Source organism: Flavobacterium sp. ALJ2 (assembly GCF_015594725.1).
Taxonomy (GTDB): Bacteria; Bacteroidota; Bacteroidia; order Flavobacteriales; family Flavobacteriaceae; genus Flavobacterium.
Genome location: NZ_JADNRC010000002.1, coordinates 230,023 through 410,338 on the forward strand (window position 1 = coordinate 230,023; position 180,316 = coordinate 410,338).

The following is a 180,316-nucleotide window of genomic DNA, read 5'->3' on the forward strand; positions in this document are numbered from 1 at the left end:
GTCTCACTATGCTGTTTTGGTAGAAAACCCAATTATGTACTCTAAACCCGATTATACTTCATTTGATGTAAATGGTATGAAAATACAAATAGCAGTATATTCACCAACTGGAAAATTTACTGCAGAGAGCATTACTCCAGAAATGAAAACAATAATGACCGCTCAAAAAAACTTTTTAGGAAAAATAAATTCAACTAAAAAATATACAGTTTTATTATATTTATCAACTATGAAGCCTGATGACGCGCATGGATTTGGAGCTTTAGAGCACCCTACTGTAACAACAGTTGTACTACCTGAGATGATGCCCAAAGACGAATTAATAAAATCGATGAAAGATGTAGTTTCTCATGAATTCTTTCATATTGTAACCCCATTGACAATCCATTCAAAAGAAATTCAATATTTTGACTACAATGCTCCTAAGATGTCTGAGCATTTATGGATGTACGAAGGTGTTACAGAATATTTTGCAAATCTTTTCCAGATCAATCAAAGTCTAATTGATGAAACTGAATTTTACTCTCGTATTGCAGAGAAAGTAGAACATGCAAAAACACTAAATGATACTATGTCATTTACAAAAATGAGTGCCAATGTATTAGTAAAACCATATAAAGACCAATATTTGAATGTATATGAAAAAGGAGCACTTATTGGTATGTGCATCGATATTATTATTAGAGAAAAAAGTAATGGTCAAAGAGGAATTCTAGACTTAATGCATAAATTATCGGATGAATACGGTATTACAAAGCCATTTAATGATAACGAGCTCTTTGCTAAAATCACTCAATTGACTTATCCTGAAGTCGGAACATTTTTAAACACTTACGTTGCAGGAACCACTCCAATACCTTACGACTTTTACTTAGATAAAGTTGGAGTAACTAAAGCCGTAGAGAAAGTTCCTGGAACAATTTTCTTAAAAGGTCAAGTCCCATACATCACTATAAACCCTGAGACCAAAGAAATTATGGTAATACCTGAAATAGAATTGAATCCTTTTTTCAAAGCACTTGACCTAAGAGGAGGCGATTACATCTTATCTATAAATGAAAAACCATATTCATTAGTAAATATTTACGATATGATAACCGAAAGTCAAACCTGGAAAGAAAACGACCCCGTAACCGTTAAAATAAAACGTAATGGCAAGGACCTAACTTTAAAAGGAGTACTTAAACTTCCTTACGAAGAAAAGAATACTTTTAAAGCAACCAACAATTCTAAGCAATCCCTTAGAAACGCCTGGTTAAAAGGTTAATAAAGAACAAAACAAGAAAATCCCAATTTAGAAATACATTGGGATTTTTTTTATAAATTAAAAGTTTAGCAATGTTTTTTTTAAAACTATTTTCTTTATTTTGCACCAAAATCTATAAACAATGAAAAAAACTATTATTGCATTCGTTACCCTTGTTCTTTTAACTTCATGCAGCAAAAACGAATCAAAAACCAATTTGCATATTACAGGAAATATTAAAGGATTAAAAAACGGAACCTTATACATACAAAGAGTTGTAGACACATCACTAGTAGCTATTGATAGCATTAAAATTGATGGTAATTCTGCTTTCGAAACTAACATCGAATTAAAATCACCAGAAATGCTATACCTATTTCTAGATCGTGGAGTAAGTAATTCACTAGACAATAATATATTATTTTTTGCAGAACCTGGCAACATCAACATAGACACAAATTTAGACACTTATATTTCTAGTGCCAAAATTACAGGATCAAAAAACCAAGAATTATACGAAGATTATCGAAAAGTAAGCTCTCGCTTTAATGATTCGAACCTTGATCTTGTTGCATTGAGATTTAAAGCAATGAAAGATAATAATCAAAAAACACTAGACAGTGTAAACGAGAAACAAGAGTCTAATATCAAACGAAAATATTTATACGCTACAAACTTTGCCATTAACAACAAAGATTACGAAATAGCACCTTATATTGCTTTGTCAGACATATACGATATCAATATTAAATACCTAGATACTATTCAAAAATCAATGACTCCTAAAGTAGCTCAATCACTTTATGGAAAAAAACTTACTGAATATGTTGCTAAAATAAAGAAACAACAATAAATACAATCATATCCTTAAACAAAAAAAATCCTGTTTTTTTATTAAAACAGGATTTTTTTTGCGAACTACTATTTATAATAATAGAAACTGGATATAAGACAAAAAAAAACCACCATATTTCTATGATGGTTTTAACGTTGAGCCGGCGGAGGGACTCGAACCCACGACCTGCTGATTACAAATCAGCTGCTCTAGCCAACTGAGCTACGCTGGCGACTCTTACGGGTGCAAATGTAAGATTGATTTTTGTTTTACCAAAATAATTCTACACTTTTATTTTAAAAAAAAACCACCCTTATTGGATGATTTTATGTTGAGCCGGCGGAGGGACTCGAACCCACGACCTGCTGATTACAAATCAGCTGCTCTAGCCAACTGAGCTACGCTGGCGACTCATTACGGATGCAAATGTAAGATTGATTTTTTGTTTTACCAAAATAATTTCACACTTTTATTTAAAAAAAAACCACCATATTTCTATGATGGTTTCGTCTTTGAGCCGGCGGAGGGACTCGAACCCACGACCTGCTGATTACAAATCAGCTGCTCTAGCCAACTGAGCTACGCTGGCGACTCATTACGGGTGCAAATGTAAGATTGATTTTTGTTTTACCAAAATAATTCTACACTTTTTTATCGTTTTTTTTACTACAATTCGTTGATTTTCGCAATCAATTGATTAGCAGTTTCTTCCAATTCAACATTGATTTGTTTGAAATGAGCTTTTTTATTTTCTACGTTCTTTGTGTTCACTTTAGTGATCAAAGCATCAAAAGCAGCAATAGCCTCATCGATTAAAGCATTAGTTTCTGTAGTTGGTTTTCCTGTAGTAGAAATTTCAAATAAGTAAACTGCTTCAATAATATCACCTAAAACGTAGTTGATGTCTTTCTTTAAATTCTTAACGTTTGCCATTTTATTTTTATTTTAATTTGCGTTTGCAAAAGTACACATAATCTTTCTATTACTCGCTATGAAATGTAAATTTCTAAAATTGAAGCTTTTCCATTGAGAATGAAGCTATTCATAGCTGCTGGAATTAATACTGTATCTCCTTTTATATAACTTAATTTTTCTTTATTATATTCTATATCAAAAGACCCATCAATACACATATATACGGTAAAAGTATCTCCATTTTTATATACCTCAACCTGACCATCTAACGGAATAAAATTTGTGGTAAAATAGGAACAATCAACTACAGCATTCGATTTATTTTGCCTTTTATCATATTTCTTGTGGGTATCTACCTTATTATAATTAATTGCATCCAGCGCCAAATCTACATGTAATTCTCTTTTATTTCCTTGCGCATCTACTCTATCAAAATCATATAAACGATAGGTAATATCTGATGTTTGTTGAATCTCAGCAACTACCAACCCCGCTCCTATTGCATGAACTGTTCCTGTTTCTAGAAAAAAAACATCTCCTGGCTTAGCTTTTACATCGTCAAGAATAGCAACTAACGTATTATTATTTAAATTCTCCAGATATTCTTCTTTACTTGAATTTTCTTTAAAACCTACAATAATCCTTGCATCATCATCAGCCTGCATAATATACCACATTTCAGTCTTACCAAAAGAGTTATGACGCTCTTTAGCAAGCTTATCATTAGGATGTACCTGAATTGAAAGATCTTCACGAGCATCTAAGTATTTAAAAAGCAACGGGAATTGTTTCCCAAATCGGTCATAAACTTTTGCTCCCAAAATTTCATTCGGAAATACTTCTATTATATTTATAAGTGATTTACCTTTTAAGCTTCCATTAGCAACAATACTTACATCACCTTCTACGGTAGATAATTCCCAACTTTCGCCAGTAATTTTAGAAGTAATCGGTTTATTAAGAACCGTTTTTAATTTTTCTCCACCCCAAATTCTATCTTTCAAGATTGGTTCAAACTGTAAAGGATATAATTCTTGGTTCATCTGTAATGATTTATTTATTTTATACAAATCCGTTGATCTTAAAATTTCGCATAATACTATACTTAATCAACTATGATACTAATTCTTTAATTGCTTCAAGCGCCTTAGGTATATGCTTAGCTGCAATCATACTATCATAAATTAGAATTATTACTCCATTTTTATCGACAACATACGTTACTCTTCCTGGTAATAGCCCAAGTAATCCTGAAGGAACTCCAAAAAGAGTTCTTATTTTTTTATCAGCATCTGAAAGAAGTACAAATGGTAAATGGTGTTTATGAGAAAATTTACGATGAGAATCAACACTATCACTACTAATCCCTATTACTTCAGCTCCTAAAGCTACAAAGTCTTCATATTGATCTCTAAAACTACAGGCCTCTGTTGTACAACCAGGCGTATTATCTTTAGGATAAAAATAAATAACCAAAGGTTTACGACCAAGTACATCTTTACTCTCAAACACTTCTCCATCAGCATTTTTAGCTGTAAAATTCGGGATAATATCTCCTACTTTTAATGACATTTTATTCTCCTTTATAGGTTACAAAATTACGAGCAGTTTCGTATAACACGATTTCTAAATCAAAATCGGGATTTATTTTTTTTCTAATTTTATTCCATATCACTACTGCAATATGCTCAGCAGTTGGATTTAAATCTTGAAATTCTAGCACATCAAGATTAAGATTCTTATGATCAAATGGCAATTCTACTTCTTGATATATAATGTCTGCTAGTATTTTCACATCTATCACAAAACCTGTTTCAGGGTCGACATCTCCAGTAACGCTCACTGTTAAGTCATAATTATGTCCATGAAAATTTGGGTTATTACATTTCCCAAAAACGGCATCATTTTTCTCTGCAGTCCAATCTTTTCTGTACAGTCGATGAGCAGCATTAAAATGTGCTTTCCTAGATATCGTTACTCTCATGTAGGTTTTGGTTTAAATTTTATGGTCTTCTAGAAAATGATAAAACTCTTCAAAAATTTTTTTGAACCAAACAGTGTAAATCTCAGGATGCAATTGCATATCCGTTTTTACATCTTCTATTTTCATCCATTTCCAAGCTTCTACTTCTTCAGGATTTATGGTAGGAACTCCATTATAACGTCCAATCATAACATGATCTAGTTCATGTTCTGTCAATCCGTTATCGAAAGGAGCTTTGTATATAAAATGAAAAAGTTCTTTAAGCGGGGTTATAAATCCCATTTCTTCAAACAATCTTCGAGTACCTGCTTCGATATTAGTTTCACCATCACGCTGATGACTGCAACAAGTATTAGTCCAGAGTAACGGAGAATGATATTTATGATGCGCACGTTGTTGCAACATGATTTCATTATTATCATTTAAAACAAAAACTGAAAATGCACGATGCAGAACTGCTTTTTCATGCGCTTCCATTTTTGGCATTAAGCCAATTTGCTCATCATTTTGATTAACTAATATTACGTTTTCTTCTATCATAATTGGTATTAAACACACAAAAATACGAAAAAAGAAATTGCTTTAGAGCCTATAAAAAGTTTGTGAAAAGTTTAACGAGTCTTGCATCCACAAAAAAATTAATTTTATATCATGATTATATTCAAAGACACACAAGCAATAGTCTTTAATTTTAAAACTAAAATTGCTTTTTGTACGTAAATAACAATAGTTAAAACTTACTTAAATACATGTTTATTTGTAAAGTACACGACAATTTACCAATTAGAGACATCTTACTTTTACATTACAAAATCAACCAATTATGAAAACAAGAGCCCAATACTTAAGCTTATTCTTTTTGCTTCCATTGTTTATTTTTCAGGCGTGCGGACAAAACAAAAAAGAACAATATACCTCAACAAAAACGAACCCTATGGAAAATAAAATCAGCAAACCTGACAATCCATATTATTCAAATACTGATACTACAAAACTAAATCTTACTGATGCTCAATGGAAAAAAGTATTACCGGATGATGTTTATGCTGTAATGAGAAAAGCCGATACTGAAAGACCTTTTACTGGAAAGTACTGGAAAAGCGACGAAAAGGGCACTTATTATTGCGCTTCATGCGGAAATAAACTATTTAGATCTGGAGCAAAATTTGCAAGTAGTTGTGGCTGGCCAAGTTTTTTTGAGCAAGAAAACAAAAAAAGTGTAACATACAAACAAGATAACTCCATAGGAATGGAAAGAACTGAAGTTCTTTGTAGTAGATGTGGCGGTCATTTAGGTCATTTATTTGATGATGGGCCACCACCTACAGGAAAAAGATACTGCATGAACTCTATTGCACTTGACTTTATACCCGATAATAAATAATACCATGAAAAATACAATTTTAATCAGTCTTTTGATCCTATCTCTTAATGGATTTGGGCAAGCAAAAAAACAACCCAATTACGATACTATAACACTTGGCGGAGGTTGTTATTGGTGTGTAGAAGCAGTTTATGAAAACTTAAATGGAGTAAAATCTGTTGTGTCTGGATTTTCAGGAGGAAAAACTGCAAATCCAAGTTATGAAGAAGTATCCACTGGAAAAACTGGCCATGCCGAAGTAGTTCAAATCACTTATGACAAAAACATAACAAATCTGGATGAAATATTTAAAGTTTTTTTTACGCTACATGATCCTACAACCTTAAACAGACAAGGCGCTGATGTAGGAAGTCAATATCGCTCCGTTATTTTTTATAAAAATGAAGAACAGAAAAATGCAGCAAATATTATTATAAATACGCTAAACAAAGCAAAAGTATATAATAACCCGATAGTAACCACAGTAGAGCCTCTTACTAAGTTTTACAAAGCTGAAGATTATCATCAAAATTATTATGACAACAACAAAAATCAGCCCTATTGCAAAATGGTAATTCAGCCAAAAATAGAAAAGTTTGAAAAAGTATTTAAAGACAAATTAAAAAAGAAGTAGTTACTAATTCAATCGAAGTTGTCCGAAAATTACTTTTGGACAACTTCTTTATAGTAACTTATCAATTCCCATTTCGGTAATCTCGGACAATTGTAAAATTCTATTTACATCATTTTTATTTACTACAAAAAACAAATAACTATCTCCCATTGTATCATAACTCATTAATTCTAAATCTTTTTTTGCTAATGCAGTTTGAATATACGGAAACAAGTCATGACTGTACGTTTCTTCTGGATATTCAAAGTTAAAATCTTCTCCAATCATTTCAGAGACAAAACACTCTACATCTTCTGGATCGAATTTCCAGTCACTATGCCATGTATTTATTCCGTCGAAAAAGTCAAATTCATAATCTTCATCTTCCTCATTTTTTCCAAAATTATTATAAAGAATCTGTGACTGCTCTTCCAGCAATTCTTCTTCAATATCTCCTCTCGAGATTAACCGCAAAAATTCTTGAAAATGAGTTACTGAAACCTCATCAACCATTAAACTTTCGGATGAAGGAAGCACAACACTTTCAGGTATTTCAATTTCCACATACTCGCAAATTCCTTGTAAAACCTTTTCAAATTCTTTAAATCCTATTTTCTGAATTTCATTTTTAGGATTAGCTATAGCAATAGCTTCACAATCTAACAATCCTCTTGTATAGTCAAAAAAACAACTATTTGTGTACAAAAGTTTAAAATCGTTCGTTTCAAGACTATTTGTACAACAAAAGAAAATGATGAAATTATGCAAAACATGTTTCAGCTGTTTTTTCATTTCAGGAGTTGACTCAGAATAAAATTGAATATGAATATAATCGTATTCTAGTTCTGTTTGTATAACCTCTTCAGAAAGTACTCCGATATCAATCTTTTTATACAATTCGTTTAAAACCTCATATGCGTTCTTAAATCCGTTTCCCTCAATCTCTTTTCTTCCCTTTTCATGATTAAATGAACTTGGAAATGAATAACATTTTACAGAAACCGTGTCATGAACCCCTTTCATTTTAAAATCAATACTACTTACCTCACTATATAAATAAGAATAAATTGAATATATAACATCAAAAGAAACAATAGATTTTGGGTCGTTATTTCTACCAAAGAGATTAGAAAAGAAATTCTTCATTCATATATTATTTTAAAGCTTCTGCAATCATCAAGGCGCATTTTTCCCCATCTATAGCCGCAGATATAATTCCGCCAGCATATCCAGCTCCTTCACCGCAAGGATACAAACCTTTTATTTGTAAATGTTCATAAGTGTCCGAATTTCTAGGAATACGAACAGGCGACGACGTTCTGCTTTCTGGTGCATGAAGAATAGCTTCATTGGTTAAATAACCACGCATTGATTTTCCAAATTCAGAAAAACCTTCACGTAATATTTGAGATAAAAACCCCGGAAAAACCTGCCCCATTTCTACCGAAGTAGTTCCGGGAACATAAGATGTTTTAGGAATATCTGATGAAACTTTATTTTGAGTAAAATCGACCATTCGTTGTGCTGGAACTTTTTGAGTTTCCCCAGCCAAATGCCACGCCTTTTGTTCGATACTTTTCTGAAATTCCATTCCAGCCAAAGCTCCAAATTTTGCAAAGGGTTTAAAATCTTCTAATTTTAACTCGATTACAATTCCAGAATTGGCTGTAGCCTGATCTCTTTTAGATGGAGACCAACCATTAGTAACTACTTCACCCTGACTTGTAGCACATGGCGCAATTACACCACCTGGGCACATACAAAAAGAATACATTCCTCTTCCTCCTACTTGTTTCACGATAGAATATGGTGCCGGAGGCAAATGTTCTCCACGATAATCACAACTATATTGTATACTGTCTATTAAAGATTGTGGATGTTCGGCTCTTACGCCCAAGGCAAAAGGTTTGGCTTCGATAAAAATTTTTTTTCTATCTAATAATTCAAAGATGTCACGAGCAGAATGTCCCGTTGCCAATATTAATTTATTAGCATTAATAGTAGTTCCGTCCTGAGTTACAATCCCCTGAACTTCATTATTTTTTACAAGAATATCAGTAACGCGAGTTTCAAATAAAACCTGTCCACCATATTCGATAATTTTTTCTCTAATATCCTGTATGATTTTTGGTAATTTATTGGTTCCGATATGCGGATGTGCTTCTATCAAAATATCATCCGAAGCTCCGAAAGCAACCAATAATTCTAGAATTCTGGTTACATCCCCACGTTTTTTTGAACGAGTATATAATTTACCATCTGAGTATGTTCCTGCTCCCCCTTCTCCAAAACAATAATTAGAATCTTCATTTACAAAATGCTCTGTGTTTATTGCTTTTAAATCTCGGCGACGGCCTCTAACATCTTTTCCTCTTTCAAGTACAACTGGCTTTAAACCTAATTCTATTAATTGCAAAGCTGCAAAAAGCCCTGCAGGTCCAGCACCAACAACAATTACCTCTTGTGCTCCCGATACATTTTTATATTCTGGAAGCTCGATTTTAGTTGGCTGAAAAACTTCATTTTGCAAATAAATATTAACCTTCAAATTGATTTTTATTGCTTTCTGACGAGCATCAATGGAGCGTTTCAAAATAGTTACATGCTGAATTTCCTTTGGAGAAACCTTAATTTGTTTCGACAAATGTTCTTTTAGCAACAACTCATTTGCAGCTATTTCGGGCGATACTTGAAGTAAAAGTTCTCTTGGCATTTGTTTTATTTAATCAATTAGCTTTTCTATTTATGAAAAGAACATGCAAAAATAACATTTTGAACTGAGACTTTGTACCTTTGTTACTTTGAAACTTCGCACCTAAAAAAATAATGTCAAGAAAAATAAAATTAATATGGGATTTTCGTGGTTCTACTTCAGCAAAAACCGCTGAACATCATGAGATTCATTTAAAAGAATTTATTGCTATCGAAAAGCTACCTTTAAATATAACAGGCTTTACAATCCTAAACGATATGTATGCTATTGCTTACATGGTTGTAACCGATGAAAACATGATTCAGGTTCGTGATGCTTTAAAACCACATCGCGGGGAAGTATTTCCTAATGAGTAAAATGTGAGATGTGAGATGAAAAACATCAAATACATCTCACATTAAACTTATAACTAGTTCGCTACTTCGCTAATAAATTTTATTCGCATTAAGCGTAATTCATCGATGTCGTATTCTCCATCAAATTCTTTAAGAGCATCTTCTATTTTATCTGATTCTGACTCCATAAAGTATTCATGGATTTCTTCTTGCTGATCTTCATCGAGCATGTCATCTACCCAATATTTAATATTCAGTTTTGTTCCTGAATATACGATTTGCTCCATTTCTTTTATCAAAGCATCCATCGAAAGTCCTTTTGCAGAAGCAATATCATTGAGTGATAATTTACGGTCAATATTCTGAATAATATATAATTTATTTACAGAATTAACTCCCGTAGATTTTACAACTAAGTCATCTGGACGAATGATATCATTTTCTTCAACATACTTATTTATTAAGGCTACGAAATCTCCTCCGTATTTTTTTGCTTTGCCTTCACCTACTCCATGAATATTATACAATTCAGCGATAGAAATTGGGTATTTTAAAGCCATATCCTCTAGTGAAGGATCTTGAAAAACCACAAATGGAGGAACACCTAATTTCTTAGCTACTTTTTTTCTTAGCTCTCGCAACATCCCCATCAAAACTTCATCGGCAGTACCTCCTGATTTTGAAGCTGTTACTATAGCATCATCTTCACTTTCATTATATTCATGATCTTCAGACATCATAAACGAAACTGGCTTTTTAATAAAGTCTAATCCCGCTTTAGTAATTTTTATAATTCCGTATGTTTCAATATCCTTCGATAAATATCCTGCTACTAATACTTGACGAAGTAATGCCATCCAGTATTTTTCGTCATGGTCTAAACCTGAACCGAAGAAAGATTGCGAATCTGTTCTGTGTGCTTTAATTACTGCATTTACGCGACCTATTAATGTAAATACTATTTCTTTAGACTTGTAAATATGCTTGGTATCACGTACAATTTCCAACAATTTAACCACTTGATCTATGGCTTCAATTTTGGTTTTTGGGTTACGAACATTATCATCCATATCGGCACCTTCGCCAGTTTCGCTGTCGAATTCTTCTCCAAAATAATGAAGCAGAAATTTTCTTCGCGACATTGATGTTTCGGCGTAAGCCACAACTTCTTGTAACAAAGCAAATCCGATTTCTTGTTCAGCAACCGGTTTTCCCGACATGAATTTTTCTAATTTCTCTACATCTTTATAGGAGTAATATGCCAAACAATGTCCTTCACCTCCATCACGTCCTGCACGACCCGTTTCTTGATAATAACTTTCGAGTGATTTTGGAATATCATGATGAATTACAAATCGCACGTCGGGCTTATCAATTCCCATCCCAAAAGCGATAGTTGCGACAACAACATCTACATCTTCCATAAGGAACATATCCTGATGTTTAGCTCTTGTTTTTGCATCTAGCCCTGCATGATAAGGAACTGCACTAATTCCATTTACTTGCAAAACCTCCGCAATTGCTTCTACTTTTTTACGGCTTAAGCAATATATAATTCCAGATTTTCCTTTGTGTTGTTTTATAAAACGAATAATATCTGATTCAATATTTTTAGTTTTCGTACGAACTTCGTAGTATAAATTAGGTCTATTAAACGACGCCTTGAAAGTATTAGCGTCGGACATATCAAGGTTTTTTAAAATATCTTCTTGAACTTTTGGTGTAGCAGTTGCTGTAAGTCCAATAATTGGCACATCACCCAACTGTTTAATAATATGTTTTAGATTTCTATATTCAGGTCTAAAATCATGTCCCCATTCTGAAATACAATGCGCCTCATCAATAGCCACGAATGAAATAGGTACATTTTGAAGAAATTGCACGTATTCTTCTTTGGTTAGTGATTCGGGTGCAACATATAATAATTTTGTCAAACCAGAAGTAATGTCCTTTTTTACTTGGGCAATTTCTGTTTTGGTAAGGGAAGAATTCAGAACGTGAGCAATTCCGTTTTCTGAAGACAGACTCCTAATAGCGTCTACCTGATTTTTCATCAAAGCAATTAAAGGAGACACAACTATTGCTGTTCCTCCCTGAATTAAAGCAGGCAATTGATAACAGAGTGATTTTCCTCCTCCAGTAGGCATTATAACAAAAGTATTTTTTTTATCTAGTATACTTTTTATAACCTGCTCCTGCAATCCCTTAAATTGGCTAAAGCCGAAATACTTCTTTAATTCTTTATGTATTTCAATTTCGTTTGAATTCATTCTTTATTTTATGGTATTTTGTATAAATTTGCATCAATAAAGATACAACTTTCTTTTACACTTACAAATTTTAACTATTCTGTTTTGATAACAAAAGAAAACATATTAGCTATCGCTAAAAAAACAATACTCTCTGAAAGTGAAGCAGTTGCGAAACTAATTACCTTTTTAGACGAAAACTTCACCCAAGCCGTTCAACAGATATACGAAACAAAAGGTCGATTAGTAGTCACCGGAATAGGAAAGAGTGCAATAATTGCACAAAAAATGGTCGCCACTTTTAACTCCACAGGAACTCCTTCTTTATTCCTTCATGCTGCTGAAGCAATTCATGGTGATTTAGGAATGATTCAGAATGAAGATGTAATTATTTGTATATCTAAAAGTGGTAATAGTCCAGAAATCAAAGTTTTAGTTCCGTTATTAAAACGCTTTGGTAATACATTAATTGCTATTACAGGAAACATGACTTCTTTTTTAGCAAAAGGCAGCGATCATGTTTTGAATACTACTGTTGAAATAGAAGCTTGCCCAATAAACCTAGCTCCTACCAATAGTACTACTGCTCAATTAGTAATGGGAGATGCGCTTGCTGTTTGTTTAATGGAAATGCGTGATTTTAAACCAGAAGACTTTGCTGTATATCACCCTGGAGGCGCATTAGGTAAAAAACTTTTACTTCGTGTGAAAGACATGATTGAACATTCGTTAAAACCAACTGTTGCTCCCGATTCTTCAATCAAAAAAGTTATATTTGAAATATCAGAAAAACGACTTGGCGTAACTGCAGTTGTAGAAAATGATAAAATAATCGGAATTATCACCGATGGTGATATCCGACGAATGCTAAACGACAGAGATACTTTTGCCGATTTAACCGCAATAGACATTATGACCAAGAACCCAAAAATGGTATCATCAGATACAATGGCTGTCGACGCCTTAAATATATTGGAAGATTTCTCGATTACACAATTAATTGTTTCCGACAACGGAGAATACAAAGGCGTATTACACTTACATGACATTTTAAAAGAAGGAATCATATAATGGCAAAGAAGAAAAACCTAGGCGAAATGTCGTTCTTAGACCATCTTGAAGAATTAAGATGGCTACTAGTTAGAAGTACAACTGCCATAATAATAATGGCTTTTTTAACTTATTTTATAAGTGATTACTTATTTGATGTAATTATTTTCGGACCAACGAGACCGACTTTCTTTACCTATCAGTTTTTTTGCGAGCTATCTCATAAGCTAGGATTTGCAGAGAACATATGTATTACCGAAATGCCATTCATTATTCAGAACACACAAATGGAAGGTCAGGTGAACGTTTTTGTATGGATGTGTATTTTGGCGGGATTCATCTTGAGTTTTCCCTATATTTTATGGGAAATATGGAAATTCATTAGCCCTGCGTTGTATGAAAAAGAGCGTAAAAATGCTAAAGTATTTATTTTCGTTTCCTCTTTACTTTTCTTTTTAGGAGTAATATTTGGCTATTTTGTAGTAATACCAATGTCTGTAAACTTCGTAGCAACTTTTACAGTTAGTGATATTGTAAAAAATCAATTTACATTGGAATCATATATGGGAATGGTAAAAACAAGCATCTTGGCTGGCGGATTATTCTTTGAGCTACCAATTGTTATTTATTTCCTTACCAAATTAGGATTGGTTACTCCTGTTTTTTTAAGAAAATACTGGAAATATGCTGTAATTATAATTTTAATTGTAGCGGCAATTGTAACTCCACCAGATGTTGTGAGCCAGACAATTGTAGCAGTACCAATGTTACTAATATATGAATTAAGCATCTTTATTTCGGTACTTGTATATAAAAATAAAAATAAAGAAGAAAATGTCTGATATCATTCAAGAATTTAACGACTATCGTTCTAAAATGAACGAGAAATTATTAGCCGATAATAACAAAATTGTAAAGCGAATTTTTAATCTAGACACTAATGCATACGCAGCAGGCGCCCTTGATGTTAAAACAAAAGAACTCTTAGGCTTAGTTGCATCAGCAGTTTTACGTTGTGACGATTGTGTAAAATACCATCTTGAAACTAGCTTTAAAGAAGGTGTCACCAAAGAAGAAATGATGGAAGCCATGGGAATCGCAACCTTAGTTGGCGGTACAATCGTAGTTCCTCATTTGCGTAGAGCATACGAATTTTGGGAAGCTCTGGAAGAAACTGCTAATTAGAAAATTTATAATTAGTCAATTTGATAATTTTAACTCAAAATGTTAATTCTCTTAATTGATTGATTATTTTACTTTTAATTTGTCTTTTCTAAACTATTTATAAATTGATTTGAGCTAGTTTTAATTATCTCATTATCTAAATTCTCACATTATCTAATTAAAAATGAAGCTAAGAGCCGATAATTTAATCAAAACCTACAAAGGCCGTAGTGTAGTAAAAGGTATTTCTGTCGAGGTTAACCAAGGAGAAATAGTTGGTCTATTAGGTCCAAATGGTGCTGGAAAAACCACTTCATTTTACATGATCGTTGGATTGGTGAAGCCAAATTCAGGAAACATTTATCTTGACAACTTAAATATTACCAATTTCCCTATGTACAAAAGAGCACAACACGGAATAGGTTATTTAGCTCAAGAAGCATCTGTTTTTAGAAAATTAAGCATCGAAGATAACATATTAAGCGTACTGCAATTAACTACCTTATCTAAAGCGGAACAAGAAGCTAAGATGGAAAGCTTAATTGAAGAATTTAGCTTAGAACACATTCGCACTAACCGAGGAGACTTACTTTCTGGAGGTGAACGTCGCCGTACCGAAATAGCAAGAGCTCTTGCTACTGATCCTAAATTCATCTTACTAGACGAGCCTTTTGCTGGAGTTGACCCTGTTGCTGTAGAGGATATTCAGCGGATTGTAGCTCAATTAAAAAACAAAAACATCGGAATTCTAATTACCGACCATAACGTACAAGAAACTCTTGCTATTACTGATAAAACGTACCTTATGTTTGAAGGTGGGATCCTAAAAGCAGGTGTACCTGAAGAATTAGTAGAAGACGAAATGGTGCGTCGCGTATATTTAGGTCAAAATTTTGAACTTAGAAAAAAGAAACTAGAGTTTTAAAACTAGTTTTAAGTCGCAGTTTACAGTCACAAAAAATACTGAAACTGCGACCTAAAATACTTAGTCTATTGTTATAAATTGCAATTGCTGTAAATCTCCGTTATAGATATTCACATCGACTGTATGTTTAATACCTGGTATAGTTGCTTTTTCTGTGAATTGCCAAAACAACCAATCTTCTTCTATTTTTTCTCGATAAAAATTATAATTGGCTATCCAAAAAAGATAATCGCTAAATTCTTCTTTCAAGAAATCATCATAAAACCTCTCTCCTGTATAAATTATCGGTCGTACTTTATAATGTGCCTCTACTTTATTTAACCATCTTTTTAGTCCTTTTTTTAAACTATCTAGTGATTGATTTTTTGGCAACTTTTCAATATCCAAAACAGGTGGTAAATCACCTTTTTCTAATGTTACAGTTTTAATAAAGAGATTAGCTTGTTCAATCGAATTTTCATTTGGGCGATAATAATGATATGCTCCACGAATCTTTTTATTTTTCTTAGCTCCTAACCAATTCTCTTTAAACTGAAAATCTCTTCTATCTTTCCCAACAGTAGCTCTAATAAATACAAAATCTATAGGATACTTTTGCTCTAAAGTATCAACATAAGACCAACTAATTTTTCCTTGATACTCGGACACATCTAATCCAATAGACTTTCCTTTGTGATTTGCCAAAACCTGAAAATTCCTAACATCTGAAAGGCGTTTGTCTTCGGCTTCTTTTTCAAGAACTTTATCTGTTTTAAAACTGAAATAATAAGCCAAACCATTACGATAATGATAAACAGCTCCCAGAAAAAGACCAATAAATATTGAGACTATAAGAAACCGAAAAACTTTACCAAACGAACTGCTTGATTTAGTTTTACGATTTGAAGTTTGTTTCCTTTTAGTAACTTTCCTTTTCATTCAATAAAAAAACTACTTTTTAAGAAACTTATTATTTATTACAGATAATATTATGTAAGTAATAATTATCAATGGAATCCCTAGGTATTGAAAGAAAACCAACAACAAAACTGACAATAATAAAAAGCCCACTTGTAGCGCATTATCTTTTAAATTAATTTTTTTAAACTTTAATGAGAACAAAGGAATTTCGGCATTTAAAATATAGGCGCTACATAATGCTATCGCTAATAAAATCCATTGATTTGTTAGAATTTCAAGAACCATCAATGAATCTGAATATTTCAAAACCAAAGGTAAACTTAAGATAAACAATGCATTTGCTGGTGTTGGCAAACCAATGAATGAGTCTGTTTGGCGCGTATCAATATTAAAATTTGCTAATCGATAACAAGAACCTAAAGTAACGATAAACCCTAAAAAAGGAGTAAATTCAGAACCTATTATGTCGTGAGAACTTGAACTACTAACAAACAAACTATACATTACGTAGCCTGGCACCACTCCACTAGTTACCATATCAGCCAATGAATCCAATTGTAAGCCTAACGGACTGGACACTTTAAATAATCGAGCGAAAAAACCATCAAAAAAATCAAAAAATATTCCTAAACAAACAAAATAGAAAGCCATTTCATAATCTAGTTTAGAGACAAAAACAACTGCTATACAGCCACAGAAAAGATTAATTAATGTGATAGCATTAGGAACCTGTTTTTTAATATTCATTGGAAATATATTTTTAAGTATGATAAACGACAAATTTACTATAATAACTGAATGAGATGCACGTTTTTATTAGAGTTTTTTACACAAAAGTAAGACTTTAGTATTATTTACTCGAAGGAATAAATAAGCTCAGTAAAAAATTATATTTTTGATAAAAATTAAACAGACTTCGGTTTATAAAAATTAGCTCTTGAGGAAAATTTTATTGTTTTTACTGCTTTGTGTTTACACAGCCAATTACAGTCAATCTGTTCGAAAATACTCTAATGAGTTCATGAACATTGGTGTAGATGCTGCAGCACTTGCCATGTCTAGCGCAGTCGTTGCATCTACTAATGATGTAAATTCAGTTTACTGGAATCCTGCTGGCTTAGCCAATCTAGAGGACCATCAAGTGGCTTTAATGCACGCTAATTATTTTGCCAATATCGCACAATATGATTATATTGGCTATGCTAGCCCAATAGATGATCGAAGTGCTTGGGGAATTTCATTAATTCGTTTTGGAGTAGATGATATTTTAAATACTACTGAACTGATAGATAGCCAAGGAAACATTGACTACAATCGAATTAGCCTTTTTTCGACTGCCGATTACGGTTTTACCTTTTCATACGCAAGAAAATTACCTGTTCCCGGATTTCAATATGGAGTAAATGCTAAAGTAATACGACGTATTATTGGAAAATTTGCCAACTCGTGGGGCTTCGGATTTGATTTAGGATTGCAATTTGAAAAAAATGACTGGCAATTTGGCTTAATGTTACGTGACATCACAACAACTTATAATGTTTGGAATATTGATGAGAAAGAATACAAAAAAATCTCTAATGCTATTCCTGGAGAAAATCAAGATTTACCTGAAAGCACCGAAATCACATTACCAAAAGCGCAATTAGGCTTAGCAAAGAAGTTCATAATAAGATATGATTATAGTATTTTGGTTGCTACAAATATGAATATGCGTTTTGAGAGAACAAAAGACATAATTTCTAGTAACTTTGTAAGCATTGATCCTGCATTAGGGTTGGAATTTGGTTATACCAATCTTGTTTTTTTGAGAGCTGGAGTAGGAAATTTTCAAAATGTGACACAATTAGACAATTCTGAAAAAGTAGGCTTCCAACCTAACATCGGACTTGGTTTTAAATATAAAGGCATTCAAATTGATTATGCTTTAACAGATTTAGGAAATCAAAGTGTTGCTTTATATTCTAATATATTTTCACTTAAAGTGGATTTAGGCGTATTTAGATAATAAAAAAATTACATATAAAAAGGGTATTGATAATTCATTTAAAAAAATATTTATGAAAACGTATTCATCTAAAAAAGCATTCTTGTTGGTATTATTTTTTGCGTTTATCAATAATAGTTTCGGACAAAGCATTTTATTATCTAAGGACTCTAAAGCTAGTGTTTTAACTTGCGGAACTGGCAATGAACCCTACTCTCTTTTTGGCCACACAGCTATTAGAATACAGGATTCTATTAATGCTCTTGATATAGTATATAATTATGGTACTTTCGATTTCAGAACTCCTAACTTTGTTGCTAAATTTACAAAAGGTGACTTACAATATTATGCTACCGCAAATTCCTATCTCGATTTTATTAATGAATACAACTTTACAAAACGTAGTGTTTACGAACAGGAATTAAATATTTCTGATAATTTAAAGCAAAAATTATTTGATAACTTAAACAAAACCCTGCTTTCTGAAGATAGGTTTTACACTTATAAATTTATTGATAAAAATTGTACTTCTATGGTTGTTGACATTCTTAATAAATCTTTGAATGGAACTGTAATTATAAAAAAAGGAGATACTGATAAAACGTACAGAACCATTCTTTACCCATATTTTGATGGACATTTTTATGAAAAACTAGGTATCAGCATTATTTTTGGGAAAAAAGTAGATGAGCTTGGAACAAAAATATTTCTGCCTTTTGAACTAAAGAATAGCTTAAACAAAACAACTTTTCAAAATCACTCTTTAGTTAAACAAAACAAAACTATTCTATCTTTTGACAAAGAATCAAATCGCTCTTGGTGGAATAATTGGTATACTTACATCATTGTATTAGCATTTATCATCTTCATAAATAAAAGAAGTGTTGATACAATTTATCTTTTAACAATGGGGTTATTGGGACTGTTTTTTGTCTTTGTTGGTTTTTATTCCTTGCACAAAGAATTAGAATACAATTACAACATCCTATTATTTAGCCCTTTCTTATTAATTCTTTTGATTCTTAATCTAATGAAAAATAAAAAATGGACTTATCGTTTCTCACTAATTCATATAATTTCACTGATTGCTTATGGGTTATTTATGATTAATAAGGCTTCGTTCTTTATCGTTTTACCTTTGATTATAACTAGCGGAGTTGTTCTGGTACGCGTAGCAATCAAGAACAAGAAACCAATCCCTATTATCATTTAATTATTGCCCTCTATAAAATAAAACCGTAGTAATAGTTTTAAAAGTGATACTCATATCAAGAAAAATACTTCTGTGTTTGATATAATACAAATCGTATTGTAGTTTTATTAAACTTTCTTCTATTGATTCTCCATAGGAGTAATTTACTTGTGCCCATCCCGTAAGACCTGGTTTTATGATATGCCTTGTTTCATAAAATGGCATAACCTGAGCAATCTCTTTTACAAAAAATGGACGTTCTGGACGTGGACCTATAACTGCCATGTCCCCTTTTATAACGTTAATAAACTGAGGCAGTTCATCTATTCTGGATTTACGCATTATTTTCCCAAAAGGGGTCACACGAACATCATTTGTAGCTGCAAAAGCGACTCCTTTTGATTCCGAATTCTTTACCATTGTTCGGAATTTATATATTTTGAAAACTGCTCCGTCTTTTCCTATCCTTTCTTGGGTATAAAAAAGTTTTCCTCTATTACCTATACAATTCCCTATAAAAATAAACGGTATTAAAAACAGCCCAGTTAATAGGCCTAACAAAGAAAAGGCAAATTCAAAAAACCGCACGACCACTAAATATAACTTATTGCTATTGCTGCGACTAAAAGGAAAAAAGCGATAAAAGTCTCTCGCTATATATTGCACAGGAATACGTTGTGTTTTGCTTTCGTAAACTTGTGTATATTCTCTTATTATTTTGCCCGACTCAAGTAAATGTAATAATTGCTGATATAAATCTGCAGTAATTCCATCTGTCTTTTGTGATGCTATAACAATTTCAGAAACCCCCTTTTTGAGAACAAAATCTTCTAGCTCCTCCTTTTTGACTTCTTTTACATACTGATATTCTATCGGATTCTTATTTAAAGTATCTAAATTTACAAATCCAATGATTTTATAATTTGGGTCAACATTTTCTAATCCCAAAACTAATTCTTCTAATTGGTCTTGATCACAAATTAAAACTACATTCTGAAAAAAACGATGTGAGGCAAGGAAATAAACATAGAAGAAACGCCAGAATAGAATAACAAAAAGTATAGTCAAATAAAATATAATTATCGAAATTCGTTGTTTAGGTAATTCAGGTGATAAAACAGGAGTCAACAAATAAACCAAAACTGTAGTCGAAACAGCAATAACAGTACTTTTAAGAATTTGAAACTGATTACTTGCTACTTGCAAATTATACATCTCAAAAATAGATCCAAAAACATTAAGATACAATACTAATACAATTGCTCCATGATAATTAGTACTTGAAATATTAAAATAATGATAATCAAATACCTGACCTAGAAGATACAAAGAGCCCAAAACAAAAAAAGAGTCAAAAAACCGCAGAATGACTTTTCGCTCTGATATTTCAAAATGGATTTTATTTTTTTTGGGCATTTAAACTGTATCGGTTAAGTTATACGATTAAATTTGGGGAAATTTAAAATTACTTGAACAAATGTATTATAAAATTAATAATCAGGCCGTATTAATCAACAATACTATTTGTTTTTACATAATTATCTGTTTTATTCTTAATTATAGTAATCAAAGTTAATGCATATACAAATGCGGGTGCAGCAGTTCGCATTGCAGCATGATTAATTGTTAAAAGCCAAAAAGCATAAAATGATAGAAAATACAAATTACTTCGATTATTATAATACATTACAAAAGGCATTATAAAAAGTATTAGCAATCCTACTATCCCGAGCACACCGTGTTCACTTATCATACGTGTTATTTCGTTATGTGAAGCCACATCTACTCCAAAGACCTTTTTTCTATACTCTTTTCCCAACCCTGCTCCAACTCCTAGTATTGGATTATCCAAAAAGGTTTTAAGTTCAAACTCTATAATTACTTCTCTACCCCCTAATCTATCTTTTTTTACTCTTCCAGCTGCATCTTGATTAGCATAACGCTTTTCTATTAACCCAGCAGTTTGCATAGAAGTATATGTCCAAATTCCTACTCCCATAACAGCCGTAATAACAAATACCATAGCTAGCTTTCCTTTTATTTCTCTACTTGAATGAAGATATAGCAACAATAACAATATAGCAATCATAACTACTCCTGTTATTACTCCTCCTCTGGAGAAAGTTACAATAGCTCGATAACTAATAACTAAAAGTAATATTCCGTTTAAAATCAACATTTTTTTTGATTTCGAAAAGAGAATTAATTGAGTAAAAAACACAAACATCCCTAATCCTAATACAGTTGAAACCTGATTAGGTCCAAATCCTCCTGAAGTCTCAAAGTTAGACTGAGTACCTGTAATTACACTTTGTACACTAGGATTATACAAAAATAAATAAGCAGTTGTTGATACAATTGGCAATCCCATTACAAGAACTATATTCTGTAATTCTGAGAAACTAATATTTCGATTAAGATTGTATATAGCACAAAAGGCTAAACAAAAAGGCCCTGATAAATTAAAGAATAAAGCTTTTTTTACATCTACTGATAAAATATCAGTAGTAGCTGTTACCAGAATACTAGGAATTAATAATATCAAAAAAAACCAATATACAAATGAGTTAATTGTAAAACTGCTATAAATCATCCCCATCAGCATAAAAAAAACAATACTTAACTTGACATATTCATTATTAAAATTCCCTCCTGTCATTCTTAAAAAAACCTCAACTCCTACCATATATGCAGCAACTAAAAGCACTTCGTTGTTTTTATTCTTTGTTTTATACACAATATAAAAACCAAATATTGGTATCAAAAGAGCATAAATTTTTGACAAAAAAGGTACCACAAAAATTGCTAAAGCAATTAAAGCATGTATTAAAAGAATATAGCCATAGGTTAATGGATTGTTTTTCATTAATTTAAATATGTTTTGAAGGAGTAAAATTAATCAAATAGTTTAACCACGAAATATAATCTCTTACAATCGATTCTCTACTGTAATTCAAATTCACCATCTTATTTAATTCAGACCCCATCGTTATTCTTAATTTTTCATCTCTAATTAATTTTTGAATCGAATGTGAAAATTGATTTATATTATTTGATTCAACAATTAATCCTTCTTTTTCTGAAATAATTATAGTAGAAATTTCTCCAACATTAGTTGCCACAACTGGTAATTTGGACAATCCATATTCTAGGATTGCTAATGGAAGTCCTTCTGATATAGAAGGCAACACAGCTATATCACATTGTTTTAATATGGAGGCAACATTGTTTACTGTTCCGTAAAAAAAAATATTTTCATATAATCTTAAATCTCTAATCAGCCTCTTAAGTTCTTTAGAATGGTCATCTAAAAAATCTTTTCCAAATAAATGAAAAGTCCAATCTGGGTATTCCTTTCTAATTATATTGGCTACTTTAATTAATAATTCATGATTTTTTTGTGGACGCAAATTCGCTACGCAAACAATTCTTTTTCCTTCCTCCCCATTTAATAATAACTCTTCATCTAAACCTGTTATTTCATGAACAAAATTTGGAAAATAAATAATATTTTCACACCACAGATAAGATTCTGCCCAATTTTTCAAGGCAGAACTTACTGCTATGCTACCTTCAAAAAAAAGAGAACCAAACTTTAATGCAAAATTTCTTCTAGATTTTAAATCCTGAGAAATACCATAATGATCATGCCAAATTATTTTTATTTTTGGCAAAGTCAACTTTACTAAAAGTGCGATAAAGAAAGAAGAACTATGCGCATGAATTATATTTACTTTGTTGTTATTTATATATCTACGTAATTTAAAAATAGCTTTAAAATCTATTCTCTTCTTTTTATTCAAGAATAAGTACGAAACTTTCTTATCTATTTGGCTTACTAGTAATCCTTCTTTCCGAGAAGCGATTAAACCCGAAAATTCTATTTTCTCAGATAATGCATTAGCATAATTAACTGCCATGCGTTCTGCTCCACCCGCTTCTAAAGAGTCTATAATTTGTACAATTCTCATTTTACTAAAAGCTTTTTAATTTCAGTTTCAAGAATATCTATAGTATAATTTCGAGACCATTCTACAGCTAATTTACTTTTAGTGAAAAATATTTTTTCGCATTCTAGTATTTCACTTAATTTACTTTCATCTTCCTCTAAGTCCATTTCCAACATAATACCCCTATTACCATAATCAAGCATAAAAGGAATACAAGAAATTTTACTGGCAACTGGAATACATCCCCAAAACATTCCTTCTGCGAGTGCTTTTGGCCAACCTTCACTTTTAGAAGGCAAGATTACAAAATGATTTTTTTGATATGCTTTTTTTAATGTTTCATGATTTTGATTTCCCTGTAAAACAATATGATTCCCTAGTTGATTATTTTGAATATACTTCTCTAGAACACCTCTTTCAATTCCTTCTCCATATAAATCTAAAGTTGCCTTATATCCATTTGCTATTAATTTTTGAACTAATTTTATAGCATACATTGGATTTTTACCTACAACTAAGCTGCCTACAAAAACGAATGCTATAGTTTCATTAAAATCAGGCTTTTGAATAATTTCTTTTTCGGTTTCAGAATAAGTAGCAGTAAAAAAGGGCAGAATGTTTTTAGATTGATTTTCCCATTCTCCATAAACCAAAACTTTTATGTTTCGGGTTAAAAAAGTGTTATTCAAAATATATTTTTGCAATTTATATGTCCATGGTTGCACACTCACTGGATCCCAATTACCTGCATATTTAGCTGTTTTTTGTTTATTGGGGAAGAATATCTGAACAAAGCAACCTAATAAACCAATGTTCCCTGGGCAACGCAAATGAATGTGATCTGCATCTTTCATAGCCAAAAATATTTGCCAAAAAAGCACTGGTAGTTTAAAAAAAGAAATTAAACTATCTTTAAAACTGGTAAAATTAATATTGGATACTTTTCTAAAATCTATTTTATCATGCTTGTATACAAAATCAATTATGGTTGGTTCCTGCTTTAAAAATGGCCCCACAACAATCACTTCATCTACATGTTTTAACCAAATATTCATCTCACGAACGTAAGGGGCATAACCAAAATATTGATCTTTATTTTGACGATGAACAACATGGGTTATAATCACTAATTTCATTGGAATATTTGATTCGAAAAATTAATACAATACTTTTCCATACTGAACTTTGTTAAATAAGTGTTTCTAGCATTTATGGCCATTTGCGGCTGTTGCTCAAAGTTTCTTTCAACTTTTTCGAATAACAGAACCATCGATTTAGTATTAGAATCAAACTTAAAACATTCTCTCCCTTCTTCTAAAGAATGTGCCAATCCTGTTGTATTTGACACCAACAGTGGCGTTTTATTCATCATCGATTCAATCCCCACCATATTCAGAGCATCCATCTTTGAGGGTATTATCGTAAAGTGAGCTTCCGATAGATAGTCATCCACATCATCATAAGAAAGTCCGCCAAAGAAAGTTATTGTACTTTCATTATCAATCATTTTTTTAATTGCCTGCTCCTGACTTCCAGTACCTGCAATATTTAAAACTATATTTGAAAATTTATTTCCTTTTCTATAAATTTTAAATGCTTCTATAAGTTCTACGATCCCTTTTGAGGGATCTAATCGACCCAAATAAGAGATTACAATTTTATTTTTATCTTGATTATTGCTTTTTTGAAACCTATCTTTCATCGGATTCAAAATGACTAATCCTTTTTTAGAATAATAATTATTTTCTAAATCTTTTTTAGCTAATTCTGATGGGCAAACAATTACATCACAAAACAGTTTATAAAATATTTTTTTCCTAAGAAATAAAAATGTTCTTTTCAATGATGTTCTCTTCTGATCTAATATGATTTGTTGTACCAAAGTATGATAATAACTAAATGTCTTAACCTTATTTATTGAGATTAATTTTGATATTCCGATAGTGATATTGGCTCCAACAAAATGACCAATTACAACATCTGGCTTATATTTAAAATAAAGCTTAGAGAACCAAAGAGCATCTTTTATAGAAGTTGGCCTCTTTTCAGAAGGCCAGGAACAAATTATTATTTCTCCTTTTCCTTTATTAATTATCTTGCTTTCATCAAAAAATGGTTTATGTGAAATAAAAACAACTCTATTCCCTAAATCGGCTAAGTGGTGAGCTAAATAATAACTCATTGATGCAAATGAATCTTTGGTATAATTATGTGCTATTAAGATCGTTTTTATATCTGCCATAATTATCCTTGTTTCGGTTTATTGAATACTAAACTCCACCAACCAATCGTTCTTCCTATTGCTTCTGTCAAAGCTTCTTTTTTATTATTAGAAGTAAGAACATTGCTAAATCTGATGAATGTAAGCAAAATAGTTATAACATTCCATTTTAAACTATCTATAAAAATTGGATTTGGATTTTTGACTCTCCATACATACCAGCCATTTCTGACAACCATTTTCCCATACCGATATTGGTTAGGTCTTCCAGACTCTGCATGAAAATGTCCTAATTTTGCGGTAGTGTTTAAATATAATTTTCCTGTTTTCGAAACCCTTAATGTAAAATCGGCATCTTCATACAAACCATATCCTTCAAAATATGTAGAGAAAGAAAGTGTATTAAAAATTGATTTTTTAAAAGACGAAACTCCTCCCATCAATTGTTCTACCTGATATGTTTTCCCACTTGGTGGCAAAAAACCAACGCTTCTTCCATGCGAAAAGGATGGAGAAAAACCTGGCCGACAATTACTATCTAAATTAAGTTTTTTTCTTAAAACAAAACGGCTTCCATCTTTGCGTTTCCATCCATCAAAACAAAATTCATTGATTTTAGGAATATAGCTATCTGTTACTTTCTCCCATTTTATTTCATTACAAATATATCCTCCAACTCCCAAGGCTTCAGGAAAAGTTTCATACGTTTTTAATAAATTTTCAAAATAATCAGATTCTAAAACGGTGTCATCATCCAAAAAACAAACAATTTCGACAGCATCATTTACTTTATTAATTCCAAAATTTCTTTGTTTGGTAAGTCCTCTGTTTTCATCATCAACCAATAAATATTTTAAGTTTTCAAAATAATATTTGTTTAAAATAAATTCTGTTTTATTATTTGTGGAACCGTCAATAATTAAAATCTCATCTGGATATAATGTCTGTAGCTGAACGGATCGCAATAATTTCAGCAAAGGCTCTGGACGCATATAAGTACAAATGATTAAAGAAAACTTCATGGCTTATTTATTAATTTATTTGCCCAATACAAACTCTGTTTCCATTCTTTTTTAAAATTAAAAAAATATCTTATTGGATTCTTAATTGATTGTTTGCTATAATATTTAAAGAATAAAATTATCTTATATCCGTTTATTTGCTCATTAGTTTCATGCAAAATCTTATACAATAATACTGTCGGGGATGGCTTTGGCTTTATTTCATCATTATTCCATGCTAGATTTGATTTTGTCCTAAAACCACCTACTGGAGCTTTTAGATGCACGATTTGAGGGGCTGGAAAAAATAAAACATCATTACCTGTATTTCGAATTTGTATTCCAAAATCTGAGTCTTCTGCAAATCCAAATTCATATTTTATATCAAAAGTTATATTTTTTACTACTTCGCTTTTTACAATACTACACCCTGAGCCAAAAGTATTCCATTGAAATATTTCTTTACTAATGGCTTTTTCTCCTTCTCTCAGGCAACTAAAAGTTACTGCTGTGTTTTTATATTGTGAAATAAACTCAAATGCAGTTTCAATAAAAGAACCGGTAATCCTAATATCATCATCTGCAAAGAATACCCATTTGCTCTCTACTTGAGTTAAAGCAACATTCCTGGCATTACAAGCTCCTGGTTGATGAGTAAAAGTATGTCTTATTGCAAAAGGCCATATTTCAGAAGTCAAATAGTCTAACTCTGAGATACTTTCTAATAAAGGATTTTGCTCAACAATAATTACATTTTTAGGTAAATGTGTTTGTTGTGATAAATCCTTTAGAACATCATATAAATATTTTTTTCTTCCAATAGTTGGAATAATAATGTCTACCGTTTTCTCCTCTTTTACTATTAAAGATGAATGAACTATTATCTTATTAATACTTATGTTCTTTTTATTCCTATTCTTAAAAAACATACTATATAAGAAAGCTAAAAAGGGGAATTTAAACTCATAAATCACTAAATTTAAGAATAATAAAAATATCCATCGGGTTTTATAATGTTGCTTTACAAATTTAAAAAGTCTTAAATTTGAAGTTTTCACTATAGAAATTGGACAACTCCCTGATACTAATTTTGGTTCCGAATAACATAATAAACCTAATGGCATGCACACTTTAGCTATCGAACTTAAATAATAATCAAAATCCCAATCAAGTTTTATTTTCTTATCAATAGCCAACAATATGCTTGCATGAATAACTCCAACTGTGCTACTCATTTGCCAAGTTGGATAAGACACTTTTTTATTAATTCTAATGAAAGGCGATTCATCAATATAACCAATTTTTCTACCAAGAAAATTTATAGTATTCGGATTATATGATAACATCATCTTATTATGGTGAAACACATTATCTATAACCTTTAAATCAATAAAGTCCTGATAATTTTGATTACACCAAACTACTTTTGATTGTGGATAACTTACTGCTAAATCCATGAATACTGATGCAATAGAAGCTCTTTTATCAAAAGCTATACTTTCATTAGCTTTTGATAAAACCTTTATTACATTATTTTCATTATGATATAATACTATCATAATTTAGCTATTACTGATTTATAAAACTCAATATTTTGCTTTGCTAGAACTTCTACATCAAAATATCTTTCTACTTTGTTTCTTGCCAACTCTCCCACTTTTAAACATAGTTCTTCATCTGTCAAAAAATCATTTATTCTTTTTGCAAAGAGAACATGATCTTTGGGATTAACTAAAAAGCCATCATCTCCATGATCTATCATTTCTTTTGCCCAACCAATATCTGAAGCTACAATTGATTTTTTCATAGCCATCGCTTCAAGCCAAGAAACAGGAAAAGCTTCTGCAAAAGAAGGAAAAATGCAAACTGTTGCCTCTTCAATTTTCTCTTTTATTTCATTATAAGGCACACTCCCTATATACTCAACATTTCTGATTGCTTTGTCAGAGAACAATTCTTGCATCATTTTCCAGGTTGAAAAATTTCTGGAAACAACATCAGGAACATCTTTGCCTACTAAAATTAATCTCGCATTAGGATTATTCGCAATGACTTCATTAAAAATAAAAGGCAATTCTAGAAGTCCTTTTTTACGAATTAAACTTCCAAAATACAATATGCTTTTTTCTTTTTGAGTATATTTATTTTTTGCGTAAAACGAACTACTATCAATAGGATTCGGAATAATAACAAACTTTCTATTCAACCCAAAAACGGCATTTGTAATATCAGCTGTAAACTGACTCACTGATAGCAATCCATCTGCTTTTTGTAATGCCCTTTTTTCATGAAACTTATTGATCCATTTTACGGGACGATTATCTAAATGACAAAAATAAGTATCTGAGCCATGCAATCGTATAATTAATGGGCATGCTTTAGGTTGTATAAATGATGTAATACCTGTCCAATCTGGTGCTTCTACTAAATCAATTTGTTTTTTTTTATATAATTCATTAATTATTTTTTCTAGTTTCTTCCTAGTTAAAAACCAAGATAATCCCTTGAATTTTATATTTTTTATCTGTTGTATAATAATCCCTTCGTCTTCAAAAATAGCATCATGTTTTTGTCCATATACAAGAACCCGAACTACAATACCTTGTGCTAAAAGCCCAATAGCTACGTTTTTAATACTCGTTCCTAAGCCTCCCGAGTTACCAGTTACTGCATGTGGATATTCTGGTGTTAAAAAAGCAATGTGCGTCATTTAGAATTAAATTTCATAGCATTACCATTAATATATACATATCTTTCCTTATAGACTAAGTAAGTCGAATCTGCTATGCTTTGATTCTTTTTGAAATCAGTATATTTAATATTTGATAAATCCGCTAATGTATAAAACAAATTATTGTTTGTTGTGAGATACTTTTTATGCTTTTTTAAGTTGTTAACTTTTTCTGTATTTTCTTTACTATATTTTGATGAACTCCATATAAAAAGGGGGATATGTGTTTCCTTTTCGGTAGGGTTTTGGGACCCATATCCAAAAAGTGCTTGACTATCATCAAACAAATTACAGCCATGATCTGCTGTAAACATAAAAATGGAAGATTTATTTTGCTTTTGAACTAAGTTTATAATCTTACCTAAAACAAAATCTTGCAGCTTTATCATATTATCATAATTATTGATAAATACAGGTGCATTTTCCATTGTAACTGGATAGTTTTTTTTCGAGCTATTTGGTTTATAAAAATTGAATTCCTCAGGTATTTCTCCATGGCCTCCAATCATATTGACAACTATTAACTTTCTTTTAGATTTTTTTTTATTTACTACTTCATTAAAAACAGGAATAATATCTAAATCCGTACTCCTTTTTTTATACAACTCAAACAGCTCATCTGCTTCGTCTTTATTATTTATATAATCAAAAATATTTTGATTAGAAATCCAAACTGTTTCGTATCCAGCTTCTTTAAATAATGAAACTATTGTTTTTTCTGAATAAGCGATTTCAGGTTTTTGAGGGGTTGCTTGTGTAATTAGAAGGGGTATTGAAGCTACTGTAGAGTTCCCATTTGAATAATGTCTATCAAATGAAATTAAGCTCTTTATAGTGTCTAGATTCGTACTTGTAGACCGTTTATATCCATTTACAGTCCAATTACTATATCTTATTCTTTCTCCAATAACCAAAACTACGATGTCGGGTTTTCCTCCTTCTTCTTTGTTTGTGACTCCAAAACTAAATGTTTCTTTTTCTTTTTTATATTTATTGAATCTGTTCATTATTGTTCCAAATTCATAAACTCGGTAATACAGACTCAAGGGATGTTCCTTTAAAAAATGTTTTCTTAAAGTAATTTTGACTAAATTTCTTCCCGAGTAATAATCCGATGAATTATATACTTTCAGGTATGATAAAGTAAAAGAAATCAATAAGCAGCATATCGCTATAAAAATACAATATGGTATCCTTTTATATTTAAATTTTTTAAACTTTAATAAACATAACAAATACGTGACTACAACTATAATGGAAATCAATATATAAATATAGAAACCATTAATAAACTCCCCAATTTCTGAAGATGAAGTATAAAACAAAGCTTTTATATTATCTACAGTCGTGTAACCTCCTAAAATAATTACATTAACGACCTCTATACAAGAGGATATCAAATAAAAAAGACCAACACCAAGATAGGTCCAAAAATATGATTTAATAGCATTTAATAGTATTAAATATAAAAACAAATAAAAGCAACACTTTGAAAATACAGATAAAATAAAAGTCAGTATATCTTCTCTCCAGTTAATTATAATATCGGGGATAATTAAGATTAGAATAGAAAATAAAATCAGAACTAACTTTAAATTAATTTTCTTAAGCATATTTATTAATTAAAAAAATCTTTTATAATCCTAGCAGTAAATATTCTTGCTCCTGCATCATTCATATGTCCACAAGAAGAAAAATACTTATCACCTTGCACCACATTTTCATAATTATGAATTTCGGGATAGGCTTTTTTTACTTTATCAAAATAATTCATTCCTGCAACATTTTCGCACATCGGAGTCATTACTGTTATCAAATTGATATCATTGGTCTTACAGATGCGTTTGATTTCTTCGTAATATTTATTATGTGGTAAAGGGTTTAAATTAACTATATTATTTTTCATATTTCCGTTTTTGTGTTTTACCAACGGATAATATCCTAAATAGTCTAAAGCATTCGTTTTTTCGCCTATTAGTGTTTTATAAACTTCTCTAAATCCAATTTCAGAATCATATTTCACATATCTATAAAAAGGGAAATAATATAATTCATTAAAATTTTCTTCATCATAAAAATGCTTTTTTATAACTTCTGAATTATGAATATACGGTAGAAACTTTGTCGAAACCCCTATGGATTCCTGATCATTAGAAAGGTTCAAATCTGCTTCAAGAATTACATTTTTAATTGTATATTTTCTTTCAATCATTAATTTCAGTAGTAAAGAAGTCTCAAACAAATGACCTCCACTCATTCCAAAATTAAAGGTTTTTAATTCTTTATCTTCAAATAGCTGTGAAACAAAATGATTATTAGCCCTTGAAGAACCTACTATTATCACATCGTACTTTTGAGCTTTTGAGTTAAAAACTTTTTCTATTTTCCCTCTATTTTTAGATTGCATAAAAACATAGGTAAAAGCCAAGTCTAAAACTCCCGCAATCAAAATAATTATGACTAGAATTTTAACTGTATAAACTAAAAATTTCTTCATTAAAACTGAAAATATATAAATTCTTTATAATCGGAGAAAGTTCCAAAAACCATAATAGCTGCTATTGCCAAAGTTAATTTTAGCATACTTCTTTTTCCTGAAATTGGTTCTATTTTATTACGATTATTCCATTCTACTAAAACGAACAGACCAATCATAAGTAACAATTCATAATTATAGCGCTCATTTGATAAATATTGAAGACTAATGTCTCTGTTAGTAATGATACGCTTCAAATACAAAACTGCATCTGTTATTGTTCTTGATCTAAAAAACACCCAGGCTATACAAGTTAACGAAAAGGTATATAAAATACTCATTATAACTTTTACTGAATCAAAATTGTATTTTAACCGAAAGGAATCTATATTATTCCTATTACTGTTTGATAAAAGTAAAGGCAGGAAATAAACGGCATTAATAAATCCCCAGACAAGGTATGTCCAATTGGCTCCATGCCAAAACCCGCTTACTACAAAAATGATAAAGGTATTTCTGATCTTCATCCAAATTCCTCCTTTGCTCCCTCCTAATGGAATGTACAAATAATCACGGAACCATGATGAAAGTGAAATGTGCCAACGGCGCCAAAATTCTGCAATATCTCTTGAAAAATAAGGGTAATTAAAGTTTCGTAATAAATCTAAACCAAACAATTTTGAAACTCCCAACGCTATATCTGAATACCCTGAAAAATCGCCGTAAATTTGAAATGCAAAATAAATTGCTCCCAGAATTAATGAAAAAGTATTCATTGAAGTATAATTATCAAAAATAGCATTTGCATAGGTTGCACAGGTATCTGCAATAACTACTTTTTTGACCAAACCCCAAATAATTTGATAAATACCTTCTTTCGCCATTTCAAAATTAAACTCACGTTTTACTTTTACTTGCGGCAATAAATGTGTTGCTCTTTCGATTGGTCCTGCAACCAAAAGTGGAAAATAGCTCACGAATAAAGAATAATCTACAAAATTATATTCGGCTTTTATTCTTTTATAATAAATATCAATTACATATGACAACCCGTGGAAAGTATAGAATGAAATTCCGACAGGAAGAATTACATTCAATAAAATTGGACTTGCCTGAATTCCAACTGAATTTAATAACTCGGTGAAAGATGCTGCAAAAAAATTATAATATTTAAAGATTCCTAAAAACCCTAAATTGACTAAAATACTAAGCCAAAACCAGAACTTTCGGATCCTTTCTGTTTTTCCTTTTTCGATTTGAATTCCCGTATAATAATCTAGAAACGTAGAGAAAACCAACAAAAAAAGAAATCTCCAATCCCAACAGGAATAAAAATAATAGCTGGCAACTATTAATAAAGCATTTTGAGAGCTTTTAGTCTTATTGAAAACAAACCAATATAAGAAAAAAACGATTGGTAAAAAAACAGCAAAAGCTAAGGAGTTAAAAAACATATAGGTATTTATGAAATTTTAAATTAATATATTCCTTCTGTAAGTAGTTTAAAATGATTTTCTACCATTTTCGGCAAAGAAAAGGAATTGGCAATTAATTCTCTCGTATTAGTCGATATCTTTTTATTTCCTAAATAAATATCTTCTAAAATTACCGCTAGAGCTTGAATGTTTTTTGCTTCAAAAACATATCCATTTCCTTCATTAGTTATTACTTCTGTATTCCCTCCTACCTTTGTTGTAATTACAGGAACGTTTGCAGCAAGGCTTTCTAAAATTGACAAGCTGAAACATTCCATATGAGTAGGATGCAACATATAATCATATTGAGAAAAAATCTCATTAAGATTAGCTTGGCTTCCTTTAAAGACAAAAATTTTATCTAAAGAATATTTTTGAATTAACTGGATTAACTGATTTTTATATGGTCCATCTCCATAAATAGTGATTTTAATTTCATCCCTTATTTTTAAAGGAAGAAGGTGTACTGCTTCGATTAAATCCTGAATACCTTTGGATTCTCGAAGATGAGAAGCTACTAAAAAACTCGGTTTCACATCATTCCGTATATCTCTCACTAAAATGGCTTCTAAAATAACTCCATTGTAAATTGTATGTGTTTTAGATCTTAAATGAAACCCAAAATCAGTTAAAATCGCATTTACCGTATAGTTAGATACTCCAACAAAAGCATCAATGTACCTTGAGAATAAAACTCCTTTCAACCTTTTATTTATTTTCTTTTTTAGAGAATACCCATTTAAAGGCCTGGGATTATGATCTACAACAATAATTTTAGTATTAGCTGTTTTTTTTATTTTATAGAAAAATGGAGTACATAATTCTACAAAATGAGTAATAATATGTGAATATCCTTTTTTATTTTTATTATTAAAGGCTAAAAAATTGTTCTCTACATTTTTGGTTTTACTACTATAAATAGTCAGATTTGAATAATTCCCATGATTTGAATTGTTAGGAAAAAACCAGTCGATATGAATATTATTTTCTTTGCATTTTTCATCAAAATACCAGAAAAAATAATCCATTCCTCCTACTCGTTCTGGAAGTAATTCATAATTACAGAGAACTGCTATTTTCTTCTTAATCATTCAATGCAGATAAAGTTCCAGCAATACGCTTACTTGTCCCTAATAAATCTTTACTTATTTGTAACTTAATCATTTCTTTTCTTTCTATTTCTTTTTCATTCGAATACTTTAAAGCATGATTTATTTGCTCTATCAATTGCACTCTGTCCTTTGCTATATCTACAGACTTACTATCAACTACTTTCTTATAATGATCATATTCTAAAAATCTTTGGTCATTATAAAGACCGTTTTTCAAATTACCAAATACCGTATTTATCACTGGTTTATCAAAAAGCATAAAATCCAAGCTCATGGTAGAACACATATTTATATTCAAATCTACATTTTCTAATAATGATCGTAAATCGATAATATCTTCCTCACTTGGAATCCGTTGAGACCAACTTTCCTGATGATTTTCTCTTGTCAAAATCCATTTTGGTACATTCCATATAATCTCAGGAAATTCATCCCGAATCATTTTAAACCTGCTGTCATCTTCAGCAGGTGACGTTCTTACCAAAAGCTGTACTGGGAACTGAATTTTACCATTTTTAATAGCCTCTGCAATTGATTTAATTATTATAGGATCATTCTGTCCAATTGAAACATCTGCACAACTATAGCAAATTATTTTTTTATTAGTGTCTAACCCAAATTTAGCAATAAAATTTTCCTTTGTAGATTTGTATTTATCCAAAACGTAGGGCTCAAATTGTGGCGTTCCAACAATTTTTACATTTTCATTTTTTACATTTGGATAAAAATACAACAGCTCCTCTTTCATCAGTTGACTCCACACCAAAAAATTATCAAAAGCACCTAACATTCTTCCCTTAGACGCCAAATTATCCCAACTAAAGATAAATGTACTCGTTGGGATTTTAGACCGAATTGCACCATACAGAAATGGGGCTAAATATGGTGGACGCTGATGAGTAAAGAACAAATGAGAAGGTTTGTCTTTCTTAAGGATTTCAATATATTCCTTTGTGATTTTGTTTCTAGAGAAAGACAAAAACTGAAGCTTTTCAGCAATAAGGATACTTGAATTTGTGTTTACGTATTTCGTAAAGAAATAAAGTCCTTTTAAAAACATTGCTCTAATCGAATTATTTTTAGGATAACTAGATACCAGGTTGTCATTCATTCCATAAAATGCTTTATGCTTTTGTAAATGTGCTAACTCTTTCCATTTTCTAAAAGCCCATGTTATTTTACCTTCTTTATAAACAGCAAGTTCCTTTATTTCAAGTTTTGGGTTATCAAAATTCTGATAACAACTTTCGGGTAATCCAGAGTAAACAACAATTTTATCAAATTGCTTTAAAGCTTCTGCTATAAAATCACTCATAACGAAATTTCTAAATCCTACACCATCCGTTATTACTACTCCTAATTTTTTCATTTTATTATAATATTAAATCTCCTTATTATTCTCTGATAATTTTTCTTGATTTTTTTGATCCAAAAAAACGTATTATCTTTAAAAATTATAGAATGAGGAGTTTTATTTTCTTCAAAACTCAATGAATCAAATATGTTATTTATCCGTTTTGTATGTTTTTCATTATTTCCATAAGCTCTTGCAAACCAAGTATGATATAGAAATATCTTATCATTATACTCAACTGAATTTGTAATATAATCTTCATTCATTTTAGCGTTCAGAAAAAAAAACTTTTTGTTTTTTCTTCTCAACCAAAAGTAAAAACAATAATAAGGTTCATAAAGATTATTCTTATCATAATTACCTTTTAAACTCGTTAAATTATCATCAAACTCATTATTTAAAATATAATTATTTTTTACAATTTCATTTTTGTTCCATATTTCCTCCAACTCTTTAAAGTTAATTATCGAAAAAAATGTATTAATAACATAGGGGTTATAAGCTCTATGTGTAATCATTCCTCCATCACGAATTCCGCAAACAGTATAACTTTCAGATTGCATTTTATCTATAATATCAAAAACAATTTCAGCATCATAAAAAAGGACATCTTCGTCTGTCATTATGAGCCATTCTATATTTTTGTTTTTTAACTTTTTCATCATATAGAAAAGACTATTTATACCGTGCATCCCATTTCTACCATCAATAACATATTTTTGAATGTTTTTTGGAAAAAACTGGGAACTTCTAGCATATAAATCAAAGTTTATAACTGTAGAAAGTATCGCTATTTTAGACTTTTCGATTACCATATTTTGAAATCATATCTATCTATATACCTCACTAATTCTTTATCTTTAATATTTGGTATCAAAATTCTATTGATTTTTTTTCTAGTTTTATTATTATTTGAAGAATAATAATTATTAGCCAATAAAATCCCTGAAAAGCCTATTTCATCTAGTATCTTATATGTATCTGAATTATAAGAGCCATGAGGCAAAGCCAAATATTTTATATTTTTAATAGTTAATTCATCTAGCTTTTGTATCGATAATACCAACTCCTTTTTTTGTTCTTCATAGTTTAGACTCCCTAAAGAATAATGATTATGTGTATGAATTCCTAAAGTAATTAAAGGATGCGCTACTAACAACTTCACTTCTGAGCTTGTTAATGAGCGATACTCCTCTCTAGGAAAAAAGGGTATTTCATTTAACTCTTCAAATTCTAAAAACCACTTTTCTTTATCTTCATTTGAAATTTTATTAAGATAATATGTGATAGACTTATATGAGCCATTTGATTTTGAAATTTTGTCACTTTGATTAGGAAGATAAAATAATTCTTTGCAATGCGAATAATCAAAAAATAAGCGATCCCACCAGAACTCTTTTTCTGTATCGATGTTTAATGTTGTTATAAAAATTGTTGCAGGAATTTGATACTTTTCTAGTAATGGTAGCGCATTAATAATGTTATCAGCGTAACCATCATCAAAAGTAATTACTAATCCTGTTTTTTTTAAAGAAGTCCATTCTTCGTCTAATTTAAGAATCTGATATTTTTCTTTATAATAGCGCAATTGATTTTCAAAATTCGCTACACTTACTGTAAGTTCTCCTAGTTTATCTCCAACACTATTGCTAACTCTATGATACATCATTACTAAAACAGGCCTTCCGTATAATACCCTACTTTTTAATTTTAGAAATTTATAATATCTATTTTTAAGTTGAGTTTTCATTAATTAGATAAGTCTCTAAATTGTTTTTGATGATTCAATTGCCAAATATCTCCTTTTTGAAGACATTGAAGAAATAATTCGTTACTATTACCTTGCCCAAAATCATTATCTAATCTTCTAATCTTATGCAAATTAATAATCGAAAGCGCTTTTGTTATCCCCTTTTCAGAATAATCTGTATTAATAATATCGGCATGAACGGCTCTATTTTGCTGACGAGTTCCAATATTAATAATCGGGATTCCATAATATGGAGCTTCTCTAATTCCAGCACTGCTATTACCTATAATAAATTGACTGTTTTTTAATAAAGTTAAAAAATATTCAAATCGGAGAGATGGAAAAATTCTAAATCTTTCGTTTCCTTTTAGTCTTTCATACTCCTCTAGAATGAATCGACTTCCTAAATCATTGTTTGGAAAAATCACAACATAATTATGATTGTCTTGCAATAATGAAGTCACAAAGTTTTTTACATATTGCTGCATTTCCTTAATTTCAGTCGTTACCGGATGAAACATAACTATTGCATACTTTTCAAAATCGATTTTATAATATGCTTTTGCAGTTATTAATTCTGGCAATTTATTTGAAAACATAATATCAACATCAGGTGAACCAATTGTAAATATTGATTCTTTTATTTCCCCCATTTGTATTAATCTTTTCTGCGCTTGTATATTGGATACAAAATGTATATGACTCAATTTACTTACACTATGACGAATTAATTCATCAACTGTTCCTGATACCTCTCCACCTTCTATATGTGCAACTAGGATGTTATTGAGAGATCCTACAATAGCACCTGCCAATGTTTCTACCCTATCACCATGAACTACAATCATATCTGGACTTACATCTTTACAATAAGCAGATAATCCTTCAATAGTTTTAGCTAAAGTTAAATCCATTGTGGTTTCATGCGTGTGATTTTTGAAAGTATGAATGTTTTTAAAATTACATCTTTCGATTTCAATTAACGTATAGCCATAAACTTCTTGTAAATGCATTCCTGTCACGAAAACATGTACTTCAAAATTTTCTTGTTTTTCAAGCGCTTGAATTAGCGATTTTATTTTACTAAAATCTGCGCGAGTACCTGTAAGAAATAGAATTTTTTTTATTGAACTACTCAAAATCTGAAAAATCTAATTGTTCATCGTTTCCAATATTTCTCAAAGCAATTTTCCCAATTAAATCATTAAAATGTTCTGCTAGAACTTTACCCGTTCCGGGTCTTTTAACCCAAATATTTTCTTTCGATAATTTTTCTCCTTTTTTAATTGAGGTAATAGCACAAACAGTTGCGAATGCAAAATCAATTGTAACCTGCTCTTCTAATGCTGGCTTTTTTATTCCTCCACGCATCAAAGCAATTTCTGCACTTGAAATGATTAACTCTTCACAGGCTTTTTCATCCATACTGCAAATAATATCTGGACCAGTACGTTGCATATGGTCTGTAAAATGTCTTTCTAAAACACTTGCACCAAGAGCAACTGCACCTAAACAGGCATTGTTATTTAAAGTGTGATCACTTAAACCAAAAACTTTATCAGGAAATGCTTCGTGTAATTCTATCATTGCTCCCAGTCGAACTAAATGAATTGGGGTTGGATATAAATTTGTAGTATGCAATAAAGCTACAGGAATATTATTTTTATCGAAAATAGCAACAGCTTTTCGAATACTCTCTATCGTATTCATACCTGTACTTAAAATTACTGGTTTCCCAAATGAAGCAATATGTTCTAATAAAGGATAATTATTACACTCTCCTGAACCAATTTTGTAAGCCGGAACATCAAATTTTCTCAATCGTTCGGCTGCTGCGCGAGAAAAAGGAGTCGAAATAAAAATCATTCCTTTACTTTCTACATAATTTTTAAGTTCCAGTTCATCAATTTCATTTAATGAGCATCGTTCCATTATTTCGTAAATAGAGACATCTGCATTACCTGGAATAACTTTCTTAGCGGCACCACTCATTTCGTCTTCAACAATATGAGTTTGATGCTTTACTACTTCTGCACCTGCTTTTTTTGCTGCATCAACCATTTCTTTAGCAACTTGCAATGAGCCTTCATGATTAATCCCAATCTCTGCAATAACTAAAGGTGGGAAATCTAATCCTATTTTTCGGCCTGCAATTTCTATATATGGGTTTTTCATGATTTATTTATTTTAATTTCTGAAATCAAACCAATTTTCATTAATCTCTTTCTAGTATGTTTTTTAAATTTTCTTACCCTATCCTTAAATGGAAATAAATAATCTTTATATATTTTAACCGGTTTTGAATCAGTATACTTGTTTTCAAATTCCTCAAACACTCTATCTATTCTTGCCGTATGTCTTCCTCTTAAATCTCCATATTCTCGTGAAAACCATGTGTGGTATACTATTGGTTGGTTATTTAAATCGTAAACAACATTAGTGATTTGATCATCTGCAAAAGGCAAATCAACATTTAAGTATAACATTTTTTGATTTTTTCTTTTTAACCATAAGTAAAAACAATAATACGGTTCGCTCATACTTGTTTTATCATAAGGATATTTTAATTGAGATAAATCATCATTAAATTCATTTTCTCTGACATAATGATTTTGAAACATTTCTTTTTTATTCCATATTTTTTTCAACTTTTTTAAATGGATTATAGAAAAAAACGGATTCATTACATAAGGGTTACCTGAACGTTCTGGCAATGCCCCTCCATCTCTGATTCCAGCTATTATATAATCATTAACTTTCATATTATCTATTAATGGATAAATTAAATCTGAATTTACAAATAATGCATCTTCATCCATTAAGATTAACCAATCAATATCTTTTCTTTTAAAAACTTTCATCATAAATGTTATGCTAAAAATTCCAAACATTCCATTTCTACCATCAAAAACATATGATTTAATATTTGATGGATATAATGATGCGCTTTTTTTGTATAATTTAAAATTATTAACTGTAGATAATATTGCTATTTTAGAACTATCCATTTTACTGTTTTTTGGTGCTTTTTTAAAAGAATACATAACATGACCCAAATTGATCTGTATATTAACAACTAGCGTTGTGAAATCCATTTTTTTTTACGGTCTGCAATTTCTATAAAAGAGTCTATAAATTAGATTTTAATATGTTTGTGATATAAATATTCGGCAAAATCAAAATCTTCTTGGGTATCAATGTCAACATTGGCAAAAATATGATTTATCTCAAACGGAAATGCTTCATGAGAAATAATTATATCATCAAAAATTAAAGTTGCTTTTGTAATATAAAGTAACCCATTTTCAAAATATAATGGATCAAGATCTTGACTTCGTTGTCCAATTTCGTAATTGTACGGAGTAAATTTATGTTCTGCTATTTTTCCGAATTTTTGATGGTTTCTTGTAACAGTAAATAGGCTATTATAATTTTCTCTTTGATATAAATCGAATGTTTCCCGCAATAAATTTTCTGGACGAAGAGGATTTGTAGGCTGAAGTAAAACTATATTTTCTACAGGTTCTATATTTTGCAAAACATGCTTAACAGCAGTAATTGTAGGTTCTAAATCTCCAGATATACTTGATGGTCTGTCTATCACTTCCGCGCCATATTCTATAGCGATTCGTTTTATTTCCTTATTATCAGTCGAAACATATATGTCATCGATAATGTTACTATTTGCCTTAGCATACAGAATACTATGTGCCAACAAAGGAATCCCTCCTAATGAAAGAATATTTTTAATAGGTAATCGTTTTGAATCACCTCTTGCAGGGATAATAGCAATAGTTTTCATGTAATTATTTGTCTGCTGGTTTCCAATATAATTTTGTATCGCCTAATTTTTGGTATTCCTGATATTCTTTAATTGATAATCTATTTGCATTTTTAATAATTTTTGGAATTGAAAACAATAAATCCCACAGGGCCAATATAATTCCTTTTAAAGCTATTAAATCACCTCTAAAAACTTTTGTTTTAAGTTGCATCCAAATTGAATATGCCATTTTTTTCGGAATGGCACTAAAAGGATAAAACAAAAAATATAAATACCAGCCAGAACGCAATGACCTCCGAGAACGGATACTATAATCTTTATTTTTTTTCCGTGATTTTAAATCTACTCTATGATTAACTAAAACTTCTGGCAAATAATGTATTTCCCAGTTTTTTTTAAATAATTGGTAGGAAGCAAAATCTTCTTCGCCATAAAAAACAAACCATGCTGGATAATCAGGAATATCTTTCCATGCCGACATTCGCCAAACATTTGCTCCTCCTGCAAAACTTTTTATACGATGCGAAACCTCAGCACAATTTATTATTTTAGGCTCTTCTATATTCCAGAAAATCCTAAAACTAAATAATCCAATTTTTGGATTTTTATAAAAAGCCTCCTCAATAATCGCTAAAGGATTTTGGGTAATAAAATGTAAATCATCATCTATAGAAATAGCAAATTCTGTAGTAACCAGATCCATCAATCTATTACGACTATAAATTAATCCTTTACTTTTATCGTTTCTAATCAATTGAATTTCTGGATATTTTTCCCTAACAAAGATATCTGTACCATCAGTAGATCCATCATCGCAAATAATAAAAGTAACATCATTCCTATCTAATAAATGTTGACATTTACCCAATGTAAAAGCCAAATCATTTTTACGGTTTTTTGTAGTTATTAGAATCGAAAAACTTTTAATTATTTTCTGCATTTTAATACCTTTTGATCATATGCTGAGGAAGTTTTTTCCATTTTAAGAATAATCTAACAATCCATTTTATTGAAATAAGTTTTCTAAACAATTTGTTTTTTATAAAATATAAAATATTGCTTATTTTTTTATTCTTAGAAAAATTTGTTTCTAAATCTTCATTCATTTTTCTTTCAACAAATGGAACAGTCATCCAATCTTCAAATGTATTCCCCATATGATAAGCATAGTTATCGTATGTAGTCAAACGCCAATAATTTTTCTTTAATAGCAATTGATCCAGATATCCTTCGCTATTTCCTCCCATTTTAAAACCAATGTAAGATACTAACTCTTCGAACATATCTTTTTTATAAGTAGATACAAAATGACCTGACCCAATTAAAACTTTTAAATCTAAATTAAGTTCTAAACCTAATACATATTGTAAATGATCCTGATTGTAATTTCTATCCCAACCCAAACTATCATAAAATCTAATTAAAGCTTCACTATTTTTTACTGGAATAAATTTTAGTTTTTTATTGAAAAAATTATCGAAAATAACATTCCAACAATAATGTTCATACATTTTAAACTGAGGAACTATACCAACAACTCCAGCATTAGGAATATGAGTAAAAACTTTTACTGTTTCAACTTGCCATTGCGGCAAAAACATAACATCATAATCTGAAATTGTAACCAATTCTATATTATTACCCGCCAAACCTTTAAGTATTGAATTGAGCTTACCTATGTTTTCAGTATGAATTAATTCTTGTATTTTATCTTTATTTAAAAGAGAAATTAAATAATCTCCTATAATTGTATCACTTCCATTATTAACAATTGTAATAAAAGTTCTTTTATGAATTGTTGCAAATAAAGAATCCAAGCACAATTTTAAGATTGCGAAACTATCTTTAAAATAATCTCTCTGATTGGGTATATAAACTGGGATTATTATTTGATGAATGTATTTGGATTCATCATTTTTTTGATCTTTAAATGGGTTGTAACCTACTCGCACAACTTAAAATCTATTAGGTTTATTTATTAAAAATTTAATCATAAAAAAGAATCTTTTAAATACATAAAAAATATCAGTAAAATAATTTGAAGTTATTTTAAAACCCGAGTGTACAAAACCTTTAAGGGATTTAAACATTGTATAATTGGCATGATGCAATTGATAACTTCCAATAGTTTCATTTTTAAATCGAAAGAAATTTTGTGCTTTTGTTCTATTTATTTGATAACAAAAAATTGAAGGTACAAACTCTATTTTATAGCCTTCCGCAATAACGCGTTTCGTCCATTCCTTATCTTCAAAAGTAGTTATATCGGACATAAAAGGATGTTTCTCCCAAACTCTTTTATTAAATACGGAACCAGCAAAAATCAAACCTGCTCTATTATAATCATCAATACTTGAAATATTATTTATATATCCTGAATAATCATTAATATTATGCAAACAACGCAGACCTGCAAGTTCATCTTCTCTTCCTTTAAATTTTTCTTCAATTAATTTAAAAAAGTCATGACTAACAGGGAAAGAATGTGCACTAAAAATAACAACAATATCATTTTTCGCGCATTTTGCTGCGAAATTAGCGCTCCCTCCATAACTAAACTTTTCTATAGTAATGAAGTTAGCATTATACTTTTCAGCTACAGCCTTACTATCGTCTATTGATAGATTATCTATGACAATAATTTCATCAATATCAGACATATATCTTTCAGTCAAATTACGAAGTAAAAATTCCAAAGCTTTATCCTGATTTTTATTTCTTATTACTACTGATATCATAATTAAAATTTAATGAGTTAGAACACTAAAGAAACTTAAATTGAGTTTACCTCTCTTATACCAATAATATAGAATTTTTTTTCGTTGAAAAAAATTGTGCTTTTTCAAAATTTCATTTAGTCGAAAATTATACTGCTCTTTTGCTTTTTGTAACCTTAATAAATCATCTTTTTGATAAGTCTTGATTCCTAAATAATAACAATAAGAAAAATTAATATTTAGTTTTTCTGAATAATTAAAAATAAGTTTAGAATATAATTCTTGATGTTTATGCATAATATAAGCAATCAATTTATACCTATTTTTCATATTAATACCTTTCATTCTAGACACAGGTTTAGATCTATAATAAAGACAAGCCGTATTTACTTTTATGGCATTCCCTCCATATTTCAACAAACTAATCCAAAATTCCCAATCCTCGTAGCCTTCAACCATTTTTTCATCATAACCTTGTGTTCTCTGCCAGTCTTTTTTACGAAAAAGCCCTGAGCAAGGAATCATATTACTAAATATTAAATAATCAAAACTAAAATTTGCTAATACTAATTCTCCACTTGAAGTACCAAAATTTTCAACGCCGCCATAAACAACTTTTGTGTTGTCATTATGCAAAAGTATTTCCAAACATTTTTCTATATAATTTTTATTTATCTTATCATCTGCATCGAGTGGTAAAATATAATCTGCCAGGGAATTTTTTATAGCAAAATTTCTAGCATTAGAAACTCCTTTATTTTCATTTTTAAAATATTTTATTCTTATATCTTTAGAGCACCATTTTTTGGCTATCTCATCTGTATTATCAGAAGAACCATCATTTACAATAATACACTCCCAATTATTATAGGTTTGTAATAGCAACGAATTAATTGCATCTTCAATAAACTCTCCTTGATTATAACATGGCATTATTACAGAAACTAATGGTAATTGCATAATTTAAAAGATTCTTTTGTTTTTTAACGTATTTAAAGAAATTTTCAGACTATATAAAACTGACAAAATAAAATTACAATATTGCTTAAAATCATTGTTCTTAAAACAAATTATGGAAATTTTAAAAAAGTATTTTATATTCTTTTTGTCATTAAGATAAGACTTCGATATTCTTTTAAATAATTCCTCTTTTTGGAACTTAGAAAAAAGACCAACTTTACTTGTTAGTAAGTAATGATAGAATTTGAAGGTTGCTTCTGATTTTTCTTTAAGATTATTCTGCTGTCCAGAAATGCTAACATCAGAAACCCTTATATAAACTAATTCATTATTGATTGTATAAATTGATTTCCCTTCAGAAAAATCAAACCAAGCTGCATCATCACTATGCCAAGCTACAGGATAATCGCGAAATTTATATTTCAGAAATGATTTACGTGAAAAAAAATATTCAGATAATGAACTTCTTGTTATACCTCTTATCTTCCTGAAATAAAAATCTGTTACATTTTCCCATTCGGGATGATGATAAAAAGAAGTCAGAAATTGAGATTCATGATTTACTATAATAGTTGAGAACCGAACCACATTTGTTTTATTTTTAAATAAATTAAAATTTCTATACCATTCACTAATGACTTCTTTACCCAAAACATCATCATCTCCTAAAATCATTAACCACTGTTCGTCCTTGCTAAGTGCTATGCAGCGCTCCCACTGCTGAGTAAGTGAATAAGACCCCAAATTATCTCCAAAACGATGATATTCGAAATCAACTTGTCCCTTATATTTTTCTAATATAGTAACAGGATCCTCAGGACTAGCATCATCACCAATATAAACTTTAAAACGTTTATCACTTTGATTTGCTAGTGATTTCAAAGTCTCTTCAAAAAATTTGATTTTATAATATGGAATAATAATAGCAAGCATTTTTATTTAAATATTCTTTTTAATAATTTAAATGGAAATAAAATAACATGCCCCATCTTATATGAATTACTATTACGTACCCTCTCTTCTGTTTTTTTTTCATTTATCTTCCCTCCATCAAAAATAGAAGTTTTCTGTTCTTCAAAGTCACAATCACAAGCAATTGCAATAAGGTACAATGGGCTAACAACATTATCTGTTATTTTAGAATAATTCCCAGAAAATACTTTGATTCCATTTTGATCGGATTCTTTCTGAATAATAGAGGCACCATTACAATATACTTGGGTAAGAAGCTGCATTCGATTAAAATTATCAAACATTAGGTTTACAAATTCATCCTTATATAATTCCTTTATATGAAACTCATTTTTAAAATTTCTAACATCCGAATAATATAATTTATCAGGCGTTGAAATAATTAGTAATCCATTAGATTTTAAAACCCTTTTTATTTCCAACATCATTTCCTCATGTTTGTCATGGTGCTCTAACGTTTCAAAGCTTATAACAACATCAATACTATTATTTTCAATGGGTATTTTATTTGCACTACCAATTCTGAATTCAAGATTTTCTTTCTTGTATTTTAACTTCGCTTTATCAACCGTACTACTATCTATATCAACTCCATACACAAATGAAGCTTTCTCACTCATCAAATTGCTACCGTATCCTTCTCCTGAAGCAATATCTAAAACAACTTTATCTTCTATATAATTACTTGCAATAGCATATCTGTGTAAATGTTCAATTGCATCTCTAGTAAGTATAAATGTCTCTAATCTTTCTCCGGTCCAATTTTTCATTTTATTTATTATTTCCATTTTAACAAAGGACGAACTAAACCTGGGAAGCTCCCTGAATAATTTCCTCTAGCAGTTTTACTACCTATTTCATCAATAACATTAAATCCTACAATTTCTAACTCATGAAATTCAACATGAAACGGATTATAACGCATTATAGCAAAACTACAAGAATACCCCCCTTCAGCTAAAAAATTACCAGGAATAGTAATCGTTTTTGAATGAATTCCAACTGGCAAAGAATTTACTAAAGTTTGAGAATCTTTGTCATGAGAACTTAAAATATGAATATCATGATTATTAAACAAATTAAATCCATGTGTAAATAATTGATTTTCTTTTAAGACTTCGTATGTGAATTCTATTTTAATTTCATCCGAAATAGCATGATTAAAACAAACCTCATCATTGATTTTCAGAACCCTAGCCTGTAATAATTTTATAAAATCACAACTCGGTGTTTTTCCTTTTGACCATGTTTTAAAAGAATTATTATTGTTTCCACTTAGATAGCTATCTATAGCATGATCGACATTTCCCTGAAAGATCACCTTACCATTTTCTATTACCATTCCCTTCGTACACAAACTCTTCACCGCTGCCATATTATGGCTAACAAATAAAACAGTTCTACCTCCTCCTTTAGAAATGTCTTGCATTTTTCCAATTGCTTTTTTTTGAAACTCAGCATCACCAACAGCCAAAACCTCATCAATAACCAAAATTTCAGGTTCTAAGAAAGCAGCAACTGCAAAAGCCAAACGAACAGTCATACCGCTACTATATCTTTTTACTGGTGTATCTATATAACGCTCACATCCAGAAAAATCTATAATTTCATCTAACTTTGATGTGATTTCTTTTTTCGTCATTCCTAAAATTGCACCATTCAGAAAAACATTTTCTCTTCCTGTAAGTTCCGGATTAAACCCTGTACCAACTTCAAGTAAAGATGCAATACGACCACGAGATTTAATACTTCCGGAAGTTGGAGCAGTAACCTTTGATAAAATTTTTAATAACGTAGATTTTCCAGCTCCATTTTTACCAATGATTCCTAAAACCTCCCCGCGTTCAACTTCAAAATTAATATCCTGTAAGGCCCACACATAATCACTCGTCCCTTTTGTACTTCGATCATTTATATCACCTATTTTTAAATAGGGATTTTCTTTTCCACGTATATGATGCCACCACCGATTTAAATCATGGCTTAAAGTTCCCGTACCCACTTGTCCTAAACGGTATTGTTTAGAAATGTTTTCGACTTTTAATATAATGTCTTTATTCATTTTTATTTAATGTAATGCATATAAAAACTATACTGTGTCTATAAAACTTTTTTCTGTTTTATTAAAGACCAATAATCCTGCGAAAAAAATAATACCAGTCACTATAAACGTATAAAGAAGACCGTAAAATGAAATGTCCCCAACACTCAAAAGCATGTACCTTGATGTCTCAATTATATATGCTAATGGGTTATATTGTACCAACCACCCATAATTTGGCAATTTATCTTTAATTAATGCCATTGGATATATTACTGCTGAAAGATACATCAGTAATTGTACACCAAAACCAATTAAATTACTAAAATCTCTATACTTAGTAACTAATGACGATATAAACATTCCTAATCCTAGCCCCAGAATCCCCATCAATGCAATAATTACAGGAAAAAAAATTGCTGTAACATTTAAACTAATAAGAGCACCTTGAAAATAATAGTAAACATAAAAAACAATAAAAATCAAAAACTGAATTCCAAATTTAATCAAGTTAGAAATAACAATAGATAAAGGGGTAATTATTCTTGGAAAATATACTTTACCAAATATCCCTGCATTAGCCCTAAAAGTATCAGAAGTTCCAGTAAGGCAAGCCGTAAAATAATTCCAAACCGTAACCCCTGCTAGATTAAACAAAAAAGGAGGTACTGACCCCGTATCAATTCCTGCAACACTATTAAATATTATAGTAAATGTTACAGAGGTAAATAAAGGCTGAATTAAATACCAAAGTGGTCCTAACACTGTTTGTTTATAAACTGTTACAATATCTCTTTTTACAAAAAGAACCAACAAGTCACGATATTGCCAAACTTCTTTTAAATTCAGCGAAAAAAATTTATTCTTAGGGGTTATTTCAAACAACCAAGGAGTCGAAACATCTTCTGATTTATTCATGAGTAGTTTTAAAATTCTGTCTAAAACTAGACAGCCAATAATCTTTTTAGGAATAGTAATTATACTATATTTTCACAACAAATATAACAATTAGATGTAATCATTATTATTTACTACAATTCTAAGTTTTATAAAAAACAAAAAAGGTGCTTTTATAAAAAAACACCTCAAATAATTTTAAAACAAAAATAATCTTACATAAATATTATTTATCAAGAATTTCGAAACTAGAGTTCATACTTTTAAACTCTGGCACTATTTTTTTCATTTTGGCAACAATATCATCATTGTCAAAAAATTTAGAGATACCTATTAACTCATCTATTTCAATATGTAAGGTCTCATATTCATCCTGAATTTCTTCAGAAATCATGATCTTATTATGATATGTAGGTAGCGTTTTTGAGGTATCATTAAGTAATTCTTCAAATAACTTTTCTCCTGGCCTTAACCCAACTATCTGAATCTGAATCTCTTTATCAGGAATAAAACCTGCTAATTTTATCATTTTTCGAGCCAAATCAATAATTCGAACGGGTTTACCCATATCAAATATGTAAATTTCTCCTCCATTGCCCATTGCACCAGCTTCAAGAACTAACTGACATGCTTCAGGAATAGTCATAAAATATCTGATAATATCTGGATGTGTTATAGTAAGTGGACCTCCTTCAGCAATTTGTTTAGTAAACAAAGGAACTACTGACCCATTGGAACCTAAAACATTTCCGAACCGTGTTGTGATAAATTTCGTAGTATCATTCCCCTTTTCTTTTTGATTTTTCAGATGCAATGACTGCACATATTTTTCAGCAATACGCTTACTAGCCCCCATTACATTGCTAGGATTTACTGCTTTATCTGTAGAAACCATTACAAACTTTTTAACTTTGTACTTACAGGCTAAATCAGCTAAATTTTTTGTCCCTTCTATATTTGTTAATATAGCTTGAGATGGATTCCCCTCCATTAAAGGTACATGTTTATAAGCGGCAGCGTGAAAAACAACTTGTGGCGCATAAACTTTAAATACTCTCTCCATAGCCTCTTTGCTTTTCACATCAGCAATTACAGCATGAATTTTAGAATCTGAAATTATATTTTGTGTTTCTAAACAAAGACTATGCAGCGGTGTTTCTGCCTGATCTAATAAAATTATATTTTTAGGATTAAAACCAATCACTTGCCTTACTATTTCACTACCAATGGATCCTGCTGCTCCAGTAATTAAAATGGTTTTATCTTTTAGTTGTTTAGATATTGATTTACTATCCAATACAATAGGTTTTCTTTCCAGTAAATCTTCAATCTGAATATTCTTTACCTTTTGAGAGATTTCTTTTTGGTTTTCCCAATCCGAAATTAAAGGCACAGTATAAACTCTGTAATTAAATTCTAAACACTGATCTACAATAATCAATTGTTCATCCTTAGATAGACTTTTATCAGCAATAATAATCCCCTCTGCAGCAACAGAACGCATTAATGCAGGTAATCTTTTCTTTTGAATTAAAATTGGCAAATCCAGCATTCTTTTCGAGGCATTTTGATTGTTCTTGTCTACAAAACCTACAATTTTAAAACGAGAAGGTGTCTCAAATTTTAATGCATTTGCTACTGATATTGCATTTGCATCGGTCCCGTAAATAATAGTTCTGATTAATTTACTATTATTTTTTTCTGCAAAATAAAGTTCAAATGTTTGTTTAACTACAACTCGATATAAAAACAAACCACAAAATGAAAGTACTATGTTTATAAAAAGGGCAGTATTTAAAAATGCTTTATCACCATGATATAATTCAAATACAAAATTGAAGAACAAAAAAACAACCAATACCGACATTTGTGAGAACAAAAGCTTAATTGCATCAATGTACGATGAGTGTCTAATTATACCCGAATAAGTCCTGAATAACCAAAAGAAAAAAATATTAACTCCCAAAAGCGAGCCAACAAAATAAAACTCATGATGCGTTATAATATAACCTAAACCTGTACCCTTAAATAACAAATAAGTAAAAGTAAAAGAGAAAATCAATACCATAACATCCATTAAGACTATAATCCACCTAGGTAAATAACTCAGGTTATGAATATTAAGCCTCAAATTAGCTGTAGAAAAATACTTAGCAAATAAAATTGCTAAATTGGTTGGTTTATTATTCAAATTAGTTGGTCTTAAAATTATAGAGTCCGATAATAATCACAAAAATACGAAATAATGGATTTAAAAAATTAAATTTTAACACCTGCTTTCTTTTGTTTCAAAAAATCTATCAAATACCCTCCATAACCAGATTTAACTAGGGGTAATGCTAATTCTTCAAGTTGAGAGTCATTAATAAAACCTTGCCTCCAAGCTATCTCTTCAATACAACCGACTTTTAACCCTTGTCGCTCCTCTAATACCTGCACAAACTGACCCGCCTGCATTAAGCTATTAAAAGTTCCTGTATCCAACCAAGCTGTACCTCTGCTTAAAATTCCAACTTTTAAAGCTTCTTTTGAAAGATATACTTTATTTACATCCGTAATTTCATATTCTCCACGAGCACTTGGCTTAATATTTTTAGCTATTTCAACAACAGAATTATCATAAAAATACAATCCTGGAACTGCATAATTAGATTTAGGATGTTCTGGCTTTTCTTCTATCGAAATGGCTTTTAGGTCTTCATCAAACTCTACTACTCCGTAACGTTCTGGGTCTGAAACATGGTATGCAAATACCACTCCTCCATTTGGTTTTGTATTTGAACGTAAAAGTTCCTGCATATTGGCTCCAAAAAATATATTATCTCCTAAAATCAAAGCGACATCATCATCTCCTATAAATTCTTCTCCAATTACAAAAGCCTGTGCTAATCCGTTTGGAATGGCTTGTTCGGCATAACTAAATTTACAACCTAAATTCTCACCATTACCTAATAATTTTTTAAAATTTGGTAAATCATGAGGCGTTGAAATAATCAAAATTTCATTTATGCCTGCCATCATCAAAGTTGATAATGGATAATAAATCATTGGTTTATCATATACTGGCATCATTTGCTTGCTCATCGCAAGTGTTAATGGGTGTAGCCTGGTACCTGAACCTCCTGCTAAAATAATTCCTTTCATTTGTCTGGATTATATCTATATTATACTAATAAAAGTTGAGCAACTATAATTGTGCCAACATTTGTTTTAAACTCGCTTTGTAGTTTGGAACATCCACCCCATAAACTTTCTTAATTTTATTTTTATCTAATAAAGAAAAAGAGGGACGTTTCGCAGGAGTAGGATATGCCGAAGAAGCAATTCCATTTACTTTACAATTATACCCTCCAATATCTTTTATAGCCAATGCAAACTCATACCAACTAATTTCTCCTTCATTCGAATAATTATAAATTCCTGAAGTCCATTCATCTGATGAGATAATTTCAATCATCGTTTGTGCTAAATCAGCAGCATAAGTTGGCGATCCTATTTGGTCATTTACGACACTTATTGACTCTCTCTCTTGCATCAATCGTTGCATCGTTTTTACAAAATTATTTCCAACCTTACTATAAACCCAAGATGTTCGAATAATAATTGAGTCTGGATTTTCTTTCAAACAAGCTAATTCTCCTAATCTTTTAGTATCTCCATAAACATTTATAGGTTTTGTTGGAGCTTCTTCATCTAGAGCAACTGAGGATGTTCCGTCAAAAACATAATCTGTTGATACATGTATTAATCTTACTTTATTTTTAGCTGAATATTTTGCTATTACTTCTACTGCTAAATGATTAATTACATTAGCCAACTCAATTTCAGTTTCTGCCTTGTCAACCGCTGTATAAGCACCACAATTTAAAATAATAGTAGGTTGCAATTCTACCAATTGCATTTGAAGTAAATTTAAATCATCGAGAGTTATTTGGCTTCTGCTTGCAAAAATCCATTGGTGTTGTGGATATTTTACTGCTATAATAGCTAATTCCGAACCTAGCTGTCCATTTGCTCCTGTTACAAGTATTTTTTCCATTAAAATAAACTGTTACAATTTTCAATAAAAGGAAGGATTTGATCTTTTTCAGAAACTATCGCTTCTTTCAAATTCATCCCCCAATCAATATTTAATGATGGATCGTCAAATTTAATTCCCCCTTCAGAAGCTTTATTATAAAACTCATCACATTTATACATCACAGATGCTGTTTCGCTAATTACCGAAAAACCATGAGCAAAACCTTGAGGAACCAACAATTGTTTTTTATTTTCCGCTGAAAGCAATATGCTAAATGCTTTTCCATAAGTAGGTGAATCTTTTCTTAAATCTACTGCTACATCAATAATTTCACCTTCTAAAACACGTACCAATTTAGTTTGTGCAAAAGGAGGATTTTGATAATGTAACCCACGTAAAGTACCTTTTTTAGAGAAGGATTGATTGTCCTGCACAAAATCAATATCAATTCCTAAATCTTTAAACTTAGTTTTACTATATGACTCAAAAAAATAACCTCTTTCATCACCAAAAACTGTTGGCTCAACTATTACTAAATCTTTTATAAATGTTTCTTCAATTTTCATATTAAAATATAATTCTTATTTCTTAATTAAAAAAAGTTTTGATCACTTTTTCAATTCTATTCATGTCTCTGATTGTCAGATTTGATCCCGAAGGCAAGCACAATCCTTTCTCAAATAAACTTTCAGCTATTTTTTCTCCATAATAGGGGTAACCAAAAAACAAAGGCTGTAAATGCATTGGTTTCCATAAAGGTCGTGATTCAATATTCTCATGTTCAAATGCTAATCGTAAAGATTCTCTATCAATCTTTTTATCACTATTAGTTTCGATCAAAACGGTACTTAACCAATAATTAGAAAAATAATCGTCCCTTGGTTCTTCAAAGACTGTCACTTCATCTATGCCTTCAAATGCCTTTTTATAAAAATCATGCATTCCCCTACGCAAAATAATATTTTTATTCAAAACTTCCATCTGACCACAGCCTATTCCTGCACAAATATTACTCATCCTATAATTATAACCTACCTCACTATGTTCATAATGTGGTGCACTATCTCTTGATTGAGTTGCATAAAAAATAGCCTTTTCTTTTAATTTATCAAATTTAGTTATTAATCCTCCTCCACTTGAAGTTGTAATTATTTTATTTCCGTTAAATGACAAAACCCCAAAATCACCAAACGTTCCACACTTCTTTCCTTTATAACTACTACCCAATGCCTCTGCACTGTCTTCAATTACCGGAATTTCATAGCGATTAGCAATCGCGTGAATTTCATCTATTTTATAAGGCATTCCATATAAGTGAACAGTAATAATTGCTTTGGGTTTTTTACCCTTTGCAATTCTATCTTTAATTGCAACCTCAAGAAATCTTGGGCATATATTCCAAGTATCTAATTCACTATCTACAAAAATAGGAGTGCCCCCTTGATACATAATTGGATTTGCAGATGCCGAAAAGGTCATGCTCTGACAAATTACCTCATCACCCGATTTTACTCCTAATAAAATTAATGCTAAATGAATAGCAGCAGTACCCGAGTTTAAAGCTGCTATAGAAACTTTATTATCAAAATAATCTTCTAACTTATTCTCGAATTCATTAACATTTGGCCCACCAGAAGTAATCCAAGAATCCTTAAGTGCTTTTTGAATATACTTTTCTTCAAATCCACTTTGTTGTGGCAATGACAGAAAAATTTTTTTATTGCGCATCAATTTTCCAATAATCGAAATCATAACGAACATCATCATCACTAACATTTACTAATGGTAACGTAGAAAATGATATCAGTTTAGAATCTTTTTCTAAAGATTGGATCGCATTAGCATAACCCGCAGGAATATGAACTATTTTACTATCAGAAGCAGAAACAATAACTGTTTCAATAGCTAAATCTTTTGAAGGATTTCCCCAATTATCAATTTTTACAAAATGGATTTTAAAAGATCCATTAATGCAATAAAAGTTTTTAGCATCCAATTTATGTCCTTGCCAAGCTCGAATAGGCTTATCTTCTGAATTGCTAATAATATAGAACCTTTCGATAGTTTCAAAACTAAAATCATTTACATACGAAATAGTTCCACGATGATCAGAGAAATTCCCTCCTTGAATTATTTTTGGGATCATATATTAACTTTCAAATTATTTTTATTCATTAAATAAAACTTCAAAGTATAAATCAAAAGTAATGGCACAATAATAACTACAAATAATAATATGTCCTGAACTTTTTGGTATAAACATATAACTAAAACCGAAACTATGATTTGAGCAATTGCATAATATAAAGCAACCAACCGGTGTTGTATTTTATATTCATTACTCAAGACTTGATATAAATGCAAACGATGCGCTTCGAATATATTTTGTTTTAAATACAGCCTATGTATAATAGTAAATATTGCATCTACTCCATAAACTGCTAAAAATAGCAACCAAATAATTGAATTGGTTATCAAAATTAATTTTAAAACTAGATAAATTACCCAAAAAGCAATTGCAATGCTTCCTACATCACCAGCAAAACATTTGGCTTTTTTTCTATAATTAAAAAACAGAAAAACCAAACTTGCAATCATCGCATACTTTATAAAATCGCCATCAATAAATAATTGAATCTTAGTGTTTACATATAACATCGCCCCCATTACAACTAAAGTATACAAGCCCGTTATACCATTTATGCCATCCATAAAATTATAGGCATTAATTAATCCTATGGATAAAACATAAGTAATAACAACTCCCCATATTGGCATCAAATTAAAAACGCCTAAATCATAAAAAATTAATGTAATAGCAAGAAAATGAACAGAGATTCTTATTTTATTTGACAAACTTTGAATATCATCCCAAAAACTGACTAAACTGACCAAAGTTATTCCTGTAAAGAAAAAATAATTACTCTGAATATGCTGAGTGAAATATATCAAGGTCGAAAACCAAAAAATGATTCCCCCACCTCTTAAAGTAACTTCCGTATGTGAACTTCTATCATTTGGCTTGTCAATGATATTAAAATGATTTGCAACTTTAAAATAAAGTAACATTATAATCATTAAAAGAATTCCTAGTATTGTGTATTGCATTGTTTATTTAATAAGTTTATATTAATTTAAATTTTGTTACCCTTTCAATAAGTAATTTTAAATTCCTATTAATTAATAATAATCATTTTCTTTACCGATTTCAAAAATTAACATTTAACAGTCTAGTAAACTAATTAATTTCTTGAGCTTTTAAATAATAACGACTTATAGGGAATAAATTTAAATTCATCTTTTAGTGTACTCTCGCTATCGAGCTTAATAGATCTAAAATAAGGAAGTAAATAAAAACAACACATAAATCCGATAAGGAAAAACCGCTTTTTTGATAAGGCATAACGCATAATATCTGCTACAAGAATAATTTCAAAAATTCTAAAATAAATATAAATCCTAGTTAATTCCGTTGATTCCGAAAATATATTTAGAAAAAAAATAGAACAAATATAAAGTATCAGCAAATATTTTTGGTAGTCATACTGAAATCCCTTTTTATCAAAATATCTTATCACTAAAAAACCCATTGAATTCATTACCAATAATTTCAATAATGGAACTCCAACTGCAAATTTACTGGAGAAATAATATAAATAATGAGAGCCTTTAAGGAGTAAACTTATCCAATAAATAATGCCAATTCGTGAAATAATAAATGAAAATACCATCAGCAAAAACAAATGATGTGTTTTTATAAAATCAGCAAACCTATATACTACAAAAAAAAGCACAAAAGGAACCAAGCAGCTGTAATGGAATGAAGTTCCTATAATCATCCAGAAAATATAATTAAAATATTTCTTCTCTAATAAAAATGTAAAAGCATAAAAGGCAATCGTAATGGACAAATATTGTCTAACATAGCTAAATGAATACAAAAACAAAACTGGAACAAAAAAATAAAGTGTTAAAGGGAGACTGCTTTTTTGTGTATAGTTTCTGACCCCCAAATAAGCAAACAGATAAGTGAAAAAAGAAAAAAAGAAAAAAAGAAATTTGTAATCTAGATTTAAATATCTAAAAATATTCATAATAGTTAAAAAACCTAATTCAAAATCATTGTCTCTTGTCCCAGTCAGATACCAATGCATATAACTATTATAGTCCCAACCTATTCTATCTCTAAATCCTCCAACTAAAATTAAAGTCCCTAAAAGAATTATACTAATAACTTTTTCTGAACTTGGAAATCTATAGCTAGTAAAAAAAAGAGTTAATATTACAAACATTAAAAAAACATAAAAAATCATACTAATTATCTATTTATAATATATATTTAAACTTTTAATGAGTTTTAAATCATCAATACCATAAAGTGCTTAATCTAGAAACTCATATACTTTTGTTTATTACTATTTATACATTTTCTAATATCTACTTCAGAAATTTTCTTTCTTTTTCAAAAATCACTAATCTAAATCTTCTTTTTTTAAGAATTCCAAAATCGATTGAGGCTTCCAATTCAATAATTTTCTAGCTTTAGAGTCATCAAAAGTTAAATCTGAGGTTATTTTTTTTATTTTAAAGGAATTAATTGGCACTCTGTCACCTAAAAAATCACCTACTAATCCCATGATTTTCGCAGCATAAATTGGTAAATTAAATTGTTTTATTTTATTTTTGGAAATTGCCAAACTTAATTCACTAAAACTAGGATGAAGTCCGTCTGTGAGGTTATAGATTCCTCCAATAGGAGCAACTGTTAAAATAAAACAAGCGACATCTTTAGCTAAAACCATACTTTTTTTAGCTGTACCCCCTCCAATATTAAAATAATAACCTTTATTAATAGCTTTTATCATAGCTCCTAAATTACCAGGTGGTTTTTTCCCAACTAATAATGGTAATCTTAGTATACTACATGTTACTTGATTTTTATCACACCAGTTTTTTACTAATTGTTCTGCTTCAATTTTACTTAGCCCATATGGATCCTTAGCTAATAGTGCATGTTCTTCGCAAATATTATTACCGCTTTCTTGTCCATAAACTGAAACTGAACTTATAAAAACAAATTGTTTAGGCAAACCTGATTTTTCTAATCCTTTTAATAAATTAGATGTCCCTAAAACATTCACATCATGAAACCCTTTTTTTTCAGAATCAGTTTTCGGGATACTGTGAGCCTTACCTGCTGAATGAATAACTATGTCTACTTTGGGTAAAATTGGAATGTTTTTAGAAAGATCTACAGAAATATCTAAATCACCGAACCTACCAAGAGTATAAATCTTTTCATTACTATTTTGCAAAATAATTTTACCTAAAAAACCGTTCGCTCCTGTTAATAATATCATATAGCCAAAATTTCTTTTTCGATTATGTCCCAAATTTCTTTTTGCTCGAAATTACTTATTACAAACTCCCTACCTTTTATACCCATTCCCTTGGCATGAATAGGATTCTCTATAATATAACTTATAGCTTGAGCAATCTTATTTTTTTCAATATCAAAAAAAAATCCCGTTACATTTTCAATTATTGACTCTGAACAACCTGTTGCCCTAGTTGTCAGTATTGGTAATTCCATTGAAGATGCTTCTAAAACAACAGTAGGAAATCCTTCTCTATAACTTGGTAAAATGAATGTATCCATTATATAATAATAATTCGACGTATCTTCAACATAATCAGTATGAATAATAGAATCATACTCTATTATCTTATTTTGGACTAAATCATTAACTTTATCTCTATCTTCAAAAGGACCAACAAGCAATAATTTAACATTTGAATATTTTGTAATAATAATTTCCCATGCATCAATAAGATCATTAATTCCTTTATCTTTTACTAATCTACCGACATATCCAATTACGAAATCTTTTTCATTTATTCCATTTTTTTTTCGTAACTCACTTATTTTCTCTACTTTATTATTGCGATTGTATTTTCCATAACAATCAACTCCATTACAAGTTCCTCTTCCCAGAATAATATTTTTTGTTTTGCTATTAAGTTTTTCTTTCTCGCTAATTAATTTTATTTCATTACTAACGCATACAACTTTATGAGCTAAAGAACCTGTAATTCTTTCAATATTTTTTAAAAGAAACCTCTTAAACCCAGTTGATGTTTCAAACATGATACCATGCCTAAAATAAACTCTATTTTGTATTCTGGCTAAATAAGACGCTATCATAGCAATCATTCCTCCTTTTGGAGTATGCCCAACAACTACATCAATTTTATTTTCCAGTATAATTTTTTTTAGTTTAAAAATAGATTTTATATCTTGAATGGGCGATATAGAACGATTTATAATTAAGGGGATTTTTGTAAATTGTAAGCTGTTTGATAATTTAGTAAGGTTTTCTGAGGGAGAACAAGCTACAAAAAAATTATATTCAGGATTGTTTTTCTTAAAATAAACAAATTGTTCGCCTACAAAATATGGTAAAGAAAAAGACACTGAAACAACATGTAAAACATTTCTTTGCATTTTAATTTTAATTTTTAGAATTATATTATTTTAGCTAGTATTAAAAGCTATAAAATAATTTTAATTCAGATTCAGACTTTAAAATATTAATTATTTTTAATATCCAGTTTTACGTTACTCGCTTTTACACTCGAAATTGAACTCCCTCTAAATGTTGAATTTTTAATTTGATATAAATTTTTTGGATTATTTGAAAAAAAAGACATTCCAGGTCCGCCAAAATTTACAAACTTACAATTCAAAAAAACTGTATTACCATCTGCAAAGAAAAAATTTGTATTATTTCCATTAATAGTAGAATTTTCAACTTTAATTAATCCAACTGCGCTTTGATAAGCAGATGGCTTTCCTTTAAAATCTAGTGACGAATTATTCACATATATTTTTGCTAAACTATTATAATTTAAGAATGCGAGTGCATCTCCACTGTCATTACCATCATTTAGGCCAACATTGATAGTACAATTATTCAAATGAACTTCTGTCTCATCATTTAGTGCATTTACAATTCCAAAATTAAAATCTCTCATTTTCACATTCTCTAATTGAAAAAAAGTGACTGCCTTTTCTTCAATATGAAGACATTTAGCGTATCCTTCAATATTCAATTTTTTTAAATATACTTTATATGGAGACAAAGAAAACTCAAATGTTAATGCTGATCTACTTCTTCGATTATTGCTTTTTTTTCCATAAAAAGAACAATCTTCAATTACAATATTGGCATTCTCATTTATTTTTGCATGAAATATAGCATCTCCAAAAGCATCTAAATCTAACTTATTTGCAAATGGTGTTAGACCTCTACCTCCTACATTTATAAACTTACATTGCTTGATTTTACTTTCTGAAACTTCATGAATTCTAATACCATAACCGAATATATTCTTAAATATACAATTTTCAATATCTACTTTTTCTGCAATAAACTGTCCTCCTATATAAATATCATTATCATAGGAAGTAATAACCTCTGTGCTTTTCTGATTTATACCGTCAAATATCAGACCCGAAATAGCAATTGCTGTATCATGATTTTCTTCTGGATTTTCAAGTATATCTATAGAATTAAATTCTCTACCTATAGATATAAAAACATGCTCTTTAAAAGATGTTAGTTTGTAGGCTGTAGTAACATCTGTGATTTTTGGCGTTATGGTTGCTCCATTTGAGATAATATTAATTTTCTCACCTTGTGACAAACTTACCCTTACACTTTTATTAAAGTTGTAACTTTTGCTTGTTTTAGGCACATAAAGTGTTTGTTTGTTTTTTATACAATATACAATAGCTTTTTGAAATGCATCTGAATCATCAACAATTCCATTACCAATCGCACCAAAATCTAAAACAGAAATAGAGTTTCCATTTGTTTTTATTACAGTATTATTTATAGCAAAACTAGAAAATGAAAAACTAATAAAACTTAGTAATATTATTAATTTAATCTTCATTATATTTTATATTTATGTAAATATGTTAATATTAATCTTCGTAAATGCTTTAATTTTTCAATTGCTTTAATTTTAAAATATGTCTTAAAATCAATCATTTTATTAAAATATAAATTGTCATAACACTTTATAACTCCATAATGCATCTGTAATAAATTTGATGACAATCCCTTATCTCCAAAAGGACGTTTGTAATCGATGTTTTTTGCTCCAATATAATCTAGCTTGTAAAACCTATTCTTAAAAACAATACTCAACCACAAATAATAATCTTCTGAATATTTCATTTTTTCATTAAATCCTCCATTATCCCAAAAGCAATCTCTATCTAAAACGACACAAGGTGTAGATAAATAATTTCTTATAAGTAGTTTTTTAAATGAAACTTCCCCACTAAAATTATTTGGAATAGCCAAATATTTTGTTGCCGTAATTTTATATTCACGATTGTTATCTAAAAACTGTTTTGAAATTCGAATATGATCAAAAAACCATTCATCATCACTATCTAGGAAAGCTATATGACTAGAGGAAGCTAATAAAACTCCATTATTTCGTGCTGCGGATGGCCCTTGATTTTTTTGTTCAGCCAAAATAAACTTGATTTGTTTACTAGCATTTTTAAAAAAATCTCTAATGATATTTACAGATTCATCTGTACTACCATCATCTACAACAATTACTTCATTTACAGTTTCAGTCTGAGTTAATATAGATTCAAGACATACCTTAATCGTTTTTCCAGAATTATAACAAGGAATTATAACTGAAATAGTTACTCCTGACTTCATATTATAGTTTTCAATTTTATAGCCAAGTTTGTTAAATCATTTTCATTTTTAAATTTTACTATATTTTTTCTAAAATTCACTAATTTTTCCTTAAATCCATCTCTTTTTAATTCATCAATAGTAAGTTTAATATCATCTAAATTATTACATAGAAACCCCATCTCTCCATAACTATCAAATAACCATTGAAAAAAATCGTTTTTTATTGATATTATAGGAATATCTAATCTAATCGCTTCAAAAATAGCTCCACTTGCACAAAGTTCATATGCGGTATTATCATAAAAAAAAATTATAAAATTTAATTTTGAAATTTCAATTTCAAAGTTTTTTTGTGAAACAAAAGAATCTGAGTAAAGTTTTTTAACTAAATCCGTATCAAAAGGATTAAGTTCTGGCAATATTTTCCCTATAGTAATAAAATTAATTTTGTCTTGAATTACATCAGCTTTATAATATTCTGCCAAAGAATAAATATAATTAGAATTTTTAGATAACATCTGTGTTCCTATTGCACCTATATTTAATAATTGATCATTAGTATTATTTAAATCCTTTAAGTAATAATCAACGGAAAAATTATACGGATGCAATATAGAATAGGTTCTTTTTAAAATACGCTGACTTATAATTGTTTTTAAACTTTTTTTAATATTCCCCCCCAGTACAATATATTTAGTTTTTTTGGTGCTTAAATAAATTCCTGCTTTAAGAATAATTCCTAATAAAGTTTCGGATTTACGTTTTCCACTAATTTTCAAGAATTCTAACTCTCCATGTAGTACAATTATATGTTTTGATTTCTTTTGAAATAATATTAGAAAATTTAAAAAAAAATGTCCCGTTGGAAATAGACATGTCCATACAAACAACTCACTTTTAAGAAGTTTGCCTTTTCGAAGTATCTTAACAATTTGAATACATTCACCAATAATCTTAGATGCCCATCTAAATTTCTTTTCATCATAATAACCTTCAAAAGGTAAAAATTCCAGATTGTTAAGTTGTTTATTACTTAAACTTTCTTTTACTGTATTATTATGATTTGTTTCAGCATAAAATATTATTTTTTGAGATGGATACAATCCAGACAACATTTCAATAAAACAACTATTTACCTGAAAATGAACTTCTCCCGTATGGGTAACTTCACTAATTATTATAACATCATTCATTATACATTTCTTTCTATTTTTTTATCAAAAATTGAATTATAAGGAACATAAAGATCATAATATGAATTGATTAAAGCACTAAATCTTGCCCATGAAAAAAGGGTTATTAATACAAAAGCAAAAATCATCTTTTTTTTATGTGGTTTATAATATAATAAAACGTAGCTAATTAAAAAAATCTCAAATATTAAAAAGGGAACTGAAGCTCTTGCAAATATTGCTAAATCTTTTGCAAATAGGAAATAGATAATATTCCCTACGATATAAAGATTTAAGTAACCCTGAAAATAAACGAACCTCCCTTGTGATTTATTTTTAACATATAAAAACAAAGGAATCAATATTAATCTTTTTACAATCCCCATTATATACAAAACCAGAAGATTACTGTTGGTATTTAATCCTTCACTATCATTACTTAAATAATTACTAATTTTCTCTCCCACAAAACCTTCCAAACCTAAAGCCTTGAGTAATAAATCTAAAACTATATTACCAAATCCTATTAATCCTAAGAAAATACTAAAGAAAATAATATAATAAAAAGATTTATCAGTAAATTTCTTCCAATAAATATAATATGCAAAAAAGTATAATAATGATGAAGTATGAATACTTGCAGCTAATCCTACAAATAACAGAAATAAAATAGGCTTTTTAGTTATTATAAACCAAGTACTAAAAAGCGTTAGAGAAATAGCTAAATTTTGACGAACTGCAAAAATATCGGCAAAATAATAACATAGATACAGAAAAACTAATGTGAAAAAAGTCTCCTTATGATATTTCAAAAAAAATATAAATTTTAATGAAATGCATAAAAAAGAAAGTATTAATAAAAAAACTGTATATTCAGATGTTAAGTCTCTAATAGTAGCTAGAAAAATAACAAATCCAGGCTCAAAATTAACTGCATAATCATCTGAAAAATAACAAAAAGAGTCAAAATAAGATTCCCAATCAGTACCGGTTTTCCATCTTAAACCCGCAAACATCCACAAAATTACAAATACAGTTATACTACCAAAAAACAAGTAAATTTTTCTGTATAATACTGGTGTACGGATATAATCTGTAAAACTTAAAGCTGCGAAGAAAAAAAATAAAACTATATATGTAATCAATATCTATTAAATCTTTACTGGTTTCTATTTAAAGCATAATATATTAAATTATAGTAATTGCTTCTTAAAAACTTCGAGGAATCTTGTACCCCATCGTAAATCTGGTTCCATATAATTACCCTCAGCCCACTCGTTCCAAGATTTAATAAAAATAATTTTATGTTCATCAGCTTTATCTTCTACAAGTTTAACTACATCCTTAACATGTTTTTCAAATATTTCAGGCGTAGAATTAGTCATAACAAGACCATCACGTCCACTCCTAGGTGTGTGATCCCATCCCGGAATTATACTAGGGTAAACTTTTTCTTGCTTGTCAATTTCAGGTATGATAAACCACTCAGACATAGCCTCGTATGAATATGCATTGGGTATATTTCTAAATAATTTATTTAATTTACCATACACTTTAGTAATAAACGATCTGTTTTGTACAATATATCTATTTAATCTTGTTGTGTTTACAGCATCAAGACCCGTTGATAATATATCCTGAACACTGTCATTCATATCATTATTATGCCCAACAAAATGAATGCCAATTAAATTATTCACTACGGCCAATTCCCTCCAAACCTTCATAAAGGCGATTACCTCAGGATTTGCCAATGGCTTATAAATCATAAATAATGGTTTTCCATCAACAGTTATATAACGCTTATCTTTGAATGCAGGTAATACTTCATAAAAATGAGCAGTATAATCTTCAATCCCAGGGTATAACTGCTCTATTAAAATATTACGATTTATCAAACCATGATCAAACCCTTTCCAAGTTTCATTCGCCCAAGCTAAACAAAATGGAAAATCAGGTTCCCCTGATTCTAGTACTTCATTAAATGGTCTATCAATCAATCTCTTTCCATTTCCAAACCAATAATGCCAATAACAAAACCCCTCAACTCCATATTCTCTAGCCATATCAGCTTGTGCTTGACGTGTTTCCGAAAGTCTTAAATCATAATATCCTAAATCTGCAGGAACCCTTGGTTGATAGTGTCCCTTAAAAAGGGGTTTTGCTTTGCCAACATTTGTCCATTCGGTAAACCCTTTTCCCCACCATAAATCATTTTCTGGTATTGGATGATATTGTGGCAAATAAAAGGCCAGTACTCTTGCTTTTTTTTTCATTAATTAATTTCTCTTATTATTCGAGCAGGATTTCCACCTGCAACACAGTTTTTGGGAATCGATTTTGTTACAACTGCATTTGCTCCAATTATTGCGTTTTCTCCAATAGTAACTCCTGGCAAAACAACCACACCTTCTCCTAACCAAACATTATCTTCAATAATAACAGGCCCTTTACTATATAATTTTCTTTGTGCTGGAGGCAATAGCAAAGCCTCTTTTGTAATTTCTCCATGAAAATGATCACTTATATAAACCTTGCTAGCAATCAAGACATTGTTTCCTATATTAATCTTATTTATAGCTCCTATGTGACAATCCTTTTGAATAGAAACATTATTACCTATAATAATTTCCGGATTAAATTTGTCCCCTAGAAATTCGTCAATAGCATCTAAACGCAAACGTTGATCTGCTCCAACATTTGTTCCGATGGAAATATACTTTCCACCTTTCAAATATAGTGGATAAGCAAAAGAAATACTTTCGCCTATATTTCTAAATTCTCTGGTGTACCAAAAGGTATATAGTAAATTAAAAAAAACATCAATAGTAATTGATATTTTTTTTGAAAAAATAAAAGATAAAATTATAATACTTTTCTTAACTATCTTTTTTATTATTCTTTTCATTTTACCAATTTTCTAAATAATAATAATAATAACATTGGATAAACGTATGGTTCGTACCAATATTTTTTAAAAATGATTTTAAAGACTCCTTTACTTTCAAAATCGAAATTTTCTTTCTTTGAAATTGTTAATGTAACAAACCATGGATAAACAAAATAGCGACATAATCGATACTTTTCAAGTTCATAAATAAAAAAAGATAATCTTTCTTTCTTTATAATGTCAAGATAATCCTGTACAAATGTTTTAAAAACATTATAGCCTCCTTTTTTTTTAGGTATTGTCACATTAAATAAATCTTCAAAATAGATTATAGTCTCTTTTCCATTTTTCACTATACTATACATCCATTCTAATTGTGGAAAATGAAGTGATGCATATTTATTCTTATCTTGTACCTTATCATAATCTTTTTTCCAAAAACCTATAGCTGCTGTCCATGTTGTATTATAACTACAGTGATAAAAAAAAGAAGAAATAGAGTTTATCGTTATTTTAGTATCATGATTATTCAAAAAGTTTGGATAAAAGAAAAGATTAACATTATCATTTTCATACATTTTAATCATTTTGACCATTTTTCCCAAAGCGCCTAATCGAAAAGTAAATGTATCATTATATAATCTGATATATTTTCCTGTGGCATAAGATAAAGCAGTAGTTAAATTAAAGAATGAAGTGTTTTTTTCATTACAATAATATTTAACAACTGAGTATTTTGCAACCACCTCTTTTGTATTATCTGTTGAACAATTGTCTGAAACTATAACTTCAATATATTCGGTATTAAAGTCTGGGTTTTCTAAAAGTTTCTTCAAAGTCTCATCTAATATATCGCAACGATTATAAGTTGGTATACAAATAGAAAGTAGTTTAATGCTCATTTATTAAATTATTTATTCTTCCTGATTTTATTATTTATAAATCCATTAATGTCCATGATTCTATTAAGATTAATATAACTAAATATTACTACTATTAACATTATAATTAAACTTATAATATATTGAATATTATTCGAAAGTAAAGTGACATTTGTTAATGCTATAATAACCAAGAGACCAAAAACAAAAGTGTATCGAAGATTAATAGTACTAAATTTAAAATTAGACAAATAAGTTGTACTCCCATAGACAAGAATAAATCTGATGGCGCAAGCAAGAACATACGAATACCCTACGACTTTGAACCCATAAAAATTCCACCCAAAATATAAGATTACTAAAAAAACAATATTCCAGACACTTTCAATTACAAAACTATACAACCCTTTGCTTTTAGCCAAAAACATAACTCCTAGTGGCCAAGATATTATAGTAAAAAAAGTTCCTGAAATAAGCCACTGTAAGACTGGTATCGCAAGTATGAATTCACTACTGTATAAAACCTTAATGATAAGTTGTGCAAATACTATTATACCGATTATCATTGGAGATGCCACTAGAAATGCAATTTCCAATTGTTCATTAATTAATCTATTAACTGCAACATTATCTTCATTTACCTCTGTAAGTCTTGGAAAAAAATCAGCTAACATTGCATTAAGTATCACACCCAAATACATAGTCGCGATCATCCAACACGCTTGAAAACATCCAACAGCATCAATATTCATTTTCTTTAACAAGAAAGACCTAACGAAATACAAAGTGATTGTTGCCATAATCCCAGTTATGGTAATAAAAAAACCTAAACGAACCATTCGGGTTCCTCCCTTAAAGGTTTCTATAAAAGAAAGGTCTACTTTTTCTAATTTAATATCTCTAGTAAACCACCATGATAAAGCAAGAGCACCTAAACTTGTCAAAACCATACCAGGAACAATTCCATCAATTCCAAGTATCCAATATAATGGTAAGGTGATAACTGTACCAACAATTGCTCCATAGAAAGTTGCCTTTGCCATCAAGTTAATTTTTCTCAAACCTTGAAGTAATGCAAGTTGTCCCCCTGAAACACTAATAATCAAAATTGTAATTGATACAATTACAATACTTAATGCATATGAATTATTTCCAAAAGAATACTCACTTAAAGGAACACAAAATACAATAGTCAATATTGTACCTAATACGCCTGTCCAAAAAGCCCATCTCCGTAATATTCTAATTGTTTTTGAAATCTTCTTTTTATCATTTGTTACGTTACTTTCTGCAACGTCCTTTATTCCGCTAAAATTTATTCCAAAACCAGTAACTTGCCTAACTAAATCAATAATATTTTGAAAAACACCAATATAACCTATACCCACAGGACCCAATAAAACTGCAACCACTTTCGTTCTAATTATTCCAATTAAAATAGAGGCTATTTGTGATCCTCCAACTATACTGGTACTCTTAAGTATTTGCTTATGCGTTTTTGCTTCTTCTTGCACTATTTTTTTAATTTATTACGAGTTATTAGATAACCCATTTTAACATTTGAGACAATACATACGTAAATTTTAAAAAAAACACTAACTGGCAAATCACTTTTAAAAAAGGCCTTTGAAAATGTAAAAGCAATTTTAATTAATTCAATGATAGAAACGTTACGAGACTTGACGAAATAATGAGTACAAACTGAAGAATCCTCCAGAATATTTTTAAATCCTAAAGTAGAAGCCAATAATCCGCTTAAAAAAATTTTAGCAAGAACTTTATTCTTTTCTTTCCTAGCAATTTTTAAAGAATATAAACTTTCACTATAAACCATAAATTCTTCAATCCTTTTTGAAGGAAAGAAAAACACTTCATTCTCATTAGTATATGTAAAAGAGCTAACTTTTTCACAATCTTCTTTCGTTTCTGTATAAAAAACTGGCAACATAATAATTTTAGATTGTCCTAATGTAGCTATCTCTGCATTAATTAAATCCGTATAGAAACCAAATTTTTTATTTTCTGTAAAAATCTGATTTAGCAAAGGTAAGCTCTTTAATACATCTGTCTTATAAAACATTCCAGACGGGTGTGCTGATAAATATGCCATATTATACAATGAAGCAAATCCTTTGTTATACAAAATATCAGGGCTATCTTTTATGCTATTTAATTTACAATATCCAAATAAAACATCTGAATCTTCTTTAAGTCGTTTAATTAAAAATCCAACCTTTTCGTAATCAATTCTATCCTTATCTAAACATAAAAAACAATATTCACCTTTCGCAAGCTTTAATGCTTTAAAAATGTTTTTTATACCCCCAATATTTTCTTCATTTCTTACATTGATAAATCGATGATCAACAATCTCACTCAATAATGAGCTCGTCCTGTCCGTAGATAAATTATCAACTACAATTACTTCAATATCATCTCCTTTATATTTTAATATAGAATTAACTAATTCATTAACCTTATTTCCTCTATTATATGTTGGAATACAAATACTAATTACAGGATTACTGCTCATAACTCAGAAGAGATGAATAAGATTTGTTTCATTTCAAAAAAAAATGATACCTCAGTAAAACACATCATTATGTTCATTTTTAGACTTCTAAATATTTTTTAATACCTTCCTTTAAAAAAACTTTAGGTTTCCATTCCGGAATAACCTTCATTATTTTTTCAGTATTTAAACCTAGGAATGTCATTCCTTGATCTCTTGTCACAATTTGACTGTGTCCAATTTGTTTTTCACCCATTATTTCATAAATTAAGCTAACTAAATCTTTTATTTTAATCGAATCAGTACAACTTGCAACGTTATATACATCAGAGGGCACTTCTGTGCTAATTATTCTATCAATTAAATCAACTAAATCTGAAATGAATAGATATTGTCTAACTTGATCTCCTGAAGACAATTTAGAATCCAATTTTGCTTTAATATTATTAATCACATATGGAATAAGTCTATTTTCATTCTCATTTGGACCATATATTGACGGTAGTATTAAATGATACCATAAAATATTAAATTGTTTATTTAAATAAAAGTTACTTAAAAGTCTCTTAGAATCACAATAACTATCAGAAATAGTACCTGCAGATCTAATAACTTCAATTTCATCTAATAATTTTATATTGTCATTAGTTCCAATTTCAAAATAAGATCCGAAGGTTATGAATTTTCCTTTATATTTATTATCATTTAAAAAAGTAACTATTTCTATTGGCAAAAAAAGATTAACCTGATATAATAATAAATTTGCTGGTCGATTATTAGATTGTACCCCAACAGCAGCAGTATAAACAATAACATCATAATCTAACAATGACTTTATATTCAAAGGTACAGTAGGATAATCAAAATTAATATAAGAAACAAAAGGCAACGATTCCCCTGCTTTTTCAATATTCTTACCATAAAGGTAAATATCATTGCCTTTAGAAACTTTCTTAATTAAATTTTTTGCTAAAAAGGAATTACTTCCTATTACTGCTATTTTCTTCAAAATTTATATTTTCAAAATTATTAAATATTAAACTACAATGTTTTAGCTAAAAAAACTTTTTAGCTAAAATTGCATTAAGAACTTAGGTATTCTCGAATAATATTTGCGATATAATCATAATGGCTTTCATTTAATCCTGGCCAGACACCTAACCAAAAAGATTGGTTCATGATAATATCAGTATTTGTTAAATCTCCAACTACGCGATGCTCTATGTTAGCATATGCTGGTTGTCTTAATAAGTTTCCTCCAAATAATAAACGTGTACCAATTTTATTTTTTTCTAAATGTTGCACTAACATGTGTCGATCATTTGCATCCCCTTCTCTAAGAGTCAATAAAAAACCAAACCAAGATGGTTCCGAATTTGGAGTTGGCTCAGGAAGTATAAATACCTCTTCAAATTCTTTCATTCTTTCATACAAAGCGGCATAATTTTCTTTACGGCGTTCTACGAATTGATCTATTTTTTTTATTTGTGAAACTCCAAAAGCTGCTTGCATATCAGTAACTTTTAAGTTAAAACCAATATGTGAGTAAGTATATTTATGATCATATCCATAAGGCAATGTACCTAATTGTTGACCAAAACGACAGCCACAAGTATCATCTTTTCCAGGCTCGCAATAACAATCACGTCCCCAGTCACGGAAACTTTCCGCTAATTTTGATAAAATTGGATTGTTTATTAAAACAGCTCCACCTTCACCCATTGTAATATGGTGTGCTGGATAAAACGAGAATGTAGCGATATCTCCAAATGTTCCCGTTTTTTTTCCTTTATAAGTTGCCCCAAGTGAATCACAATCATCTTCTACTACCCATAGATTATATTTTTTTGCCACTCTCATAACTTCATCCAAGTCAAAAGGATTTCCTAATGAATGCGCAATCATAATTGCCTTTGTCTTCGGGCTTACTGCAGCCTCAATCATATCTGCTTTAACATTATGCGTAGCAATATCTACATCAATAAAAACAGGAATCGCCCCAAATTGAATAATTGGATTTATTGTGGTAGGAAATCCGGCGGCGACGGTAATAACTTCGTCACCCGGTTTAATCGCTCTATCACCTAATTTTGGAGATGTTAAGGCGTAAAATGCTACCAAATTTGCTGAAGAGCCTGAATTTACTAAAAGAGATCGATGTGCTCCAAAATAAGCAGCAAAATCTGCCTCAAATTTATTAGCAAAACGTCCTGCCGTTAACCATCCATCAAGGGCCGCATCAACTCCCATTAAAATATCTTCTTCATCAAGAACTTTACCTGTAACAGGTATGTAATTTTCACCTGCGATAATAACTTGCGTAGATTTCTTTTTTGCTATTTCTCTTAAACTTTTTAACAGAGAATCTTCTTTTAAATTTTGTAACATATGAATTTATCTTTAACAGTAATTTTATTTATATTTTTATGTTGCTTCCATTGCTATTGGCTTAGCAAAAGGTTCCATTTCGGTAATTGGTCTACCAAAAGCAATTTTAGGATAGGTATTTGTGTGTGGATCAATCATCACCTGTAGTAATTGTGGTTTCTTTTCATTTTCAACATTCCATAGCCAATTAACAGCATTTTCAATTTCTTTTTGATTTTCGATTGTTTTTGCATCTATTCCATAAGCCATAGCCACTTTAGCAAAATCAGGCGCGTCATACCCCCAATAAGTTGATTGATAACGAGATTCAAAATAACTATCTTGAAATTGTCTTATCATCCCTAGGGTTCTATTATTTAAAACAATGATTTTTATTGGAAGTTTATTTCGAACAATAGTTTGTAATTCTTGAATATTAATTTGCATGCAACCATCTCCTACAAGAACAACTACGGGCTCTTTATTTAATCCAATGCTTGCTCCAATTCCTGCTGGTAATGAAAATCCCATGGCACCCATTCCACCTGAAGTTAAAAATTGCTGATGCTTATAAATTTCTAATGATTGTGCTGCCCACATTTGATGGCTTCCAACATCTGCTAAATAAACTTTAGCTTTCTTCGATTTATTAGAAAGCAAATGCATAAAAACATTTGGATTAATTCCTTTAGCATCAAGTTCCTTAATATCTGGCCAAGTATTTTTTAAATCATTGATACGTTTATTCCACTCTTCTTTTGAGATAAAAGAAATATTGAACACAGCTTTTTCAAATTCAGTAAAGAAAAACTTCAAATCAGTTATAATTGCTTTACAACCTTTAACTCGATTATTCACTTCTCCTTTTTCACAATCAATATGATATATTTTTCTATTTTCAATAAATTTAGTATCTGCTCCAGTTTGTCTAATATCTAACCTACTCCCTAAAACAATAAGTAAGTCACATTCACCAAAAGCAATATTAGCCCATCTATTTCCATAACTTCCGATAAATCCAACACGTTGTGAATTATCGTAAGCTATTGTATCTAACCCTAATAATGTCGTAATAACTGGGATTTTGGTTTTTTTAATAAAATCTAAAAATTGTTCTTGACTTTTACTAGCCTTTATACCTCTTCCTGATAATATAAGAGGCTTTTTAGCTTTTTTAATATTTTCAATTAAACCTTCTAAAATAGTAGAATCAATTCCTAAAGATTTAATATTATTATCAATAAGAAAATTATCTTCTATTTGAATACGTTGAATATCCATAGGAATATCAATAAGAACAGGTCCAGGTCTTCCTTCTAAAGCAATTTTAAAAGCACTTTCAAATATATTTGGTAAATCGTTTGCGTCACTTACATGAAAACAAGCTTTAGTTATCGGTTTAGCCATTGTAACAATATCAGTTTCCTGAAAACCCAATTGTCTAATTTCTCTATCCCCTTTTAATTCATGTCTATTAACCTGACCTGTTATAAAAACAGCAGGAGTCGAATCAAAATAACAACTACCTATCCCAGTCAATAAATTAGTAGCGCCTGGACCAGAAGTGGCTAATGCGATTCCTGGTAATCCTGTAACCCTAGCATAACCTTCGGCGGCAAAAGCAGCTCCTTGTTCATGATGCATTGTAATAATATTAATATCTGTTTTTTGATTTAAAGAATCAAGTATGTGTGTTATCATACCTCCTGATAACTCAAAAACACTTTTAATCCCTTTCTTCATCAAGAATTCAGCAATGAAATCAGATGCTTTCATCATAGTCTTATTTTTTTAAATAATATTCTAAAGTACTCCGCAAAGCAATATCATAATTTGAAAATTCAATTTTTCCTATTTGAGAACATAATTTTTGTATATCTCCTTCCATATGCATTGATTGTCCCAATCTGTAATTTAAAGCTCCAAAATTTAAAATGAATTTTGGATTAATATATATTTTTATATCTTCAACTAAAGATTTGATTGTTCTAGTTTCATCTGAAGAAACATTATAAATTCCTGAATCAACATCCATTGTTATTATCCTTCTCATTATTTCAGCATAGTCTTTAACATATAAATAAGCATACTTTTGCTCTCCTAAAGTAAAGTCCATATCTTCATATTTTAACATTGAATTTACTAAAGATGGAATCAGCCAATTTGAATTTTCTTTTTCTCCAAATAATGAAAACAATCTTAACCAAACCCAATTAATATTATTAAGAGAGCAGAAACTCTTCATGATTTCTAAACAAGCTAATTTAGTTCCTGCATAAGCATTAAGAGCATTTACAGGAAAATCTTCATTTATCTTTTTATTTATAAAGCCATATTCTGCTTGCGATCCTAAAAAAATAATTTTTTTTACATCACGTTTTTTTGCCATTTCTAATAATGAAACAAGAAAAGTAATGTTTTTAGATTGTTCAATCCAATTATTTCTACTATTCGATTCAACCCCCATCCATGCCCCATGAACAATTGTATCAAATGAAAGTTTTTCTAACACATTTACAAATAAACCTTCGTCATCGATATCAACCCATTCTACTTTTTCCTTAAATTCTTCACATCTCCAGATGTCTGAACTTTTACGTTTTAATCCCACTACACTAATATTATTAGCAACAAGATTCTCCGCAATATGGGAGCCTAGAAAACCTGTAATACCTGTTATTAAAACTTTATGCATTAATAAAATTAATAATTTGAGATTCTGTATATGAATTTATAGCATTTAGGTTATTATTAAACTCGCTATACCAATCCATAGTCATACTTACTGCTTTTTCAGCATTCATCTTTGGTTGCCATTTCAACTCTGAGATTGTCTTGCTTATATCCAATTTTAATAGTCCAGCCTCATGAAGTTGAGCTTTATCACTGTCAATAATGTATTCACCTTTACCCCAACTTTTAATTGTCAATTTAAGCATTTCTTCAACCGGTAATGCATCAGATAAATGTGGTCCAAAATTATAGGCTTGATTAAAGTCTAATGGCTTTTCAGCTAAATTAGCGCCTAATAATAAGTAACCAACAACTGGCTCTAAAACATGTTGCCAAGGTCTTACTGAATTTGGATTTCGTATAACTACTGGTTTTTCTATTGCAAATGCTTTTGCCACATCAGGAATTAGACGATCTTTTGACCAGTCTCCTCCTCCTATTACATTCCCTGCTCTTGCAACTGCTATTGCTTTTTTATGAGAACTATAAGTTTTACTATTAAAAAAAGAATTACGATAGGAGTCAATTAATAATTCTGCACAAGCTTTACTTGCACTGTATGGATCATACCCTCCTAATCTATCATTCTCACGATAAGGATAAATCCATTCATTATTGTGATACACTTTATCTGTAGTAATAAGTACCACATCACATTTATTTTTTAATAAACGAACACCATCAAGAACATTTGCAGTACCAATAACATTTACCTCAAATGTCTCAGCTGGGATATCATATGATAATCGAACTAAGGGTTGGGCTGCTAAATGAAAAATAAAATCAGGTTTAAAATCAAGAATTTCTTTCTCTAAACGTTTTTTATCTCTTAAATCAGCTATAACTGAATCGCAAATCGAATTTCCATTTATTAAATGAAACAAATCATCCTTTGTGTTTGGTTCTAATGCATAACCTTTAATATTGGCTCCTAATAGGGATAATGTTTTTAACATCCAAGATCCTTTAAAACCAGTATGACCAGTTAAAAAAACTTTTTTTCCACTATAAGTCTGCTTTAATTTTTCAAACAATAAATCTACCATGTTTTCCATTTTGCATTTCCTGAATTCCACATGGCTTCCAATTCAACTCTATCTCGCAAAGCATCCATACATTTCCAAAATCCATTATGCTTATAAGCAGCTAATTGTTGGTCTTTTGCAATAGTTCCCAAAGGTTCTTTCTCCCATTGAACATCTTCAACATCTCCTTCAAGATATTTAAAAATCCCTGGCTCTAAAACAAAAAAACCTCCATTTATCCACATGCCATCACCAGCAGGCTTCTCAACAAAACTATCAACTTCACCTTCTGGATTAATCTCTAAATTTCCGAAACGTCCAGGAACTTGTACACTTGTTAAAGTAGCTAATCTACCGTGCGATTTATGAAATTTAAGCAACTCCGACAAATTAACATCTGCAACTCCATCACCATATGTCAACATGAAAGTCTCATCTTTAACATATTTCTGAATGCGCTTTAATCTACCAGCAGTATTTGTATGCAACCCTGTATCGATTAAAGTCACTTTAAAAGATTCTGTTTCTGAGTAGTGAACATTAATATTATTATTTGCTAATTCGATAGTTACATCTGAATTATGCAAATAATAATTATAAAAATATTCTTTAATAAAAGTTGCTTTATATCCTAAACAAATTATAAATTCATTATAGCCGTGCTGCTCATACATTTTTAAAACATGCCAAAGAATAGGTTTTCCACCAATCTCTACCATTGGTTTAGGTCTAGCTTCTGTTTCTTCCATAAGGCGAGTACCAAAACCACCTGCAAAAATTACTACTTTCATTATTCTATATCGTTTTTATGGTTGTTAAATTTCGATGCAAACATCATTTGTTAGAGGATAACTACAACAAAGCAAAAATTCATTTTCATTTAAATCAGTTCTAGGCTTACTTAATCCTATCATAATCATCTCACCCGATTTAAGTGTTGCTTTACAAGTACTACAATTTCCTGTTTGACATGAATAAGGCAATTCTAAACCAGATTCTAAAGCTTCTTCTAAAACACTTTGCCCTTTTTTAATTTTAACCTCATTGGAAATACCTTTAAAATTTAAAGTTACATGCTGATCCTTAATATCTTTAAAGTCTTCAGGGTTTTTAATTATTTCAAAATCTTCAGAAAATATAGTCCCTTCCAAATGTCCCAAATTCAATAAGGCTCCTTTAACTGTATTTTTAAGACCTATGGGTCCACATATAAAATGTTGAGCTGGAGTTTGAATGTTATTCATTAGTTTTTCAACAAACTCTTTATGAATTCTTCCCTTATAATTATGTGAATCATCGTCAAAAAATTCTTCTTTGGAGTAAAAATTGTAAATTTTAAAACGATCAGAGTAAATCTTTTTTAATTTCTCCAATTGATCTTTAAAAATTACAGATGAATTAGATTTATTACCATAAACCAAATAAATATTAATTAATGACTGAGTAGCTAATAAGTCTTTTATCATTGAGAATAAAGGCGTAATTCCACTACCAACTCCCCAAAACACAACTGATTTTATTGATTCGTCCGGCTCAAAAATAAATTCTCCTAAGGGCTCTTGTACCTCTATAACATCATCAACTTTTACAGTATCATTAATATAATTTGACACGATTCCTCCTAGTACTCTTTTTATGGTTACATCGAGGGTAGCATCAATTAAAGGTGTTGACGAAAATGAATAGGGCCTAATGTATCTTCTACCGTTAATTCTAAATTGGATCGTAAGGTATTGGCCCGCTCTATATTTAATTTTTTTTAGCCCAGGCTGTTTAAAACATAAAGTAACCGCATCATCAGTTTCTCTTCTAATTTCCTGAACTTTTAAAGTATAATTTTTCATTTAAACTATTATGAAAATAAAAATTTTCATTTCATTAATTGATTTAAAATTCTTTTAAAAACAACAATAAATACTATCAAAAAACCTGCTAAGAAACCACCTATTATTATACCTTTTATTTTTCCAAATCTTTCCTTTTTTAGTGGTAAAATTGGTCTATCAATAACCTGAATCAAAGGTGTTTCCTTACGCAAAGTCACTTTTGCTAGTTCCGATTGTTTCACAAGCTCTGTTAATATAGCTGTATTAGCCTGTACATCTACTTGTCTTCTTGCTGAAGGTGCTCTACGAACGTTCATTGCTGGGTTTAAATTAAAAGTATTATCATTAGCAACCGCAACACCAGTAATCGATCCATTTAGTTCGCCACGAATAGAATCTGTTTGTTTTTGTAAAACAGCCATGTTCATCCTAGCCTTTTTACTCTTAGTGTCCACATAAAAATCAGATACTTCTTTCGCCAACGCTTCACAAAAATATTTAGCAAATAATTCATTAGTAGAGGACATCTCTATAGAAATAATTGCTACTTTTTTATCTTTTTGACCTACAACCAATCCTCCTTTTGATACACCTTGATAAATTGAACCTAAAATACTGTCATGAACTCGTGTAAATTTCTCCCGACTCCCATTAGGCAAAAAAACAATATTAGCAAACTCTGGATTAGACTTCCAGCTATCTCTTAATTCATTAATTTCAATATACATTTCAGCCAAAGATATTCTCTTACCGTTATAATCAATAGGATTCAATAAGGTTTGTTCCACCATTCTACGGGACTTAAACAACTCCGTTATATTAGAACCAGTAAAAATATTTCCGCCGCCGCCGCCGAGATCTAATCCTAGCGAACCTACTAAACCTAATGCGCTTCCTAAACCTCCTCCTCCAGATTTTTCATCTTCTAGTGCAAAAGATAAAGTTGCCGTATAAACTGGTTTTTTTATAAAAGAATATGCTAATCCTAAACTACCACCAATTATTCCTGCCAAAAGAATAATTTTCCATTGTGACAATAAATAGTTATACCATTCCTTTACTTTTATTAATAATTCTTTTAATGAAATCTCATCGTTTTCAATAGGTCTATTATCCATTCTTAGAAATTATATTTTTATTTAAAAGCTGTTATAAATAATAATGCTAAACTCGAAATGACACTACCGATTCCTACCCACTCACCTGCAGTCATCTTTCCAGTTTCTGGTTTTTCAGGAACAACAATCTGAGAATCAGGCGTTACCTTCGGATACGATCTAAAAAACAAAAAAGAACTTGCTACTGCTGCTTTTCCATTTGGATATATTATATAAGCTTTTTTCTTCCACCCCATATTATCAACACCTCCAACCGCATTCAAATAATACTTAAAACTCTTACCACTTCTATATGGAATTTCTGAAGTCAACAATACGTTACCTGTTACTTTAACTCCCTCGTTATAAGTGGCAACTTCTATTTCATCACCAGAAAATAAAGTGACATTTGAATAATGATTTTTGTCTTTTACAATTCTTTCCCAATCTACTGGAATAGTAGCATACTTTAATTCTTCTTTTAATTTTTTAGTTAATTTTTTCCCTTTTAAAGTATCTTCTTTAGTTAGATTCAAATCAACACTCATTAATTTTTCAATTTGTTCCTCTTTGATCGGTCTTTTGATTTTCATACCTTTCAAGTTTGCTATTGATGTTAATCCTCCTGCACGCATCACCACATTGTAGACAGTTTCTCTTTTGTTAGCCAAAACATATTTACCAGGATACGAAATTGCACCACTTATTTTAACCATTTCTGGCTTTTCATAAACAGCCATTCTTCGTATGTTAATGACATCATAAGGCATCAACTCGAAGTTTTTTATCTGCTCATTATTACCCTCTTTGATCTCCAACTCAAACACATCTACTCGTTTAGGATCTGCATCATCAATTGCGTCTGATTTTCTCATTCTAGCAACCTCAACTCGTTTTGATGCTGAACCCGTTAATCCACCAACCTGAACTACCAAATCATTTAAAGTTAAATTTTCATAAAACTCATACTCCCCTGGATTTTTAATCTCACCATCAATTGTAATTTTATATTCTTCTCTAAAATCTAAAATAGAATATACTGTTACAATATCTTCCCTTTTTAAAAGCACATCTGAGTTTAAATCTCCTGACAAAGCACTTGCTAGATCAACATTTACAATTTCTGTTGTTAAATCCGATTTTAAACGAATAATTCTAGCTCTTTTTGTATAAGCATCTTCTTTTAGCCCCTCAGCTCTAGTTATCAACTCAGATATACGCATCCCTTCTGTGAAAGAATAATAATCTGGTCTAAAAATCGCTCCTTCAATTTGAATACGATTTTCAAATCGATTTAAAATTTTGGCTACTTTTACAACATCACCTAATTGTGGTTGGTATATTTTAAATTCACTTTCATTAACGTCATGCACTTTAAACTCTTTTCCTGTTTTTTGCAAAATATTTACAGAAGCGGTATAAGCAAATTCATTAAACCCTGAAGCAAAAGATAATAAATCGGCAAAAGTTTCCCCTTTTTTCATTTCAAAAATCCCTGGACGCTTTACTTCACCCTCTACTGTTACTCTCTGGCTATAAGCTGGAATTCGAATTACATCATTTTCCTTTAAACTCACATTATCTGACTGATCTCCTTTTACTAAAAATTTATAAATGTCTACATTTTTATAAACCTTATTATTACGAATCAATTCAATATTTCTATAGCTCCCATTTTTCCCTGGTCCACCTGCTAAATGCAAAGCATTATAAACTGTTGCCAAAGAAGATACAGAATAATTACCTGGTTGTTTACCACCAACAATAGTAACTTTAATAGTTCTAATCTGTGCTAAACTAACACTTACTTTTGATTGGCCTGATTGAACAGTGCTATATACTTTTGCTATAGCTGCTTTAATTTTTTGTGTAGCTGCTTCAATCGTCATTCCAGAAACAGCAATTTGACCAACATATTGTATTGTGATTTTTCCTTCAACACTAACGGGAATATTATCTTCGAATTCCTGAACACCATAAACGCTTACTTCTAATTCATCGCCTGGCCCAAGAACATAATTCATAGGTGTTGCCATCTTTAAATCTGGTTCAAAATTCAATGTAGGCTTATCAAATAATTCAGAACCAAAAATTAAAGCATTTATCGAATCTTTAATCTTATCATTAATAATCTCTTGTTGTTTCCTTCCAAACTCAGTCTTTTTATTTTTATCCTTAGAATCTTCATCCTTTGAATTCTTATCCTTTGAATTCTTATCCTTAGAATCTTTATCTTTAGAATCCTTCTTTTTGGGATCTTTTCTAGAAAGTTCTTCCAATCTTTTTTTCAATTTAGAAAGCTCAGATTCACTCATCCCTTTTGATAAAATTACATCCTCTACATCATCAATCGTAAGATTATTATCTTCTAATTGATTTTTGATTTTATTAATATCACTATCAGATAAATAATCGACCTTAACAGTACTTAAGTCTTTAGACTTTAGAATATCTTGAGCTGACATATTTAATGACACCAAAAGAGTAAAAAATAATATGAGTACTGCCGTTATCTTTTTCATATAGTTTGTTTTAATAAAATTCATTTAGACAATTTCTAATTCAATATTCTGAATTAGAAATTACAAATATTTAAGAATATTGTTTTTTATAATAATCTTTATAGGTTCCAGAAGTAACATTTTGTAACCACTGTTCGTTACTTAAATACCAATTTATAGTTTTTTCTAATCCCTCTTCAAAAGTCACTGAAGGCTTCCAACCTAGTTCAGTATTAATTTTTGAAGCATCAATTGCATAGCGCAAATCATGCCCAGGTCTATCTTTTACGTAAGTTATCAATTCTTGAGAAGTCCCTTTATCTCTTCCTAATTTCTCATCCATGATTTGACACAATAATTTCACCAAATCAATATTCTTCCATTCATTAAAACCTCCAATATTATAAGTTTCATGATTTTTTCCTTCATGAAATACTAAATCAATAGCAATAGCATGATCTTCAACAAATAGCCAATCACGTGTATAATTACCATCTCCATATACTGGTAGTGGTTTATTATTGATAATATTATTAATAAAAAGTGGAATTAATTTTTCTGGAAAATGATAAGACCCATAATTATTGGAACAATTTGTTAAGACATAAGGCAAACCGTAAGTTTCTCCATAAGCTCTTACAAAATGATCTGAGCTAGCTTTTGAAGCTGAATAAGGGGAATTAGGATCATATGCCGTTTTCTCTGTAAATAATCCTTCAGCACCAAGCGACCCATAAACTTCATCAGTACTAATATGATAAAATCTTTTTCCTTCGGTGTTTCCTTTCCATTGATTTTTTGCTGCATTCAACAAATTCATTGTACCAATAACATTCGTTTTTACAAACGAAAGTGGATCTTCTATTGAGCGATCTACGTGAGACTCTGCTGCTAAATGCAGAACTCCTTCAAACTCATTTTCTGAAAAAAGGTTATTTATAAAAGACTCATCGACTATATCCCCTTTAACAAAAGTATAATTTGGCTCATCTTCAATATCTTTTATATTCTCCAAATTACCTGCGTAAGTCAGTACATCTAAATTAAAAATATGATATTGTGGATATTTTGTCACAAAATGCCTCACTACATGCGAACCAATAAATCCAGCCCCACCAGTTATAAGTATTTTTTTCATTTTAACTTAATTTAATAATTCAGAGTTCTGACTCTCTAATTCGCCATATAAATCCTTAACATCTTGTGAGTTTTCTTTTTGCAAAATCAAATTAGCTGTGTCAGTATGTACAAAAATAGTATTTTTTAATCCCAAAAATGTTGTATGCTTATCAGAACCTATAACCATATTCCCAAACTTATCTACAAAATGTCCTTTAGTAATTAAATAATCATATACTGACTCAAAAGATCCTAAATCAGACCAAGCAAAAGCTGCCGGTACTACTTTTATTTTTTTACTACGCTCCATAACAGCATAATCGATACTTATAGAAGGAATCTCTAGTGATAAACCTAAATCTAGATTACCATTTTTGTTGTTCTCCCACGCTTTTTTAGACTTCTCATATACTTCAGGCTGATATGCCTTTAATTCCTCTAATAAAATACCTGCTTTAAAACAAAACATCCCACTGTTCCATAAAAAATTACCTCTTGCGATAAAATTCTTAGCTGTAACACTATTAGGTTTTTCACGAAAAGAAATCACATTATCCCCTTTTGATTCGATATAGCCGTATCCTGTTTCTGGTTTTGTGGGCACAATTCCAAAAGTTACAATATAACCTTCATCAGCCTTGGCAATTGCATTTTTTATAGCTTCGTTGTACTTATCCATTTCGTCAATAATATGATCCGAAGGCGTTACGATTAATATATCGTCAGGTCGTGATGCAAATGCAGCAAACGCAATAGCAGCTGCTGTATTTCGAGGAGTTGACTCTATAATATTAATATAATCCTTTCCTAACTTCTTCATTACCTTCTCACTCAGATGACAGTTATCAACATTTCCTACAACCATAACTTTATCTGCCAAATTAGCATTTCGTTCTACTGTCATTTCAAACAATGATTTCTCTTCAAATATCTCTAAGTATTGTTTAGGCATGCTTTTACGAGAAAGTGGCCATAATCTACTTCCAACTCCCCCTGTTAAAATAACATGTATAATTGAATTCTCTATCTTCATAATTTATCTAAAAACGGATATTATATTCTATAATCTACTATCTGCAATATTTCCTAAAATCCCTTTTACATCGTACAACAAGCTATTCTCTTTTTGTAATTCTGAAAAGTTTAAATTTAAAAATTCAGCATGAGCTACACCTAGCACAACGGCATCAAATTTTTGATTTGGGATTATATTCGTTATATCTAATTTATATTCTTTATGTACTTCTTTTAAACTAGCTAATGGATCAAATATTGTAATTGCAATACCATATTCTTTCAAAGCCAGAATTAAATCAACAATTTTGGTATTACGAACATCAGGACAATTTTCTTTAAATGTAATTCCAAGCATTAAAAGATTAGCTCCATTTACATAAATCCCTTTTTTCAACATCAACTTCACCACTTGTGAAGCAATATATTCTCCCATACTATCATTTAAACGGCGTCCTGCTAAGATAATTTCAGGATGATAACCAAATTCCTGAGCACGTTGTGCCAAATAATAAGGATCAACACCTATACAATGACCACCAACCAATCCTGGTTTGAATGGCAAAAAGTTCCATTTTGTTCCTGCAGCTTCTAAAACAGCCTGAGTATCAATATTCATTAAATTGAATATTTTAGCTAACTCATTTACAAATGCAATATTAATATCTCTTTGTGAATTCTCAATAACCTTGGCCGCCTCCGCTACTTTTATTGTTGGTGCTAAATGTGTTCCGGCTGTAATAACCGTTCTATATAATTCATCGACTTTTTTTCCTATTTCTGGAGTTGAACCCGACGTTACTTTTAAAATTTTTTCAACAGTATGCTCTTTATCTCCTGGATTAATACGCTCTGGCGAATACCCTGCGTAAAAATCAACATTATATTTCAATCCTGATATTTTCTCCAAAACAGGCACACACTCTTCTTCAGTTACCCCAGGATAAACAGTAGATTCATAAATAACTATATCTCCTTTTTTTAAAACAGAACCAACTGTTTCACTTGATTTGTATAAAGGCGTTAAATCTGGCCTATTATTCTTATCAACTGGAGTAGGAACTGTTACTATATAATAATTACAATCTTTTATGTCTTCTAAATCTGAACTACAATACAAACCAATAGCATCACCAGTTTTATCAAGTAAAACTTTTTGTAAAGTGTCATCATCAACTTCTAATGTTGTATCTGTCCCTGATTGTAAGGAGGCTATTCTTGATCGATTAATATCAAAACCAACAACAGAATATTTTGTAGCAAATAATCTGGCCAATGGCAAACCAACATAACCTAAGCCTATAACTGCTATTTTTACGTTTTTATCCATTATTACTAGTTTTTTTAATTATTTTAATCATTTACCAACACAGCTTCGCTTATCCAAGTCACATTTTGACACAGATAAACGAACATACTATTTCGGCAAATATAACATAATAAGGTTATTAATTCAATAGCAAAAACCATCGAAATAATAAAAATCCATATTATCCAACCTGAAAAATCACAATAAGCTAAAGGTCAATTTAAAAAAACTATTAAGCCAAAATATTAAACAAAAAAATCACTAAAATTAGTGACTCTTTTTTTCGCAAATCCTTACTTATAAACCAACCTTCTCTTGTTAATTTATTTAAACTTAATCTTTAGCACACATCCCAACGTCTCTAAAACCAATATATAATGATTATTAGATATCTCTTGCACAATTGCATCCTGATTACTAAATGCTCCTGAATCTAACTTGATTTTATCTCCTATTTTAAATGGAGTAACTAAAACATCTCCAATATTGGGTGATTCTAAACTATTTTTAATAATCTTAATTTCTTCATCACGCACAATAGCTGGTTTTCCTAACCAAAACAAATAACGAATAACCCCTGGAATTTGAAATACTAAATTCCTATCCAAATCTTCTAATTGAACAAAAACATAAGAATTAAACAGCGGTACTTCAACCTTTTTTTTCCTATCCGACCATTGCCGCATTTGAATAATTAATGGACAATAACATCTGACCCCTATTTTATTTAATTGATCCGCAACTTTTTTTTCCCATTTGGGTTTCGTATAAACTACATACCAATTCATTACTAATTACTTTGTTATGAAATTTATCTATAAACATTAAAACTCTTAATTAATTACAATACGAATTTCATGACCCAATTCCTAAATATACAAATCCGATGTTTTTTAATTCTTCCTTATTTAATATATTCCTTCCATCAAAAATAAAAGCTGGTTTTTGCATTGAATCATAAATCTTTACCCAATCATATGCCACAAACTCATCCCACTCAGTCAAAACTGCAATTGCATGAGCTCCATTACAAGCATCATAAGCATTTTCAAACGTCGCAACTGCTTTAGTATTTTTCTCTAAACTTCTGGTTTCTAAATAACTTAAATCACTTAGCATTTTTTCTCTGGAAACTTTAGGATCATAAACAGCTATCTTAGCTTGTTCATTAATTAAATCATCTGCTACATAAATTGCTGCAGACTCTCTCGTATCATTTGTATCCTTTTTAAATGCCCAGCCTAAGAATGTTATTTTCTTGTCTGAAACCGTATTATATAGCGTCTTAACTATCTTATTTGAAAACCTTCTCTTCTGATGGTCATTCATAATAATTACCTGTTCCCAATAATCAGCCACTTCATGCAATCCATATGTTTTAGCGATATACACTAAATTTAAAATATCTTTTTGAAAACATGATCCTCCAAAACCAACTGAAGCTTTGAGGAATTTAGAACCAATTCTGGTATCCATTCCAATTGCTCTAGCGACTTCATTCACATCTGCACCAGTTTTCTCACATAATTCAGACATTGCATTAATTGAAGATATCCTTTGTGCTAAAAATGCGTTTGCTGTCAACTTTGACAACTCCGACGACCAAACATTTGTAGTTAATATTTTATCTGATGCTACCCAATTTGAATATACTTCTATTAAAGCATCTATTGCTTCTTTGCCTTCTGATGTAGAATCTCCACCAATCAATATTCTATCTGGATTTAATAAATCCGTAACTGCAGTCCCTTCTGCTAAAAATTCTGGATTTGATAAGATTTGAAACTGAACTCCATTTCCTGTATTATCCAAAATACTTTTAATAGCCTCAGCTGTTCGTACTGGTAATGTCGACTTTTCGACTACAATCTTATTATCTTTTGCGATTTTTGCAATTTGCCTTGCACACAATTCGATGTACTTTAAATCTGCAGCCATCCCTTTCCCTTTTCCATAGGTTTTAGTAGGTGTATTTACAGATATAAAGATAATTTGAGCCTCATCTATAGCTTTTTCAACATCTGTAGAAAAGAATAAATTTCGGCCTCTGGCTTCAGCTACAATTTTATCAAGACCTGGTTCATAAATTGGTATATTATCAGTATCCTCATCATTCCATGCTTTGATTCTATCTTCATTTAAATCGACTACTGTAACTTGTATATGCGGGCATTTTTGTGCTATAACTGCCATAGTTGGCCCTCCTACATAACCTGCACCAATACAACAAATCTTTGTAATTTTCATCTAATTAAATTTACTAATGTTTTTATTTTATATTTTTTCATTCTACATCAAAAGTATGCTCTTATTTTAAATTGTCCCAATACCAACCTACAGCTTCTTTTAAACCTTCTTGCAATGAATATTTCGGATCGTATTCCAGCATTTTTTTTGCTTTATCGATACTTGCCAAAGAATGTGGAATATCTCCTGCTCTATTTGGACCGTACGTTACTTTTACCGAAGCTATTTTTGGATCATACTCAGATAAATATTTTTTTAAATATTCTACTAAATCATTTAAAGTGTTTCTATCCCCATATGCAGTATTATACACTGTATTAACTGCTTCTGGATTCTTAGTCGCAATAGCCAAAGCATTCATTTGAATCACATTATCGATATAGGTGAAATCTCGTGAAAAATTCCCATCACCATTTATCAAAGGACTTTCTAATTCCATCAATTGCTTCACAAATTTTGGAATAACTGCTGCATAAGCTCCTTGTGGATCTTGTTTTCTCCCAAAAACATTAAAATAACGCAATCCTATTGTTTCTAAACCATAGGTTTTACTGAAAATTTCAGCATATAGTTCATTTACATATTTTGTAATAGCATAAGGCGATAATGGTTTACCTATTACTTCCTCCATCTTTGGTAATCCTTCTGAATCACCATAAGTAGACGAGCTAGCCGCATAAATAAATCGTTTTACTTTAACATCTCTTGAAGCTACTAGCATATTTAAAAAACCCGAAACATTAACATCATTCGTCGTAATCGGATCATTTATGGACCTTGGAACGGAACCTAAAGCCGCTTCATGCAAAACATAATCAGCTCCTTGAACTGCTAAAACACAATCTGCAATGTTACGAATATCCCCTTCTATCAATTTAAAATTAACATTAGAAATAAAATCTTTTAAGTTATGTCGGTGACCTGTCGAAAAATTATCTAAACAAATAACTTTATGCCCTTGTCCTAAAAAATATTCACAAAGATTAGAACCTATAAAACCAGCTCCCCCTGTAATTAATATCGTATTTTGTGATTCCATAATTAATGCTTTTAAATTTTCCGATATTATTTTTTATTCAATTTATTAAAAATCCTTTTTAATAAGCTTGCTTTTTGTGATTCTTCATGATAACCGTTAGAATAGTCCCCATAACCATATCCGTAAGTAGCTCCATATTTAGCTTTATTCTCAAATCCGTTCAAAACAATACTCGTATTTCTAAGTTCTCCTCTTTTTATCCTATTATTTAACAACGTTATCATATCCTTTTTGGTATAATTTTGTCTTACGATATATAAGATAACATCACTATACTGTACCAATTCTAAAGAATCTGAAACGAGTCCAACTGGAGGGGTATCTAAAATTATGTAATCGTATTTCATTTTCAACTCATCAATAAATTCCTTCATAGTTTCTCCTAAAATCAATTCAGAAGGATTTGGAGGAATTGGTCCTGAAAGAATAACATCTAAATATGGAATCTTGGTTGTATTCGTAATCTCGGCTAGGCTTTTTTTCTCAATCAAATAATTAGCTACTCCTACATCATTAGTCAACTCAAATTCTTCTGCCAATCTTGGTTTCCTTAAATCCAAACCAACAATAACTGTTCTTTTTTCGCTCAAGGCAAAAACAGTAGCTATATTAATTGAACAAAATGATTTCCCTTCACCACTAACCGATGAAGTTATCATTAATGTTTTTGCTCCATCAACTTGTTGTTTCTTATATAAAAACTGTAACGAAGAGCGGATTGCCCTAAACGACTCTGACAATGCGGATTTTGGTTTATCAAATACCGCTAAACTCGAAGCTTCATTATTTACACCCACTACTCCAATTAATGGAATCTGTGTTTGCCTACTAACATCATCTATATTTTGAATTGAATTACTAATAAAGAAAACAGCAAAAATAGCTAACAATGGAATTAACAACCCCAAGAATAACGCTAAAACATAATTAACCGATGTTTTAGGCCCTATCAATCCTCCTCCAACATCTTTCGCAGGGTCTATAAAATGAATGTCAGATAAATTAGCTGCTTTTACAATATCTGCTTCACTTCTTTTTTGAAGAAATGTGCTGTAAATATTATCACTTAAATCATACTTCCTCTTAATTTTTAATAATTCCTGCTGCTCTTCTGGTAATCTTTTTATCGTACTTTCAGTCTGTCCAATTTTACTATTAACCATCGCCAAATCATATTGTAGTGAAGCTCTTGCTGATGCAATATTCTCTAACAAAACATTTTTAACAGCCATCATTTGATTGTCAAAATCCTTAAAAATCTTATCACTTTTTACCGCATAAGCCATTTCTGATCTTTGTGTGGAAAGCGATATTAATTTAGAAACATTCACAACAATATTTGGTTCTTCAATTCCTGCAACTGATGGGGCTGGTAATTTAGAATAATCAACACTGTTCTTTAAATAAGCTTTTAACGAATTATAATAGGCAATTTTACGGGTAACTTCATCTCTTTCGACATCAAAATCCATAATTTTGTCTGAGATTTTACTACCTCCCTCTTCTATATTATAAACATTTTTGCCTTTTCTAAACGACTTCAACTCATCTCCTGTCTGCTTTAACTGAGTTTCCATAGCCACAAGCGTACTATCGATAAAATTAATCGTATTTGTCGCAAATTGATTTTTACTATCAAGTTGTATTTTTATTAGCATCTTCACAGTCGAATTTAAATACTCAACCATCCTTGCTTTATTAGTTCCTTGCATTCCTAATGTAAGTATCGAACCTCCTCTTTCATCCGACTGCACGCTAACGCCACGATATCTTGCAACCGTTCCATCAAAATTATTAAATCTTACAAAATATTCTTTGTCTTTATAAAAACCTGGATTATCATTTATTTGCAATTTCCAATTTAAAAAAGGCAACGAAACTTGTTCACCAACTTTATACTTTTTTACAAACTCTCCTATCTCAACAGCTGTATTATTATATGAGTTATTTGCATAAGTAATTAATGAAACTGAATTATTCTCAAAAGGGATTCTGATTTCATATTCATTAGCATTTAAAAACTTAATACTAATTAACGAACCAGCTAACTGGCCTTTGGATTTATCTATAGCTACATAAAAAGGAACTGCTCCATAAGAATCTACCAAATTATATTCTCCTTGTTCTAGATAATCAATATAGTATTGCAATTTATCTACAACAAGTTCATTGTGAGATCTTGATTGCAATACGGTAGTTGTACTACTAATCTGGTCGGAAGTTCCTCCCCAGTTAAAGACTAAACTTGTATTTGAAGTAAAAAATGGATTATTTTCTTCTTTTATGGAAATCAACGTCTCCATTCCGTATATTTTTTCTTTACGAATATTTACTTGATAGGCAATTGTAAAAGAAATAATTAAACTCAATAAAAACCATTTCCAATACCCTCCAATTTTCAATAAAAACCCTCTAAAATCAAAATTGGATTGATTGTCAAAAATTGAAAAATCTTTTATATCTAACATTTTCTGAGTAGGTTTTTAAAGTTTTAAAAGTAAAAATGTAGTTGTTGCCAAAGAAATTATTGTAATTATTGTTCCAATAGATTCTATTCCTGTTTTACCAGTTCCCCAAGTTTTTTGCTTAAGTGGTTTCACATATATATAATCATTTGGTTGTAAATAATAGTAAGGAGATTTCATAGCATTAAGATCGGTAAGATCTATATCGTGCATTTCGACTCCTGTAGGCGATTGACGAATAATGGTAACTGACTTTCTATTTCCTGTAATTGTAATATCACCAGAATTGGCAATGGCCTCCATTACATTTACGTGTTGCTGAAAAAGTGTTTTCGTACCTGGAGAGCCTACTTCCCCATTTATTGTATATCTAAAACCTGCCAACTTAACTGTTACAAATATATTTGCCTCAGATTTAAAATGGTCGTCTAATAATTGTTTCTCAATTTTAATACGCACCTCTTCAATCGTATATCCCATAACATTTATTTCTCCCAAAACAGGCATCCTTATATTTCCATGATCATCAACAGTAAAACCATCAAAATACAAACTCGATTCAGAGTTAGAAGAACTTTGTCCAGCAACTTTATCAGTAGTATTAAAAATCGCAACTAATTTTGGATCAATCGCTTTTATATTAATACTTAAAACATCATTTGTTTGTAACCGATACGGCTTTGATTCTACAGCAGTAATATTACTTTCTGTACCTGTTGCTCCTTTATCTTGTAAATAAACCAAATCATTTAGTGGAATACAAGATGTAAAAAGGAAGCCAATAAGTAGCAACAGATAAAAAGAGTTTTTGTTCATTTGTAGAATTTTAACAGCAAATATAGCTTTTCATTTATTATTTATAAAATATTGATTTTTATTATAAACTCAGTTAATTATTTTTGAACGTTTTCTCAAACGGAACTCTCTGCAATATACTTCGGCCAAGGGTAACTTCATCGGCATATTCCAACTCATCGCCTACCGCAATTCCACGTGCAATAGTTGAGATTATAATTTCGACATCGGCTATTTGCTTATAGATATAAAAATTAGTAGTATCACCTTCCATAGTCGAGCTCAAAGCAAATATAATTTCGTTTACTCCACCCAACTTAACCTTTTCGACTAAAGTCGTTATATTCAACTGGCTTGGTCCGACTCCCTCTATAGGAGAAATTTTCCCACCTAAAACATGATAAATCCCTTTGTATTGCCCTGTGTTCTCTATAGCCATTACATCGCGAATATCTTCTACTACACAAATAGTCTGATGATTTCTTGACGTATTAGCACAAATCTCGCAAACTGCGATATCAGAAATATTATGACAGCTTTCACAAAATTTAATATCAGCGCGCATAGTTGTTAGCGCTTCGGCTAAAAAACCTGTTTGTTCTTTGGGTTGTTTTAATAAATGCAAAACTAGTCGCAAAGCTGTACGTTTACCAATACCTGGCAATTGTGACATTTCGTTGACTGCTTTTTCTATTAATTTTGAAGAAAATTCCATGAAGACAAAAATACTAAATTTGTGGGTTTACTCAACTTTTGTTTATGGAAATAAAGATGTTTAAAATACGCAAAGCAGTACATCTTAAAACTAATCATAATCGTTCTTTATTACCTGGCCTACAACAAATTGACTTGTTACACTTTTCTATCCTTTAGAATACAATTAAACTTCATTTAAAGCAACATCATTTTTCTGACTTTTAGTGCCAGAAAAAGATATAACAAATAAGCTCCAATAACAATTGGTATCGCTCTTTAGAAACAAATTACCTAAAAAGAACTAATATTGATTTGTAGTAAGTAAAACCAATGTACAAGCAACTTGAGCTTTGATATTATTAAGCTCTAATAATTGATATAATTCTGGATTTTCAGTTCCCGGATTAAAAATTACTCGCTTAGGCTTAGCCTCTACAATGTAATTATAATAATCGCGCTGACGCGATGGATTCAAATATAAAGTAACTGTATCAATATTTTTAAGCGGAATAGCCTTTGTATGAATCTTTACTCCTGCTACTTCTCCTGCGTTTTGACCAATTGCCAAAACTGTATGTCCTTTTTCAACTAATTTATTTATAGCTAAAAAAGCATATCTATCAGGCTTCGTAGTTGCTCCAAGCACTACTGTTTTTTTATTTTTCATTGTCTTTAATATATACCACAAAAGTAATCAAAAAGGTTTAGCTCTTCGATTATTTAAAAAGTTTAGTTATTTTTCAACAAAATCAGCAACCTACTGTTCAAACTGCAATCATATCTTTTAAAAAGACTATTTTTACAGTACTAAACCAGACCTTATGGATCTATTTATTTACTTATTTGCCGCTCTTTTCTCGGTATTAAACCCAATTGGAACAGTTCCAATCTTTGTAGGATTAACACAACACGACTCCAAGAAAGAGCGTTCCAGAATTTCTTTATGGACTGCAATAAATGTTTTCATAATCTTAATTGTTTCATTTTTCGTAGGACAATATATGCTGACTTTCTTCGGGATTAGCATCGATGCTCTTCGTATTGCTGGAGGAATTATAATTGTAAATTCAGGATTCTCTCTACTATCAGGCAAATTCAACAAGAAAAGAGGGATAAATAAAAAGATAGAAACAGATGCACAACAAAGAAATGACATTGCTCTTACTCCACTTGCAATCCCAATGCTTGCAGGCCCTGGGTCGATATCTTTATTAATTGCTTTTTATCAAGAACACCACCAAACTAGTGAAGTTATAATAGGTTCATTTGCTGTTTTAGCAATTGCTATTGTAATTTTTATTATTCTAAGAAGTGCACATTATCTTGCCAAGATACTTGGAGCATCTGGAATTGTTGCAATTTCTAGGATTGTTGGTTTTATTGTAATTGCTATTGGAATACAATACATAGTAAGTGCAATTATCAATATAATTAAAGTAAATTTAATGTAATTTTGATTTCGCTAAAAGTCAAAAAAAAGGGATAAATAGTACAATTCATCCCTTTTTTGCAACCCTATTTTAGTTTATACTCTTGGTAAAAACACTTCTGCCATCATACATCTTGCACTTCCTCCGCCACAAGCTTCAATAGTATCTAAACTTGAGCTTAAAATTTCGGCATGCTTTTCTAGTTGCGAAATTTGTTTTGGAGTTAGACTCTGATGTGCTGATGCACTCATAACAATATATTTTTTATCATTTGTACCACGAACTTCAAGCATATTTCCTGCGAAATTATTTACCTGACCTTCTGTAATTAAAATGACTTCTTTTTTATCCGCTTTTAGATTTTCAAGAACCATTTTGCGCTCTTTTTTATCATCAATACAATCTGCACAAATCACTGCAAAAGTTTCTCCTAAACACATCATAACATTAGTATGATAAATTAGTTTTCTTTCTCCATTAACAGTCTGAAATGCTTCGAAAATAACTGGCGCATAATCAAAATCCTCACAAAATTCGATAAACAATTCTTCATCAGCTCTTGGTGAAAGTGCACAATATGCTTTCCCATTTGCTCTATCCAAAAGTAAGCTTCCAGTTCCCTCTAAGAAAAAACCATCTTCCTCTGCCGATGTATAATCGACTATATTATTAATTTCGAATCCTTTTTCTTCTAGAATATCTAAGATATCTTCACGACGTTCCTGACGACGATTCTCAGCAAACATAGGATATAAAGCCACATCCCCATTTTCATGAAAAGAAACCCAGTTGTTAGGGAATATACTATCAGGCGTATCCGGATTTAGAGTATCTTCTACAACAGTTACATCTACTCCTACAGCTCTTAGCTTTTCAACAAAAGTATCAAACTCTTGTTGCGCTTTTGCATTTACTGTTGCTGGCAAAAGTCCGTCTAACACTTTTTGATAATAATTATTTACAGCCGTTTGTTCATTCATACGGAATGCCACTGGACGAATCATTACTATTGCGTTTGTAGTTTGTTTCATGTTTTTAATATAAAATTAATCTCGAATTAAAGGTAATGTTGAACATCTCAATAACCCTTCTTGTTTAGCAATTTCAGCATATGGAATTTCTTCTACAACAAACCCATTACTTCTTAACCAATTATTTAATCTAGTAAAATTTTTCTCAGACACAACAACATTTGTATCTATAGAGAAAACATTAGAATTCATAAAATACATTTCTTCTCTCTCGATATGAAATAAATTTTCTTTACCAAAAAGATTTACCAAATACATATAATCGGCTTCTTCACGAAATCCTCTTTTATAAATGATTCCTTTATCTTTTCCTACTGGTTGAAAACAGCAATCCAAATGCAAAGCATTATCGCGAGCTTCAATTTTAGATTTAACTAAATCAAACTCTTTTACTATTTTATTAGGAAACAAATTTCTAATAAATTCAACTCCCTCTATATTTGTTCTTGCTGTAATATAATCTTTATAATCGCTTCCTTTATAAGTCCCAATAAATACATGATCATTCCAAAGCATAACATCACCTCCTTCAATATGGACTTCTTCTGGTGGACGAACTACTTTGTTAGGATCTATTTGGTCTATTACATACTGAATGGCATCCAACTCACGTTCTCTATCAGGTAAAATATTTGATTTTATAAAAACATTATCTATTACGAAACCAATATCTCTAGCAAAAATTTGGTTATAGTTTTCAATCATTTCGGGGCGAAAAACTGTCACATCGTATTTTTGAAGCACTGCATTAAAAGCATTCATTTCGGTAACCATATCAGACTCTACTGGATAAGTCCCTGCCTTAATATGCTCCAAAGATTTTGGGTCATACGCTTCCTCGATAGTTGGCGTAGGCCCATTATGAACTGCAGATCCCAAAACTACTGCCCGTAATCTTGATGTTTCGTTCTTTACATTTAATTGTAACATATTCTATTATTTGATTTCGACAAAGATAAAAAAAAGCTTCACAGTTAAGTGAAGCTTTAAATTGAATTTTATTTATTCGATTTGAATTCTCTTAAAGGATGACCTGTATATATTTGTCTAGGTCGCCCGATTGGTTCTTTATTCTCACGCATTTCTTTCCATTGTGCAATCCAACCTGGCAATCTTCCAATTGCAAACATAACAGTAAACATATCTGTAGGGATTCCTAATGCTCTATAAATGATTCCTGAATAAAAATCTACGTTAGGATACAAACTTCTTGACTTAAAGTATTCATCTTCAAGAGCTGCTGCTTCCAGTTTTTTAGCTATTGCTAAAATTGGATCATCAACTCCTAATGTATTTAAAACTTCATCCGCAGCTTTCTTAATAATTCTAGCTCTTGGATCAAAGTTTTTGTAAACTCTATGACCAAATCCCATTAAACGGAATGGATCATTTTTATCTTTGGCTTTCGCCATAAATTTATCTGTATCTCCACCGTCTTTATTAATCTCTTCTAGCATCTCAAGAACTGCTTGATTCGCACCTCCATGAAGTGGTCCCCAAAGTGCAGAAACTCCCGCAGAAATCGAAGCAAATAGTCCAGCATGTGAAGAACCAACCATTCTTACAGTAGATGTAGAACAGTTTTGCTCATGATCACCATGTAATATAAATAATTTATCTAGTGCATTAACTACGATAGGATTTGCTGCGTAAGGCCCTGTAGGTAATTTAAACATTAATTGCATAAAATTCTCTACATATCCTATTGTATTATCATAATAGTTTAACGGATACCCCATAGTTTTTCTATAAGTCCATGTAGCAATAACAAGAAACTTAGCTATTGTTTTACAAACAGCATCATACATTTCTTTTTCATTTTCTACATTTACCGACTTAGGATTGAAAGCCGTCAAGGCACTTGTCAATGCAGACAAAACACCCATAGGATGAGCCGTTTTTGGAAAACCATCAATGATGTTTTTCATTTCTTCGTTTACCAAAGTATGCTTTTTAATATCAGCATCAAATTGTGCTAATTGCTGAGCAGTTGGTAATTCTCCAAAAATTAATAGATAAGACACCTCAGGAAAGCTTGCTTGCTCAGCTAAATCTTCAATTGAGTATCCTCTGTAACGTAAAATTCCTAATTCACCATCAAGAAAAGTAATTTCACTTGTACAAGAACCTGAGTTTTTATATCCTGGATCAAGTGTAATGAAACCAGTTAAATCACGTAATTTGTTAATATCGACAGCAGATTCATTTTCGCTTCCAGTTACAACAGGAAGCTCAATCTTCTTACCATCTACTTCTAGGGTAGCTATTTTTGACATAATATAATCGGAAATAAATCTTTTAAATAATAATTTATCAAATCTAAGGAATTTAAGACTAACTAAAAAAGGAATATTGCTATGAATTTGTTAAAACTCAAAAAAAAAGCCATTCGTTTTCACGAATGGCTCAAAGCAATATATAATCTTACAATTATTTTATTTTAAATGCATTTAATCCTGGAAAGTAAGCTGTACTCCCTAATTCTTCTTCAATTCTTAATAATTGATTGTATTTTGCCATACGATCAGAACGTGAAGCTGAACCTGTTTTAATCTGACCACAGTTTAATGCTACTGCTAAATCTGCAATCGTATTATCTTCAGTCTCTCCTGAACGATGAGACATTACCGAAGTATAGCCTGCATTTTTAGCCATATTTACCGCTGCAATAGTCTCTGTTAAAGTACCAATTTGGTTTACTTTTATAAGAATAGAATTCGCAATTCCTTTTTCTATCCCAGTAGATAAACGTTCAACATTAGTCACAAACAAATCATCTCCTACCAATTGTACTTTATGTCCAATTTTTTCAGTAAGTAATTTCCATCCATCCCAGTCATTTTCATCCATTCCATCTTCAATAGATATAATTGGGTATTTAGCTACTAATTCAGCTAAGTAATCAACTTGCTCTGCAGAAGTTCTTACTTTACCTGTTTCTCCTTCAAATTTAGAGTAATCGTATTTACCGTTTACATAAAATTCAGCAGAAGCACAGTCAAGAGCAATCATAATTTCGTCACCAAAAGTATATCCAGCATTTTCAACTGCTTTTTTAATCGTATCCAAAGCATCTTCAGTACCACCTGGTAAATTTGGAGCAAAACCTCCTTCATCACCAACAGCCGTACTTAACCCTCTGTCATGTAACACTTTTTTCAGACTATGGAAAATTTCAGTCCCCATTTGCATAGAGTGAGAAAAAGAAGTTGCCTTTACTGGAAAAATCATAAATTCTTGAAAAGCAATCGGAGCATCAGAATGTGAACCTCCGTTAATGATGTTCATCATCGGCACAGGCAACGTATTTGCCGAAACCCCACCTACATATCTATACAAAGGCAATCCTAATTCATTAGCCGCTGCTTTTGCAACCGCAAGAGAAACACCTAAAATAGCGTTTGCTCCTAATTTAGATTTATTTGGAGTTCCATCTAAATCAATCATAGCTTGATCGATTACATTTTGTTCAAAAACAGAAATACCAACTAATTCTTCCGCAATAATAGTATTTACATTTTTCACTGCATTTAAAACTCCTTTACCTAAAAAAGCTTTTCCTCCATCACGTAATTCAACCGCTTCATGCTCTCCAGTAGAAGCTCCTGATGGAACTGCTGCTCTTCCTAAAACTCCGTTGTCTGTAATTACATCAACTTCAATAGTAGGATTACCTCTAGAATCAAAAATTTGTCTTGCGTGAATTTTTATTATAATACTCATTATTTTTGTTTTTTATTATTAAATTATAAATATATTCCGAAATTATAAAAATATTTGACACTAATTAAGTTCCTTAGCGATAAAACATTTTTATTTATTAACTCAATCGTTTTAGTTTAATTTCCTCTTATGTTCTCAATAAATTGGTCAAACAAATAAGAAGAGTCATGAGGTCCTGGACTTGCTTCTGGATGATACTGTACTGAGAAACAATTTTTATTTTTCATACGCATACCCGCAACAGTTTCATCATTAAGATGCAAATGTGTAATCTCTAAATCTGGATGATTATCTAATTGTTCTTTATTAACCGCAAAACCATGATTCTGAGATGTAATCTCACCTTTTCCAGTAATAATATTTTTAACAGGATGATTTATTCCTCGATGTCCATTAAACATTTTATAAGTAGAAACACCATTCGCCAAAGCAATAACTTGATGCCCTAAACAAATACCAAACAATGGTTTATTATTTGCCAAAATTTCTTTAGCAACTTCTATTGCTCCAAATAATGGATCTGGATCACCAGGGCCATTAGACAAGAAATAACCATCTGGATTAAATGCTGCTAAATCTTGAAAAGTAGAATTATACGGAAACACTTTTATATAACAATCTCTTTTAGCCAAATTACGCAAAATATTCTTCTTAATCCCTAAATCTAATGCTGAGATTTTATAAGTTGCATTTTCATCTCCATAAAAGTAAGGTTCAGTTGTCGAAACTTTTGAAGCAAGCTCCAAACCTTCCATATTTGGAACATTTGCCAAAGCAATCTTTAAATCTTCGATTGAAGTTCCATCTGTACATATCACAGCATTCATCGCTCCGTTATCACGTATATAACTCACCAATGCTCTTGTATCAACATCAGAGATGCAAATAAGATTTTCTTTGATAAAATAAGACTCTAAACTCTCTGAAGCATCTTCACGAGAATAATTAAAGCTAAAGTTTTTACAAACTAATCCTGATATTTTGATGCTATCAGATTCTATTTCTGAATCATTTACACCATAATTCCCAATGTGTGCATTGGTAGCAACCATAATCTGACCAAAATAAGAAGGGTCTGTAAAGATTTCTTGATATCCTGTCATTCCAGTATTAAAGCAAACTTCGCCAAAAGTTGTACCACTAATTCCGATTGATTTTCCGTGAAAAATTGTTCCGTCGCTTAGCAAAAGAATGGCGCTTTGTCGTGTTGTGTATTTCATTTGTAATTAGATATTTTGCAAATTTAATTTTTTAAAAGAGCGAGTGCAAGGTTTTTTAAAAAATTCATCTTTAAAAATAAAACCCTTAAAAGGGAAAGTGTTAGATTATTGTGTTTTTAGTTTCAAAAAAAACAAAAAAAAAGGATAAACTAGTAACTAGTTTATCCTTAATTCTTATTGAATGATTATTTTCATAATTATTCAGAAGCTTCAGTTGTCGTTTCTGTATCAGCAGCAGGAGCTTCAGAAGTCTCTTCAGCTTTCTTTGCTTTTCCACCACGACGGCTTTTTGCTTTTTTAACTTCTTTTTTACCTCCATTGTAAAGTTCATTGAAATCAACAAGTTCGATCATCGCCATATCAGCGTTATCTCCCAAACGATTTCCAACTTTAATGATACGTGTGTATCCACCTGGACGGTCTCCTACTTTAGCAGCTACATCTCTGAACAAGTCAGTTACAGCGTATTTACTACGTAAGTATGCAAAAACAATACGACGATTGTGAGTCGTATCTTCTTTTGATTTTGTGATTAAAGGCTCAACGAATTGTTTAAGCGCTTTAGCTTTAGCAACAGTAGTGTTAATACGTTTGTGCTCAATAAGAGAACAAGCCATATTAGCCAACATAGCTTTTCTATGTCCAGTCTGTCTGCTTAAGTGATTGAATTTTTTTCCGTGTCTCATTGCTATGTTAAATTTAACTCGCCTAAGCGAATTAGATTATTCTTTATCTAGTTTGTATTTAGCTAAATCCATTCCGAAAGTTAAATTCTTAACTGCAACAAGTTCATCAAGTTCAGTTAAAGATTTTTTACCAAAATTACGGAATTTCATTAGGTCATTTTTATTGAACGATACTAAATCACCAAGTGTATCAACTTCAGCCGCTTTCAAGCAATTTAATGCTCTCACAGATAAATCCATATCAACAAGCTTAGTTTTAAGCAATTGTCTCATATGTAATGACTCTTCATCATACGATTCTGTTTGTGCAATTTCGTCAGCCTCGAGTGTAATTCTTTCGTCAGAGAATAACATGAAGTGGTGAATTAAAACTTTAGCAGCTTCAGTAAGAGCATCTTTAGGATTAATAGAACCATCAGTTTTGATTTCAAAAACTAATTTTTCGTAATCTGTCTTTTGCTCAACACGGAAGTTTTCAATTGCATATTTCACATTTTTTACCGGAGTAAAAATTGAATCTGTAAAAATAGTTCCAATTGCAGCGTTCTGTTTTTTGTTCTCCTCAGCAGGAACGTATCCTCTACCTTTTTCGATTGTTAAATCGAAATTCAGTTTAATTTTACTATCTAAATTACAGATAACAAGGTCCGGATTCAGCACTTGGAAACCTGAAATAAATTTTTGAAAATCACCTGCTGTTAGTTGATCTTTACCAGAAACAGAAATAGTAACTGCTTCATTATCGATATCTTCAATTTGACGTTTGAAACGAACTTGTTTAAGATTAAGGATAATTTCGGTAACATCTTCAACAACACCTGAGATAGTAGAAAACTCATGATCTACACCTTCAATGCGAACAGATGTAATTGCATAACCTTCTAATGCTGAAAGCAAAACTCTTCTAAGTGCATTACCAACAGTCAATCCATAACCAGGCTCTAAAGGTCTAAATTCGAATTTACCTTCAAAATCGGTTGAATCGATCATGATAACTTTATCGGGCTTTTGAAAATTAAATATTGCCATAAATTTCGACTAAGTCAATTATTATTTGTTGTACAACTCTACGATTAATTGTTCTTTAATGTTTTCTGGAATTTGAAGTCTTGCAGGTACAGAAACGAAAGTTCCTTCTTTAAGATCATTGTTCCAAGTAATCCATTCATAAACATGACTTGAATTTGATAAAGAACGTTCGATAGCCTCTAAAGATTTAGATTTTTCACGAACAGCAACTTTATCACCAGGCTTAAGGTGGTAAGACGGAATGTTAACAACTTCACCATTTACGGTAACGTGTCTGTGAGATACGATTTGACGTGCACCTCTTCTAGAAGGAGCAATACCCATTCTAAAAACTACATTATCCAATCTTGCTTCACATAGTTGTAACAAAACTTCACCAGTAACTCCTTTAGTCGCTGATGCTTTTTCGAATAAATTTCTGAATTGTTTTTCTAAAATTCCGTAAGAATATTTAGCTTTTTGCTTTTCCATTAATTGAATAGCATACTCAGATTTTTTTCCTCTTTTTTTAGCCATCCCGTGTTGTCCAGGTGGGTAATTTCTTCTTTCGAAAGATTTGTCATCTCCGAAAATTGCTTCGCCAAATTTACGAGCTATTCTTGTACTTGGACCAGTATATCTTGCCATTTTAAATTGTTTAAGATTGAGATTATGAATTCAGGTCTGATCCTTCGATAATCTATTTTCAATCTAGGTTATACTATAAATTTTGAGTATTAAACTCTACGTCTTTTAGGAGGACGACATCCGTTGTGAGGCATTGGAGTAACATCGATAATCTCTGTAACTTCAATTCCACCGTTATGAAGAGAACGAATTGCAGACTCACGTCCGTTTCCTGGTCCTTTTACATAAACTTTAACTTTTTTAAGTCCTGCCTCAAGAGCTACTTTACTACAATCTTCTGCTGCCATTTGAGCTGCGTACGGAGTATTCTTTTTAGAACCTCTGAAACCCATCTTACCAGCTGAAGACCAAGAAATAACTTCACCTTTCTTATTTGTCAAAGAAATGATAATGTTGTTGAAAGTGGCAGAAATATGAGCTTCACCCGTTGATTCAACGATAACTTTACGTTTTTTTGCAGTTGCTTTAGCCATATTACTTATTATTTAGTTGCTTTTTTCTTGTTAGCAACAGTTTTTCTTTTACCTTTTCTTGTTCTAGAGTTATTTTTAGTTCTTTGTCCTCTTAACGGAAGACCAGATCTATGACGGATACCTCTGTAACAACCAATATCCATTAAACGTTTGATGTTTAAAGAAACCTCAGAACGTAATTCTCCTTCAATTTTGAAAGATGATACTGCTTCACGAATTGCTCCGATCTCATCATCATTCCATTCTTGAACTTTTTTATCTTGGCTAACTTGAGCTTTTTCTAAAATCTCAATAGCTCTACTTCTTCCTAATCCAAAGATATAGGTAAGTGCTATAACACCTCTCTTATTTTTTGGGATATCTACCCCTGCTATTCTTGCCATAATTATCCTTGTCTTTGTTTAAATCTAGGATTCTTTTTGTTTATTACGTACAATCTCCCTTTTCTACGCACAATGATGCACTCGGGACTTCTCTTTTTTACTGATGCTCTAACTTTCATAGTGAATATCCTTTAATATCTATAAGTAATTCTTGCTTTTGACAAGTCGTAAGGACTCATTTCTAGTTTCACTTTATCACCAGGTAATAATTTGATGTAATGCATACGCATCTTACCAGAAATATGAGCGATTACAATATGTCCATTTTCTAATTCTACACGGAACATCGCATTTGACAATGCTTCGATGATTGATCCGTCTTGTTCTATTGCTGATTGTTTTGCCATATAAAAATTAAGCTACTGCTTTTCTATTTTTACCAGTCTTCATTAAACCATCATAATGTTTGTTTAACAAATATGAATTAATTTGTTGAATAGTATCTATTGCAACTCCAACCATAATTATTAACGAGGTACCTCCAAAAAACATTGCCCAAGATTGTTGTACATCCATAAAACTTACAACAATGGCTGGGAACACAGCAATTAAAGCAAGGAATAAAGATCCTGGGAAAGTTATTAAAGACATCACTTTATCAAGAAAATCTGAAGTCTCCACCCCTGGCCTAACACCTGGAATAAAACCACCACTTCTCTTTAAGTCATCAGACATCTTGTTAGTAGGTACTGTAATTGCAGTATAAAAGAAAGTAAACACAACAATTAAAGTTGCAAATACAAAGTTATACCAAAATCCAAACATATTACTAAAAGCACCAACAATTGATTGTGATGTATCTGATTTCGATAATCCAGCTACAGCTGCAGGAATAAACATAATTGCTTGTGCAAAAATAATTGGCATAACCCCAGAAGCATTAAGCTTAAGTGGAATCCATTGTCTATTACCTCCCATCAAATCTTGCTCATAATCTCCTGAAGTTGTACGACGAGCGTATTGAACTGGAATTTTACGAACTGCCATAATCAACAGTACACAAGAAATAATAACTAATAACCAAATAATAATTTCGATAACTAATAACATTGGCCCTCCATTGTTATTGGTAACTCTGGTTGTAAATTCTTGAATAAAAGCTTGTGGAAAACGAGCTAATATACCAACCATAATCAACAATGAGATTCCATTTCCAATACCTTTATCTGTAATTTTCTCTCCTAACCACATGGCAAAAATAGTACCTGTAACCAAAATTATCACAGAAGAAAATAAAAACTCAAAAGAATTAAAACCTAGCAAAAATGCACTGCTAGGTAATGTTCTATATAAATTATAGATGTAAGTTGGCCCTTGAACTAAAGTAATAACGATAGTTAACCAACGTGTTATCTGATTAATTTTTTTTCTACCGCTCTCTCCATCATTTTGAAGTTTTTGTAAATACGGAATCGCAATTCCCATTAACTGAACAACAATAGACGCAGAAATATAAGGCATAATACCTAAAGCAAAAACTGAAGCTTTAGAGAATGCACCTCCGGTGAACATGTCTAGAATAGATCCTAAACCATTTTTTGTTTGTCCCGCTAAACCAGTCAATTGCGTTGCATCAATTCCAGGAAGCGTAACGTGTGCTCCAAAACGATATACTAAAAGAAGTCCTAATGTAATTAAGATTCTATTTCTCAGTTCTTCGATTTTCCAAACATTACTTATTGATTCAATAAATTTCTTCATATAATAGAAAAATTATATTGTTACAGCTTCTCCACCAACAGCTTCAATAGCCGCTTTTGCAGTAGCAGTAAATTTGTGAGCAGTTACTTTTAATTTTGCTTTCAATTCTCCTCTACCTAAAATCTTAACGATTTCATTTTTGGTAGCTAGACGATTTGCTACATAAACTGTCATATCAACAGAATCTGTAATAACACCATTGTCTACTAATAATTGTAGCGTATCTAAATTTACACCTTCGTATTCTTTACGGTTGATGTTTGTGAAACCGAACTTAGGTACACGTCTTTGAAGTGGCATTTGCCCTCCTTCAAATCCAATCTTTTTAGAATAACCAGAACGAGATTTTGCTCCTTTGTGTCCTCTTGCAGAAGTACCACCTTTTCCAGAACCTTCTCCTCTACCTAATCTCTTATTTTGATTGTGCGTTGACCCTTCAGCTGGTTGTAAGTTACTTAAATTCATAACAGTATTTGTTATTTAGCTTCTTCAACAGAAACTAAGTGTTTAACTTTGTTTATCATCCCAAGGATAGCAGGATTTGAATCATGCTCTACAACTTGTCCCATTTTACGTAGACCTAAAGCTTCCAAACCTCTTTTTTGAGAAAGAGGACAGTTGATTTTGCTTCTTACTTGTTTTACTAATAATTTAGCCATAATTTCCTTGAATTAACCTTTAAAAACTTTTTCTAAAGAAACACCTCTTTGTTTTGCAACAGTATAAGCGCTTCTCATTTGTAATAAAGCATCAAAAGTTGCTTTAACTACGTTATGAGGATTTGATGATCCTTGAGATTTAGATAATACATCCTGAATACCTACTGATTCAAGAACTGAACGAACAGCTCCACCAGCAATAACCCCTGTACCATGAGAAGCAGGAATTAAAAATACACGTGCACCACCATATTTACCTTTTTGTTCGTGAGGAACAGATTTTCCATTCAAAGGAATCTTTACTAAATTTTTCTTAGCATCTTCTACTGCTTTCGCAATTGCTTCAGAAACATCTTTAGATTTCCCTAATCCATGTCCAACAACTCCATTTTCATCACCTACAACTACAATAGCAGAAAAACCGAAAGCTCTACCACCTTTTGTAACTTTAGTAACACGATTAACACTTACCAGACGATCTTTAAGTTCAAGACCACTTGGTTTTACCAATTCTACATTTTTGTATTTAGACATAATATATTAGAATTTAAGTCCAGCCGCTCTTGCGCCTTCTGCTAATGATTTAATACGACCGTGATATAAGTATCCTCCTCTATCGAAAGTTACTGCATCTATTCCAGCTTTTAACGCTTTTTCTGCAACTAGTTTTCCAACTGCGTTAGCAATTTCTACGTTCGTACCTTTACCTATTTCTTTTTCTCTTGAAGAGGCAGCCAATAAAGTAACTCCATTTACATCATCAATAAGTTGTGCGTAAATTTCTTTATTACTTCTAAATACAGAAAGTCTTGGTTTAGCAGCATAACCACTAATCGTTTTTCTAATTCTGAATTTAATTCTCTGTCTTCTATCAGATTTTGTTAATGACATAATCTTATTTTTTAAGCTGATTTACCTGCTTTTCTTCTTAATACTTCACCTACAAACTTAACACCTTTTCCTTTATATGGTTCTGGCTTACGGAAACCTCTAATTTTTGCCGCAACCTGACCTAAAAGTTGTTTGTCAATTGATGTTAATTTTACGATAGGGTTTTTACCTTTTTCAGATATTGTCTCTAAAACTACTTCTGGAGCAATTTCTAAAACAATATTGTGAGAATATCCAAGAGCTAAATCTAACTTTTGTCCTTGATTTGAAGCTCTATAACCAACTCCTACCAACTCTAAAGATTTAGTAAACCCTTCATTTACACCAACAATCATGTTACTGATTAATGATCTGTAAAGTCCGTGTTTTGCTCTGTGATCTTTGTGATCAGACGATCTATCTACTTGAACTTGATCGCCTTCAACCGTAACAGTTACGTCCGAAAACTCCTGTGTAAGCTGACCATTCTTTCCTTTTACTGTAATAATACCGTCTTTAACTTCTACAGTTGTACCAGCAGGGATTACAATTGGATTTTTACCTATTCTTGACATCTTATATAGTCTTTATAATTAGTATACGTAACAAATTACTTCACCACCTACATTTAATTGCTTAGCTTGTTTTCCTGTCATTAAACCTTTTGACGTAGAAACAATAGCAATTCCTAATCCGTTAAGGATTCTAGGTAGGTTAGCAGCACCTGCATATTTACGCAAACCTGGTTTACTAATTCTTTGGATATCTTTAATTACTGGCTCTTTAGTATCTTTATCATACTTCAAAGCGATTTTGATTGAACCCTGAACAGCGTTGTCCTCAAATTTGTAACTCAAGATATAACCTTGATCAAATAAGATCTTAGTTATTTCTTTTTTTAGATTAGATGCCGGAATTTCAACAACTTTGTGGTTTGCAGCCACAGCGTTACGAACTCTAGTCAAATAATCTGCAATAGGATCTGTATACATATGTATTTGATTGCGATTATGGTTTTCGGGAGACACTCGTCTCCCGAACCTTTAATCAATTAAAATTATTTTTTGGTTTGCAAAAGTAATAACTTATTGCGAGATTACCAAGACGCTTTTTTAACTCCAGGAATTAATCCATTATTAGCCATCTCACGGAAAGTTACACGTGAAATACCAAATTGACGAATATAACCTCTTGGTCTACCTGTTAATTTACAACGGTTGTGTAAACGAACTGGTGAAGCATTTTTAGGTAATTTCTGTAAACCTTCAAAATCTCCAGCTTCTTTCAAAGCTTTTCTTTTCTCAGCATACTTAGCTACCGTTTTCTCTCTTTTCACCTCACGGGCTTTCATTGATTCTTTAGCCATGTCTTAATTCTTTTTAAAAGGTAAACCTAATTCAGCCAATAATGACTTTGCTTCTTTGTCTGTTTGAGCAGTTGTAACAAAAGTAATATCCATTCCTGAAATTTTGTTTACTTTATCAATATCAATTTCTGGGAAAATGATTTGCTCTAAAACTCCAAGATTGTAATTACCTCTTCCGTCAAAACCAGTAGCTTTGATACCACTAAAATCTCTAACACGTGGTAAAGCAGAAGTAATAAGTCTATCTAAAAACTCATACATTCTTTCACCACGCAAAGTAACTTTTGCTCCAATCGGCATTCCTTTTCTCAATTTGAATGACGCAACGTCTTTCTTTGAAATTGTAGATACTGCTTTCTGTCCAGTGATCTTTGTCAACTCATCAACTGCATAGTCAATAAGTTTTTTATCAGATACAGCTGCACCAACTCCACGGCTCAAAACGATTTTTTCCAATTTAGGAACTTGCATTACGTTTGTATATCCGAATTCCTCTTTAAGAGCAGAGATTACTCTACTCTTATATTCTTCTTTTAGTCTAGGTGTATATGCCATTACTATAGTACTTGATTAGATTTTTTTGAAAATCTTACTTTCTTATCTCCTTCTACTCTAATACCAACTCTAGTTGTTTCCTTAGTTTTAGGATCAATTAGTGAAATGTTAGATATTTGTATAGAAGCTTCTTTCTTAACGATACCACCTTGAGGGTTTTTTGCACTTGGTTTTGTATGTTTCGAAACCATGTTTACACCTTCAACTATCGCTTTATTTTTCTCACGGTAAACACGTAAAACTTTACCTTCTGAACCTTTATGGTCTCCAGCAATTACTCTTACGATATCTCCTGATTTTATTTTTAGCTTTATCATCTTAAAACGAATTAAAGCACTTCTGGTGCTAATGATACAATTTTCATGAATTGTTTTTCACGAAGTTCTCTTGCTACCGGACCAAAAACACGAGTTCCTCTCATTTCTCCTGCAGCATTCAAAAGAACACATGCATTGTCATCGAAACGGATATAAGAACCATCAGCTCTTCTCACTTCTTTTTTGGTACGTACAACAACTGCAGTTGAAACAGCTCCTTTTTTAACGTTCCCGTTCGGAGTTGCATCTTTGATAGAAACTACAATCTTGTCACCAACAGAGGCATACCTTCTTTTGGTACCTCCTAAAACACGGATAGTTAAAACTTCTTTTGCTCCCGTATTATCTGCTACTTTTAGTCTTGATTCTTGTTGTACCATAATTATTTAGCTCTTTCTAAGATTTCAACTAATCTCCAACATTTTGATTTACTTAAAGGACGCGTTTCGCTAATTCTTACAGTATCTCCAATGTTACAGTCGTTTGTTTCGTCGTGTGCAACGTATTTCTTTGTTTTCAACACGAACTTACCGTATAATGGGTGTTTAACTTTTCTTACTTCAGCAATAACAATAGATTTATCCATTTTATTTGAAGTAACAACACCAATTCTTTCTTTTCTTAAATTTCTTTTTTCTTCCATCTTTCAGCAGAATACAATTATTGTAACTCTCTTTTAGTTAACTCTGTAGCCAATCTTGCAACTGTTCTTCTTACACTTCTAATTTGAAGTGGATTCTCAATTGGAGAAATAGCGTGGGCCATTTTTAGGTCAGCATATATCTTCTTAGTTTGACTAAGTTTTTCTTGCAACTCCGCTGCAGAAAGATCTTTTATTTCTGATTGTTTCATAATATATTATAAATTATGCTTCGAAATCTCTAGCAACAACGAACTTAGTTTTTACTGGAAGCTTTTGTGCTGCAAGACGTAAAGCCTCTTTTGCAACTGACAATGGAACTCCTCCAACTTCAAACATTATTCTTCCGGGTTTAACAACTGCAGCCCAATATTCTACTGCACCTTTACCTTTACCCATACGTACTTCAAGAGGTTTCTTAGTAATTGGTTTGTCTGGAAATATTTTGATCCATAATTGTCCTTCTCTTTTCATAAAACGAGTTGCAGCGATACGTGCAGCTTCGATTTGACGAGAGGTTAAGAACATTCCATCTTCATGTACAGATTTAATACCAAACATTCCATTAGAAAGTTCAAATCCTCTTTGAGAATTCCCTTTCATTTTACCTTTTTGTACCTTACGGTATTTTGTTCTTTTAGGCTGTAACATTTTTCTTTAGTTTAAAAATTTACTTTCTTTTACGAGCGTCTGGTTTAGAACCTTTATTAAAGTTAGATTTGCCACGAGGAGCATCTCCACCTTTTCCACCACCAGCTTGTTTTTTATCCATTCCAGCAAGTGGAGAAAGATCTCTCTTTCCATAAACTTCACCTTTCATGATCCACACTTTGATTCCCATTCTACCATAAGTAGTATGAGCCTCTGCAAGTGCATAATCAATATCAGCTCTGAAAGTTGATAGAGGAATTCTACCTTCTTTGAAACCTTCTGAACGTGCCATTTCAGCACCATTCAAACGACCAGAAATCAAAACTTTGATACCTTCAGCGTTCATACGCATAGAAGCAGCAATTGCCATTTTGATTGCACGTCTGTAAGAAATACGACTTTCTATTTGACGTGCGATGCTTGTCGCCACAAGATAAGCATCTAATTCAGGTCTTTTGATTTCAAAGATGTTAATTTGAACCTCTTTGTCTGTAATTTTCTTAAGTTCTTCTTTTAACTTGTCTACCTCTTGTCCACCTTTCCCGATAATAATACCAGGTCTTGCAGTAGTGATAGTAACGGTTACAAGTTTCAAAGTTCTCTCGATAATTACTTTTGATACACTAGCTTTTGATAAACGAGCGTGGATATACTTTCTGATTTTGTGATCTTCGGCAAGTTTATCACCGTAATCATTTCCACCATACCAGTTTGAGTCCCACCCTCTGATGATACCAAGTCTATTTCCAATTGGATTTGTCTTTTGTCCCATGCTGCTTAAGAATTGCTTTGTGTGTTATTGATAGCTCCAAGCACGATTGTTACGTGATTAGAACGTTTTCTTATTCTGTGTGCACGACCTTGTGGAGCTGGACGAAGTCTTTTCAACATCATTCCACCATCTACTCTGATCTCCTTAACAAATAATCCAGCTTCTTCTAAATTACCTTCACTATTTTTTTGCTCCCAGTTATTGATTGCAGATAATAATAGTTTTTCTAATTTTCTAGAAGCTTCTTTAGAACTAAATCTCAAGATGTTAAGTGCTCTTTCTACCTTCTGACCTCTTACCAAGTCCGCTACTAAGCGCATTTTTCTAGGTGAAGTAGGGCAGTTATTCAATTTTGCGAAAGCAATAGACTTATTAGCCTCTTTTCTCGCATCTGCTGTTTCTCTTTTACGAACTCCCATTGCTTCTTATTTTTTACCTTTATTTTTTGCTCCAGCATGACCTCTAAAAGATCTAGTTGGTGAAAATTCTCCTAATTTGTGACCTACCATGTTTTCTGTTACGTAAACTGGTACAAATTGACGACCGTTATGAACTGCGATAGTTTGCCCAACGAAATCCGGAGTAATCATTGAAGCTCTAGACCAAGTCTTTACAACTGCATTTTTACCACTTTCTACGTTTTCTTGAACTTTCTTGTCTAACTTATAATGAACGAAAGGTCCTTTTTTTAATGAACGTGCCATATCTTAATTATTTCTTTCTACGTTCTACGATATACTTGTTACTCGGGTTTTTCTTAGAACGAGTTCTATAACCTTTAGCTGGTATTCCATTTCTTGAACGTGGATGTCCACCAGAAGAACGTCCTTCTCCACCACCCATTGGGTGATCAACAGGGTTCATTGCAACAGGTCTTGTTCTAGGTCTTCTTCCTAACCATCTTGTTCTACCTGCTTTACCAGATACAACTAATTGGTGGTCTGAATTAGATACTGCTCCAATTGTAGCTGCACAAGTTAACAAAATTAATCTTGTTTCACCTGATGGCATTTTAATTGTAGCATATTTTCCATCTCTTGCCATTAATTGAGCAAATGTTCCAGCTGAACGAGCGATTACCGCTCCTTGACCTGGTCTCAATTCGATACAAGAGATAACAGTTCCTAAAGGAATTCTGCTTAAAGGCAATGTATTACCGATTTCTGGTTGAGATTCTGGTCCAGAAACTAATTTCTGACCTACTTTCAATCCATTTTGAGCGATAACATAAGTTTTCTCTCCATCAGCATAAGCTAATAAAGCGATAAATGCAGTACGATTTGGATCATATTCGATTGACTTCACTGTAGCTGGAATTCCTTCTTTTGTACGTTTGAAATCAATAATACGATATCTCTGCTTGTGACCACCACCCGTATAACGCATGGTCATCTTTCCTTGACTATTTCTACCTCCAGAGTTTTTTATCGGCGCTATCAAAGAGCGTTCCGGCTTATCAGTTGTAATGGCGTCATAACCATTCACAACTCTAAATCGCTGACCTGGGGTAATAGGTTTTAATTTTCTTACTGACATTTTTCTATCTTAGATATTGTTGTAAAAATCAATTGTTTCTCCTTCTTTTACTTGAACAATTGCCTTTTTGATTGCATTTGTCTTTCCGCTGATCAAACCGCTTTTTGTGTATTTTGTAGTTCTATCCGGTCTCACATTCATTGTGTTAACACTCAAAATAGTTACTCCATAAGCAGCTTCAACAGCTTTCTTAATCTGAACTTTATTTGCTTTTTTGTCAACAACAAAACCGAAGCGATTTAAAACTTCACTTTCCTTGGTTACTTTTTCAGTTACTATAGGTCTAATTATGATACTCATATTCCTATTATTTGCTTAAATTTTCTTCAATTACCTCTAAAGAACTCTCTAAAAGCACTAAATTATTAGCATTTAGAATAGCATAAGTGCTTAATTCATAGCTACTTACAACGCTAGACGCCTTTAAATTGCGTGAGGACAAATATACATTTTTATTTGACTCTCCCAACACAAATAGAGATTTTTTATTTTCTAACCCTAAAGCTTTCAAAACATTAATGAAATTTTTAGTGTTTGGCGTTTCAAAATTAAAGTCTTCCAAAACAACAATACTTGCTTCTTTTGCTTTAATCGAGAAAGCTGATTTTCTCGCCAACCTCTTCAAGTTTTTATTCAATTTAAATGAATAACTTCTTGGTCTTGGTCCAAAAACCGTTCCACCACCTTTAAACAAAGGATTTTTAATACTACCCGCACGAGCAGTACCAGTTCCTTTTTGTTTTTTAATCTTACGTGTACTTCCTGCTACTTCAGCTCTTTCTTTAGCCTTATGAGTACCTTGTCTTTGATTTGCTAAATATTGTTTAACATCAAGATATACAGCGTGATTATTTGGTTCAATTGCGAATACTGAATCAGAAAGTTGAACTTTTCTTCCAGTATCTTTTCCGTTGAAATCTAATACTTTTACTTCCATTACTTCTGAATGATTACATAAGAGTTGTTATGACCAGGAACACATCCTTTAATAACTAGTAGGTTCTTTTCAGTAACTACTTTTAAAACTCTAAGGTTTTGAACTTTTACATTATCTCCTCCCATTCTTCCAGCCATACGCATTCCTTTGAATACTCTTGATGGATAAGAAGAAGCTCCTACAGAACCTGGCGCTCTTAAACGGTTGTGTTGACCGTGAGTTGCTTGACCAACACCACCAAAACCGTGACGTTTTACAACCCCTTGAAAACCTTTACCTTTAGACACACCTTGTACATCTACAAATTCTCCTTCAGAAAAAATAGAAACATCAATAAGATCTCCTAATTTTTGCTCTGTTGCGAAATCCTGGAATTCAACGACTTTTTTCTTAGCTACAGTTCCCGCTTTCTTAAAGTGACCTAAAGCCGCTTTTGTGGAATGTTTCTCGTTTTTGTCATCGAAACCAAGTTGCAACGCTTCGTACCCGTCAACACCTTTGGTTCTGACTTGGGTAACAACACATGGACCAGCCTCGATTACTGTACAAGGAATATTTTTCCCGTTTTCATCAAAAATACTAGTCATGCCGATTTTTCTACCAATTAACCCAGACATAAATATTAATTATTAATTATTAAATATAAATATAGAACGCAGCTTTTAACCGAATCCTATTTTTTAAGAGGTGCAAAAGTATAACTTATTTACACACAAAACAAAAAAAATGTTTTTCGCTTAAAAACAGCGTCCTTTTTTACTCTTGAACTACTTAAACTTTGATTTCAACTTCTACTCCACTTGGCAATTCAAGTTTCATTAAAGCATCAATAGTTTTAGATGAAGATGAATAAATATCAATTAATCTCTTATATGACATTACTTCAAATTGCTCTCTCGCTTTTTTGTTAACGTGCGGAGAACGTAGTACAGTGAAAAGTTTCTTATGTGTTGGCAACGGAATTGGACCTGTTACAACTGCACCGGTACTCTTAACTGTTTTTACAATCTTTTCAGCAGATTTATCTACCAACATGTGATCGTAAGATTTTAGTTTTATTCTGATTTTTTGACTCATTTTCTTAAAGATTAAGCGTTTCCTTTTGCTTTTTTGATAACTGCTTCTGAAATATTAGAAGGTGTTTCAGCGTAATGTGAAAATTCCATTGTAGATGTTGCTCTACCAGACGAAAGTGTTCTTAATGTTGTTACATAACCAAACATCTCTGATAAAGGCACATCAGCTTTGATAGTTTTAGCACCATTTCTATCTCCCATGTCATTAACCTGACCTCTACGACGGTTAATATCACCTACGATATCTCCCATGTTTTCCTCTGGCGTAATAACTTCCATTTTCATGATTGGCTCAAGAATGATTGCTCCAGCAGCTTTAGCCACTTCTCTATACCCCATTCTAGCTGCTAGCTCAAAAGAAAGCGCATCTGAATCGACAGGGTGGAAAGATCCATCAGTTAAAGTAACTTTCAAACTATCTACCTGGTATCCTGCTAAAGGACCAGTTTTCATAGCTTCACGGAAACCTTTCTCTACAGATGGAATATATTCCTTAGGAACGTTACCACCTTTTACAGCATTAACAAACTGCAATCCTACAGGAACCTTACCATCAACTTCATCAGCTGGCCCAAGTGTAAATACGATATCTCCGAATTTACCACGACCTCCTGATTGTTTCTTATATGTTTCTCTATGCGTAGCAGTTCTTGTAAACGCTTCTTTGTACTCTACTTGAGGCTCACCTTGATTCACTTCAACTTTAAACTCACGTCTCATACGATCAATAAGTACATCTAAATGCAACTCACCCATACCAGAGATAATCGTTTGTCCTGAAGCCTCATCTGTTCTAACCGTAAATGTAGGATCTTCTTCTGCTAATTTAGCTAAAGCCATACCCATTTTATCAACGTCAGCTTTAGTTTTAGGCTCAATTGCAACTCCAATTACAGGATCTGGAAACTTCATTGACTCAAGAATAATTGGGTGTTTTTCATCACACATTGTATCTCCTGTCTTGATATCTTTAAATCCAACTGCCGCTCCAATATCCCCAGCCTCGATATAATCGATAGGATTTTGCTTATTTGCATGCATTTGATAAATACGAGAAATTCTTTCTTTGTTTCCTGAACGCGTATTCAATATATATGAACCCGCATCTAAACGACCTGAATAAGCACGGAAGAAAGCTAAACGCCCAACAAAAGGATCTGTAGCAATCTTAAATGCCAAGGCAGCAAATGGCTCCGCAACAGAAGGCTTACGCAAAATAGGAGTTTGATCCTCTTCTAACAATTCAGCTTCATCTGGATGAATACCCCAAATACCTTCTTTTTCCATTGGAGATGGTAAATACTTACACACTGCATCCAATAAAAACTGAACCCCTTTATTCTTAAAAGAAGAACCACAAAGCATTGGAATGATTGCCATATCTATTGTAGCAGCTCTTAATGCTTTATTAATTTCTTCTTCTGTAATAGAGTTTTCATCCTCCATGTATTTATCAAGAAGATTCTCATCGTAATCAGCAACCGCCTCAATAAGCACAGATCTATACTCTTTTACCTCTGCAACCATATCTTCAGGAATAGGCACAATATCAAAAGTAGCCCCATGATTTGCATCATGCCAAATAATAGCCTGATTTTTAACCAAATCAACTACCCCTTTGAAATCATTCTCTTCACCGATTGGCAAAGTGATTGCAACAGCATTAGATTTCAACATATCTCTAACTTGTTGACATACACTCAAAAAGTTAGAACCTTGTCTATCCATTTTATTAACGAATCCCATACGAGGAACTCTATATTGATCAGCAAGCCTCCAGTTAGTCTCTGATTGAGGCTCTACACCATCAACAGCACTAAACAAGAAAACTAACCCATCAAGAACACGCAATGAACGATTTACCTCTACAGTAAAATCAACGTGCCCCGGAGTATCAATAATATTAAAGTGATAAGGTAATGTCTCTGGCAAAACTTTACCTTGCTCTGTTGGAAAATTCCACTCACAAGTTGTTGCTGCCGAAGTAATAGTTATCCCTCTTTCTTGCTCTTGAGCCATCCAGTCCATTGTTGCAGAACCTTCGTGAGTTTCACCTATTTTATGATTTTTTCCTGTATAAAAAAGGATACGCTCTGTAGTCGTTGTTTTACCTGCATCAATATGAGCAGCAATCCCTATATTTCTTGTATATTTTAAATCTCTAGCCATTTCTTATGAATTAAAATCTAAAGTGAGAGAATGCTTTATTAGCTTCAGCCATCTTATGAGTATCCATTCTCTTTTTAACAGCCGCTCCTTCTTCTTTAGCCGCAGCTAAACATTCTGAAGCTAACCTTTGAGCCATAGATTTTTCATTTCTTCTTCTAGAATAAAGTATTAACCACTTCATTGCCATAGAAATTTTACGATCTGGTCTAATTTGCATTGGAATTTGGAATGTAGCTCCACCAACTCTACGACTACGTACTTCTACGTGAGGCATAACATTAGTTAAGGCATCTTTCCAGATTTCTAATGATGATTTTTCTGAATCTTGCTTTTTAGATTCAATGATGTCAATTGCATCATAAAATACTTTAAAAGCTGTAGATTTTTTACCGTCCCACATTAAGTTGTTCACAAAACGTGTTACCAGTTGGTCATTAAACCTCGGATCTGGTAAAAGTGGTCTTTTCTTTGCCGCTCTTTTTCTCATGTCTTTTTTTTAAAAGTTTAAATTACTTTTTTGCTTCTTTTGGGCGTTTAGCACCGTACTTAGATCTTCTTTGCGTTCTTCCTGCAACTCCTGACGTGTCAAGCGCTCCACGAACGATATGATATCTAACACCTGGTAAATCTTTTACCCTTCCGCCTCTAACTAATACTATCGAGTGCTCTTGTAAATTGTGTCCTTCTCCAGGGATGTAAGCATTTACTTCGTTACCATTTGTCAAACGTACACGCGCAACTTTACGCATTGCAGAGTTTGGTTTTTTTGGTGTAGTAGTGTAAACACGCGTACAAACCCCTCTTCTTTGAGGACAAGAATCTAAAGCAACCGATTTACTCTTCTTAGTCATCTGAGTTCTTCCTGTTCTTACTAATTGTTGAATTGTTGGCATAATTAATACTAAAAATTTATTATGTATATTAAATTCCCGCTTTTTACGGGGTTGCAAATGTATAAAATAATTTTCACTATACAAACGTTAATTCATTAATTTTCAATAAGATTATTTAACCTTATGTTTTCTGCCTCAGCCCTCTGAAGGTTCAAAACAAAAAATACCCCAAAATCCTATACTTTTAATTCCTCAAAATAAACAACATCTAAAAGACCTTTTCAAACAAAATATAAACACGAAAAAAGACAAAATAATTTTCAGATTTCAACAACAAAACTATATCACTTTATATACTCCATTCTTAAAAGCACCTAGAATACAAGACTAATCTACCAAAAAGAAATCCATTTGAATACTTACTTCAAACCCAACCTACCCTCACTCACTTTTGTCACCTAAACCTAAAATACAATGATCCGTATCTAAAACTCAATATTTTCCACTATGAAAAATTTCCAGTACTAATCATTCCGTTTTAGACATTTCTACAATAATTTTTCAAACAAACCTAATTCCTTCTATTATTATACCTTCAAATAAATCATTAGAACAAACCTAAATAGCAATTACCATCCCCTTACCAAACGACTAAACCAACAAAGTTTTACACAGCAATAAAATACACTTCAATCACAACAAAACTCCATAAATTCAATAACAACTAGATATTACCGAAGCTACATTTACTAAAAAAGAATCCAAATAATTTTATTTTAGATTAAACAAAACTTTCAACCATCTACATTATTTTTACCTTAAAGATTAGATATTTGCATTATATTTAACAAAACACTTTTAAAACTTGAAGACACTCTTATATCTTTTCTTAACAATCACCTTAAGCCTGCAATGCCAAGCCCAACATTTTAAATTAAAGATAAGTGGAGAAAATAATCTAGAAGACAAAATTTTAGATTCAATACCCTATTTAAAAAAACACAAAACAACAAAATCTATCAATGATGAAATACAATTATTCTCAGATAAACTATCCACAAAAGGCTACATTGATAACAGAATAATTTCAAGCAACCGCACCAACGATAGCCTATTCATAATAAAGTTTAGTTTAAAAGAAAAAACAAACTCCATACATATATATATAAGTAATGAGAACCCAATTCTCAAAACCATATTCTCAAACCTAAAAAATGACACCTTAATAACTCCGTATGAAGAAATAGAGTCACTCTTAAATAAAAAACTAAATCAACTTGAAAATTTAGGATATGCTTTTACAAAACTAAAACTCACAAACATTCACCGAAAAAAAAATACCCTTTATGCAGATCTAGACTTTAAAAGCGAAAAAAAAAGAGAAATAAATTCAATTATACTAAACTACACACAAAACAATCAATCGAGCATATTCCCAAAAGGCCATTTAAAACAAATTGAAAAGAAATACACTGGGAAAACATTCAACCAAGAAACAGCAACAGAAATCTACAATGATTTTGAAAAGTTCTCTTTTATAAAACAAAGTAAATTTCCAGAAATTCTATTCACAAAGGATTCAACAAAAATCTACATCTATCTTGAAAAAAGAAAAGCCAATACTTTTGATGGCTACATAGGATTCTCTAATGACGAAAACAAAAAGATAACCTTAAACGGATACTTAGATATTAATCTAGAAAACACACTCCATAGCGGAGAAGAATTCTCTTTGTACTGGAAAAGCGATGGAAACAAACAAACCACATTCCGAACAAAACTAGAAATCCCATACCTATTCAAAACTCCCACAAGCCTACGAGCTGAATTAGAAATCTTCAAACAAGATAGCCTTTTTCAAAACACAAAGACCGCAATAGCTTTAGGCTATTACATAGAACACAATTCTCATTTATACCTAGGGTACCAATCTACCGAATCAAGCGACATACAAAACTTAAACAGCAAATCAATTCAAGATTACAAGAACCACTTTACAACCAGTACTTTTGAATACAAAAAAATAACACCCGAAATCTTCACATCACCAAACAAAACAAATATCATCCTCACCGCTGGTCTTGGAAAAAGAACCAACACAAATAACATAACCGACGAATCTAACGAAAACAAGCAATACTATACCAACATCGACTTGTCTAATGTTTTTTACCTGAATGCCAAAAACAGCATATACATAAGAAGTAAAAACCACTACCTATTTAGCAACTCATACCTAACAAACGAATTATACCGATTTGGAGGCGCTAACTCTATACGAGGGTTTGCAGAAAACAGCCTTCAAGGAAATAGAGTGAATTTACTTACAACAGAGTACAGGTATCTCGCTTCTTCCAACCTATACCTACACACCATCCTGGATTATGGAATATATCAAGACAAAACTTCACTAGAAAGCAATAAAAAAACAAACAGCTTGATAAGTGTCGGCCTAGGATTAGGTATGCTAACAAGAAATGGACTGCTGAAAATAATACTCGCAAATGGAAGCAGAACTGAGGATGAAATAAAATTCTACAACAGCATTCTTAACATATCATATAATGTTAAATTCTAGAACTATATGTACAAAATTACAAAAAACACACCTAATAAAAATAAAAAAACTACGCATTACAAAAGAATAACAACAATAAAACAACATTTTAATTGAAATATATTTAAACGTTAAATTTTTAACTAAGTAAAAAAATCGTTAACATAATATTAGGATAAATAATAAATTATTAAGAATATTGTATTACTAATTCAAAATAATTAAAAATGAAACTAAAATTCAATGGATTCTTAGTGCTATTCTTAGTACTAGTCGCGCAACTTACTTTTGCGCAAGAAAGAGTTGTTTCGGGAATTGTTTCTGACAATGAAGGAATGCCCTTACCAGGCGTGAGTGTATTGGTCAAAGGCACGAAAAGCGGAACACAAACTGATTTTGATGGTAAATACTCCATCAAAGCGTCACCAAACCAAGTCTTGATATTTAGCTATATCGGTATGAAAACCCAAGAAATAACAGCGAGTTCAGCCATGATAAATGCAAAATTATCAGGTGATGCATTAGAACTTGAAGGTGTTGTAGTAACAACAGCCTTAGGGATTAAAAGAGAGAAAAAATCTCTTGGTTACGCTACTCAAGAGGTCAAAGGAGACGACTTAACAAAAGTTAACTCTGGAAACGTTGCAAATTCAATCGCTGGTAAAGTAGCTGGTATTGAAATTAAAAGAAGTGGAAACATCGGAGGATCAACAAATGTTATTATTCGTGGTTCTAAATCAATCACTGAAAACAACCAAGCCTTATGGGTAGTTGATGGGATTCCATTAAACAATGACAATTCAAATTCAGCTGACCAAAAATCAGGCCGTTCTGGTTATGATTATGGGAATGCTGCATCAGACATCAACCCTGATGATATCGAAACAATCAACGTACTAAAAGGAGCTGCAGCATCTGCCTTATACGGTTCAAGAGCTGGTAATGGCGTAATCATTGTTACAACTAAAAAAGGAAGAAAAGGGAAAGGTCTAGGAATTTCTTTTAGCTCAGGAATTACAACTGGTACTGCTGACAAAAAAACACTTCCTGAATACCAAAAACAATATGGTGGAGGAGACAGTTCAATATTTAGTTCAAATGTAGACTTAGGACAAGGATCATTTCCAACTGTAGTAGCAGAAGATGCATCTTGGGGACCTGCGTTCAATTCAAACCAAAGAGTATACAATTGGAATTCATATTACCCTGAGTTATCAACTTTCGGACAAACATCTCCATGGGTAGCGGCAAAAAATGATCCAAACTCATTTTATAATCACTCTACAACTTACACAAATAACATTGCGATAAGTAACGGGAATGAAAACGGAACTTTTAGATTTGGCTATACTAAATTTGATCAAACAGGAATCCTACCTAATAGCAACCTAAAGAAAGACAACTTTAATTTTTCTGGTAGCTACAAACTAAGTAGCAAAACAGAAATTGCTGCTACAGCAAATTATATAACCTCTCAAGGAACCGGATTAAACGACACTGGATATTCAGACAATATACTCGGTGGTTTCAGACAATGGTGGCATACTGATGTAGATATTAAAGAGCTACAACGTGCATACCAATCTACAGGTAAAAATATCACCTGGAATCCAAGATCTCCTACAGATACAAATCCTTTATATTGGGATAACCCATATTTCGCACGTTACGAAAACTATAATAATTTTGATAGAGATCGTTTCTTTGGTAACTTTACCATCAACACCGAAATCACAAATTGGTTATCTGTAACAGGAAGAGGTGCTATGGACACCTACGCTGAAACTCAAGAAGAAAGAATTGCTGTCGGATCATCATCTAATAGTGCAACTTCTAGCTACAGTAGATTCGACAAAAGATTTAGAGAAATTAATCTTGATTTAATACTTAACTTCAAAGCTAAAATTACCGAAGACATTAACTTCAGAGGTCTACTAGGAGCTTCAAGTAGAAGATCTAAAGCCTCTTCTATCCGTGCATCTACAAACGGAGGCTTGTTGATCCCAAAAAATTATTCTCTTTCAAACTCAGTTAGTGCTATCGAAACGCCTACTGAAATTTTAGACGAAATAGGTGTAAATAGCGCCTACGCAAGTGCTACTTTTGATTACAAAGAAACATTATTTATAGAGGGAACTTTTAGGATTGACGAATCATCTACTTTACCTACAGATGCAGCGAAATACAACTACCCTTCAGTTACGGGTACATATATCTTTAGCAATCACTTAAATGTACCTTGGTTAGATTTTGGAAAAATAAGACTTAACTATGCTGAAACTGGAAACGATGCTAATGTACATAGAATTGCTCCTGTTTACACTAAGGACACCAACTTTGGTGACAATCCTTTATTTTCGAATGAAAATATCCGTAAAAATCCAAACTTAAAATCAGAAAAAATTTTCGGGCAAGAAGCAGGTATCGAATTACAATTCTTTAAAAGAAGAATTGGTCTTGAAGCTTCCGTATACAAGAGCACTACCAAGGACTTGATCATGAACATCACTACAGGTGCAGAAACAGGTTATACTGGAACAACAGTTAATGCAGGAGAGCTTACTAATAAAGGTGTCGAATTAATACTTACTCTAGTTCCATTTAAAACACAAAATTTCTCTTGGACATCAAAAATCAACTGGAATCAAAACAAAAGTGAAGTAGTATCTTTAGCTAATGGCCTCCCACAAGTTGTTATTGGCACATTTAACCAAGGAACAAGCTTAAACGCAGTTCCAGGGCAACCACTAGGTGTAATTAGAGGATCTGGATATAAATACCTAGACGGAGAAAGAGTCGTATTACCAAATGGAAACTACGACAGAGTTAGTAATGCTATAATTGGAAACGTAGCTCCTGACTGGACAGGCGGTATCAATAATATTTTTAATTACAAAAACATAACTTTAAGCTTTTTAATTGACTTTAAAAAAGGTGGAGATGTATTCTCATTAGATCAAGCTTACGGACAAGCTAGTGGACTTTATCAAAATACAGTAGGAACAAATGAGTTAGGTAACCCTATCCGTAACCAACTTACCGATCCAAGACCAGGTGGCCAAATCTTACCGGGAGTACAAGCTGACGGTAGTCCTAATACAGTTAGAGCTGCAGTTACTACTGCATCCGGTGAATCTAATCTAGGCTACAAATCTTTCCCAAGCCAAGCTTTTGTTTATGACGCTTCTTATGTAAAACTAAGAGAGGTTTCTATATCTTATCAATTACCAACAAGACTATTAGAAGGAACATTTATGAACAATGTAACTTTTGCAGCAAATGGTAGCAATTTATGGATTATCCACAAAAACTTACCATACGCAGATCCTGAAGCTGGTTTTAGCTCTGGAAACTTTCAAGGATTCCAAACTGGTGTTATGCCTTCAGTAAGAGAAATTAGCTTTAATGTAAAAGTTCAATTCTAAAAATTAAAAAAAATGAAAAAATTAAAACACCCGATACTTTTTGCATTCTTAGCCTTATCTTTAAATTCTTGTGACAATGTCGCGGATTTAAACGAAGATACTAAAGCATACGTCAAACCTATACCTGAAGCTCTTATGTCTTCAGCACAGGAGCAATATGCCAACTTTTTAAATAATGCATCTGCAAATAGAAACAACTTTAGACTGTATGTGCAGCAGTGGACTGCAATTGCATATCCAGATGAATCTAGATATGAGATGGCAGCCCGTTCTTTAGGAAATGCAAACTGGGTTCTGTTATACAGAGATGTACTAAAGGACTTAACCGATTCGAAGAATAAGATTGCAGAAACATCAGCTATAACTGCTGAAGAAATTGCTATAAGACAAAACAAGGTCGCAATTATTGAAATTCAGATTGTGCAAGTATACCAAACTTTGGTAGACCTGTATGGGAATGTACCTTATTTTGAAGCCTTAGACATCAATAACTTTAGACCAAAATATGATGATGGTCTTACAATCTACAAAGATCTTGGAACTCGTTTAACTAAAGCAATAAGCCAATTAGACACTACTAATGATAGTTTTGGTACTGCTGATCTAATCTTTAATGGAGATGTAGAAAGTTGGAAAAAATACGGAAATTCTATCCAAATTAAATTGGGTATGCAATTATCTGACGTAGATCCAGCTACTGCTAAAACATTAGTTGAAACAGCTTATAGCTCTGGAGCGATGACTAGTAATGCAGATAATGCAATTTTCAGATATACATCGGCTAAACCTCACTTCAATCCAAATTTTGAGGATTACAAAAGCAGAATCGATTTTGCTATATCAACTTTATTTGTAGATGCTTTAACAACTCTTAACGATCCAAGAAGAGACTTCTATTTTGACCCTGCAACTAAACAAGGAGGAGTATACGTTGGTGCCTCTTATGGTTTTAAAGCAGACGTTGCAACAGTATCTTTATTCAATCCTATTTTAAAAAAAATTGATTATATCGGAGATCTATTTGACTATGCTGAAACATCTTTCTTATTAGCAGACGCTGCAAACAGAGGATGGGCAGTTGGTGGCACAGCAAGTGACCATTACACAAATGGTATTACTGCAAGTATGGAATTTTGGGGTGTAGCAAGTTCAGACATTAGCACTTATCTTGCACAACCTAACGTTACTTTTGCAACTGCAATAGGAAGCAATCCTAAAGAAAGAATTGCATATCAAATGTGGATTGCATACTACAACAGAGGTTTTGAAAGTTGGACTGCATACAGAAGGCTTGACTTCCCTAAACTTGTGGCTCCATCTACTGCTGTTCCAGACGCACAAGGAAAAGTTCCAGTAAGATTGATATATTCTCACTTAGCTCCATCAACAAATGGTGATAATTACGCAGCAGCTTCTGCAGCAATTGGCGGTGATAAAATGACAACAAAATTATTCTGGGATAAATTCTAATTTTTGTCTTATTTAATTATAACTAAAACCACTCTGTTCATTCAGAGTGGTTTTTTTTATATAAACATTATATATATATTTGTAACATGGAAAAAGAACATCAAATATTCGGAATAAGAGCAATCATAGAGGCAATTCAATCAGGTAAAGAAGTAGATAAAGTCTTTATACAAAAGGAGATTTCTGGTGAATTAATGAAAGATTTGATGAAAGTGATGAAAAGAGCAAACATCAACTTTTCTTATGTTCCTGTCGAAAAACTTAACAGACTCACTCCTAATAATCATCAAGGTGCAGTTGCAACAATATCTCCTATTGGATTTATTGAGCTAGAACATCTTGTAGACTCAACTGTTGCGTCTGGAACAACTCCCTTATTTTTAATATTGGATCAAATATCTGACGCTAGAAACTTTGGTGCAATTATTAGAACTGCTGAATGTACAGGTGTAAATGGAATTATTGTTCAGAAATCTGGCTCTGCTCCTGTAAATGGAGATACTGTTAAAACATCTGCTGGTGCAGTATTTAATGTGCCTATCTGTAAAGTAGAACACATAAAAGATGCTATCTTTTACTTACAAGGTTCAGGAATAAAAACTGTTGCAGCCACAGAAAAAACAGATCAAAATATTTATGACATTTCTCTAAACGAACCAGTAGCAATCATTATGGGTTCAGAAGATAGAGGCATTAATCCCTCAGTCTTAAAAATTGTAGATGAAAAAGCAAAGCTTCCAATGTTAGGTACAATTGGATCATTAAATGTATCTGTAGCTTGTGGTGCTTTTTTATACGAAGCAGTTCGCCAACGAAATTAGAATAACAATACTTAATACATAAAAAATGAATTAAAGCTCTGGTTTTAATTCATTTTTTTTTTACAGAACTTGCATCTGCCACAAAATCATAGACAACATTTGTATTAGAAGTAAAAAAAGACTCTCTTTCGAGAATAATTTCTTCTGGTTCTGGTAAATTAACAAAATTACCGTTTTCATCAAAACGTTTCATAAAAGCATCTTCTTCAGGATTAAAATCAGGATGTTGCCAATCATATAAAATAGGCTTCTGATATTCTGGTGTCTTATATTTGAGTGACATCAAAAAACCCGTTATTAATCCTGCCAAATGACCTTCCCATGAAATTGAAGTATTTACTTCTGGGAAGACATACCAAATCATTCCACCATAAAGCAAAACAACAGATAAAGATAAAGCTACCAATCGGTAATATTGAGTCTGAATTCCTTTAAAAAAAATAAAACTAACCAGAACATATATCAATCCACTCGCTCCTATATGATAATTAGGTCTTGCAATAATCCAAGTAATTAATCCTGAAAACAATATCCCGTAAATAATTACAGGAACTGTTTGTCTTGGATAAAAGAACTGAAGAGCAGCGAGCAAAACCAATAATGGTATTGAATTATTATACAAATGACTTATATCGGCGTGAATAAAAGGACTAAACATTACACCCTGTAAACCCGAAAATGTCCTTGGATAAATACCATTTTCATAAAAATCGAAATCATAACGAATTTGTAACCAATATACAATCCATAATACCAATACAGAAAAAAACGGCAATACAATAACCGAATTGGTGAATTTAAAATGATTTTCCACTATTGTTTATAATTATAATTGTTAACTAAATTAATGTCAAAAATTTATCCAAAATAAATATAATGCTATTTTGTCAGATACTAACACAACAAAGAAGCACTATTTTTAGCCTATCCTAAAAGAGGTCAAACTGATGAAACAAATTGCCCTTAAAAAAAGCTAAATGAGGTAACAAATCAAAATTGAAAATAGTAATTTTACAAAATGGAAGCACCATTAGCAGAACGCATAAGACCTCAGAAATTAGAAGACTACATTAGCCAAAGTCACTTGGTTGGACCAAATGGCTCATTAACGCAACAAATCACGAAAGGAATTATTCCGTCATTGTTGCTTTGGGGGCCACCTGGGACAGGAAAAACAACTTTGGCACAAATCATTGCACAAGAGTCCAAACGCCCTTTTTACATCTTAAGCGCTATTAATTCTGGTGTAAAAGACATTCGTGATGTTATTGATAAAGCAAAACAAAGCGGAGGCTTATTTACAGCCAAAAACCCTATTTTATTTATTGATGAAATCCATCGATTTAGTAAATCCCAACAAGATTCACTTTTGGCTGCTGTCGAAAAAGGATGGATTACTCTCATAGGAGCAACAACCGAAAATCCAAGTTTTGAGGTAATCCCTGCATTATTATCCAGATGCCAAGTCTATATCTTGAATGCTTTTACTAAAAGCGATTTAGAATTATTATTACATCGTGCCATGAAAACTGATGTTATCTTGTCTTCTAAGAAAATTGATTTAAAAGAGACTGAAGCATTGTTGAGGCTTTCGGGAGGTGATGGAAGAAAACTATTAAACATCTTCGAATTAGTCATAAATGCATCACCAAACGATGAAATAACCATAACTAATGACCGCGTATTTGAATTAGTACAACAAAATACTGTCTTGTATGACAAAAGTGGTGAACAACATTATGACATCGTTTCTGCATTTATAAAATCGATCCGCGGAAGCGATCCTAACGGTGCCGTTTACTGGTTGGCAAGAATGATTGAAGGTGGTGAAGATGTAAAATTCATCGCCAGAAGAATGCTTATTCTATCAAGTGAAGACATAGGAAACGCTAATCCTACAGCATTTATTATGGCTAATAATACTTTTCAGGCAGTTACAACAATTGGCTATCCTGAAAGCAGAATAATATTAAGTCAATGTGCCATTTATCTAGCAACTTCTCCTAAAAGTAATGCTTCTTATATGGCGATAGGCAGTGCACAGCAATTAGTAAAGCAAACAGGAGATTTACCCGTTCCGATACATTTACGCAACGCTCCAACAAAATTAATGAAAGAATTGGGCTATGGAGATGATTATAAATATTCGCATGACTATGCAAATAACTTTGCCGAACAAGAGTTCTTGCCCGATGCACTATCCGAAACTGTATTATATAATCCCGGCAACAACTCTAGAGAGAATAGCAACCGGGAATTTTTGAGAAATCGTTGGAAAGATAAATATGGATATTAAATTCGTATAAATGAACTTAAAACTTAACGACTACTTTTTCTGAAACTAATTTATCATTTTGATAATATTCAAAATACCACTCGTTATCTTTTGCATTTAGAGATCCCTGAATATCACCTTTTATTGCTATAAATGAATCTGGACGTGAAGTTTTCATCAATTTCATAACTACTTTTGGAGTTTTATCAATTAACTGATAGCCTGTTTCAGTAGGTTGCGCATACAACAAATTAGGATCGTTATTATTTACAACTGTATTCACAACTGCATTAGAAGCTACAGCAACAGGAGCTACTGAAACAGGAGACTGATTGTTTTTAGTTACTGATGCTTTTGTCCCATTATATTTATAATTCAAAGCATTAACTGACACAAAAGCTTGGTTTAATGCTTCTGAATATGCTAAATCATATTCTTTTGTTTTACTTTTTCCTATTGCAGATGTAAAAACTATTTTTCCATAACAATCTTTGAATACTATATATAGCTTTGTCACCAAAAACGCATTATCTTTTACTACATCTACGTACAATAAATCGCATCTATTGTAATCATCAGTAACTGTTTCATTGACATAAAAAGCTTCAAAACCAGCTTTGTTTAAATTAAATTTCGTAAGTGTAGCTAATCTGTATTGATTTTCTGTTTTCATGAAATCATATTTCAACGGAACAACAACTGCTTTGTAGTCGTTAACAGATTGAGAAAAACCATAGCTTGAGATAAATATAAGCAATAATAAGATTCTTGTTTTCATAGTTTATAAGTGTTTTTTTAGTTCTAGTAAATGATTAATTTGTTTTATATTTTGTTGTGCTTCAATTTTTTTCTCATTAAAGAAAATTGCATCAAGTCCAGCGCTCAAAGCTCCTTGAACGTCGGCGTCTAAACAATCTCCAATCATTATACTATTCTCCTTTTTAGAATTAGCAGAATGTAATGCATATTCAAAAATAATAGGATTAGGTTTCTTTACCCCTGCCATTTCTGAATTTGTAATTGTTTGAAAATAATCTCCAATATTTGAGTTGGTTATTTTTCTATGTTGAACATCTGCGAATCCATTAGTTATGATATGCAATCTGTATTTGTTTTTTAGATATTCTAAAATCTCAATTGCACCATCAAAAAGGTAATTATTATCTGGTAGTATCCGAATATACTCATCCGCCATTTCATTAACTGACTCATCTGAAACTGCATAATTCAAAGCATCAAAAGTATGCTTCAATCTATTATAACGCAGTTCTACGTGTGAAATTTTATCATTTTGATACAATTTCCAGCAGGCCTGATTTATTGGGATATACTTTCCCATAAAAGCATTAATCTCGATTGTTGGGTGATACTGATTTAAGATAGCCTCAAATGCTAATTCTGAATTTTTATCAAAATCCCAAAGCGTATGATCTAAATCAAAAAAAATATCGGTAATAGTAGTATTCATAAGTTAAAAATTCCTTCATCTACAAAACTATAATATTTTGATTCAGTTATAATCAAATGATCTAAAACTTTAACATCTAAACTTTCTCCTGCCAACTTTATTTTCTTTGTGATTTCTTTATCTGCTCCGCTTGGCTGTAAATTACCCGAAGGATGATTATGACATAATATCAGGCTAGTAGCTCTGGTTTCAAGTGCTAATTTAAAAACAAGACGGACATCAACAATTGTTCCTGTAATACCACCTTTACTCAATTGCGATTTAGAAATTATTTTATTAGAATTATTTAAAAAAAGCACCCAAAACTCTTCATGTGATAATTCTCCAATGATAGGCTGCATCATCTCGAAAACTATTTTACTAGAAGTTATTTCACTCAACTTCGAAGCATCTTCTAATCTTCTGCGGCGGCCTAATTCTAATGCAGCTACAATAGTAATAGCCTTCGCCTCCCCTATCCCTTTAAATTTAGTTAATTGTAAAATTGACATTTTACCCAATGCATTCAAATTATCATCTGCACTTGATAAAATTCTTTTACTCAAATCTACTGCCGATTCACTCTTACTACCGGAACCTATCAAAATAGCGATTAATTCAGCATCACTCAGAGTTTCCTTGCCTTTTAGCCTTAATTTCTCACGAGGCCTATCCTCCTCAGACCAATCTTTAATAGAAAAATACGTTGATCCCATAAATACCTCTCAATTTTTATTAAATATAAAATTATAATTAGTTATTCCTACGAATTGATGTATAGCCTTTATGTGAGCTATCAAATAGCTAAGCTACATTAAAAACAAGAAAATTCGGTCAAAATAAACTTAAATCCTATTCTAATTATACTTAAATTTATAAAAAATGAAATATATTTCAATTCTAACAATCACAATACTACTTTATTCGTGTAAACAGGAAGATAAAGACAAGTCTAATATTAATCAACAATAGATTATGATCCAACTTATTTATTGATTGAATATCCTAATGGAGATGTTCCCAAAAACAAAGGAGTCTTCATAGACGTTATTATTAGATTCTATAGAATATTAGGCATTGATTTACAATAAAGGGGTACATGAAGATATGGTCGCCAATTTTTCTAAATATCACAATTTATAAAAATAGGGAATGACAAAATAGATACCAATATATGTCATAGAAGAACACCTAATTTAGAGGTTTTCTTTAAAATAAAAGGGCAGAAATTAGCTATAAATAAAGATCCTTCTACATGTAAGACTCGCGAAATAGTAACTTGAATAATTAACGGAAAACTTCCTCATATCGGAATTGTCATAAATAAAAAATCACGAGATGGAAAATGGGATCTAATCATTCATAATGTTGGTCGTGGACAAGTCATAAAAGACTGTTTGTTTGATTATAAAATTGTAGAATATTATAAATTCGGGAAATAAGATCTAAAAAAATGCCAATCACAAAACGCAATTGGCACATTATCTAATTTCTTAATTAATCAATTCCTTTACTTCATCAAAATTCAAACCTCCATAATTCCCTGAGCTCATCAATAGCAGTGCCGAATTTTCTATATCCAAGTTGAATAAATACTCTTTAAAATCTTTCGGATTTGTATAAATAATCAAATCCTTGCGATTAAAAGCTTCCGCAATTTGCTCATAGGTAACTTCTTCAAGTTGCTTAATTTTTACGGCATCTGGCGAATAAAAAACAACCGCAACATCTGCATATTCTAATGCCCCTTCATATTCTTTTAGAAATGCTGCATTTAAACTACTATAAGTATGTAATTCTAGACAAGCAACTAAAGTGCGATTTGGATATTGTTCTTTTACAGCTTTAGTCGTTGCTGATACCTTGCTTGGCGAATGCGCAAAATCCTTATACGCTACTTTTCCTTTTCCTTCTGCTATTTTCTCTAGTCGTTTAGAAGCTCCTTTAAAGCTTGCTATGGCTTCATAAAAATCAGCTTCATCTACCCCCATATTCTGGCAAATCCATTTTGCTCCAGCAAGATTATTTAAGTTATGCGCTCCAAAAACCTCAATCGGCATATTCCCTTCTGGAGTTTCAAGAAGCGTTACCCCGTCACTTACGGTATAATTTGGTGTATGATACGCCAATTTCCTAATTGGATTTGTAGCTGCCTCAGCTACACGTTTTACCTCAGGGTCATTTTCATTGTAAACCAATATTCCTCCATTTGTAATCTTTCCTATAAAAATCTCAAACTGTTCTACATAATTTTCATAAGTAGGAAAAACATTAATGTGATCCCAAGCAATTCCTGAAATTAAAGCAATATTAGGCTGATACAAATGAAACTTAGGCCTTCTATCTATTGGTGAAGATAAATACTCATCTCCTTCCAGAACCATAAAATCATTTTCTTCGGTTAGATGTACCATAGTATCAAACCCTTCTAATTGTGCTCCAACCATATAATCTACTTCGATATTATGATAATGCATTACATGTAAAATCATCGAAGTTATTGTTGTTTTTCCGTGTGAACCACCGATAACAACTCTAGTTTTATTTTTTGATTGTTCATATAAAAATTCTGGATAAGAATATATTTTCAATCCTAATTCCTGAGCTTTTAATAATTCGGGGTTATCTGCCTTAGCATGCATTCCTAAAATTACTGCCTCAATATCTGAAGTTATTTTTTCCGGAAACCATCCCATTTCGAGGGGTAAAATCCCTTTTTTTTCTAATCTTGATTTCGAAGGTTCAAAAATAGCATCATCACTTCCTGTAACATGATATCCTTTATTATGTAATGCTAGTGCCAAATTGTGCATGGCGCTTCCGCCTATTGCTATAAAATGTGTTTTCATTTTAGTTTGCTCGGTTATTCGTTTATTAGTCTTGATTAAATTAATTTTGTTTATTTTTATACTCATCCAAAACTGCTTTAGCCTTCACTGGTTGATTCATTTTTTTCTGGTATAAGTTAGCAAGCATTTGATAACTTGTTTTAGATTTGCTTACTATAATTGCATGTTTATATTGTCGCTCTGCATCTGAATACCTTTTAAAATACTCATCAATATGCCCTCTGGACAAATATCCATCTATTGGTGATAAGTCTAATAATTCATTCGAGTATTCAATCGCTTTAGCTTGGCTACCACCAACAATCCCAGGTAATTGCAAATTTAACTCTATAAGAGCCCAACGTGCTTCTATATGTTTTGGATTAAGTACAATAGCCCACTCAAAAGCCTCTCTTACTTCATCAATCATTCCAAAAGCTTTAAACTTATTTACTTCAAGAGCTTTCATACCCAAAGCTCCTCCATATTTATAAAAATAATTAGCCACTGATGGTTTTACCATTTTTAATTTTTTATAATAACCTACAGCATCATCCCATCTTTTATTACGACTAGCAATATCTCCCAAATATTCTAAAGATTTAAAATCAGAAGGGTTTTCTTTTAAAGCAGATTTAAAAAGAACTTCTGCCTTGTCAAAACTTTTAGCTTCAAATAATTTTTTAGCTTTCTCAAAAGTTGTCTGCGACCAAAATAAGGTTGGAAATAAAAGAAAGATTATTATTATTTGTTTCATACTCCAAAAATAGTGGAAATATAAAACGTATCATTTCTTTTTAAGTATTAATTAGTAATTTGTAAGGAAATTATTTTCGATTAGCTTAACTATTTCATAAAATTCAATAACAAATAAAACAAAAAAACCCGACAAGTTTTAAAAGCTTGTCGGGTTTCTTATTTTTATGATATAATCTAATTACTTCACAATTGTCATTTCATCAACAATATGTTTAGCTCCAGCATATTTATCGATAATCCAAAGTACATAACGAATATCAACATTGATAGTTCGTTGTAAATTAGGATCAAAGATAACGTCTCCAGCCATTGCTTCGATATTTCCATCAAAAGCAATTCCAATTAATTCTCCTTTTCCGTTAAGAACAGGCGAACCTGAATTCCCTCCTGTGATATCATTATCTGTTAAGAAATTCACTGGCATGTATCCTGCTTTATCGGCATATTGACCAAAATCTTTTGCTTTATTTAATTCTAATAATCTAGCTGGTAAATCAAATTCTTGATCTCCTGCTTTATACTTTTTAACCATTCCAGCCATTGTAGTATAATTATTAACTTTCGCATCATTTCTCTTATCTTCTGGCAAAGCACGAACTTTTCCATAAGTCAATCTCAAAGTAGAGTTTGCATCTGGATATTTAATAGTATTCAATTTAGATTCTCTTAAACCTTCTACTAATTCGCGATAAGCAATTGCAAAGCTATCATCTGCTTTTAGTTGTCCTTCTGTTTTAGTACGGTATTTAGTCAGCAAATCATTAGAGATGATATACAATGGATCATGTACAATCGCTAATGGCTTAGGATCTGCCATAAATGCTATTACTTTTTCTTTAGATGTAAAATAACTTATTTCAGTTGCTTTTGTAACATCTGCAGTAAAATCACCTTTATTCTCTGATTTCATTTTAGCAATTTGTGGAGCTAAACCATATTCAGTAGCTTTAGAAGCATATAAATTTAATTGAGCAGCTAGCACATCTTTTTCAAGTGGCGCATAAAATTCACCATAAATATTATCAATCATGGCATTAATCTTAGGCAACATCTCTGCCTTTTTAGCGTCATTTTCTCTATAATAAGCTATCAATGCATTTCCTAAACTTGCTGGTCCAGTCGCATAACTTGAAGTACGCAAAAGCTGTGTTAAGTAATTATCGTGAGTCGCTTTTAAGTTAGTTTCTCTATAATAACCATTAATAGTTGGAATTACATTTTCATATTTTTCTTTATTAGCTGGTATAGAAGCCCATTCGTAAAACTTATCTTCTTGTTCCGTTTTAGTAGCTACAGTTCCTGCTTTTGTTAAAGCATCAATCATACCTTGACGGTTTTTCCAATAATTAGCTGTTGAAGCATATTTGGATGCATATTGCAAACGGACAGTTGCATCTTTATCCATATACTTTTTCATTTGGTCCATTCCTGTTTTTGCACCTTCAACCCAAGCAGGATAAGCAAACTTTATGTTTTGCTCAATTCCACCAGCTGGCATCCAACGGTTTGTTCTTCCTGGATAACCCAAAATCATAGCAAAATCATTCTCTTTAACTCCTTTTAAGCTTACTGGCAAATGGTGTTTTGGCTGTAAAGGCACATTGTCTTTAGAATACTCTGCAGGATTTCCATTTTTATCGGCATATACTCTAAACATAGAGAAATCTCCGGTATGACGCGGCCATTCCCAGTTGTCCGTGTCTCCTCCAAATTTACCAACACTCTCTGGTGGTGTCCCTACTAAACGTACATCTGTATAATCTTGATACACGAAATAGTAATATTCATTTCCTTGAAAGAAAGGACGAACAGAAACTGTATATTTTCCACCTTCATTATTTTCTTTCTCAATCAAAGCCATTTCTTGTTGAATCGCTTTGTTTCTTTCTGTTTCTGTCATTTTATCATTTACTTTTGATAAAATTCTTTTAGAAACATCATCCATACGAACAAAGAAACGAACGTATAATGATTTTGGTTTCATTTCGGCGCTTTTATCTTTTGCCCAAAAACCGTTTTTCAAGTAATTCTGCTCTTCACTAGAAAGCTCTGCGATAGCATCGTAACCACAGTGATGATTCGTTAAAACCAAACCATTTTTAGAAACCATTTCAGCAGTACACCCTCCGTTAAACTGAACTATTGCATCTTTCAAACTATGATTATTGATACTATAGATTTCGTCGGACGTAAGTTGTAAGCCCATTTTCTGCATATCTCTATGATTCAATCTCTCAATAAACATCAAAAACCACATTCCTTCATCTGCTCTCATAGGAAAAGCCATAAGGCACATTGTCAAAAATAAAATTATTTTTTTCATACGTATTAAATATTTTTAGTTGTGCGAATATAGTTCATTTTCACAATTAAACATCCAAGCTCAATCCCCAAATTAAACATATCTATAAATTTTCACCAAATACTTACGAATTTACCATACTAAAAACAAATAAAATTAATAGAACTTATCTAATTACATAAATAAAGATGTAATAAATAATTTATTAAACAAAGACAATACATAATTAATTTCTTATCAAAAATATCATACTTTTGTGTAAATCAAAATTACATTCGAAATGAAAAAATTATTATTATGTATTGCTTTAGTTGTTTCAGGAATAACTACTGCTCAAAAAGGCACAATCCTTGTAGGTGGAAATGTAGGATTTGAATCTGAAAAAATTGGTGATTCAAAAGCAGAATCATTTGATTTTTCTCCGAGATTTGGTTACCAATTTTCAGAAAACTGGACTGTAGGAGTAGATGCATCTGTTGCTAATATCAAAAAAGACAACGCGGAGAATTCAAACAATCAAAAAATTGGAGCTTTTGTTCGTTACACAAGACCTCTTAATGAAACATTTGCAGTTTTTGCTGACATAGGGTCTGGCTACCAACAAAAATCTTTAAATGATGCAAAAGGAATGTATGCTTACATCACGCCTGCTTTATTCATAAACATGAACAAAGGTTTTGGTTTAAACTTTTCAATAGGAGGTCTTAGCTATGATAACATAGATGGCAAGAATGACTTGAGAGAAGAGCGTATCAAATTCAATTTTGGTAAAACATTAAACATTGGTATTTCTAAAAACTTTAGTTTATAAAAGATTCCATTCTTTATTGAAACATAAAAACCACCTATTGGTGGTTTTTTGTTTATATATAATAGTCAATTCAGACATTAATCATTCAACATTTTCCACAATTTATCTTTCAATTCTGACAAGCCTTGTTGGGCTACGGATGAAATAAACATATAAGGAGTATCCTTAAAAGCAACATCTAGCTCAACTTTTAACTCAGCCTTAAGCTCATCATCCAACATATCACATTTGGATATTACTAACAAACGCTCTTTATCCAACATTTCCGGATTATACTTTGTTAATTCATTTACCAAAATATCATATTCTGCTTTAATATCTGGTGTATCAACAGGAACAAGAAACAACAAAGTCGAATTACGTTCTATATGACGTAAGAAATAATGTCCCAATCCTTTTCCTTCCGCAGCTCCTTCAATAATTCCAGGAATATCAGCAATTACAAAAGATTGAAAATCTCTATAAGCCACAATCCCTAAATTAGGTTTTAATGTCGTAAATGGATAATCTGCAATTTTAGGCTTCGCAGATGTCAAAACTGACAACAATGTAGATTTACCTGCATTTGGAAAACCAACCAATCCAACATCTGCAAGAACTTTAAGTTCCAAGATCACATCCATTTCTACTCCAGGCAAACCTGGTTGTGCATATCTTGGTGTCTGATTAGTTGAGCTTCTAAAATGCCAGTTTCCTAAGCCTCCTTTTCCTCCTCTTGAAAGAATTTGTTTTTCTCCATCTTCTGTAATTTCAAATAAAGTCTCACCCGTTTCTTTATCTTTTACGACTGTACCTAATGGTACTTCAATAAACTTATCATCACCATCGGCTCCAGTACTTCTGTCTCCTCCACCATCTCCTCCATGCCCAGCTTTAATATGACGAGCAAATTTTAAATGAAACAAAGTCCAAAGTCCTTTATTACCGACTAAAAAAACATGTCCACCACGTCCACCATCTCCACCATCAGGACCACCTTTTTCAATAAATTTCTCTCTATGTAAATGCGTAGAACCTTTTCCTCCTTTTCCGGAAGAAACAAATATTTTAACGTAGTCTACAAAATTTCCCTCTGTCATATTTCTCAGTATTCAGTTACAACTACAGTTTACAGCGCAAGTTGCGACTGAAAACTGTAACCAAAACTATTTTAATGTTAACCTTTTAATGCTTTTATTAATACTTTATCAATCTTTACGCCATCCATATCGATGACCTCTAATTCAAATTTTTGCCAAATTAATTTCTCCCCTTCTTTTGGAATGCGAGATAATTCAGTCATTATTAAACCACTTACAGTGGTAACTTCATAATCATTAATTAATTCATCTAACTCAAAATAAGTTAAGAAATCATGCAATGAATAATGCCCATCAACCAACCAGGTTCCATCTTCTCTTTCTACTAATTGAAACTCGTCTTTATAAAAATCGGCAGCATCTCCTACAAGAGCTTCAAGAATATCATTTAATGTTATAATTCCTTGAAAAATTCCATATTCATCAGAAACGAAAGCATAATGTATTCCCGTTTTCTTAAAATTCTCTAATGCTTTATACGCTGTAGTTTGCTCCATAATAAAAGGTGCATCAGTCATTATAGAAGCCAAACTAAAATCTTCCTTTTCAATATTAGCAAAGATTGTTTTCAAATTAACAACTCCAGAGATATCATCATAATTCTCTTTATAAACTGGATAAATGGAGTGTAAATCTTCTAATATTAGTTCTTTTACACGCTGCTTTTCTGAATTTAATGGCAAGAAAACTACTGATTTTCTGTGCGTCATTAACGAATTTACTTTTCTATCTCCAATATGAAAAACACGCTCTACAATATCCTGCTCTATTTCCTGTACTTCACCACCTTCTGTACCTTCCTTTATAATAGCTTTTATTTCCTCTTCGGTCACTTTTCCGTCAGCAGTAGGTTTTATTTGCAAAACATTTAACAAAAAATCTGTAGAATTGGTCAACAACCAAATAAATGGAGCTGTAATAATCGAAATAATTTTCATTGGCAACGCCACCGCCTTAGCAATAGCTTCTGGATGATTCAAACCAATTCGCTTAGGCAACAACTCGCCCAAAACAAGAGAAAAGAAAGTCAAGACTACAACTACAATCCCAACAGCAACTGAATGTCCATAAGGCTGTAAAGCTTCGAATTTATTTACAAAACCTTCAACATCCATTGTGATTTTATCTCCACTATAAATACCAGTCAAGATACCAATTAAAGTAATCCCAATTTGAACTGTCGACAAAAACTTATTTGGCGAATTTGCCAAATCAAGAGCAATTCTAGCACTTTTATTTCCTTTTTTTGCCGCTGTCTCTAATCTATTCTTCCTTGCCGAAATCAATGCGATTTCCGACATAGAGAAAACCCCATTTAAAATTATTAGAAAAAATATTATTAGTATTTCCATTTTTATGATTAAACATTTAAAGTTTAAAGCCTAAAATTTGCCCAAATAAATATTACTTAGGCAAATTTTAAACCTTAAACTTTAAACTATTTTTCTTATTACAAATTATCAATTACACTAGTCAAACGCTTCGTTATTTCTTCAATAGACCCGATGCCGTTTACAGTGTGGAATTTATTTTGCCCTTTATAATATCCGATTAATGGAGCTGTTTTTTCATTGTATTCCTGATATCTCACTCGAATTTTTTCTTCGTCCTGATCATCTGCTCTTCCGCTTGTTTTTCCTCTTTCTAATAAACGAGCTACTAGAATTTCATCATCAGCCTCTAAAGCAATTGTTGCGGTAACACTTGTGCCAATAGTTGGCAAAAACTTATCTAAAGCAGCAGCTTGATCTAATGTTCTTGGATAACCATCGAACAAAAAACCTACTGTATCTGGATGTTTATTTACCTCCTCTATTAACATTGCAGTAGTAACTTCACAAGGAACTAATTCGCCATTATCCATAAAAACTCTAGCTTTCTTACCTAAATCTGTATCATTTTTTAAATTAAAACGAAAGATATCTCCAGTTGAAAGATGTGTTAACTTATATTTTTCTTTTAAAAATTCTGCCTGAGTACCTTTTCCAGCACCAGGTTTTCCAAATAAAACAATATTAATCATAGTTTGTGTGTTGTGTCGTACTTCCTTATTCTTTAAAGAAGTTTAAAGTGAATAGTTAATTTATAATTCTTTGATTTTGGTTCTAAATTTATTCTGCTAATTGATATACTTCAGACAAATTTCTTCCCAAACCATCGTAGTCTAAACCGTAACCAACAATAAATTTGTTTGGAATTCGAATTCCAATATAATCAATTTTAACATCTTTTTTATACGCCTCTGGTTTAAAGAACAAAGTAGCTATTTTTAAATGCTTAACATTTTGTTTCTTAAACATTTCTTTAAGTTCAACAACAGTATTTCCTGTGTCAACAATATCTTCAATAATAACCACTGATCTTCCGGTTAAATCTTGATTCAACCCTATCAGTTGTTTAACATCATGAGATGTTTCTGTTCCTTCGTAAGATGCCATTTTAATAAATGAAACCTCGCAGTGTTTTTTATATTTTTTTAAAAAATCGGCAACAACCATAAAAGAACCATTAAGAACACCGATAAAAATTGGAATTTCATCTCCAAAATCATCTTGTACCTGGGCTACCATTTTAGTAATTGCAAAATCGATTTCTTTAGCCGAAATAAACGGAACAAATTGTTTATCGTGAAGTTGTATCATTATTTTTTACATTTAAAATAATGGGCAAAGATACAGAATTCGAGTTTTAGAATTGAATATTGACTCTAAATTTGTATTTTTAAATCAAAATAAAAAACAATGCCTTCTGAATTACAAAAAAACCTTGATTATGTAAGTGCTTACAGAGAAAATAGACTTAAAGGCGCACAAACTATTTTGGAAAATCCTGATTATTTTCAAGAATTAATTGCAATTTTCTTTGATATTTCAGACAAAAATACGCATAAAGCCTGTTGGGTCTTAGAATTTGTATCATATAAAAAGTTAGAATGGCTGCAACCTTATCTTGATTTTTTTTGCTCGAATCTTAAACATTTAAAAGACGAAAGTTCTATTAGACCCATTGCAAAAATCTGCCAACTTCTAGTCAATGCTCATTACAAAAAATCAGAAATAAACAGTACACTTTCTGAAACTCAACTTCAAGATATCATCGAAACCAGTTTTGATTGGTTAATTACTGATACCAAAGTCGCAGCAAAAGCCTACTCCATTCGAACTTTATACACATTAGGTAAACATTACGATTGGATTCATCCCGAATTACAAATCATATTAACTAAGGATTACGCAAATCACACTTCTGCATATAAAGCAGTTGCCAGAGAAGTTCTTAAGAAAATAAAATAGGATTTTCCTATTCAATCATTATAAAGTATCTTTGCGCATCACAAACACACAACAATGAATTATTTTTCTTCTGATTTTAAATTAGGAATCTTAGGCGGTGGACAATTAGGTAAAATGCTTCTTTTTGACACACGTAAATTTGACATACAAACTTATGTTTTAGACCCAAGTGATGAAGCTCCAAGCAAAATTGCCTGCAATAAATTCTTTCAAGGTGACCTGATGAACTTTGAGACTGTTTACAATTTTGGAAAACAAGTAGATGTCTTGACTTTCGAAATCGAACTTGTTAACCTCGAAGCGCTGGAAAAACTAGAAAATGAAGGCATAAAAGTATATCCTTCTCCTAAAACATTAAGAGGGATTCAGAATAAAGGAATCCAAAAAGATTTTTACATCAAAAACAATATACCAACTGCTCCTTTTGAAAGATTTGAAAATCTTGAAAGCTTAAAATCTAAAATTCAGGATTTAAAATTACCTTTTGTATGGAAATGTACGGAGTTTGGTTATGACGGAAATGGCGTAAAAGTTATTCGTCAAGCTTCAGATTTAGATAATTTACCTAATGTAGAATGCATTGCCGAGACAATGGTTCCGTTCAAGAATGAACTTGCTGTAATTGTTTGTCGCACACCATCGGGAGAAATAAAAACATATCCTGTTGTTGAAATGGAATTTCATCCAGAGGCAAATCAGGTAGAATATGTAATTTGCCCTGCAAGAATCGACGATAAAGTTGCTGAAAAAGCAAGAGCTATTGCTCTTAATGTTTCAGAGAAATTCAATCATGTTGGTCTTTTGGCTGTTGAAATGTTCCAAACCCAAGATGATGAAATCTTAGTAAATGAAGTTGCTCCTCGCCCACACAATTCTGGACATTATTCTATCGAAGCAAGTTATACTTCACAATTCGAAAACCACTTACGTGCTATTCTAGATCTTCCTTTAGGAAATACTGATAGTAAAGTTGCAGGTGTTATGGTAAACTTAGTTGGAGCTGAAGGATTTTCTGGTGATGTGGTTTATCAAAATATCGAAACTATTTTAGGATGGAATGGTGTAACACCACATATATATGGTAAAAAACAAACCCGCCCTTTCAGAAAAATGGGTCACGTTACAATCGTAAATGAAGATATGAACGAAGCAAGACGAATTGCCGAAGATGTCAAGAATACAATTCAAGTAATCAGTGGTCAGTAACAGTTTACAACTTGAAACTAAATAAAATAGTCACAGTTTCCTATTACACAATATAACTTGAAATTAAACAAAAAATAAAATGAGCAAAGTAGCCGTAATCATGGGGAGCATCTCCGACATGCCAGTAATGCAAGATGCCATAGATATATTAAAAGGATTTGATATAGAAGTTGAAGTTGATATTGTATCTGCTCACAGAACGCCGGAAAAATTATTCGATTTTAGTAACAATGCTCATACTAGAGGTATTTCAGTAATTATTGCCGGAGCAGGAGGCGCTGCACATTTACCAGGAATGGTCGCTTCGATGTCGCCACTTCCTGTAATTGGAGTTCCTGTAAAATCAAGTAACTCTATAGATGGTTGGGATTCAGTTTTATCTATTCTACAAATGCCAGGCGGAGTTCCTGTAGCAACTGTAGCTTTAAACGGAGCTAAAAATGCAGGAATCCTTGCGGCACAAATCATAGGAAGCCATGATAAAGTAGTTCTAGACAAAATCATAGCCTATAAAGAAAGCCTAAAAGAAGCTGTGTACAAATCTTCAGAAGGTTTAAAAAAATAAAACATCCATAAAAACGACAAAGGCTTCACATTACGGAAGCCTTTTTTATTCTCTAGTTTATTTAATTACGCTTCATCTTCAATTTCCTCCAAGATAGCTTCAAATTCAGATTCAGTTATATCTTCGCTATTTAGCCAATTCTCTGAAGTAATCAAACTGTAATTTTTGTCATCCTCTGTAGTCAATTCCCAAACAATACTTTGAGCTTCAGGAAACGGAATACTTTGAGACATTTGATCTTCAAATAATCTTTTAATAAGATTTCTATCAGACAAGCCTTTATTCAATAATTTTAGCACGTTTTCTGCTGTTAGCTTTTGTACTTCGCCAGCTATTGGTGTCATAGAAAAGTGAACAACTGAAGCTTTTGCATTTGGAAATTTTCCGTTATATGCTTTAAAAAGTAATTGATTCACATGAAATAAGGTTCCTTGCATACCAATTTCTGGATATTCCTCACAAATCTTATCAATTAACATATTGTGCCCTATTTGCTCAATTTGTCCTTCGTTTAATTCATCACCCAGTTTGTATTTCAAGACTATTTCGGCAGCTTCGTTGGGCTCATAGTCTGAAATAGCCATTTCTAACAATTCTGGCAAACTTTCTTTATCGGCTGTTGCTCCATCTGGATAATTGAATCTTTCTAATAACTGAATGAAATCTTTATCCGACCAATACCCTTCAACTTCGTTTACAGTATCAATACGTTTTATTATAATTTGGTAGTCCATATTTTTATTTAGAATTGTTTATAATTAGAATTTTATAATCCTACAATTTTTACAATTTAAGATTTTTAAACCTCCTACAGCAATAAATAACATATATATAACACAATTTAAGAGGATTTTATGCTGAGAATCAAGCTTGTTTAGGTCGCTAGATTTTCATAAATTGCTATCTTTGGAATTCAAAAATATCGACTTCAATTAATAAAATAATTATATCATAATGAACGTTTTACTTTCAAAATTTACAACCAAACATAATACAGCACCTTTTTCGAAAATTAAAACCGAAGACTACGTTCCTGCATTTCAGGAAGGAATTGCTTTAGCGAAAGCCGAAATTGATGCAATTGTAAACAATCCCGAAATACCAACTTTTGAAAATACAGTTGTAGCAATGGATTTCTCAGGGGATATTTTAGATCGTCTTTCGAGTATTTTTTTCAACTTAAATTCTGCGGAAACGAATGACGAAATGCAAAAAATAGCTCAGGAAGTTTCTCCATTATTATCTGAATTTGGAAATGACATTACATTAAACGCTGCTTTATTTGCAAAAATAAAAGCTGTTTATGACCAAAAAGAAAGTCTAAATCTTAATCCAGAACAAACGACACTTCTTGATAAAAAATATAAGAGTTTTTCAAGAAACGGAGCTAATTTACCAGAAGATAAGAAAGACCAATTACGCGAAATCGACAAAGAATTATCGAAATTAAGTTTACAATTTGGTGAGAATGTTTTAGCCGAAACTAATGCTTTCGAATTACATCTTACTGATGAAAAAGATTTAGCCGGATTACCCGAAGGAACTATCGAAGCAGCTCGTTCATTGGCTAAAAGCCAAGAAAAAGAAGGATGGATTTTTACTTTAGACCATCCAAGCTATGTTCCGTTTATGACCTATGCTGACAATCGTGAATTGCGTAAAAAATTAGCAATCGCTTTTGGAGCAAAAGCATTTCAGAACAATGAATTTGACAATCAGGAAATTGTACTTAAAATCGTGAAATTACGTTTTGAAAGAGCCAATTTATTAGGATATAAAACTCACGCTCATTTTGTTCTAGAGGAGCGCATGGCCGAAAACCCTGAGAAAGTATTTTCTTTCTCGAATGATTTATTGGCAAAAGCAAAACCTGCTGCCAAAAAAGAATTTGCTCAACTTACTGCTTTCGCAAAAGAGTTGGACGGAATCGAACAATTAGAAAAATGGGATGGTGCTTATTATTCAGAGAAACTAAAGCAACAACTTTTTAATCTGGATGATGAAAAATTAAAGCCTTATTTTCAATTAGAGAAAGTGCTTAAGGGTGCTTTTACAATTGCAGGAAAACTATACGGACTTACTTTTACTGAAGTATTTGACATTGATAAATACCATGAAGAAGTGATGACTTACGAAGTTACGAATGATAAAAACGAATTAGTTTCTATTTTCTATGCTGATTTTTTCCCAAGAAAAGGAAAACGAAATGGTGCTTGGATGACATCATTTAAATCGCAATACAGAAAAGACGGAATAAACGAAAGACCACACATATCAAATGTATGTAACTTTACAAAACCAACTGAAACGAAACCTTCATTATTAACTTTTAATGAAGTAACAACGTTGTTTCACGAATTTGGTCATGGCTTACACGGAATGTTAGCTGATACAACTTATCAAAGTTTATCTGGAACATCGGTGTATTGGGATTTTGTAGAATTACCAAGTCAGATTATGGAAAATTGGTGTTACGAGCCTGAAGCTCTTGCATTGTTTGCAAACCATTACGAAACCGGCGAAATCATTCCGATGGAATATGTAAATAAAATCAAAGAAAGTGCTAGTTTTCAAGAAGGTTTAGCAACATTGCGTCAATTAAGCTTTGGATTATTAGACATGGCTTGGCACGGGCAAGACCCAACCGCAATCACTGATTTAAAAACATTCGAAACCGAACAATTTAAAGACACCCAATTATATCCAGACGTGAAAGAAAATGCTATGAGTACTGCTTTCTCACACATTTTTCAAGGAGGATATTCTTCTGGATATTACAGCTACAAATGGGCTGAAGTCTTAGATGCGGATGCATTCGAATACTTTCAAGAAAAAGGAATTTTCAATAAAGAGGTTGCAACTAAGTTTAAAAACAATGTGCTTTCTAAAGGAGGAACAGAGCATCCTATGATTTTATACAAACGTTTTAGAGGTCAAGAACCAAAACCTGAAGCTTTATTAAAAAGAGCAGGATTGATTTAAACTGAATACCCTATAAAAGCAAAAAGCCAGTACTTATACTGGCTTTTTATTTTAGTAAGCTTTTTTATTTAGGCAATATTTTTTTACTGTATGGAGGTAATGAAATTATTGAACCAAACACATGACTCAATCCATTTGGATTTAGTGTATAGCCATGGCAATAAAAACAAGATCTGGAATCACCTGCATTACTTGCTGAACTTGGAGATTGAAAATAGGTCTCCATAGTAGTATTTGCTAATTGCCCTGTTCCAATTGCATCTCCTTTATGAATAGAATCTGTTGCTGATCCATATGGATAGGATTTACCATTTGGCACCGAACCACCAAAAGTCCATGTAGCACCTATTAATAAATAATTTCTCCTGATATCTTTAGCATCTAGCATTTTTCGTACTGCATTATTAATAGAAATAATTTCACTATTAGAATCTGCCGGAGTTTTATCCTCTCCATTTGGAACTGTATTTGATGCCACTCCCCAAGCCATAATTCTTCTGGCCGTAGGACTATTAACAGCCGGATTTGTAATTATAATTGAATCTGCCTTAACTGTCATATTCTGGATATTTTGCGCTCCTACAGTATCATTTGCATTAGCATTAAAAAGCCATCCTTCACCAGTATCTGCCTTTACCTGTTTTATTTTATCATTTACATCTCTGTAGGCATATGCTGCATTAGGCGAATTTTTTTCATGTTCAAAAGTAGCCCAAATCATTTCGGGATGCCCAGCTACACTTCCTACAACGTGCATTCCTACCAGAGCTAATGTTGTAGTTGTTTGTCCATTTACAACCCATTTATTCGGATTAGATTTATCATAAGTTGGAATCTTTGCTTGGATAGTAATATAACTAGCTGCATTAGGTAAATCTTTAACTTCAATCCATGACGTTTTTAATTCCATTGCCAAAGCATCGGGATCAGGTGGAGTTGCCCAACCTTTGGTTTTTGCATAAGCCAAAATACTATCTCGTGCACTAGCAGTTGTTGGAAATTGATTGCCATTTAATTTCCCTTCATTAACTCCTGTTAAAAAATAAGCATATACATCGTTAACCATCGTGATATAATATACTAATGATTTATTTTCTCCCATTAAAGCGCCATTAGATCCTGCCTGCCCTTGCTCCGTTTGAACTTCTTCACCTTTAGAATTAAAAAAAACAGATTTTTTACCCACTTTAAATTCCTGTAAAACATTCACTGGATCTACTTTACTTTCAATAACTGGTTTTACATTTTTAATAACTTTACCTTTAGTATCTATAAACGAAAGCAATCCTTTAGCATCTGTTACAATACGACTTACTTGTACTAGTTTATTAGTTTCGTCCTTAACTTTCTCATCACTTTTTTGAGGCTCTACCTCAAATAGCCTTCCTGATTTATCCCTTACAAGTGGCAAACGGTTAGGCCCATTTTTGGTTAATATTGCCTACTGCACTAAGTATTTCGTTTGGATTATGCTGCGTCATAGTTCGTTTTCCTTTAGCATCTGGAGGCGATACATTATAAAATACCGAAGATTCTAAAACTGTTCCTTTTCCGCTGTAAGTCCCCGAGGCTGGAGATGTAATCCATAAAAACATCTGCTCTGACCATTTATAAAAATCACAATTATTATTATGAGGAAACGTAACACTGTTTGCTGGCGTTACTAATCCATTTTCTGACGCTTTTCCTGTCTTAAACCAGGAATTAAATTCAGACTCAGAAACTGTACAGGATTGTTTTACATCTTGTGGTAAATATTCATCACTAATAGAAACTGATGTTGCTAATTCCTTTTTTTTATTACATCCTACAAATAGGATTATTGCTACAGTAAACAATACTACCGCAATTTTTATGGCTATTTTTTTCATTTTATTTATTTATTTTATTTTAAAAATTGGTTATTTTTTTGCAAAGCCATTACATCTTTATACGATAGGTTTTCTAACATTTAATTATGTAATGATTGTCCTTCGATCGCTCAACAGTAACTTTTAGTTTCGACAATAGAATCTCTCATAGCCTATAGTTTTTCTAGATTAATTAGATAAAAAACTAACTGTTTCTGAATATTTAAACCACAGTGTAGCATGTTTACTATATAAAAAAGTTTCATTAAAATTAGGCAACCTGTCATTATTATATACCAAGATGTCTATTTGTAAATTCTCTTTTATAGGTTCAATAAAATTTGAATGATTATGAAGACTCTGGTAAGTACATATATCAAAGTCTAATTTTCTGGAAATCTGCGACATATTTAATTATTTAATAGGTTAAGTAATAAAGAATTTTGGGGAACATTTTCTTTTAATTAAAACCGTTCGGTTATTCAATAATAAAGAAACAATAATCTGACAAATTCAGACAGCGTATAAATACCTGATTTTCAAAACAAATCAATTTAATTTAATCTCTCATAAAATAACTTTCATTTATTTTTGAAAGTTTAAAAACTTTTACTTACATTTGAACTATGGAATTCAAAGAAGCAAAAAATAAATTTGTTCAAACATGGGGAGCATTAGGTTCACAATGGGGAATTAATAAAACTATGGCACAAATCCATGCTTTATTAATGATTTCTAACGAACCTGTTTCTATGGAAGATGTAATGGAAGAATTGCAAATTTCCCGCGGTAATGCCAGCATGAATTTAAGAGCTTTAATAGATTGGGGAATTGTTTACAAAGAATACAAATCGGGAGAAAGAAGAGAATTCTTTACCGCCGAAAAGGATTTAGATGAGCTTGCAGTAAAAATTGCTAGAGAAAGAAGCAAACGCGAAATTAAACCAGCACTAAAAATCCTAAAAGAAGTTTCTTCGATTGATTCTAAAGATTCGGCTGAAGAAAAACACTTTGTTGAGCAAACGATCAAGTTATATGATTTTGTACTAAAAGCAGATAATATGCTGGATAAAATGACCGAATTCAAAGAAAACTGGCTAGGACGTTTGGTTATAAAGATAATGAAATAAAAAAATTTAATAAAAACTTTCATTTTTTTCTGAAAGTTTAAAACAATGAATAACTATGAAGGCTATAAACTATTTAAATTTCTTTTTTGTCGGTTTACCAGTTGTACTGGGTATCGCAGGGATTATCCATGAAGTATTCCCGATTTTAGGCATCCTTGCAACAATCTTAACAGGTTTATTTCAAGTTATTATTGCTATAAAAATGATAATCGATGAACCCCATGACAAAAATCTTCAAATCTATATTACAAGTGTGATTCTATATTTTACAACATGTATTACATTCCCAAAAATCGAATATATACCGATACTAAAATACGGGCTTGTATTAATCCCGATACTTCTTGCCATTTATCTTTCAGTAATAATCTATAAAAAAACTTACCAATGAGCTTTTTAACTGCCGAGTGGAAAAATTTAGCTTTATTTAATTACAAAATTGATCCTAAAATATTAGAAAAATATGTTCCTCTAGGAACTGAAATAGACACATGGAATAACAAATGTCATGTGAGTCTTGTAGGTTTTATGTTCGAGAATACAAAAGTATTAGGTGTCAAAATCCCTTTTCATATTGACTTTGAAGAAGTAAACCTTCGCTTTTATGTAAAGCGATTAGAAAATGGAGGATGGAAACGCGGCGTTGTGTTTATAAAAGAAATAGTTCCGAAAACTGCCATTACTTTTATTGCAAACACATTATATCATGAGCATTATCAAACAAACAAAATGAAACATTCTGTTAGCGACAAACAAAATTCGAAGGCTTTTGTTTATCAATGGAAAAATCATAACATGTGGAATACAATCGAGCTTCAAACAGAAAAAGAAGTAAAAGAAATAGAATTAAACTCTGAAGCCGAATTTATTACCGAACATTATTTTGGATATACAAAATACGATAAGAATACCACTTTTGAGTATGAAGTAACTCACCCAAGATGGGAACAACTAGCAATAATCGATTATAAAATAGCTGTCGATTTTGAAGATAATTACGGAAAGGATTTTGCCTTCCTGAATCAAACAAAACCCCTTTCGGCTTTTTTAGCAGTTGGATCTAAGATTACTGTCGAGAACAAGAAAAAAATAAAGTCATGAATGCAAATCTTAATATTATTGGGTATTTCATTTACTTAATAATTACCATTTTCATTATTGTTCGGGTTGGAAAAGCCTGTTATAAAAATGGCAATATATTCGTTTCCGAACTTATACCCGATCATGAAGATTTATGTCTTCGAATAAACCAGATATTGCTTTTGGGGTATTATCTATTAAATATTGGTTATTGTGCCATGACTTTAATTTCGTGGGAAACAATAATAGCTACCAACCAACTCATAGAAGTTATAGCAACCAAAACAGCAATTATCATATTTATAATCTCAGGATTACATTATTTAAACATCATTATAATAACTAAATACATTCAGAAATTAATTAATAACTAATAAATCAAACATCATGGAAACTACAAAAATTTTAATCGGTTATCTAATCTATTTACCAATAGCACTTTTCCTAACATATTATGTTTCTAAAACTTTATTCGCAAACGGAAAAATATATATGCTAGACATCTTTAGAGGAAGGGAAGAAATTGCAGATGCAACCAACAAACTTTTCGAAACTGGGTTTTATCTTCTTAATCTTGGCTTTGCCTTAATGATATTAAGAATAAGCGAAGACATTAATAACTATCAAATCTTAATTGAAGCTCTAAGTTATAAAATAGGAAGTTTTTCTATTTACCTCGGATTGATGTTATTCCTTAATTTGTATTTCTTTTTTAGAGGGAAAAAAAAAGCTAGAGAAGCACAGCTAGAAGACAGATTAATTTAAAAAAGTTAATTAATAACTAAACCTAACAGGTTTTAAAACCTGTTAGGTTTAATACTTCACAAAATGAGTAAGCTTATCATAGCAGCTGGAACAGGGTTTTTAGGTCAAGTATTAGTCAATCATTTCAAAAATAAATTTGAAGAAATTATAATTCTAACCCGAGGAAAATCAAAAACTATTGAAAGAATAAAATACGTTAACTGGAATGCAAAAACTTTTTCTGGTTGGGAAAGCGAGCTTGAAGGCGCAACGATTTTAATTAATCTAGCAGGAAAATCTGTAGATTGCCACTATAGCAAAGAAAACAAAAGAGAAATTCTATTATCTCGAATCGAAAGTACCCGAATTTTAAACAAAGCTGTTTTAAATTGTGTAACTCCACCTAGGCATTGGCTAAATTCATCAACAGCAACAATTTATCGATTTTCATTAGATAAAGAAATGGATGAAACTACCGGTGAAATCGGAAATGACTTTTCTATAAATGTGGCTCTTTCTTGGGAAAAAGCCTTTTTTAAAACAGAAACTCCAAATACATTAAAAACCGCACTAAGAACTTCGATAGTTTTAGGAAAGGAAGGAGGCGCTTTTATTCCGCTTAAAACCTTAGCCAAAATTGGATTCGGAGGGAAACAAGGAAAAGGAAATCAATTTATTAGTTGGATTCACGAAGACGATTTTGCAAATGCAATAGATTTTATACTCCAAAAAGAAATGATTGGGATTGTTAATATTGTTTCACCAAAACCGATTCGTAATGCTGACTTTATGAAGAAACTTCAAAGAGCTGTTGGTTTTCCTTTGGGAATCCCAGTAAACACATTTTTACTTAAAATTGGTGCTTACTTTATTCGAACAGAACCCGAATTGGTTTTAAAAAGCCGAAACGTGATTCCAAAAAAGCTTTTAGAAAATGGTTTTAAATTTAAGTATGAGAATGTAGAGAATGCTTTCAAAAATTTATTGAAGTAAAATCTTTAACAAAGATAACGCCTATTAATTATGACAACAATTCATCTTACAACAAAAATAAATGCACCAAAAATAAATGCACCAAATAAAATCGTCTTTGATAATTCTAGAGATATTGATGTTCATCAACAATCTGCAAGCAAATCAAAAGAAGTTGCAATTGCTGGTACAACAACTGGATTAATAAATTATAACGGAACGGTAACTTGGCGTGGTAAACACTTCGGAGTTTATTTAACTCATAAAAGCCGAATTACAGCCATGGATTTTTGCAACTATTTTGTAGATGAAATGGAACAAGGAAAATTTAAATCATTTAAACACGAGCATTTTTTTAAAGAAGAAAACGGGCAAACAATCATGACTGATAAATTACAATATGAAACTCCATTTGGAATATTTGGAAGTTTGTTTGATTATTTATTTTTAAAGAAGTATTTAACTCTATTCCTTTTAGAAAGAAACAAAATTCTAAAAGAAGTATCTGAAAGAAATAACTAAAACAACTATCATACTTTAATAAGTATCGCAAGTAAAGCTTTAAAAACCAATCAACTTGATGTTTTTTTTCAAAGTTTAATCATTAACAAAGATCAATATGGCATACTTTATGCTAAAACATTAGATAAGACAAACCTTTCAATCTTAAAAAACCTTGTCCCTAAAAACAATCTGATTTCTAATTAAAACTAAAAATCATTAATTTTAAAAAAAAACTTTATGACATTAAAAACTAAATTTTTATCAGCAGTATTTCTTACTGTTTCTTTTATTGGATTTGCACAAAGTAATTGTACCGAATTAAAAGGATGTGAAAGAAAAATATGTGAATTGAACACAAAATTAGAATATGCTAAACAGTATGGAAATCAATATAAAATCAGAGGAATTGAAAATGCCATCGCTCAAACCAAAAAGAACTGTACTCCAGAAAAAATAAACTATGACCTTGATAAAAAAGTAAAAGAAAAAGAACAAAAAGTTAAGGAAAGAAATGATGATTTAAATAAAGCGATTAAAAATCAAGAAGGAAAAGAAAAAATAAATAAAAAAAGAAAGAAGTTAGAAGAAGCAAAAGCAGAATTAGACAAAGCTGTTGCGGCTCAAAAAACAAAGTAGGATTTACTTTCTCATATACAAAAACCGATGTTAAGGCATCGGTTTTTTTTTCACACCTAGATTTCACCCATAAAACACAACCATCAGCCACCAAAAAATTGGAATACTTTCAACCCAAAAAGAAGTGTAATATTTAGACCGTTTTTCATTTGCAAAAACAATAAAAAGAGATAACCCAAGAATCATAATTAAATTAATCAATAATTGATTTTGATCCAAGCTAGATTTTAAAAACTCAAAAAAGTAGAAAGGCAATAAAAGTAATAATCCCAAAATCTTGGTTCGCTTCACTCCTATTTGTTGCGGAACCGTTTGTAAATGAGGATCATCATTGGCAAGATCGATAATTTCAAAAATTAATATTAGCACAAAAACCAATATAAAACGTTGCATGCATTTTAAATAAAAATCAGAAGTAAAAGCAATTTCGGCATTTATTAATGGTAAGACTAAAGTAGCTCCAACCCAACAAAGTGCCACAATATATATTTTAACTCCCGCCCAATTTCGAGCATTTTTTCTATTCGGAAAGAAAGGAAGTGTATAAAGTGCCGTAATCGCAAAGATTCCTGCTGAAACTACTTGAGTTATTCGCTTCAACTGAAAAAAATAGTAACCAACCAATAAAAAAGAACAAAAACTAAAAATAGCAATAATTTTTAATTGCCTCCCAATTGTTAGTTTGTTCACACGAACCAATGCATCATATTTTACAAAATTATATCCTACAATTGTTCCAAAAAAAACAAATAAAGCCATTGATTCATCATACTCAATACCAAACATATGGAATGTTAAACGCACCAATGCATAGCATGATAAGGCTACATGAATGCTACTAATGATATAAAAATTAAATACCTGCGTAATTACCTTCATACAACAAAAATAATCAATTATTAAGAAATCAACCCTTTAGTTGTAAATTTCACAAAAATTGATACAAAAAAAAGCTATTAGATTATTATTAATACTTAATTTTGCTCCACAAAAAAACAACACTTTTACTACTATATGAAAACAGATGCTTTTGCTTTAAGACACATTGGTCCAAGAGAAACCGACCATCAACAAATGTTGAAAACAATTGGAGTTGAATCTATTGAACAACTCGTTTACGAAACGCTTCCAGATGACATTCGTTTAAAAGCACCATTAAACTTAGATCCTGCAATGACGGAATATGAGTTTTCAAATCACATACACCAATTAGGAAATAAAAACAAGGTTTTCAAATCATATATTGGTTTAGGATATAATCAAGCGATCGTTCCTGCAGTTATTCAAAGAAATGTCTTTGAAAATCCAGGATGGTACACAGCATACACGCCTTATCAAGCAGAAATTGCTCAAGGTCGTTTAGAGGCAATCCTCAATTTCCAAACTACAGTTATAGAATTAACTGGAATGGAGATTGCCAATGCATCTTTATTAGATGAAGCAACTGCTGCTGCTGAAGCAATGGCACTTTTATTTGATGTAAGATCAAGAGACCAAAAGAAAAGTGAAATCAATAAATTTTTCGTTTCTGAAGAAATTTTACCACAAACATTATCCGTTTTACAAACTCGTGCAACTCCAATCGGAGTTGAATTAGTTATAGGAAATCACGAAACATTCGATTTTTCAACAGCTTATTTTGGAGCAATACTTCAATATCCAGGAAAACACGGACAAGTTCATGATTATGCTGCATTTATCGCTAAAGCAAAAGACAACGAAATAAAAGTTGCTGTTGCTGCTGATATTTTAAGCTTAGCAAAATTAACTCCTCCGGGAGAAATTGGAGCTGCTGTTGTTGTAGGAACTACGCAACGTTTTGGTATTCCGTTAGGATACGGTGGCCCACACGCTGCTTATTTTGCAACAAAAGACGAATACAAACGAAGCATGCCAGGACGTATCATTGGAGTAACAATTGATACTAACGGAAACCGTGCTTTGCGTATGGCATTACAAACACGTGAGCAACATATAAAACGTGATAAAGCAACTTCAAACATTTGTACTGCACAGGTATTATTATCTGTAATGGCAGGAATGTATGCAGTATATCACGGACCAAAAGGATTGCAATACATTGCAGACAAAGTTCATGCAGCAACTGCAACTCTTGCAAACGAATTAAAAAAATTAGGTGTAAAGCAAACTAATACTGCATTCTTTGATACTATTGTTGTAAAAGCCGATGCTAAAAAAGTACGCACAATTGCAGAACAAAACGAAATTAACTTTTACTATATCGACGAAAACACAATTTCTATTTCATTAAACGAAACAGTAAGTGTTGCCGAAGTAAACGAAATCATTTCTGTTTTTGCTACAGCTACAAATCAACAAGCTACAACAATTGATAACTTAACAAATACAAACCATTTTCCAGAACATTTAAAAAGAACATCCTCATTTTTGCAACATGATGTTTTCAATAAATACCATTCAGAAACAGCTTTGATGCGTTACATCAAAATGTTAGAGCGCAAAGATTTAGCTTTAAATCACTCAATGATTTCACTAGGTTCTTGTACGATGAAGCTAAATGCTGCTTCAGAAATGTTACCATTAAGCAGCCCGCAATGGAATAACATTCACCCTTTTGCTCCGCTTGATCAAGCACAAGGATATCAGGAAATGTTGAAAAAACTAGAACAACAATTAAATGTTATCACAGGTTTTGCTGGAACAACTTTACAACCTAACTCAGGTGCACAAGGAGAATATGCAGGACTTATGGTTATTCGTGCGTATCACCAATCAAAAGGAGATCACCATAGAAATATTGCTTTAATTCCATCATCAGCACACGGAACAAATCCTGCTTCGGCTGCAATGGCTGGAATGAAAGTTATTGTTACAAAAACTTTAGAGAACGGTAACATCGACGTAGATAATTTACGTGAAAAAGCGATTTTACATAAAGATAACCTTTCTTGTTTAATGGTAACTTATCCTTCTACTCATGGAGTTTATGAAAGTGCTATTAAAGAAATCACACAATTAATCCATGATAACGGAGGTCAGGTTTATATGGATGGTGCAAATATGAATGCTCAAGTAGGATTAACAAATCCTGCTACAATTGGAGCCGATGTTTGTCACTTAAACCTACACAAAACATTTGCAATCCCTCACGGTGGTGGTGGACCAGGAGTTGGACCAATTTGCGTTGCTCCACAATTAGTACCATTTTTACCAGGAAACCCAGTTATTGCAACTGGAGGAGATCATGCAATTACTGCTATTTCTGCAGCTCCTTGGGGTTCAGCATTAGTTTGTTTAATCTCTTACGGATACATTTCTATGTTAGGAGCCGAAGGTTTAAAAAGCGCCACACAACATGCTATTTTAAATGCTAACTATATTAAAGAAAAATTAAGCGGTCATTATGACACTTTATATTCTGGAGAAATGGGTCGTGCAGCTCACGAAATGATTTTAGAATGTCGTCCATTTAAACAAAAAGGGATTGAAGTTACTGATATCGCAAAACGTTTAATGGATTATGGTTTCCACGCGCCAACAGTTTCTTTCCCAGTTGCAGGAACTTTAATGATTGAACCTACTGAAAGTGAAAACTTAGAAGAATTAGATCGTTTTTGTGAGGCTATGATTTCTATTCGTAAAGAAATTGAAGCTTCTACATTAGAAGATAAAAATAATGTCTTAAAAAATTCTCCACATACATTAGCAATGCTAACTACCGATGTTTGGGATTTCCCATACACAAGAGAACAAGCCGCTTTCCCATTAGATTATATTGCTGAAAACAAATTCTGGCCAACTGTACGCAGAGCTGATGATGCTTTTGGAGATAGAAACTTAGTTTGTAGCTGTGCTCCTATTGAAGCATACATGGAAGAATAAAAAACAAGTTTTACAATTATATAATTTACCCCGATCCGGAATTCCGAAATCGGGGTATTTTTTTTAGTCCATGATATTTTAATAACCCATAATGCTTCAACAAATTGAGAGCTCTTTTTTTCTTACTTTAGATACAAAATCACTTAACTCACTCTCTTCGAATAAAAAAACCTTATAAGTATTATGCATATATTTAGCATTATTATCCATTATTTGCTCAAACAATAAAGAAGATGGAAACATCAATCAATCTCAGAAAATAATTTCAACTATTTCAGATGCCGAAATTATCTATTCAAAAGAAATCATTACATCGCAACAAAGACAGATTTATATTAAGGTTAACTTTAATACTAAATTACTTAATTCCCGTGAATATGAAGTTTATACTATTAGTGTTGATACCGATAATAAATTATAATTTAGTGCTTTAAGATTAAAAGGTGGGGAAAAGATTTTTGCAGAAATCAGCAAAGAAGAAACTATAAAAACTATCAATGAAGAAATCAACAAAAAAGCAACTGTTCTTGAAAGAATTAATTAATAAAATGGCATACAATAATAGCCTATAAAATAAAACATATTCTTACAAATACCTCGATAAATCGAGATGTTTTTTTCGAATTAATAAAATGTTTTTAAAATAAATTTTTTAATAGTCTCAATTTACTCAATAAAAAATGCAAAAATTCACATCAATAATTAACAAATAACTAATTATTCCCACAAAACAGAAAATATTCTATAATTATATGCACGCATAGTAAATATTATAGTTGTAATTATAATATTATTTATAAATTAGCCTAAATTATTAGGAAAAACTGTGTGATGAAAATAAAAATAACTGGTATAGGAAGCTATATTCCACAAAAAGAAATAAGCAATACAGATTTTAACGAACATGTATTTTTAAATGAAGACGGATCTCCTTTTGGCTATCCAAATGAAGTTGTCATCAATAAGTTCAAAGGAATAACAGGTATTGAAAACAGGCGTTATGCAGAAGACCAATATACATCTTCTGATTTAGCATACTTTGCTGCACAAAGAGCAATCGAAAATGCTAAAATTGATCCAGAAACTCTTGATTATATCATTTTCGCACATAATTTTGGCGATGTAAAATACGGAACAACACAATCTGATATATTACCGAGTTTAGCAACACGTGTAAAAAACAAATTAGGTATTAAAAACCCAAAATGTGTTGCATACGATATTCTTTTTGGATGTCCCGGATGGATTGAAGGAGTGCTACAAGCAAATGCTTTCATCAAATCAGGCATGGCAAAACGTTGCTTAGTAATTGGATCCGAAACGCTTTCGAGAGTTGTAGACATTCATGACAGAGATTCTATGATTTATTCAGACGGAGCAGGCGCATCAGTTATCGAAGCTTCTGATGATGAAACAGGTTTGTTATCATACGAAAGTGCCACTTTTGCAAATGATGAAGCTGGATACTTATTCTTCGGAAAATCATACAATCCAGATTTAGACCCAGATACCAAATACATTAAAATGTATGGTCGAAAAATATATGAATTTGCTTTAAATCAGGTTCCAGCAGCTATGAAAACCTGTTTAGACAAGAGTGGAATTGCAATTGATGATGTCAAAAAAATACTGATCCACCAAGCAAATGAAAAAATGGATGAAGCTATAATCCATCGTTTTTACAAACTATATGACAAAACTCCTCCTGAAAACATCATGCCAATGAGTATTCATGATTTAGGAAATAGCAGTGTAGCAACAGTACCAACTCTTTACGACCTACTATTACAAGGGAAAATAGAAAATCACAAAATCAACAAAGGGGATGTTATTATATTTGCATCAGTTGGAGCAGGAATGAACCTTAATACTTTTGTATACAGACATTAATTATATAAAACAGTTTACAATTTAACTAAAAATTAGAACTGAAAACTGCAAACTAATAAAGTCCACATTTAAAAACAATATTTTAAATGTGGACTTTTCATTTCTATCTAAGCTAAAAACAATAAAAAAAGAAGATATTTTGTACCTTCGCAGCCTAATTAAAACTAAGGACGAGAGATTGCTTCGTTCCTCGCAATAACTATGTACGAAAAAACATTTCCGAATAAACGATTCAAACATACTTTAGAATTTCTAAAAAAGCACATCACAACATCCGAAACCGTTTTGGATTTAGGAGTTGAAAATCCGTTTTCAAAAATCATGAAAGCTGAAGGTTTTAAAGTAAAAAATACTACAGGAGAAGATTTAGATATCGACCAAACAGTATTTACTACCGAAAAACAAGATGTGGTTACTGCTTTTGAAATCTTCGAACATTTGCTAAACCCATTCACTATTTTAAACGAAATAAAATCAGATAAACTATTCATCTCGATTCCTATGCGTTTATGGTTCTCACCAGCATATCGTAGTAAAACAGATATGTGGGACAGGCATTATCACGAATTTGAAGATTGGCAATTAGACTGGCTTCTTGAAAAAACAGGCTGGAAAATTATCGACCGCCAAAAATGGACTAATCCTGTAAAAAAATTCGGAATACGTCCTTTATTGCGAAGCTTTACAAATAGATACTATATTGTTTACGCAGAGAGAAAATAGTTTTAAGCATCAGTTTTCAGTTTATTAAATATGAAATATTATATTGTCATACCGGCACATAACGAACAAGAATTAATTGGCTTAACATTGCAATCTTTGATTTCGCAAACTGTTTTACCCAAAAAAATTATTGTAGTCAATGACAATTCGACCGATAAAACGGGAGAAATTGTACTAGATTATGCCAAAGAAAACCCATATATATCATTGGTTAACAAAACCTCGAGTGCTATACATTTGCCAGGAAGCAAAGTAATCCAAGCATTTCATAAAGGATTTGAAACACTCGATGATGATTATGATATCATTGTAAAAATAGATGGAGATTTAATTTTCCCTCCAAACTATTTCGAAACTATTATTGCACACTTTCAATCTGATCCAAAAATCGGAATGGCAGGAGGGTTTTGCTATATAGAAAAAAATGGAGATTGGATATTAGAAAATCTAACCGACAAAGATCATATTCGTGGCGCACTAAAAGCCTACCGAAAAGAAACTTTTAAACAAATTGGAGGTCTAAAACCGTCAATGGGCTGGGACACTGTAGACGAATTACTTTGTAAATATTACGATTGGAAAATAGTCACCGATTCTTCTTTACATGTAAAACACCTTAAACCAACTGGTGCTAATTATAGCAAAACTGCACGTTATAAACAAGGTGAAGCTTTTTATACTTTAGGATATGGTTTTTGGATCACAGCAATTGCATCCGCAAAGTTGGCAATGATGAAGAAAAAACCATTTCTATTCTTTGATTATATTAAAGGATTCTTAAAAGCAAAAAGAGCAAAAACACCATTATTGGTAACCGATGCACAAGCAAAATTCATTCGGAATTATCGTTTGAAAAAAATGAAAGAAAAGCTTTTTTAGTTCAAGCAATCAAAAAAACTATAAAATCTAAACCGTAAACTGGCAACTATTTTCGTAATTTAGCCCATAATCGTAAAAACTATGATGCTCATTCGTTATTTATCCCAAATAGGAAGATACTTCTTGATGCTTAAAGAAATTTTCAATAAACAAACCAAATGGTCTGTTATGAAAAAACTAATCTTTAAAGAAATTGATGATTTAATTATTGATTCCCTTGGTATTGTTTGTTTCATTTCATTCTTCGTAGGAGGAGTTGTTGCAATTCAAACCGCATTAAACTTAACAAATCCATTAATTCCTAAATACTTAATTGGTTTCGCAACCAGACAATCAGTTATTTTAGAATTTGCTCCAACATTTATTTCTGTTATTATGGCAGGAAAAATGGGATCTTTCATCACATCGAGTATAGGAACTATGAGAGTTACTGAACAAATCGATGCACTGGAAGTTATGGGTGTTAACTCATTAAACTATCTGGTTTTCCCAAAAATAATTGCTTTACTATTGTATCCTTTCGTAATCGGAATTAGTATGTTCTTAGGTATTTTTGGCGGTTGGCTAGCTGGAGTTTATGGAGGATTCACGACCAGTGATGATTTCATAATGGGAGCACAAATGGAGTTTATTCCGTTTCATATTACTTATGCATTTATTAAAACAATAATATTTGCCATGTTATTGGCAACTATTCCATCATTTCATGGCTATTATATGAAAGGTGGCGCACTTGAAGTAGGAAAAGCAAGTACAGTAGCATTCGTTTGGACATCTGTATCTATTATCCTTTTTAATTATATACTAACACAATTGTTATTAGGCTCATGATAGAAGTAAAAAACATAGAAAAATCATTTGGCGACAGCAAAGTACTTAAAGGCGTTTCGACTGTATTTGAAACTGGAAAAACGAACCTAATTATTGGGCAAAGTGGATCTGGAAAAACGGTACTATTAAAAAGCTTATTGGGTATTCACACTCCAGATTCTGGAACAATTGAGTTTGACGGTAGAGTTTATTCAGAACTAGATCCAGATGAAAAAAGAGAATTACGTACCGAAATCGGAATGGTATTTCAAGGAAGTGCCTTATTTGATTCCATGACCGTTGCCGAAAATGTTGCTTTCCCGCTTAAAATGTTCACCACAGATACAGGCTCTAAAATTCAGGATCGTGTAGATTTTGTTTTAAAAAGAGTAAATCTAATTGATGCACATAAAAAATTACCGTCTGAGATTTCTGGGGGGATGCAAAAACGTGTAGCTATTGCTCGTGCTATTGTAAACAACCCAAAATACTTATTTTGTGATGAACCAAACTCTGGTTTAGATCCAAATACTTCGACTTTAATTGATAATTTAATTAAAGAAATCACAGAAGAATACAATATCACAACTGTAATTAACACGCATGATATGAACTCGGTGATGGAAATTGGTGAGAATATTTTATTCCTAAAAAATGGGGTAAAAGAATGGCAAGGAACAAAAGAAGAGATTTTCATAACTGACAATAAAGCTATTGTAGAATTTGTTTATTCATCTAATTTATTCAAAAAAGTAAGAGAAGCCTATTTAAAAGGATAGCCTCCTATATACACCATATTAAAAATCCCAAATTTCAATTTTCTTTAGATTGAAATTTGGGATTTTTATATTTGTTGCTTTTAATTCAAAATTTTAGTCTCTGCTAGGCAATAACTCGACTTCGGCATTTGGATTAAAAAGATAAGTCCTCCCGGAACTTATTTCAAGACATTCAAAACGTTTAGTCCTTACAGCTATTTTCTTGAAAATTTTTCCATTATGTATTCTAAAAACACTTCCATAAGGAATTTCAAAAATATAATTCTTATCGTTTTCTTTGTCATATTGCTTTAAAGCCAATGATAAAGTAGTATCAGTGTCGCTACTTGCCGTAGGGTTCTTAAAATGTCTCGCAAGTAGCGGCAATAAGTGGCTAGGAAATATTTCTGGACGAATAAAAGGAACCATTAACCGTTGAAAAGAATATTTCCATTCATTTCCATGAGGCTTAATATTTCTTCCAAATTTCTCGAATGCTACTAAATGTGAAATTTCATGAATTAACGTAATCAGAAACTTGTATTTATTCAAGCTAGAATTTACAGTAATCTCATGTTTACCACTTGGTCCTTTTCTATAATCTCCATGACGTGTCTGCCTTTCGTTTACAATCTTAAGATGCACACGATTATCAACAATAAGTTCAAAAACTGGTTTTACTGCATGCTCAGGGATATATTTTGCTAAAGTTTGGCTCATTAAAACAAAAGTAGTAATTTTATCCTATTTTGCCAAAATCAAGCCCTATAACCTATGCAGAATACAATCACTGATTACTACCAACAATTAGCTCCAAACTACGATGAAAACCGTTTTAATAACAGCTACGGACTTTATATAGACAATCAGGAACGTTCCTTTTTAGAATCCTTAAATCTAGACCTCAATAAAACTGTTGATCTTGGATGCGGAACAGGGCGATTCTTGAATTTTGCAGCATATGGAATAGATATTAGCTCTAATATGATTCTACAATCAAAACAAAAATATCCAGAGAAAAATATTCAATTAGGATCATTATCTCAAGTTCCTTTCGCAAATAATTTCTTTAAAAATGCCTTTTGTTTTCATGTCATTATGCATCTAGATAAAAAAGAAACAACTACATTTTTAGACGAAGCCCATCGGATTCTGGAAAAAAAAGGGAAATTGATTTTTGATTTCCCTTCTGAAAAAAGAAGAAAACTAACCGCTCATACACCCGAAAATTGGCATGGTGCAAACGAACTTTCAATAAATGAAATCGTTGCTTTAACCAAAGACAATTGGAACTTAAAGAAACAAACTGGTATTCTATTTTTTCCTATACATCATTTTCCTAAAAAACTAAGACGCTTTTTTATTCCGCTTGACAATTTGCTTTGCCGATCTTTTCTGAAACATTACGCTTCATATATTATTCTTATTTTAGAAAAAAAATGATCATAAAACATTTCATACCCAGTACAATTAAACTACAAATAAAACTTTACCTACGTCATTGCGTAGGTTTAAAATATAATTTTGCCAGTACAAAAGACGGAATTAATAATTTTGACTTTAAGATTTCGTCTATGCAAGAAATAAAAAAGGGAAAGTTTTTTGAAAACAAAACATACAACATTTATACTGCTTCGCAAAAAATTGAGAATATCGTAATTTATCCTACCCAAGTTTTTTCCTTTTGGAAGATCATTGGAAATCCAAATAACAAAAACACTTTTAAAATTGGAAGAAATATTATTAATGGTAAAATTTCTGAAGAAAAAGCAGGCGGAATTTGTCAGCTTTCAAGTATTATTTACATCACAGCATTAAAGGCAAATCTCAAAATAATAGAAAGACACAATCATTCTGTTGATATCTACACTGAAGAAGAAAGATTTACGGCGCTTGGATCCGATGCAACTGTTGTTTATGGAAATAAAGATTTAATTTTTCAAAACAATTTAGGCTTTCCAATACGCTTGAATTTTACTTATAATTCAAATTACATCACATGCGTTTTAGAAAGTAAAAACCAAATAACGGAAGCTACTTTAGAATTCAAGCGATATTATTTAAAAGATACAATTTTGGTAGATACTATAATAAACAATGAAATAAAGCATCAATCTTCTTACAAATTAATATAGTAAAAAAACCAATACGCTAAGGATTTGTCGAAGAAACTTCTAACACTTTCCCATTAAAATATTTATTACCATTAAGTGTAAAATCATAAATATAAGTAGCCATTCCCTCTGCCGAAATTGGTGCTTGATATCCTGGAAAAGCTTCTTGTAACATTTCTGTTTGAACAGAACCTAATGCCAAAACATTAAATGAGATTCCTTTTTCTTTGTATTCTTCAGCCAATAATTCTGAGAGTGTAATTACTGCTCCTTTACTAGAACTATAAGCTGCAAGTCCTGCAAATTTAAGGCTACCGCGAACTCCACCTATAGAACTTATAGTTACCACATGGCTTCCTTTTTGAAGATATGGCAAACAAACTCTAGTTAGATTGGCTACTGCAAAAACATTTACTTTATAAATGCTTTCAAAATCTACCTGAGTAGTTTCTGCAAAAGGCTTTAAAAGCAAAGCTCCAGCATTATGCACCAATGCATCTACTTTTTTCCAAGTTGAAGAAAGAAATTCGTCTACTTTATACAATTCAGCTTCATTAGACAAATCAATAGAAAGACAAGTAACATTAGAATGTTCTAAAAGTAATTGAGGGGTTTTTCTTGAAATAGCTAGTACCTGATGTCCTGCATTTGCAAATTGCAAAGCCAGCTCATAACCTATTCCTCTACTCGTCCCTGTAATAATAATATTTTTCATATCGCAAAAATAAGGAAAACCTATAAAAGAGCATAGCTTATTTAGTCATCATAATCTCTTTTGTTGGAGAATTGGCTATATGTGTTACTGCAGGCAATAATTCTTGAATAAATGAGGTCATATGTTGCACATCCATTATTTTAAATTCATCCGAAACATGATGATAAAACTCAAAATTTTCAAAATCAAATGTGCTTATTGATTGACAAGGAACTCCGAACGCTTCGTAAAAAGGGTAATTATCTGATCTGAAAAACAATTGATATTCGGCTTCTTTTGGTAAAAACCCTATCGTTTTATCTCCAGTATATTCATTAATTTTTGTTGCCATATTCGACTTATCAAAACCTGTAATATATGCCCGGAAAGCTCGTTTCATTGGAACTCCAATCATTTCAATATTCAATTGAGTGTATAAATTAAAATTTTTGCTTTTCAGTTTTTTTGCCAAATGTTTAGAACCTAAAAGTCCTTTTTCTTCTCCTGCAAAAAACACAAACAATACACTTCTTTTATTCAATTTTTCTTGACTGAAATATTTTGCCATTTCTGCAACTGCCACAACACCAGATGCATCATCATTAGCACCATTATTTATAAAATCGCCATTAAGTCCTTTTTTATCAATACCAATATGATCATAATGTGCACTTAAAATCACAAATTCTTTTTTTAGAGCAGGATCTGTTCCTTCTAAATATCCAACTATATTATATGCTGGAGTTTTAAATGTAGATAAAGTATCTCGATAAGAATAAAAATAAGGTTTTACATTATTGGTTTTGAAGAAATCTTCTAAATAAACCGCTGCTTTTTCAATTCCTTTTGTCCCAGTTTCCCTGCCTTCTAATTCATCTGAGGAGAGATATTTTAAAGTCGAAGATACTTCACTCTCCTTAACTTTATAATTAATTTCTAACTTAGAAGCTGTTTGTGTAGCTTCGGTTGTAACTGTCGTATTGGATTTACATCCAAAAAAAATAAAAGGGAATAAAAGTACTAGTTTTTTCATTATTTATGATTTTGGTTTGATTCGTTGAGTTTAAAGATTTTTCAATCATAATTCTAAAAATGAGTAACTGGCAAAAAACACTGTTACCCTCTTAGTTGTAAATATAATTATTTTTATTACAAAAATAAAACCCTTTCAATCCCGAAAGCTGAAAGGGTTTTGATATCAATAAATTCAAAAGATTATCCTGCAATAACTGCTCTTGAAATTACTATTTTTTGAATTTCTGAAGTTCCTTCATAAATCTGAGTAATTTTTGCATCACGCATAAAACGTTCTACATGATATTCTTTTACATATCCGTTCCCACCATGAATTTGTACAGCCTCTACAGCTGTATCCATTGCCACTTGCGAAGCAAACAATTTAGCCATAGCACCACTTACATCATAATTATTGTGTTGGTCCTTATCCCAAGCTGCTTTCATACAAAGATGACGAGCTGCTTCAATATTTACCGCCATATCTGCCAATTTAAAAGCAATAGCTTGGTGATTACAAATTTCTGTTCCAAAAGCTTTACGCTCTTTCGAATATTTAAGCGCCAATTCATAAGCCCCTGAAGCAATACCTAACGCTTGAGAAGCTATACCAATTCTTCCACCTGCTAATGTTTTCATAGCAAATTTAAATCCAAATCCATCCTCTCCAATTCGGTTTTCTTTAGGCACTTTTACATCACTAAACATTAATGAATGTGTATCTGAACCACGAATTCCCATTTTCTGTTCCTTTGGTCCAACAGAAAAACCTGGCATATCTTTAGTCATAATTAAAGCATTAATTCCTTTATGCTTTTTCTCCGCATGCGTTTGCACAATTACAATATATACAGAAGCTGTATTACCATTGGTAATCCAGTTTTTAGTTCCGTTTACCAAATAATGATCTCCCATATCGATACCAGAAGTTTTTTGTGATGTAGCATCACTACCTGCTTCAGGCTCACTTAAGCAAAATGCTCCATGAATTTCTCCAGAAGCTAAGCCTGGTAAGTATTTTTGTTTTTGCTCTTCGGTACCAAAAGCCTGAAGTCCCCAACAAACTAATGAATTGTTTACCGACATTACCACAGAAGCCGAAGCATCAACTTTCGAAATCTCTTCCATTGCAATTACATATGAAGTCGTATCTAAACCACTTCCTCCGTATTTAGGATCAACCATCATTCCCATGAATCCAAGTTGTCCCATTTTTTTTATTTGTTCCGTAGGGAAAATTTGCTTTTCGTCTCTTTCTATCACACCAGGTAACAATTCGTTTTGAGCAAAATCTCTAGCAGCTTGTTGAATCATTAAGTGCTCTTCGGTAAGATTAAAATCCATAGTATTATAAAATAAAAGTTGATTTTTGTTAAATATATATATCCAAAGGTACTTTTTTATACTGAAATTTTCAATTATGATTCGCATTTTTGACTAAAGAAAAACACAAACTATATCGTTATCGCAACAATATTAAGAACTTCACTTAATGTCACTTGTTTATTAACCATTAAAATTTTATTAAAAAACTCAATAATAACGATTAAAACTCCTAATAGCAGAGACAATTTAAACATGAAATTTTATTAAAAAAAAACTGCTCAAGATTATAAAACTAAATACATCTTATTTATAGATTAAAATAATTTTAGTTTATACCTTAAAAGATAAAATAAAAATTACGATAGAGGTTAATAAATTGTAGTCAGAAAACTTCTAAAATATATTTTTTGAAGAAAAAACGAACAGATTCCTCTTAATTCCTTCTCCAAAATGTACTTTTTTATCAAATTACAAATAGCAAAAAATAAGATAATTCAGCAAATATTTATATTTCATAAGTAGCTAAACACCAAAACAATAACTTTTAAATGGACGTTTTCTTACAGAAGTAGTTTGCTAAAAAAAACACAACACATTTATCATAAAAATATAGAAATTAAAAGTATTTTTGTCAAAACCATACAAATTACGACAATATGAAAAACTTATTACTATTACTTACTGTAATTTTAACTTTGCAATTCACAGAGGCGACTGCTCAAAAATCTTTCGATATTGATGGTGTTACTGTTCCAAGAACAATTCAATTTCAGAGCAAAACTTTATCTTTAAATGGAGCTGGCGGAAGATCAAAAATGTGGCTAGAAGTATATGTTCAGGCACTATATTTATCACAATTAAGTCAAGATCCAAAATTTATTATTGACAGTGATACCGAGATGGCGATACGTATTGAAATTACTTCCTCAATGGTATCTTCAAACAAATTAACGAAAGCCATGAATAGTGGTTTCGAAAAATCTGCGGGAGATAATCTGCAAGCATTACGCCCAAGAATCGAAGAGTTTAAAAGTTTTTTAAGCGATGAAATCACTCAAAAAGATGTTTTTAAACTTATATATTCTCCTATTGATTCATCAGTTTGGGTATATAAAAATGACATTTTAAAAGGAAAAGTTAAAGGGTTTGATTTCAAAAAAGCACTTTTCGGAATCTGGTTATCTGACAAACCTGCCGATGAAAAATTAAAAAATCAATTATTAGGTAAATAATTATTTATACAAACTTATTTAAAAAACATCTTTACCCTAACAGCAGAATCATACAATAGCATTAAAAGTGCTTAATCCTTATATTTTTTAACTAAACAAAACCTCAAAAAAACATTGTTTTTTGCTTTTGAAAGATAATACTTCTTATTAATAACCAAACGTTGTCTTATTTAAACCACAAATAAATTGTTAATTTTTAATAATTGCTGTGTTATTAAAATTCTGTACTAGCAGCCTACAAAACAAGTGTTTAATAAAGCTAATAAAATTATAAGTTACGTGGTTTTGATTACAAACAATCAAAATAAATTTGTCCAAAAAGTAACCATACCCCTAATAAATACCTCATTACAAAAAAAAATATTGTTTTATCTTATTCAAAACATTAAATCTATGAAGTGATACAAACTTCATAAGCAGTAAAACAAAACCTAAAAAGAACCATAAGTTCAAGAAATAAATATTCCACAATAACTTGATTAACAAGACAATAATACAAACCAAAAACATTCTTAAATAAAATATTTTCTCTAAAAGAGGACATAATCACTAAAAAAAGATAGAAAATAGGGCTATTTTTGTAAAAATCACATAAATTACAAAAAGATGAGAAAAATTTTACTATTACTTACAGTAATTTCAACTTTGCAATTCACTAATGTTTCCGCACAAAAAACGTTCACAGTAGATGGTGTCATTCTACCAAGAACAATCAAGTTTCAGAACAAAACTTTATCATTAAATGGTGCAGGCGGAAGATCAAAATTATGGTTAGGATCTTGTGTACAATCTTTATACTTATCTCAATTAACACAAGATGCTGAATTTATCCTAGATAGTCACACTGAAATGGCAATTCGTATCAATATAACATCTTCAATAGTACCAGCTACTAAATTAACCAAACTTATACATGATCGTTTCGAAAAATCAGCTGGAAACAATATGGAACTCTTAAGATCCCGATTAGAAGATTTTAATAATATGTTAAGTGGTCAAATCAGTCAAAAAGATATTTTTAAAATTATCTATTCACCTATTGATTCAACGGTATGGGTATATAAAAATAATATTCTAAAAGGAAAAATTAAAGGGGATGATTTCAAAAAAGCACTTTTTGGAATTTGGTTATCTAATAAACCTGCTGATGAAAAATTGAAAAATCAATTATTAGGCAAATAACTTTTAAATATGCTTTCTTATTAAAAAAAGCAAACAACAAACTATAGTATATTTATAAATCACTAATTAACTGTCAACCAATTGACTATAAAACAAACATATTCATTCTTAGGGTATTTATAGAAAAGTAAGATTATCTATTCCTAAAATATAAAAATTAGGGGTACTTTTGCGAAAAATATAAAAATAATGAATAATTTTTTATTAACAGTTACAGTACTTATGACTTTACAATTTTCGACCGCTACGGCTCAGAAAGTTTTTAATATTGAAGGTGTTATGGTTCCAAGAACTATAGAATTCCAAAGCAAAAAATTATCATTAAATGGTGCTGGCGGAAGAACTATGATGTGGTCAGATATATATGTACAAGCCTTGTACTTATCGCAATTAAGTCAAGATGCAAAATTCATTATTGATAGTGACACAGAAATGGCAATCCGAATAGAAATTACCTCCTCGATGGTATCTTCTAAAAAATTGACAAAAGCAATGGATGATAATTTCAAAAAAACTGCTGGAGATAATTTAAATGCATTACAACCTCGAATCGAAGAATTAAAAAACTACTTAAGTGATGATATCACTAAAAAAGATGTCTTTAAACTTATATATTCTTCAAACGATTCTTCTGTTTGGGTATATAAGAACAATCAATTAAAAGGAAAAATTCAAGGATTTGATTTCAAAAAAGCACTTTTTAGTATTTGGTTAGCTGAGAAACCTACGGATGAGAAATTAAAAAATCAGTTATTAGGTAAATAAGTATTCTTAGGTAATTTGGTTAAAAAAATAGCATTATACGAACTATTTGAAATATTTAGTATAATACACATTTCGCATTATCCTATTTTTTATATTTGTCTAAATTAAACTAATCGCAGTAAAATGAAAGATTTATTAAAGAAATTTGAAAATAAGGAGCCTGAGATCGTATTCAACTGGAAAGATTCTGAAACTGAAGCTGAAGGATGGACAGTAATTAATTCCCTTCGAGGTGGAGCTGCTGGTGGTGGTACCCGAATGCGAAAAGGTTTAGATGTAAACGAAGTTTTATCATTGGCAAAAACAATGGAAGTGAAATTTTCAGTTTCTGGACCTGCGATTGGTGGTGCTAAATCTGGTATTAATTTTGATCCAAACGATCCAAGAAAAAAAGGGGTTTTACAACGTTGGTACAAAGCAGTATCGCCATTACTAAAAAGTTATTATGGAACTGGTGGTGATTTAAATGTTGATGAAATTCACGAAGTAATTCCAATGACCGAAGAATGCGGTGTTTGGCATCCACAAGAAGGAGTTTTTAATGGCCACTTTAAACCTACGGAAGCGGATAAAATTAACCGAATCGGGCAATTGCGTCAAGGAGTTATCAAAGTAATCGAAAATCCAAAATTCTCACCTGATGTCATCAGAAAATACACTGTTGCTGATATGATCACAGGCTTTGGCGTTGCCGAAGCAGTACGTCATTTTTATGCTACTTATGGTGGCGATGTAAAAGGGAAGAAGGCAATCGTACAAGGATTTGGTAATGTAGGATCTGCTGCTGCTTTTTATTTAGCAGATATGGGCGCTACAGTAATCGGAATTATTGATAGAGATGGTGGATTAATTAAAGAAGAAGGTTTTTCTTTTGAAGAAATCAAAGCATTATTTTTAGCAAAAGATGGCAATAAACTTGTTGCCGATAATATGATTCCATTTGAAGAAATAAATGAAAAAATATGGACAATTGGAGCTGAAATTTTTACTCCTTGTGCAGCTTCTAGATTGGTAACTCAAAATCAAATCGATGCTTTAATCATTAATGGTCTTGAAGTAATTTCTTGCGGTGCAAATGTACCTTTTGCAGATAAAGAAATTTTCTTTGGTTCTATTATGGAACAAGTAGATAGCAAGGTGAGTTTGATTCCTGACTTTATTTCTAATTGCGGAATGGCTCGTGTTTTTGCCTATTTCATGGAAAAGAAAGTACAAATGACCGATGAAGCTATTTTTAATGACACTTCGAATACTATAAAAAATGCAATCCAAAAAGCGCATTCTTTAAACTCATCAAAAACAAATATCAGCGCAACTGCATTTGAAATTGCACTGAAACAATTAGTATAATTTTTTACACTTCATTCTAAACGAATCAAACTAGCATTTTATCTGTTTGATTCGTTTTTTTATTTTTTTACTCATACCGATTTAGCAAATCGAGTGAATAATATTTAACCCATTAAATATCTGGAATAACACAATACAAATCTGCGTATTAGAAATAGATACAAAAACTTACATTTCATAAAACCCACACCACTCTTTGATTGTAAACAATTTTTAGTACTTTTAAACGTTTAAATTTAAAACTAATTTGATAAAATATGGTAATCCCTATTGGACTAATATCAAGACTACTAGGCAAAGCTAGCGACACGTTTATAAATGCTCCAGGTTCGGATAGAAAGAAATCTATCATTGTTTCTGTGCTTTTGTATGGACTAATCATACTTCTTTTATTCTTCATTCGTTTTTGGCCACCTGCAAATAGCCTGAATGAACTAGCTGGCGGCGGTGGCGGTGGCGGTGTAACTGTAAATTTTGGCGATAGTGATTTGGGCTCAGGTGCAAATTACAAAAGTGAAATTTTAGACGTAAAAAACCATGCTAAACAAACTCCAGTAAAATCAACTCCCGAAGAAGCTATTCTATCACAAGAGAATTCTACCGAAGAGAGTGTTGTAATTCCTCAAAAAGAGAAAACAAAAAAGCCTATAACTATTACAAAACCAGACCCAAAACCTGTTGTTGAAAAACCTAAAGTTTCAAACACCACAAATGATGCACTATCAAGTATTTTAAAAGGCTCTAACAAAGGTGGTGATGGCGATGATAAAGTCGCAGGAAACAAAGGAAAATCAAACGGAAGCTTGAGTTCTAATGGTTATTATGGAACTGGTGGTTCTGGTGGGGGAACTGGTGGAGGAAATGGAACTGGCAACGGAATAGGAACAGGAAGCGGATACGGTTCTGGAAGTGGAGGCGGATCAGGAAGCGGTTCTGGCGGTGGATCAGGTTATTCCCTTGGAAACAGAAAAGCATTGTCCAAACCTGCTCCAAACTATACCTGTAATGAAGTCGGAAGAGTAGTCGTAGAAGTTGCTGTAGACAGAAACGGAAAAACCATAAGCGCTATTGCAGGAATTAAAGGAACTACAAACACTGCAAAATGTTTATTGGATCAAGCCAAAATAGCTGCGATGAATACAAAATGGGCTGCAAGTAACGACGCTCCCGAAAAACAAGTTGGTAAGATTATCTACAATTTCGATTTGAATTAAAAAGACAAGAACAATAAAAAAAGGCTTTCAGATTTTTACACTGAAAGCCTTTTTTATTTATTTTTTTATTACTTAGGACTTGTCGCAATAACAAACTTAAGATTGTTCCTTACTCCTATTTGAAGCACATCTACCAAGTCTTGCACTTGTAGATTAAACGGAATCCTTACAACTACAGTTTGTTCTTTATCTGTACCTAATTTAGACATTAATGTTGTTTCTAACTCTTCAAAATCTACTGGCTGTTTATCGATGAAGAATTTTTTATCTTCTGTAACCGATAAGCTTATAAATTGTTTGTTTGTTTTTTCATTTGCTTTAGCTTTTGGCAATGTCATTTTTATAACATTAGGATTTGCCAATGTCGATATAATCAAGAAAAACAAAAGCAAGAAAAACATAATGTCACTTAGCGATGAAGTTGCCACTTCGGCATGAAATCTTCTTTTTCTTTTAATTGACATAGCTTATGATCTTTGAATAATATTTACAAACTCGAGAATTTGCTTCTGAATTTTTAATGCAAAATCATCGATTTTACCATTCAAAAGATGGTATGCACTATATGCAATAATACCTACAATTAATCCTGAACCACTACTAATCATTTTTTCATACAAACCACCAGAAATATTACCAATACTAATATTCTCAGTAACCGAGATGCTATAGAATATCTTGATAACTCCCGAAATAGTCCCAATAAAACCTAAAGTTGGCGCAATACCAGCAATAAGCCCTAAATGCCCTAAACGTCTTTCCATCTCTCCTATTTCAATATCGGCAGCACGGTCCATATTCGATTCAATTTCAGCAATTGGTCTTCCTATAACAAGTACACCTTCTTTAAGAATATTCCCTGCAGCTGTATCACTTCTCTCTACAATACTTCTAGCCATATCCAAATTACCTGAATTTAGATTCACACTAACATCCGTCATCAATCTATTATCGATTTTAGAAGCTTTACTGATATATAAATAACGCTCAATAATTAGGTAAAAAGTATAAAATAACAAAATGGCAATTGGAATCAAAAAAACCCCTCCTTTTAAAATAAATCCTAAAACAGAAATCTCTGTATTTGGTGCAATTTTTTCGATAACTACGTTAGATGTGGCGTTTGCAATGGTATCTGCTTGTAATTGAATGAAGCTAAACATATATTAATTCTTGTTTTTAATAATTAATTCTAAAAAATATTCCAATTTTGCAATAAAGATACTTTTCGTTGGTATATTAAACTAAAAAAAACGAAAAATATTTCAATCAGCAACTATTTTATTCAAAATAAATGAACTATCAAGAAACTACAAACTGGATGTTTAATCAACTCCCGATGTATCAATTACAAGGAGCTTCGGCTTATAAAGAAGACTTAACTAATATTAAGCTTCTAGCTTCACATCTTGATAATCCTGAAAATCAATTAAAATGCATTCATGTTGCCGGAACAAATGGAAAAGGCTCGACCTCGCATATGCTTGCTTCAATATTACAAGAAGCAGGATACAAAGTTGGGTTATATACTTCACCACATTTAAAAGACTTTAGAGAACGTATTAAAATTAATGGTAAAGAAATTTCAGAAGATTTTGTCTGCGAATTCATAAGCAAGCACAAATCCTTTTTTGAATCTAACGACATGAGTTTTTTTGAAATGTCAGTTGGTCTGGCTTTTGATTATTTTGCTACAGAAAAAGTAGCTATTGCTATTATAGAAGTTGGTTTAGGCGGACGCTTAGATGCTACTAATATTATTACACCTTTAATTTCGGTAATTACCAATATCGATTTGGATCACATACAATTTTTAGGAACTACTCCAGCAACAATTGCATCTGAAAAAGCGGGAATAATAAAACCAAACACTCCTGTTGTAATTGGAGAATACACTCCTGAAACTCAACCTGTTTTTTTAGCTAAAGCCAAGGAAAATAGCGCTCCCATTTATTTTGCTTCTGATTTGATTACTGAAGTTTACCCTTCGGACTTATTGGGAGATTACCAACAGCATAATAAAAAAACTGTACAGCAAACAATTCATATTTTAAATACGCTAAATAATTTTAAAGTAACCAATAAAAACCTTAAAGCTGGCTTACTAAATGTTACAGCAAATACTGGTCTACAAGGAAGATGGCAACAACTTGGTGCGGATCCAAAAATAATTTGCGATACCGCCCATAATAAACATGGCTTAGCAATTGTCATGAATCAGATTAAAAAAGAAACTTTCGACAACTTACATATTGTTCTTGGTGTTGTAAATGATAAAGATCTAGATTCGATCTTGCCATTATTTCCTAAACAAGCGCACTACTATTTCTGCAGTCCTAATTCTAGTCGTGGTTTAGCCACTTCTATTTTGCAAGAAAATGCAAAAAAATACGATTTAATAGGTAAAACATACGATTCAGTTTCTGAAGCTTTCTCAGCTGCAAAAGAAAAAGCGACTAAAAATGATTTTATTTATGCAGGCGGAAGTACATTTGTTGTAGCCGAGCTGCCTTTATCTGATGAAAAGAAATAAAAAAAGTGAAACAAATTTGCAGCAAGAGAGAATAAACATTGAAATAATTGATTCTTTCACTAAAAAACAGCAATTCCAAATAACTAAATATCAAGAGGCTAAAAATTAAATACAAATTACTATCACATTTTATTTAAAAATATTTTGGAGATACGAAAAACAGTTCTATATTTGCACTCGCAATCAGAAAATGATAGCAACCTAGTAAAATAGGGCGATTAGCTCAGCTGGTTCAGAGCACCTCGTTTACACCGAGGGGGTCGGGGGTTCGAACCCCTCATCGCCCACCAAGAAACTCCTTAAGAAATTAAGGAGTTTTTTTTATACAAAGAATTACAAATCCATGCTATTGGCGATCAAGTGGATCATGCTCTCCCTACAAAAAGGACAAAAGAAGTAAAAAGATCGCTTTTTTCAATATTTCCAAAAAAACCTCAAAAAAAGCAACAAAATCTTCAAATCTTAGAATTCGCAAGTTTATTATTTTAAAGCACTTATTCGAGCTTCCCAGTGTTTAAAAACCAACAGAACCGAGTATATATTCGGTTAAACATAAAAACGAATTTTAAATTTCCCTCATTGATAACGATTCTTCTTTGATTTTATCATCGGGAACAAATGTTAGTTTATCTCCACCATCCTCCATGGTTAATATCTAAAAGTATTCCATTCGAAATTTTAGTACACTTTAATTATTTGATTGAGCTTTAGTGACCTTTAAAATATTATTTAAAAATTTTACACAAAACTCATTTCCAGAATAATTAAACTCACGTTTTTCAGAACTATTTAATTTAGGCTATTTTGTCCACAACCTGATAAAGTACAAAAAAATAAAAGAAATAACGTTATTTGATAGTTCGACCGATGCTCCTTTGTATTAGACATAGCTTTATTATTCCAGCCGTAAAGCAATATCATGACATATTTCATAAGACAAACTTGAGTCTTAAGGTGTCTTTTTCAAACGAATTTAAGAATATTTAAACAATAATTTATTCGACTTAACATGGAAATGAAATAAAAATTTAACAACACAAATATCAAAATTTGAATCATATAATTACCACCGTAAGTACATATTTGAATTAATATAAAAAAAAGAAGCACTTCCTCTTTATTTCTTCATTGTTGTAATTCAAATAAAACAAATCATAAATATTTGAGCGAAAAATAATCTTATTTGTTTTGCACATATAAACAATAAGTGTATATTCGTATATATATTAATAAAAAATCTATTATATTCTTACAAAAATTATTAAAAAACATTGCGTTTTTGTTTATGCAAGTCCAGATATAAAAATGAGTATTCAAAAAAAAACTCAACAACTTATAGCTTTCTATGGCATTTAAAAGAGATTTATAGTTTGAAAGTAATAAGTACCAAGTAGTATTCTCAAAAGCAGAAATACTAAGACATACAGATGGCAAAGGAACCGTTTATTCAGAAATCACAAGAAGGAATAATAACCCTGAAATTAACATCTATAGCTTAAACCGACTTTGGCATAAAGAACTTTAGAAACAAGGACTTTAGACTATAATCTATTTGAGTTAAAATTTTGATTTTGCAAAACAACAATTCAATCAGAAAATGGAAATATCCGATAATTTACAGCAAATCTCTTATTCACTCTCTCATGTTTACAGAGACTCCCAAAATAGAATTATACAGTTTCAAGGTTACTATGCACAAGATGCCGACAAATATGGTGTTCTGAATAAGGATAAAATCTAAGGGGTAAATGATGCTTTCATAGCTTCAGTTTGGATATTATTATTTTATAAAAATAAAAGAGAAGTTATGATTACTTCCTGCTGGTTTTGCTTCAATAACGATTTTATTACTAATTATTGTATACTTAAAAATATTAATTCCCAAGTATAAGTACTCTTTCAAGCAAGATTTCTTCTTTTTATAAAGAAACTGAAAATATATTGGATGCAAAAATTACAATAAAAACATTTAGAAGACAATCCCAAAAAAGAATTTAAGGGCAAGTTTACTTGTGATGGTAATACAGTAGATTTTTCTAAGCTAAAGCAGACTGATTGGAACAAAATGGCACGGGATTTAAAATACTTATGCCCTCCTAGTTACCAATAATCAATGACCTAAAGTCAATAAACATCTTATAAACTAAACCAAACTCATGGTACAACATCATATTTACAGTGTCAAACAAGATGACACCTTACAAAGTATAGCTCAAGAGCACCATATGACTGTAGAAGAACTCTGCCATTATCACAATACACATTGCACTCCTTTGGAGCGTTTAGAGAATAAATTAAGCTATCAAAGAGAGCTTATTATTCCTTTAGAAAAGAAAAAAAACATTAAAGATAATAGTCCTAAAAAAGTCAGTTTTGGACCAAACAATACATTGAACTACTTTCCTCATAATTCCTTTTATAAATATGGAGTAATGATAACTATAGAAAATGGAAAAGAGAAAAACGAACTGAAATATGAAGCTTCTGTGAGCTGCAAAAAACAAGACGGTGATTTTATTTTTCAAATTAATCGTATTTCAAAAATCAATATTAATCAAGAAGAAGCTGAAAACATTGCTTATATCTTAGCATACAAAACATCTCAGGTACTTTATCCTCTAACCCTATTAATTGATAAAGACGGTGGCTGGAAACAAGTTGTACCGCCTGTCAATTATACAGAACGCTGGAATGCTATTAAAGAAGAAATAAAAAAAGAATTTGAAGGTGAAATGGTAGAAGAATACATTTCTAAAATAGACAAATTACTCCAGACACCAGAAACAGTAGCACATTCACTTTCCGATGATCTATTTATCAGGACATTATTTTTAGGGTATTGTACCAGTTTTGAAAAAGATTTTACAACAGAAAAACAAATCCGTTTCCCGATTATAGATAATACCGTAGAACCACGGTATAAAGTAATAATGAAAGTAGATCCTCTTTTGGATCAATACAACCTAATCAATCTAGAAATAGATGGCTTTTTAGATGATATACGTACCCAAGCAGACTTCATCAACAATAGTTTGTTTGCTTCAGAAGAATCTTTAGAGCAAAAAAAAGCGAATCCTTTTGGCTCTATAAAAGCAAAAGCTTTTTTACACCCAAACAAGTGCATCCCCGAAATGATTCATTTAGAATGCAGCATAGATCTCGAAGAAACAAAAAAAATATCCGTTAGTATTGCTGATTTATCCAATGCCGAAATACTAAGAGTGCGTGATAACCGATTTTCTGTTTTAGAAAGTGATGAAGATATAATTGAAATTACTGGTTTTTGGGAAAAAGTAAGGTCAATCTTTAACTAAATGAAATTTGAAGTGTTGTTTTTAAAATAAAAATAGCTAAAAAAATTATAACCAAAAAAGCAAAAATAATGGCAGAAAAACACATCGTAGTACAGGGAGCACAATGCACCTGCCAGTTTGGAGAAACACCAGATAAAATAATGGTGCTTTCTCATAAAAAAGAATATGCCAATGACAAAACAGCATCAAAAAAACTGATTGTAACCACCAAAGAAATTGGCGGGGCAACATTAGAGAAAAACACCTTCGGAAAATGTTCTAAAAACGGTTACCCACAACCCATTTGCAAACCTAACATAACCGAATGGAAAGACTTTTATAAAAAAGTAACATTAAGCAACGGGGGGAATATTATTCTAGAAGACAGCAAGGCAATATGTGCAATTGCAGGATCGCCTTGCATAGAAATAATAGACCATGGACAAAAAGCCGAAGCCAGCTCGCAAAATTTCAAAAATGCCAATAAAGAAGTAAGCAAACAGATAAACCCACTGGTGAGTCCAGACGAAATGTACAAAGCAGCATATCTACATCATGGCAGTGAGGATATGTACGAATAAAAAAGACAGATTATGGCAAAAGGAGTAAAAAAAATAAAATATTCAAAAGGACTAATTTATCCCAAAATGTCTGTACCAGATCAAAGACTAACCATAGAACCCGACCAATGGGTTTGGTTTGAAATCGATCAATGGGAAAACGGAACTACTACCGAAGATAAAGCAAAACCGATAAAATGGATGAGGCAAAGCAAAGACAGAAAAGTCATTGTCAATCAAATGCTAATTACGTCCAATAAAAAATATGGATTAAGACTCACCAAAAGTTTATGCGGATCATATCAGTACTATATTGAAGCCTCTTTATCTGGCAAAAGAGATTTTGCCAATAATCCAGGACTCTATGTAAAAGGCTGGTGCGAACCAAAAATAATAAGCAGTAAATGGAGTGTTAGAGAAGGTGGAGACGATGTACGAAGCACTTTTACATTTTCTTATGGCAGCATGATATATCTATTTTTAAACACCGAAGGTCTTAATGGTGACATAGTATATCTAGAAATTTACAGAAGAGTAAGTAGTGCAAGAAAATTAGAAGACGACCAACTTATATATGTATATAAAGGTGTCGAAGTAATAGATGGAAAAATTAATTTAAAAATAGGAAACTCCTTCTTGTGGAGCGGTAAAATAGGAAATCCAAAAGACAAAGAAGAATTTTATATAAAAATTAAAACAGCCTACGGAAAATATGTAAGTGATGGTAAAGATTATGTACATGCCCGTTTTTTAAGAATTAAAAACGAAATCGCAACTACAGTAATAGAAAAATCTACCAATAACACCACGGCTACAGTGGGAAGAGTAGATAAAAACAAAAAAAGTTACCATCTCTGTAAATTTAACCAGATCAACATTACTGATAATGACGATGAGATTGAGGTATTTAAAGATGGCGTTACATTATTTAAAAAAAACAGTCCCGAAACACAATCCGCAAAACACAAAGTATATTTTGAATTTGATAAAGCTGATATTCTGCCAATTGCAAAAAAAACGCTAGACTATCTTTTAAATTTCCTACTATACAACCAGCATTTAGAAATGCTGCTTTCTGGTCATGCCGATGACAGGGGAACCCTAGACTATAACCAAACATTGTCTGAAAGAAGAGCACAGGCAGTAAAAACCCTTTTTGTAAACGGAGGACTAGACACCAAGAGAATTAAAACAAGAGGATTTGGCGAAGTAAACCCTATTGCAGCGGGAAAAACAGAAGATGTCTACCAGAAAAACAGACGTGTAGAAATAAATTTTAGTTATATAGAATACAACCAGGATGCAATAATATATGAAACTGTAGCACCAAACATAGCCCTTACGGAAAACATTACTGTAAATATTATCAACCGTTCAGACAAAGCCTGTTTTAGAGATGTAAAACACAAGAAAACAGAAGTCATTGTATTTGACAACCAAAAAACAAAAACAATTAAAAATGGTGATAAAGTTCCGAGCAAAATGTTTGCAAGCCACGCTAATTTTCCCGAAAACACAGGAAGCGTTTTATTTTCCTATCTAAATCCATTTAGTACAATCTACAATTCTTTTACATTCAATATCAACAGTTGTGCCTATTATGCCGACAAAAGTAAAGCAACGCTAGAGGTAAGAACCTACCCCGATATAATATGGATTGGACATTTTCAATACAACTACAAAGACAGTGGCGATTATTTCTTTCACAATAAAACGTTTGAATTAACTACAGGTATTAAAGATATACTCGATAAACTTACGAATACCATTTTATATCAAGTTTTAAAAATAACACCAATAATAAATTTAGCAGATAGAATTTTATTACCCTACATAAAAGAACAGGCTGATTTTTTTGCCTATGCTATACATACCATACACAACCGCACGCTCGAAAAAGTAGGACAGGAACTCTCTTTAATAGGTACAGAAACCGACTTAATAAAACAGACCAAATATACCAAATACTTTGCGGCAGCAGTGGTGTACGAGTTTGTAGTAGTAGGTATAGTAATAGATTTACTGCTAATTTATCTTACACGAGGAAAGAACCTTGAGGGAAGATTATTAAAATTAGCCAACAAAGCAAAAAAAGCCAAAAAATACATTGACGCTATGAAAGAGGCAGGTTTAGAAATAATAACACCCGCCATTGCTATAAATGCAGGAATGTATTACCAAAAACAAAAAGACCACAGACTGGCACTAGTTTACAAAGCCAACCTAAAAGCTAACCCATTAATAGCCATTAATATTAAAGAAGAATTTGATCTTGTAGAACTAATTTCCAGTGGCATTAGCGATATACAAAATGTAAAAAAAACCAAAGACCCAGAAACTAAAAAGAAACTCGAAAACAACAAAAAAAACAACAAAAGAATTATAGAATACTTTAAAAATCAAGAGATACAAATTAAAGGAACAATAGACATTACTGGGAGTATTAAGTTTGAAAAAAAAATACAATATAATTACCTTACTAATACTTATAGCTTTACAGATAAGTTGGGGAATTTAGTAATAACAGCTGAAGATGAAACAATTACTAAAGACCAAATTAATTTTAATGCTAAAATTACGGGAGAGTATAAAGGTAAGTTTGATTTTTTTAGATTACAAAATACTATAGAAACTAAGCTCGAGTTCGCTTTGAAAGGCGCAGCTGGAGTAAAACTAAAATACGGTGTAGATACCAAGGGAGGAAAAGGACTATTCGTTACCCAATCTTTATACTGTTCTGGAGTAGAGGGCACATATTTAGGTAGTTTAAAAATTTCAAAACCCATAACTGATTTATTAGATTGGTCTACCAATGATGGAAAACCAACTCCTTTTACCCTTATAGAACCTTTTGAAGTGCCTTTATCTGAAATACAATTATTTAAATCTTAACTAAAATGAAAAAAATAATATTAAGTACAATCATGATTACAAGTTTTATGGCTTGTTCACAACCAAAAAATCAAGTTATGCAAAACCAAAACATTACCGCCGATAATTTAGTAGAAGAGATAGCTAAACAAGTAAAACATTATCCATCTGAAAAAATATATCATTTAGGATATTTTAACGACAAATGTTATTTTGAAATGTTTGTCGATGGGGTTAGAGTCTATAAAAAATCAAATAAAATTTTAGGAAATACTGCTGTTGAGATCAATCATTTACTTTTTAAATCAGGAAAGCATACTGTATCATATAAAATGTATCCAGCGGGGAAAGTAGCAGAATATCATGAAACGTTCTCTGCTTTAGTAGAGGATACACAATTGGAATTTGACTTAACTTCTTATGACTTGAAAAAAAAAGAAGCAAATGATATAGAATATATGAAATATGAAGTGT

Annotated in this window: 179 protein-coding genes, 4 tRNA genes and 1 pseudogene (1 of these 184 cut by a window edge); 49 read left to right on the plus strand and 135 right to left on the minus strand. The window is 31.4% G+C overall.

All coding sequences use genetic code 11. The features are described 5' to 3' along the window. Both IUY40_RS03365 and IUY40_RS03370 read left to right on the plus strand, forming a co-directional pair. Positions 1-1,267, plus strand: partial view of a peptidase M61 gene (locus tag IUY40_RS03365; RefSeq protein WP_195735481.1) — the 3' portion only. Its footprint begins 596 nt before the window's first position; 1,267 of the gene's 1,863 nt are visible here — the last part of the coding sequence; its start codon lies beyond the left edge, outside the window; the stop codon is at positions 1,265-1,267. 121 nt (positions 1,268-1,388) lie between these two features. Continuing rightward, complete coding sequence (locus tag IUY40_RS03370) at positions 1,389-2,099, plus strand: DUF4369 domain-containing protein (protein WP_195735482.1); 711 nt, start codon at positions 1,389-1,391, stop codon at positions 2,097-2,099. Between the two features lie 140 nt (positions 2,100-2,239). Here the strand turns inward: IUY40_RS03370 and IUY40_RS03375 are convergent. The 8 genes from IUY40_RS03375 to idi form a co-directional block, all read right to left on the minus strand. Beyond that, positions 2,240-2,313 (minus strand) — tRNA-Thr (locus IUY40_RS03375). Between the two features lie 102 nt (positions 2,314-2,415). Next, positions 2,416-2,489: transfer RNA gene (locus tag IUY40_RS03380), tRNA-Thr, on the minus strand. A gap of 107 nt (positions 2,490-2,596) precedes the next feature. Beyond that, positions 2,597-2,670: transfer RNA gene (locus IUY40_RS03385), tRNA-Thr, on the minus strand. Between the two features lie 77 nt (positions 2,671-2,747). Further along, a complete protein-coding gene (locus IUY40_RS03390) occupies positions 2,748-3,014 on the minus strand; it encodes a hypothetical protein (protein ID WP_195735483.1) in 267 nt (88 codons plus the stop codon). A gap of 56 nt (positions 3,015-3,070) precedes the next feature. After that, positions 3,071-4,039, minus strand: coding sequence for a type I phosphomannose isomerase catalytic subunit (locus IUY40_RS03395; RefSeq protein WP_195735484.1), 969 nt, complete (start codon positions 4,037-4,039; stop codon positions 3,071-3,073). 70 nt (positions 4,040-4,109) lie between these two features. Beyond that, positions 4,110-4,568: a peroxiredoxin gene (locus tag IUY40_RS03400; protein WP_195735485.1), complete on the minus strand. Its 459-nt coding sequence runs from the start codon at positions 4,566-4,568 to the stop codon at positions 4,110-4,112. A 1-nt stretch (position 4,569) separates the two neighbouring features. Next, complete coding sequence (locus IUY40_RS03405) at positions 4,570-4,980, minus strand: 6-carboxytetrahydropterin synthase (protein WP_195735486.1); 411 nt, start codon at positions 4,978-4,980, stop codon at positions 4,570-4,572. A gap of 12 nt (positions 4,981-4,992) precedes the next feature. Then, positions 4,993-5,520, minus strand: a complete 528-nt coding sequence (gene idi / locus IUY40_RS03410) for an isopentenyl-diphosphate Delta-isomerase (RefSeq protein ID WP_195735487.1) — start codon at positions 5,518-5,520, stop codon at positions 4,993-4,995. Positions 5,521-5,803: 283 nt separating this feature from the next. On the opposite strand from idi, the gene msrB reads away from it, so the two are divergent. Both msrB and msrA read left to right on the plus strand, forming a co-directional pair. Continuing rightward, a complete protein-coding gene (gene msrB / locus IUY40_RS03415; protein WP_195735488.1) occupies positions 5,804-6,364 on the plus strand; it encodes a peptide-methionine (R)-S-oxide reductase MsrB in 561 nt (186 codons plus the stop codon). Between the two features lie 4 nt (positions 6,365-6,368). Beyond that, complete coding sequence (msrA, locus tag IUY40_RS03420) at positions 6,369-6,977, plus strand: peptide-methionine (S)-S-oxide reductase MsrA (protein ID WP_195735489.1); 609 nt, start codon at positions 6,369-6,371, stop codon at positions 6,975-6,977. Between the two features lie 48 nt (positions 6,978-7,025). Here msrA and IUY40_RS03425 read toward each other — a convergent pair whose 3' ends face one another. Next, positions 7,026-8,102 carry a hypothetical protein gene (locus tag IUY40_RS03425; RefSeq protein ID WP_195735490.1) on the minus strand — a complete coding sequence of 359 codons (1,077 nt, stop codon included), beginning with the start codon at positions 8,100-8,102 and terminating at the stop codon, positions 7,026-7,028. Positions 8,103-8,109: 7 nt separating this feature from the next. Next, positions 8,110-9,669, minus strand: coding sequence for an FAD-dependent protein (locus tag IUY40_RS03430; RefSeq protein ID WP_195735491.1), 1,560 nt, complete (start codon positions 9,667-9,669; stop codon positions 8,110-8,112). Positions 9,670-9,782: 113 nt separating this feature from the next. Between IUY40_RS03430 and IUY40_RS03435 the strand changes: the two genes are divergently transcribed. Further along, positions 9,783-10,025: a hypothetical protein gene (locus IUY40_RS03435; RefSeq protein WP_195735492.1), complete on the plus strand. Its 243-nt coding sequence runs from the start codon at positions 9,783-9,785 to the stop codon at positions 10,023-10,025. Between the two features lie 53 nt (positions 10,026-10,078). On the opposite strand, the gene recQ is transcribed toward IUY40_RS03435, so the two are convergent. Next, entirely contained in the window at positions 10,079-12,274 is a 2,196-nt protein-coding gene (recQ, locus tag IUY40_RS03440) for a DNA helicase RecQ (protein WP_195735493.1), read from the minus strand. An 84-nt stretch (positions 12,275-12,358) separates the two neighbouring features. On the opposite strand from recQ, the gene IUY40_RS03445 reads away from it, so the two are divergent. From IUY40_RS03445 to lptB, 4 genes are all read left to right on the plus strand, one after another. After that, positions 12,359-13,324, plus strand: a complete 966-nt coding sequence (locus IUY40_RS03445) for a KpsF/GutQ family sugar-phosphate isomerase (RefSeq protein WP_195735494.1) — start codon at positions 12,359-12,361, stop codon at positions 13,322-13,324. Positions 13,325-13,350: 26 nt separating this feature from the next. Beyond that, positions 13,351-14,145 (plus strand): twin-arginine translocase subunit TatC, encoded by a 795-nt coding sequence (gene tatC, locus IUY40_RS03450; protein WP_195735632.1) that lies wholly within the window; start codon positions 13,351-13,353, stop codon positions 14,143-14,145. Beyond that, positions 14,138-14,488: a carboxymuconolactone decarboxylase family protein gene (locus tag IUY40_RS03455; RefSeq protein WP_195735495.1), complete on the plus strand. Its 351-nt coding sequence runs from the start codon at positions 14,138-14,140 to the stop codon at positions 14,486-14,488. Before tatC ends, IUY40_RS03455 begins: the two co-directional genes overlap by 8 nt. Before the next feature lie 163 nt (positions 14,489-14,651). After that, positions 14,652-15,392, plus strand: a complete 741-nt coding sequence (lptB, locus tag IUY40_RS03460; RefSeq protein ID WP_195735496.1) for an LPS export ABC transporter ATP-binding protein — start codon at positions 14,652-14,654, stop codon at positions 15,390-15,392. A gap of 60 nt (positions 15,393-15,452) precedes the next feature. Here the strand turns inward: lptB and IUY40_RS03465 are convergent, their stop codons facing one another. Next, a complete protein-coding gene (locus IUY40_RS03465; RefSeq protein ID WP_195735497.1) occupies positions 15,453-16,310 on the minus strand; it encodes a glycoside hydrolase family 25 protein in 858 nt (285 codons plus the stop codon). Positions 16,311-16,322: 12 nt separating this feature from the next. Next, entirely contained in the window at positions 16,323-17,039 is a 717-nt protein-coding gene (locus IUY40_RS03470) for a CDP-alcohol phosphatidyltransferase family protein (protein WP_195735498.1), read from the minus strand. 274 nt (positions 17,040-17,313) lie between these two features. Here IUY40_RS03470 and IUY40_RS03475 point away from each other — a divergent pair, with 274 nt between their 5' ends. Further along, positions 17,314-18,297, plus strand: a complete 984-nt coding sequence (locus IUY40_RS03475; RefSeq protein WP_195735633.1) for a PorV/PorQ family protein — start codon at positions 17,314-17,316, stop codon at positions 18,295-18,297. 52 nt (positions 18,298-18,349) lie between these two features. Then, positions 18,350-19,489, plus strand: a complete 1,140-nt coding sequence (locus tag IUY40_RS03480) for a DUF4105 domain-containing protein (protein ID WP_195735499.1) — start codon at positions 18,350-18,352, stop codon at positions 19,487-19,489. Here IUY40_RS03480 and IUY40_RS03485 read toward each other — a convergent pair whose 3' ends face one another. The 64 genes from IUY40_RS03485 to IUY40_RS03805 all read right to left on the minus strand — a co-directional run bounded on the left by IUY40_RS03485 (position 19,490) and on the right by IUY40_RS03805 (position 92,017). Further along, positions 19,490-20,884 (minus strand): exopolysaccharide biosynthesis polyprenyl glycosylphosphotransferase, encoded by a 1,395-nt coding sequence (locus IUY40_RS03485; RefSeq protein ID WP_195735500.1) that lies wholly within the window; start codon positions 20,882-20,884, stop codon positions 19,490-19,492. A 91-nt stretch (positions 20,885-20,975) separates the two neighbouring features. Next, positions 20,976-22,334, minus strand: a complete 1,359-nt coding sequence (locus tag IUY40_RS03490; protein ID WP_195735501.1) for an O-antigen ligase family protein — start codon at positions 22,332-22,334, stop codon at positions 20,976-20,978. Between the two features lie 4 nt (positions 22,335-22,338). Beyond that, positions 22,339-23,439: a glycosyltransferase family 4 protein gene (locus tag IUY40_RS03495; protein WP_195735502.1), complete on the minus strand. Its 1,101-nt coding sequence runs from the start codon at positions 23,437-23,439 to the stop codon at positions 22,339-22,341. Then, positions 23,436-24,554 (minus strand): glycosyltransferase, encoded by a 1,119-nt coding sequence (locus IUY40_RS03500; protein ID WP_195735503.1) that lies wholly within the window; start codon positions 24,552-24,554, stop codon positions 23,436-23,438. The genes IUY40_RS03495 and IUY40_RS03500 overlap by 4 nt, the downstream gene beginning before the upstream one ends. Further along, entirely contained in the window at positions 24,551-25,660 is a 1,110-nt protein-coding gene (locus IUY40_RS03505) for a glycosyltransferase family 4 protein (protein ID WP_195735504.1), read from the minus strand. The genes IUY40_RS03500 and IUY40_RS03505 overlap by 4 nt, the downstream gene beginning before the upstream one ends. Before the next feature lie 2 nt (positions 25,661-25,662). After that, positions 25,663-26,661, minus strand: a complete 999-nt coding sequence (locus IUY40_RS03510; RefSeq protein ID WP_195735505.1) for a glycosyltransferase — start codon at positions 26,659-26,661, stop codon at positions 25,663-25,665. After that, positions 26,658-28,199, minus strand: a complete 1,542-nt coding sequence (locus IUY40_RS03515) for a glycosyltransferase family A protein (protein ID WP_195735506.1) — start codon at positions 28,197-28,199, stop codon at positions 26,658-26,660. Before IUY40_RS03515 ends, IUY40_RS03510 begins: the two co-directional genes overlap by 4 nt. Then, positions 28,196-29,350, minus strand: coding sequence for a glycosyltransferase family 4 protein (locus tag IUY40_RS03520; protein ID WP_195735507.1), 1,155 nt, complete (start codon positions 29,348-29,350; stop codon positions 28,196-28,198). Before IUY40_RS03520 ends, IUY40_RS03515 begins: the two co-directional genes overlap by 4 nt. Continuing rightward, the gene (locus IUY40_RS03525; protein ID WP_195735508.1) at positions 29,347-30,378 is read right to left on the minus strand and encodes a phosphoethanolamine transferase; all 1,032 of its coding nucleotides are present in this window, start codon (positions 30,376-30,378) and stop codon (positions 29,347-29,349) included. Before IUY40_RS03525 ends, IUY40_RS03520 begins: the two co-directional genes overlap by 4 nt. A gap of 611 nt (positions 30,379-30,989) precedes the next feature. Further along, positions 30,990-31,868: a hypothetical protein gene (locus IUY40_RS03530; RefSeq protein WP_195735509.1), complete on the minus strand. Its 879-nt coding sequence runs from the start codon at positions 31,866-31,868 to the stop codon at positions 30,990-30,992. Next, positions 31,868-33,301 carry an MBOAT family protein gene (locus IUY40_RS03535; protein ID WP_195735510.1) on the minus strand — a complete coding sequence of 478 codons (1,434 nt, stop codon included), beginning with the start codon at positions 33,299-33,301 and terminating at the stop codon, positions 31,868-31,870. Before IUY40_RS03535 ends, IUY40_RS03530 begins: the two co-directional genes overlap by 1 nt. 23 nt (positions 33,302-33,324) lie before the next feature. Beyond that, positions 33,325-34,413: a glycosyltransferase family 4 protein gene (locus IUY40_RS03540; protein WP_229335334.1), complete on the minus strand. Its 1,089-nt coding sequence runs from the start codon at positions 34,411-34,413 to the stop codon at positions 33,325-33,327. Next, a complete protein-coding gene (locus IUY40_RS03545; protein ID WP_195735511.1) occupies positions 34,406-35,803 on the minus strand; it encodes a hypothetical protein in 1,398 nt (465 codons plus the stop codon). Before IUY40_RS03545 ends, IUY40_RS03540 begins: the two co-directional genes overlap by 8 nt. After that, on the minus strand, positions 35,800-36,603 hold the full coding sequence (locus IUY40_RS03550) for a hypothetical protein (protein WP_195735512.1): 804 nt from the start codon (positions 36,601-36,603) through the stop codon (positions 35,800-35,802). The genes IUY40_RS03545 and IUY40_RS03550 overlap by 4 nt, the downstream gene beginning before the upstream one ends. Then, the gene (locus tag IUY40_RS03555; protein WP_195735513.1) at positions 36,597-37,538 is read right to left on the minus strand and encodes a polysaccharide deacetylase family protein; all 942 of its coding nucleotides are present in this window, start codon (positions 37,536-37,538) and stop codon (positions 36,597-36,599) included. The genes IUY40_RS03550 and IUY40_RS03555 overlap by 7 nt, the downstream gene beginning before the upstream one ends. Next, positions 37,538-38,677 carry a UDP-N-acetylglucosamine 2-epimerase gene (neuC, locus tag IUY40_RS03560; RefSeq protein WP_229335343.1) on the minus strand — a complete coding sequence of 380 codons (1,140 nt, stop codon included), beginning with the start codon at positions 38,675-38,677 and terminating at the stop codon, positions 37,538-37,540. Before neuC ends, IUY40_RS03555 begins: the two co-directional genes overlap by 1 nt. Then, the gene (locus IUY40_RS03565; protein ID WP_195735514.1) at positions 38,670-39,713 is read right to left on the minus strand and encodes an N-acetylneuraminate synthase family protein; all 1,044 of its coding nucleotides are present in this window, start codon (positions 39,711-39,713) and stop codon (positions 38,670-38,672) included. Before IUY40_RS03565 ends, neuC begins: the two co-directional genes overlap by 8 nt. After that, positions 39,710-40,633: a hypothetical protein gene (locus tag IUY40_RS03570; RefSeq protein ID WP_195735515.1), complete on the minus strand. Its 924-nt coding sequence runs from the start codon at positions 40,631-40,633 to the stop codon at positions 39,710-39,712. The genes IUY40_RS03565 and IUY40_RS03570 overlap by 4 nt, the downstream gene beginning before the upstream one ends. A 41-nt stretch (positions 40,634-40,674) precedes the next feature. Continuing rightward, positions 40,675-41,340: an acylneuraminate cytidylyltransferase family protein gene (locus tag IUY40_RS03575; RefSeq protein ID WP_195735516.1), complete on the minus strand. Its 666-nt coding sequence runs from the start codon at positions 41,338-41,340 to the stop codon at positions 40,675-40,677. A gap of 4 nt (positions 41,341-41,344) precedes the next feature. After that, positions 41,345-42,262: a glycosyltransferase gene (locus IUY40_RS03580; RefSeq protein ID WP_195735517.1), complete on the minus strand. Its 918-nt coding sequence runs from the start codon at positions 42,260-42,262 to the stop codon at positions 41,345-41,347. Position 42,263: 1 nt separating this feature from the next. Further along, the gene (locus tag IUY40_RS03585) at positions 42,264-43,274 is read right to left on the minus strand and encodes a glycosyltransferase (RefSeq protein ID WP_195735518.1); all 1,011 of its coding nucleotides are present in this window, start codon (positions 43,272-43,274) and stop codon (positions 42,264-42,266) included. A 3-nt stretch (positions 43,275-43,277) separates the two neighbouring features. Then, entirely contained in the window at positions 43,278-44,060 is a 783-nt protein-coding gene (locus IUY40_RS03590; protein ID WP_195735519.1) for a glycosyltransferase, read from the minus strand. Between the two features lie 9 nt (positions 44,061-44,069). Beyond that, the gene (locus IUY40_RS03595; protein ID WP_195735520.1) at positions 44,070-44,999 is read right to left on the minus strand and encodes a glycosyltransferase; all 930 of its coding nucleotides are present in this window, start codon (positions 44,997-44,999) and stop codon (positions 44,070-44,072) included. A gap of 3 nt (positions 45,000-45,002) precedes the next feature. Then, positions 45,003-45,932 (minus strand): glycosyltransferase family A protein, encoded by a 930-nt coding sequence (locus IUY40_RS03600; protein ID WP_195735521.1) that lies wholly within the window; start codon positions 45,930-45,932, stop codon positions 45,003-45,005. Between the two features lie 2 nt (positions 45,933-45,934). Continuing rightward, complete coding sequence (locus tag IUY40_RS03605; protein WP_195735522.1) at positions 45,935-46,741, minus strand: class I SAM-dependent methyltransferase; 807 nt, start codon at positions 46,739-46,741, stop codon at positions 45,935-45,937. An 8-nt stretch (positions 46,742-46,749) separates the two neighbouring features. Then, the gene (locus tag IUY40_RS03610) at positions 46,750-48,033 is read right to left on the minus strand and encodes an ABC transporter ATP-binding protein (protein WP_195735523.1); all 1,284 of its coding nucleotides are present in this window, start codon (positions 48,031-48,033) and stop codon (positions 46,750-46,752) included. 27 nt (positions 48,034-48,060) lie between these two features. Next, positions 48,061-48,930 carry an ABC transporter permease gene (locus tag IUY40_RS03615; protein WP_195735524.1) on the minus strand — a complete coding sequence of 290 codons (870 nt, stop codon included), beginning with the start codon at positions 48,928-48,930 and terminating at the stop codon, positions 48,061-48,063. A 205-nt stretch (positions 48,931-49,135) separates the two neighbouring features. After that, positions 49,136-51,100 carry a nucleoside-diphosphate sugar epimerase/dehydratase gene (locus IUY40_RS03620; RefSeq protein WP_195735525.1) on the minus strand — a complete coding sequence of 655 codons (1,965 nt, stop codon included), beginning with the start codon at positions 51,098-51,100 and terminating at the stop codon, positions 49,136-49,138. Positions 51,101-51,168: 68 nt separating this feature from the next. Beyond that, positions 51,169-52,053 carry a glucose-1-phosphate thymidylyltransferase RfbA gene (gene rfbA, locus IUY40_RS03625; RefSeq protein ID WP_195735526.1) on the minus strand — a complete coding sequence of 295 codons (885 nt, stop codon included), beginning with the start codon at positions 52,051-52,053 and terminating at the stop codon, positions 51,169-51,171. Between the two features lie 43 nt (positions 52,054-52,096). After that, complete coding sequence (rfbD, locus tag IUY40_RS03630; RefSeq protein WP_195735527.1) at positions 52,097-52,948, minus strand: dTDP-4-dehydrorhamnose reductase; 852 nt, start codon at positions 52,946-52,948, stop codon at positions 52,097-52,099. Then, positions 52,948-53,496, minus strand: coding sequence for a dTDP-4-dehydrorhamnose 3,5-epimerase (rfbC, locus tag IUY40_RS03635; protein WP_195735528.1), 549 nt, complete (start codon positions 53,494-53,496; stop codon positions 52,948-52,950). Before rfbC ends, rfbD begins: the two co-directional genes overlap by 1 nt. A 22-nt stretch (positions 53,497-53,518) precedes the next feature. Further along, the gene (locus IUY40_RS03640) at positions 53,519-54,658 is read right to left on the minus strand and encodes an aminotransferase class I/II-fold pyridoxal phosphate-dependent enzyme (protein WP_195735636.1); all 1,140 of its coding nucleotides are present in this window, start codon (positions 54,656-54,658) and stop codon (positions 53,519-53,521) included. Next, positions 54,648-55,076 carry a WxcM-like domain-containing protein gene (locus IUY40_RS03645; protein WP_195735529.1) on the minus strand — a complete coding sequence of 143 codons (429 nt, stop codon included), beginning with the start codon at positions 55,074-55,076 and terminating at the stop codon, positions 54,648-54,650. Before IUY40_RS03645 ends, IUY40_RS03640 begins: the two co-directional genes overlap by 11 nt. After that, the gene (locus tag IUY40_RS03650) at positions 55,073-56,038 is read right to left on the minus strand and encodes a glycosyltransferase family 4 protein (RefSeq protein WP_195735530.1); all 966 of its coding nucleotides are present in this window, start codon (positions 56,036-56,038) and stop codon (positions 55,073-55,075) included. The genes IUY40_RS03645 and IUY40_RS03650 overlap by 4 nt, the downstream gene beginning before the upstream one ends. Positions 56,039-57,402: 1,364 nt before the next feature. Then, a complete protein-coding gene (locus tag IUY40_RS03660; protein ID WP_195735532.1) occupies positions 57,403-58,290 on the minus strand; it encodes an NAD-dependent epimerase/dehydratase family protein in 888 nt (295 codons plus the stop codon). Continuing rightward, entirely contained in the window at positions 58,287-59,435 is a 1,149-nt protein-coding gene (locus IUY40_RS03665) for a glycosyltransferase family 4 protein (protein WP_195735533.1), read from the minus strand. Before IUY40_RS03665 ends, IUY40_RS03660 begins: the two co-directional genes overlap by 4 nt. Positions 59,436-59,521: 86 nt before the next feature. Beyond that, on the minus strand, positions 59,522-60,889 hold the full coding sequence (locus tag IUY40_RS03670; protein WP_195735534.1) for a hypothetical protein: 1,368 nt from the start codon (positions 60,887-60,889) through the stop codon (positions 59,522-59,524). Next, positions 60,889-61,680: a glycosyltransferase family A protein gene (locus IUY40_RS03675; protein WP_195735535.1), complete on the minus strand. Its 792-nt coding sequence runs from the start codon at positions 61,678-61,680 to the stop codon at positions 60,889-60,891. Before IUY40_RS03675 ends, IUY40_RS03670 begins: the two co-directional genes overlap by 1 nt. Continuing rightward, a complete protein-coding gene (locus IUY40_RS03680; protein WP_195735536.1) occupies positions 61,677-62,855 on the minus strand; it encodes a hypothetical protein in 1,179 nt (392 codons plus the stop codon). The genes IUY40_RS03675 and IUY40_RS03680 overlap by 4 nt, the downstream gene beginning before the upstream one ends. Then, entirely contained in the window at positions 62,855-63,979 is a 1,125-nt protein-coding gene (locus IUY40_RS03685) for an EpsG family protein (RefSeq protein WP_195735537.1), read from the minus strand. The genes IUY40_RS03680 and IUY40_RS03685 overlap by 1 nt, the downstream gene beginning before the upstream one ends. Before the next feature lie 48 nt (positions 63,980-64,027). Next, positions 64,028-65,110, minus strand: coding sequence for a glycoside hydrolase family 99-like domain-containing protein (locus IUY40_RS03690; RefSeq protein WP_195735538.1), 1,083 nt, complete (start codon positions 65,108-65,110; stop codon positions 64,028-64,030). Then, the gene (locus IUY40_RS03695; RefSeq protein WP_195735539.1) at positions 65,110-65,742 is read right to left on the minus strand and encodes an acyltransferase; all 633 of its coding nucleotides are present in this window, start codon (positions 65,740-65,742) and stop codon (positions 65,110-65,112) included. The genes IUY40_RS03690 and IUY40_RS03695 overlap by 1 nt, the downstream gene beginning before the upstream one ends. After that, positions 65,739-66,626, minus strand: a complete 888-nt coding sequence (locus IUY40_RS03700) for a glycosyltransferase family 2 protein (protein ID WP_195735540.1) — start codon at positions 66,624-66,626, stop codon at positions 65,739-65,741. Before IUY40_RS03700 ends, IUY40_RS03695 begins: the two co-directional genes overlap by 4 nt. An 8-nt stretch (positions 66,627-66,634) precedes the next feature. Then, entirely contained in the window at positions 66,635-68,119 is a 1,485-nt protein-coding gene (locus IUY40_RS03705; protein ID WP_195735541.1) for an O-antigen translocase, read from the minus strand. Continuing rightward, positions 68,119-69,138 (minus strand): glycosyltransferase family 2 protein, encoded by a 1,020-nt coding sequence (locus tag IUY40_RS03710; RefSeq protein ID WP_195735542.1) that lies wholly within the window; start codon positions 69,136-69,138, stop codon positions 68,119-68,121. Before IUY40_RS03710 ends, IUY40_RS03705 begins: the two co-directional genes overlap by 1 nt. Before the next feature lie 79 nt (positions 69,139-69,217). Continuing rightward, positions 69,218-70,126, minus strand: a complete 909-nt coding sequence (locus tag IUY40_RS03715; protein WP_195735543.1) for an NAD(P)-dependent oxidoreductase — start codon at positions 70,124-70,126, stop codon at positions 69,218-69,220. Between the two features lie 74 nt (positions 70,127-70,200). Beyond that, on the minus strand, positions 70,201-71,505 hold the full coding sequence (gene rfbH, locus IUY40_RS03720) for a lipopolysaccharide biosynthesis protein RfbH (RefSeq protein WP_195735544.1): 1,305 nt from the start codon (positions 71,503-71,505) through the stop codon (positions 70,201-70,203). Positions 71,506-71,541: 36 nt separating this feature from the next. Then, positions 71,542-73,263, minus strand: coding sequence for a thiamine pyrophosphate-binding protein (locus tag IUY40_RS03725; protein WP_229335347.1), 1,722 nt, complete (start codon positions 73,261-73,263; stop codon positions 71,542-71,544). Between the two features lie 4 nt (positions 73,264-73,267). Continuing rightward, a complete protein-coding gene (locus IUY40_RS03730; protein ID WP_195735545.1) occupies positions 73,268-74,179 on the minus strand; it encodes an NAD(P)-dependent oxidoreductase in 912 nt (303 codons plus the stop codon). Then, the gene (gene rfbG / locus IUY40_RS03735) at positions 74,172-75,272 is read right to left on the minus strand and encodes a CDP-glucose 4,6-dehydratase (RefSeq protein ID WP_195735546.1); all 1,101 of its coding nucleotides are present in this window, start codon (positions 75,270-75,272) and stop codon (positions 74,172-74,174) included. Before rfbG ends, IUY40_RS03730 begins: the two co-directional genes overlap by 8 nt. Beyond that, positions 75,257-76,033 carry a glucose-1-phosphate cytidylyltransferase gene (gene rfbF, locus IUY40_RS03740; RefSeq protein WP_195735547.1) on the minus strand — a complete coding sequence of 259 codons (777 nt, stop codon included), beginning with the start codon at positions 76,031-76,033 and terminating at the stop codon, positions 75,257-75,259. Before rfbF ends, rfbG begins: the two co-directional genes overlap by 16 nt. A 24-nt stretch (positions 76,034-76,057) precedes the next feature. After that, positions 76,058-77,086 carry a ferredoxin--NADP reductase gene (locus tag IUY40_RS03745; protein WP_195735548.1) on the minus strand — a complete coding sequence of 343 codons (1,029 nt, stop codon included), beginning with the start codon at positions 77,084-77,086 and terminating at the stop codon, positions 76,058-76,060. Positions 77,087-77,112: 26 nt separating this feature from the next. Beyond that, the gene (locus tag IUY40_RS03750) at positions 77,113-78,186 is read right to left on the minus strand and encodes a Wzz/FepE/Etk N-terminal domain-containing protein (protein WP_195735549.1); all 1,074 of its coding nucleotides are present in this window, start codon (positions 78,184-78,186) and stop codon (positions 77,113-77,115) included. 17 nt (positions 78,187-78,203) lie between these two features. Beyond that, on the minus strand, positions 78,204-80,687 hold the full coding sequence (locus tag IUY40_RS03755) for an SLBB domain-containing protein (protein WP_195735550.1): 2,484 nt from the start codon (positions 80,685-80,687) through the stop codon (positions 78,204-78,206). A gap of 70 nt (positions 80,688-80,757) precedes the next feature. Further along, a complete protein-coding gene (gene rfbB, locus IUY40_RS03760) occupies positions 80,758-81,804 on the minus strand; it encodes a dTDP-glucose 4,6-dehydratase (RefSeq protein WP_195735551.1) in 1,047 nt (348 codons plus the stop codon). A 6-nt stretch (positions 81,805-81,810) separates the two neighbouring features. Next, positions 81,811-82,818 carry a mannose-1-phosphate guanylyltransferase gene (locus tag IUY40_RS03765; RefSeq protein WP_195735552.1) on the minus strand — a complete coding sequence of 336 codons (1,008 nt, stop codon included), beginning with the start codon at positions 82,816-82,818 and terminating at the stop codon, positions 81,811-81,813. Positions 82,819-82,845: 27 nt separating this feature from the next. Then, positions 82,846-84,129, minus strand: coding sequence for a nucleotide sugar dehydrogenase (locus IUY40_RS03770; RefSeq protein ID WP_195735553.1), 1,284 nt, complete (start codon positions 84,127-84,129; stop codon positions 82,846-82,848). Positions 84,130-84,431: 302 nt separating this feature from the next. Continuing rightward, on the minus strand, positions 84,432-84,896 hold the full coding sequence (locus IUY40_RS03775; RefSeq protein WP_195735554.1) for a UpxY family transcription antiterminator: 465 nt from the start codon (positions 84,894-84,896) through the stop codon (positions 84,432-84,434). A gap of 67 nt (positions 84,897-84,963) precedes the next feature. Further along, the gene (locus IUY40_RS03780; RefSeq protein ID WP_195735555.1) at positions 84,964-86,355 is read right to left on the minus strand and encodes a UDP-glucose 6-dehydrogenase; all 1,392 of its coding nucleotides are present in this window, start codon (positions 86,353-86,355) and stop codon (positions 84,964-84,966) included. Between the two features lie 61 nt (positions 86,356-86,416). Further along, positions 86,417-87,394 (minus strand): SDR family oxidoreductase, encoded by a 978-nt coding sequence (locus IUY40_RS03785; protein ID WP_195735556.1) that lies wholly within the window; start codon positions 87,392-87,394, stop codon positions 86,417-86,419. Positions 87,395-87,420: 26 nt separating this feature from the next. Next, positions 87,421-89,862, minus strand: coding sequence for a tyrosine-protein kinase family protein (locus IUY40_RS03790; RefSeq protein WP_195735557.1), 2,442 nt, complete (start codon positions 89,860-89,862; stop codon positions 87,421-87,423). Between the two features lie 15 nt (positions 89,863-89,877). Beyond that, complete coding sequence (locus IUY40_RS03795) at positions 89,878-90,675, minus strand: polysaccharide biosynthesis/export family protein (RefSeq protein ID WP_195735558.1); 798 nt, start codon at positions 90,673-90,675, stop codon at positions 89,878-89,880. Between the two features lie 73 nt (positions 90,676-90,748). Continuing rightward, on the minus strand, positions 90,749-91,369 hold the full coding sequence (gene recR / locus IUY40_RS03800) for a recombination mediator RecR (RefSeq protein ID WP_195735559.1): 621 nt from the start codon (positions 91,367-91,369) through the stop codon (positions 90,749-90,751). A gap of 282 nt (positions 91,370-91,651) precedes the next feature. Then, positions 91,652-92,017 carry a CoA-binding protein gene (locus IUY40_RS03805; protein ID WP_195735560.1) on the minus strand — a complete coding sequence of 122 codons (366 nt, stop codon included), beginning with the start codon at positions 92,015-92,017 and terminating at the stop codon, positions 91,652-91,654. Positions 92,018-92,171: 154 nt separating this feature from the next. Here IUY40_RS03805 and IUY40_RS03810 point away from each other — a divergent pair, with 154 nt between their 5' ends. Continuing rightward, on the plus strand, positions 92,172-92,801 hold the full coding sequence (locus tag IUY40_RS03810; RefSeq protein ID WP_195735561.1) for a MarC family NAAT transporter: 630 nt from the start codon (positions 92,172-92,174) through the stop codon (positions 92,799-92,801). 74 nt (positions 92,802-92,875) lie between these two features. Here the strand turns inward: IUY40_RS03810 and IUY40_RS03815 are convergent, their stop codons facing one another. The 37 genes from IUY40_RS03815 to rpsL form a co-directional block, all read right to left on the minus strand. Next, positions 92,876-93,811: an arginine deiminase-related protein gene (locus tag IUY40_RS03815; RefSeq protein WP_195735562.1), complete on the minus strand. Its 936-nt coding sequence runs from the start codon at positions 93,809-93,811 to the stop codon at positions 92,876-92,878. A 15-nt stretch (positions 93,812-93,826) separates the two neighbouring features. Continuing rightward, on the minus strand, positions 93,827-94,741 hold the full coding sequence (locus IUY40_RS03820) for an arginine deiminase family protein (RefSeq protein ID WP_195735563.1): 915 nt from the start codon (positions 94,739-94,741) through the stop codon (positions 93,827-93,829). A gap of 68 nt (positions 94,742-94,809) precedes the next feature. Beyond that, complete coding sequence (locus IUY40_RS03825) at positions 94,810-96,087, minus strand: citrate synthase (RefSeq protein WP_195735564.1); 1,278 nt, start codon at positions 96,085-96,087, stop codon at positions 94,810-94,812. A 154-nt stretch (positions 96,088-96,241) separates the two neighbouring features. Further along, positions 96,242-97,534 (minus strand): phosphopyruvate hydratase, encoded by a 1,293-nt coding sequence (gene eno, locus IUY40_RS03830; protein ID WP_195735565.1) that lies wholly within the window; start codon positions 97,532-97,534, stop codon positions 96,242-96,244. 116 nt (positions 97,535-97,650) lie between these two features. Then, the gene (carA, locus tag IUY40_RS03835) at positions 97,651-98,754 is read right to left on the minus strand and encodes a glutamine-hydrolyzing carbamoyl-phosphate synthase small subunit (RefSeq protein WP_195735566.1); all 1,104 of its coding nucleotides are present in this window, start codon (positions 98,752-98,754) and stop codon (positions 97,651-97,653) included. 197 nt (positions 98,755-98,951) lie between these two features. Then, positions 98,952-99,440: a 50S ribosomal protein L17 gene (gene rplQ, locus IUY40_RS03840; protein ID WP_035619618.1), complete on the minus strand. Its 489-nt coding sequence runs from the start codon at positions 99,438-99,440 to the stop codon at positions 98,952-98,954. A 36-nt stretch (positions 99,441-99,476) separates the two neighbouring features. Then, entirely contained in the window at positions 99,477-100,469 is a 993-nt protein-coding gene (locus IUY40_RS03845; protein ID WP_026109818.1) for a DNA-directed RNA polymerase subunit alpha, read from the minus strand. A 21-nt stretch (positions 100,470-100,490) separates the two neighbouring features. Then, entirely contained in the window at positions 100,491-101,096 is a 606-nt protein-coding gene (rpsD, locus tag IUY40_RS03850) for a 30S ribosomal protein S4 (RefSeq protein WP_195735567.1), read from the minus strand. An 89-nt stretch (positions 101,097-101,185) separates the two neighbouring features. Beyond that, positions 101,186-101,569, minus strand: coding sequence for a 30S ribosomal protein S11 (gene rpsK / locus IUY40_RS03855; protein ID WP_024981527.1), 384 nt, complete (start codon positions 101,567-101,569; stop codon positions 101,186-101,188). 8 nt (positions 101,570-101,577) lie between these two features. Beyond that, entirely contained in the window at positions 101,578-101,952 is a 375-nt protein-coding gene (gene rpsM / locus IUY40_RS03860; RefSeq protein ID WP_129539785.1) for a 30S ribosomal protein S13, read from the minus strand. A gap of 2 nt (positions 101,953-101,954) precedes the next feature. Continuing rightward, a complete protein-coding gene (ykgO, locus tag IUY40_RS03865) occupies positions 101,955-102,071 on the minus strand; it encodes a type B 50S ribosomal protein L36 (RefSeq protein WP_072945378.1) in 117 nt (38 codons plus the stop codon). A 12-nt stretch (positions 102,072-102,083) separates the two neighbouring features. Beyond that, positions 102,084-102,299 (minus strand): translation initiation factor IF-1, encoded by a 216-nt coding sequence (gene infA / locus IUY40_RS03870; protein WP_007136545.1) that lies wholly within the window; start codon positions 102,297-102,299, stop codon positions 102,084-102,086. 7 nt (positions 102,300-102,306) lie between these two features. Then, positions 102,307-103,653, minus strand: a complete 1,347-nt coding sequence (secY, locus tag IUY40_RS03875; protein ID WP_195735568.1) for a preprotein translocase subunit SecY — start codon at positions 103,651-103,653, stop codon at positions 102,307-102,309. Positions 103,654-103,665: 12 nt separating this feature from the next. Beyond that, positions 103,666-104,118 (minus strand): 50S ribosomal protein L15, encoded by a 453-nt coding sequence (gene rplO / locus IUY40_RS03880; protein WP_195735569.1) that lies wholly within the window; start codon positions 104,116-104,118, stop codon positions 103,666-103,668. A gap of 11 nt (positions 104,119-104,129) precedes the next feature. After that, complete coding sequence (rpmD, locus tag IUY40_RS03885; RefSeq protein WP_017495010.1) at positions 104,130-104,312, minus strand: 50S ribosomal protein L30; 183 nt, start codon at positions 104,310-104,312, stop codon at positions 104,130-104,132. 12 nt (positions 104,313-104,324) lie between these two features. After that, positions 104,325-104,849 (minus strand): 30S ribosomal protein S5, encoded by a 525-nt coding sequence (rpsE, locus tag IUY40_RS03890; protein ID WP_195735638.1) that lies wholly within the window; start codon positions 104,847-104,849, stop codon positions 104,325-104,327. A 3-nt stretch (positions 104,850-104,852) separates the two neighbouring features. Then, entirely contained in the window at positions 104,853-105,203 is a 351-nt protein-coding gene (gene rplR, locus IUY40_RS03895; protein ID WP_195735570.1) for a 50S ribosomal protein L18, read from the minus strand. Between the two features lie 11 nt (positions 105,204-105,214). Continuing rightward, on the minus strand, positions 105,215-105,757 hold the full coding sequence (rplF, locus tag IUY40_RS03900; protein ID WP_195735571.1) for a 50S ribosomal protein L6: 543 nt from the start codon (positions 105,755-105,757) through the stop codon (positions 105,215-105,217). Between the two features lie 18 nt (positions 105,758-105,775). Next, positions 105,776-106,174 carry a 30S ribosomal protein S8 gene (gene rpsH / locus IUY40_RS03905; RefSeq protein WP_195735572.1) on the minus strand — a complete coding sequence of 133 codons (399 nt, stop codon included), beginning with the start codon at positions 106,172-106,174 and terminating at the stop codon, positions 105,776-105,778. A 104-nt stretch (positions 106,175-106,278) separates the two neighbouring features. After that, positions 106,279-106,548, minus strand: coding sequence for a 30S ribosomal protein S14 (gene rpsN / locus IUY40_RS03910; RefSeq protein WP_007803655.1), 270 nt, complete (start codon positions 106,546-106,548; stop codon positions 106,279-106,281). 3 nt (positions 106,549-106,551) lie between these two features. Next, on the minus strand, positions 106,552-107,103 hold the full coding sequence (rplE, locus tag IUY40_RS03915; RefSeq protein WP_035619635.1) for a 50S ribosomal protein L5: 552 nt from the start codon (positions 107,101-107,103) through the stop codon (positions 106,552-106,554). 2 nt (positions 107,104-107,105) lie between these two features. Next, positions 107,106-107,420 (minus strand): 50S ribosomal protein L24, encoded by a 315-nt coding sequence (rplX, locus tag IUY40_RS03920; RefSeq protein WP_195735573.1) that lies wholly within the window; start codon positions 107,418-107,420, stop codon positions 107,106-107,108. An 11-nt stretch (positions 107,421-107,431) separates the two neighbouring features. Further along, on the minus strand, positions 107,432-107,800 hold the full coding sequence (rplN, locus tag IUY40_RS03925; protein WP_007803649.1) for a 50S ribosomal protein L14: 369 nt from the start codon (positions 107,798-107,800) through the stop codon (positions 107,432-107,434). A gap of 2 nt (positions 107,801-107,802) precedes the next feature. Next, positions 107,803-108,063, minus strand: coding sequence for a 30S ribosomal protein S17 (gene rpsQ, locus IUY40_RS03930; protein WP_129539790.1), 261 nt, complete (start codon positions 108,061-108,063; stop codon positions 107,803-107,805). A gap of 17 nt (positions 108,064-108,080) precedes the next feature. After that, on the minus strand, positions 108,081-108,272 hold the full coding sequence (gene rpmC, locus IUY40_RS03935) for a 50S ribosomal protein L29 (protein ID WP_007803639.1): 192 nt from the start codon (positions 108,270-108,272) through the stop codon (positions 108,081-108,083). 13 nt (positions 108,273-108,285) lie between these two features. Continuing rightward, on the minus strand, positions 108,286-108,711 hold the full coding sequence (gene rplP / locus IUY40_RS03940) for a 50S ribosomal protein L16 (RefSeq protein WP_039111738.1): 426 nt from the start codon (positions 108,709-108,711) through the stop codon (positions 108,286-108,288). Positions 108,712-108,730: 19 nt separating this feature from the next. Continuing rightward, entirely contained in the window at positions 108,731-109,483 is a 753-nt protein-coding gene (gene rpsC, locus IUY40_RS03945; RefSeq protein WP_035619639.1) for a 30S ribosomal protein S3, read from the minus strand. Between the two features lie 5 nt (positions 109,484-109,488). Next, positions 109,489-109,902: a 50S ribosomal protein L22 gene (gene rplV / locus IUY40_RS03950; RefSeq protein WP_007803631.1), complete on the minus strand. Its 414-nt coding sequence runs from the start codon at positions 109,900-109,902 to the stop codon at positions 109,489-109,491. Positions 109,903-109,908: 6 nt separating this feature from the next. Further along, entirely contained in the window at positions 109,909-110,187 is a 279-nt protein-coding gene (rpsS, locus tag IUY40_RS03955; RefSeq protein ID WP_008464288.1) for a 30S ribosomal protein S19, read from the minus strand. Positions 110,188-110,194: 7 nt separating this feature from the next. Next, a complete protein-coding gene (rplB, locus tag IUY40_RS03960; protein WP_035619640.1) occupies positions 110,195-111,019 on the minus strand; it encodes a 50S ribosomal protein L2 in 825 nt (274 codons plus the stop codon). Positions 111,020-111,028: 9 nt separating this feature from the next. Beyond that, entirely contained in the window at positions 111,029-111,319 is a 291-nt protein-coding gene (gene rplW / locus IUY40_RS03965; RefSeq protein WP_195735574.1) for a 50S ribosomal protein L23, read from the minus strand. A gap of 7 nt (positions 111,320-111,326) precedes the next feature. Further along, positions 111,327-111,956 (minus strand): 50S ribosomal protein L4, encoded by a 630-nt coding sequence (gene rplD, locus IUY40_RS03970; RefSeq protein ID WP_039111740.1) that lies wholly within the window; start codon positions 111,954-111,956, stop codon positions 111,327-111,329. Further along, complete coding sequence (gene rplC / locus IUY40_RS03975) at positions 111,956-112,573, minus strand: 50S ribosomal protein L3 (RefSeq protein ID WP_195735575.1); 618 nt, start codon at positions 112,571-112,573, stop codon at positions 111,956-111,958. Before rplC ends, rplD begins: the two co-directional genes overlap by 1 nt. 154 nt (positions 112,574-112,727) lie before the next feature. Continuing rightward, entirely contained in the window at positions 112,728-113,033 is a 306-nt protein-coding gene (gene rpsJ, locus IUY40_RS03980; protein ID WP_011963470.1) for a 30S ribosomal protein S10, read from the minus strand. Positions 113,034-113,044: 11 nt separating this feature from the next. After that, positions 113,045-115,201 carry an elongation factor G gene (fusA, locus tag IUY40_RS03985; protein WP_195735576.1) on the minus strand — a complete coding sequence of 719 codons (2,157 nt, stop codon included), beginning with the start codon at positions 115,199-115,201 and terminating at the stop codon, positions 113,045-113,047. Between the two features lie 10 nt (positions 115,202-115,211). Next, entirely contained in the window at positions 115,212-115,688 is a 477-nt protein-coding gene (rpsG, locus tag IUY40_RS03990; protein WP_007803600.1) for a 30S ribosomal protein S7, read from the minus strand. Positions 115,689-115,710: 22 nt separating this feature from the next. Beyond that, positions 115,711-116,094: a 30S ribosomal protein S12 gene (gene rpsL / locus IUY40_RS03995; protein ID WP_022828353.1), complete on the minus strand. Its 384-nt coding sequence runs from the start codon at positions 116,092-116,094 to the stop codon at positions 115,711-115,713. Positions 116,095-116,899: 805 nt separating this feature from the next. Here rpsL and IUY40_RS04000 point away from each other — a divergent pair. The 4 genes from IUY40_RS04000 to rlmB all read left to right on the plus strand — a co-directional run bounded on the left by IUY40_RS04000 (position 116,900) and on the right by rlmB (position 124,307). Then, complete coding sequence (locus IUY40_RS04000) at positions 116,900-118,612, plus strand: hypothetical protein (protein WP_229335358.1); 1,713 nt, start codon at positions 116,900-116,902, stop codon at positions 118,610-118,612. A 206-nt stretch (positions 118,613-118,818) separates the two neighbouring features. Continuing rightward, the gene (locus IUY40_RS04005; RefSeq protein ID WP_195735577.1) at positions 118,819-122,016 is read left to right on the plus strand and encodes a SusC/RagA family TonB-linked outer membrane protein; all 3,198 of its coding nucleotides are present in this window, start codon (positions 118,819-118,821) and stop codon (positions 122,014-122,016) included. A 12-nt stretch (positions 122,017-122,028) separates the two neighbouring features. After that, positions 122,029-123,486, plus strand: coding sequence for a SusD/RagB family nutrient-binding outer membrane lipoprotein (locus IUY40_RS04010; RefSeq protein ID WP_195735578.1), 1,458 nt, complete (start codon positions 122,029-122,031; stop codon positions 123,484-123,486). Positions 123,487-123,572: 86 nt separating this feature from the next. Further along, positions 123,573-124,307 carry a 23S rRNA (guanosine(2251)-2'-O)-methyltransferase RlmB gene (gene rlmB, locus IUY40_RS04015; protein ID WP_195735579.1) on the plus strand — a complete coding sequence of 245 codons (735 nt, stop codon included), beginning with the start codon at positions 123,573-123,575 and terminating at the stop codon, positions 124,305-124,307. Positions 124,308-124,356: 49 nt separating this feature from the next. Here the strand turns inward: rlmB and IUY40_RS04020 are convergent, their stop codons facing one another. Continuing rightward, positions 124,357-125,124: a rhomboid family intramembrane serine protease gene (locus IUY40_RS04020; RefSeq protein WP_195735640.1), complete on the minus strand. Its 768-nt coding sequence runs from the start codon at positions 125,122-125,124 to the stop codon at positions 124,357-124,359. Positions 125,125-125,325: 201 nt separating this feature from the next. On the opposite strand from IUY40_RS04020, the gene IUY40_RS04025 reads away from it, so the two are divergent. Then, the gene (locus IUY40_RS04025) at positions 125,326-126,603 is read left to right on the plus strand and encodes a replication-associated recombination protein A (protein WP_195735580.1); all 1,278 of its coding nucleotides are present in this window, start codon (positions 125,326-125,328) and stop codon (positions 126,601-126,603) included. Positions 126,604-126,619: 16 nt separating this feature from the next. Here the strand turns inward: IUY40_RS04025 and IUY40_RS04030 are convergent, their stop codons facing one another. From IUY40_RS04030 to IUY40_RS04060, 6 genes are all read right to left on the minus strand, one after another. After that, entirely contained in the window at positions 126,620-127,360 is a 741-nt protein-coding gene (locus IUY40_RS04030; protein WP_195735581.1) for a hypothetical protein, read from the minus strand. Positions 127,361-127,363: 3 nt separating this feature from the next. Further along, positions 127,364-128,050 carry a YjjG family noncanonical pyrimidine nucleotidase gene (locus IUY40_RS04035; RefSeq protein ID WP_195735582.1) on the minus strand — a complete coding sequence of 229 codons (687 nt, stop codon included), beginning with the start codon at positions 128,048-128,050 and terminating at the stop codon, positions 127,364-127,366. Continuing rightward, positions 128,047-128,745 carry a DNA repair protein RadC gene (radC, locus tag IUY40_RS04040; RefSeq protein WP_195735583.1) on the minus strand — a complete coding sequence of 233 codons (699 nt, stop codon included), beginning with the start codon at positions 128,743-128,745 and terminating at the stop codon, positions 128,047-128,049. The genes IUY40_RS04035 and radC overlap by 4 nt, the downstream gene beginning before the upstream one ends. Positions 128,746-129,522: 777 nt before the next feature. Next, positions 129,523-130,878, minus strand: coding sequence for a Mur ligase family protein (locus tag IUY40_RS04050; protein ID WP_195735584.1), 1,356 nt, complete (start codon positions 130,876-130,878; stop codon positions 129,523-129,525). A 40-nt stretch (positions 130,879-130,918) separates the two neighbouring features. Further along, positions 130,919-131,614, minus strand: a complete 696-nt coding sequence (locus IUY40_RS04055; protein WP_195735585.1) for a tetratricopeptide repeat protein — start codon at positions 131,612-131,614, stop codon at positions 130,919-130,921. A 180-nt stretch (positions 131,615-131,794) separates the two neighbouring features. Beyond that, complete coding sequence (locus IUY40_RS04060) at positions 131,795-133,939, minus strand: S46 family peptidase (protein WP_195735586.1); 2,145 nt, start codon at positions 133,937-133,939, stop codon at positions 131,795-131,797. Between the two features lie 259 nt (positions 133,940-134,198). Here IUY40_RS04060 and IUY40_RS04065 point away from each other — a divergent pair, with 259 nt between their 5' ends. Further along, entirely contained in the window at positions 134,199-134,729 is a 531-nt protein-coding gene (locus IUY40_RS04065; RefSeq protein WP_195735587.1) for a BamA/TamA family outer membrane protein, read from the plus strand. Positions 134,730-134,806: 77 nt separating this feature from the next. Here IUY40_RS04065 and obgE read toward each other — a convergent pair whose 3' ends face one another. The 4 genes from obgE to hpt all read right to left on the minus strand — a co-directional run bounded on the left by obgE (position 134,807) and on the right by hpt (position 138,450). Further along, positions 134,807-135,808: a GTPase ObgE gene (gene obgE / locus IUY40_RS04070; protein WP_195735588.1), complete on the minus strand. Its 1,002-nt coding sequence runs from the start codon at positions 135,806-135,808 to the stop codon at positions 134,807-134,809. Positions 135,809-135,885: 77 nt separating this feature from the next. After that, positions 135,886-137,160, minus strand: a complete 1,275-nt coding sequence (locus IUY40_RS04075; protein WP_195735589.1) for a hemolysin family protein — start codon at positions 137,158-137,160, stop codon at positions 135,886-135,888. Between the two features lie 98 nt (positions 137,161-137,258). Further along, the gene (locus tag IUY40_RS04080; RefSeq protein ID WP_195735590.1) at positions 137,259-137,831 is read right to left on the minus strand and encodes an adenylate kinase; all 573 of its coding nucleotides are present in this window, start codon (positions 137,829-137,831) and stop codon (positions 137,259-137,261) included. An 88-nt stretch (positions 137,832-137,919) separates the two neighbouring features. After that, positions 137,920-138,450 (minus strand): hypoxanthine phosphoribosyltransferase, encoded by a 531-nt coding sequence (hpt, locus tag IUY40_RS04085; RefSeq protein ID WP_129539812.1) that lies wholly within the window; start codon positions 138,448-138,450, stop codon positions 137,920-137,922. 99 nt (positions 138,451-138,549) lie between these two features. Here hpt and IUY40_RS04090 point away from each other — a divergent pair, with 99 nt between their 5' ends. From IUY40_RS04090 to purE, 3 genes are all read left to right on the plus strand, one after another. Next, entirely contained in the window at positions 138,550-139,101 is a 552-nt protein-coding gene (locus tag IUY40_RS04090; RefSeq protein WP_195735591.1) for a hypothetical protein, read from the plus strand. Positions 139,102-139,155: 54 nt separating this feature from the next. Then, positions 139,156-140,307 carry a 5-(carboxyamino)imidazole ribonucleotide synthase gene (locus IUY40_RS04095; protein WP_195735592.1) on the plus strand — a complete coding sequence of 384 codons (1,152 nt, stop codon included), beginning with the start codon at positions 139,156-139,158 and terminating at the stop codon, positions 140,305-140,307. Positions 140,308-140,386: 79 nt separating this feature from the next. Next, entirely contained in the window at positions 140,387-140,872 is a 486-nt protein-coding gene (purE, locus tag IUY40_RS04100) for a 5-(carboxyamino)imidazole ribonucleotide mutase (RefSeq protein WP_195735593.1), read from the plus strand. A 65-nt stretch (positions 140,873-140,937) separates the two neighbouring features. On the opposite strand, the gene IUY40_RS04105 is transcribed toward purE, so the two are convergent. Further along, positions 140,938-141,606: a hypothetical protein gene (locus tag IUY40_RS04105; RefSeq protein ID WP_195735594.1), complete on the minus strand. Its 669-nt coding sequence runs from the start codon at positions 141,604-141,606 to the stop codon at positions 140,938-140,940. Positions 141,607-141,826: 220 nt separating this feature from the next. Between IUY40_RS04105 and IUY40_RS04110 the strand changes: the two genes are divergently transcribed. After that, on the plus strand, positions 141,827-143,854 hold the full coding sequence (locus IUY40_RS04110) for a M3 family metallopeptidase (RefSeq protein ID WP_195735595.1): 2,028 nt from the start codon (positions 141,827-141,829) through the stop codon (positions 143,852-143,854). 64 nt (positions 143,855-143,918) lie between these two features. Here the strand turns inward: IUY40_RS04110 and IUY40_RS04115 are convergent, their stop codons facing one another. Both IUY40_RS04115 and IUY40_RS04120 read right to left on the minus strand, forming a co-directional pair. Continuing rightward, positions 143,919-145,265, minus strand: coding sequence for a hypothetical protein (locus tag IUY40_RS04115; protein ID WP_195735596.1), 1,347 nt, complete (start codon positions 145,263-145,265; stop codon positions 143,919-143,921). Between the two features lie 4 nt (positions 145,266-145,269). Then, positions 145,270-145,725, minus strand: coding sequence for a hypothetical protein (locus IUY40_RS04120; protein ID WP_195735597.1), 456 nt, complete (start codon positions 145,723-145,725; stop codon positions 145,270-145,272). 605 nt (positions 145,726-146,330) lie between these two features. Between IUY40_RS04120 and IUY40_RS04125 the strand changes: the two genes are divergently transcribed. The 8 genes from IUY40_RS04125 to IUY40_RS04160 all read left to right on the plus strand — a co-directional run bounded on the left by IUY40_RS04125 (position 146,331) and on the right by IUY40_RS04160 (position 150,770). Beyond that, positions 146,331-146,834 carry a MarR family transcriptional regulator gene (locus IUY40_RS04125; protein WP_195735598.1) on the plus strand — a complete coding sequence of 168 codons (504 nt, stop codon included), beginning with the start codon at positions 146,331-146,333 and terminating at the stop codon, positions 146,832-146,834. Positions 146,835-146,889: 55 nt separating this feature from the next. Continuing rightward, positions 146,890-147,225: a hypothetical protein gene (locus tag IUY40_RS04130; RefSeq protein ID WP_195735599.1), complete on the plus strand. Its 336-nt coding sequence runs from the start codon at positions 146,890-146,892 to the stop codon at positions 147,223-147,225. Then, complete coding sequence (locus IUY40_RS04135) at positions 147,222-147,935, plus strand: DUF2071 domain-containing protein (protein ID WP_195735600.1); 714 nt, start codon at positions 147,222-147,224, stop codon at positions 147,933-147,935. Before IUY40_RS04130 ends, IUY40_RS04135 begins: the two co-directional genes overlap by 4 nt. Then, positions 147,932-148,288 (plus strand): hypothetical protein, encoded by a 357-nt coding sequence (locus IUY40_RS04140; RefSeq protein WP_195735601.1) that lies wholly within the window; start codon positions 147,932-147,934, stop codon positions 148,286-148,288. Before IUY40_RS04135 ends, IUY40_RS04140 begins: the two co-directional genes overlap by 4 nt. 13 nt (positions 148,289-148,301) lie before the next feature. Continuing rightward, positions 148,302-148,679 (plus strand): hypothetical protein, encoded by a 378-nt coding sequence (locus tag IUY40_RS04145; protein ID WP_195735602.1) that lies wholly within the window; start codon positions 148,302-148,304, stop codon positions 148,677-148,679. A 63-nt stretch (positions 148,680-148,742) separates the two neighbouring features. Continuing rightward, positions 148,743-149,651, plus strand: a complete 909-nt coding sequence (locus IUY40_RS04150; RefSeq protein ID WP_195735603.1) for a TIGR01777 family oxidoreductase — start codon at positions 148,743-148,745, stop codon at positions 149,649-149,651. A gap of 30 nt (positions 149,652-149,681) precedes the next feature. After that, complete coding sequence (locus tag IUY40_RS04155) at positions 149,682-150,152, plus strand: SRPBCC family protein (RefSeq protein WP_195735604.1); 471 nt, start codon at positions 149,682-149,684, stop codon at positions 150,150-150,152. A 219-nt stretch (positions 150,153-150,371) separates the two neighbouring features. Beyond that, complete coding sequence (locus IUY40_RS04160) at positions 150,372-150,770, plus strand: DUF1090 family protein (protein WP_195735605.1); 399 nt, start codon at positions 150,372-150,374, stop codon at positions 150,768-150,770. A 63-nt stretch (positions 150,771-150,833) separates the two neighbouring features. On the opposite strand, the gene IUY40_RS04165 is transcribed toward IUY40_RS04160, so the two are convergent. Beyond that, positions 150,834-151,649: a hypothetical protein gene (locus tag IUY40_RS04165; protein ID WP_195735606.1), complete on the minus strand. Its 816-nt coding sequence runs from the start codon at positions 151,647-151,649 to the stop codon at positions 150,834-150,836. 135 nt (positions 151,650-151,784) lie between these two features. Here IUY40_RS04165 and gcvP point away from each other — a divergent pair, with 135 nt between their 5' ends. The 6 genes from gcvP to IUY40_RS04195 all read left to right on the plus strand — a co-directional run bounded on the left by gcvP (position 151,785) and on the right by IUY40_RS04195 (position 159,715). After that, positions 151,785-154,634, plus strand: coding sequence for an aminomethyl-transferring glycine dehydrogenase (gene gcvP, locus IUY40_RS04170; protein WP_195735607.1), 2,850 nt, complete (start codon positions 151,785-151,787; stop codon positions 154,632-154,634). Positions 154,635-155,465: 831 nt separating this feature from the next. Beyond that, on the plus strand, positions 155,466-156,524 hold the full coding sequence (locus IUY40_RS04175) for a ketoacyl-ACP synthase III (RefSeq protein ID WP_195735608.1): 1,059 nt from the start codon (positions 155,466-155,468) through the stop codon (positions 156,522-156,524). Between the two features lie 201 nt (positions 156,525-156,725). Then, positions 156,726-157,247: a methyltransferase gene (locus tag IUY40_RS04180; RefSeq protein ID WP_195735609.1), complete on the plus strand. Its 522-nt coding sequence runs from the start codon at positions 156,726-156,728 to the stop codon at positions 157,245-157,247. Positions 157,248-157,277: 30 nt separating this feature from the next. Next, entirely contained in the window at positions 157,278-158,126 is an 849-nt protein-coding gene (locus IUY40_RS04185; protein ID WP_195735610.1) for a glycosyltransferase family 2 protein, read from the plus strand. Positions 158,127-158,207: 81 nt separating this feature from the next. Next, positions 158,208-158,957, plus strand: coding sequence for an ABC transporter permease (locus tag IUY40_RS04190; protein WP_035619715.1), 750 nt, complete (start codon positions 158,208-158,210; stop codon positions 158,955-158,957). Next, on the plus strand, positions 158,954-159,715 hold the full coding sequence (locus IUY40_RS04195; protein ID WP_195735611.1) for an ATP-binding cassette domain-containing protein: 762 nt from the start codon (positions 158,954-158,956) through the stop codon (positions 159,713-159,715). The genes IUY40_RS04190 and IUY40_RS04195 overlap by 4 nt, the downstream gene beginning before the upstream one ends. A 93-nt stretch (positions 159,716-159,808) precedes the next feature. Here the strand turns inward: IUY40_RS04195 and IUY40_RS04200 are convergent, their stop codons facing one another. Beyond that, positions 159,809-160,414: a SprT-like domain-containing protein gene (locus IUY40_RS04200; RefSeq protein WP_195735612.1), complete on the minus strand. Its 606-nt coding sequence runs from the start codon at positions 160,412-160,414 to the stop codon at positions 159,809-159,811. A 54-nt stretch (positions 160,415-160,468) separates the two neighbouring features. On the opposite strand from IUY40_RS04200, the gene IUY40_RS04205 reads away from it, so the two are divergent. Both IUY40_RS04205 and IUY40_RS04210 read left to right on the plus strand, forming a co-directional pair. Next, positions 160,469-161,137 carry a class I SAM-dependent methyltransferase gene (locus IUY40_RS04205; protein ID WP_195735613.1) on the plus strand — a complete coding sequence of 223 codons (669 nt, stop codon included), beginning with the start codon at positions 160,469-160,471 and terminating at the stop codon, positions 161,135-161,137. Then, positions 161,134-161,829 carry a VanW family protein gene (locus tag IUY40_RS04210; protein WP_195735614.1) on the plus strand — a complete coding sequence of 232 codons (696 nt, stop codon included), beginning with the start codon at positions 161,134-161,136 and terminating at the stop codon, positions 161,827-161,829. The genes IUY40_RS04205 and IUY40_RS04210 overlap by 4 nt, the downstream gene beginning before the upstream one ends. A 16-nt stretch (positions 161,830-161,845) precedes the next feature. Here the strand turns inward: IUY40_RS04210 and IUY40_RS04215 are convergent, their stop codons facing one another. The 3 genes from IUY40_RS04215 to IUY40_RS04225 all read right to left on the minus strand — a co-directional run bounded on the left by IUY40_RS04215 (position 161,846) and on the right by IUY40_RS04225 (position 164,860). Beyond that, positions 161,846-162,523 carry an SDR family oxidoreductase gene (locus tag IUY40_RS04215; RefSeq protein ID WP_195735615.1) on the minus strand — a complete coding sequence of 226 codons (678 nt, stop codon included), beginning with the start codon at positions 162,521-162,523 and terminating at the stop codon, positions 161,846-161,848. A 37-nt stretch (positions 162,524-162,560) separates the two neighbouring features. After that, positions 162,561-163,535 (minus strand): M20/M25/M40 family metallo-hydrolase, encoded by a 975-nt coding sequence (locus IUY40_RS04220; protein ID WP_195735616.1) that lies wholly within the window; start codon positions 163,533-163,535, stop codon positions 162,561-162,563. A 182-nt stretch (positions 163,536-163,717) separates the two neighbouring features. Continuing rightward, on the minus strand, positions 163,718-164,860 hold the full coding sequence (locus IUY40_RS04225) for an acyl-CoA dehydrogenase family protein (RefSeq protein ID WP_195735617.1): 1,143 nt from the start codon (positions 164,858-164,860) through the stop codon (positions 163,718-163,720). A gap of 638 nt (positions 164,861-165,498) precedes the next feature. Here IUY40_RS04225 and IUY40_RS04230 point away from each other — a divergent pair. The 5 genes from IUY40_RS04230 (at position 165,499) to IUY40_RS04250 (ending at position 170,585) form a co-directional block, all read left to right on the plus strand. Next, positions 165,499-166,074: a chalcone isomerase family protein gene (locus IUY40_RS04230; protein ID WP_195735618.1), complete on the plus strand. Its 576-nt coding sequence runs from the start codon at positions 165,499-165,501 to the stop codon at positions 166,072-166,074. Positions 166,075-166,680: 606 nt separating this feature from the next. Then, on the plus strand, positions 166,681-167,256 hold the full coding sequence (locus IUY40_RS04235) for a chalcone isomerase family protein (RefSeq protein WP_195735619.1): 576 nt from the start codon (positions 166,681-166,683) through the stop codon (positions 167,254-167,256). Positions 167,257-167,445: 189 nt separating this feature from the next. Beyond that, positions 167,446-168,021 (plus strand): chalcone isomerase family protein, encoded by a 576-nt coding sequence (locus tag IUY40_RS04240; RefSeq protein ID WP_195735620.1) that lies wholly within the window; start codon positions 167,446-167,448, stop codon positions 168,019-168,021. Positions 168,022-168,144: 123 nt separating this feature from the next. Further along, on the plus strand, positions 168,145-169,371 hold the full coding sequence (locus tag IUY40_RS04245) for a Glu/Leu/Phe/Val dehydrogenase dimerization domain-containing protein (protein WP_195735621.1): 1,227 nt from the start codon (positions 168,145-168,147) through the stop codon (positions 169,369-169,371). 257 nt (positions 169,372-169,628) lie between these two features. Continuing rightward, positions 169,629-170,585 carry an energy transducer TonB gene (locus IUY40_RS04250; protein WP_229335363.1) on the plus strand — a complete coding sequence of 319 codons (957 nt, stop codon included), beginning with the start codon at positions 169,629-169,631 and terminating at the stop codon, positions 170,583-170,585. A 68-nt stretch (positions 170,586-170,653) separates the two neighbouring features. Here the strand turns inward: IUY40_RS04250 and IUY40_RS04255 are convergent, their stop codons facing one another. Both IUY40_RS04255 and IUY40_RS04260 read right to left on the minus strand, forming a co-directional pair. After that, on the minus strand, positions 170,654-171,049 hold the full coding sequence (locus IUY40_RS04255) for a biopolymer transporter ExbD (protein ID WP_195735622.1): 396 nt from the start codon (positions 171,047-171,049) through the stop codon (positions 170,654-170,656). A 3-nt stretch (positions 171,050-171,052) separates the two neighbouring features. Continuing rightward, entirely contained in the window at positions 171,053-171,748 is a 696-nt protein-coding gene (locus tag IUY40_RS04260) for a MotA/TolQ/ExbB proton channel family protein (RefSeq protein WP_195735623.1), read from the minus strand. A 131-nt stretch (positions 171,749-171,879) separates the two neighbouring features. Here IUY40_RS04260 and IUY40_RS04265 point away from each other — a divergent pair, with 131 nt between their 5' ends. From IUY40_RS04265 to IUY40_RS04290, 6 genes and pseudogenes are all read left to right on the plus strand, one after another. Continuing rightward, complete coding sequence (locus IUY40_RS04265) at positions 171,880-173,118, plus strand: folylpolyglutamate synthase/dihydrofolate synthase family protein (RefSeq protein ID WP_195735624.1); 1,239 nt, start codon at positions 171,880-171,882, stop codon at positions 173,116-173,118. A 212-nt stretch (positions 173,119-173,330) separates the two neighbouring features. Then, positions 173,331-173,408: transfer RNA gene (locus tag IUY40_RS04270), tRNA-Val, on the plus strand. A 1,866-nt stretch (positions 173,409-175,274) separates the two neighbouring features. Next, a complete protein-coding gene (locus IUY40_RS04275; protein WP_195735625.1) occupies positions 175,275-176,432 on the plus strand; it encodes a LysM domain-containing protein in 1,158 nt (385 codons plus the stop codon). Positions 176,433-176,500: 68 nt separating this feature from the next. Beyond that, entirely contained in the window at positions 176,501-176,992 is a 492-nt protein-coding gene (locus tag IUY40_RS04280; RefSeq protein ID WP_195735626.1) for a DUF4280 domain-containing protein, read from the plus strand. A gap of 12 nt (positions 176,993-177,004) precedes the next feature. Then, the gene (locus IUY40_RS04285) at positions 177,005-179,863 is read left to right on the plus strand and encodes an OmpA family protein (protein ID WP_195735627.1); all 2,859 of its coding nucleotides are present in this window, start codon (positions 177,005-177,007) and stop codon (positions 179,861-179,863) included. A 5-nt stretch (positions 179,864-179,868) separates the two neighbouring features. Further along, positions 179,869-180,316, plus strand: a pseudogene (locus IUY40_RS04290) (hypothetical protein); the annotation flags it as partial.

Coding starts and splice junctions, on each gene's coding strand:
- IUY40_RS03370 (WP_195735482.1), top strand. CDS start 1,389: ATGAAAAAAACTATTATTGCATTCGTTACCCTTGTTCTTTTAACTTCA.
- IUY40_RS03390 (WP_195735483.1), bottom strand. CDS start 3,014: ATGGCAAACGTTAAGAATTTAAAGAAAGACATCAACTACGTTTTAGGT.
- IUY40_RS03395 (WP_195735484.1), bottom strand. CDS start 4,039: ATGAACCAAGAATTATATCCTTTACAGTTTGAACCAATCTTGAAAGAT.
- IUY40_RS03400 (WP_195735485.1), bottom strand. CDS start 4,568: ATGTCATTAAAAGTAGGAGATATTATCCCGAATTTTACAGCTAAAAAT.
- IUY40_RS03405 (WP_195735486.1), bottom strand. CDS start 4,980: ATGAGAGTAACGATATCTAGGAAAGCACATTTTAATGCTGCTCATCGA.
- idi (WP_195735487.1), bottom strand. CDS start 5,520: ATGATAGAAGAAAACGTAATATTAGTTAATCAAAATGATGAGCAAATT.
- msrB (WP_195735488.1), top strand. CDS start 5,804: ATGAAAACAAGAGCCCAATACTTAAGCTTATTCTTTTTGCTTCCATTG.
- msrA (WP_195735489.1), top strand. CDS start 6,369: ATGAAAAATACAATTTTAATCAGTCTTTTGATCCTATCTCTTAATGGA.
- IUY40_RS03425 (WP_195735490.1), bottom strand. CDS start 8,102: ATGAAGAATTTCTTTTCTAATCTCTTTGGTAGAAATAACGACCCAAAA.
- IUY40_RS03430 (WP_195735491.1), bottom strand. CDS start 9,669: ATGCCAAGAGAACTTTTACTTCAAGTATCGCCCGAAATAGCTGCAAAT.
- IUY40_RS03435 (WP_195735492.1), top strand. CDS start 9,783: ATGTCAAGAAAAATAAAATTAATATGGGATTTTCGTGGTTCTACTTCA.
- recQ (WP_195735493.1), bottom strand. CDS start 12,274: ATGAATTCAAACGAAATTGAAATACATAAAGAATTAAAGAAGTATTTC.
- tatC (WP_195735632.1), top strand. CDS start 13,351: ATGTCGTTCTTAGACCATCTTGAAGAATTAAGATGGCTACTAGTTAGA.
- IUY40_RS03455 (WP_195735495.1), top strand. CDS start 14,138: ATGTCTGATATCATTCAAGAATTTAACGACTATCGTTCTAAAATGAAC.
- lptB (WP_195735496.1), top strand. CDS start 14,652: ATGAAGCTAAGAGCCGATAATTTAATCAAAACCTACAAAGGCCGTAGT.
- IUY40_RS03465 (WP_195735497.1), bottom strand. CDS start 16,310: ATGAAAAGGAAAGTTACTAAAAGGAAACAAACTTCAAATCGTAAAACT.
- IUY40_RS03470 (WP_195735498.1), bottom strand. CDS start 17,039: ATGAATATTAAAAAACAGGTTCCTAATGCTATCACATTAATTAATCTT.
- IUY40_RS03475 (WP_195735633.1), top strand. CDS start 17,314: ATGAACATTGGTGTAGATGCTGCAGCACTTGCCATGTCTAGCGCAGTC.
- IUY40_RS03480 (WP_195735499.1), top strand. CDS start 18,350: ATGAAAACGTATTCATCTAAAAAAGCATTCTTGTTGGTATTATTTTTT.
- IUY40_RS03485 (WP_195735500.1), bottom strand. CDS start 20,884: ATGCCCAAAAAAAATAAAATCCATTTTGAAATATCAGAGCGAAAAGTC.
- IUY40_RS03490 (WP_195735501.1), bottom strand. CDS start 22,334: ATGAAAAACAATCCATTAACCTATGGCTATATTCTTTTAATACATGCT.
- IUY40_RS03495 (WP_195735502.1), bottom strand. CDS start 23,439: ATGAGAATTGTACAAATTATAGACTCTTTAGAAGCGGGTGGAGCAGAA.
- IUY40_RS03500 (WP_195735503.1), bottom strand. CDS start 24,554: ATGAAATTAGTGATTATAACCCATGTTGTTCATCGTCAAAATAAAGAT.
- IUY40_RS03505 (WP_195735504.1), bottom strand. CDS start 25,660: ATGGCAGATATAAAAACGATCTTAATAGCACATAATTATACCAAAGAT.
- IUY40_RS03510 (WP_195735505.1), bottom strand. CDS start 26,661: ATGAAGTTTTCTTTAATCATTTGTACTTATATGCGTCCAGAGCCTTTG.
- IUY40_RS03515 (WP_195735506.1), bottom strand. CDS start 28,199: ATGATAGTATTATATCATAATGAAAATAATGTAATAAAGGTTTTATCA.
- IUY40_RS03520 (WP_195735507.1), bottom strand. CDS start 29,350: ATGACGCACATTGCTTTTTTAACACCAGAATATCCACATGCAGTAACT.
- IUY40_RS03525 (WP_195735508.1), bottom strand. CDS start 30,378: ATGAACAGATTCAATAAATATAAAAAAGAAAAAGAAACATTTAGTTTT.
- IUY40_RS03530 (WP_195735509.1), bottom strand. CDS start 31,868: ATGAAGAAATTTTTAGTTTATACAGTTAAAATTCTAGTCATAATTATT.
- IUY40_RS03535 (WP_195735510.1), bottom strand. CDS start 33,301: ATGTTTTTTAACTCCTTAGCTTTTGCTGTTTTTTTACCAATCGTTTTT.
- IUY40_RS03540 (WP_229335334.1), bottom strand. CDS start 34,413: ATGATTAAGAAGAAAATAGCAGTTCTCTGTAATTATGAATTACTTCCA.
- IUY40_RS03545 (WP_195735511.1), bottom strand. CDS start 35,803: ATGAAAAAATTAGGAGTAGTAATAACGGATGGTGTAGGATTTAGAAAT.
- IUY40_RS03550 (WP_195735512.1), bottom strand. CDS start 36,603: ATGGTAATCGAAAAGTCTAAAATAGCGATACTTTCTACAGTTATAAAC.
- IUY40_RS03555 (WP_195735513.1), bottom strand. CDS start 37,538: ATGAAAACTCAACTTAAAAATAGATATTATAAATTTCTAAAATTAAAA.
- IUY40_RS03565 (WP_195735514.1), bottom strand. CDS start 39,713: ATGAAAAACCCATATATAGAAATTGCAGGCCGAAAAATAGGATTAGAT.
- IUY40_RS03570 (WP_195735515.1), bottom strand. CDS start 40,633: ATGGATTTCACAACGCTAGTTGTTAATATACAGATCAATTTGGGTCAT.
- IUY40_RS03575 (WP_195735516.1), bottom strand. CDS start 41,340: ATGAAAACTATTGCTATTATCCCTGCAAGAGGTGATTCAAAACGATTA.
- IUY40_RS03580 (WP_195735517.1), bottom strand. CDS start 42,262: ATGCAGAAAATAATTAAAAGTTTTTCGATTCTAATAACTACAAAAAAC.
- IUY40_RS03590 (WP_195735519.1), bottom strand. CDS start 44,060: ATGATATCAGTAGTAATAAGAAATAAAAATCAGGATAAAGCTTTGGAA.
- IUY40_RS03595 (WP_195735520.1), bottom strand. CDS start 44,999: ATGCAATTACCATTAGTTTCTGTAATAATGCCATGTTATAATCAAGGA.
- IUY40_RS03600 (WP_195735521.1), bottom strand. CDS start 45,932: ATGCTTGCTATTATTATTCCATATTATAAAATCAAATTTTTTGAAGAG.
- IUY40_RS03605 (WP_195735522.1), bottom strand. CDS start 46,741: ATGAAAAATTGGACCGGAGAAAGATTAGAGACATTTATACTTACTAGA.
- IUY40_RS03610 (WP_195735523.1), bottom strand. CDS start 48,033: ATGAATAAAGACATTATATTAAAAGTCGAAAACATTTCTAAACAATAC.
- IUY40_RS03615 (WP_195735524.1), bottom strand. CDS start 48,930: ATGAATAAATCAGAAGATGTTTCGACTCCTTGGTTGTTTGAAATAACC.
- rfbA (WP_195735526.1), bottom strand. CDS start 52,053: ATGAAAGGAATTATTTTAGCAGGAGGTTCAGGTACCAGGCTACACCCA.
- rfbD (WP_195735527.1), bottom strand. CDS start 52,948: ATGGAAAAAATACTTGTAACAGGAGCAAATGGACAGCTAGGTTCGGAA.
- rfbC (WP_195735528.1), bottom strand. CDS start 53,496: ATGAAAATTGAAGAAACATTTATAAAAGATTTAGTAATAGTTGAGCCA.
- IUY40_RS03640 (WP_195735636.1), bottom strand. CDS start 54,658: ATGCGCAATAAAAAAATTTTTCTGTCATTGCCACAACAAAGTGGATTT.
- IUY40_RS03645 (WP_195735529.1), bottom strand. CDS start 55,076: ATGATCCCAAAAATAATTCAAGGAGGGAATTTCTCTGATCATCGTGGA.
- IUY40_RS03650 (WP_195735530.1), bottom strand. CDS start 56,038: ATGCAATACACAATACTAGGAATTCTTTTAATGATTATAATGTTACTT.
- IUY40_RS03660 (WP_195735532.1), bottom strand. CDS start 58,290: ATGATATTATTAACAGGAGCGAACGGTTTTTTAGGTAAAATTATTTTG.
- IUY40_RS03665 (WP_195735533.1), bottom strand. CDS start 59,435: ATGCAAAGAAATGTTTTACATGTTGTTTCAGTGTCTTTTTCTTTACCA.
- IUY40_RS03670 (WP_195735534.1), bottom strand. CDS start 60,889: ATGAAGATTAAATTAATAATATTACTAAGTTTTATTAGTTTTTCATTT.
- IUY40_RS03675 (WP_195735535.1), bottom strand. CDS start 61,680: ATGAAGTCAGGAGTAACTATTTCAGTTATAATTCCTTGTTATAATTCT.
- IUY40_RS03680 (WP_195735536.1), bottom strand. CDS start 62,855: ATGAATGATGTTATAATAATTAGTGAAGTTACCCATACGGGAGAAGTT.
- IUY40_RS03690 (WP_195735538.1), bottom strand. CDS start 65,110: ATGAAAAAAAAAGCAAGAGTACTGGCCTTTTATTTGCCACAATATCAT.
- IUY40_RS03695 (WP_195735539.1), bottom strand. CDS start 65,742: ATGAAAAGAATAATAAAAAAGATAGTTAAGAAAAGTATTATAATTTTA.
- IUY40_RS03700 (WP_195735540.1), bottom strand. CDS start 66,626: ATGAGCATTAAACTACTTTCTATTTGTATACCAACTTATAATCGTTGC.
- IUY40_RS03710 (WP_195735542.1), bottom strand. CDS start 69,138: ATGAGCAGTAATCCTGTAATTAGTATTTGTATTCCAACATATAATAGA.
- rfbH (WP_195735544.1), bottom strand. CDS start 71,505: ATGTTACAAAATTTAAAAGAAGATTCTCTGTTAAAAAGTTTAAGAGAA.
- IUY40_RS03725 (WP_229335347.1), bottom strand. CDS start 73,263: ATGATGAAAGCATCTGATTTCATTGCTGAATTCTTGATGAAGAAAGGG.
- IUY40_RS03730 (WP_195735545.1), bottom strand. CDS start 74,179: ATGCATAAAGTTTTAATAACAGGTATTACAGGTTTTCTAGGCTCCCAT.
- rfbG (WP_195735546.1), bottom strand. CDS start 75,272: ATGGAAAACATGGTAGATTTATTGTTTGAAAAATTAAAGCAGACTTAT.
- rfbF (WP_195735547.1), bottom strand. CDS start 76,033: ATGAAAGTAGTAATTTTTGCAGGTGGTTTTGGTACTCGCCTTATGGAA.
- IUY40_RS03745 (WP_195735548.1), bottom strand. CDS start 77,086: ATGAAAAATTATACTTTAAAAGTTCAGGAAATTAGAAGAGAAACTGAT.
- IUY40_RS03750 (WP_195735549.1), bottom strand. CDS start 78,186: ATGGATAATAGACCTATTGAAAACGATGAGATTTCATTAAAAGAATTA.
- IUY40_RS03755 (WP_195735550.1), bottom strand. CDS start 80,687: ATGAAAAAGATAACGGCAGTACTCATATTATTTTTTACTCTTTTGGTG.
- rfbB (WP_195735551.1), bottom strand. CDS start 81,804: ATGAAAAAAATACTTATAACTGGTGGGGCTGGATTTATTGGTTCGCAT.
- IUY40_RS03765 (WP_195735552.1), bottom strand. CDS start 82,818: ATGAAGATAGAGAATTCAATTATACATGTTATTTTAACAGGGGGAGTT.
- IUY40_RS03770 (WP_195735553.1), bottom strand. CDS start 84,129: ATGGATAAAAACGTAAAAATAGCAGTTATAGGCTTAGGTTATGTTGGT.
- IUY40_RS03775 (WP_195735554.1), bottom strand. CDS start 84,896: ATGAATTGGTATGTAGTTTATACGAAACCCAAATGGGAAAAAAAAGTT.
- IUY40_RS03780 (WP_195735555.1), bottom strand. CDS start 86,355: ATGAAAATTACAAAGATTTGTTGTATTGGTGCAGGTTATGTAGGAGGG.
- IUY40_RS03785 (WP_195735556.1), bottom strand. CDS start 87,394: ATGGAATCACAAAATACGATATTAATTACAGGGGGAGCTGGTTTTATA.
- IUY40_RS03790 (WP_195735557.1), bottom strand. CDS start 89,862: ATGTTAGATATAAAAGATTTTTCAATTTTTGACAATCAATCCAATTTT.
- IUY40_RS03795 (WP_195735558.1), bottom strand. CDS start 90,675: ATGAACAAAAACTCTTTTTATCTGTTGCTACTTATTGGCTTCCTTTTT.
- recR (WP_195735559.1), bottom strand. CDS start 91,369: ATGGAATTTTCTTCAAAATTAATAGAAAAAGCAGTCAACGAAATGTCA.
- IUY40_RS03805 (WP_195735560.1), bottom strand. CDS start 92,017: ATGAAAAATAAAAAAACAGTAGTGCTTGGAGCAACTACGAAGCCTGAT.
- IUY40_RS03810 (WP_195735561.1), top strand. CDS start 92,172: ATGGATCTATTTATTTACTTATTTGCCGCTCTTTTCTCGGTATTAAAC.
- IUY40_RS03815 (WP_195735562.1), bottom strand. CDS start 93,811: ATGAAACAAACTACAAACGCAATAGTAATGATTCGTCCAGTGGCATTC.
- IUY40_RS03820 (WP_195735563.1), bottom strand. CDS start 94,741: ATGTTACAATTAAATGTAAAGAACGAAACATCAAGATTACGGGCAGTA.
- IUY40_RS03825 (WP_195735564.1), bottom strand. CDS start 96,087: ATGTCAAAAATAGCTACCCTAGAAGTAGATGGTAAGAAGATTGAGCTT.
- eno (WP_195735565.1), bottom strand. CDS start 97,534: ATGAGTATTATAATAAAAATTCACGCAAGACAAATTTTTGATTCTAGA.
- carA (WP_195735566.1), bottom strand. CDS start 98,754: ATGAAATACACAACACGACAAAGCGCCATTCTTTTGCTAAGCGACGGA.
- rplQ (WP_035619618.1), bottom strand. CDS start 99,440: ATGAGACACGGAAAAAAATTCAATCACTTAAGCAGACAGACTGGACAT.
- IUY40_RS03845 (WP_026109818.1), bottom strand. CDS start 100,469: ATGGCAATATTTAATTTTCAAAAGCCCGATAAAGTTATCATGATCGAT.
- rpsD (WP_195735567.1), bottom strand. CDS start 101,096: ATGGCAAGATATACTGGTCCAAGTACAAGAATAGCTCGTAAATTTGGC.
- rpsK (WP_024981527.1), bottom strand. CDS start 101,569: ATGGCTAAAGCAACTGCAAAAAAACGTAAAGTTATCGTTGAATCAACG.
- rpsM (WP_129539785.1), bottom strand. CDS start 101,952: ATGGCAAGAATAGCAGGGGTAGATATCCCAAAAAATAAGAGAGGTGTT.
- ykgO (WP_072945378.1), bottom strand. CDS start 102,071: ATGAAAGTTAGAGCATCAGTAAAAAAGAGAAGTCCCGAGTGCATCATT.
- infA (WP_007136545.1), bottom strand. CDS start 102,299: ATGGCAAAACAATCAGCAATAGAACAAGACGGATCAATCATCGAAGCA.
- secY (WP_195735568.1), bottom strand. CDS start 103,653: ATGAAGAAATTTATTGAATCAATAAGTAATGTTTGGAAAATCGAAGAA.
- rplO (WP_195735569.1), bottom strand. CDS start 104,118: ATGAATTTAAGTAACTTACAACCAGCTGAAGGGTCAACGCACAATCAA.
- rpmD (WP_017495010.1), bottom strand. CDS start 104,312: ATGGCTAAATTATTAGTAAAACAAGTAAGAAGCAAAATCAACTGTCCT.
- rplR (WP_195735570.1), bottom strand. CDS start 105,203: ATGTCATTAACAAAATCTGATAGAAGACAGAGAATTAAATTCAGAATT.
- rplF (WP_195735571.1), bottom strand. CDS start 105,757: ATGTCAAGAATAGGTAAAAATCCAATTGTAATCCCTGCTGGTACAACT.
- rpsH (WP_195735572.1), bottom strand. CDS start 106,174: ATGTATACAGATCCTATTGCAGATTATTTGACTAGAGTTCGTAACGCT.
- rpsN (WP_007803655.1), bottom strand. CDS start 106,548: ATGGCTAAAGAATCAATGAAAGCCCGTGAGGTGAAAAGAGAGAAAACG.
- rplE (WP_035619635.1), bottom strand. CDS start 107,103: ATGGCATATACACCTAGACTAAAAGAAGAATATAAGAGTAGAGTAATC.
- rplX (WP_195735573.1), bottom strand. CDS start 107,420: ATGATAAAGCTAAAAATAAAATCAGGAGATATCGTAAGAGTAATTGCT.
- rplN (WP_007803649.1), bottom strand. CDS start 107,800: ATGGTACAACAAGAATCAAGACTAAAAGTAGCAGATAATACGGGAGCA.
- rpsQ (WP_129539790.1), bottom strand. CDS start 108,063: ATGGAAGAAAAAAGAAATTTAAGAAAAGAAAGAATTGGTGTTGTTACT.
- rpmC (WP_007803639.1), bottom strand. CDS start 108,272: ATGAAACAATCAGAAATAAAAGATCTTTCTGCAGCGGAGTTGCAAGAA.
- rplP (WP_039111738.1), bottom strand. CDS start 108,711: ATGTTACAGCCTAAAAGAACAAAATACCGTAAGGTACAAAAAGGTAAA.
- rpsC (WP_035619639.1), bottom strand. CDS start 109,483: ATGGGACAAAAGACAAATCCAATTGGAAATAGACTTGGTATCATCAGA.
- rplV (WP_007803631.1), bottom strand. CDS start 109,902: ATGGGAGTTCGTAAAAGAGAAACAGCAGATGCGAGAAAAGAGGCTAAT.
- rpsS (WP_008464288.1), bottom strand. CDS start 110,187: ATGGCACGTTCATTAAAAAAAGGACCTTTCGTTCATTATAAGTTAGAC.
- rplB (WP_035619640.1), bottom strand. CDS start 111,019: ATGTCAGTAAGAAAATTAAAACCTATTACCCCAGGTCAGCGATTTAGA.
- rplW (WP_195735574.1), bottom strand. CDS start 111,319: ATGAGTATCATAATTAGACCTATAGTAACTGAAAAAGTAACCAAGGAA.
- rplD (WP_039111740.1), bottom strand. CDS start 111,956: ATGGAAGTAAAAGTATTAGATTTCAACGGAAAAGATACTGGAAGAAAA.
- rplC (WP_195735575.1), bottom strand. CDS start 112,573: ATGTCTGGGTTAATTGGTAGAAAAATCGGCATGACTAGTATTTTTGAT.
- rpsJ (WP_011963470.1), bottom strand. CDS start 113,033: ATGAGTCAAAAAATCAGAATAAAACTAAAATCTTACGATCACATGTTG.
- fusA (WP_195735576.1), bottom strand. CDS start 115,201: ATGGCTAGAGATTTAAAATATACAAGAAATATAGGGATTGCTGCTCAT.
- rpsG (WP_007803600.1), bottom strand. CDS start 115,688: ATGAGAAAAAGAGCGGCAAAGAAAAGACCACTTTTACCAGATCCGAGG.
- rpsL (WP_022828353.1), bottom strand. CDS start 116,094: ATGCCAACAATTCAACAATTAGTAAGAACAGGAAGAACTCAGATGACT.
- IUY40_RS04005 (WP_195735577.1), top strand. CDS start 118,819: ATGAAACTAAAATTCAATGGATTCTTAGTGCTATTCTTAGTACTAGTC.
- IUY40_RS04010 (WP_195735578.1), top strand. CDS start 122,029: ATGAAAAAATTAAAACACCCGATACTTTTTGCATTCTTAGCCTTATCT.
- rlmB (WP_195735579.1), top strand. CDS start 123,573: ATGGAAAAAGAACATCAAATATTCGGAATAAGAGCAATCATAGAGGCA.
- IUY40_RS04025 (WP_195735580.1), top strand. CDS start 125,326: ATGGAAGCACCATTAGCAGAACGCATAAGACCTCAGAAATTAGAAGAC.
- IUY40_RS04030 (WP_195735581.1), bottom strand. CDS start 127,360: ATGAAAACAAGAATCTTATTATTGCTTATATTTATCTCAAGCTATGGT.
- IUY40_RS04035 (WP_195735582.1), bottom strand. CDS start 128,050: ATGAATACTACTATTACCGATATTTTTTTTGATTTAGATCATACGCTT.
- radC (WP_195735583.1), bottom strand. CDS start 128,745: ATGGGATCAACGTATTTTTCTATTAAAGATTGGTCTGAGGAGGATAGG.
- IUY40_RS04050 (WP_195735584.1), bottom strand. CDS start 130,878: ATGAAAACACATTTTATAGCAATAGGCGGAAGCGCCATGCACAATTTG.
- IUY40_RS04055 (WP_195735585.1), bottom strand. CDS start 131,614: ATGAAACAAATAATAATAATCTTTCTTTTATTTCCAACCTTATTTTGG.
- IUY40_RS04060 (WP_195735586.1), bottom strand. CDS start 133,939: ATGAAAAAAATAATTTTATTTTTGACAATGTGCCTTATGGCTTTTCCT.
- IUY40_RS04065 (WP_195735587.1), top strand. CDS start 134,199: ATGAAAAAATTATTATTATGTATTGCTTTAGTTGTTTCAGGAATAACT.
- obgE (WP_195735588.1), bottom strand. CDS start 135,808: ATGACAGAGGGAAATTTTGTAGACTACGTTAAAATATTTGTTTCTTCC.
- IUY40_RS04075 (WP_195735589.1), bottom strand. CDS start 137,160: ATGGAAATACTAATAATATTTTTTCTAATAATTTTAAATGGGGTTTTC.
- IUY40_RS04080 (WP_195735590.1), bottom strand. CDS start 137,831: ATGATTAATATTGTTTTATTTGGAAAACCTGGTGCTGGAAAAGGTACT.
- hpt (WP_129539812.1), bottom strand. CDS start 138,450: ATGATACAACTTCACGATAAACAATTTGTTCCGTTTATTTCGGCTAAA.
- IUY40_RS04090 (WP_195735591.1), top strand. CDS start 138,550: ATGCCTTCTGAATTACAAAAAAACCTTGATTATGTAAGTGCTTACAGA.
- IUY40_RS04095 (WP_195735592.1), top strand. CDS start 139,156: ATGAATTATTTTTCTTCTGATTTTAAATTAGGAATCTTAGGCGGTGGA.
- purE (WP_195735593.1), top strand. CDS start 140,387: ATGAGCAAAGTAGCCGTAATCATGGGGAGCATCTCCGACATGCCAGTA.
- IUY40_RS04105 (WP_195735594.1), bottom strand. CDS start 141,606: ATGGACTACCAAATTATAATAAAACGTATTGATACTGTAAACGAAGTT.
- IUY40_RS04110 (WP_195735595.1), top strand. CDS start 141,827: ATGAACGTTTTACTTTCAAAATTTACAACCAAACATAATACAGCACCT.
- IUY40_RS04120 (WP_195735597.1), bottom strand. CDS start 145,725: ATGAAAAAAATAGCCATAAAAATTGCGGTAGTATTGTTTACTGTAGCA.
- IUY40_RS04125 (WP_195735598.1), top strand. CDS start 146,331: ATGGAATTCAAAGAAGCAAAAAATAAATTTGTTCAAACATGGGGAGCA.
- IUY40_RS04130 (WP_195735599.1), top strand. CDS start 146,890: ATGAAGGCTATAAACTATTTAAATTTCTTTTTTGTCGGTTTACCAGTT.
- IUY40_RS04135 (WP_195735600.1), top strand. CDS start 147,222: ATGAGCTTTTTAACTGCCGAGTGGAAAAATTTAGCTTTATTTAATTAC.
- IUY40_RS04140 (WP_195735601.1), top strand. CDS start 147,932: ATGAATGCAAATCTTAATATTATTGGGTATTTCATTTACTTAATAATT.
- IUY40_RS04145 (WP_195735602.1), top strand. CDS start 148,302: ATGGAAACTACAAAAATTTTAATCGGTTATCTAATCTATTTACCAATA.
- IUY40_RS04150 (WP_195735603.1), top strand. CDS start 148,743: ATGAGTAAGCTTATCATAGCAGCTGGAACAGGGTTTTTAGGTCAAGTA.
- IUY40_RS04155 (WP_195735604.1), top strand. CDS start 149,682: ATGACAACAATTCATCTTACAACAAAAATAAATGCACCAAAAATAAAT.
- IUY40_RS04160 (WP_195735605.1), top strand. CDS start 150,372: ATGACATTAAAAACTAAATTTTTATCAGCAGTATTTCTTACTGTTTCT.
- IUY40_RS04165 (WP_195735606.1), bottom strand. CDS start 151,649: ATGAAGGTAATTACGCAGGTATTTAATTTTTATATCATTAGTAGCATT.
- gcvP (WP_195735607.1), top strand. CDS start 151,785: ATGAAAACAGATGCTTTTGCTTTAAGACACATTGGTCCAAGAGAAACC.
- IUY40_RS04175 (WP_195735608.1), top strand. CDS start 155,466: ATGAAAATAAAAATAACTGGTATAGGAAGCTATATTCCACAAAAAGAA.
- IUY40_RS04180 (WP_195735609.1), top strand. CDS start 156,726: ATGTACGAAAAAACATTTCCGAATAAACGATTCAAACATACTTTAGAA.
- IUY40_RS04185 (WP_195735610.1), top strand. CDS start 157,278: ATGAAATATTATATTGTCATACCGGCACATAACGAACAAGAATTAATT.
- IUY40_RS04190 (WP_035619715.1), top strand. CDS start 158,208: ATGATGCTCATTCGTTATTTATCCCAAATAGGAAGATACTTCTTGATG.
- IUY40_RS04195 (WP_195735611.1), top strand. CDS start 158,954: ATGATAGAAGTAAAAAACATAGAAAAATCATTTGGCGACAGCAAAGTA.
- IUY40_RS04200 (WP_195735612.1), bottom strand. CDS start 160,414: ATGAGCCAAACTTTAGCAAAATATATCCCTGAGCATGCAGTAAAACCA.
- IUY40_RS04205 (WP_195735613.1), top strand. CDS start 160,469: ATGCAGAATACAATCACTGATTACTACCAACAATTAGCTCCAAACTAC.
- IUY40_RS04210 (WP_195735614.1), top strand. CDS start 161,134: ATGATCATAAAACATTTCATACCCAGTACAATTAAACTACAAATAAAA.
- IUY40_RS04215 (WP_195735615.1), bottom strand. CDS start 162,523: ATGAAAAATATTATTATTACAGGGACGAGTAGAGGAATAGGTTATGAG.
- IUY40_RS04220 (WP_195735616.1), bottom strand. CDS start 163,535: ATGAAAAAACTAGTACTTTTATTCCCTTTTATTTTTTTTGGATGTAAA.
- IUY40_RS04225 (WP_195735617.1), bottom strand. CDS start 164,860: ATGGATTTTAATCTTACCGAAGAGCACTTAATGATTCAACAAGCTGCT.
- IUY40_RS04230 (WP_195735618.1), top strand. CDS start 165,499: ATGAAAAACTTATTACTATTACTTACTGTAATTTTAACTTTGCAATTC.
- IUY40_RS04235 (WP_195735619.1), top strand. CDS start 166,681: ATGAGAAAAATTTTACTATTACTTACAGTAATTTCAACTTTGCAATTC.
- IUY40_RS04240 (WP_195735620.1), top strand. CDS start 167,446: ATGAATAATTTTTTATTAACAGTTACAGTACTTATGACTTTACAATTT.
- IUY40_RS04245 (WP_195735621.1), top strand. CDS start 168,145: ATGAAAGATTTATTAAAGAAATTTGAAAATAAGGAGCCTGAGATCGTA.
- IUY40_RS04250 (WP_229335363.1), top strand. CDS start 169,629: ATGGTAATCCCTATTGGACTAATATCAAGACTACTAGGCAAAGCTAGC.
- IUY40_RS04255 (WP_195735622.1), bottom strand. CDS start 171,049: ATGTCAATTAAAAGAAAAAGAAGATTTCATGCCGAAGTGGCAACTTCA.
- IUY40_RS04260 (WP_195735623.1), bottom strand. CDS start 171,748: ATGTTTAGCTTCATTCAATTACAAGCAGATACCATTGCAAACGCCACA.
- IUY40_RS04265 (WP_195735624.1), top strand. CDS start 171,880: ATGAACTATCAAGAAACTACAAACTGGATGTTTAATCAACTCCCGATG.
- IUY40_RS04275 (WP_195735625.1), top strand. CDS start 175,275: ATGGTACAACATCATATTTACAGTGTCAAACAAGATGACACCTTACAA.
- IUY40_RS04280 (WP_195735626.1), top strand. CDS start 176,501: ATGGCAGAAAAACACATCGTAGTACAGGGAGCACAATGCACCTGCCAG.
- IUY40_RS04285 (WP_195735627.1), top strand. CDS start 177,005: ATGGCAAAAGGAGTAAAAAAAATAAAATATTCAAAAGGACTAATTTAT.